Source organism: Haloarcula sp. H-hyl2 (assembly GCF_056934385.1).
In genome coordinates, this window is the sequence record NZ_JBRIIJ010000001.1 from 1,387,000 (window position 1) to 1,605,525 (window position 218,526).

Genomic DNA, 218,526 nt, shown 5'->3' on the forward strand with positions numbered 1-218,526 from the left:
CCAGCAGGTCCACGGCAGTTTCGAGGCGTTCGTCGACGCGGTCGTCGACGTCGCCGCCGGCCTGCAGATCCTGCAGGAGGTCGACCTGGCGGCGGAGTTCCTCGGCCAGTTCCGTCTCCAGGTACTTCTCCGGGACCGTGTAGTAGGTGTGGATGCGATCACGGTCGCCCTCGCGTTCGACCATGATCGAGTGGGCGGCCGTCGCGAACGCGAACGAGACAGTGCGTGGCATCGCCGAGACGTTGACCCACACCTCGCTGCCCGAATCCAGCTCGGCGTTGATGAGTTCGAACGCCTGCTCGAAGGCGTCGTCGTAGTCGTAGACGTCACCGATGACGAACCGCTCGGTCTCGGCCCCCAGCAGGTTCCGGTAATCTTTCTCCAGTTTCTTCGCGAGGTTGCGCGAGTACTCGACGTTGGCCTCGCTCCCGACGGCCCCCTCCAGGAGGATGACGCGGTCCACGTCGAGTTGCTCGCGCACGAGCGGCGCGATGAGCCGGTCGTAGTCGAACCCGACCGGGACGATGTGGGTCTGCATACCTCTACAGCCGTCACGGACGCTTATAAACACCGGCAGAGTCCCCTCGGCGCTCAGCCGTCTCGGACCGCCAGCAGGTAGTAAGCGACCAAGGCGAGCAGGCTCCCGAACAGTGAGAGCGGCGACAGCCCGGCCAGGGCGGTCACCAGCGCCCAGAGAACGGCGTTCGTGTTCTCGCGGCGATCCGCGTCGAAGTAGACGAGGGTCGCCGGCCCGAGCGCGAGGAGGGCAACGAGGAGGACGACGATCAGTTCCGTCGTCCCCGGGAGGCCGGGGAACAGCGGGGCAAACGGGACCATATCACGGGAATCAAACGGCTCACAGAAGTGTGTTTCCGACCGAGTGAGGCGGTCGGGATAGCTCGGTGCCGTAGTGCCGGCCGATCAGAGACAGTCGTCGTGGACGGGGTCGCCATCGGCGTTGGGGCGGCGGCGCTGGCCCGCGACGATGGCCTCACCACAGACCGCACAGGTCAGGGTGCCGGCCGTGGCGGTGGTGCTATCGGCGGCTTCGTCCGCAACGGCTCCGTCGCCCACATCTTCGTCCGCGGTCGCGGTCTCGTCGTCGGCGACGACAGCGACGTCGGCGTCCTCGTCGAGGGACGCGCCGGAGTCGGTATCGAAGTCGGTGTGGTCGGTCTCGTGGAGCGGTTCGACCGCTGGCCCCTTCTCGCCGGTCGCGGAGACGCCCAGCGCGACGGCGCCGACGCCAGCAAGCAGGCCGCGCAGTCGCTTCCCGCCACGGAGTGAACGGAGGGCGAGGATTCCCAGCCCTACCGCGAGCAGTACGCGAACGAGTCGGCTCCGGTCGCCACCGGTCTCGGTGTCCATACCGGAACGCGGGGCCGCGGGCTCTTTAGTGTCACCCATCCGGCATCGAGGCCGATCAGTCGGCTTCGACACCCTCGACGCGATAGGCCGCGCGGTTCTCGGTCGCAGCAGGAGCGGTGACGAGCGAGACACCGGCCGTGAGGAGCAGGCCCAGCAAGATACCCACGATACCGGGCGTCCAGCCCAGATAGGCGCTCGGGAGTGTGACAGTCAGTCCCACCAGGCCGGCGAGCGTCTCGACGACCGGGAAGACGTGCAGGATGTAGAACGCCTGGCTGCCGAGGATACCGGCGTACATCCCGTAGCGTGTCGTCCCGCGCCAGTACAGTGCCAGCGCGACCGGTACGGTCAGCTGTGCGAACCCGCTGAAGGCGGTATCGCCGATCTGGACGAGCGTCCCCGGCGTGTAGAGGCTGGCGACGAACGAGAGGGTCGCGAAGACGACCACGCCCACGCGTGCGACCAGCGTCTCTCTGCGGTCGCGCTCGACATCCGAACGCGACGCTCCCGACCCGAGTAACCGACCCAGTGGGCGATAGATGTCTCGCGTGAGGTACGAGGACCCCGACAGGAGCATCGAATCACTGGAGGACATCATCGCCGCCATCGCACCCGCGATGACGAGCGCTGCGAACCAGGTCGGCGTGTACTCGGCCAGCAGCGCCGGGACGACGTTGCTACCCTCCGGGACGGTGACACCGAGCCCGGCCGCCCAGGCACCGAGCATGAACGCCGGGACGAACAGCAAGAGCACGAGCACGGGCCACAGCGCGAAGGTCCGCTTGAGGACGGTCTTGGAGCCGGCGGCGAAGAACCGCTGATTGATCTGGGGGAACATCGTCACGCCGAAGGCGATACTCACCGCCGTCGAGATGATGTACTGTTGCGTGTAGAGACCACCACCCAGCGCCAGGAACTCGGGGTTGGAGTCGCCAAGCAGCGCCGTCGCCTGGCCCGCACCGCCCACCGCCGAGAGGATCCAGGCGACGGCGACCCAGACGAGCGAGAGCATGAACAGTCCCTGGAGCGTGTCGGTCCAGGCGACGCCGCGCATCCCCGAGACGGCGACGTAGAGGATCATGAACAGCGTGATGCCGCCGGCGCCGACCCAGAACGGGACCGCACCGTTCGTCAGCCCGACGATGGCCTGCCCGGCGCCCTTCTGCTGGAGCATCACGTACGGGAACAGCCAGACGAGGCTGACGCCGGCGACGACCATCCGCAGCGCCGTCGAGCCGAACCGGTCGCCCAGCATCTCCCCGAGCGTGACGTAGCCGTGTCGTTTGCCGACCAGCCACTGCTTGTACCCCAGGACGTACCAGAGGACGGCGAAGATGATCCCGTCCATCAGCCCCATCACCAGGATCCATTCTGGACCGGCAGCGAACGCGAGGTTCGGGCCGCCGAAGAAGGTAAAGGCCGACAGCAGCGTCGCGAACGTCGTAAAGAGGAGGACGACGGTCCCGAGCGTCCGGCTGGCGAGGTAGTAGTCCTCGGCGTTGCGGTCGGTCAGTCGGTAGGCGACGACGCCGACCGCCAGCGCCAGCACCATGTACGCACCGACGATGCCCAACTGGAGCGTGGTCTCAGCCATCTGCGGGCACCTCCTCGATTCCGAGCCCCCACGACGTCCGTGCGAAGACGGCGAAGACGACGCTCGCGAGCACCATCCAGCCGATATGCCACCAGAGCCAGACTGGGAGGCCGGCGGCGACCTGCGAACTCCGCCAGAGGAACCAGGGGACCGAAAGCGCCATCAGGAGGAGTGCGACGACTGTCCAGCCGGCTATCCGCGCGTATCTCATGTTGGAACGAGCTAGTCAGTTCCCATACAAATCAATTTCGTTCTATCGGTACGGTATATCGAAGAGTATTTTTCTTCATACTCCGGACTACACCTTCTCGTACGTATCGCCGGTCGTATCAGTACACGCGGGTGCCCGGCTCGACGTCTCGCTCTGTCGTCAGGTGGACGACGCCGTCCTCGCTGTCGACGCCGGTCACGAGACACTGGCTCTCGAAGCCGGCGATGGTGACGGTCCCGAGGTTCACCACGGCGACGACCTGTGCACCGAGGAGGTCCTCGTGGTCGTAGACGTCAGTGAGTCCGGCGGCGGACTGTAACTGCTCGTCGCCGAAGTCCACGGTGAGTCTGTAGACGTCCTTGCGTGCCTCGGGGAAGTCCGCGACGTCGACGACCTCGCCGACGCGCATCTCTACGTCTTCCAGGAACCGTGCAGGGTCGATCTGCTCCTCGGCGAATCCCATGGCCCCGTTTTGTGGGTCCGGTTATATCACGCTCGCGGTCCCAGCAACGGACATGCGTACTGCGATCCAGCTATGGACCCTTCGGGACGACGAGCGGCCGCGGGCCGAGTTGTTCGACCACATCGCCGCGGCGGAGTACGACGGCGTGGAGTTGGCGGGGCTGTCCGAGCCGGTCGAAACCGCACAGTTGCTCGAAGAACGGGGGCTGCTCGCCGCCGGCGTCCACGTCGACGCCGACGAGCTACGGGCGGACCCGTCGGGCGTCACGAGCGATCTGGAGACGCTCGGGGCCCCGTACGTCGTTGTGCCGTACCTCGACGACGACCACTTCGCCGACGCCGCCGCGGTCGCGGAGACGGGCCGGACGCTCGACGACCTCGCTCTGGAGATGGAGCGGCCGCTCTGCTATCACAACCACAGTCACGAGTTCGTCCCCGTCGGGACCGAGACTGCCTTCGACCGCCTCGTCGAGGCGACGACCGTCGACTTCGAACTGGATGTCGGGTGGGCACTGGCCGCCGGGCGAGATCCGGTGGCGCTCCTGTCCGATCTCGAGGGCCGGGTCCCGCTGGTCCACATAAAGGACGTCACCGGACAGGGCGAGCCGACCGAACTCGGCGAGGGTGTCCTCGACGTCCAGGCGGTCGTCGATGCCGCCCGCGCGGCCGGGACCGAGTGGCTCGTTTTCGAGCACGACGACCCGGAAGCGCCCCTGGAGTCGATGGCGTCGGCCGCCGACGTACTCGCGTCCGTCGAGGGCACATAGATCCTGCCTGTGGCGGCGCCGTGTGACAGCTTATTTGGGTCCGCCGCGTCTACGGAACGATAGTGACAGCGGTCCGGCCGCCCGCTGGGTCGGCCCGGCCAGTTTCGGAGCCAAACGATGCAAGACACGGCAAAATATCTGATACACGCGGACATCACGGCTGCCGGCGTCGTCGAGCGAAGCGACGTCGTCGGCGCCGTGTTCGGACAGACCGAGGGGCTACTCGGCGAGGACCTGGACCTCCGGGACCTGCAGGACTCGAAGAAGGTCGGCCGGATCGACGTCGAGATCACCGCCGAGGGCGGCCAGTCGAACGGCGAGATAACCGTCGCGAGCGGCCTCGACAAGGTCGAGACGGCCATCCTCGCGGCCGCCCTGGAGACCATCGAACAGATCGGACCCTGCGGAGCCGAGATAACGGTCACCGATATCGAGGACATCCGGAGCGCCAAGCGACGGGAGGTCGTCGACCGGGCGACGGAGTTGCTGGCCGACTTCGAGGCCGACTCCATCACCTCCGAGGACATCGTCGAGACGGTCCGCCAGCGTGTCCGGGTCGAGGACGTCACCGAGTACGAGGGGCTCCCTGCGGGGCCGCGCGTGGCCGACTCGGACGCTATCGTCGTCGTCGAGGGCCGCTCCGACGTCGTCCAGTTGCTCAAGTACGGCGTCAAGAACGCCATCGCCGTCGAGGGGACCGACATCCCGGAGGCTGTCGCGGAGTTGACGAAGAGCCGGACCGTGACCGCGTTCCTCGACGGGGACCGTGGCGGCGACCTCATCCTGAAGGAACTCGCACAGGTCGGTGACGTCGACTACGTCGCCGTCGCACCGCGTGGCAAGTCCGTCGAGGACCTCTCCCGTGGCGAGGCGATGGCCGCACTGCGTGACAAACTCCCGTACGACGCGGTCGCGGAGGCCGAGTCCGTGGACGCGCTCGTCGAAGGCAGCGAGACGACCCGCGCCGACGGGGCCGCCGAGGTCGAACACCCACAGACGGCCGACGACCAACGTGGGGACGAGGGCAGTGTCGTCTCGGTCACCGAGGCAGCGGAGTCGGCTGCGTCCGAAGCCGACACCCCAGAGTATCCAAGCGAGTCCGACGAACAACACGACCAGGTGACTACCCTTTCGGACCACATCGACGCCGTCGTCGGGACCGACAGCGGCCAGGTCCGCCTCCTCGACGCGGACCTGACCGTCCTCGACGAGGGAGCCGCTGCGGACGTCGTCTCGCTGCTCGCCGAGAGCGAGACGGTCCCGGAGACCGTCGTCCTGGACGGGGCGTGTAGCCAGAAGCTTCTCGACGTGGCAGCCCAGCGCGGTGTCGACGTCGTCGTGGCGACGGCCCACGGCGAGTACGTCAAACAGCCCACCAGCGTCCACGTTCGCATCGAGGGCGAGGACTAGAGCGACCGGGTGAGCAACACGGCGTCCCCGTCGTCGTAGTGATCTGGGAGGCGGTCCTCGACCGCGAACCCCAGATTCTCGTAGAATCGCCTGACCCGCTGGTCGTCGGCACGAGCGGTCAGGCGTACCGTCTCGAACCCCACGTCGCGGAGGCGGTCGAGGAGCGTCGTGAGCAACAGCGTCCCGATGCCCTCGCCCTGCCGGGCCGGCTCGACGGCCAGTTCGGCCAGGTACGCCACCGGCTCGTCGGGAACGACCAGTGCGTAGCCGACTGGCTCGCCGTCGTCGTAGACGAGCAGTTCCGGCGGGCCGTCGACGGCGACCGACAGCAACTCCGGCCAGGGATGGTCCAGTGCCGCCGCCTGGATGGCTCGCAGACGGGAGCGGTCGTTCGGGCGTGCCTCCCGGACGCCGGTCATACCAGGCCGCCGCCGAGTGCCAGTGCGACCCCGGTGATGGCCGCCGCCAGCGTGGCCAGCATGTTGACGCCCTGATTGCCGACGATGGTTCCCTCCACCGTCGCACCGAGCAGGCTGTCGACGACCATGCCGACGAGGCCAGCGACGACGACCACGACGGCGCCCACGGAGCCGACAGACGCGAGCAGCACCGAGGCGATGCCGGCGATGATCCCCGCGCCGACGAGGCCGGCGACGACTCCCTGCCAGGTGATCCCGCCGTCAGTCCCCGGTTCGACGCGGCGGAACGTCGTGATGAGCCGTGGGTTGTCGTAGAGACCGCCGAACTCGCTGGAGAAGGTGTCGGTCATCGCTGCGGCCACGGCGCCGGCGAACGCGTACAGGAAGAGGTCGGGATTGACCGCGATATGCGACGGACTCGCGGCGGTCGCCAGAACGGCGACGAGCGCGACGATGGAGTTGGCCAGCACGTTGCCGCTCCCGCGAGCGCCCTCGTTCTCCTCGGCGATACCACGCGCCAGTTTCTCGTCGTAACGGTACTTCGAGGAGAGGCCACCGAGACCGAAGAACGTCACGAGCATGGCGAACCAGCCGTAGCCCCCGAGAACGATAGTGAGCAGTGCGAGCAGGATACCCGTCAGCATCCCCGGCAGCGAGGCCGTATCGAGGGCGTAGGAGACGTAGCCCAGCACTGCCGTCACGGCCAGCGCGATACCGATCCGCTGGGTCGCCACGGCGGGATCGAGCACGAACAGCAGCCAGAGCAACAGCCCCACCGAGAGCAGGACGAGCGGGTCGTCACGCTCGAACAGGACCGAGCGCAACAGCGCGGCGACCAGGGGGCCGGTCGCGGCCAGGAACACGATGACCGGGAGGGCGATGAGGACGCCCTCCAGTCTCGCGCCGGCGACGTGGCCGGCCAGTCCGGCGGCGAACCCGACGACGACGAACGCTGCCGTCGCGACGAACTGGTCGCTGTTGACCGTGGCGACGGCCCGCTGCCCGAGGTTGCCGTAGGCGACGACGAAGACGGTCCCCACGAACACCGAGGTCGGCATGGAGAACTGGACCGCGAGCAGCGCCAGGCCCGCGACAGCCAGCGAGAACGCCGCGAGGCCGTGGAGTTTGCCGTCCTCGTAGTCGCCCGGCCGGGCGAACAGGTCGAACAGCCAGGAGTCGCTATCGACGACCGTCAGCGCCAGTGCGGCGACGAGGACGAACGGACCGGTGGCGGCAACCGTCGCCAGCGCCGGTGACCGGAGGTCGGTCGCCAGCGGGACCACGAGTGCGAGCGTCCCGACGAGCGCGAACCCCGCCGCCCGCCGTACGGTCGATGTCACGTCTCCTCGCTACCCCGGAGAGGCACTTACCGTTTCCGAACTCCGCGAGGGCGACCGTCCAGCGTCGAGTCGTGAACTTTAGGCGCCACCTCCTCCTAGCCGTCGGCGTGGGTCTGTACGACCGCTATCTCGCGACACGACTGCGCCTGAGCGACGCTGACCTCCCCGAACGGGTCGCGCTGGTCATCACCGAGCGGGACCTGCTCAGCGACGGCGCGTACGCCACCCTGGAGCGGTTCCTCGACTGGGCCGTCCGCTACGGCGCCGAGACGACCGTCGTCTACGTCAGCGTCCTCGACGAAGAGGTCGTCCCGACGCTCCGCCGCGAACTCTCCGATATCCGGGCGCCGAGTGCGGTCGCGGTCCGCGGCCCGGACGACGAGCGGACGGCCGACGCGCCCATCCAGATCTCGATCGGACTCGGGGGCCAATCCGAGTTCGCGACGGCGGTGGCGAAACTCGCAGAAGGCGTCGCGGACGGGGACCTGGCTCCCGGCGACATCGACGAAGCCGCCGTCGAGGAACACCTGGTCTTCCCGACCGACCCGGACCTGGTCATCAAGACCGGCGCGGAACGACTCTCGGATTTCATGATCTGGCAGTCGGTCTACTCCGAACTGTACTTCACCGACGTGAACTGGCAGAACTTCCGCCAGCGGGACTACCTGCGCGCGCTCCGGGACTATCAGGAACGGCAGCGCCGGTTCGGCCGGTGAGCGGAGTTCTGGCCGCGTCACCGCCCCGTGCCTCGACGTTCCGTCGCTCAAACGGCCGTTTGAGCGCCCCGAAGACACATTCCCGTGGCCACGCGAGTCCGGCGTATGGAACGAACGCCGACCCGCCGTCAGCTCCTCCGCGCCGGAGTGGTCGCCGCCGGTGTGGTCGGCGGCTGTAGCGGTGTGACGGACGGGCCGTCGGACGTGACTGGGGACTCGACGGCGACAGAGACGACCTCGACACCGACGGCGACGCCGACCGAGACGGGAACGTACGCCTCGACGCCGACCGGACCGGAGGAGTACCCGGACCGGCCGACCGAGGCGACAGCGGACGCCGCCCTGACGTTCGCGAAGGAGTTCGAACGGACCCGGGCGTACAACATCCTGCACGAACAGGACGTCGAAGAGATATCCGTCCAGGGGGCTGCCAAATCCGACCGGCCGGCCTACGGCGGGTACTACGTTCTCGCGACGGCGTCGGGCTACGCCAACTACGCCGACGACCTTCATGCCGACTGGGGACAACTCCCTGCGCTGTACTTCGTCAGCCCCGACCTCGTCGTACGGGCCGGTGACTACCGAGACAAGTACTTCGACTGCTCGGAAGTGTTCGCCAGCGAGACCAGCGGCGAGAACTTCGCGACCCCCTGTGACGGCCAGTGGGCCAGCTATCGAGTCCACAACCTCCACACCGAACTGCACGAACTCTCGGTCTCGGTCGTCTACGACCCCGAAGGAGCGTCGACGCCCGTCCTCGAACGCGAGTACAACGTCGAGTCCACGGGCGGTATCCAGCAGGAGAGCGTGACCTACCGCCGCGGAACGTATCGCGTGACGACCGAGACACCCGAGGGGCTGTCCGCCAGTCGCGACTGGCACCTCGACGGGCCACCCGACCAGGACCGCCCGCTGACCGTGCTCGTGACGCCGGCGGGGGGCCTCGAAATCCGTCGGGTTCCCTTCGGGTCGGTCCGCTAGTCCGCGAGTTCGTACTCCTCGTCGGCCTGCTCGCGTTCGCCGTTGGGGAGCGCGCCCCGGAACCGCTGGAGGACCTGTCTGGCCTGCGGTACCTCGCGGCTCCCGAGCGAGCGGACCAGCGCCAGCGCTCGCTGTGCGCGTGTCGTCCGCCAGGACGCCTGCCGGTTCTGGTAGGTCCGGATCGCCCGGAGGAAGTCGATCTTGCGGAACTCCGGCCAGTAGGGCGTACAGAAGAACGTCGCGGCCTCGTTGCCGTTGGCGTGCCACGGGAGGAAGTTCGAGGTCCGCTCGTCGCCGCCGGTCCGGACGATGAGGTCGACGTCCCGCGTGGGCCCCTCGTAGAGGAACCGTTCGACGGTGTCGACGTCGACGGCTTCCGGGTCCAGGTCGCCGACCTCGACGGCGCGAGCCACGTCCCGCGCGGCGCCGAGCAGTTCCGCCCGCCCACCGTAGGCCAGCGCGATGTTGAGGTTGAGGCGGTCGTACTGTGCGGTCCGGGACTCGGCGTAGTCGATGGCGTCACGGACGCGTTCGGGGAGCATGTCGAGTTCCCCGATGGCACGGATACAGACCTCGGACTCGTGGACGCGGTCGGCGTCCGCGAACGTCCGGAGCTTCTCCTCGACGAGGTCGAAGATGAACTTCCGTTGCTCCGCGGGCCGGTCGAAGTTCTCCGTCGAGAACGTATACAGCGTCACCTCGCGGACGTCGAGTTCGTCACACCAATCGAGCAACGCCTCGGTCGTCTGGGCACCCTCCCGGTGACCCTCGGTCGTCTCCGCACCCTGCTTCCGTGCGTACCGACGGTTCCCGTCCATGATGACCGCGACGTGTTCGGGTGCGCCCGAGAGCTCCCGCTGCAACACCTGTTCGTAGGCACTATAGCCGACGTCGCGCACCCGATCCAGCATTACTCGTAGGATATCAATCAGCCGATAAGGACTTTGTGGAAACGAACTGTTCTTGCTCACAGCTCCAGCGTGGGGAGATTGCAGACGCCGATGCCCCGGTCGTAGTGACAGGACGAGTCGACGCTGGCCGAACCGAGCTGTCATCTGCTTGGGCACACATTTTATATACCCCTGGGGTTCTGTGTACTAGTGCAATGGCGACCGGTACGGTTGACTTCTTCAACGACACTGGCGGTTACGGATTCATCGAAACTGACGACGCTGACGAAGACGTGTTCTTCCACATGGAGGACGTCGGCGGTCCCGACCTCGAAGAGGGTCAGGAAGTCGAGTTCGATATCGAGCAGGCAGATAAGGGCCCCCGGGCAACCAATCTGAAGCGCCTGTAAGACGGGTTTCTGTACCCGCGTCCACTGGTACTGATACCCGGCGGTATCGGACCGTCGGCTGCATCATGCGGTACGGCATTTTTCGAGCGACGACGAATGCGAAGTGCATTAGAGTGGTCGGTCCGCACGTCCAGCCATGGCTGACGCTGACGCGCTCGACGAGGATCTCTACCGGCGGACCAAGCAGTTACTCGAACCCGGTGAGATCGAACTCAACGGGACCATCGTCCACACCGCGTTCGACGGGAGCGACGAGATCGAGATGATGCAGGCGACCATCGAGGTCGGCGAGCGGATCGCGGCCGCTGCAGGGATCGCCCCCGAGGACACCTTCGTCTACTCGGGCAGCGACGACCCGGAGTTCGCGTCGAACCAGCACCAGGGCCTGACACTGGACGGCGAGGAGTTCGTCTGGGAGTGCCAGCAACTGCTGCGCGAGGGGTCGTTCGATCTCGTGTTCTACTACGAAGCCAGCGCCGACCACGAAGGACTCCTGGCCGACCTCGAAGACCGGGGCTACGAGGTCACCGGCGTCGAAGGATAACTACTGCGGCAGACGTTCCTGGCAGTTGTGACAGTACGTGTACTCGGTGCCGTTCGCCGAGCCACAGATGTGACAGGTGACCGCCTCGACGGCCGCCTGCTCGAAGTAGGCGTTCAACTGCCCGGCGTCGGGGCCCTGCTTGCCCGCGAACTGATCGATAAGCGTGTCCTTGGCCGCGTAGTCCAGCACGCGGAACATGAGGACGAACGACCCGGGGACACCGACCAGTACGCAGAGGAAGACGAACAGGCGGAACCCCAGTTCGAGCGTCGATATCTCCACAGATAGTGTTAGGTTCCGAACCAGTAAAGCCCTCTGGCGAGCGCGGCGTCCGGGTGGCTTATGTCCACTGAAACCCGAGGGCCGTCCATGACAGCCGATCTCGGGTCGATCGACCGGGCGATCCTGAACGCCTTCCAGGGCGGATTCCCCGTGGTCGAACGCCCCTTCGGGCCGGCCGCCGACGCACTGGCCGAACACGACGTCGACGTCACCCCCGACGACCTCCTCGAACGCGTCCAGCGGCTGGACGAGGAGGGTGTCCTCTCCCGGTTCGGCGCCCTCATCAACGCCGAGGAGATCGGCGGGACGGCCACACTGGTCGCGACACACGCCCCCGAGGATCGCTTCGACGAACACGCGGACCTCGTCAACGCGCACCCGGAGGTCGCACACAACTACGAGCGCGAGCACCCACATCTGAACATGTGGTTCGTGGTGTCGGTCGCCGACGAGGAGCGGGTCGACGAAGTGCTGGCCGAGATCGAGGCCGAGACCGGCGAGGCGACCTACAACCTCCCCAAACAGCAGGAGTTCCACGTCGGCGCGAAGTTCCCGGTCGAGGGGCCACAGACCCAGTCCGTCGACTGTTCGGATGCAGGGCCGGACGTGTACCCGACCGACCACCGGTCGCTGACTCCCGCGGAACTCGACCTCGTCCTGGCGATCCAGGGCGGCCTGCCGATCACCGAGACACCCTACGCGGACGTCGCCGATGAGATCGGCACCGACACCGAGTGGGTCGTCGAGACCATCAAGCGGTTCGATCAGGAGGGGAAGGTCCGCCGGGTCGGCGCGGTCCCGAACCACTACGCGCTGGGGTACAGCGAGAACGGGATGACGGTCTGGAACGTCCCCGACGACGTCGTCGACGAGGTCGGGCCGGCCATCGCCGAGTTCGACTTCGTGACCCACTGCTACGAGCGCCCGCGCCACGAGGGCGTCTGGCCGTACAACTTCTTCGCGATGACCCACGGCCGCAGCGAGGACGAGAGCGAGCGGCGCATCCAGCAGGTCCACGACCGGATGGCCCAGTACTGGGACGTCGGCGAGGACGACTGGGATACCCTGTTCTCGACACAGATCCTCAAGAAGACGGGGATCAGATTGGACGAACGTGCCGAGGCGAACGTCGAGACCACCACAGAGCCGTGATCCCGCTGTTGCACGACTTCACGGACGAGACCGTCCTCGTCTTCGGGGGCGGTCCGGTCGGTGCGCGCAAGGCGCGTCGGTTCGCCGCCGAGGCGACCGTCGTCGTCGTGAGCCCCGCCTTCGCCGACCGGAACTTCGGCGGCGCCCAGCGGGTGCGGGCAGCCCCCGATGCCGACGCAGTGGAGGAGTGGATCGAGCAGACCAAGCCAGCGCTGGTCGTCGCAGCGACGGACGACAGGGACCTCAACGACGCCGTCGCGGCCGCTACGATCGACGCCGGCGCACTGCTCAACCGGGCCGACGACCACGGCGAGCGCGACGCGGGCAGCGTCGTCGTCCCCGCGACGGTCCGTGACGATCCGGTCACACTCGCGATCGCCACGGGGGGTCGCGCGCCCGCGTTGTCGAAGTACCTCCGGGAGGAGTTCGAGTCCCGATACGGGAGCGCCGGCGAGATGGCGACGTTCGTCGGGGAGATGCGCGAGGAACTGCAGGCCCGTGGGGTCGAGCCGGACCGCCGACGTGACATCGTCCGGAACGTTGTCAGGAGTCGAGAGCTTTGGAAGGCTTTAGATAGGGGCGAACCCAATCCCCACCAAGTACTAGCAGACGTGATCGAGGATCTACCGGGTGAGATGGCGTGAGAGACCAGCAGGGAGTCATCGTCGGCGTGAGCGTGTCACACGAGCACGCGAGCGTGGACCAACTGGAGACCGCTGCCACGGAGAGCCAGCGCTATGCCGTCGAGACACTGCTCGCCGAACCCGGCGTCGAGGAGGCACTCGCCCTCCAGACGTGCAACCGGACGGAAGGATACGTGGTCGCCCCCTCCCACGAGGTCGGCCTGGCCGCACTCGAACTGTTCACGCGCGGTATCGACGACGAGGCGGCCGTCGAGATGGACCACGAGGAGAGTCTGCGACACCTCCTCCGGGTCGCTGCCGGCCTCGAATCGATCGTCCTGGGCGAGGACCAGATCCTCGGCCAGCTCCGGACGGCCTACGAGCAGGCCCGCGGCGTCGGCGGCATCGGGTCCGTCCTGGAGGACGGCGTCACCAAGGCCATCCACGTCGGCGAGCGCGCGCGCTCGGAGACACGGATCAACGAGGGTGTCGTCTCACTGGCTTCGGCCGCGGTGCGACTGGTCGGCCGGGACCGCGACCTCGAGGGCGAGACGGCGCTGGTGGTCGGCGCCGGCGAGATGGGCCAACTGGCCGCCTCGGCCCTGGCAGAGCGCGTCGACCGCGTCATCGTGGCCAATCGGACTGTCCCCCACGCCGAGCACGTCGCCGACGCCATCGACACGGCGGCGAGCGCCGTCGCGCTCGACGCACTGGAGGCGGCCCTCGAAGAGGCGAGCGTCGTCGTCTCCGCGACCGGGAGCAACGGGAAGGTCTTCGACACAGACGCCTTCGAGGGGGCGGGCGACACCGCCGTCGTCGATATCGCCCAGCCACGGGACGTCCCCACCGCGGCCGCCGACCTGCCGTCGGTGACCGTCTACGACCTCGACGCGCTGGAGTCGGTCACCGACGAGACACGCAAACAGCGCCAGGCCGCCGCAGATACGGTCGAGCGCCTCGTCGACGAGGAGTTCGACCACCTGCTGACCCAGTACAAGCGCAAGCGCGCCGACGAGGTCATCTCGACGATGTACGAGAGCGCAGAGCAGGTCAAGGCCGCCGAACTCAACACGGCGCTGTCGGCGGCGGAGTTCGACGAGGACCAGCAGGAAGTCCTCGAAGCGATGGCCGACGCCATCGTCTCGCAGTTGCTCGCCGCACCGACCCGGAGCCTCCGAGACGCCGCCGAGGAGGACGATTGGTCGACGATCCACACGGCACTGGAACTGTTCGACCCCGACTTCGGCGGCCAGGACCAGTCCTCGCCCCCGGAGTTCGTCGAGGAGATGAGCCCGGAGGACATCCCCGAGGGGATGCGCGACGAGATCCCCAGCGCTGTCCTCGACGAACTCGCCGACGACTGAGATGGTGAGCGTCACCCCGCTGATCGTCGGCGTGGGCTTCGTCGTCGTCGCCGTCGGCGGCTTACTTGAGGTAACCGGCTACGACGAGGACAAGCGCCGCGAGAACCGGCGGCTGGCACAGGTGTTCACCTACGGCTGTCTCCTGATGTTCGTCCTCGGCGCCTTCGCCGTCTGGACCGGCATCAGCAGCGGGACGCTGCCCACGTGGGCGGTCGTGCTGCTAGCCCTCGTCACGGTCGGCGTCCTCGGGGCCCAGTGGAAGCTCAGGCAGGCCATCGAGGCCACCGGCTGAGACGGAGTGCTGTCGCTGTGTCCGGATGATCGGCCGACCGACACAACTGTTATCCAGATGGCAGGCCAGATGTCAGGTATGGCAGACCTGCTTTCCGACGACGAGATCGCCGAGCAACTCCCAGAGGGCTGGGACCGGGACGGTGACGAGATCGTCCGCGGCTACGAGTTCGACGGCTATCTGGACGCCTCCGGGTTCCTGAGCGCTGCCGCTGGCCTGGCCGAGGACGCCTGGCACCACCCGGAGATGACCATCTCGTGGGGCGAAGTCGAGGTTCGGCTGACGACCCACGACGCCGGCGGCATCACGAGCAACGACATCGACCTCGCCGAGCGGTTGAACGGCATCTACGACTGACCTGTGTCGTCCACCGACCCGCGTGAAGCACCTGCTCGCTACGTGTTCCGGGTGACGTTCAGGCTCGATACTGGCCCTGGCGTCGCGGCCGATCCAGAACGCTTCGAGACGACGGTCTATCGGGCGGCCGACCCGCCGGGCGAAGCGGGCTGGCTGTTCTTCCGGGACAACTGCTGGCGCGGCGACCTGGCCGACGAGGCCCACTTTCGCAGGCTCGTCGAACCGGAACTGGGCGTCCCCGTCGAGTCGGTCGCGTTCAGCGAACTCCAGACCAGCGAGGCGTATCTCGACGACCTGAAAGCGGCTATCGCCGACGATCTGGGGCTGTTCAACGCCGAGAAGGTCTCCGAGGTGCTGTCGAAGTACCTCGGCAGCTCGATCCGTGTCGAATGACATGTATGCACATGGGGTGGCGTTTGTGCGCGTTAGGAAACGTCTACGGGCGATATCGTGTTTCTAACATCGGTAGAAGGGCCCGAAAACCTTTACCAGTCCCTCCCCAACTAGACGTTCCCCATGCCCACCCACAACGATTTCTGGCTGTTCGACCTCGACGGGACGCTCGTAGACATCGAGCCGTCGTATCCGACAGCCCTGATGGGGGAGATCGGCGACCGGCTCGGCGTCGGCTTCTCCGAGGAAGAGGCCAGAGTCCTGTGGTACGGGATCGGCGGCGCCCGCGACGAGTTCCTCGCCCAGCGCGAGATCGACCCCGAGCGGTTCTGGGACGTCTTCCACGAGGTCGAGGACCCCGCGAAACGGGCCGAGGCGACGTACCTCTACGACGACGCCGAGCGGTTCCTCGCCGAGATAGACGCCCCCATCGGACTCGTCACCCACTGTCAGGAGTACCTCACCGGCCCGGTGCTGGAGAACCTGAACATCGCGAACTGGTTCGATACGGTGGTCTGCTGTGACGACGACATCGGCTGGAAACCCGACCCGACGCCCGTCGAGCGCGCGATGCGCGAGCTCGGCCTGCTCGACGGCACGGGCCGGCCGATGACCGACGGCGGGACCGAACCCGCTGGTGCCCTCGTGGGTGACGATCCTGACGACATCGGCGCGGCACGCAACGCCGGGCTCGAGGCCATCCACGTCAGACGCCGGCCGCCGGAGGTCGACGGCCGCTGTGTCTGGGGCGACCGGCAGGTCTCCTCGCTGCTCGACCTGCGGTGATCAGAGCAAGTAGTCCCAGTTCTCGACGGCGACGTCCTCGCCAACCGCGGGTGTCTCTGTGTCCGCCGGCACCGTGATCCAGCCGTCGGCTCGCGTGACGGTTCCCAGGTCGGTCCCGGTGAGCGGTGTCGCCGCCCCGTCGTCGACGGTGACCGGAACGTACGTCCGTCGGTCCCGGGGGGCGTCGATATCCCGGTCCAGCGTCACAGTCCGCGTCGGGTGGTCGGGCAGCGGCGCACCGGCGAAGCTCTTGAGCAACGGTCGGAGTAGTTGCACCGCCGCGACGTGGCTGTCGACCGACGCCTCTGGCAGCAAGAGCACCGGCCGATCCTCGACGACGGCGAGGCCGGTCCGACTGCCCGGTTCGATGGCGACCCGATCCGTGATGAGCGAACCCAGATCCGCGACGACCCCGCGCAGGACGTCGCCCGGTTCGGTGCCCGTGACGACGAGGAGGTCCCGGGTGAGGTCCCGCTGGACGGCCATCCGCAGTGCCGGCCGGTCGTCGGCGACCGGATCGCGGTAGGTAACCTTCCCGCCCCAGCGGTCGACGTACTGTGAGAGGGTGAACCCGGCAGTCTCGACCCGCTCGTCCGGCCCGGCGTCGCGCTGGACGAGTTCGTCGCCGGTCGGGACGATCCCGACCTGTGGCCGCTGGCGGACGAGTAGTTCGTTGACACCGGCCGCCTTCAGCAGGCCCACGTCGACCGGCCGGATCTGGTGACCGCGCTCGAACACCGTCGATTCGGCGTCGAGTCCGGCTTCGGGGACCGCCTCGTTGGCCGTCGCGTCCGTCGCGAGCACGCGGCCGACCGCGACGGACAGCGGGATGCGGTCGGTCCGGTCGACGGGCACAGCGTAGCCACCGATCTGTCGGCGTGCGGTTGCGAGCGCGAGTGTGTCGTCGTCCGGGACGGCTGGGTCGGTCATACCCGGGGAACGGGCTCCCGGACGAAAAGGTCTCGTGGATGCGGTCACCGAGCGCGAACCAGTGCGTGAACGTTTATCCCTCCGCGGTGCGCCATCCGTCGTATGGTCCTCTTGCAGTTGTTCCTCCTCGTGTTCGCTGCGATCGGTGGCTATCTGCTCTACACCGGTGGGCGGGAACTGTACACCACCGTCCACATCCTCCGGAACGACCCCGTCGATATCCGGACGCTGGACGGCTACACGGGCCCGGTCGAGATAGAGGGCACCGCCGTCGTCGACGACGACAGTGGGACCGTCACGTCGCCGTTTACCGGCAGCGAGTGTCTCGCCTATACCTACGAGGTCGAGGAACTGCGCTCCTCGGGGAAGAACTCCAACTGGAAGACCCTCGACGAGGGGATGGGTGGCGTGAACTTCCTCGTCGACGACGGCACCGATCGGGTGCTGGTCGATCCCAGCGGTGCCGACGTGCGGCTGGAGTCCCACACAGTCACGGTACCCCCAGGGACGGAGCTCCCGGATCGGCTCGCGGCGTACGTCGCGGCCACCGAGGGTGTCGACGCACAGGACCGCACGCTCGATCTCGTCGTGACGGAACTGGCGGTGGGCAACAAACAGCGGTTCACCGAGCGCAGGCTGGACGCCGGCGAGCACGTCTACGTCTACGGCCAGGCCCGTCGAGGACCGGCCGCAGAGTGGGGAAGCAACCGAGTCGACGCCGTCATCGGGTCAGGACCGGGGACGCCGGTGTTCGTCATCTCGGACACCGACGAACGCGGGACCGCCTGGCGCATCGCACGCGGCGGCCTCCTCCAGGCAGTGATCGGGCTCGCCTTCCTCGGATTCGGTGTGGTGTTTGCCGTCGGCACACTGCTCTGAGGGTCCCGAGACCGTCGGGTTTAACGCGGGTCGACCCATACGGTCGTGTATGTCAGCGCTGCGTGAGGCGTTACGTGACCTCCCTGATGCCGTGTTCGCGGACGTACTCGAATCCGACGAGGCCTACCTGCTCGTGCTCGACCTGCCGGGCGTCACCAGCGAGACGCTGGACGTCCGTGTCGAGGGCGGCCGGCTCGTCATCGAGGGCCAGCGCAGCAAGGACGTCCCCCGCGAGTTCCGCTTCGTCGAGGAGGACCGCTCGGTGTTCCTCGACGCCGAACTCCCGCTGCCACCGGACGCGACCGGCCAGGGCGCCGACGGGACCGTCCGCAAGGGCGTCCTCGAACTCCGGCTCCCCAAGGCCACAGCGGCACCGAGCACGACGATTCCCATCGACGAGGACTAACTCCGGGGTGGCCTGTTGGTGAATCTCCGCGCGTACTGGCGGTTCTTCGTCGTCGCACGTCACTTCCTCCCCCTGTTGCTCGCGTACGCGAGGGACCGACACCGGTTTCTCGTCGTCGGTAGCTCCAGACGGGTCACCAGCGAACAGCGCCGCGAGCGTGCACAGGCGCTGCTGGACTCGCTGCTCACGCTGGGTCCGACGTTCATCAAACTGGGACAGTTACTCTCGACGCGGCCGGACATCCTCCCACCGGAGTACATCGAGGAGTTCTCGAAGCTCCAGGACCGGGTCCCACCGGCCGACTGGGAGGCCGCGAGAGGCGTTCTGGAAGCCGAACTCGGCCCGGTCGACGAGGCCTTCGCCGAGTTCGACGCCGAGGCCATCAGCGGCGCCTCGCTCGGCCAGGTCTACAAGGCACAGATCGACGGCGAGCGCGTGGCCGTCAAGGTCAGACGACCCGGTATCGAGGATCTCGTCGAGGCCGACCTGCGCGTCATCAAGTGGTCGCTCCCCGTCCTGATGTACTTCGTCGGCGAGGCTCGCTCGTTCTCGCTGGAGACGCTCGCCGACGAGTTCTCCAAGACCATCCGCGAGGAGATGGACTACGAGCGCGAGGCGCGCATGCTCACCGAGATCCGCGCGAACTTCGCCGACAACCGTCGCATCCGCATCCCCGAGGTCCGCGAGAGTCACTCCACCGAGCGCGTGCTCACGATGGAGTACATCCCGGGGACGAAGATCAACGACATCGAGGACCTCGACGAACAGGGGTTCGATCGGACGGAACTGGCGGAGACGCTCCAGCGGGCGTACCTCCAGATGATCATCGACGACGGTATCTTCCACGCTGACCCACACCCGGGGAACCTCGCGGTTCAGGAGGACGGCAAACTCGTCTTCTACGACTTCGGAATGTCGGGTCACGTCGACTCGTTCGTTCAGGACAAGATCGTCGACTTCTACGCCGCGGTCGCCGACCAGGACATCGACGCCATCCTCGACGCGCTCATCGAGATGGGGACGCTCTCACCCGAGGCCGACCGGCAGGTGATGGGCGACGTGATGGAACTCGCCATCGCGGACGCGCGGGGCGAGGACATCGAGCAGTACCGCGTCCAGCAGATCATCCAACAGGTCGAGGACACCATCTACGAGTTCCCGCTGCGTCTTCCGTCGAACCTGGCGCTCGTGCTCCGTGTGGCGACCGTCGTCGAGGGCGTCTGTGTCACGCTGGACCCCGACTTCGACTTCATCTCGGTCGCGACCGACTACCTCCGCGAGGAGGGGTATCTCGCCAGGGGCGTCCGGAACTACATCGAGGACCGCCAGCAGGAAGTCCAGGACGCGACCCGGTCGGCGGTCCGCATCCCGCCGAAACTGGAATCCGTACTGGATCGCGTCGAGCGCGAGGATCTACAGGTCCGGGCCGACATCGAGGACTCGGACCGGCTGCTCGCGGCGATGACGAAACGGCTCATCCTCGGAATGTTGCTCGCGAGCACGCTGTTCTCGACGGCACTGCTGTACGCCGAGGCGTCACTGACCGGTGCGGGCGTCGCTGGGGGCGGTGCCGTCCTGTTGACCGGGGCGCTCTGGTGGTCGTTCCGGTCGAAGAAGGGGCTCCGCGCGAAACCACAGTTCACCAGGCAGAGCATGCGCGAGCAGGACACAGGCGGGCCAAGCGCCAGTGACGGCGCCACCGCCTTCGAGTACCCGACCGAGACCGAGGAGCCCGAGCCCGAGCGCTGACTACTCGTCGTCGGCGACACTCGGATGCATCGTCGGTTCGCCTGGCATCGGTTCCTCGAAGTACCGTCGCATGATCTCCAGCGATTCCTGTTCGCGCTGTCTCCGTTCGTCCTCGTCGATCTCTTCACAGCCCGGCGGGACCTCGCGACCGCGCTCGGTGAAGTAGCCCTCGGGCGCCGTCCAGTCGTGGTAGAAGTCCACGTCGGAATCCTCGACGAGTGTCAGCCCCACCTGGGCGCCGTGGCCCGCTGCGACGATGGCCTGGTGGTGCTGTTCGGCCAGGCGGCCCGCCGCGTAGAGTCCGTCGACGGCCGTCCGACCGCAGTCGTCGACGCCGACGAACTCCTTGGAGCCGCGGTCGATGGTCTCGACGTCCAGTCCCGAGAGGTACGACGGGTCCGACCAGGAGGCCGCGATCAGGTAGGCCGCGTCGTAGGTCTCGTCGTCCTCGGCGACCGTGACGACGAATCGGTCGTCGTCGCGTTCGACGTCGGTCACCTCGCCGTCGATGAACCAGACGCCGGCACGGCGGGCCTGTGCCCGCATCAGTTCCAGCAGGAGACGGGGGTTGATCCCCGCCGGGAAGCCGGGGTAGTTCTCCAGATGCGCGTTCCGGTTGAGTATGGACTCACCCGTCGAGACGATCCGTGTCGAGAGCCCTGCCCGTGCCGTGAAGATGGCAGCCGAGAGGCCTGCGACACCGCCGCCGACGATGATGGCGTCTTCGCGTTCCGATGGCATACGCCGGGGTAGCTCGTCGGCTGGCAGAAAGCTGCCGGTTTCCAGTGACAGCACGTGGCGGCTCCGTGTCTGCCGATCACATCGTCGCCAGTATCATTCTGTTACGGTGACCCGAAGCCTCATAACCGTTCATCTACTATACGGGGCGTAATGACCGACACCGTCGACGATGTCGACATGCCGTACGACGAGAACGCCTCACAGCAGAAGAAGATCGAGGCATTGCAGGAACGGCTCGAAGTGCTCGAATCGCAGAACGAGGAGATGCGGGACAAGTTGCTCGACGCCAACGCCGAGAACAACAAGTACCAGCAGAAACTCGAGCGGCTCACCCACGAGAACAAGAAGCTCAAGCAGTCGCCGCTGTTCGTCGCCACCGTTCAGGAACTGACCGACGACGGGGTCATTATCAAACAGCACGGCAACAACCAGGAGGCCCTGACCGAGGTCACCGACGAGATGCGCGAGGACCTCTCGCCCGACGACCGCGTCGCCGTCAACAACTCCCTCTCTATCGTCAAACAGCTCAACGACGAGACCGACGTCCGGGCACGTGTCATGCAGGTCGACCAGTCACCCTCGGTCACCTACCAGGACATCGGCGGCATCGAGGAGCAGATGGACGAGGTCCGCGAGACCGTCGAGATGCCCCTGAAGTCCCCCGAGATGTTCGCGGACGTCGGCATCGACCCGCCGAGCGGCGTCCTCCTGCACGGCCCGCCCGGTACCGGGAAGACGATGCTGGCCAAGGCAGTCGCCAACGAGACCGACGCCACCTTCATCAAGATGGCCGGCTCGGAACTGGTCCACAAGTTCATCGGCGAGGGCTCGAAACTCGTCCGTGACCTGTTCGATCTGGCTCGCCAGGAGGAACCCGCCGTCGTCTTCATCGACGAGATCGACGCCATCGCCGCCAAACGAACGGAGTCGAAGACCTCCGGCGACGCCGAGGTCCAGCGGACGATGATGCAACTGCTCTCGGAGATGGACGGGTTCGACGACCGCGGCGAGATCCGCATCATCGCCGCGACCAACCGATTCGACATGCTCGACCGCGCTATCTTGCGCCCGGGTCGCTTCGACCGCCTCATCGAGGTCCCCAAACCCGACGTCGAGGGCCGCCGCCAGATCTTCCAGATCCACACGCGCGACATGAACCTCGCCGACGGTGTCGAGTTCGACGAACTCGCCGAGGAGATCGACGAGGCATCCGGCGCGGACGTCAAGGCCATCTGTACCGAGGCCGGGATGTTCGCCATCCGCGATGGCCGGACCGAGGTCCAGATGTCGGACTTCTACGACGCCTGGGAGAAGATCCAGCAGGACGAGACCGAGGACGAGGACGTCTCGCGGACCTTCGCCTGATCGGCACGCGTTTTCGACCCGTTCCAGAACACGGAAACCCGTTCGCTCCTACCCTCGTGTATGGCAGTCACGGACCAACTCCGGACCAATGCCCGGTCCCGGCCAGCGGTCATCACCGCTGTCGTCTCGATAGTCGGCTACGCGCTCGTGTTCGGTGCCTTCGGCGGCCTGTTACCCCTGCCGGACATCTCCAACGACGCGGTCATCCTCCTGAGCGACGCCATCGCGGTGGTAAACGCGGCCGCCCTCACTTCGATCCTCGCCGGCGTCTACTTCATCAAGAGCGGCCAGGTCCAGCGCCACCGCGCGGCGATGCTGACGGCCTTTACACTCATCCTCGCGTTCCTGGTGATGTACCTCGTCAAGGTCGGCGGCGGCTTCGAGAAGGAGATCATCGCGGAGGGGGCCGTCTGGACGGCCTACATCGTCATGCTCGCGATCCACATCCTCCTGTCGGCTATCTCGGTCCCGGTGGTGGTCCACGCGGTCGTGCTGGGGCTCTCGCACACACCTGCGGAACTGCGTGAGACCTCGCACGCACGCGTGGGCCGGATCGCCGCGGCGGCATGGAGCCTGAGCCTCTTTCTCGGACTGGTCACGTACGTCATGCTGAACCACATCTACGGCTGGGTCCCTCGTGGCGGCGAGGCGGCACTCCTCGTCCTGCTCGTCGGGCCGTCACTGAGACGATAGCTCCACGAGCGACCGACGGCACTGTCGGTACTCGACGTCACAGCAGCCGAAAACAGCGACGACAGGGACGAATACCGCGACGGGTCAGTCCCCGGCGGTGAGCGCCGCGATGATCTGCATCACGTCTGCCGGCGAGAGCGGCCCGTGGCCGGACAGTGGTTCGTTCGTGTTGTACTTCACGATGGCGTCCAGCGCCTCGTTGGGCGTGACACGTCCGTCGTCGCTCCGGTAGATATCACCGGGCGACCGGCCCGGTGGCGACCGGATGGTGACAGCTTTCGACTGGTTCCCGACCGAAACCGTCCGTGTCCCGGCGGTCTCGAAGTTCCATTCGAAGATAGCCTGTTTCGTGTGGCCTGCTTCGACACGAACCTGTCTGGTCCTGACGACCTCGCCGTCGATCCGCAGTTTGGCCGTGTAGGTACCAGTCGCATCTCCCCTGTTGACGACGACGGCCCTGACGATACCGCCGTTACCGGGCGTGACCTGCTTCGGAATACCCAGCTCGACCACCCGGAACAACGGCTGTTCCGGCGTCGCCGTTGGCGTCGGCGTTGCGGTTGGCGTTGGCGTCGGCGTTGCGGTTGGCGTTGGTGTCGGCGTTGCGGTTGGCGTTGGTGTCGGCGTTGCGGTTGGCGTTGGCGTCGGCGTTGCGGTTGGCGTTGGCGTCGGCGTTGCGGTTGGCGTTGGTGTCGGTGTTGGTGTCGGTGTTGGCGTCGGTGTCGCCGTTGGTGTCGGTGTTGGCGTTGGCGTTGGTGACGCGGTTGGCGTCGGCGTTGCGGTTGGCGTCGGTGTCGCCGTTGGTGTCGGTGTCGGCGTTGGCGTTGGTGACGCGGTTGGCGTCGGCGTTGCGGTTGGCGTCGGTGTCGCCGTTGGTGTCGGTGTCGCCGTTGGCGTGGGAGTCGCCGACCCCGAACCGACCGTGATCGTCGTCGATTTGCTTCCGACGGTGATGGTGCGCTCACCGGCCGAGTTCATCGTCCGCTGGAAGGAGACGGTCTTCGAACTACCGGCGGCTATCGAGACCGTCGTGGTGTCGACGACGGTGCCGTCGACGCGGAGCTGAGCCTTGTAACTGCGCTGTGCGTCGTCGTTGTTCTGGATCGTCGCGTCGATGGTGACCGTATCGCCCGTGTCGGCGGCGTTCGGTGCCGAGAGACCGGTTACTTCGAAGACCGGGGCCTCGTCGAACTGTGCGACGGCCCCATCGTCGGCGCCGACCAGTAGCGAGTCGCCGTAGACCGTCGGCGCGGTCAGCATCGGCGACCCCGAGAGTGTCGTGTCGTACTTCGTCTGGCCGGTGTCGGCATCGAGCAGCGCAAGGACGCCGGTGTCGGTCCCGACGAAGACGGTGCCGTTACCACTGGTCACCGCGGGGCCGAACAGCCCGGCGGTCGGGACCGCAGCGTTCCAGCCGACGGCGCCACTGGCGACGTCGTGTGACGCGACGGTCCCGTCGGTGGTCGCGACGACCGCCGAGCCGTCGTGGACGGCGACGCTGGCGAAGCTCCCGTCGTAGCTCGTGTTCTGCCAGGTCTGCGTGCCATCGGGAGCGTAGGCGGCGACCGTGCCGTTCGTCGATGTCACGACGATGCTGTCCGACGCGCTGTCGACGGCAGGCGAGGACAGCGCGCCGGAGCTCGTGACCGAGGTCTCGAACGCAACGCTGAGGTCCGTCCCGAGTGCGTGGAGCGTCCCGCTACGGTCGCCGACGTAGATCCGACCGTCGTGGAACGCGGGGGTCGTGTCGCCCGCGGGGGCCCCCATGTCGTAGGACGCGACGACACCGGAGCCGTCAGCCGCGAGTTTGTAGAGGTAGCCGTCTGCGCTCGCAGTGTAGAGCGCGCCCGAATCGTCGACGGCAACGGAGCCGTAGAAGGCGCCCATCGGCGAGCCGTTCCTGTCGGCCGAGACCGACCAGACGATGCTACCGGTACCCGCGTCCAGCGCGTAGACGGTCCCGTTGCCGGACGCCACGTACAGCCGCCCGTCGACGTGTGCGGGCGTCCCGTAGACGGTGTCGTCGACGGTGGTCTGCCAGCTCACGACTCCACTCTCGGCGTCGAGTGCTTCGATCGTATCGTTGTCCGCGACGTAGGCAGTCCCGTCGACGACCGCTGGGCCGGATGCGACGTCAGTCCCGCCTGTGGCTTTCCATCCGCCCGACAGCGCGTCGTAGGCCGGCGCGGACGTGGCGTTACCGGTGTTCTGCTGGCCGGACTGGTACCCGAGCCAGTCGACTGGCGCGTTACCGACCGAGGTGTTGCCAGCCATCCCCAGCCCGACGGGCGAGACGATGCCGGCCGGGACAGCGAGGACGAGGAGGGCCGTCAGCCCGAGGGAGAACAGCTTCCGGTTCGGTGTGGCGCTCATTGGTCCTGCACCTCCCGAGCGATCGTCCGCAGATCGTCGTAGTCCGGCACCACCCCGCCGGTCCCCTCGACTGCGCTCTGGGTCTCGTAGGCTCGTTTGACCGCCTCGAAGTGGGCGGTCGTCACTTTCCCGTCACCGGCCAGGGCTTGTCTGAGCGAGTTGGCACGGTCGCCGACCGACAGCAGCGGGATCTGATACTCGGCGAAGGAGTTGCCCGCGGTGCTCGACAGGGTCGCAGGGTCGAGTATCGAGGACTGGTCCTGCCCGCTGTCGGTCAAGATGTCGATCACGTTCGTGTGATAGTAGTTCGATCCCGAGGTGTTCGGGCGGTAGAAGTCGGTGATCGCGCTGTCGTTGTTCGTCGCAGCGTACTGCTTCTCCTCGATTTTCATGATACCGGCGGTGTTGCTCTGCCACGGGTACACTGCGACGGTCAGGTCGAGATCGCGGATGTCGGCCGGCAACACGTCCTTCGTGGCGCTGTAGAGGATCGTGTCGCCTCTCGTCAGTACCGACCGTCCGACGTCGGTCGTCGCCAGGTTGTTGAATCCGGTGTCTTGCACGGCCTTGAACGAGGCCTGGATGTCGAAGATGCGGTGCCAGCCGGCGTCTTCGATGATCTCCTTGTTGCCGTAGGGATGACAGCCGAGCCCACCTTTCGTCGTGGTCCCGCCCTGTGACGGGTCGCGGAGATACATCCGGATGTGTGGGCGGGTGAACCCAGCGCTCTTGTTCTCGGGGTTGTCGAGTTCCGCCGCGAAGCGAGCGGCGAAGTAGTACCGACTGTCGTCCTCGTAGACGTCGAGGCGTTCGAGATCGAGGCTGTCCTGGTCGGCGTGTTTCCCCGCGTCTGGGTAACTCACTGGCCCCCAGCCGTTGTCGTCCCCGCTCTCGTCCTCGAAGGTCGCCACCCGCGTTGCGCCGCCGGTCTCGGAGTCGTGCATCGGCGTGAACGGGAGCGTCGCCGTCTCGTCGGCGGTGTATCCCAGTGTCGCGGACTTGTCGATGCCGGTCGGCGTGATCATGTCCATGAGCCGCGGGGCGTTGTCCGCCTTCGTGGGATCGAGGCCCCCGAACTGGTCGGACCCGGCGGTCTCGGCGATCGACCGCATCGCCCCGAAGTCCTCGGAGTGGACGCCGGCGACGAACTCCATGTCCCAGAGATCCGTCCCGCCGAGCGCGCTCTTGGGGACCCGAAGCGAAACCGTATTGGCGCTCTTATCCGAGGAAACCGTCGGCGAGATCGCGTTCCCGTTCGCGTCGGTCAGTGCTTGCCCGTTGTTGTCGATCGCGTTCTGCCCGAAGCCGTAGGCGTCGACCCGGTAGTGCCACTCGGATTCGAACGTCGCGTTCAGTCCGGGATCACCGAGGTTCCCGGCTTCCGTGATGCTCCCCGTCGACTTGTCTGGATCGCGAAGCCAGACGAAGAACCACTGCGGGGAGAAGTCGTTCGGTCCGTTTGCCTCGGCGCCGTACGGGTCGTTCAGCGAGCCGACCTCGAACTCGAAGATCGCGTTGGTCGGCGTCTCCCTGACCGTGAACTGCTGGATGTCCATCGAGCCGTCGGCGTAGTTGGTCGCGTTGACGTACGAGCCCGGACCCAGTGCGTCCGACGCGTCGTCGGGGTCGCTGAACGTCGCGACCGTCGTGGGGTTGGTGATCGACACCGTCTTCGAAGCCAGCGTCGAACCGTCGAGCGACCGGAGTTCGACGTCGTAGCGTCCGGTGTTCGAGAACGAGAGACCGAGCGGCACCGTCTGTGAGCCGCTGTTAGGCGCGAGCCTGATGTTCTCTGTGGACTGGACCGTCCCGTCGACGACGACCTCGACGGTCTCGCCACTGATGAAGTTCGTTCCGTTGGACCCGCTGGCACGGGCGACCGATTCGCTCAGGACCGCGGAATCGTCGATCTCGAAGGTGAGGTTCTGTGCCGGCTGCTGGTAGGACTGGAGGTTCGAGGCCTCCGAGGCCGTCGCCGGGACGAGTCGGAGCGCCGTCCCGCCACCCCGAGCCGCCGACAGCGTCACCGTGTCACCGGCGCTGACCGTCGACGTAGTCCGTCTGATCGCGGTCGGGTTCGTGTCGACGTCCGTCCCGATGTCGTCCGTGTACATCTCCATCTTCCAGCCCGAGGCCTTCGTCGAGAGGAAATCGAGCGTGATCTCGAACGACCGACCGTTCCCGTCGTTCATCGCGCCGACGTACCACTCGTCGCCGTTCCGCCGAGCAGTGACGATGTAGTCCCCGATCTGGCTGTCGAGGACGGTCGACTCGTCCCAGCCGCCGGCCGGCACGTCCTCGATGTACTTGAAGTCCGGATCGTAGTCGAAGTTCTCGTTCTCGATCTGCCCGTCGGTCAGGTCGGTGTAGGCCGCCGGGAACGGTGCGCCGGCGCCCTGGGCGGTCACGCCGACCGTGTTGACGTTGAACCCACCGACGTCGCCGGTGAACCCGCTGGAGTCGTCGTAGTCGAGTTCGATAGCGACGGTGTTGTCGCCGCTCTGGAGCGAGATCTGTGTCGTGTGTACCGCCCACTGGTCCCAGCCACCGGTGAACGAGGGCGTGATCGTCTGCGTCGAGCCGTTGACCGAGACTGTCGCCTGTCCCTCGCCGTTGTCGATGACCCGCTGTGCGTTGACGTTCCCGTCGCTGGCGTATCGCAGGTGCAGGTCGTACGTGCCGGCACTGGAGACGTTCTCGACCGTGAACTCGACGCGGGCACCGGAGGGTTCCCTGTTGGGATCGATCGGGACGTAGCTGGTCCCGAAGGCGTTCCGGTAGTCGTCGCTCGTGATCATGTCCGTGAGCGTCCCGGTCGGGGCCTGGACGTACTCACCGACACTCAGCGAGTCGTCGATGTAAGCCTCGACTCGATCGGCGGCCATCTGGATCCCCGCGTTGTACGTCGGGTACATCGCGAGCTGTTTGGCCCGGGTCGTGTTCACCTGGTCGCCTTCGCTGTCGTTGAACGTGATGTCGAAGATGCCGGGCTGGTAGCTCGTCGGTCCCGCGAGCATCCGGGTGAACGGAAGCGTGACGTGGTGGTCTTCTCCGACTGACGAACCCAGCGCACCGAAACCGTCGTACTCCTGTGCTTTCACGACCTCGCGGGCTGCGACGTTGGGATACGAGCGTCGTTCGCCCGTCGGCTTGATCCCCTCGTGGATCTCCAGCATCTGCCGGTGCTGTGCGGCGAACTGGATGACTGTCCGGTGGTGGTCGACTGCGACCTGACAGTGGTGGTTGTGTGTCGCCGTGTTCGGTGTGTTGTCGTCGTTGTACAGTCCGGCGTTGTTGACGTAGCCGTTCTTGATCGAGCGGATGCCCTGGTTCTCGTACTCCGAGAAGATCCCCTTGTTCTCGATCTCGTCCTCGTAGTTGAACAGGTTCCCCGAGGTCTCGTTGTGGATGGTCATCTCGACCGGTGTCGAGAGATTCGACCCGTAGTTGGTGACCGCTCGGACGTCGAAATCCGGGTACGAGTCGTCGACACCCATTTCGAGGGAGTTTCCGCTGGCGGAGCCGCCATACGAGTCCCAGCCTTTGTTCCAGCCTTCAGCGAGGACGCTGTCGATGCCGTGCTCGCTGGCGAACCGCATGTACCGTTTCATGCGCTCGGTGCGAGCGCCGTGGATGTACTCCTCGACGCTGTCGACGTTTCTGATATTACCGAGGTCGTTTCTGATCGCGGTGTCGTCGGAGTACTTTCGCCATTTCGCCTTCCCGGCGATCATCGTCCACCAGATGCCGATGTACATCTTCGGCGTCATCCAGCTCGTGTCGACGCCGCCGTTGCCGTCACCCGGGAAGTGCTGCTCTTCCAGCGGCTCGTTCAACAGCGGGATCAGCGACGATTCGACCAGGTCACCAGGGGTCGAACCGATCTGGACCGTCCGCCACGGTGTCACGTGGGGCGCTTCGACAGAGACCTTCGACCCATCCGGAAGCGGGGCGAGCTCCGCCGAGAAGTCGGTCGAGCCGTCCGAGTCAGCCGCCAGCGACATCGTCGCGTAGTCGTCGAGGTCGGCCTCGTGGACGCTGAGGTACGAGCCGTCGCCGGTCTCGACCGTCAACGGCGTGTGGACGCCGTTTCTGACGGTGTTGTTTTGACTCGGTAGCTGCTGGCGGGTGCCGTCGGGCACTTCGCTGAGCTTCGACTCCGTGTACTCGTCTTCGAAGCGCCCGGGCTCGTTGCTCGGCTGTGCGAACCGGTTCTTGATCCACCAGCTCGTGTAGTCGCCGGCGAAGTTGAACTCCGTGTTCTCCGAGGAGACGACGATGCGGTTGCTATTGCCCACGAAGTCGTCGTCGAAGGTGACACGGAATCCCAGCCCGTCGTTGAACACCTTGAGTTCGAGGTTCATCGAGCGACCCGGCGAAGCCGTCTCTTCGAGTCCCACTCGCAGGAGATTGTAGTCCTCCGAAACGCTGTTGTACTGGCCCCACACCGGGGTCCAGGTTTCGGTGTCCGAGACCCGCTCGGTCCCCGTGACCGTGACCGAGGGTCCGTTCGACCCTCCCGAGGAGCGGGCAAACGATGTCTGGTTCTGGAAGTCGAACCCGAGCTTAGAGGCCGTGATGTACGTCGTGCTGTCGTAGTCGATACTGTACGTCGGGACGCCAGTCGAGACGTCGACTGTCACCGTGATCGAGCCGTCCGGCGACGAGATCGTCTGCGTGTCGCTGTCATCCCCACCTGTGACCTGGGCGGTCACGTCTTCGGGCACATCCCGGGAGTACGCCGCCGCTGCCAGAAGCGACGAGATACTGCCCAGGAACCCACGTCGGGTGAGCCCGTTAGAAGTTTGTTCTAATTGTTCCCCAACCATTTCACCCTAGCAGGCTGTTGACATGGATATAAGTCCAACGATTATTGACGATCGTAGTAAACTGTTGAAAACGAGAGGATCGACGCGCAGTGTGGACACCGAACAAGCGGAGAAAGGGGGCGTTCAGTCCGTCTGGGGCAGCAGCCTGGCACTCACGACGAACGCCAGGCCGGCACAGAGAGCGAGGATGGCCAGCGGGACCATCGCATCGCCAGCCCCCGTCGTCGCTGCACGGACACCCCGGGAGAAGTACGTCAGCGGCGACAGCCACGTCGGGAGCCAGGCCGGCAACATCGTCGGCGGGACGAACGTCTCCGAGAGGAACAGGAGTGGCAGCGCGATGCCGTTACTCGCGGAGATGACACCGTCCTGTGAACTGGCCAGGCTCCCGATGACAGCCCCGAGTCCGCAGAACAGTCCGACCCCCAGTACGACGAACGGCAGCAGGAGTGGTGATGGGCGGATAGCCGCACCCGTCACACCGACCATCAGGAACAACAGCAAGAGACCGGCCAACCCGATGATGACGACGTTGACCGCCGTCTGGGCCAGTAGCCATTCGGGCCGTGACAGCGGTGTCGTCGCCAGTTTCTCGAAGCGGTTGCCGTCGCGATGACGCGCGACCTCGCTGCCGACCCGCGAGAGCGGCGTGAACAGCACGACCACGGCCAGGTAGCCCGGCACGTAGTAGCTCGGCGGTTCGGTGAACAGGCCGCCACCGCCCGGCCGAGTCTGGACCAGAACGCCGAAGATGACGACGATGATGACCGGGAAGAAGAACGTGAAGAAGACGGCCGTCCGACGACGCAGGAACGCCAGCGTCGCGGCCCGGATCTCCGACTGGAGACGGCCCATCCGGCTCATGCGGTATCACCCGCCGTCGCCGACGCCGCCGTCTGGCGGGGGTCGCCCCGTTCCCCGACCGCCGTTCCAGTCAGCGTCAGGTAGACGTCTTCGAGATCCGGTTGGGCCCAGGTGAGACTGTCGTAGGCCACGCCCGCAGCGTCGAGTTCGTCGACGACCCGGCCGATAGATTCGGGCCGGACCCCGTAGATGACGAGGCTGCCGTCGATCAGACGCATCTGTGCCGGATAGTCGATGGCCGACACGGCAGCGTCGTCGATCTGTCCGTCGACGATCAACTGGTTGTCGCCGCCGTACTCGGCGATCAGTTGATCCGGGGAGCCGACGGTTACTAGCCGGCCCTCGTTCAGTAGCCCGACCCGGTCCGCGAGGCGCTGGGCCTCCTCCATGTAGTGGGTCGTCACGACGATGGTCACGCCGCGGTCGGTCAGCCCCTCCAGCAGGCTCCACATCTCCCGCCTGCCAGCGGGGTCGATACCGGTCGTCGGCTCGTCGAGGATCAGGAGGTCGGGGTCGTTGACCAGCGTCAGCCCCACGCAGGTGCGCCGTTGCTGCCCCCCCGAGAGATTCTCGTAGGCGGTGTCGGCGCTGTCGGTCAACCCCACGTCGTCCAGCACCGCGTCGACGTCCCTGGTCTCGTCGTAGAGCCCAGCGTAGTACGCGACCAGTTCGCGTGCCGTCAGGCGTTCGTGTGGCGTGAACGACTGGGGGAGCAGCCCGAGCCGGTCCCGATCGACCGCTCTCGGTGGCTGTCCGAACAGTTCGACACGGCCCGTCGCGTCGGTCGTCCCGGTGAGTGCCCGCACCAGCGTCGTCTTGCCGGCTCCGTTCGGACCGACCAGCGCCAGCACCTCACCCGCCCGGACCGACAGCGAGACGCCGTCGACCGCGACGGTCTCGCCGTACTGCCGTCGGACGTCCTCGGCGACCACTACCTCGTCCATGCACGTCGGTCCGGTCGCCGCGCCGAAAGCCGTTCCGCTCTCGCTCAGAGTTCGGCACGGACCTCGCGGACGAGGTCGTCGACGTCATAGTCGCCGTCCTCGTCCTTGTCGTAGACCGTCTCCTCGTCGACGGTGACACGGAAGATACCGTGGTCGCCCATCACCAAGCTGATCGCATCGAGGTCGCTCTCCAGGCCGTTGAGGATGGCCTCCTGGACGTTCAGCGCACGGTCGCGGAACCCACATGGCACGCAGTACTCGATCTCGACATCACTCATACGCGGTCGCAGTAGTGCCGGCGGTAAATGCCTGTGGCTCCGGTCGTCGCTGTATCTCAACCGCTGCGATACGCGCGCAGCCAGCCGACGATAGTGACGTCGAACCGGTGGACGGCGTACAGCAGTCCGACGGAGGTGAGGAACACGACCGTCGAGACGCCGTAGGACTGCAACATCGCGGCCTGGTAGAGCGTCGCCCCGATGCCGGCGACACCCCCGAGGACGGAGGCGACGATCGGCAACACACAACTCACACAGGAGAACAGCCCGAGGATGCCGCCGGCGAGGCCTCCGCTGGCGTCGACGACGGTGACGTAGACCAGATACGACAGCGCGAGGTAGCCAGCGACCTTCCAGGGCGTCACTACGACGGCGAGTGGCGCGCCGCTGTAGACCAGTGTCGGCGAGAATCCCGGTGGCGCGACCAGGACGGTCCGCAGTCCCGTCCCCTGCCCACCGAGTCCGAAGACGCCGCCGACGTAGCCCAGAAGCAGCGCGTATCCGAGTGCGACCAGGGCCGCGCCAGCACGGCGACGCGACGAGGCCGGCGCCGGACGGACTTGCAGGAAGACTAGGGCGGCGACGTTGAGCCAGACGAACGGGAACCCCAGCAGTACCGGGTCCGTCGCCGCCCCGTCGACGACCGCGAGGTACAGGAAGACCAGCAACAACTCGGCGTTCAACACGAGCGCCCACAGGGCGAGCGTCCGTGGTTCGGGGACCAGTCTGCCGGAGTCGGAGGTCAGGGTACTCATATCGCCAGGGTGTCGACGACGATGGCCAGGAGCACGGCCCCGAGGTACGCGTTCGAGGCGTGGAAGGCCCGGAACGCGGCCTGCTCGGTCTGTTCGCGGTGAAGGCTGACGACCGTCCACAGGAAGACCGCGCCGAGGACGACCGACGTGAGCGCGTACAGCGGCCCCAGCGTCGTCATCGACCCCAGGACGCCCGCGGCGACGAGCGTCGCACCGAGATAGTAGACGATGTGTTTCCGCGTCTCGGTCTCACCCCGGACAACCGGCATCATCGGGAAGCCGCCCTGCTCGTAATCGTCCCGGTAGGCCAGCGCGAGGTTGTAGAAGTGCGCCGGCGTCCACAGGAAGATGACCCCGGCGAGCACGAGGCCGGGAAGGCCGATCGTCCCTTCGACGGCCGCCCAGCCGATGAGCGCCGGGAGCGCACCGGCGGCCCCACCGAGCACGGTGTTCTGGACCGTGTTGGGCTTGAGCACGAGCGTGTAGATGACGCTGTAGAACAGGATAGCAGTCAGTCCCAGCGCCGCGACGAGCGCGTTGACCTGCCAGAACAGCGCCAGCGCCGCCGCGGCAAGCCCGAGGCCGAACGCGAGCGCGTTCCGGACCGGGATCTGGTGGGTCGCGACCGGCCGGTCAGAGGTGCGGTCCATCCGCTTGTCGATGTCGCGTTCGAGGACGTGGTTGAACGTCCCCGAGGCCCCGATCGAGAGCACGCCGCCGCCGAGGGTCAGCACCACCGTTTCGACGGTGAGCGACCGGCCAGCGCCAAGGGCCATCCCGGCGGCGGCCACGAGACACAGGAGCCACATGAGCCGCGGTTTCATCAGTCGGAAGTACGCGAACGCGGTCCCGACGAGTCGCTCGCGGGTCGTCAGGTCCCGCGGCGTCGTGTCCTCTTCTCCGACGGGTTCGGGCGCCAGTTCGGGATCGGTGACGGTCGTCTCGTCCTCGCTGCCCGTCTCGGCCTCCAGATGCCAGGCAAGGGCCAGCACGAGCGCGCCGAACAGGGCCATCCCAGCGCCCAGATGGGCACCCGGAAGCTGGCCGGTCGCACCCGACATCGCGACGAACGCACCGAGCGCGACCTGGACCGGATACAGTGCCAGGCCAGCGAGGACCATCACCTTCACACGCGTCCGTGCGGCGGTCCGGAGACCGACGACAGCCGTTCCGAGCACGAGTAGGCCGACGAGCGCCGCTGCGAGTCGGTGCGCCCACGCGACCAGCAGTCCAGGGTCGGTCAGCGACAGGTTCCCCTGACACAGCGGCCAGGTCGAGCAGGCCGCCGCCGCGTCGGTGACCGCGGCCGTCCCCCCGGCGATGACCAGCAGGTAGACACCGACAGCACTGGCCGCGAGCAGCCCGGAGAAAGTACGGCTCTCTGCCATTGGTCGACCTAATGTGGGGGAGCACTTAGACCATGCGCTTTCCCCGAACGAGCGGTCGCTGGAGCGAGTCAGCAGTTATTTACATGGACAATCCTAAGCCGCGGATATGACTCGGAAACGTGCTGGTCTGGCCGCCCTGTTCGGGGTCGCGCTGCTCGCGCTGATCGCCGAGCCGGCCGCCGCCCAGACCGCGGACTCGACGACGGAGAGCCTGATCTGGGGACTGAACCAGAACCTCCTGTACGTCGCCCTTCCCATCACCGTTCTGGTAGAGGGGATCCTGATCTACACGGTCTGGCGGTTCCGCAACAAGGAGGAACCGCTCCCGACGATGGAGAACCGCCGGCTGGAGATCACCTGGACCGTCGCGACGGCCATCATCCTGCTGTTCGTCGGCGTGGCCTCCTACCAGGTCATGGCGAACCCGTACGTGACCGCCGAGGCTGCCGGCCCCGCCGACGTGGCCGAAGGGAACGTCGAACACATCGAGGTACAAGCGTACCGCTACGGCTGGACGTTCTACTACAACGGGTCGAGCTTCCAGAACGACGCCGCAGTGACCTCTTCGACGACGCTTCGGATGCCCGCCAACCAGGACGTGCGGTTGCGGATAACCTCGCGTGACTGGCTGCACGCGTTCCACGCGCCAGGGCTCGGCCTCAAGTCCGACGCCTTCCCCGGCCAGTACAACCGCCTTCGGACGCACGTGAACAACCCCGGGACCTACCAGCTCTACTGTGCCGAATACTGTGGCTCGGGTCACTCCAAGATGCTCGGCGAGATCGTCGTGATGCCCCAGGACGAGTACGACCAGTGGCTCTCCGAGCAGCAGAACAGTTCCAGCGGGAACTGAATCGGCACAACCGTTACGCTTCTCTCGATCGTTGGTCGCCCATGGAGTACTTCGAGGAGATCGACGTGGGCCAGACCGAATCGTTCGGGGCCTACGAGGTGACCAGAGACGAGATCACGACGTTCGCCACCCAGTACGACCCACAGCCGTTCCACACGGACGAGGGGGCTGCAGCAGCGTCCATGTTCGGCGGGCTCGTCGCCAGCGGCTGGCACACAGCGGCGATGACGATGCGACTGCTCGTCGACAACTACCTCAGGGACTCCGGTGCACTGGGCGCCATCGGTGTCGACGAGTTGCGGTGGCCGGCGCCGGTCAGACCGGGCGACACGCTCTCGGTGTCGACCGAGGTTCTGGAGAAGAGCGACTTCGACGACAGTCGTGGCCGTATCGCGATCCAGGTGAAGACGACGACCGATGCGGACGTGACTGTCCTCAGTATGGTCGGACAGATCCTCTGGCAGCGTGCCGAGGACGGCTGACCCCGCAGGCCGCGCGTCTAGCTGCAGACGTTGACCGTCGCGTAGACGTTCCCCGTCGCGGTGAGCCGCACACCGATGCCGACACGCTTCGCGTTCTGGAGCATGAGTCGGTCACTGTAGATGCCCGAGTCGAACCAGTCGTCGACGAGCGCCTGCGCGACCTGGCTGTCGTTGCCGTGGAACCGGCGCTGACCGTCCTCGGAGTAGGGCTGGCCGGCCACTGTCTTGCCGATGGCCTCGAACCGGTTGTTGTCGGCGGAGATGATGTAGCCGCCACCGGCCGACCGCATCTCGCACTGTTCGTAGAGGTTGATAGACTGGTACCGTTCGGCGCTGGACTCGCCGTCCAGCGTGTGGACCACGCGGCCTTCGCGGGCCATGGCCTCGCTATGTCCCTCGGCCATGCGGTGCAGCCGTTCCGACGTCGCCCCGGACGCAGTAAGCGGATCGAGACCCTCCGCTTCGCGCTGTGCGTTGATCTCTTCGAGGATGTGCCGGGAGATATTCTGCTCGTTGAACAGTCGTGCAGGCACGTCGGTGTACTGCGCGGTCGGTGTCGGCGTCGGTGCGGGTGTCGCGGTCTGTGTCTGGGTTGCAGTGGGAATCGGTGTGCGTTCGGCGGTCGGTGTCGGTGTCTCCTCACCCGGCGAGACGATGCCTGACCCGGAGGCACCGCCAATTTGCATCCCGATGAGGACACCGATACCGACAGCAGCCATGAGCACGATGACTCCCACCCCGAAGGCAGCCTTGTTTACCATTCTTTTGGGACTGTTTGACACCATCCTTTGTAAGTATGTATACTTTATTTCCCCGTTATGGAGTGCAATCCAACCCGTCGAAACCGGTTGGAAAGGGACATAAGGCCCCGGTTGTCACACCCCATATGGTCGAAAACGTCATCTGGCCGGCAGCGTTCGACGCCGAACGCTCCCGCAGCGAGGGGCGACGCGTGTCACTGGACCTCGCGGTCGAGGAACCGACTGTCGACGAGATCGCGAAGGCGGTCCAGCAGGTCGGATACGACGCCGTCATCGAACGGGACAAGACCTATCCGCGCGAGTACGAACCGCGAGGCTGCGTGATCGTCAAGAACGCCGACGACGCGACGAAGAGCGACCTGCTGGGTGCCGTCGCGGCTTATCTCCAGGTCATCCGGGAATGAGACGCGTCGGCGAGGTAGTCCGTGTAGCACAGGGCCTTGCGATCCTCCGATCGCCCGACGAGAGCTACGCGTCGGTCGGGACCGAGGTCGTCGACGAGCAACTGAGCGACGTAGGGAGAGTCGTCGACGTGTTCGGTCCGGTCGAGCGCCCCTACGTGGCCGTCTCGCCTGGCGACGAGGTCCACCTCGCGGGGCTGCTGGGAACCGCGTTATACAGTCGCTAACCGGGGTCCGAAACGCTCAAAGCGGGCGCCGTCGGAACCACGGGCATGGATAACCGCTGGCGTGTCGCCGCTGGCTGTGGACTCATCGCCCTCATCTTCCTGTTCGTCCAGCTCGGGTCGCTGGTACTCGTCGAACCGTTCAAATCAGCCGGTTACCAGGCGGTCGAGGACCCCTCGGATCCGACCAACAGCGTCCTGTACATCGGTGGGATACTGATCGCGACGGTGGTGATGCTGCTGGCGTTCCGCTACGATGCCGACCAGTTCATCCGCGGACTCATCGTCCTGTCGGGGGCGTGGCTCTCGCTGTACGTCTTCCGGGAACTGGTCCCGCCGGTACTGACCGTCAGTGGTATCAACGTCCTCGCGGTCGCGTGTGCAGCGGTGCTCGGGCTGGGACTGCTCGTCTATCCCGAGTGGTACGTCATCGACGCCGCTGGAGCAGTCATGGGCGCCGCTGCCGCAGGGCTGTTCGGCATCAGTTTCGGTATCTTCCCCGCGCTCGTCCTGCTTACGGTACTCGCGATCTACGACGCGATCAGCGTCTACGGCACCGAACACATGCTGACGCTGGCCTCGGGGGTCATGGATCTCAAGGTCCCCGTCGTGCTCGTCATCCCGCTGACGCTGTCGTACTCGTTCCTGGACGCGACGACACCCGACCCGACGGCGGACGAGGCGGAGGACGAGAGCACGGCCAGGGACGATGGAGTCGAAACCGAGCAGCCAACAGCCGACGACGAAGCAACCGACGAGGACGCGATCGACGAGGGAGCACTCGACCGGGACGCGCTGTTCATCGGGCTGGGTGACGCCGTCATCCCGACGGTGCTCGTCGCGAGCGCCGCCTTCTTCGCACCCGAGGGCGTCCGGACGGTCCTCGGTGTTCCCCTCCCGGCGATGACGGCCATGGTCGGGACGTTCGTCGGACTGGCGATACTCCTCTGGATGGTCCTGAAGGGACGTGCCCATGCCGGCCTGCCACTCCTGAACGGCGGTACCATCGCGGGCTACGTGGTGGGTGCGGCCGCCGTCGGCATCAGCCTCATCGACGCACTCGGTCTCGGACCGTATCTGTAGGTCAGCGGCCGGTCAACGCCTGGCTCGCGGGCGCGAACTCGATCTCCTCGCCCAGCCCCGCCTCGCTGGCCCGGTCGTAGACGAGCTTTCCCGCCGCGACGGTCTCGATGGCCGTCCCGCCGGAGTCGAAGACGGTGATGTCCTCGGGCGAAGACCGTCCGGTCGCCGCACCTGTGACGACCTCGCCCAGTTCGGCGTGGACGTGGTCGTCGTCGACGACACCGGCAGCACGGGCCTGGATGAACGCCCCGGCATCCTGGTCGACGCGTGCGCGCAGGTCCGGGACGTAGATCGAACGCTCGATGGTCGACTCGTCGAGTTCCCGTTTCTCAGGGTGGTACGAGCCCATCGCTGTGACGTGCGTGCCTGGCTCCAGAAGGTCGCCGTCGAACACCGGTTCCGAGGCGTCTGTCGCAGTGATGACCACGTCGGCTCCCTCGACAGCGGCCGCCGAACTCGCGACGGCAGCGACAGTGGCGTCCAGCCGTTCGTTCATCTCCGCGGCGAACTCCTCACGGTGTTCCGACGTCGGCGAGTAGACCTCGACACGGTCGAAGTCCCGGACGGTCGCCGTGGCGGCGACCTGGCCGCGGGCCTGCGCGCCACTGCCGATGACCGCGAGGTCGGAGATGTCCCGTCGCGCCAGTGCATCGACGCCGACCGCGCCGGCCGCGCCGGTTTTGAAGGGGTTCAGGGCCGCGCCGTCGATCACAGCCAGCGGGTCGCCGCTGTCGGCGTCGAACAGCGGGAGCGTGAAGTGGGCATCACGCTCGCTGAACCCGGCAGCGTAGGTATATCCACCCATCGCCCCGGTATCGGGGAGGATCGCCAGATAGCCGGTCAACATCCCACCGGGGTCCTCGTTGAACAGTGTCGTCCGTGGCTCGGCAGGGGCACCGTCGCCACGCTGGCGATACCCCTCCCGGACCGCGTCGACGAACTCCGCCGGCGTCGCCAGGTCACGGGTCTCATCGCTCGTCAGAAAGAGCGCACTCGACTGGGAACTCATGGCGCGACGTTCGCCCGTGCACATCTTAATGGCAGGGGCTCACGGGAACGGAAAGAGGGAAAGGACGGGTGTAGCTGTCAGTCGGCGGACTGGACTGGGTCGGCAGGTGCGCGGTCACTCGGCGTCGGGTCGACCGGTGCGCGAACGAACATCGCGTGTCCGATCAGCGCGACCGCGACCACCGACGCCATCGGAATAGCCGTCGTCAGTGCGAGTCCCGCCACGGTGAGGCCACCAGTAATTCCGGCCATCGCAAGCGGGATCAGCCCGAGGATAATGTCGTAGTAACCCGTCATGATTGTAAATGATAGTATGAGGGGTAGGCATATAACTGTTTCCCATAGGCACTGGATACTATTTCGTGTACCCATTGAATATTTACTCTAGCCCCCATACAAATTATCTCCATAAGTTACGAGATGGTTTAGTGTAGATATCCGACACAGAAGGGGCGAAAAGGCTATTCTCTGGCACCTCAGAGAGCTAGCGATCGGCGAGAGTGGCTCGAACCTTCCGTCAGCAGAGAAACCATATCCTACGGGCAGCTACCGACGGTTTTCAGCTTCTGAGAACGGCACAACTGTTTAGTGACAGGGGAATTCTACTGTTTTCTATGATGATAACTGGGGGAAGAGGCTTATTATGGAGGGTCTATAACTGTAAATCGGAGGGGCCGGAGTCACGTCCCCCCGCAGACCAATGAGTACGAACGCCACGGACGATACGAGTGAGGCTACTTCGGACGAGGAGAGCCGCCGGTACGCGGAGCTACACATCGGCGACGAGGAGTTCGTCGTCTACGACCGCGAGAACCACCAGGCGTGGATCCAGTCGACATTGTCGCTCGACGTAGCCGAACTCCGATAGCCCGTCGCTGCCGCTCGGGCACAGCGGTCTCGGGCCACCGTGGCCATTCGGGTTGGTGTCACCTACCTTTCGTTCTTCGACTATCGACCGAGCAGTAGCGTCGCCGTACCGCGCCAGCTACAGAGCAGGACGCCACCCACACCGATCGAGACCAGTGCGAACGTCACCGCTGCATCGCCGTGGAAGACTGCCGTCGCGCGGAGTGCCTGTGCGATGGCGACAGCCAGTACCCACGCCAGGAACGTGCGGCCGAGCGCGCCGGTGAGCGAACTGATCGAGTCGCGGGCGTAGAGCCCACCGAGACCCGCGACTAGCACCCACCCGACGAGGAACGGGGCGAATGTTCCCGCAGCGCGACCCGGATTGAGGAACGGATTGATGCCGTGTGTGAACTCCCCCGCAGTGACGAACAGCGCGATGGCCAGGACGTCCCCGACGGCCAGCAGCGCCGTGGTGGACGAGACCTCGATGCGACGTTCACCGACCGTCGAGACGCTCATGTCCCGGCCTTCGTGAGCCACCTACTTTGCTCTCTCGTTGTGCCCACAGGATACAAGCCACGTGGCCCCCAGACCAGACCATGGACCTGGAACTGCTCGGGTGGCCCGAGGACGATGCCACCCTGCGTCTGGACCACGAGCAGTTCGCCTACGCGGGGAAGTTCGTGATGAGTACGACGGGGAAGGCTGTCTGTCGGGACGACGATATCGTCGCCGCGGCCGCGTTCGACCCCGACCGGACGGACGCGGACACACTCTGTATCCGCTACGTCACCGTCCGCAGGGACCGCCGCGGCGAACGGCTCGGGCCGCGACTGCTCTCGTTCGTCCGGGAGCGGGCCACAGAGCGGGGCTTCGAGCGCGTCACCATCGGCGTCAACAACCCCTTCTCCTACCAGGCAGCCTACCGCGCGGGGTTCTGTTTCGCAGGCACCGAACAGGGCCTGGGCGAACTCGAACTGGTCTGGCCCGGCGACCGAAGCCGCGAGCAGTACCAGGCCGGCCTGGACCTGTTCCGGGAGCGCGACCTCTCGGCCGACGAGGAGTCGTTCCTCGCGGCGAAAGCCGACATCGATCCACCGTCGGTCGTCGACCTCTCGGGGTAACGGGTCGGCACGGCCACGTGGCGGGAGATTCAAACCGGTGTCCCCCCAACGACCGCCAATGGGAAACGCTGATCTCCGGTCGCTGGCGGTCATCGAGGACGTCTCGTTCGACGACCTCGGCGGCAGTGTCGTCGCCGTCGACGCGCACAACTGGCTCTACCGCTATCTGACGACGACGGTCAAGTTCACGAGCGAACACAAGTACACGACCGCCGACGGGACCGAAGTCGCGAACCTCATCGGCGTCGTCCAGGGACTCCCGAAGTTCTTCGAACACGACCTGACGCCGGTGTTCGTCTTCGACGGCGCCGTGACCGACCTCAAGGACGACGAGGTCGAGAAACGTCGCCAGCAACGGGAACGTTACGAGGACGAACTCGAAGCGGCCCGCGAGTCCGGTGACGCCACGCGGGTCGCGAAACTCGAATCACGCACCCAGCGGCTCACCGAGACCATCGTCCAGACGACCAGGGAACTCCTGGCGCTGCTCGATGTCCCAATCGTCGACGCACCCGCCGAGGGCGAGGGACAGGCGGCCTACATGGCCCGACAGGGCGACGTCGACTACGCCGGCACCGAGGACTACGACGCCCTGTTGTTCGGCGCGCCGCTGACGCTCCGGCAACTCACCTCGAAGGGCGACCCCGAACTGATGGATTTCGAGGCCACGCTGGCGAAACACGACCTCACCTGGGAGCAACTGGTCGACGCCGCCATCCTGATGGGGACGGACTTCAACGAGGGCATCTCCGGCATCGGTCCGAAGACGGCGGTCAAAGAACTCAGAGAGCACGGCGATCTCTTTGCCGTCCTCGAGGCCCGCGGGGAACACATCGACCACGCGGACCGGATCAGGAACCTGTTTCTCGACCCCGCGGTGACCGACGACTACACGCTCGACACCGAGATCACCCCCGACGTCGCGGCCGCCCGAGAGTACGTCACCGACGAGTGGGGGGTCGATCCCGACGAGGTCGGGCGTGGCTTCGAACGGATCGAGGAGTCCGTCGTCCAGACGGGACTGGATCGCTGGAGCTAATCGGTCAACTGGTCTCTGAGCTGTTGCATCTGGGCCTGGAGCTGTGAGATCTGCTCGTCGACCTGCCCTTCGGTCTGTTCCTGGAGCGCTTCGAGTTGCGCCTCGGTCTCGTCGAGGAACGCGAGGGTCTGCTCCTCGAAGTCCTCGTGGGCGGCAAGCAGCGTCTCGACCTGGCCCTCCACGGAGTCGAGGTACGCCTCGGAAGCCTCCTCCGCGCCCTCGACGCTGCTCGCTGCGGTGTCGACAGCCTGGTGGCCTGCCTCGGCCGCGGTGTCGAACTGCTCGTCGATGGCGTCGTGGACCTGATCGAGGCCCACGGAGGCACCCGGAACCAGTTGTTCGATGGAGTCAAGCGTGTTGTGCAGCGTCTCCCTGGCAGTCTCCGCACTGCGCTCGTTGAACTCGACGCCGGTCTCCATCCCCTGGAGCGCAGCCCGATTGAGCTGTTGCTGGAAGGCGATCCCGTGTGAGAGCGCGCGCTGACTGCCCTCGATGGTCTGTCGCTGGAGTTCGAACGCCGCCGCGAACGGGTTTGTATCGTCGTCCGACATATCTGGAACTGTCCCCGCCAACCCTTATCAAACCACGTACGGGGCTGTCTCGTCGGAATCGAGAGGACAGTGACAGCCGCTGGCGACGAACACGAGTCCCGATAGCCGCTTCAGACGGCCGATTCGATCTTCTCGACAGAGCTGAGCTCGCGGTTCTTGATCGCCTCACCGGTCGCCGCATCGAAGATGTGGATCGCCTCCTCGGGGAACCGCACGGTGACGTGCTCGCCCCAGTCGACGTTCTGCATCCCGTCGATGGACGCAGTGAAGGTGTCGGTCTCGCCCTCCTCGAAGGTCAGGTGGACCGTGTTCTCGTTGCCCCGTGGCTCCACCACGTCGACGACGGCGTCGTAGTCGTGGTCGTCCATCTTCGTGTCGACGATCTGGATGTCCTCGGGACGGATCCCGAGCGTCAGCGACGTCTCCTCGGTCAGCGCGTCGACCGTCTGTTCGCTCAGTTCGTACTCGAATCGGTCCGCAACCAGTGTCGACCCCTGTCGCTCCACGTCGAAGAAGTTCATCGACGGTTCGCCGATGAAGCCCGCGACGAAGAGGTTGTTCGGTTCGTGGTAACACTCCAGCGGCGTCGCACACTGCTGGAGACGGCCGTCGTTGAGGATGGCGATCCGATCGGACATCGTCATCGCTTCCGTCTGGTCGTGCGTGACGTAGACGGTCGTGACGTCCAGATCCTCCTGAAGGTGCTGGAGTTCCGTCCGCATCTCGGCACGGAGTTTCGCGTCCAGGTTCGCCAGTGGCTCGTCCATGAGGAACACGTCGGGGTCCCGGACGATCGCCCGGCCCAGGGCGACACGCTGCTGTTGGCCACCGGAGAGTTCACCGGGTTTCCGGTCGATGAGGTCGTGGATACCGAGGATGTCGGTCGCTTCTGTGACGCGCTCCTCGATCTCGTCGCCCGAGAGGTCAGTCGACTGTTCCAGCCCGAACGCCATGTTCTCCCGCACGGTCATGTGCGGGTACAGTGCGTAGGACTGGAACACCATCGCGACGCCGCGTCGCGCCGGCGGGAGGTCGTTGATGACCCTGTCCTGGAGACGGATCTCGCCGTGCGTGATGTCCTCGAGACCGGCGATCATCCGCAACGTGGTCGATTTGCCGCAGCCGGACGGGCCGACCACGCAGATGAACTCGCCGTCGTCGATGTCGATCGAGACGTCGTCTACCGCGACGATCTCGCCTTCGTCGTCGTCGTGGAAGATCTTCGTTACGCCGTCGAGTGTGAGATGTGACATACGTTGGACCTCCTTAGGATGCGACACCCTTCGCGAACTGGTCTCCGAAGAAGATGTACACGATCAGGGTCGGGAGCGCAGCGATGATCGCACCGGCCATCGTGAGCGTGAAGTCCTGCTGGACACCGCCGGTCAGCCGGACGAGTCGCTGGGTCGCCACCTGCGTGTTCGGGTCGTTCAACAGCACCAGCGCGAACAGTAGGTCGTTGTAGACCTGCGTGAACTGGTAGATGAGCGTCACCGCGAACATCGGGTACGACAGCGGCAGGATGATGTTCTTGTAGATGCTGAACGCACTGGCACCGTCGAGTCGCGCGGCCTCGACCATCTCGTCGGAGATGGCCTGGTAGTAGCCACGGAACAGCAGCGTACAGATCGGGATTCCATAGGCGACGTGGGTGATAGTCAGCTGGATCAGCTGTAGACCACCGTTACCGACGGGATACTCCCATTCTGTCAGGACGATCCCGACGATGCTCTCCGCGAAGTCCGGAACGATCTGGTACCAGAAGGTACTGATCGGGACCAGCACGGCCTGGTACGGGATGAAGATGCCCGCGATGATGAGCACGACGACACCGACCTGGCCTTTCCAGTCGATAGTGGTCAGGCCGTACGCCGCGAGCGACCCGAACAGCGCCGAGAGGATCGTCGCCGGGATCGCCATCAGCATCGAGTTCCAGATCCCCGGCGCGATGGTGTCGATGGCGGTCATCGTCGAGTCCAGCGAGAACTGGCTCGGTGCCGGCGGCAGGTACGGTTGCGTGTTGACGAACGCGTCGGTCTTGAACATCGTCATCAGCGCCGCCTCGACAGGAACGAGGTAAAAGACGACGCCGAACAGAAGCACCGCATACAGCGCGGCGCGGCGACTCACGAACTCTCCGAGCGAACCGAGGGGGCTGGCATCCTGTGTGCTCATAGTTCACCTCGCTGGTACTCGCTGTAGAGGTACGGTGCGATCACCAGCAGTGCGAGGACGAACAGGACGATGGCGATCGCGGACCCGTAGGCCCATTCGTTGCCGCCCGTGAACGCCTCGCGGTACATCATCGTGGCCAGGATGTCGATGTTCGCTCCCGGCTGGTCACCGCGCAGTGCGAAGATGAAGTCGAACGCCTTCAGTGCGAACACCATCAGGACGACCGACGCCGAGACAGCCGGCGCGCGGAGTTGCGGGATGATGACCCGCATGTACATCCTGACCGTCGAGGCTCCGTCGACGCGGGCCGCCTCGTAGTGTTCGTCGGGAATCGCCCGGAGGCCGGCGAGGAAGACGACCATCGCGTAGCCGCTGAACTGCCACAGCAGCGCGAAGATGACCGCGCCGAGTGCGGTCGTACTCCAGGAGAGCCACTGGATCGTCGTCGCCTGGACCGCCGCCGGTTTCAGCAACGTGATGATCAACCCTTCGAGGTTGAGCACCCTGAGGAAGTTGTTGAGCACCCCGTTGGAGGCGTTGTACATCCACGCCCACAGCGTCGCCGTGACGACGAACGAGAGGCTCATCGGCAACAGATAGATCGTCCGGAACGTGTTCTCGAACCGGATCTGCTGGTCGATGAGGATCGCGATGAGTAGTCCCATCGCGAGACAGAACAGCGTGAACACCACGAGCAAGACGAGGGTGTTCTGAGTGGCCTGCCAGAACGTCGGGTCCTCCAGCATCCGGCTGTACATGCTGAAATCGAGCTGGGAGTAGTCCGCGTCACCCAGCCCCTGCCAGTCGGTCAGGGAGATGATGAGGTTCCAGAAGATCGCACCGTACACGAACAGCCCCGCCAGAAAGAGCGGGGGGAGCCAGAAGGGGGAGGATTCGATGAGCTCCCACTCTACCGGGAGCTTGTTCCGGAGCGTGTCCTGTCCCCGTTGTGTAGCGGTCGTGCCACCGTCGGTTACCACCTGTTCACCGTCCGATTCGCCGCGTCTCACCGCCGACCGGAGCCGTCTTCCGGCACTTGTGAGTCTGTTGAGTATCTCGCGCATGGTTTGTTGTGTCAGTCGTGGGTGATCGCACGCCCCGATCGGTCCGAACTAGCAGCCAATGTGCCGGGAGCCGTCGCGGTGAGTCCCGACAGCGTACGTGAGTGGGGTGTCACCCCTGGTGTGGCCGTCACGTCCCCATCGCCATCGTCGGCCACACACTCACGCCCGACCGCGTCGGACGAGTCGCCAGCGGTCGTCGTCGAGTCGCCGGCGGATTCTGAATGTGCTGCCCGTCCGTTGCCAACTACGGGCAGCCGTGTTCCGTTGCCAGTGCCGTCTATCGATCGGGGTGCGATCGTGAGTTCTGCCAAGTCCGTCGGTCCCGTCACGAGCCTCGCCCGGTTGCCACCTGTCAGCCCCTGCGGAACGGCCGTCGAGGCGGAGAACAGGTACAACGAGGAGGCGTCGATCATGGTCGTCACCGTGGAGTCGAACTCATCCTAAGTGGATAGACGTGTCACTTAATAGTTCCGAATATTTATGCACGTCGTTCGCGGCGTAGAACCGCTGTCGACGGCGTATTCGGCAGTTTGTGGATATAAATAGTTAGCAAAATACGTTGCGGTACGTCAACGAATATCATGGAAAGGATACCGAGAGTAAGCCATCGAACAGACAAATTTCGCCGAAATATCCTTGGTAGGAAAACTGGGGCGAGATTCCAGGCTCCGCTGGCCGGAGCTACCACAGCAAACCAGAGTTTCGTATGGAGCAGTTGAAAATACCGCCGAAGATATGGAATAGCAGGCCGGGTACCGGAGCCTTTTACGACCGGGGGCGCCGACCGCCTAGACGTATGAGCGACGATTACAGGACCGAACGGGACAGTCTCGGTGAGATGGAGGTTCCAGCGGACGCGTACTGGGGCGCACAGACACAGCGCGCAGTCGAGAACTTCCCGATCAGCCAGACGACGTTCGGCCGACGGTTCGTCCGGGCGCTCGGCGTGGTGAAGAAGGCCGCCGCACAGGCCAACCGTGACCTGGAACTGATTCCCGAGGACAAGGCGGACTGCATCGTCGAGGCCGCCGACGAGGTCATCGCGGGCGAGCACGACGACCAGTTCCCGGTCGACGTCTTCCAGACCGGTTCCGGGACCTCCTCGAACATGAACGCCAACGAGGTCATCTCGAACCGGGCCACGGAGCTTTACGGCGGCGAGATCGGAACACGAGAGATCCACCCCAACGACCACGTCAACTTCGGCCAGTCTAGCAACGACGTCATCCCCACCGCGATGCACGTCGCCGCGCTGGAGGCCGTCGAGAAGGACGTCGTGCCGGGCCTGAAGACGCTGCGTGACGAACTCGAAGCAAAGGAGGATGAGTTCGCCAGCGTGGTAAAGACCGGCCGGACCCACCTCCAGGACGCGACGCCGATCACGCTCGGCCAGGAGTTCTCGGGCTACCGCACCCAGATCGAGAAGGGAATCTCGCGCGTCCAGGACACACGTAGCCGGCTCTCGGAACTCGCGCTGGGCGGGACCGCGGTCGGGACCGGGCTCAACACCCATCCCGAGTTCCCCGAACTGGCCGCCGAGTACATCAGCGAAGAGACCGGCCTGCAGTTCCACGAGGCCGACAACCACTTCGAGGCCCAGGCCGCCCACGACGCGATGTCCGAGGCCCACGGCGCCCTCCGGACGGTCGCGGGCTCGCTGAACAAGATCGCCAACGACCTCCGCCTGCTCGCGTCCGGGCCGCGTAACGGCCTCGGAGAGATCGACCAGCCCGAGAACCAGCCCGGCTCCTCGATCATGCCAGGCAAGATCAACCCCGTCGTCGCCGAAGCCGTCAACCAGGTCCACAAGCAGGTCGTCGGCAACGACGCCGCGGTCTCGGCCGGCGCCGCCGAGGGCCAGATCGACCTCAACCTCTACAAACCCATCCTCGCCTCGAACTTCCTGCAGTCCGCTCGACTGATCGCCAACGGGAGCGAGGTGTTCGCCGAGAAGTTCGTCGCGAAACTGGAAGCCGACGCCGATCACTGCGCAGAGCGCGTCGAACAGTCGATGGCGCTCGCGACCGCGCTCAACCCCGCTATCGGCTACGACAAGGCAAGCAAGGTCGCCAAGAAGGCGCTCGCGGAGGACAAGACCATCCGCGAGGTCGTCCTCGAAGAGGGATACCTCGACGAAGACGAAGTCGACGAGGTGCTGGATCCGGAGCAGATGACGAAACGGGGGATTCTCGGCGACGACTAGCCAGGGAGCGCGACGGTACTTTTCAGCGGACGGCAGGCAGTCACGGCGCGACGGCCGACCGGTTCACTGCCTGCGTCTTCGCTTCGTCGAGCCAGTCCGGCGCGACGACGATGGTCGAGCCGACGTCCTCGTACCAGAACCCGTAGCGGACGGTCTCCGTCTGTGAACCGATCTCGGTCCGGTAGCTGACGTCCAGTCGACGCACGAGGCCGTTGGGCGCGACGATCATGCTGAACCGGTACTGCTCGGCCTGGCTGAGCCCCGGCGGGGTCCCGCCGACGCCGACGACCCGATAGTACAGCGCCCCGTTCCAGCGGACCCGCTCGGTCCAGCTCCGGTTGGCGTTGACGTACTGCTCGATGTAGAAAGCTGCCTCACCGGCGAACTCGTCACGCAGGAATTGAATCTCGCCCCGGTAGTACGACACCGTCTCGCCCTCGCGGCGCTCGAACCACTGCTCGCCGTCGCCGTAGCTCGATTGCTCGTACTGCTGGACCGTGTCGTTCGGGAGAGTCCGTCGCCGCTGGAGGTCGTGACGGTAGTGGCGGCCGGTGTCGACGGCCGTCGTCTCGGTACGGTTGAGCCTGAGCCTGCCGGCGTCACGGACCGTGGTCACGGAGTACCGCTCGTGGAAGGTGTAGGAGTGGTTCGACAGCGCTCGCTGGTGACCGTTGGCGAGGAATCCGACGCCGTCGAGGCCCGACTCGCTGATGCCCGCGGGCGCGCTGGGGGTCTGTGCGGACTCCGTTATCGTGGGGACGGGCGCCGGCGTGGTCGTCGGCGGCGGGTCCGTGAACCCGGAGATACCGCTACAGCCAGCCAGCGCGACGAGTGTCAGCACCGCCAGGAGGCGCCATCGCACACCTCCGATGACGGCGGGAATCGACAAAAGCCCACGGCCGAAGGGTGCGTTTTTTGGCCCCCGGTCACGGACTGCCCTCCAATGACCGAGGACTACGACTACGAGGACCTTGGCCTCGTGGCCGGGCTGGAGATCCACCAGCAACTCGACACGGCCACGAAGCTGTTCTGTAACTGTCCCACGCGCATCCGCGAGCCCGAGGAGTCCGACCGGCGTTTCACCCGGTACCTCCACCCGACCAAGAGCGAACTGGGGGAGATCGACGAGGCGGCCCTCGAAGAGAGCATGGTCGACCGCGAGTTCGAGTATCTGGCCTACGACAGCACCTGTCTCGTCGAGGAGGACGACGAACCGCCCCACCGCGTCGACCGCGAGGCCATGGAGACGACCCTGGAGATCGCACAGCTTCTGGATATGAACGTCGTCGACCAGGTCCACGTCATGCGAAAGATCGTCGTCGACGGGTCGAACACGACGGGGTTCCAGCGCTCGATGCTGGTCGCCAACGACGGGACCATCGAGACCAGCGAGGGTGAGGTCGGCGTCGAGGATATGCTACTGGAAGAGGAATCCTGCCAGCGGGTCGAAGAGACCGAGGACGGAGTGCGGTTCTCGCTGGACCGGCTGGGCATCCCGCTGGTCGAGATCGGGACCAAACCGGACATCCGCTCGCCCGAGCAGGCCCGCGAGGCCGCCGAGCGAATCGGGATGTTGCTGCGCTCGACAGGCCACGTCAAGCGCGGGCTCGGGACCATCCGCCAGGACGTCAACGTCTCCATCGCCGAGGGCGCCCGCATCGAGCTGAAGGGGGTCCAGAGCCTCGACGACATCGACGACATCGTCCGCAACGAGGTCCGCCGGCAGGTCGAACTGCTCGATATCGCCGACGAACTCGCCGAGCGTGACGCCTCGGTCGGCGAGCCACAGGACGTCACTGACGTCTTCGCCGACACCGACTCCGGCGTCATCCGGGGTGCACTCGACGACGGCGGCGAGGTGAAGGCTGTCCTGCTCGCCGGATTCGACGGCCTGGTCGGCCGGGAGATCCAGCCCGACCGACGGCTCGGGACGGAACTCTCTGACCACGCCAAACGCCACGGTGCCGGCGGCATCTTCCATACCGACGAACTGCCGGCCTACGGCGTCACCGAAGACGAGGTCGCAGCACTGCGCGAGGCCGTGGGTGCAGGCGCCCAGGACGCCGTCGCAATCGTGGCCGACGACCCCGAGACGACCGATCTGGCCATCGACGCGGTCGTCGAACGCGCCGAGACTGCCCTGGAGGGCGTCCCCGAGGAGACGCGGGACGCCAACGACGACGCCACGTCGCGGTATCTCCGGCCACTGCCCGGCGCGGCGCGGATGTACCCCGAGACGGACGTCCCGCCGGTCGAGCCCGACGTGACGGAGGTCGAGACGCCGGAACTGCTCACCGAGAAGGTCGAGCGCTACGAGAGCGACCTCGGGCTGGACGCCGGTCTGGCCGAGCAGGTCGCCTACGGCCAGCGCTGGCCACTGTTCGAGGCCGTCGTCGACGAGGGTGTCGACGCCACGCTCGCCGCGGGCGTTCTGGAGTCGACGCTGACGGAGCTGCGCCGTGACGACGTCCCGGTCGAGAACCTCACCGACGACCACCTCCGGGAGACGCTCCTGCTCGTCGACGGCGGCGACGTCCCCCGAGAGGGCGTCGAGAACCTGCTGACCGCGCTCGCCGAGGACCCATCGCTGACCGCCGAGGCGGCCGTCGAGCAGGAGGATCTGGGCGGTGTCAGCGAGGACGAGGTCCGCGAAGCCGTCGCCGAGGTCGTCGAGCGCAACGCCGACCAGGTCGAGGCCGAGGGGATGGGCGCGTTCTCGGCCCTGATGGGCGAGTGCATGGGTGCACTGCGCGGAAAGGCAGACGGCGACACCGTCAGCGACGTACTCCGCCAGGAGATCCAGCAGCGCGCCTGAACACCCCGTGCATCTGTCACCACCGTCGGTGGGTTTCTATACGCGGTCCCCGTAGGACGGTCAATGTACTCTGTCGCGGATCTACTGCCTGTCGACGGGCTCCAGCCGGGAACGACGCTGCTGCTCGTCGGGCCACCGATGACAGGCAAGCGGTCCCTGGCGACGCGGTTGCTCACAGCCGGCCTCGCCGACGGTGAAGCCGTCGCCCTCGTCTCCGCCGACGAGAGTTCGCGGCAGCTCCGGACGTCACTGGCCGAGGAGTTCGGACGGGACATCGACGACTATCCGCTCGGCATCGTCGACTGTGCCGGCGAGACACACGAGGAAGAGCCACGACACCCACTGGACAGTCGGATCGGGTCACCGGCCGATCTGACCGGAATCGGGATGGAGCTGATGTCGCTCCTGGAAGAGCTGTACACCGACCACTCGCAGCGGATCCGGGTCGGTCTGGCCTCACTGACCACGATGTCGATGTATGCCGATCCGGAGCAGGTCGTCCGGTTCCTCCACGTTCTCTCGAATCGCATCACGGAGATAGACGGAATCGGCATCGTCGTCGCACACTCGGAGACAGTCGACGACGAACAGTTGAACCGGTTCCGGTCGTTCGTCGACGGTGCCGTGGAGATCAGGGAAGGGAGCGGTGCCCCGACGGAACTCCGCGTCGTCGGTCTCGGTACCGGGTCGACGGATTGGGTCCCGGTCGAACAGCCATCGAGTAGCGACCGACACTCCGAGGAGCGGACGCCGGCGAACAGGCCGTCGGTCGATATCGCACCCTCGCTGCGGGCAATCGCCGATGACCTCCGCGACGGCGGCCCGACGCTCACCCTGTTGAATGCAGACGACAGCGACTCCGAGACGCTCTCGGTCATCGACAGGTACTTCGACCGACACAACGTCGACATCAGGATGGCGACGACGGACGTCGACACACCGCGGTCGGTGGCGCTCCTCCACCGTGGTGACGACCTGCTTGCAAGCGAGACGGTGACGGCGCTGCGCAACGCCATCGAGATCGAGGTCGGTGACGGGGTGTTCGCCACCCGTCGGACCAACGACCTGCTCTCGAACCTCGAGGGGTCGGTGTTCGGGACGGGGACCACCGACAAGGACCTGCTCGTCGACGTGAGCCACAACATCGAGATGCTGGCTGCGCGGACCGGTCGGGGAAAACTCCACGCGGGGTTCCAGGCGTTCTCCCGGCTGGCCGACGACCCCCAGAGCCTGCGGATCTACCGCCGACTCGTCGACTCGGACATCGACGTGCACGTCTACGGCGCGCCGGACGCGGATATCCCGATCGACGGACTTACGCTACATGCCGGGGAGACTGCCGAGTTGACCGACTCGTGGTTCGTCGTCTTCGACGGCGGCGGTGACCCGACACAGAAGGCGGCGCTCCTCTCGTTCGAGCAGGCGGAGCCGAACACCTACCGGGGATTCTGGACCTACGATAGCGACATCGTCGACAGGATCGACGCCTATCTGACTGCGACGTACGTCGACGGGACCGGGACAGAACAGCTCTCGGCGGAGTAAACTGCGGTCACTCGCGGTCGGCGTCGATCCGCTGCCGTGCGCGGCGGAACAGCCCGCGCATCGTCCGCGCCTCTCGCCCGGTCGGCCTGGCACGGCCGAGCACCCGCCGGAACATCCGCCGGGCCTTCGGTTGTTTCTCCTCGGCGTGACCGATTGCGCTCAGGAAAGTCGCGAACTCGCCGTGGAGCCCCTCGACGGTCTGTGCGTCGGCCGTCTCGTGGAGCGAATCGGGATGCTGATCTTCCTCGACGGTCAGGTCGCGGAGTTCGTAGAGGACGATCGTGGCGGCCTGTCCCAGATTCAGGACAGGGTAGTCGACACTGGCGGGGATCGAACAGATCTCGTCACAGCGGGCGAGTTCGTCGTTGTGAAGCCCGACCCGCTCGCGGCCGAAGACGATACAGGTGTCCTGCTCGACGTCTACGAGCGACGCGGCGAGGTCGCTCGGGGTTATCCCGGGGTACCGGACGTGGTTGCTCGCGTCCTCGTTGGGGATGGCGGTACAGGCCACCGTGTGGTAGTTCTCGACGAGGTGGTCGAACGAGACGGTCTCGGCGTTGGGGAGGATGTCCTCGCGGGCCTGCCCCGCGAAGCCGTAGGCCTCGCCCTCCGGGTCCAGATCCGGTGGGTCGACGAGCAACAGCTCCGAGAGCCCGAAGTTCTTCATCGAGCGGGCGATGGTGCCGACGTTGCCCGGCGTCTCCGCGTCGACGACGGCCACCGAGATCATACGTCGAGGTCGCCGAGGTCGACGTCCAGCGCGTCGAGGTCCTCGTCGTCGAGATCGTTCAGTTCTTCTTCCAGTCCGGGGACAGCCTCCGATCGATCCGGCGCTTCCGGGACCGCTGTCGGGTCCTCGTCGACGTGTTCGAGCCCCTCGTAGTCGTCCGGTGCGCGCCCGCCCGCGGCGAACCACTCGTGGAACTCGGTCCGTAGCTTCGTGTCGCCGGCGTACTGGTCACCGTCGAGTTCACGGAACCAGTAGATGAAGTCCGTCTCGTGGGCCGAACAGAGGACGACCTCGCCGTTCGGTTCGCCGTAGATGACTTCGGCGACGTTACACGCCTCCGTGGCTGCGCCCTCGACGATCCGGCACGCGTCACAGGGGTCGACGACCCGCTGTGCCAGGATCAGTAACCGGGTTCGCGTCTCGGGTTCCAGCGTCTTCAGCGGCCGGACGCGCCCGTCCTCGTTCAGCACGTCGGCGTCGAACCGCCAGCCCCGCAGCCCGATGTTGACCTTGCTCATGTACCGCGGTAGACGACTCCGAGACTAAAAGAGCGCGATGTCCGGGCTGTCGACCGGTGGGAAATCGGACCGGCGGCGCGCTCGCGTCAGACGGTACGATGTCTCTGGGCGTTTCTGGCACCGAATACGGCCAGAATCCTGCAGATACCCCTCCCGTCGTCAGACACTCGTCTGCTCATTCGGCAACAAAGGGGTGAGTAAGAGAAAACTTATACCGAAGGCGTCAGAACGGATGGGTGAAAGCCGAAAGGGCACCCGGGTAGGGGTACACGGACGTGCCATTTCGGCTAAATCCGCTTTATCTCGACGCTACTCGGACAGCGACAGCTATGCATTTCGACACCTGGGAGCCGGTCTACACGGCTCTCCTGGACGATTTCGGCTACGACCGGGCAGGGGACGAACAGGCTCGCGACCGATTGCGAGAACTGGTCGGCGACGCTGGTACGTACGACCCCGCCGAGTTGGGCCTCGCCGACTCGACTGTCGCCATCGTCGGCGCCGGTCCCTCGCTGGAGAGCGAGGCCGACCGTGCAGCGACCGCTGACGTGGTTCTGGCGGCCTCGACGGCGGCGGATCGACTGCTCGACGTCGGTGTCACCGTCGACGGCCAGGTGACGGACCTCGACAAGAACGCCGCGACGACCCGAGAGTTGAGCGAGGCTGGGACGCCCGTGGTGGTCCACGCCCACGGCGACAACATCCCAGCCGTCGAGGAGCACGTGCCGACCTATAATCTCGAAGCGATGGTCCCGACGACACAGGCCGCGCCGACGCCACCCGTCGCGAACTTCGGCGGGTTCACCGACGGTGACCGGGCCGCCTTCCTCGCGGACCACTTCGGTGCGGCCGACCTCGTGTTCGTCGGCTGGGACTTCGATGACCCCGACGTCGATCCCGAGAAACGACAGAAACTGCGCTGGGCAGAGCGACTCCTCCACTGGCTCGAACGGCGCCGCGACGAACGGTTCGCGGTGCTGGACGGTCGGCGTGACGGTATCGAACCGATAACGCAGTGAGCAATCGCGCGGAGTCGGAAGCGTTCAGTAGCAGTCGCTCGTCGAATTCCGCCTCAGCGAGTGGCCGGTCTGCCCGGCCTCCAGCACCGCCGCCGGAGCGAGGTCGGTGTCGTCCCACGCGGGGAGACGGGTATCCGGACCGGGCGGCTGGATACCGGAGACGTAGGCGTCGACCTGCTCGCGTTCCGATTCGGGGTCGTAGGTCAGGCCGTTGAACGCCGCGTCAGCGGCGTACTGCGAGACCAGGCGGGTCGCTGCGTCGCGGTACGCGTCGGGAAGGGTCTCGTACTCCGGTTCGGCGCCGCCCTCTTCGACGGCACGGAACAGCGCCTGCCCGACCTGCTCGGCCATCCCGGAGAGGCCGCTCCGTCCGCTGACGGGCTTGTGGTCGTGCCGGTGGACGCCCAGGTCGGCCTGTGCCGACCGCTCGGGGCCGACGACATCGAACATCTCGCCGAGCATCCCGATCTCCAGCCCCCAGGCGCGCTGGGCGCTGAGCTGTCTGGCCACGTCGGCGGTGAAGGCGAACTCGCCCGCGAGTGGATAGCGGAACGCCGAGAGGTAGCGCAGGATCCCGGCGTCGTTCCGGTCTTCGAGTGCCCGGAGCAGCGGCGCGACGAACAGTCGGACGAGCCGACCGTACAGTTGTCCGTCCTCGACGCGGGCGTAGTACCCCTTGACGAAGTCGTGGTCCATCGGCAGCGGAGCGAGCAGTCGGCTGACGACCGCCGGTGAGTAACTGCGCGCGTCGGCGTCGTGGACGGCGACGTACTCCGCACGACTGGCAGCGACACCGAGGCCGAGCCAGACGTCACGACCCTTGCCGCGTTGCCCGCCGATATCGTGGCGGTCGAGCAGCGTCTCCAGCGACGGTGCGTCACACCACAGCGTCGTCACGGCGAGGTCGTAGCCGTCGACCCACTCCCGGAACCCCTCGGCGACGTCCGCTGGCGTCCGGAGCGGAACGATCACCTCGCGCGGCCCGACAGTCTCCAGCGGCCCGAAGATGAAGTCCGGCGTCACGTCGGCCAGCTCCTCGCCGGCGATGGGGACGACGACAGCACTGTCCCCCACCGGGGCGTCCGGGACCGGGTCGGTCAGGTCGTGCAGCGTCGTGACCCGCTCCTGGAGGTAGTCCATCGTTTATCCCTCGATGGCCCTGACCAGGGCGTTCAGTTCTGGCGTGTCACCGACGGCGTCGGCGACCGCCGAGAGCGCGTCGAGCGAGCCGCCGAGCAGGACCCCCGAATCGCCGGGCCGGACGACCGCCCTCGTCTCTGCGGCGGCCGCTTCCAGTCGTTCGACGCCAGTCTGGGTGAGTCCGGACACCTCGAAGACGCGACCGACGAACGGGTCGCCGTCCGTCGAGGTCGCCCCGATCCGGTCGAGATGCCGTGTGACGTCGCCCGCGGTTCGGACGTCGAGTTCGTTCACGGCCACGTCACCCGAGACCGTCCGGCCTCGCTCGGTGAACGCGTCACCGATCCGGGCGGCGTCCAGCGTCTCCGCGACATCGTGGGTACGGACGACGTGGGCCCCGCGTTCGATAGCCATCGAGGTGGCCGCCAGACTCACCGGGAGGGCCTCATCCGTCGAGCGGTCCGCGAGGTCCCGAAGGAAGTTCTTCCGGTTGATCGAGACCAGGATCGGCTGGCCGAACCCACGGAACTCACGGAGTCGTCGGAACGTCGCCCGGTCGTCGTCCAGCGTCTTTCGCTCGCTCCAGCCACCGAAGGCCGGGTCGACGATGGTCTTGTCCGTCATGCCGTTCTGTGTGAGCGCCTCGTACACTCTGTCGACGTAGTCGGCCTGTTCGGCCCACTCGGGAGAGCGCGCGGCTTCCCAATCCACGTCGTCGACGGCCCCGGGTCGTTCCAGGTCCGGTGGGCTGGCCATCTTCCCGACGGCGACGTCGTACTCCCGACAGACCGTCGGCATCTCCGGATCGGCGAACCCACAGATATCGTTGACCATGTCGAACCCCGCGTCCAGGGCCGCTTCGGCGACCTCGGCGTACCTGGTCTCGATAGAGAAGACGGCGTCGCCGCTCACCGACTGGATGGTCTCGACGGCCGTATCGAGGCGGTCCAGTTCCTGTTCGGCCGAGAGGACATCGAGTCGCTTGTTGGCCGACTCCAGGCCGACGTCGACGATGTCGGCGCCCTCGTCGACCAGATCCTCGTCGACGTAGGCGGCCGCCTCCCCGGGATCGTCGTAGACGGAGGGCTCGTATGGGGATTCCTTGCTGACGTTCAGCACGCCCATGATGCGCGTCGGGTGATCGTCGCCGATCGACAGCCCGGCCGCGTCTACCGTTCGCATAGTCGACCGGTAGGACTGCGCAGGGTAAGCGTTGGCGGTTGCGGCGGGTGCCGTCGCTACCGCTCGGCGGTCGCGACCGGTCGCGGATCCTCGTTGACGTACTCGACGACGGTGAACTCGGAGAACGTCTCGTGGTCGGTGACCGTCCAGTCGGTGCCGAGATACGGGAAGACGGCCCGCCCGTTCTCGTACTCGGGCAGTTCCGAGACGAACGCTCGGTCGGCGTAGGGAAGGAACATCGAATAGATGGACTGGCCGCCGATGACGTAGCCGGTCTCGGCGCGGTCGGCGACCGCCGCGATAGCGTCCGGGACAGACGAGACGAACGTCGTCCCCTCTGCCTCGTACTCCCCGGGCGTGCTCGTGACGACGACGGGGTGGGTCCCCTCGATATCTGTCATCCCGTCCCAGGTCCGTCGGCCGACGACGACCGGACTCCCGGCGACGCGATCCTTGTACTGCTGTTCGTCTTCGTCGTAGTGCCACGGGATGGTGTCACCGTCACCGATGACACCGGTCCGGGCCACGCCTGCGACCAGCACGAGAGCAACCATACCGGGACTGGGGTCTCGCTGGACAAGTCACTGTCCCCAAAGTCAACGTGCGATCGATCGCTTCGAACTCGCCGTGAGGGCGTTACTGGCAGTTTTATTTATCCCTCCCGCATAGCGGTTTGTAGTGTCGACGCCGGAATCGGATATCGCAGCGGTCCTCGACGAGTCGGGACCGGACCACGATGGCTTCACCTTCGAGACCCCGGGCGGTGGCCACCAGAGCGACGTCTATCTGGTGACGATGGCCCACGGGGGCGAGGAGTACGAGGTCGTCGTGAAGTTCAAACCCAACAGCAACGTCCCATTCGAGGTCGAACCCCGCCTCCACGAGTACGTCGCCAACCGGACCGACGTCCCCGTACCACGGATCCTCGTCTTCAAACAGGAACCCGAGGCCGACATCCCGCCGTACTTCGTCACCGAGCGCGTCCACGGCCAGAATCTCGCGGAGGAGTTCGGCGAGCTCTCGGAGTCGGAACGACAGCGAGTGATGGCCCAGGCCGGACGTGTCCTGGGCGATATGCACTCCGAAGTCGGTTTCGAGGCCTTCGGTCGACTGGACCTCCACAACGACCGGATCATCGTCCGGGACTGGATGGGAAGTTGGCGGGACTACTTCGAACAACTCACGCGCGCACACCTCTCGCGACTAGACGGGACTCCGTTCGAAGACATCACGACCCGCGCCAGGGACCGCATCGAACCGGCACTGGATATCGTCCCGGAAGACGGGATTCCACGCCTCGTCCACGACGACTTCCGACCGGCGAACCTGCTGTTCGAACCCGACGTCGAGGAGCCGATCACGGCGGTGCTGGACTGGCAGGACGTACTGGCAGCGTTGCCGGAGTACAACCTCGCACAGACCGAGTTCCTGTTCATCGACTCCTCGTTCGAGGACCCTGCCATCTGTGACCGGCTGCGCGACGAATTCCACACCGGCTACCGGGAGTTCCAGCCGATGGACTTCGACGACGGGTACGCCGAACGACGGCCACTCTATCAACTCTCGACGTTACTGTGGCGGATGGCAGGGTTCAACGCGGTCTTCGCCGACGAGTCTGGGCTGGCGACTGCGCGTGCCGAGGCCAAGTACCGCGAGCAGTTCGAGCGGCTCATCGACGAACTACCGAGCTGAGGGCGTTCAGTTCGCGACCGAACACGTCAGGCTTATGGGAGCTGTCGCCGGAGCACCGTCTATGACAGTGGTCCCTGTCGACGTCCGCGAATCGAACCTCCAATGTATTCCGGTGGGTGGGGAACTGGTATGCGACGACTGACCGTCCTCCTCGTCGGGCTCGTGCTCCTGATCGGAGCCATCCCAGCCGCTGTGACTGCAAACGGCGTCAACGCATCCGTCACGGAAGTGACGCTCTCGCCGGAGACGCCAGCCCCCGGCGAGACGGTCACGATCACGCCGACCATCAGGAACCTCGAGAGCAGTAACGGCTCACTGGAAATCCGTGCAGTCGCTCTCAGGGGGACTGGCTTCGGTGTCGACGAACTCAAGCGCATCGAGAACGTCGGGACGATCTCGCCTGGATCGCAACTCGATGTCCCGTTGACCTACACGTTCGAGAACGAGGGAAAGCGGGACATCCGCGTGTTCATCTTCGGGAAGAACACGGCCACCGGTGAAGCCGTGCAGCTCCGGTATCCGGTCACCGTCACGGTCCGTGAACAGCATCCCCAACTCGACATCAAGGCGAACGAATCCGTCGCGGGTGTTGCGGCCACCGGACAGGTGACGATCGCGAACGGACTCGATACCCCCATCTCGAACGTCGAACTGATCGTCGACGGGCGGACCGTCGAGATGATCGAAGACCGGACTGTGTTCGCCTCGCTGGACAGCAACGAGGTCGTCACGGCACCGTTCCGGTTCCGCCCGGAACGTGCGGGCAAGCAACCCCTGACGGCGACGCTACACTACACGGTCAACGGCGATACCGAGCGCACGGCCGAGCGGACCAAGACGATCCGGCCGGAGGAACTCCGTGAGGGAGTCTCGCTCGACGCCTCCGCAGTCGGAAGCGGCGAGGACCGAGCGCTCTCGGTCGACGTCATCAACCAGGGGAACACGCCCGTCGAGAGCGTCGTGGTCACAGCCAGTTCGGACAACGCGACGTTCCGGCGTGCCATCGTCACCGAGATCCCGTCGGGCACGTCTGAGTCCGTCCGGTTGAACGCCAGCCTCGCGGAACCGTCCGCCGACGTCGACGTGACGGCCGAATACGAAGTCGGAACGCGTGACCGGACGACAACCACTTCGACCGAACTCCGTTCGGCGCCCGGTGCGATCACGCTGACTGGACTTGACGTCGTCAGACAGGGCGGCCGCCTCCAGATATCCGGCAGTGCGAGCAACGTCGGCCTGACCGAGGCAAACAGCGTCCTCGTCTCCGTCGCCGACACCGAGAACGTCTCACCGGCGTTCCCGAACAAGGAGTACTTCGTCGGGACGGTCCCCTCCAGTGACTTCGTCTCCTTCGACGTCTACGCACAGACCTCGGGGAACGTCTCCTCGGTCCCACTGACCGTCTCCTATCTGGTCGACGGCGACCGGGAACGACAGACCTTCCAGGTCGGCGTCACCGCTGCCGAACCGGCGATGCCGGTCCGACCCAACCAGGGGTCGAACAACAGCGGCGGATTCGGTGGGCTCCTGCCGGTCGTCGGCGTCGGGGCGGTCGCAGCCCTCGTCATCGTCGTCGTCCTCGTCAGGTGGTACCGACGCGGTGACGAGGAGATATGACCGTCATCGACGCACAGAACCTCGTCAAGCGGTACCGGACTGGCGGCCAGGTACTGGAGGCACTCGGCGGGATCGACTTCACCCTCGAAGCCGGCGAGTTCGTCTCGATCATGGGCCCCAGCGGGAGCGGGAAGACCACCCTGCTGAACATCCTGGGTCTCCTCTCGACGCCGACGGAGGGGACCGTCGTCCTGGACGGGAAGGACGTGACGAACCTGGGTGATCGCAAGCGGACCGCGCTCCGTAAACGCACCATCGGGTTCGTCTTCCAGCACTTCTACCTGCTCCCGACGCTCAACGCTGTCGAGAACGTCGAGGTCCCGCAGCTATTCGACCGCGACCCCACTACACGACAGCGAGCCCGCGACCTGCTCGAGCGAGTCGGTCTCGGCGACAGACTCGACCACCGCCCCGACGAACTCTCCGGGGGGCAAAAACAGCGTGTCGCCATCGCCCGGTCGTTGATCAACGATCCGCCGATCGTGCTCGCCGACGAACCGACCGGGAACCTCGACCGAAAGACCGGCCGACAGATCCTCGACGAGTTCCAGCGGATCGCCGACGAGGAGAACGTCGCCATCGTAGCCGTCACACACGACGAACTGGTCAACCAGTACGTCGACCGCACGGTCCACCTGGTCGACGGCACCATCGGCCGGGAGGAACTCGATGCTTGACCCGATATACCGGCGGTTCCCCGCCGCCCTGATGGCACGCCGTAACCTCACGCGCACCAAGATGCGATCGCTGCTGGCCGCGTTGGGAATCGTCATCGGCGTCATCGCCATCGCCTCACTGGGGATGTTCGGTGTCTCGCTCCGGTACTCGATCACCCAGAACCTCGGCGACATCGGTAACCAGGTGACTGTCTCGCCGAACTACGACAACGGCGTCGATCACCTCAACGAACGGGACATCAGGGACATCCAGCGCGTCGCCGGTCCGCAGACGACCGTCACACCGGTCAGAAACGAGATCGTCAGGGTGCAGTTCACGAGAGACCGCTCGTCACAGGAGTTTATATACGGCATCGACAACCCAGCGGACATATACACCGCCAGTGACGGGCGGGTACCGGACCCCTTCCGATCTGGTGCCCTCGTGGGCAGTTCCATCGCCGAGGAGTACGACATCGATAGCGGGAGTACGATCACGATCAACGGAACGTCGGTCCGTGTCCGGGCAGTACTGGAGGACGGCGAGGCGTTCTCACAGCTCAATCCATCGAACCGGGTCATCGTTCCTACGAACCAGATCGACGAACGGGGCTACTCGCAGGTGTATCTCACGGCGCCGTCGGGTGCCGAGGCGAACGCGACGGCGATGCGCCTCCGGGCAGCGCTCAACGACCGCGAAGAACGCGTCACAGTGAACGAACTGGGCTCGCTGGTCGACCAGATCAGGCAGACGTTCCAGATCATCAATACGATCCTCGTCGGCATCGCCTCCATCTCCTTGCTCGTGGCCGGCATCTCCATCCTGAACGTGATGTTGATGTCGACGGTCGAACGCCGCGAGGAGATCGGCGTCCTGCGGGCGGTCGGCTACCAGAAACGGGACGTGCTGAAAGTCATGCTGATGGAAGCCACACTGCTTGGCGTAGTCGGTGGCCTGATCGGTGTGGTGCTGAGTATCGGGGCCGGCCTGGCGATCAACCACTACACCGTCGGTGACGCGACGGCGGTGTTCCGACTGGCCAACGCCTGGTACGTCGGCTCGGCGTTCGCCTTCGGCGTCGTCACGAGCATCCTCAGCGGCCTCTATCCGGCCTGGAAAGCGGCCAGCGAGGAACCGGTCGAAGCGCTTCGGGGTTAGGGCGTCACGTCGACGCCCGGTTCGAGCCACGGCTGGGTCCGCCCGACCGTGACCGAGTCGAACTGTGCGAGCCAGTCGGCGTCGCCACGCTCGAAGGCCTCCAGCGCGTCACCGACCGTGTACGTGCGGTCCTCGTCCGTACACGGGAACACGCCCTTGAGTCGACTCCCGTCGTACATCGCCAGCGAGACGACCGGGAAGACGACGACCTCGTCGACACGGTCCAGTCCCACGTAACTCCGGCTCCGGCGCTCGAAGGCCGGTTCAAGCGAGTGGCCGTTCCGTTCGGCCCAGTCACGGAACTCCTCGTAGGTCGCCAGCGCGCCGGACCGCTTGTCTTCGGCCATCGTCCGAATCCGCTGCCACTCGCCGGCGAGCATCGACTCGCTGAAGACCCCGTTCGCTTCGAGTCGCTTGACCCGATTGAGCACCTGCTGTTGCGCGTCGAACGTGCCGTAGGTGTCTCCCCGAAGATACAGTTCCGCCCGGAGGTGTGTGTCGCCTGTCATAGCTCTCTCACTACCAGATTCAACTGACGACAACTAAACTCTTTCCCAGAATTATGTGGGCGTACTTACAATATTTCACACACATGGGAATTTTCGTTTTTCAGGCCCCAGTAACCCATTTTTCAGCCATATTGGGATTCTAGTATTTTTCCAAATATCTATAATCTGGTACGTAAACCGAATCGATTCTGCTGGCAGTTGAGGGGCTTTCGAGCCGTCTAACGACGTAACTCTGTTCGTCGATTGTCGAATAGTAGTTCGTCTAGAAAGGAGTGGTCGTGTCGGGATCGTCCCGTTTCCGATGGTCCGAATCCATATCGCTCTCTGACCGTGGGTGCGATGTGCCTCGTCGGTCAGATCGTCGTACTCGGCTCGCCAGAACGGGTCGAAAAATCGCTCGCTCCGAACCGCGCTAGTCGTCCGCTGTCCGAACGATTAACAGCTCGCAGATGAAACTACCCCCCGATTCAACGTCTCGCGGGTCGCGCTACTCCCCGCTCGACATCGAGGCCGCTGCGCGACCTCGCTAATCGTCCGCACTCGCTTCCGCACCACTCGCGACCACGTCGATCTCTCCGGCGTCGAGCTCCTGCTCGATCTCGCGGGCCGCCTGCACCATGTTCTCCATCTTGCCGTAGGCGACCTCGCGGGGCAGGAGCTTCACACCGCAGTCCGGCGAGACGGTGAGACGCTCGGGCGGGACGACCTGCAGCCCCTTCTTGATGTTGTCTTTGATCTCCTCGACGGACTCGACCTCGGCGACGTGGGCGTCGACGACGCCCATCGCGAAGTCCTTCGTGAACTCGTGCTCGGTGAAGACGTCCAGCTGGTCGTAGTCGCCGTTCGCGAGTTCGAGGTCGTACTCGTGGACCGGGTAGTCGAGGATCTCGGGGTAGATGCGGGAGTAGTCACCGTAACAGACGTGGAGACCGAGACGGACCTCCTCGGGGATGTCGTCGACGATGCGTTCGAGACACTCGCCGACGATGGCGTGGTCGTCCGGAGTGGTCGCCAGGGCGGGCTCGTCGATCTGGATGTAGCGCGCGCCGGCCTCGACCAGCGCCTCGATCTCCTCGTTGACCAGGTCGGCGAGTTCGTAGGCCAGTTGCTCTTCGCTGTCGTAGACCTCGTTGAACGACCAGTTCGCGAGAGTGTAGGGTCCGGTGATCGGGACCTTGACCGGGCGCTCGGCGACCTCGTCGGTGAACTCGAACTCCTCGACGAGCCACTGCTCACCGTACTCGACCTCGTCGGCGACGCTGGGCTTGTCGAAGTAGTTGTGGCCCCACACCTTCACGCGGCCGTTGAACTCGTAGCCGTCGATGCGGTGGGCGAAGTACTCGACCATCTCGTTGCGGCGCATCTCGCCGTCGCAGACGACGTCGAGACCACAGCGCTCGTGCTCGTGTGTGATGAGTCGCGAGGCGTCGTCCTTGGATTCTTCCCACTCGTCCTCGCCGAAGTCGGCGTCCTCGTCCTCGAAGAGTTCGCGGGCACGGTCGTGCCACTTGGGCTTGGGGTAGGAGCCGACGACTGTCGTCAGCAGGAAGTGGTCGTTCGGGTGATCCACCGGTCGGAACTGCTCTCGTGGGCCAGTCATGCTTCGACCTCCTCCAGATCCGCGGCGTTCGCAAGCGCTTCCAGTTTGTCCGCGAACTTGTTGACCGGGAGATAGAACAGCTCGGTGTTCGCGGTAGCGTAGACGGTGTCGTACGTGGTGTTGGTCTGCTGTTCGAACCAGTCGATACGGTCGCGGATGGTCTCGGGCGCTTCGACCAGGGTGTTCTGCCCGTCGACGACGCCGAGTGCCACGTCGTCTTTCGTCCCGTACTCCTGGACGTTGTAGACGTTCTTGTCGTGGTCGGCGATCAGGTCGAAGCCGATGGCGTCGACGTCGGCGTCCATCAGGTGTGCGTAGACCTTCTCCTCGAGCGCACCCCAGTAGGTGTGGGTGACGACGTCCGCGTCGGCGGCACTCGCGACGGCGTCGATGGCCGCACTGGCGCGTTCGTCGGCGCCGTCACCCGGCGCGTTCTCGACCAGGGACGGTTCCAGCAGGAACAACGTCTCGACCTCGGGGAACGAACGGACCTCCTCCGCGAGGAAGTCGGCGACCGCCGAGAGGAACTCGGCCTCGTCGCCGTAGTACTCGTCGGTAGCCAGGTCAGCCAGCGAGTACGGGCCGGGCAGCACCGCCTGGAGGCCCTCGTCGACGAGGTCAGCGGCCGCGCCGAGGTCGGCCGCGACGTCGCCGCCGTCGGCACCGAGATCGCCCTGCACGACCGGCTCCCGGTAGAAGTTGTTGTTGTCGTAGTACCGGACGATACCGCGAGTCTCGACCTCGTCGTGGACGGCCAGCGGGTGAGCCAGCATGTCGTCCCAGCGGCCCTGCCCCTCGACGACACGGTCGAGTCCGGCAGCCGTCTGCGTCTCGATCAGTTCCTCCCGGACGCGGTCGTACGCGTCTTCGATGGCCTCGCTCTCGTCACCGGAGATGAGATCGGTCTTCTGATGCCCCTTCAGATCGGACAGTTCGTCCTTCGCCCAGTCCGGTAACGGGAACAGACCGGGTGTCGTGGCAACTACCTGTGTCATTACACCGGCGTACGAAATGACGGGCTTTAATATTTCCTATTCAGAAAAATGCCCTATAGTTATATCCATCGTCTCGCTGGCCAGCTCAGCGTTGCTGACAGTCGCCAGGCGACGATAGCGGCGACGAGGACGAGTTCGCCCACGAACGCGAACGATCCGGGGTCGGTCTCCAGTACCCGAATCGCCCAGGTCGTCCAGTTGAACGGCGTGTGGGCCGGGAACATCGCGAGCAGGCTGCCCCCCGTCCGGTCGTAGAGCCACGTCATCACGAGCGTCACCAGGGCGATGGGCAGTGCTGTCACTCATCAGACACCTCTTCGACGGAGACTAGCTTGAAACTGATCGTGGACAATCGTCGGTGGTGCGTCCTCAGGCCTGTCGAAGACCGAGGACGACCAGCCGTTCGTAGGGATGCTTCTCGCTGGCGATTTCGGTCGCCGTCAGCCCCTGGTCGGTCGCGTAGTCGCATACGTCGTCGATACCAGTGAGGCTGCTGACCAGCAACAGCGCACGACCGTCTGGTCCGAGGACCCGTCCGACACCGTCGAGGAACGGGTCGACGAGACGCCGCCCGTCTTCACCGCCCGAGAGCGCGTGTTCCATCCAGTCGTCCCACTCCTGATCGGCCGGTGTCGGCAGATAGGGCGGATTGAACACGACCAGGTCGAAGCTCCCGTCCTGGAACGGGTCGACAAGGTCACCACGAACAACCGGTACACCGTGCTCGCGGGCCTGGCGACAGGCCAGCGGACTCACGTCGACACCGACGACGTCCGCACCGGCCTCCGCGAGCGTGGCAGCGACGTATCCGGATCCGGTGCCGACATCCAGTACTCGCACCCCCTCGTGCGCGCGCTCGCGAGCCGTCCGGGCCAGCAGATCCGAGTCCTCCGCCGGCTGATAAACCGTCTCGACCTCGCGCTGTGCGGCCAGTGACGGGCGACCGTCCTCTCCCATCTCAGTCCTCCGGTTCGCCGACCTCGGCGGCCAGCGTCGCCAGCCGTGCGAAGTCGGCCGGGGCGAGGTTGCCCGCTCTTGCGCTCACGAGGTCCTCGTCGGCGGCCTCGACGACGGCGTCGGCGTCGCCCAGTCCCGAGATGTGGACCGTGTTCCGGACGGCGTTGCGCATCGTCTTCCGGCGCTGGGTGAACACCGCCCGGAGGAAGTCCATGAAGAAGTCGTCGTCCGGGACGGAGTAGTCAGGTTCGCGGGGCGCCGTCCGCACGAGTGCGCTGGTCACACGGGGCTGGGGGTCGAACGCCTCCTTCGGGACGGTCTCGATCACCTCGACGTCGGCGTAGTGTCCCGCCGTCACCGAGAGCCGTCCGTAGTCGTCGGTCCCTGGATCGGCCGCCATCCGTTCGGCGAACTCCTGCTGGAACATCAGCACCATCGGTCGCTTCCGTGGCAGCAGGCGGAACGCGATCTCGGAGGACGCGCCGTACGGGAGGTTCGAGATGCTCGCGGTGAACTCTGGGAGGGCGACCTCCAGGGCGTCACCCTCGACGACGGCGAGTCGGCCGGCGTCGATCTCGTCGGCGAACTCCGTCCGGAGGTGTGCGGCGAACTCCGGGTCGCGTTCGATGGCGGTCACCGTCTCGGCCACGGTAAGCAGTCGGTCGGTGAGCGCCCCTGGCCCGGCCCCGACCTCCAGCACGTGCGAACAGTCTATCCCCGCGTCTGTCGCGTACGCCGGAATCCGGTCGAGGACGCGATCGTCGACCAGGAAGTGCTGGTCCTTGCGAGTGTCGGCCCGTTTGCCGGCCCGGCGGACGAGCGCGTCCGGGTCGCGTCTACCGGTCGCTGAGTCGGTCATTACTCCCCGTAGACGGGCGGCGATTGAAAAAGTCGCCTACTCGTCCCGCTCCGCTTCGAGGAGTCGTGTTACTCACCCTCGCCTCGCTCGACGGGTCGCGCCGTTCACGGGTCACTACGTTTCCCGTTCACGTTCGAGGCACCTCACACTCCCCGTCTCGCTTCGAGAGGTCGCTTCACTCTCCCTCGCCTTGCTCGGACCGTCGCACGAACGTCCGGTACTTCAGGTCGTCCTCGCGCAGTTCTTCGAGGATGCGTTCGACCAGTACCTCCTGTGGGTTGTGGAGGCCGCTGACCCGCTCCTGGAGATCATCGAAGCTCTCGAAGGGACGGCGTTTCCGCTCGTCGAGGATGGAGTTGCGGAGCTTCTTCCCGATACCCGGAAGGAGATTCAGCTGATGGAGCCGGAGCGTGATCGGCTGGGCGTCGTTGTAGAAGTCGACGAACCGCTGTTCGTTGTCCTCGACGACCTCTTCGACCACGTACTCCAGTTCCGAACGGGCACCGCTTGGGAGGTCTTCGAAGTCGACCTCGGTGATCCGCCCGAACGCCGTCAGGTCGACGCGGTCACCGATAGAGATGTCCGAATCGCCGTCCAGAACGAGCTCGTAGATGTAGAACTCCTCGATACCGAGGACGTACGCGAGCGGATCTTTCTGATGCTGTGGGCGGTCGTCCGCTGCGCGCCCGTGTGGAAGGACGTCGATGACGACCCCGGTCATGGTGGCGCCGTCGCCGCTCTCCGAATCACTCATAGACTTCGGTACGACCAGAGTACACTTAATGGCGAGGGATACAGACCCTCCGGAATCCCCAGATACCGATACCGTCGTCCGGTTCGGCCGTCTCGATGGACCGGGTGCGGCTGGCTCGCCGACCGCTTTGGCCTGCTGTCGTTGTCACGCGGGATTCCTGCGATCGACTGGGGGGACGCGGTGCTCGACGGTTAGAGAACGTGAGAAGGTGAGATGCGACCGCTCAACTCAGGCGTACTGGCGGACGATACCGAGAATCTCGTCCAGTTCGTCGCCCGAGAGCGAGTAGCGTTCGTGGGCGAACACCGAGCGGAGTTCGTCCCGGTCGAGCGGGCGCAGGTTCGCGATCTTGTACGCGGTGGCCTCGTCGACCTTCTCCAGTTCCCGGAGTTGCTCGACGAACTCGCGGGACTCCTCGGGGTCGAGGAGTGCGAAGCGGTTGACGTGCTCGATGGCCCGCTTGAGTTCGTAGCGCATCTCGCGGTCCTCGTCGGCGGCCCGCTCCATCTCCAGCCCCTCGAGGATCTCTTTCGTCTCCGCGATGGTGAGATACTCCTCGCTGAGCGTCTCTTTGAAGATGGTCATACGGTTATTCCTGGCGACGCAGGTGGGCGGGCTTGGCGATGATCGTCTTCTCCTTGCCGCCGTCGACGATCTCGACCTTGTAGGCGGTGCCCTGGCTGCCCAGAACTGTCCCGGTCTGGCCGCCGAATCGGGGGTTGAACCGGCCGTCGGGGACCGAGGGGTCGATCTTGAGGTGGACCTTCTCGCCGGCCTCGAACTGCTCGACCGAGCGCTGGGGCGGCGACGTACCGCGGTCGCGGGGCTTGTTCTTCAGCTTGTTACGTGTACCTTCGAGAGGGCCGTTGGAACTAGGCATTCTTGCTCTCCGCTTGTCCGGTCGCCCTAATAAAACGTGCGTTCCGCGGCCGTCAGTGCGACGGGCTCATAGTGATTATCGTAGATTATGTCCGGATAGCGCCGACCCGGGGTCGGCGCGTTCCGGTACATCACTCCAAGAATCACGATCAGTGTTGCGACTACTCGACGTGAGACGAACGAGGAGAGCCCCGTTACAGGCGGCCGACGCTGTCGACGTCGACGGACTCGACGTCGTCGACGGCAGCGAACGCCTCTTCGACGGCGTCGGTGCCACCGGACTCGTCGGGGATGATGACGGTCGGGAACAGCGCGACGAGGCCGAAGGCCACGTCGTCACGCTCGAAGCCCTTGATCTTCGCGCCCTCGGGCAGTGCGCCTTCGAGACGCTCCTGGAGGTCGTCGAGGTCGACTTCCGGGCTCTGGGGCATGACCTTGATCTTGGCAGCGACTTTCCCCATCGTTATGGCCCCGTGAAGCCGCAGTCAGGACACTTGTACAGGTTGCTCTGCTTCCGGCAGGTGGCACACCGGTAGATCTGGTGGCCACAGTCCGGGCACTTGAACGCAGCGGCGTTCGTGCCGGCGATGTTGATGCCACACGAGACGCACTTCTGCGTCCGCTTCTGTTGGCTCTCGCTCATACCACCCCGTATCCGACCGCGGCTTTTAACGATTGCCAAACGCCACCGACAGCGGGACTGGATGACATACCCCGACACGTCGGTCAGCTACCGGGGAGGATGTCACCGAGCGCGGCACCGATAGCCATCGGCACGAAGGCGACGGTACAGATCGACAGCGACTCCAGGAAGACCTCGAGGTCGGTCGACCACTCGACCATCCCCCAGGACGTCAACAGGGCGACCGAGACGACGAACGCCGTCCCGGTTACTCCGACGAGCCTGCGTGGGATGAGGCCGAAGTACGCCTTCGCGATGCGCACGTCCTGGATGTCGGCGACGTAGAGGATACCGACGACCATGATTACGGCCGAGACGACAGTGGCGAGAAGATACAGTGGGTGCTGTGCGATGTGCCGGCCGGCGTCGGCAGTCCCGCCTTCGACCGCCATCGGGATCCCGAACAGCAGCGACCCCAGCAGTGCCTCCGCGAGGTCGCTCCGGTCGAACCCCCAGACGACGCGCCCGAACACGGCGGAGTCGCTGTCCTGAACCTCCGTCGCGGCCCGCATCGCCTCGCGGACCTGCTCGCGCTCTTCGGGGCTGTCGACGAGCGCTTCCAGTTCCTCTAGCTCGTCGAACAGCGCTCCGATCTCGTCTTCTTCCTCGACGACGGGTGGCTCGTCACTCATAGCCGTGTACTGGCGCCGCGTAGTGCCGACAGGGTATTGTCCCTTCTGGCTGACGTCGAGTGTGATGATGGAAAATTCAACGGCCTATTCTCTCGCATTTAGTCGTTCTACATGGTTTCACACGCTATCGGTGGCGATTTTGCTACCAGCAAAACATTTATATAGGTCAGAACGTTCTCCTTAAAAGAACACATGGAACGGCCGACGCGCCAGCGGGACACGGACCAGGTGGAGCGCGAGCAGGAGTCCGAGGACACGGGCCAGCAGACGTGTCCGGAATGTGAGTCGGAGTCCATCTCCAGCGACGGGGGCGGTGAACTCGTCTGTGAGGACTGTGGCCTCGTCATCGAGGACGAGAACATCGACCGCGGCCCCGAGTGGCGGGCGTTCAACCACTCGGAACGCCAGTCGAAGTCCCGCGTGGGGGCTCCGACGACCCAGACGATGCACGACAAGGGGCTGACCACCCAGATCGACTGGAAGGACAAGGACGCCTACGGGCGGTCACTCTCCTCGGAGAAACGAAGCCAGATGCACCGGCTGCGAAAGTGGCAGGAACGCATCCGGACCAAAGACGCCGGGGAGCGCAACCTCCAGTTCGCGCTCTCCGAGATCGACCGCATGGCCTCCGCACTGGGTGTCCCGCGCTCGGTGCGCGAGGTCGCATCGGTCATCTATCGACGGGCACTGGACGAGGACCTCATCCGCGGACGCTCCATCGAGGGCGTCGCGACGGCTTGTCTCTACGCCGCCTGTCGACAGGAGGGCATCCCACGGAGTCTAGAGGAGGTCTCGGACGTCTCCCGCGTCGAACAGAAGGAGATCGGCCGGACCTACCGCTACGTCGCACAGGAACTGGAACTGAAGATGGAGCCGGTCGATCCCAAACAGTACGTCCCACGGTTCGCCTCGGAACTGGAACTCTCCGAGGAGGTCCAGTCCAAGGCCAACGAGATCATCGACAAGACCGCAGAGCAGGGCCTGCTCTCGGGCAAGTCACCGACCGGCTACGCCGCGGCCGCCATCTACGCCGCCTCGCTGCTCTGTAACGAGAAGAAGACACAGCGCGAGGTCGCCGACGTGGCACAGGTGACAGAGGTCACTATCCGGAACCGGTACCAAGAACAGATCGAAGCGATGGGCATCCACTGACGGCGCGAGTCGGCCGAAGGGGGGAACCGGGTGGATTTTCCGCGTGTGTGAAACGAGTACTTAGTCGTCCGCGCTGACAGCAACGGTATCGTCCGCGCTCACCGACACGAGCGTCGTCAGCCCGTACAGTGCGATCAGTCCGAACCCGACCTTCGTGACCACGTCCAGATACGCAACGACGAGCGACGTCGTCTCGACGTCCATGATGCCGATGCCAGCCTGGCTGAGGAGCCAGACGACGGGGTAGACCAACCAGAGGACGACGACGAAGTTCCGGAGCGTCCGGTAGAGACCGGCCTGCAGTCCGGAGAGTGATTCCGTGGCGGCCGCCCCGATAGTGCCATAGAGGAGATAGACGACGCCCGCGAAGGCCGCCCCACCCAGCGCGAACAGTCCGTAGTTGAGCGGCGCCGGCGTCACAGCACCCGCGAACCCGAGGACGATTGTCAGCGCCTGAAGCCCGACGAGTTTCGCGGTGTCCACCCGGGCCGCGTTCGCCAACAGCGCCAGATAGAGGACGTTGATCGGCGTGGTCAACAGCCAGTCGACGTACCGCACCACGAAGACGGTGTGGCCGTCGACCTGGATGGCGCCGACCCCGAGATACAGCAGCGCGTAGGCCACGATAGCGATTCCAGGGATCGCCACCAGCAGCAGGTACCGTCGCTTCTCGTTCTGGGGGACGAGCGTGTACCCGTACGCGAGTACGGCCGTCCCGAGCAGTTCCCCGAGCAGTCCCAGCGTGAACCAGAGTTGTATCGTCTCCATTGTCAGTCGTCGGTTGCAGCGGTCGCCTGCCCAGATCCGTCACCGGGTGCAGTGTCGACCTCGAAGCGTTCGAGTAGCGATTCCAGTTCCTCGGCACGGTGCTGGAGTTCTCCGGCGGAATCGGAGACCTGCGCGATCGAGGCCGCCTGGTCCTCGGCCGCACCGGCGACGGTGTCGGCTTCGGTCGCGGTCTGCTGGCTGATGGTGGTCAGGTCGTCGATCGTGCCCATGACCTCCTGGGCGGTCCGGGCCTGCTCCTCGGTCGCACGGTCGATCTCCTGGATACCGGTGTCGACCTCCTCGGTGTACTGGACGATGGTCTCCAGTGCGTCGACGGTCTCCTCGACCGTCTCGACCCCTTCGGTGATGCGTTCGCTCGTCGACTCCATCGTCTCGACGGTGTCGCCCGCCTGGGACTGGATGCGCTCGATGCGCGCTTCGATATCGCCGGCGGCCTCCTTGGTCTCCTCGGCCAGCGACTTGATCTCGTCGGCGACGACGGCGAACCCGTCACCCTGGCCGTCGGCGTGTGCGGCCTCGATTGACGCGTTCAGCGCCAGCATGTTCGTCTGCTCGACGATGGAGGTGATGACGCTCACGATCTCGCCGATCTCGTCGAGGTCCTCGTCCAGGGCGTTGATCTCCGCGACCGTCGCTTCGGTCTCGTCCTCGATAGCGTTCATCTCAGTGATGGCCTCCTGTGCGGCCTCGCGGCCGTCCTCGCCGACCTCGGCCGCAGATTGCGAGGTGTCGGCGACCTGCTGGGCGGACGAAGCGACCTGCTGGGCGGTCGCAGAGAGGTTCTCCATCTCGCTGGCAGCGGATTCGAGACCTTCGTTCTGTTCGGTCGTCCCCTCGAAGATCTCCTGGATCGACTTCGAGACCTGCTGGCTGGCCCGGTCGACACGTTCGGCGTTCTGCTCGACGCGCTCGCTGGACTGCATCACGTTGCCCGTGAACGAGCGCACGTCCGCGATGAGGTCCTCCAACGCGTCGAGCGTGGTGTTGATCTCCTCGCCGACCTCGGCCATCGCATCGCTCATGCTCTCGGTGTCGACGCGTGCGGTCAGGTCGCCGTCCGCGGCCGCTTCGAGCGCGCGGCTGTATTCCTGGGCTTTGAGTTCCAGATGTCCCGACAGGGCTTCCATCTCGTTGCGCTCCTGTTCGACCTCCGAACGCGCCTCCTCGGCGGACTGTTTGGCCTCCTCGGCCTCTCGGCGGGCTGTTTCAGCCGCCGATATCTGCTCGTCGAGGTTCGTCCGCATGTTGTCGAACGCCGAGTAGAGCGTCCCGAACTCGTCGGTCCGGGTCGTCTCCAGATCCACGTCGAGGTCGCCGTCGGCCATCGTCTCGGCCTTCGTCGAGAGGCGCCGCAGCGAGACGATGGTGTTACTGCCGATGGTGACGCCGACGAGCCCCAGGTTCACGATAGCGAGGAGGATCAGGCCGACGAGGTCGGAGTTGATCTGGCTACTGAGGGCGTACGCCTGTTCGGGGTTCGAGTGGACCATCACGACCCAGTCGTGGCCATCCAGTCGCGTCAGTCCCATCAGCATCGACTCGGTCTCGACGAAATCGCTCTGTCCTCCCGCCAGCGATCCGAGTCGGTCGCCGTCCATCGTCGCAATGGGTGCGGTCGTCCCGATCATCGAGACGTTCGGATGTGAGATGAACTGTCCGTCGGTACTGACGACCGTGGTGTACGACCCCGCTCGCTGGTTCGATATCTCGTCGGCCTTGGCCTCCAGGTCGGTCATGTAGACGAGTGCTTTGCCGTCCGACCCAGGGACTGGAGAGACCACAGCGATGATCGGGTGGTCGACGATCGAGACGGAGAACGGTTCCGTGACGTGTGTGTCGTCGGGCCCGGAGAACGCCGGCGGGTTCGTCGCGAACGCAGCACCCTGTGCAGCGGCGTCGACACCGACGAACTGCTGGTTCGAACTGGCGACGATCTCACTGGTCTCGGTGTCGACGTAGTGGACGGCGACCACGTCCGGCGGGACAGCCTCGTCCTGGACCATCCCTTCGAGTCTGTTCTGTATCTCGGACTCCGTGCCATCGGTGAAGATGGGGAGTCGCGACGTCGTCCGGACGTCACGCCGAGTCGTGGTCAGCCAGGCGTCTAACTGTCCCGCTTGCGTATCCGACAGTGCCGTCATGTCGGCGGCGACATCGTCCTCCAGCGTAGCGGAGGCCTGCACGCTGATGACGGCACCGAACGCGACGACGACGACGATAGCAAACGCGAGAGCGACACCGAGTCGCGTGGCGTAACTATCCCCCACAACACTCGGAAGCAGCGTCTCCCTCTCCTGTGTCATCTCTCTTGGCTAGGAAAAATTCGCTCTAAAGCGTTGGTCTCCTATTCTCACCACTGATAAACGAACAGGAGGCCGCTACCGCAGAGATGGGTTATATTGTGGGTCCGTCGGTCGCGGACTGTCGTGTGGTACCCGACAGCATAATAGCGATCGAGCGTCCTATCTTGAGAGAAGCGAGAGCAAGTATGACCACCGACTCGCCGAGGGGAGGGGGCCCCCGCAGACTCATCGCCGACGTCATCACCGGGGCTGTGACCGGCCGAGAGCACGTCGCGTCCCTGCTGGGACTCCTCGACGTGGGTGACGAGCAGGTCAGTCTGGGTGCGGCGACGGCGCTCTGTGTCGTCGCCGAGGAACACCCGGAGTCGGTGACGATACTCGTCCGTCGACTCGCCGACAGGGCGGGCGACGATTCGCTGGCGACCGAACTGGCCCTCTCGTATCTGGCCGCCCGGTATCCCACAGTGGTCTCGGACGTGCTGGACAGTATCGACGGCGAAGCGAGCGAGCGGCTCCGGCGTCGGAACTCGGAGGGACACGGGAACGTCCTGCTTGATCGCTCGCCGCTCTCGAACCGGGACGTCGGCCGGACCTCGCTTCCTGGCGAGGGGGCCGATCCAGGGCCCCAGCAGGTGTACACAGCCGATGACTCCAACGAGGAGGGCGACCCCGATGGTCGCGCCGGCAGCGGCGACGAGTCGAACGAGGAGACGGACGACGAGGACGGGAGCCGACTCGGGAACAGACCGCTGGTACCCGACGCCGACTGGCTCCCGATCGTGGAGTACGAGAGTTCCTTCGAGCGACTCTCGATTCTCGCTCCACGTGACAGCCACCGATACGGCGACAGTTACCGGACGCTCGGCACGCGCGACGAGGAGGAGTACGCACTGGCGATCCGGCTGCTGAACCGGCCCCAGGAGAACACTGGCGAGTTCGTGGCCGACATCGAGTCCCGCTTCGAGGAGTGGGAGAGCGTCAGCGACCTGGACAACGTCTGTACGCTGTACGACTGGCACACAGAGCCGGGGCTGTGGGCCGCGACAGAGTACACCGCGGAGACGCTGGCCGATCAGGAGCAGTTCGATCCGATGGACGCTGTCTGGCACGCCACGCAACTGGCGGGCGCCGTCACGACGCTCCACGAGCGTGGTGTCGTCCACGGCGGGATCGACCCCCAGAACGTCGCCTACTACGGGAACCTCCTCACCGAAGAAGAGCGCCAGCCACCGCTGCTCGACAACGTCGGGTTGATGCACGTCTACCGCTACTACTTCACCCCGGCGACGTATCTCGACCCGCGGTACGCCGCGCCGGAGTACTACGACCGCCGGTTTGGCCGGATCGACCACGCGACGGACATCTACCAGCTCGGGGCTGTCTGTTTCCGCCTGTTCACCGGGCGGTCGCCGTACGCTGGCTCGTTCGAGACGGTGAGAGAGCGGGTGGTCGATGGCGAGGCCCCGGTGCCCAGCGATGTCGCCGACGTACCAGACGCCGTCGACGACGTGGTCGGCAAGGCGATGGCCAGACAGAAGCTTGCCCGGTACGAAACAACCAGCCAGCTGACACAAGAGCTACGTGCCCTGGGTGACCCAGACACGGATAGTGGTGACTAGCCGGTGCAGGTAGGCGGGATCAGGGTCGAACTACAGTTCGTCGCGGACAACCCGAACCTCACGTTCATCTTCTTCATCGCACTGACGCTGCTGGCGGTGCTCGGTGCCCGGTTCAGCTTCTACGCGTACCTGAACCGCCAGGCGAGCGACCTGGTCACCGACCACCGACTGTGGGACTACCTCGTGGCTGTCGGCGCGCTGGCGGTCGCGTTCGCCGTCCTGGGGATCCTCGAAATCGTCTCGACACTCCAGTTGCCGATCAAGAGCGGCCTGCTGCTGGCTGACGTCCTCGTGCTCGCGACGACGATGCGCCTGCTCTATCGCAGCATCGTTCCACCCACCGAATCGGGGCTCGAAGAGTACGAGGAGCCACTGACACAGGCAGCGGTCCTGGCTGTCGTCGTCGTCACCCTCGGCCTCGCCGTGACGGGACGACATGCTGCCGTCGTGGGAATGATGGGGTTCAGCGCGATCACCTTCGCCACAGCAGGGGTCTCGTTCGGCCACCGCGGGGCCGCAGAGACGCGCGTCCAGGGCACTGTCATCGATACGCTCTTGCGACACCTCCTCCCGGTGTTGCTGTTCGCTGCGCTCGTCCCGGTGGTCGACCTGGCGACGCTGGCCGGCCTCGACCGCGCCATCGTCCTGCACGTCCAGGTCGTGTTCGTCATCATGACCGCGACGACGCTGATGACTGCCACGATCAAACTCCGGCAGAACCTCGCGACGCTGTGAGCGAGCACAAGCGATTTGAGGACACCGCCGGACGGTCCGACAATGCGTGCTGTCCAATTCAACGAGTACGGTGGTCCCGACGTGCTGTCGGTCGTCGACGTCGAGCGACCGACGCCCGACGACGACGAGGTGCTCGTCGCCGTGGAAGCGGCGGCGATCAATCCCGTCGATACCTACTTCAGAGAGGGAGCGTACGAACCCGGGGCGGTGCCCTGGACGCCGGGTAGCGACTGCGCGGGGACGGTCGTCGAGGCCGGCAGCGAGACCGACTGTGAGGAGGGTGACCGGGTCTTCGCGACTGGCCTGGGCAACTGGCACCAGGGGACCTGTGCCGAGTACGCCGTCGTCCCGGCGTCGATGGTGGCGCGGCTCCCCGATTCGGTCTCGTTCGAGGCGGGCGCAGCGATGGCACTCGTCGGCGTGACCGCCTGGCAGTCGCTGCTCGCGGCCTGTTCGCTCGACCCTGGCGAGCGAGTCCTCGTCCACGGCGGGAACGGTGGCGTCGGCCACCTCGCGGTCCAGCTAGCCGATGCGACCGGCGCTCGCGTCACGACGACGGCCAGGCCCGCCTTCCACGACGACCTCTCGACGCTGGGTGCGGACGACGTCCTCGACTACCGCCGGGACGACCTGGAGTCGGCCGTCGTCTCGGCCGGTCGGCCGGACGTCGTGCTCGACCACCGCCTGGACGACTACCTCGCGTTCGACACGCGAGTCGCCGCCCAGGGTGCTCGCATCGCCGCCATCGGGAACTCCGACCCGGCGGCGACGTTCGAGGACGTGCCCGGCTGCCGGGCCAAGGCCCTCTCGGTCCACCACGTCTCGATGTTCAACACGCCCGATTTCGGGGCCGTGCTCTCCCGGTTGGCGACCCTGGCCGACGACGGGGACATCACCCCCGTTGTCGCACGCGAGTACGATCTGGCAGGCGTCCCCGAGGCTCACCGGGCCGTGCTGGCGGACAGCTTCCTCGGGAAACTGGTCGTCACCCCCTGATTTATCCACTCGCCGCCCGTCACTGGGTGTATGTCAGTCGACTTCGATTTCGACGGCGACGTAGCGCTCGTGACCGGTGTCGGCGGCGCGCTGGGTAGTGCGGTAGCGACGGCGTTCCTCGAAGCCGGTGCCACGGTGTGTGGTGCCGACGTCGTCGAACCCGACAGCGAGGATTTCCTGCTGTCGGAGACAGGTCGAATCGACTTCTATCAGGGTGACTTCACCGACGAGGACGACGTCGAACGTGTCGTCGCGGATATCGTCGACGAACACGGACGACTCGATTATCTCCTGAACATCGCCGGCACCTGGCGCGGTGGCGACCCGCTCCACGAGACCGACGCCGACACCTTCGACTTCCTGTTCGGTGTCAACCTCAAGACGATGTTCCTGGCGTCGAAACACGCAATCCCGCATCTTCAGGAGACGGAGGGCGCCATCGTCTCCGTGTCGGCCCGCTCGTCACTGGAGGGTGGGACCGGCGACGGGCTCTACCGCGCGACCAAGGCCGGTGTCCGGCTGCTGACTGAGACCATCGCCGAGGAGAACCTCGGGACCGTCCGGGCGAACTCGGTGATGCCAAGCGTCATCGACACGCCGATGAACCGCGAGATGATGCCCGATTCGGACTTCGATTCCTGGGTCGACCCCGCCGAGATCGCCGCTGTGATGCTGTTCCTCTGTTCCGACGCCGCGACAGTCACCAGCGGCGCCGCCGTGCCCGTGTACGGCGAGGCGTAGTCGGAGACAGAAATCTCGGGGCCCCGGCGACACCCCGAGGAGCCGTCCACACACGGAGGTAAATCAGTCCAGGTGCACCATGACTAATGCACTCGATCGATCATCGGTTCCGGTATGTGTGGACAGTTCACACGAGAGACGGGTCACTCAAATAACTTTGTAAGCCGGCTATGTACTGATCCGGATAGCACGCCCGTACAGCCGGGACTCTCGGTCCGAAACCAGAGCGGTTATGCCTGCCAACAGGGTAGCGCCGCCGAGCATGACACAACGAGAGACGTGGACGAGCCGTGTCGGATTTCTCGTCGCAGCCATCGGGAGCGCAGTCGGCCTCGGAAACCTCTGGCAGTTCCCGTTCAAGACCGGCGTCAACGGCGGTGCGGCGTTCGTCGTGTTCTACCTGCTCGCCGTCCTGCTGATCGGGTTCCCGGCGCTGCTGGCGGAGTTCGTCGTGGGACGGCGGACGAACGTCAACGCCGTCGACGCGTTCGGCGAACTCGGCCACCGTGGCTGGCGTGTGGTCGGCGGCATCGGCATCGTCACCGGCTTCTGGATCCTGTCGTACTACAACGTCGTCGGCGGGTGGGTGCTCCGGTACATCCTGGGGAGCGCTACCGGCGCCTACTTCGAGAATCCGGGCCAGTACTTCGGGGCCGTCTCCGCCGGGCCGGAGGCCGTCCTCGCGCAGGCGCTGTTCCTCGGACTGGTCGTCGGCATCGTGGCGCTGGGGATCGAGGACGGGATCGAGAAGGCGACGAAGGTGATGGTCCCGAGTATCGTGGTGTTGATGCTGGCGATGGCTGCCTGGGTAGCGACGCTCCCCGGCGCCGGCGCGGGGTACGCGTTCTTCCTGTCGCCGGACCTCGGAACGTTGCTCGGCAACGCGGGGAGCATCATCCCCTTTGCCGTCGGGCAGGCGTTCTTCACGCTCTCGCTCGGGATGGCGATCATGATCACCTACTCGTCGTACGTCGGTGACGACGACAACCTGCTCCTCGACGGCGGTGTCGTCGTCGTGACGAACACGCTCGTGGGTATCCTCGCCGGACTCGTCGTGTTCCCCATCCTGCTGACCATCGACTACCAGATCACGGGGACGACTGGTGGCCCCGGGGCGCTGTTCGTCGCGACGGCTTCGGGGTTCAGTTCCGTGCCTTTCGGTCGCCTGTTCGGCGTCGTCTTCTTCGGCGTCGTCCTGATCGCGGCGCTGTCCTCGGCGATCAGTCTGCTGGAGGTGAGCGTCTCCTGGGCAAACGACAACTTCGGCATCTCCCGGCCCGTCCTGGCGTCGGGCCTGGGCGTCGGGCTGTTCGTCCTGGGGCTCCCGTCCGCGTGGGACACCGTCTGGCTGACCTGGTTCGACAACTTCGCCTACCAGCTATTCCTCCCGCTGTCGGCCCTGCTCGTCGTCGTCTTCGTCGGCTGGGTCCTCGGCGACGAGGCGGTCGCGGAACTCCGCCAGGGGACCAGCGGCCTCGGTGTCGTCGGCCCGGTGTGGCTGTGGGCGCTCAGACTCGTCGTGGTCGCCGGCATCCTCGTGACGCTGGGGCTCGGAGTCGAGACGATGTTCCTGGGGGACGACCCCGCCGTCTTCCAGCCGTTCTGACACCTACCGTCTCGGAATCCTTTTCGCCGTCCGTACTGACCGCCGGACAATGGCGAGAACCACGTGGCGCACGCGACTCGGGTTCGTCCTGGCTGCCGTCGGGAGTGCCGTCGGCCTCGGGAACATCTGGCGGTTCCCCTGGCTGACCGCACAGAACGGCGGCGGCGCGTTCCTGCTGCTGTACCTGCTCGTCGTCGTTCTGGTCGGTGTCCCCGGGCTGGTCGGCGAGATGGTCATCGGCCGCCGGAGCGGGCGGAACCCGGTCGGCGCGGTCGGTTCGCTGGGCGGTGACCGGTGGCGACCGCTGGGCGGCGTCGCGCTGGTCGCCTCGGTCGTCGTGCTCTCGTTCTACTCCGTCGTCGGGGGGTGGATCCTCCGGTACACGCTGGCGAGCGCGACCGGCGCGTACTTCGACGCGCCCCAGCAGTACTTCGCCGCCATCGACTACGGTATCGGTGCAGCGGGCTTTCACGCGCTCTTCCTGCTGGCGACGGCAGCGATCGTCTACCTCGGCGTCGACCGGGGGATCGAACTCGCGACGACCGTCATGGTCCCCGGCATCGTCCTCATGCTCGGTGCGCTGGCTGCCTGGGCTGCCACCCTCGACGGCGCGGGCGCTGGCTACGAGTTCTACCTCTCGCTGGACGTCGGTTACCTCCGGGCGAACTTCCTGACGGTACTGGGTGCCGCGGCGGGACAGGCGCTATTCACGCTCTCTGTCGGGGCCGGTGCGATGCTGACGTACGCCTCCTACATCGACGAGGACCGTTCGCTGGCCGCCGACGGGACGATCATCGCCGCCCTCAACACCGGTATCGGCCTGCTCGCCGGCCTCGTCATCTTCCCGCTGCTGTTCTCGCTGGACGTGTCGCCTGGCGCGGGTGGCCCCGGCGCGCTGTTCATCAGTCTGGCCGGTGCGTTCGCCGACCTCCCGTACAGTCGCGTCGTCGCCGTGGTCTTCTTCGGTGTCGTCCTGCTCGCGGCGCTGTCCTCGGCGATCAGTATCTACGAGGTGCTCGTGTCGTATCTCGTCGACGAGCGCGACCTGTCCCGACCGACGGCGACGGCCGCGATCGGTGCCCTCTTCCTGGTGAGCGGGACCGGCGCAGCGCTCTCCCCGTCGCTGTTCACGCTGCTCGCGGACACGATCGCCAACCTCGCGCTCACCGTGGGCCTGCTGGGGTTCCTCCTGTTCGACGGGTGGGTACTGGGCCGGCTCGCGCTGGCGGAGTACGAACTGGGCGCCGGCCGAATCGCGAGAGCCGCCGGCCGCCCCTGGTTCGCCGCCGTCGCAGTCGTGTTGCCGCTCTTTCTCGCGTTCACGCTCGTGACGGGGGTCGGGAGCGTCGTCGGGACGAGCGTGACAGCGCTGCAGGCAGGCGCCCTGGCCATCGGAATCGTGGCGGTAGCCGTCACCCTGTTCTCGCGGGCCGCACGGTCCTGACTCAGTCCGCCCTGAAGCCACGGACCTCGCCGTCGACGACGTAGTGGTTCACGTCGGCCTCGTAGCCCGGGCGAAGCCGCCGCAGGTCGACAGACTCGCTGCCCAGGATCGCGAACCCGGCGAAGATGGTGAGGAAGCCGGCAGCAGCGGTCGAGGAGACGGTCTCACCGAGCAGTGCCCACCCGCCCAGCGTCGAGACGGCCGGGACGAGGTAGAACACCAGGTTGGCGCGGATCGCGCCGGCCTCGTCCAGCAGGCCGAAGTAGGCGATGTAGGCGACCGCACCGGCGAAGAGACCGACGTAGGCAAGCGCCAGGAGTCCCGGGACGGTCCAGGCGACCGCACCGACGGACTCGCCCGCCGCGATGCTCAGCCCGTGGGTCAGCCCTGCGGCCAGCGGCAGCCCCCAGGCGACACGGACGGTACTGGAGAGGCCGCTGTCGGCCCAGCGGATGAGGACGCTGCCCAGTGCGGCGGTGACCGCGCCGGCGAACAGGACCACTTTCCCGAGGCCACCGGCAGCGAACATCGCCGGATCCGGGTCGACGACCAGTGCGACGCCCAGCAGGCCGACGACCATCCCGACGGCACCGCGGCGAGAGAGCCGTTCGGTCGACAGCAGGAACGCAGCGAACACCGGCGTCAGGATGGGATTCAGACTGAACAGGATGGCGGCGACGGCGCTGGTCGCGGACTGCTGGCCGACGAACAGGAGCGCGTTGGTCAGTCCGATCGCCAGCAGTCCGGTGGCGCCGATCCCGAGCAGGTCGCCGCGGGTGCGGGGAATCAACTCGGCCCGGGAGCGCGTCGCGACGACGTAGGCGGCCAGTGCCACTGCCGCAACGTCGAACCTGAGCGCCACGAACAGCAGCGGTGGAAAGAACTCCAGGCCGGCCTTCACGGCGACGAACGTCCCGCCAAACAGGACGCTCACGGCCGCCGCGAGACCGAGGACGCGACGTGACATCATTCCGACATCACCACCGTCGACACGGTGGACTGCTCCAGAGAGATCACAACGAGGGACTGGCTCATCACGGGTAGACACAGGAGCCAGTAGGGCATAAGGTCGTTTAGAAACTCTTACACGACGGGAAAGGGCTGCTGTCCGTCGGGCGATCGGCACGGCGTGAAACTCTTGCACGGCACGAAAGCCATATCCGCTGGGGGCGGGAACTGGCTGGCATGGAATCCGCGCTGGCGGAGATCGAGTTCCTGGCACTCTCGCCCAACCGGGTGACGGTGCTGTCCGCACTCGCGTCGGGCCACCACACCCGGAGCGAACTCGCCGACCGAACCGGCGCCTCCCAGGCCACGCTCGGCCGCATCCTGGCCGACTTCGAGGAGCGTTCGTGGGTGCGACGGGAGCGCGGTGGCTACGTGGCGACGGCCACTGGTCGCCTCGTCGCCGACGGCTTCGACGACCTGCTGGCGATCGTCGAGGCCGAACAGTCGTTACGGGACCTCGTTGCCCACCTGCCCAGCGAGGCCATCGACTTCGACCTCCGTGAACTGGCCGACGCGACGATCACGACGCCGACACAGACCCGCCCGAACGCACCCCTGCAGCGCCTGCTGGACCTGCTGTCGGGGGCCGATACCGTCTACGCGTTCTCGCATGCGTTCAACGACCAGAGCCTCGGCGCCGTCCAGGAGCAGGTCGTCGAGCACGACCAGGCGTTCCGTGGCGTCTTCTCGCGAGCGGCCATCGAGGCGCTCGCCGACGACCCCGGACTGCGTGACCGACTGGTCACGCTGCTGGACGCCGACAGTGCCGCGATCCGCATCCGCGACGACCGGATCCCGCTGGCGGCGATGGTGACCGACGACGTCGTCTTCCTGCTGTTGCGCGACGAATCGGGCATCCTCCGGGCCGGCATCGACACGGACGCTGCCGCGGTCCGCGAGTGGGCCGACGAGACGTTCGATCACTACTGGGAGACGGCGACGCCGCTGGAACCGAGTGACCTGCAGGACTGAGAGCGTTATCGGACCCGCCAGACCTCGTCGCCGGGAAGGAACCGACCGAGTTCGGCCTCCTGTCGGTAGTCAGTCGCCAGCAGCGCAGTGAGCGCAGCGACCAGGGCGTCCTCGTCAGCGTCGGTCCAGTCGTGTGGGTCCTTGATCGGGTAGACGAGCCAGCCGCTGCCACGGACCTCCGTCGCGTGCAGCTTATCCATATCGACGGTGTCGGCCGGTTCTGCGGTCATGTTCGCGAAGACGTGCCTGGTCGCCCGCTCCCCGACCGGGAGCAGGACGTGGGAGGTGATCGCCCGGACCTCGGTGTCGAACATCGGTTCGTGGTCGGCGTAGTCGTCCGCCGTCGGGTCGCGGTCACCACAGAGGAACAGATAGGAGAGGTACGTCTTGTCGACGGTCGGCGGCGTCCCTGTCTCTTTCAGGAGTCCGCCGGCCAGCAGCGCCCGCTGGAGTCGCTCGGCGGCAGGCGTCCCGGTGAACGGGATCCCCGACTCGGTGCCGCCGTGGACCCGAGGATTGTCCCCGATGACGTGGAAATCGGCGTTGGCGTCGCCGTAGCCCGGGACGAACGGCTCACACGGCGCGTCGAAACCGAACGGGTTGTGCTGCGTTGCCGTGATGTTTTTCACACGGGATGGAAGGTCGTACCCCCTCAAAACTCCGGCGGTTCGGACGCTCACGGTCGTTCAGGTGAGATCCCTCGCTCGACTCGCGCGGGTAACGCTTTTCTCGTCGGCCCACGACAGCGCGGATATGTTCGGGTCCAGGAGCCGTGATGTCGCATGAGCCACGACGACCGCGTCGAGGACCTCCGCGAGCGCAAGGAGGCGGCCGAGAAGGGCGGTGGCGAGGAGCGTATCGAGTCCCAGCACGAGAAGGGGAAACTCACTGCCCGCGAGCGCATCGACTACTTCCTGGACGACGACACGTTCGTCGAGATCGACGCTCTGCGCGAACACCGCTCGACGAACTTCGACATGGACGAGCAACACGTCCCCGGCGACGGCGTCGTCGTCGGCTACGGGAAGGTCGACGGGCGGCGCGTCTACGTCTTCGCCCACGACTTCACCGTCTTCGGCGGGTCGCTGGGCGAGGCGTTCGCCCAGAAGGTCTGTAAGGTGATGGACCAGGCCATCGAGAACGGCGCGCCGATCGTCGGGCTGAACGACTCGGCCGGCGCACGCATCCAGGAGGGGATCGACTCGCTGGCGGGCTACGCCGACATCTTCCATCGGAATCAGCAGGCCAGCGGCGTCGTCCCGCAGATCTCGGCGATCATGGGCCCGTGTGCCGGCGGCGCCGTCTACTCGCCGGCGATCACCGACTTCGTCTACATGGTCGAAGACACCAGCCACATGTTCATCACCGGCCCGGACGTCATCGAGACGGTCACCGGCGAGGAGGTCGGCTTCGACGAACTCGGCGGAGCCAAGACCCACGCCAGCGAGTCCGGCGTCGCACACTTCACGGCCGCCGACGAGAAGGCCGCGATGGACGACATTCGCTATCTGCTCTCCTTTCTCCCCCAGAACAACGTCGCCGACCCGCCGAGCGTCGAGCCCTGGGACGACCCCGAGCGCCGGGACGAGTCGCTGGTCGAGACGGTCCCCGACGCCCCACAGAAGCCATACGACATGATCGAGGTGATCGAGGGCGTCGTCGACCAGGATTCGTTCTTCGAGGTGGCCGAGGCGTTCGCACGCAACATCGTCACCGGGTTCGCCCGTCTGGACGGCCACAGTGTCGGTGTCGTCGGCAACCAGCCACGGGTCAACGCCGGCACGCTGGACATCGACGCCTCGCGGAAGGGCGCTCGCTTCGTCCGCTTCTGTGACGCGTTCAACATCCCGATCCTCACGTTCGTCGACGTCCCCGGCTTCATGCCGGGCAAGGATCAGGAGCGCAACGCCATCATCAACCACGGCGCGAAACTGCTGTACGCCTACTCGGAGGCGACGGTGCCGCTGCTGACGGTCATCACGCGCAAGGCCTACGGTGGCGCCTACGACGTCATGGCCTCGAAACACGTCGGCGCCGACGTCAACTACGCCTGGCCGACGGCCGAGATCGCCGTGATGGGTCCCCAGGGTGCGGTCAACGTCCTCTACGACGACGAACTCGAATCGGCCGCGGACGTCGAGGCCCGACGGCAGGAACTCATCGACGAGTACCGCGACGCGTTCGCGACACCCTACATCGCCGCCAAGCGGGGGTTCGTCGACGACGTGCTCGAACCGCAGGACACCCGCCCGCGGCTCATCGCCGACCTGGACCTGCTGCGGGGCAAGCACGACGACCAGCCCGACCGGAAACACGGCAACATCCCACTGTAACAATGGCAACAGAGACCGATCCAGAGACGGACGCATCGACCGAGACCGACGAGGTAGCCGAACCGACCGTGGACCCAGCGGTAGTCGAATCCATCGCCAGTCAGGTCCCGGACGCCTCGACCGAGGAGGCGGCCGCCATCGCGGTCGCCATCGGGGCGCATCTCGCCGACCGGGACCGTGCCGCTGCCGCCGCCGCTGCCGCCGCAGCAGCCGGCACCGAGGACACCTGGGACGGGAAGGAGTGGAGCTTCTCCGAGCGCGTCCGGGCGACCCAGCAACAGCACGTCCGCGTGCCGGGTGAGACGCCGACGGATCCCTGGACCGCGGCTGGCAGAACCGACCGGATGTAAGCTGGCAGCGCTGACATCCCCGAGCCGCGAACACGACAACGGCCGCTGAACATACCGTCGTGATCTTTGTTTCCGCGGAATAGTGGTTGTATTAATGGCAGGTGCTGAGGGGGACGACTCGGGTGAGCGTGACCGGGCCGACACGTCCTGGGGAATGGCGCCGATGTTCAGCAGGCGAGCGGTGCTCGGTGCGGGGCTCGCGGTCGGGGTACTCGGAACGGTACTCGACGTCCCGTCGCTGCTCCGGGACGACAGCGACGACGAACCGTCACCCAGCCCGACCGACACCTAGATGCCGCTCCTGTGGCCCCTTCGACGCTCGTCAGGCATCGTCGGATCCGCCGAAGAGTACCCCGACGGGGTCGTACGCGCCGTCCAGAAGGAGTGCCGTCAGCCAGCCCGTGAGGCGTGCGAGCACGTTGAGAACGTTCAGCGTCGCCAGCGAGACGACGAGACCGGCCGCGGCGACCACGAGCGCCTCCGGGAGCGTTCGGACCCGCCAGTAGCCGACGCTGAACACCGTCTTGACACCGACCAGCAGGTTGTTCCACACGACGTACAACGCCGGGTGGAACTCGATGGGGCGGTCCGTCGGGATACCGACGTACACCGCTGGATCGCCGTAGTACAGCGGCATGAACAGCATACTGAGTCCCGTCGACAGTGCCGCGGTGAGCAACGTCACCGCGAGCAGGCCGACACCGAACTTCACGAGCAGATACGCCAGCGGTGTCCACGTCCGGGGGTCGGTGAACAGCGACAGCGCGCGTTCTCGGGCTGTCGTTCCCGAGAGGGCCGTCCGGGCGTCGATGTCTCGACCGAGCAGAATGTTCGTGAGACGGCGCTCGATTCCGGCGAGGGCCAGACAGAGGACCGCGGTCGCCGCCAGGACCGCCACTCCCACGAGTACGACCGACAGCGCGAGGCCGAACGCGACGCCGAAACTGACGACGAAGACGTACGCGATGCCGGCGGGAAACGCCAGTAGCAGGTACAGCAGGTTCCGGTAGGTCTGTGGTCGGAACGGCGTACCGACGAATCGTCGGGCACCGCGGGAGAGCGTGGCCGTGTCGAAGAGGGGACCCATTCTGTCATCCCGTGGTCCCCGGATGGATATAAAATTCCACGGTGTGGCCGTTCCCGCTACAGCGCGTGAACGGTTACGTCGCCGGTCGTGGACTCGATCCGGAGGGTCGGCCCGCCGTCACCCAGCGTGCCACGGACCGACTCGCCGGCGGGTTCGCTCTCCGTCTGCCTGTTCGACAGCGAGAGGCCGGACAGTTCTACATCGCCGTTCGAAGATGTCGCCACGATTCGCGCGTCCAGCGCCGGTGTCACCTGTGCGACCACGTCACCGGTGTCGGTGCTGATGACCGTCTCGCCGTCGATTGCTGGGACGTCCACCGAGACGTCTCCGGTGTCGGTCGTCGCGCCGCCGAGGACGTCCGGCGATCTGACCTCGACGTCACCGGTCCCGGACTCGGCGTCGACGGTGCCGCCAGCGCCTTCCATCCGGACGTCGCCGGTGTCGGTCTGTGCCGTCAGATCCCCTACGATGTCCGTCGCCTGGATGTCGCCGACGTCGGTCGTCACCACATCGACGGCCAGTGACGAGGGAAGGTCGGCGTCGATGTCCATCGAGGGACGACTCGAGAAGAGGCCCGTACTCCCACTCCAGCGAGCGGCGAGTTGCAACGCGTCGCTCTCGCGGGTCGTCTCCAGCGACAGGTCCGTGACGTCGGTGCCGACAGAACTGGCCTGCTTGACGGTGTGGACACGGACGCTCTCGCGGTCGCTCCCACGCAGCGTCACGTCCCCGGTGCTGTTCCGGACGGAGAGGGTAGTCGCCTCACCTACCGGGATCGTCGTCGTCGATTCGGTCCGCTTGCCGACGAACGGGGTCGACCCGGTGCACCCGGCGACGGTGGTCAAGGCGGCGACGGTAGTGCCGGCGAGGAACCGCCGGCGCGTTACGTCTCTGGTCACACGTGTTCGTTGTCGGTAACACCCCTTGAACATCAGTTTCCGGTTGCAGGCCCACCAGACGGCCGGAGGTTTTTTGTACCAGTCTTTGGCGACCGTCACGTCAGGCGGACCGGTGGCGGACTCCGCATAGTTTTATGGGCCGACTCTCAGTATGAGGGGGTATGTTCGACAAGGTGCTCGTCGCCAACCGCGGGGAAATCGCGGTACGCGTCATGCGTGCGTGCGAGGAGTTGGGCATCGGTACGGTGGCGGTGTACTCCGAAGCCGACAAACACTCCGGTCACGTTCGCTACGCCGACGAGGCGTACAACGTCGGGCCGGCGCGTGCGGCCGACTCGTATCTCGACCAGGAGGCCATCATCGACGCCGCGAAGCAGTCCGGCGCCGACGCCATCCACCCCGGCTACGGGTTCCTCGCCGAGAACGCGTCGTTCGCCCGGAAGGTCGAGGAGACCGACGGCGTGAAGTGGATCGGCCCGACCGGAGACGCGATGGAGAGCCTGGGCGAGAAGACGAAGGCCCGCAAGATCATGCAGTCGGCGGACGTCCCTATCGTTCCGGGGACGACCGATCCCGTCGAGGACCCCGAGGAGGTCGTCGAGTTCGGGGAGGAACACGGCTTCCCGGTCGCGATCAAGGCCGAAGGAGGCGGTGGCGGGCGCGGGATGAAGATCGTCCACGACCCAGAGGAAGCAGAAGAACAGCTCGAATCCGCGAAACGCGAGGGCGAGGCCTACTTCTCGAACGACTCTGTCTATCTGGAGCGGTTCCTGGAGAACCCACGCCACATCGAGATCCAGATCCTCGCGGACCACCACGACAACGTCAGGCACCTCGGCGAGCGTGACTGCTCGCTCCAGCGGCGCCACCAGAAAGTCATCGAGGAGGGACCCTCCGCGGCGCTCTCGGACGAACTCCGCGAGAAGATCGGTGAGTCGGCCCGCCGGGGCGTCCGCGAGGCCGACTACTACAACGCCGGGACCGTCGAGTTCCTCGTCGAGGAGGACCCGGACCGCGAGGCCGACGAAGTATTGGGCCCGGAGACGAACTTCTACTTCCTCGAGGTCAACACCCGTATCCAGGTCGAGCACTGCGTCACCGAGGAGATCACGGGCATCGACATCGTCAAGTGGCAGATCAGGGTCGCCCAGGACGAGACGATCCCCTTCGCCCAGGACGACGTGGAGATCGACGGCCACGCGATGGAGTTCCGGATCAACGCCGAGAACGCCGCTGAGGACTTCGCACCGGCCAACAGTGGCTCGCTGGAGACCTACGACCCACCGGGCGGCATCGGCGTCCGGATGGACGACGCGCTCCGGCAGGGCGACGATCTGGTGACCGACTACGACTCGATGATCGCGAAACTCATCGTCCACGGCTCCGACCGCGACGAGGTCATCGAGCGCGGTCGCCGCGCCCTCGGGGAGTTCGACGTCGAAGGGTTCCCGACGGTCATCCCGTTCCACCGCCTGATGCTCACCGACGAGGAGTTCGTCGCCTCGACACACACGACGAAGTACCTGGACAACCACCTCGACCGCTCGCGCATCGAGGAGGCCCAGGAGAAGTGGGGCGCCGACACCGGGGACGACGACGGTGACGAGGACGAGGAGGTCGTCGAACGGGAGTTCACCCTGGAGGTCAACGGCAAGCGCTTCGACGTCGAACTCGAAGAGCGGGGTGCACAGCCGATCCAGGTCGGCGACATCGACCTGGAGGACGGCGGCGGCGCCCGACCGGACCGCCCTGGCGGCGGCGACGGCTCGGGTGGTGGCGGTGACGGCGGGTCCAGCGCCGAGGGCCAGGAGGTCACCGCAGAGATGCAAGGGACCATCCTCTCGGTCGAGGTCGACGAAGGCGACGAGGTCGAGTCCGGTGACGTCCTCTGTGTGCTCGAAGCGATGAAGATGGAGAACGACATCGTCGCCGAACGCGCCGGCACGATCAACGAGATCGCCATCGGCGAGGGCGACTCCGTCGACATGGGCGATCTGCTGTTCGTCATCGGATAACGTCCCGGACGCGGTCCGGCCACTTTTTGTCTGCTGCAATCCTAGCCGGTGGTATGCAGGAGACGCGCCATCGGGTCCTCGACGCGCTCGCCGCGGGTCCGGTCTCGGGACCGGATCTGGCCGACGAACTCGGTATCTCACGCTCTGCCGTCTGGAAACACGTCGAGGCGCTCCGCGAGGAGGGGTTCGACGTCGAGAGTACTGACGGCGGCTACGAACTCACGGGTGTCCCGGAGTTCGGCGGCTCGGCCGTCGAGTACGGGCTGGACGCACCCTTCGACATCGAGTACCAGGACAGTATCCCCAGTACGAACGCCAGAGCACGCGAACGAGCGGCCGAGGGAGACGAAGACGTCGTCGTGCTCGCCGACGAACAGACCGGAGGACGGGGCCGACTCGACCGCGCCTGGGCCTCGCCAAGCGGCGGCATCTGGCTCTCGGTGCTCTTCCGGCCCGACGTCCCGATGGCACACGCGCCGATCTTCACGCTCGCGGCGGCGGTCGCCGTCACCCGTGCGGCCCGCGAAGCCGGCGTCGACGCGGGCATCAAGTGGCCCAACGACGTGCTGGTCGACGGTCGGAAACTGGTGGGGATCCTGACCGAGATGGAAGGCGAGGCCGACCGCGTCTCCTGGGTCGTCGTCGGCATCGGTATCAACGCCAACGTCGAGCCGTCGGCCCTCCCATCGGATGCAGACCCGACGACGCTCCAGGCGGCCCGTGGCGAACCGGTCGACCGGCGGATGTTCGCCCAGCGCGTCCTCGAGGAGTTCCACGACCTGCGCAGCGACGTCGACAGCGTCCTCCCGGCCTGGCGCGAGTACGCGACGACGCTCGGCCAGCAGGTCCGCGTGGAGACACCCGGCGAGACGATAGAGGGAGAAGCCGTCGACGTCCAGTTCCCGGGGTCACTCGTCGTCGACACGGACACCGGCGAGGTCACCGTCACCGCCGGCGACTGCGATCATCTCCGTCCGGTCTGAACCTACTCCGCTGCGACACCGTGGTGCTCCGCAGACGGCTCCTCCTCCGGCGTCACGCCGACGGGCACCGTGACGACGGGGATCTGTGAGGCCCGAATTACCTCCTCGGCGACCGACCCCAGGAGCAGTCGGTCGATGCCGCCCCGTCCGTGTGTCCCCATCACGACCACATCACAGTCGTGTGTCGCCGCGTACTCGACGATCTCCGCGCTCGGCCGTCCCTCCGAGACCGAGCCTTCGACGGGGACACTGCCGACGAGACGATCGACCGTCTGGAGCGCCAGGTCACCTTCTTCCTGTAGCATGTCGGTGACGCCCTCCCAGGTCATGTCGGCCGGCAGCGTCGCGAACCGTGCGGTATCGACCACGTAGAGCGCATGTATCTCGGAGCCGTGTGTCTCTGCCAGTGACGCCGCGTGACTGACGACGTCCTCCATCCCCGCCGTCCCATCGGTCGGGAGCAGGATCCTGTCGTACATATAGAATGATTGGTTCTTCGACACCTTAGGAGTATGGTACTCGGTATCGAATAACACACTCACTCAAGTTCGCGTTCGAGGTCGGCGATCTCACTGTCGATGTCGGTGTCGTCCTGTTCGCGCATCTCCTGTTCGAGGCGTCGCTCGAACTCCCGTTCGGAGATCTCGCCGCGCTTGTACCGCTCGGTGAGTCGCTCGACGGGGTCGGCTGGCAGCGCGTCCGTCTCGATGTCGGCCGTCCTGTCCGCAGCTGTCGCGTCGTCGCTTCCGAGGAGCGACGAGAGCAGCCAGTAGGCCACGTACGCGACGGCGCCGAACAGCAGGCCGGTCACGAGTAGGCCGAGCAACGCCGCGATGATGTTCTGTACCACCGCCAGGATGGCCCCGGCAACCACCAGCGCTGCGAGGAATGCGACGCTTCCGAGGACGAGTTTCCCGACCGTTCCGAGGGCTCGATCTGTGGAGGGCATCTCTCGGGAATACGGCTGCCGACCGGATAAAGACACCTACGCGTCCGGGAGTACGACGCGATCGACGTCCGCCACGCCCGCACGCCTGACCACCGCACGGACGGGGTTCTTCGCTCCGGCGAGGTTGTCCGTGTCACCGTCGAGGACCTGCACCCTGGCTGGCCGCCCGGTCTCGATCACCCCACAGTCGAGGCCGGCGATCTCCGCGCCGTTGACCGTCGCCATCTGCAACACGTCGCGGGCCGACTGGTCGGAGAGTTTCTCCGTCAGCGCCATCTCGCGGAACATCGACGGGCTGTTGAGCATCACGTTGTCGGTCCCCAGTGCGACTGTGGTCCGTGCTGCCAGCGCGTCGACGGGGGGCTGGCCGACGCCCGTGTCGAGGTTCGAGCGCGGGCAGACGACGACTGGGATCTCGCTGTCTGCCACCCGGTCGAGGTGGAGGTCGGCCGCGTGGACCATGTGGACGAGGAAGTCCGGGTCGAGGTCGAGCGCGGGGTTGATATCCGAGGCGTCGACCTCACCGGCGTGGATACCGAACAGTTTCCCTGCGTCGGCCGTCGCCCGGCGCTCGGCGGCGAACTCGCCGTCGTTGGCGCCGCTGGCACCGAACCCGTCGGCCCGCTCCATCGCGTCGGCAGTCTCCCGACCGAGGACGATGCCATCCAGCGACGCGTCAGTCAACGCTGCCTCGATCGCACGGACTCCCTCGACTCCACCTTCGCGGAACTCGATGAAAGTCCCAGTGCCGGCCCGTTCCATGAACGAGATCGTCCGTCGCATCCCACTGACGAGATCGTCAGTAGTCGCCGCCCGGAGCAGGCGGTGTTTCAACCCGTCCGGCGGGGCGACCAGTTCTTCGAGCGTCAGCCCCTCGCCGGCCTCCTTCGCGATGGAATCGCCGATGTGGGTGTGGGCGTTGACGAACGCCGGACAGACGATGTCGTCGCTCTCGACGGTCGCCTCCTCGATGGCGGTTATCTCCCCGTCCTCGACGACGACTCGGCCCTCCACGGGGTCGAACGTCCGCCCGCGGAGGATCGTCCCTTCGAGAATCACAGGTATCGGTCCGTCCGTCGGTCAGTTAAACTCATCGAGGGTGGCGTGGATACCGGTCCGGACGTCCCGGACGCGGGCACCGTCGAGATCGAGCCCAAGTTCCCGGATCGCGACCTCACCGATCCGCTCGCTCGTCTCCGCAGGCGCGTAGACACCCAGTCGCCACTGGTCGCGCTGGGCCGCTCGCAACGCACTGACCAGTGTCGACTGTTCGCCCAGTTGCCGGACCTCGCCGTTGACGAGCACCCGACTCGTCGACTCGGTCATCGACGGTTCGGAGGGGATATCCAGCAGTACCGAGTCGGTGTCGACGTCCGCGGCGGCCGCGATCTTGTCTTCCAGCGCTCGAATGTCCCGGTGATCGGCGTCCAGGAGATCGTCCGGGACCGCGGAGTACTCGGCCCAGACCGCTCGTTTGTACAGGTTCCGATGGCTCATCCGCTGGGCGTATCCCTCGGTCTCCTCGCACTGGCGGAGTCGTACGAGCAGGTCGTTGTCGTCCCACCGACGGAGGTCGTGGGCGGTCCAGTTCGTCGCTGTCAGGAGTCGTTCGGTCCCCCGTCGCAGCATCGTCTTGGCGATGCGAGCGACGTGATGCTGATAGACGGTCGGGTTCATCAACCCACGGGCGAGCAGGAGGGATTCGGCAGCCTGGACGTTTCCCTCGTCGAGGACGAGTTCGCCGTCGACCAGACGGAGTTCCCGCAGGAGGCGCTCGTGGTCGATGGTCCCGTAGGGAACGCCGGTGTGGTGTGCGTCCCGCACGAGGTAATCCATCCGATCGACGTCGAGTTCGCCCGAGACGAGTTGTCCGAGGTCGCCGTCGCCCGCGACCAGGTCGGCGACCCGATCCGGGTTGAGTCCGTGCTCGCTCAGGACGCGAGCGACGGGGCCCGTGTCGATGAGTTCGTGGACGTCGTCGTGGTACTTGCCCGTCCGACGGTGGACGACGTCCTCGACGTTGTGACTGTACGGGGAGTGACCGATGTCGTGCAGGAGGGCCGCCGCTCGGACCCGCTCGGCTTGTCGCCCGCCGATACCGAGATGGCCGACCGCCTGGTCTGCGAGGTGATACACCCCCAGCGAGTGCTCGAACCGCGTGTGGTTCGCGGAGGGGTACACCATCGTCACCGTCCCGAGTTGCGAGATGTGACGGAGGCGCTGGACGGGCGGCGTCTCCAGCAACGCTTCGGCAACGCCCTCGACCGCGATGTGGTCGTGGACGCTGTCCTTGATCGTTGTCATCGTCCTCGTCTTTGCCGGCTCCAGTGAAAATGATTCGGCTACGCCACCCTGCGTACCGAGGCCAACAGGTCGAGTAGCTCCGACTCCGTGGCGTTACCGGCGTTGACCGCGTCTCTCGGTGCCCGCCCCATCGACTCGACGGTCTCGATGGCACGGTTCGGCCCGTAGTCGCGGGTGTAGACGAGCCAGGCTGCCAGCACCTGTCCGGTCCGGCCGATCCCCGCCAGACAGTGGACCACTACCCGCTGTTCGTTCTCCCGAGCGTCCGTGAGGAACGGGATGATCTCACCGTGCAGCGCCTCCTCGGGAACGAGATGGTGGTCGGGAACCGGTGTGTGACAGACGTTCGCGTCGCCGAACGAGGTGCGGTACCGATCGAGGTTCGAGCCGCTCGCATCCAGTTGCCGGCCAGGGAGCAGACAGCAAATCCGCTCGATGTTTCGTTCGTGGAGGGCGTCGATCCAGTCGTCGAGTGAGTCCGTATGCGAAGCCGCGGAGTGCCATCCAGGCGCGCACGCTCCGAAGACGTACCTCTCGTCGGGCGCCGCCGGCGCGAAACGGTGTGCGTTCATCGGTAATGCTGCCAGTTGGCACAGACATATGAGTCTACTAACTTGAAGCTGCCCGCCCGGTTTTCAGGGATGATTCTGTGTCCGGACGGTCACAGGGCCACGTTTATACACGCCCTCCCCCCTACGTCGGCGTATGGTGACGTTTCTCGCCGGCGGGACAGGGACACCCAAACTCCTGGCCGGCGCCGACGACATCTTCCCACCCGCCGAGACGACTGTCGTCGCCAACACCGGCGACGACGTCGAACTCGGTGGCCACCTCGTCTGCCCGGACCTCGATACCGTGTTGTTCCTCGGCGGCGACGTCCTGGACCGGGAGACCTGGTGGGGGATCGACGACGATTCGACCGAGACACACGACGAACTACATCGCCTCGCGGACGCCGCTGACCTGGCGACCGGGCCGAGATTCCTCCCGGACGAGAGACAGACGGCAGGCCGGAACATCGCCAGGTGGCGGCGGTTCTCCGGCGTCGCCGAGTTCATGCTCATCGGCGACCGCGACCGTGCGGTCCACGTCACGCGGACCTCGTTACTGGACGAGGGACGATCGCTGACAGAGGTTACCCGGACGCTGGCGTCGGCGTTCGACCTCCAACGGACACTCTTGCCGATGAGCAACGACCCCGTGGCGACCATCATCCACACCCCGTCCGGGCCGATGCACTTCCAGGAGTGGTGGGTCGGCCGGAACGGCGACCCCACGGTCTCCGACGTGGAGTTCCGCGGCGCCGCCGACGCTATCGCGACAGATGCAGTACTGACAGCACTCGACGATCCCGTCGTGATCGGACCGTCCAACCCCGTGACCTCCATCGGGCCGATGCTCGCCGTCGACGGCATCGAAGCCGCACTCCGGGAGACGACCGTCGTCGCCGTCTCGCCGTTCGTCGGCGACGAGGTGTTCTCCGGCCCGGCAGCGGACCTGATGGCCGGCACCGGCGCCGACCCGAGCACCGCCGGGGTCGCCGAATCGTACCCGTTCGCCGACGCGTTCGTCCTCGACACCGAGGACGCGACCGAACTGGACCGACCCGTCGTCAGGACCGACACGACGCTCGCTGGACCGGCCGACGCGGACCGAGTCGCCCACGCCGTCGACAGTGCACTGGAGGAGTGTCACTGATGTTCCAGCCACGGGTAGCGCTGGCGAGTCTGAGTGGAGAATCTGACGCCGACTGGGCACGGGCCGTCGCCGAACACGTCGGCTGTGCCTTCCTGGGTGGTATCGCGCTGGACGACGCGACCCGCGCGGCTGCCCAGGAGCTGGTCGAACGGGACCGGACGGAGTTCCTCCCGACCGATCCCATCGCGTTCGTCGACGAGCAGCTCCGAGCGCTCGAAGACGTCCCGCTCCGACCAGGCTTCAACGTCCGTAGTGCGACCACAGAACCGATCCAGCGTGTGGCCCAGGTCTGTCGGGACCACGACGCGATCCTCGAGGTGAACGCCCACTGCCGACAGGCGGAGATGTGTACCGCCGGCAGCGGCGAGTCGCTCCTCCAGGAGCCGGGCCGACTGGCGGAACAGGTCGCGGTTGCCAGCGAGGCCGGCGCGACCGTCTCGGTGAAGGTCAGAGCCGAGGTCGACGGCGTCGACCTCCCGTCTGTCGCCGCGCGGATCGAGGACGCAGGGGCGGACATCGTCCACGTCGACGCGATGGACTCGGAACGGGTCGTCGAGCGGGTCGTAACTGCGACGGACCTGTTCGTCGTCGCGAACAACGGCGTTCGGGACCGCGAGAGCGTCCGGGAGTACCGCCAGTACGGTGCCGACGCCGTCAGTGTGGGCCGTGCCAGTGACGAGCCAGCGACCCTCCGACGTGTCCGTGCGGCTGTCGGGTCGGCCATGATGGAGGAGCGCCGATGACCGGGCGGTCTATTGCTCAGGACGCCGAACTGGCACTCCTGCTCGAAGTGACCGGGACGCCGAAACCAGGCAACGTCGACCGGGTTCACGACCACGACGACCTCCGGTTCGAGCACTTCATGGCCGGTGCAGTCGGGGCGCGTCCGGGCCTGGAGCGCGCGGCCGACGGCGAGCGGGTGGGTCGGGCGTTCGAGCGTGCCGTCGCCGGGATGGCCCAGCAATCGGCCGGCAACACGCAGTTCGGCGCGCTACTGGTTCTCACACCCCTGGTCGCAGCGGCCAGAGAGGACGCGCTGACGCCCGCAGGAGCCGACGACGTCGTCCAGGCGACGACGGTCGCGGATGCCGCCGACTTCTACCGTGCCTTCGAGCACGTCGACGTCGCTGTCGACGACCCGCCGGAAGGAATGGAGCCACTGGACGTCAGGCGCGGGGCCGACGCCATTCCGGAGCTGGAAGCACAGGGGCTCACCCTGTACGACGTGATGGACCGGAGCGCCGCAGTCGACGGCGTCGCCGCCGAATGGGTCGGGCAGTTCCGTCGCGTCTTCGCTGCCGGTGAGCAGATCGTCGACGACGACGGCCCCGTTCCGGACCGCGCTGCCAGCGTCTTCCTGGCGCTGCTGGCCGACCAACCAGACACGTTCGTCGCCAAGCAGCGGGACTGGGAGACGGCCGAGATGGTCCAGCAGCGGGCACGGGCGGTGCTGGACGGCGAGGAAGACGCCGTGGCGCTCGCCGACGAACTGGTCGACCGGGGGATCAACCCCGGCACGACGGCCGATCTGGTCGCCGGCGCGCTGTTCGTCGCACTCCGGCGGGGGGTCGAAGTATGACTGGCGCCGACGGCTGGCCGGTCGAGTTGGACGGGGTCACGGAGTCAGTCGTGACGACGCTCGGTCCGAACGATCTGTGGAACCTGGCCGCACTGGGTGTCCACGCCCCCGACGGCGACGAACCCGCGACGGCCACGACCTGGGGCCGGACCCGGACCTGGCGGAACTTCCGGGAGCGTGGCAGCGGTTACGTCCAGTTCACGCAGGACCCCGTCGACTTCGTCGAGGCAGCGCTGTCGATCCGCGAGGAGAGCGACCCGGTCATCGAGAGCGCCGACGCGTGGGTGTGTGTGACAGTCGAGCGTCTCGATTCCGGAACCGAGGGCGACACGCAGTGGGTCGAGTGGGCGTTGCAACCGGTCGAATCGGCCGTCGAGCGGCGTGTGGTGCCGACGACGAATCGTGGGCACGCGGCCGTCGTCGAGGCGACGGTCGCAGCCTCGCGGCTGGACGTGGCGGCCTACGACCGGGAGACGATGCTGGACCGGCTGGCGTACTTCGAGTCCGTCGTCGGGACGGCCGGAAGCGAACGCGAACGAGCGGCGTTCGAGCGGGTCCGAGAACTGGTCGACGCCGAGTGGTAGCGAGCAGGTGCCACGGGAGTGGGGGCCGACGTGCTGTGACACACAACCGCTGGACACGCCGGGTCGACGATCAGAACACAGCGGGTGTGGTCCCGTCTCGGGTGATAAAGCTTCGCGCGTGTAGCGTGATTCGAACCCTTTTTGAGTCCCACCTGGCAATCAACGCGCATGGCAATCAAACCCGCCTACGTCAAGAAGACAGGGCGACTCCTGATGGAGCGATACCCCAACGCCTTCGGGGCCGACTTCGAGCACAACAAGGACGTCGTCGAGGAACTGACCAACATCGAGTCCAAGGGCGTCCGCAACCGTATCGCGGGCTACGTGACGCGCAAGCAGAACACCGCCGTCGAAGCGTAACGTTCTCTCTCACTGTCTGCTGTCGCGCTATCGGCCAGCCGCGCGTACTGCCCAACCATGCGTCACGATCTGAGTGGCCGGCCTGCTTGAGAGTCGTGGCACGTGTCTTTCCCGAGGTTTGATGTGCCAACACGGGAGACCTATCCCTGAATCAGGAGTCGGGATACGCGCTGACGTGCAGCGTGGGTCGGTGGTTCCGGACTCCAACAGGGAGACCAGAGAAGATGGTACTCGAAACTGCACTGGCGGCACTTCCACTAGTACTCATCGCGGTGTTGCTCGTCGGCCTGCTCTGGCCCGCTGCGCGGGTGATGCCAGTTGCATGGGCTGTCGCCGCACTGATCGCGTTCGTCGTCTGGGAGATGCCTGCCACATTCGTCGCCGCTGCCAGTATCAAGGGCGTCATGGCGGCAGTCGAGATCCTCTGGATCGTGTTCGGAGCCCTCGTCTTGCTCTATACGCTCACTCGCTCCGGCGCGGTCGATCGGATCAACCGGGGGTTCGCCTCGATCAGCGACGACCGGCGTGTCCAGGTCGTCCTCCTGGGCTTCTATCTGTCGGCGTTCATCGAGGGTGTCGCCGGCTTCGGGACCCCCGCAGCCGTCGTCGCACCACTGCTGCTGGCACTCGGTTTTCCCGCGCTGGCAGCGGTCCTGGCCGCACTCATCGGCCACGCGGTCGCCACCGTGTTCGGCGCGGTCGGGACACCTGTCGTCGTCGGGTACCGGACACCACTGGCCGCTGTCGAGGGAGAGATCGCCGAGGGCACCGGGATGACCGTCGCCCAGTACGCGACGGAGGCATCTGTCTATGCCGCCCTGTTCAACGGCATCCTCGGAGTCTTCATGCCGTTGCTGGCCGTCACGGTGGTAGTCTACTTCTTCGGCGAGGAACGGTCGCTGGCGCCGGTCCGACCAGTCGTGCCGCTCGCACTTGTCTCGGGAGTTCTCTTTGCCGTTCCCTACGTGGCCATCGCCGCGCTCGTCGGACCCGAGTTGCCCTCGCTGCTCGCCTCGATGGTCGGGGGCAGTCTGGTCGCGGGGTTGCTCCGTGCCGGGTATCTCCAGCCGGAGACGACCTGGACCTTCCCCGACCGGGAGACGTGGCCCGACCACTGGGTCGGCGAGATCGAACCGGGCGACGATACGGCACAGCCCAGGGCGACTGATAGCGGCGCCGACTCGATGGGGATTCTGCGTGCGTGGACACCGTATCTCGTCCTCGTGGTCCTCCTGATCGCGACGCGCGTGATCGGTCCAGTCGCGGCCTTCCTGCAGGATGGCCCGCTGCTGGCGATCACGTGGGACATCTTCGGGACCGGATTCGAGGGGACGGTCCGCTGGGCGTACGTACCCGGAACCTGGCTGATCGTCAGCGCCCTGGTCGCGATCCCGCTGTTCGGGATGGACCGCGAGCAGGTAGTGGGCGCGTGGCGGGACGCCCTCGGAAAGATAGCGCTCCCCGCCATCGCGTTGCCGTTCGTGATCGCGATGGTGGAGATCATGCTCGGGACTAACGCGCACGGAACCGCACCGGCCGACGAGAGCATGATCGTCCTTCTCGCCGACAGCACCGCCGCAGCAGTCGGCCCTGCCTACCCGATGGTCGCGCCGGTTGTCGGGACCATCGGCTCGTTCGTCGCAGGGTCGATCACAGTGAGCAACATCACCTTCACCGCCTTCCAGTTCGAGGTCGCACAGACACTCGGGATGCCGACGCTCGTTCTCGTCGCGGCCCAGTCGATCGGCGCGGCGATCGGGAACCTGATCGCGATCCACAACGTCATCGCGGCGCTTGCGACTGTCGGTCTGGTCGGTGCAACCGGCCGTGTGATCCGGCTGAACCTGGTTCCGCTGGCCTACTATCTCGTCGGAGGAGGCGTGGTGACGACGCTCGCCGTCTACGTCTTCTTCCCGTCGGTGTTCTGAGCGCCGGACGCTGCGACGACGGGATTACCGTTCGGGTTCGGTCAGCTGGGCGTCCATCTGGCGCTTCCGATGGATGATACCCTGCATGTCCGCCGTGCGGGCCGTGAGCTGGCGGAACGCGTCGCCGGTCTCGCTCTCTTCGTCCAGCACCAGTGGCTGGCCGCTGTCGCCGCCCTCCCGGACGCTCGGGTCGAGCGGAACCTCGCCCAGGAACGGCATGTCGGTCTCCTCGGCGAACTCGCGGCCGCCGCCGCTGCCGAAGATGTCGTGGTCGCCGCCACAGTCCGGACAGACGAACGTCGACATGTTCTCGACGATTCCGAGGACGGGCGTCTCGTGGCGACCGAACATCCGGAGCCCCTTGCGGGCGTCGTCCAGCGCGACCTCCTGGGGCGTCGTGACGATGACCGCGCCGGAGACGGGGACCTGCTGGAGCATCGTCAGCTGTGTGTCGCCGGTCCCCGGCGGTAGATCGACCACCATGTAATCGAGGCTCCCCCAGACGACGTCCTCCCAGAGCTGTGTGAGGACGTTGTCGACCATCGGGCCACGGAAGATGACCGGGTCGTCCTTGCCGACCAGGAAGTCCATGCTCATCAACTTCATCCCGTACTTCTCGACGGGGATGATCTGCTCGTCCTCGGTTGCGCGTGGCGATTCGTCGGCGTCGAGCATGCGCGGGACGTTCGGCCCGTAGACGTCGGCGTCGAACAGGCCGACGCGTGCGCCCAACCGCGAGAGCCCGGCTGCGAGGTTCACGGCGACGGTCGACTTCCCGACGCCACCCTTCCCCGAGGCCACGGCGATGACGTTCTTGACGTTCGGGAGCGGGTCCTCTGCCTCGGGAACCCCGCGGTCGACGCTGGCCGAGAGGTCGACCGCGTAGTCCAGATCCGAGAGCGCCTCGCGGACCTCGTTCGCCATCGCTGTTTCCGCCGGCGAGTAGGGGGCCCCCAGCGCGAGGTCGATCCGTATCTCCCCCTCGTCCACCTCGATGCTGTTGACGAGACCGAGCGAGACGATGTCGTCCCCCAGATCGGCGTCCTCGACCGACCTGAGCCGGTCACGCACGTCAGATTCGTCCATAGGTTCGGTAGGCTCCGGAGGTCCGATAAGGATTGTGTCCCCCGACGAGCACTCCCAGATTCTTGCACGGGACGGCTGATTTATACGGATGGGTCTGCAAGCCATTGGCGTGCTGGAGGACGACCACGGCCGCGAGGTCTCACAGGTCAGGGTGTCCCTGACCGACCGGTGTAACTTCGACTGCGTCTACTGCCACAACGAGGGGCTGGGCGACACGCGCGGGCCGATGGAGCCACAGGACGACGAGATGGCGACCGACGACGTGGTCCGCTTTCTGGAGGTCGCCCGCGAGTTCGACGTCGACGCGGTGAAGTTCACCGGCGGCGAACCGATGCTCCGCCAGGACCTCGCGGAGATCATCCGGCGGACGCCCGATGGGATGGAAGTCTCGCTGACCACCAACGGAACCTTCCTCCCTGGGCGCGCCGACGAACTGGTCGATGCCGGGCTCGAACGGGTCAACGTCTCCCAGGACGCCATCGACCCCGAAGCCTTCGCCGAAGTCACCAAGAGCGGAGCCTACGACACGGTCATCGAGGGCGTGGAGGCCGCACTCGACGCGGGGCTGGATCCGGTGAAACTGAACATGGTCGTCTTCGAACCGACGGCGGGGTACGTCCCCGAGATGGTCGACCACGTCGCGAGTGAGGCGGGCCTTCGCCTCCAGTTGATCGAGTACATGCCGGAGCTGGTCGGCCGGCCGGAGTGGGCCATCGACATCCAGCGCGTCCACGACTGGCTCGCCGACCAGGCCGACCGGATCGAGGTCCGCGAGATGCACGACCGCAAGCGGTACTGGGTGAGCGACGACGACGGGAACGAGGGGATGGTCGAGATCGTCGACCCCGTCGAGAACCCGACCTTCTGCGAGCACTGCCACCGCGTGCGTGTCACACACGATGGGAAACTCAAGGGGTGTCTCAACCGGACCGACGACCTCCGGTCGATGGGTGAGATGACTCGCGACGAGATCCGCGAGACGTTCCGCGAGACCGTCGCCAACCGCGTCCCCTACTACGGCGAGTACATGGTCCGCGAGGACGGCGAATGGATTGTCAACGAAGAGTACGTGAACCGCGGACCCGCTGTCGAACCGGCACCGACAGACGACGACTGAGTCGTTCGCCGTGTCACGGTCGCCTGAAGGTATACGAGACAGCCCCGGATTCGACGTGGAGGGCGCCGCTCTCGTGGTCGAAGACGAGCCGGTCCGCCGTCCCGTCGAACCCGTGGAGGGGCATACCTGTACTCACCCGCCCGGACGGGTCGACAGCCACGGAAGTGGCGTGGCTGAACACGGCCCGGAGCGTCCCGTCGGCTGTCTCGCTGACCGTCTCCTCACCGGCGAACCGTTCCAGATGGTCTCGGAGTGCGTCTCTGTCGGCCGGGTCGACGGCCGTGCCACCGTCGGCGGTGCGTCGCTGTGTCATGCCCGACGTTCGCTCCCCAGACGTGAGACCTTTGCGACGGTTCCGGCCCGGACGTATGTCGTACTCTCACGGGGGCGCGCCACTCCGTTGCGTTTAAATACAACCCCGGAATAGTCTGGGATACACTCGTGTAGGGGGACCGACCCCCGAGTCCGCGTGCTGCGGGCGCGAGTCTCAGATACGCGTGTCGTGGTAGCCAAGCCTGGCCCAAGGCGCAGGGTTGCTAACTCTGTGGCGTACAGCCTCCGGGGTTCGAATCCCCGCCACGACGCTCACCCACACCGACTACCCACATATGAGTGCAGAAGACCCCAACGCGGACGAGGCGGATGAGGAAGAAGAGGACATCCGCTATTTCGTCCGTATCGGACAGACAGACCTCGACGGCACCAAGTCCGTCGAACGAGCACTGACAGAACTGAACGGCATCGGGACGCGCGCTGCTCGACTCATCGCCCAGAAGGCCGAGGTCGACCGGCGTGCGGTCTTCGGCAAACTCGACGAGGACGTCATCGACGACGTCGTCGAACACGTCGAGAGTTTCGCCGACGACGTCCCGGACTGGATGGCCAATCACCAGAAGGACTACTTCACCGGTGAGACCACCCACGAGACCGGGAACGACCTCAATCTCACCCGCCGTCAGGACATCAACCGCATGAAGATGATCGACTCCTACCGTGGCATCCGCCACCAGCGAGGCCAGAAGGTCCGTGGGCAGCGAACGAAGTCTACGGGGCGTACCGAGGGCACCATCGGTGTCAACGTCGAGGCCATCAAAGAGGAGCAGGCGGAAGGCGGCGAGGAGGGTGACGAATAATGGCACTCGGTTCGAACACGAAGTTCTACGAGACGCCGAATCACCCGTTCCAGGGCGAGCGGATCGCCGACGAGGCGAACCTCATCAGCCGCTACGGCCTGAAGAACAAGGAGGAGCTCTGGCGCGCACAGTCCGAGCTCCGTGGCTACCGCCGTGAGGCCCGGAAGCTCCTGGGCAGCGCCGGCGAACACGACACCGAGGCCGAAGAGTTCCTGGCCCGCCTCAAGCGCTACGGGACCCTCGGCGAGCAGGACACGCTCGACGACGTCCTGTCGCTGGACGTCACCGACGTCCTCGAACGGCGGCTCCAGACCGTCGTCTACCGCAAGGGCTACGCGAACACGCCCGAGCAGGCCCGCCAGTTCATCGTCCACGGCCACATCACGCTCGACGGCCAGCGCGTCACGCGCCCGTCGATGAAGGTCGAGGCCGACGTCGAGAACACGCTGGGCTTCGACGAGAACAGTTCGCTTGCGGACGACCTGCACCCTGAGCGTGCGGAGGCACAAGAATGAGCGAAGAGAAAGACGGCATCACGGGCATCGCCCACGTGCACGCATCGTTCAACAACACCATCATCACCATCACCGACCAGACCGGCGCGGAGACGCTCGCGAAGAGCTCCGGCGGGACGGTCGTCAAGCAGAACCGCGACGAGGCGTCGCCGTACGCTGCGATGCAGATGGCAGAGGTCGTCGCCGAGAAGGCCCTCGACCGCGGTGTCGAGGAGGTCCACGTCCGCGTACGCGGCCCCGGTGGGAACCAGCAGACCTCCCCCGGTCCGGGTGCGCAGGCGACGATCCGCGCACTGGCTCGTGCCGGCCTGGAGATCGGCCGAATCGAGGACGTCACGCCGACGCCCCACGACGGCACGCGCGCCCCCAAGAACTCCGGATTCTAACCAATGACACAGGATTACGAGGTTGAGTTCGTCGACCGCGGTGAACGGGAGTCGCGTTTCCTCGTCCGTGGTATCACGCCGGCGTTCGCCAACGGCATCCGCCGGGCGATGATCGCCGACGTCCCCACGTTCAGTATCGACACCGTCCGGGTGATCGAGAACACGAGCGTGATGTTCAACGAGCAGATCGGGCTCCGACTGGGTCTGGTCCCGCTGACCACGGACCTCGACGACTTCGAACCTGGCGAGGAAATCACGCTGTCACTCGCCGTCGATGGACCCGGGACCGCCTACTCGGGCGACCTCGTGTCCAGCGACCCACTGGTCGAACCAGCCGACGACAACATCCCGATTATCGACCTCAAGGACGGCCAGCGCCTCGAAGTCGAGGCCGACGCCGTCCTCGATACCGGGAAGGAACACGCCAAACATCAGGGCGGCGTGGCCGTCGGCTACCGACACCTCCAGCGAGTCGAGGTCGTCGGTGACAAGGGCGAGTTCGAGGACGACGAACCGAACATCCTGCGTGGCGTCATCGAGGAACAGGCGGCCGAACACGCCGCCGGCGACGCCACCAACGGAGAGCTCGTCGCGACCGAGACGTTCGACAACGATCTGTCCAAGCGGTACCCCGGCAAGGAAGTCGAGGTGACCGACGTCGAGAACGCGTTCGTGTTCCACGTCGAGACAGACGGGTCGCTGACTGCGGACGACCTGGTCGTCCGCGGCGTCGAGACCATCCGTGATCGCGCGACAGAGCTGAAAGAAGCGGTACAACTGTAACGAAGACAATGCCCCGAGACACACCCACGGTGCCGATGACCGCAGGCCCCCGAAGCGCGAGGACCGAAAGGGGTTTTACGGGGCACGCAAAACGCATTGATGCGAGCAGGGATAGCCAAGTCAGGCCAACGGCGCAGCGTTCAGGGCGCTGTCCCGTAGGGGTCCGCAGGTTCAAATCCTGCTCCCTGCACTTTTCCTACAACGGAGGAATCATATGAGCAAGACGAACCCGAGACTCAGTAGTCTCATCGCCGACCTGAAGTCCGCCGCCCGTTCGGGCGGCGCTGTCTGGGGCGACGTCGCCGAGCGCTTACAGAAGCCACGGCGCACACACGCGGAAGTCAACCTGGGCCGCATCGAGCGGTACGCCCAGGAAGACGAGACCGTCGTGGTGCCCGGCAAGGTGCTCGGTTCCGGTGTCCTGCAGAAGGACGTCACCGTCGCCGCCGTCGACTTCTCCGGAACGGCCGAGAAGAAGATCGACCAGGTTGGAGAGGCTGTATCACTCGAACAGGCAATTGAAAACAATCCCGACGGCTCCCAGATCCGGGTGATCCGATGAGCGTCGCAGAGTTCGATGCAGACGTCGTCGTCGACGCCCGCGACTGTATCATGGGCCGTGTGGCCTCCCAGGTCGCCGAGACGGCACTGGCTGGCGAGACCGTCGCAGTGGTCAACGCCGAACAGGCCGTCATTACGGGCCGGGAGAACCAGATCGTCGAGAAGTACAAGAAACGTGTCGACATCGGGAACGACAACGGGTACTTCTACCCCAAGCGACCAGACGGCATCCTCAAGCGCGCGATCCGCGGGATGCTCCCCCACAAGAAGCAGCGTGGCCAGGATGCCTTCGAGAACGTCCGCGTCTACGTCGGCAATCCGCACGACGAGGACGGCGACATCCTCGAGGGAACGTCGCTTGACCGACTGTCGAACATCAAGTTCGTCACGCTGGCGACAGTCAGCGAGCAACTCGGAGCGAACAAGACATGGTAACGAACACGTCCGGAAAGAAGAAGACAGCCGTCGCCCGCGCGACCATCCGCGAGGGCGAGGGACGCGTGCGTATCGACTCCCAGCCGGTCGAACTGGTCGAGCCGGAGCTGGCTCAGCTGAAGATGCTGGAGCCGTTCCGCATCGCGGAGGAGGAACTCCGCGACGACGTCGACGTCGAGGTCACCGTCGAAGGTGGCGGTGTCATGGGGCAGGCAGACGCCGCCCGCACTGCCATCGCTCGCGGTCTCGTCGACTTCACCAACGACGCCGAACTCCGCGACGCGTACATGGAGTTCGACCGCTCGCTGCTGGTCAACGACGTCCGCCAGTCCGAACCGAAGAAGTGGGGCGGTCCCGGCGCTCGGGCTCGCTACCAGAAGTCCTACCGCTGAGGTGATCAAGTATGATGGTACCGGTCCGGTGTTTCACCTGCGGTAACGTCGTCGGCGAGCACTGGGAGGAGTTCAAGGCACGCACCCGCGAAGCCGAGGAGCCCGAGGACCCCGAGATGGTCCTCGACGAGCTCGGCGTCGAGCGGCACTGCTGTCGCCGGATGCTCGTCTCGCACAAGGATCTCGTCGACATCGTCGCACCCTACCAATGAACGCACAGGAAAGCCGATACGAGAAGGCCCGCAAACTCGGCGCACGAGCGCTGCAGCTGGCCCACGGCGCACCCGTGCTCATCGAGACGGAGCAGACCCAGCCCATCCTCATCGCGGCCGAGGAGTACGACGCCGGGGTGCTCCCCTTCACAGTCAGACGAGGTGACCACAAATGACGCTCATCACAGACGTACGACTCCGCCGCGTCCTCGACTCGCGTGGGAACGCGACCGTCGAGGCCGACGTCCTCACGGAGAGTGGGGGCTTCGGCCGCGGCAAGGCACCGAGCGGTGCAAGCACCGGCGAGTACGAGGCCATCGAACTCCCGGCACAGGAGGCCATCGCGAACGCTCGCGAAGAGGCACTTCCCCGGCTCATCGGCGAGGTCCACGCCGGTAACCAGCGCGACGTCGACGCCGCGCTGCACGCTGCCGACGGCACGGACGACTTCTCGGGAATCGGTGCTAACTCGGCGGTCGCCATCTCGATGGCGGCGGCCAAGGCCGGTGCCGACGTGCTGGGCGCACCGCTGTTCCAGCACCTCGGTGGCACCTTCCGTGGCAACGAGTACCCGACGCCGCTTGGCAACATCATCGGCGGCGGCGAACACGCCGCGGATGCCACCAACATCCAGGAGTTCCTCGCGGCCCCCGTCGGCGCACCGAGCATCGAGGAGGCCGTCTTCGCCAACGCCGCGGTCCACCAGGAAGTCCACGACATCCTGGCCGACCGCGACCTGCCCGCGGGCAAGGGCGACGAGGGTGCGTGGGCGCCCTCCGTCTCGGACGACGAGGCCTTCGAGATCATGGACGAGGCCGTCGAAACCGTCGCGGACGACTTCGGCTTCGCCATCACCTTCGGCCTCGACGTCGCCGGTGCCGAACTGTACGACGACGAGGAGGACGGCTACGTCTACGACGACGGCGTCAAGTCGACCGAGGAGCAGATAGAGTACATCGCAGAGAAGGTCGAAGAGTACGACCTCGTCTACGTCGAGGACCCCCTCGACGAGAACGACTACGAGGCCTTCGCGGACCTGACCGACCAGGTCGGCGACCAGACGCTGATCTGCGGGGACGACCTGTTCGTCACCAACGTCGAGCGCCTGCAGGCAGGCATCAACGCCGGTGCCGCCAACAGTATCCTCATCAAGCCCAACCAGATCGGGACCCTGACCGACGCCGTCGACGCCATCGAACTGGCGACCGAGAACGGCTACGAGTCGGTCGTCTCCCACCGGAGCGGCGAGACCGAGGACACCACCATCGCACACCTCGCTGTCGCGACCGCGGCACCGTTCATCAAGACGGGCGCGGTCGGCGGCGAGCGAACAGCCAAGCTGAACGAACTGATCCGTATCGAGGACAACGCAGTATGAGCGGCAACGAGAAAGAAGGTCTCGACGCGTCAGAGTCCGACTTCGACCCGTCCGACGACGAGGAAGTCGACGCCGATGCAGAGGCCCAGACGGAAGCCGAACAGCCCGCCGACGCCGCCGACGAGGCGGCCGAGGACGAAGCAACAGCCGAGGAAGAGCCACAGCTCGACGAGGACGTCATGCCCGACGAGCAGGCCGAGGCGGACCTGCTGATCCCCGTCGACGACTACCTCGGCGCCGGTGTCCACATCGGGACCCAGCAGAAGACCAAGGACATGGACCGGTTCATCCACCGCGTCCGGACCGACGGGCTCTACGTGCTGGACGTCTCGATGACCGACCAGCGTATCCGCACCGCAGCGGACTTCCTGGCCAACTACGAGCCCGAGCAGATCCTCGTGGCTTCCTCGCGCCAGTACGGCCGCTTCCCGGCCGAGAAGTTCGCCGAGGCCGTCGGGGCACGCGCCCGGACGGGCCGGTTCATCCCCGGTACGCTGACCAACCCGGACTACGACGGCTACATCGAACCCGACGTCGTGGTCGTCACCGACCCCATCGGCGACGCCCAGGCCGTCAAGGAGGCCATCACGGTCGGAATCCCGGTCATCGCGATGTGTGACTCCAACAACACCACGTCCAACGTGGACCTGGTCGTCCCGACGAACAACAAGGGTCGCAAGGCCCTGTCGGTCGTCTACTGGCTGCTGGCCAACGAGACGCTCGACCGCCGCGGTGCCGAACCCGCCTACGGGCTCGACGACTTCGAGTCCGGTATCTGAGGGCCGTCTTCGCGCTGTTTCTGTTTCTTCGACCTCCCGTAGCGGGAGGGCTCGCGCTCGGGGAGCTCTCGGCCGGCGTAAGAATTACCAGTCACCCAAAAAAAGAGCGATCCATGGCAGTCCAAGAAGAGACGTCGCGACAGACGAGCGACAACGGAACCCTCCTCAACGCAGTGATCGGTGCGATCGCGACGGCCGTCCTGAGTGGATTCGTCCCCTTCGCCCCCCTGTTCGGCGGCGGCATCGCCGGCTATCTCGAAGGTGGGACACGCAACGACGGGCTCAAGGTCGGGGCCATCTCAGGGGGCATCGCGCTCGTGTTTGCGATGCTCCTGTTCGGCGTGTTCTTCCTGTTCGGGTTCGGCCTCGTTGCGCTGGACGCACCGGCCGCGTTACCCGCCGTCGGTATCCTGTTCCTCCTGTTTGCCCTCGTCATCGGGCTCATCTACATCGTCGGTCTCAGCGCGGCCGGCGGGTGGATCGGGAACTACGTCAAGTACGAGACCGACCTCGGGAGCTGAGGACGAGTCAGTGGCCGCATCGACAGGACAGCGCGGAAACTACATCATGACGCGGCGACAAGCAGCCAGATGAGATGCGCGAGACGCTGACCGACGCGGGGATGGGGGCGCTCGTGACACTCGTCCTCTCGTTTATCCCGTTCTCGTCAGTCGCAGGTGGTGCCGTCGCGGCACACCGCCACGGCGGTGGGTACGGGCGTGGACTCTGGCTCGGGACGCTAGCCGGTATCGGGGCGATGGTGCCGCTGCTGGCACTGTTCGTGCCGGCGCTGTACATCGCTGGCCTGCTCGGGTTCGGTATCCCACCGTCGTCGCCGGCCTACGACGTCTTCCTCGCGCTGGTGTTCGTGTTCTTCCTCGCGTACACAGTCGGGAGCAGCGCCCTCGGCGGGCTCTGTGGCGTCTGGGCGCGATCCAACACCGACTGGAATCTCGACCCGGGCCGGTGGCTGTAATCCCGTTTGGCACACGATTCAAACGTGTCCAGCCCTAACTCCGTCCGATGTCAGGCACGCCGCCAGGCCCGAAGGGGGAACCGCTGTTCGGGAGCAGTCGCACGTACGCCCGGAACCCGTTCCGGTTCATCTCGGCCCTGGAACGGGCCTACGGCGATGTCACCCGGTTCGACATGGGGCCGATGGATACGTTCATGATCTGCGATCCGACGGCCATCGAGCGGATCCTCGTCTCCGAGGCCGACCACTTCCGCAAGCCGGACTTCCAGGGAGACGCGTTGGGGGATTTGCTCGGTGACGGGCTCCTCCTGAGCGAGGGTGAGACCTGGGAACAGCAGCGCCAGCTCGCGAACCCGGCCTTCTCGATGAGTCGCCTCTCCGGGATGGCGGACCGCATCACCGGCCACGCCGAGGATCGCATCGCCGGTTGGGCGGACGGCGACGTCGTCAACGCCGAACAGGTGATGACACGCACCACCCTGGACGTCATCCTCGATCTGATGATGGGCGTCGAACTGCCCGAGGAGACCGTCCGGACCATCGAGGAGCAACTGATGCCGCTGGGTGAGCGATTCGAACCGGACCCGATCCGGTTCGCCGCGCCCCGGTGGATGCCGATGCCCGACGACGCGAAGTTCGACCGCGCGGTCGAGACGCTCGATGGGGTGCTAGACGACATCATCGAGACACGGGAGGGGACCATCGGCGACGACGAGGACGGGCCGATGGACTTCCTGTCGGTGCTGTTGCGAGCGCGCGACCAGGGCGAGCAGTCCCCCGAGCTACTCCGCGACGAGATGATGACGATGCTGCTGGCGGGCCACGACACGACGGCGCTGACACTGACCTACACCTGGTTCCTGCTGTCGGAACACCCCGAGGCCGAGCGGCGCGTCCACGAGGAACTGGACGAGGTCGTCGGCGACGACCGGCCGGGGATGGAACACGTCCGGGACCTGGACTACCTGGAGTGGGTCATCCAGGAGGCGATGCGGCTCTATCCGCCGGTCTACACCATCTTCCGGGAGCCGACGGTCGACGTCGAACTGTCGGGCTACTCGGTGCCGGCCGGGACGACGCTGATGCTCCCGCAGTGGGGAGTCCACCGCTCGGGACGGTTCTACGAGGATCCCGAGACCTTCGACCCCGAGCGATGGCGGCCCGAGCGCGCCCGCGAGCGGCCCCGCTTCGCCTACTTCCCGTTCGGCGGCGGCCCGCGCCACTGTATCGGCAAACACCTGGCGATGCTCGAAGCACAGCTCATCACCGCGACGACCGCGAAAGAGTACCGGCTGGAGTTCCTCGGACAGACGCCCCTGGAGCTGATGCCCTCGCTGACCGCGCATCCGCGCCAGGAGATGTCGATGCGGGTCATAGAGCGGGACCGCTCCGAAAACGCCTAACCCCCTCGGTGACCACGAGCGGGTATGGTCACGTCGAGCGCTCCCGGGAAGGTCTACCTCTTCGGGGAGCACGCAGTCGTCTACGGCGAGCCGGCGGTCCCGTGTGCCATCGAGCGACGGGCACGCGTGACGGCGAACGAGCGCGACGAGGGGTTGCGGGTCCACGTCGACGATCTCACACTCGACGGCTACACCGTCGAGTACACCGGGGAAGACGGGGGCCACCCGGACCTGGACGCCGACGAGTCCCTCGTCAAGGCGGGCGTCGGCTACATCAACGAGGCGGTGGCACAGGCCCGCGAGGTCGCCGATAGACCCGACGCCGGCTTCGAGATCGTCGTCGAGAGCGACATCCCGCTGGGGGCCGGCCTCGGCTCGTCGGCGGCAGTCGTCGTCGCGGCCATCGACGCCGCCTCGCGAGAACTCGGCGTCGAACTCACCCCCGAGGAAATCGCCGACCGGGCCTACCAGGTCGAGTACGAGGTCCAGGACGGGCAGGCCTCCCGTGCGGACACGTTCTGCTCGGCGATGGGCGGAGCCGTCCGCGTTGAGGGTGACGACTGTCGACGGATCGACGGCGTCGGCACGCTTCCGTTCGTCATCGGCTACGACGGCGGTGCGGGTGACACCGGGGAACTCGTCGCCGGCGTGCGAGCGCTCCGCGAGGAGTACGACTTCGCCGCCGACACCGTCGGCGCCATCGGCGACATCGTCCGGCAGGGCGAGTCGGTGCTGGGCACCGACGACTACGAAGGCCTGGGGGAACTGATGGACTTCAATCACGGCCTCCTGGCCGCCCTGGGCGTCTCCTCGCGGTCGCTGGACGCGATGGTCTGGGCGGCCCGCGAGGGCGGCGCGACCGGCGCGAAACTGACCGGAGCGGGCGGCGGCGGCTGTATCGTCGCCCTGGACGAGACCGACGGCGCGCTCACCGCACTCCGGTACACACCGGGCTGTGAGGACGCCTTCCGGGCCGAACTGGACACCGACGGGGTCCGCCAGGAATGACGACGGTCCTGAAACTCGGCGGGAGCGTCGTCACCGTCAAGGACGAACCGGAGACCGTCGACGAGGACGCGCTAGCGGCGGCGGCCGAGGCAGTGGCTGCCGGCAATGACGACCTCGTCGTGGTCCACGGCGGGGGGAGCTTCGGCCACCACCACGCGGCCGAACACGGCGTGAGCACGATCGACGGCACCCACGATGTCGCAGCGGTCCAGGCCATCCACGGCGCGATGAGACGACTCAACGACAGCGTCGTCGAGGCGCTGACCGAACATGGTGTTCCCGCGGTCCCCGTCCACCCGCTGTCGGCTGGCTCGCGTGAGACGGACGGAGCGCTCTCGCTCCCGACCGAACAGGTGCGGACGGCCCTCGACGAAGGGTTCGTCCCGGTCCTGCACGGCGACCTCGTCTTCCACGCCGGGAAGGGCGCGACCGTCCTCTCCGGCGACGAACTGGTCGTCGAACTGGCGACGGCAGTGCGTGCCGACCGCGTGGGCGTCTGCTCGACAGTGCCGGGCGTCCTCGACACCGAAGGTACCGTGATCGAGCGGATCGACGCCATCGACGAGGTGGCCGCAGCGCTCGGTGCCAGCGACGCGACCGACGTCTCCGGCGGGATGGCCGGGAAGGTCCGGCAACTGCTCGCGTTGTCGGCACCTGCACAGATCTTCGGGCCCGATGCGCTTCCGGAGTTCGTCGCCGGTGGGACCCCCGGGACGACGGTCGGCGGCGCGGAACCGTCGTAACCTATTTGCCACGCGTTGTCGATTGTCGAACCATGTCTGCTGTTGGGTTACCCGACGTCTACCGGTACGGAACAAAGTTCCTCGGCTATCTCCTCGTCGTAGCCCTGATCGGCGGCGGCCTCGTCGCCATCGGAAACACGATATTCGCCCTGCGAGCGGTCGACGGTGCACAGAACGCTGGCGCCCGTGCGATCCTCGGAATCGTCGTCTCGGTGGTCGGCATCTTACTGACCATCTCGGGGACGTTCGGCCTCCTCCACAAACTCGTCGCGGACGCAGCCATGGTCGGCGTCGTCGCAGCCAGGCCCGAATCCACGGACGAAGAACCGGCCCAGGGGCGGGATCAACCCGAGTCACGGGAGCGCGTCCAGCGCACCGAGAGCGCGAGTGGTACCGCAGCCAGCGCCGCCGCAGCCAGTCGTGAAGAGCCACACACCGAGACGGTCGACGAGCAAGCGAGTCCCACCCAGACCGCCGACCACGGTGGGGAGACGGCGACAGCAGCGTCGAGCGACCCCGAGCCGACGGAGTCGACCACGGTGGCGACGGAACCGACAGAGCAGAGCGACCCACTGGAGTCGGCGACGACGGCACCGGAACCGACAGGGTCGGACGAACCACGTGATTCGAGCACGACGAGACGTGAACAGACCGGATCCGTCTCCGAGTCGTCGTCCCGGTCGACGGAGGACACCACCTCCCAGCAGTCCTCGCCACCGACAGGGCCGCCAGACTCGTCGGGGTCGTCAACGACCGCAGCGTCGAGTGACGACCGCTCGTCCGGAACAGCGAGTAGCGCGACCGAGGCCGATACAGACGACACTGCACCGCCACAGGAGTGGTCGCCTCCGGAGCCGACGGATATCGACGAGGAAGACGATGACGACGGGATGGACCCGTTCGAATCGCCGTCGGTCGACGAGACGAACAGGGCCGACCAGGGGGCGGACTCGAATGTATCGTCCCAGGAGCCAGTGGACACCGGCACCGACACCTTCGAACCGGAACCGATCGAGGACCCCGACTCGTTCGACACCGGCGAGACCGACCCGTTCGTCTCCGAACCGGGCGACGCCGGCGACGAGTCGCTGGTCGACCCCACGGCCGACCCCGAAGAGCCGTCGGATCAGTCCGATGAGTCCGACGTCGGCGGGTTCGACGTCGACAGCGACGACGGCGACCCGCTCTCGGACGCCCTGGACGACGAGCAGTCGAAGTGAACCCACACCGTTTTAAGACGGCGCGTTGTAGAGCCGAATAACCGAGCGCACGGCCGCCCGCAGGGCGCGGATCGGCGGCCGGCAGACGACGGGTGCAAGTCGTCCGGACGAGAGTCCCCCTTCCGGCACACTGGCTACGGGTTTCCCGGCTGGCCGCCGTGCCGACACGGAATCGAGACGCTGTTTCACAGCCGTTACCGTCGTCGCCACTGCCGACCGCGTGCTCGCGGACGGCTTCCACTCGGAGCTACAACCATGGAAGTCGAAATCGCAACAATCGGCGGATACGAGGAGGTCGGCCGTCAGATGACGGCAGTCCGTGCAGGTGACGACGTCGTCATCTTCGACATGGGCCTGAACCTCTCGAAGGTACTGATTCACGACAACGTCGAGACCGAGCGGATGCACTCGCTCGACCTCATCGACATGGGTGCGATCCCGGACGACCGCGTCATGTCCGATCTGGAGGGCGACGTCAAGGCGATCGTGCCGACACACGGTCACCTCGACCACATCGGCGCCATCTCGAAGCTCGCCCACCGCTACGACGCCCCCATCGTCGCGACGCCCTTTACCATCGAACTGGTCAAACAACAGATCAAGGGCGAGGAGAAGTTCGGCGTCCAGAACGACCTCATCAAGATGGAGGCCGGCGAGACGATGGACATCGGCGACCGCAACGAACTGGAGTTCGTCAACGTCACCCACTCCATCATCGACGCCATCAACCCCGTCCTCCACACCCCCGAGGGGGCCGTCGTCTACGGGCTGGACAAGCGCATGGACCACACGCCTGTCATCGGCGACCCCATCGACATGGAGCGGTTCCGCGAGATCGGTCGCGAAGGCGAGGGCGTCCTCGCGTACATCGAGGACTGTACGAACGCCGGCAAGAAGGGACGGACCCCCTCCGAGTCGGTGGCCCGACGCCACCTCAAGGACGTCATGTACAGCATCGAGGACTACGACGGCGGGATCGTCGCCACCACGTTCTCCAGCCACATCGCCCGCGTGAAGTCGCTGGTCGAGTTCGCCGACGACATCGGTCGGCAGCCAGTCCTGCTGGGCCGGTCGATGGAGAAGTACTCGGGCACCGCCGAGCGACTCGACTTCGTCGACTTCCCCGAGGACCTGGGGATGTACGGCCACCGCAAATCCGTCGACCGGACGTTCAAGCGGATCATGAACGAGGGCAAGGAGAACTTCCTGCCGATCGTCACCGGCCACCAGGGCGAACCGCGCGCGATGCTCACCCGGATGGGCCGCGGCGAGACGCCCTACGAACTGGACAACGGCGACAAGGTCATCTTCTCGGCGCGGGTCATCCCCGAGCCGACCAACGAGGGCCAGCGCTACCAGTCCGAGAAGCTCCTGGGCATGCAGGGCGCCCGTATCTACGACGACATCCACGTCTCGGGCCACCTCAACCGCGAGGGCCACTACGAGATGCTCGACGCGCTCCAGCCCCGGAACGTCATCCCTGCCCACCAGAACCTCAAGGGCTTCGCGCCGTACGTCGACCTCTGTGAGGACAACGGCTACAAGGTCGGTCGCGACCTGCACGTGACGCGCAACGGGAACATGATCCAGCTCACCGAGTAACAGCATGTCCGAACGCCATCAGCAGGTCGAGGACGCAATCGTCGCCCGCCGTGAGCGGGTCAACAGCGCGCTCTCGGAGGACCTGCCGGTCACGAAGCCGGCCCACCTCTACGAGGCGTCGCGGTACCTGCTGGACGCTGGTGGCAAGCGGCTTCGGCCTACTGTCCTGTTGCTCGTCGCGGAGGCACTGCTGGACGTCGAGCCGTTGTCGACCGACTACCGGGCGTTTCCGACGCTGGACGACAGCGAGGCCGACGTGCTCGCCGCCGCTCAGGCCATCGAGGTCATCCAGACGTTCACGCTCATCCACGACGACATCATGGACGACGACCCCCTCCGACGTGGGGTCCCCGCGGTCCACGAGGAGTACGACCTCTCGACGGCCATCCTGGCCGGCGACACGCTGTACTCGAAGGCCTTCGAGTTGCTGCTATCGACCGGCGCGGCGGCCGAGCGGTCCGTCACGGCGACCAAGCGTCTGGCGACGACCTGTACGCGCATCTGTGAGGGCCAGTCGCTCGACATCGAGTTCGAGCAGCGCGAGGCTGTCACGCCCGAGGAGTACCTGGAGATGGTCGAACTCAAGACCGCCGTCCTCTACGGTGCGGCGGCGGCCATCCCGGCGACGCTACTCGGCGCCGACGAGGAGACCGTCGACGCGCTGTACAACTACGGCCTGGACGTCGGTCGGGCCTTCCAGATCCAGGACGACCTGCTCGATCTGACGACGCCCTCGGAGAAACTGGGCAAACAGCGTGGCTCGGATCTCGTCGAGGAGAAACAGACGCTCGTGACGCTCCACGCCCGCCAGCAAGGTGTCGACGTCGAGTCGCTGGTCGACACCGAGGACGTCGACGCCGTCTCGGAAGCCGAGATCGACGCAGCCGTCGACCGTCTCCACGAGGTCGGCTCTATCGAGTACGCTCGCGAGACGGCGAACGATCTCATCGCCAGCGGGAAGGAGAACCTCGGTGTCCTGCCGGACAACGAGGCCCGCTATCTGCTCGAAGGGATCGCGAACTACCTCGTCGAGCGCGAGTACTGACGCGGGCGCTTTTTCCGGTCGTGCGGGACACCAGTTATACCGTATCGAGCCCTAGCGCCGCTGTGACCCAGTTCGTCCTCTACGGTGGCAAGGGTGGCGTCGGCAAGACGACCGTCGCGTCGGCGACGGGACTGGCACTGGCACGTGACGGAGCCGAGACGCTGATCGTCTCGACCGACCCGGCTCACTCGCTGGCCGACGCCGTCGGAACCGACCTGGGCAGCGACCCCGTCGAGATCCGTGACCGGTGCTGGGGCGTCGAGGTCGACCCACAGACCGGTATCGACCGCTACCGCAAACTGTTCGAGGCCCTCGCGGCGGAGTTCGGCGAGGCCGGGATCGACCTCGACGAGGACGAGGTCGCCGCACTGTTCACCAGCGGTGTGATGCCCGGCAGCGACGAGCTCGCGGCACTCGAAGGGCTCGCAACCTACGTAGGAAACGATCGCTGGGACCGCGTCGTCTTCGACACGGCACCCACGGGACACACGCTCCGCCTGCTCGACCTCCCGTCGGTGATGGACCGCGGGATGGCGACGGCGCTGGACCTCCGCGATCAGATCCGGCGGAAAGTCAGCACCGCCCGGACGATGATGTTCGGCCCGATGGCGAGCCGGCGGCGCGACGACGGCCCGGACGACTTCACGGAGATGCGCGACCGGATGGAGCGGGTCGGGACCGTCCTCCGGGACCCCGAGCGGACGGCGTTCCGGGCGGTCACCATCCCGGAGACGATGGCCGTCCGCGAGACCGAACGGCTGGTCGAGCAGTTGCGCTCCTTCGAGGTCCCAGTTACGACGCTCGTCGTGAACAAGATGATCGAGGAGCCCGGCGATTGCGATCGCTGTCGTGGGAAACAGGCCGTCCAGGAGGAAGCAATCGCAACGTTGCGGGGAGCACTGCCGGACCTGGACGTCTGGACGATACCCGACGAACCGGGAGAGGTTACAGGACTGGACGCACTCCAACGGGTTAGTACACACCTAGGTACCAATCTATAGCGCCGGTCAGTCGCGTCGGCGACCCAGTGCTCGTCGGACCATCGTCCCGAGCCAGACCATGGTGACACTACAGAGATAGTAGGTCACAAGCAGCCCCACGTAGTAGAGCCCGGAGTTGGACACATCCAGGATTCCCTCGACAGCGTAGACGACGTTCTCCAGCCCCCAGGGGTTGTCGTAGACGAGTATCGACAGGAGGTACGCGGGGACGTACAGGAGTATCGCAACCGGGAAGACGTACGGCTCGACAGCCGGGGCTACGTCGCCGAGAGCGCCCGCCAGCACCGGCAGGTAGGTCGCCGTGACCAGGTAGGCGAACAGTGCGAGCGTGGTCGGCCGACGGAACACGCTCCGAACCTCGGTATCAGTGGAGGGCCGAAGGGGACCGGAGAGAGAGTGCATGCACGTCCTCGTAGGCGCTGGGGGTAGTTTACGTCAGTCGCTGGCACCTGTGTCACCCCCTGTCGGTAATGTCAGGACGAGACGGCATCGAGCCCCGAAACACGTTCGCTCCGGTCGCGGTGGCGCTCGAAACAGCCACTCGCCCACTCGTAGAACGCGGGGTCGCTCCCGTCGGCCAGTGCGTGGAGTTGTCCCTGGTCGTCGTATGCCAAGAGGAACACCCGGTCGTCGGTCAGTGTCAGCCCGAACGAGAGCGGATCGGGGTGGCGGTACAGCGAGAAGCCTGGAACACCGACGACGGTGGCGAACGCTGCCGGATTCTGCTCGCGGGCACGCTGGATAGTCGGACCGTCTAAAACGAGTTCGTGTGTGACGCCGTCGACGACCTGCCCCGCGTGGGCGTCGTGGAATAGCCGACTCAGGACCGGCGAGAGCATCCTGATCGAGTCGGTCGAGGCGGCCCCGATGGACTCGACGTAGTGGCTCACGGGCGCCTGTGGCTGGTCGGGGTCGCTCCCGACGAGCGTCGCATCGGCGAGGAGTTCCGGGCGTGGGGCCTGGTCGGCCGGGAGGTGGGCGAACAGCGGTTCCCACGCCTCGATGGTCGCCAATGCGTCGAGATACGAGCGGTGCCGTCGTGTGACCAGCCTGCCGGCAGTCGTCAGGTCGTAGGTACCGTCGTGTTTCCGTGCCCAGCCGCGCTCGGCGAACGCCGCGAGGTTCCGCTGGACGCTCCGGCGTGACTGTCCGAGGTCGTCGGCGAGGTCACTCGGCGACCCCGGTTCGTCGGCGAGCCGTTCGAGGAGTGCGAGTCGATCCGGAGAGTCGGCGAGGAAGCGGGCAGCGTCGGCAGCCATGTCTCGACCACCGACCGCCCGGAGGATAACGGTGGCGCCGCGCCAACCCGACGGCGTTTTGACCGGGGCGGTGCCAGAGTCGTGCATGGACGAGGAGCTTCGTGCCCGCATCGAGGAGGCCGCCGAGGTCGGCGCCCTGCTCAACGCGGTCAAACACGACAGCGAGGCACAGGTCGGGGCCATCATGGGGCCGCTCATGGGCGACCACCCCGAGTTCCGCGAGCACGGCGACCAGATTCCGGGCATCGTCGCCCCGGTCGTCGACCGCGTCAACGGCATGGACGCCGACCAGCGGCGTGAGCGACTGGGCGAACTCGCGCCGGAGAAACTCGAAGAGCTGGAGAGCGAGGACGAGGGCGAGGACCACCCGCTGCCGGACCTGCCGAACGTCGACGAGGACGAGGGTGTCCGGATGCGCGTCGCCCCCAACCCGAACGGGCCGTGGCACATCGGACACGCACGGATGGCTGCCGTCGTGGGCACCTACAAGGAGCGGTACGACGGCGCGTTCGTCTGCCGGTTCGACGACACCGACCCGGAGACCAAACGGCCGGACCTGGACGCCTACGACCAGATTCTGGACGCCATCGACTATCTGGGCTTCGAACCGGACTCGGTGGTGAAAGCCAGCGACCGCGTCGAGACCTACTACGAGCACGCCCGGAACCTCATCGACGCCGGCGGCGCCTACACCTGCTCGTGTCCGCAGGGCGAGTTCTCCGATCTGAAGAACAGCGGCGAGGCCTGTCCCCACCGCGAGAAGGATACCGAGACGGTCCACGAGGAGTTCGACGCGATGGTCGACGGCGAGTACGGGAGCGGCGAGATGGTGCTGCGGGTCCGGACCGACATCACACACAAGAACCCCGCGCTGCGTGACTTCGTCGCGTTCCGCATCATCGACACGCCACACCCACGCGAGGAGGCCGCCGACTACCGCTGCTGGCCGATGCTGGACTTCCAGAGCGGGATCGACGACCACCTGCTCGACATCACCCACATCATCCGCGGGATCGACCTGCAGGACTCCGCGAAGCGCCAGCAGTTCGTCTACGACTACTTCGGCTGGGAGTACCCCGAGGTCGTCCACTGGGGTCACGTGCAGGTCGACGAGTACGACGTCTCGCTGTCGACCTCGACAATCTCGGAACTGATCGCTGCGGGCGAACTCGACGGCTGGGACGACCCGCGGGCACCGACGGTCGCCAGCCTCGAACGGCGCGGCATCCGCGGCCAGGCGCTGGTCGACGCGATGGTCGAACTCGGGACCTCCACGTCGAACGTCGATCTGGCGATGTCCGCGGTCTACGCCAACAACCGCGAACTGATCGACGACGAGACGGACCGGGCGTTCTTCGTCCGCGAGGACGACGCCCACGGCGGCCTCGTCGAGCGCCAGATCGTCGGCGGTCCGGACGCCGGCGAACCGCCACTGCACCCGGACCACGAGGACCGCGGCCGCCGGGGGATCCCGGTCACGAGCGGCGTGGTGATCGAGGGCGACGACCTGCCGCCCCACGGCGAGCGGGTCTGGCTGAAGGGATACGGCTGTGTGCGCCACACCAGAGACGCGTTCGAGTACGCCGGCGACGACATCAGCGCCGTCCGCGAGGAGGGTGTCGACGTCGTCCACTGGGCGCCCGCCGACGGTCCCGCGTTCCGCCTCCGGACGATGGACGGCGACGTGACGGGGATCGGCGAGCCGGGGCTGCTGGAGTACGAACCGGACGACCTGGTCCAGTTCGAGCGGATCGGCTTCGCCCGACTGGACGCCATCGACGCGGACGGCGAGTCGGTCGCGTACTTCACCCACTCCTGATACGGATTAGGTAAGCGAGGGACCGGCACGTCTCCGGGGTCGGCGCAATTCGGAAATATTCTACAATACTCAGTATGAGTCACTCGGCACGCTGTGGGACCGAAACGTTGGTGAACTCGAACCGGGCGCCACCGGTTTCGCTCTCCGTGACGCTGACGGTCCAGCCGTGGGCGTCGGCGATTCGCTTGACGATCGACAACCCGAACCCGGTCCCGTCCGCGTCGGTCGAGTAGCCCGAGACGAAGACGGCCTCGCGTTCCGACTCGGGAATCCCGGCCCCGTCGTCGGCGACGAAGAAGCCGCCGTCGAGGCCGCCGACGGTGACCGTGACCGGGTGGTCGCCGTCGCGACCGTGGTCGAAGCTGTCACCGGATTCCATCCGGTTGCTCGTGGAACCATGTTCCACGGCGTCATCGGACGTTGTCCGATTGCCCGTCGAACCGTGTTCGACCGCGTTCCGGAAGAGGTTCTCCAGCAGCGTCGAGAGCCGCTGTGGATCGCTTTCGACGGACCTCGGTGGGTCGGCCAGCGAGAGTGTCCCCTCCTCGGTCGAGACCGCCTGCCAGGCGTTCTCGACGACCGCCACGAAGTCGATCCGTTCGGGCTCCTCGATGTCACGTCCCTCCTTCGCCAGCGTGAGTGTACTCTCGATGAGCGTCTCCATCCGTTCGAGCGCGTCCGTCGCACCGTCGAGACGGTCTCGCGCGTCCGGTGGTACCGCGTCGTCGAGCAGTTCCAGGTTCCCCGAGGCGACCTGCAGTGGGTTCCGCAGGTCGTGGCTGACGATGTCGGCGAACTCGTCGAGGCGCTCGTTCTGCCGTTTGAGTTTGCGCTCGCGCTCCTTCCGGTCGGTGATGTCGGCGATGATCGAGACGCTGCCGGCCACGTCACCGCTGGCGTCGTGGATCGGTGCGATAGAGACGCTCACCTCGACGCGAGAGCCGTCCTTCCGTTCGAGAGCGTTCTCCAGGCCAGTGAGTCGCTCGCCGGCGAGCACCCGTTCGTGTTGGGCAGCGATCTGCTCGTACTGGTCCTCGGGGATGATCGGGAGCTCCTGGCCGACGACTGCCTGGGCCGACCAGCCGAACAGTTCCTCGGCGGCGGGGTTCCAGACCTCGACGACGCCGTCGAGGTCCGACGCGACGATAGCGAGCGGGGACGCCTCGACGAGGGTCTCCAAGCGCTCGCTGGTCTCGGCGAGTTCCGACTCGATCGCCTTGCGTTTCGAGACGTCCCTGACGACGCCGACCGCACCCGAATCCGAGCCGTCGAAGGAGATCGGGGCGACGTCCGTCTCACAGGGACGCAGTTCTCCCGACCGCGTCTGGATGGTCAGTTCGACGGTCACCCGGCCACCCGCGCCAGTAGGTACCAACTCACCGTCCGCCAGCAGCACCCCGAACTGCTCGCCGACCAGTTCGTCGCCGGTCGCCCCGACGAACTCCGCGAAGGGATCGTTGTACAGTACCAACCCGCCGGTCTCGTCGAGGACGTAGACCGGTTCGTTCACCGAGTCGAAGATCGTCTTGTACTGCGCGAACTGCTGTTCACGCTGCTTGCGCTCGGTTACGTCCCGCAACAGTACCAGTCGGCCAACGAGGCGGTCGAATCGGTCGGTGAACTGCGACACCTCGACTTCGAGGTACCGCTGTTCGTCGCCGACGGTCACCTCCCGCTCCTGCCAGCCGTCCGTGACCGTCTCGTCGGTAGCGATATCGGCCAGGCCATCGACGACCTCGTCCAGAGGGCTGCCGAGCGAAGCGTCGATACGGAGGCCGAGAATATCGCGGGCCGCCGGATTAACGTCGCTAATGTGACCGTCGCTGTCGATAACGACGACGCCATCGCCCATCTCCTCGACGATAGCCTTGCGCGCCGTCGGCACGGGATCGAGTGTCTTGAAGTTGTACAGCCCGACGGTCAGCGCCATCCCGGAGACTGCCCAGGCGAAGATGCTGGCGTCCTCGGCGAGGTTCAAGAAGAGCGACTGTGCGATCATCGCAGCCCAGGGAGCGAGTGCGGAGACCAGGATGGCGGCCGCCTGGATCCGGTAGAGGTGGCGCGATCGGAGGTACAACCGGACGAGGACGGTGGTGCCGGCCAGGGCCACGACCACGAGAAACAGCGTGTGGATGAAGAAGCCGGTCGTCAGGTCCGTGCCCGCGGCCTGGAGGAGCGATCCCTGGCGGCCGTCGTTCGAGAACGTGTAGACCGTCGTTCGATCGACTGCGAGCAGCACCGAGAGGAGCAGTGGCTCGATAGCCAGCACGCCGGCGACCTTCCGCGAGGCGAACCGTTCGGACCCCGCGTACTGGAGCGCCGCATAGAGCCACGAGACGGCAACGACGGTCTGTGCGGGGAGCCAGAGCCGTATCAAGAGCATCTGCGTGGCCAGCGCCGTCGCTGCGATGTCCTGCGCGTACGCGACTGCCCCGACGGCGAGCGCGACGTGGAACACGACCATCGGTGTCCCGCCGGGTGCGTCCCGCTTGGCCCACGCGAGCGCGGCGAAGCCGAGCGACACGGCCGCCGCGACGTACAACAGCGCAACGAACCCCCCTTGCATCCACCAGTGGGTTTCGTGTACGCCGTAATTAGTGGTTCCCCTCGGTCTCAGATCTGATTTCAGCCAGCGCGGACTCGGTGTCGACGCTCGTGAGTGCGGTCGAATCGAGTCCGACCGTGGCTGCGTCGACGAGCGACGGGGAGAGTGCATCCAGCAGCGCGTGGAGACTGCGCTCGCCGGCGTCGTAGACGTCCCGTGCGACGGTCGTGGTTCGGTCGACACGGTAGACGGCACAGGTCGGTTCCAGTCCCCCGTGCGTGCGCGGGACAACGGTCCCCTCCTGCTCGCGGGCAATGGCACAGAGCCGGCGCAGGTGTTCGGCGGTCATCAGCGGCATGTCACAGGCGAGGACGACAGCATAGGTCGTCTCGACGGCGTCGAGCGCGCGAACGAGTCCCGCCAGCGGTCCCTCGTCGGGACGGTCGTCGACCGCGAACACGACAGACTCGTCGAGTCCCGCCACCTGCAATGCGGCAGCGTACGCCTCGCGCTGCTCGGCACGGCAGTTAACCACGACGCGGCCGGCCGTCGCCGCAAGCGTGCGGACGACGTGGACGAGCAACGGATCGCCGGACAGGGTCGCCAGCGCCTTGTCGCGGTCGCCGAACCGCCGGGACCGGCCGCCCGCGAGGACGATTCCCGTCACGTCCGTGTCCCGCTCGCTCACGGTTTCACGGTCCTGAGGACCCAGTCGTCGGGGGTCGCGCGGCGCACCTCGAACGGGTCGAAGGCCTCACGTGACGCCTCGGCCAGTTGTCCGAGGAAGGGGCCGACCGGCGTCGGGTCGCGGTCGCTGACGACGACGAACGCCTCGCCGGCGGCACGGTCGGTGAACGCCTCGCGGACCCTGTCCTTGCGCTCCTGGGGCGCGAGCCCGCGGATGTCGACGGCGTCCTCGGGGACATCGACCTCCCTGGCGGTCTCGATGGCCGCCGAGACGGCGTCGGCGAGATCGGCCATCGGGGCCGGGACGTCACCGGGCGCCGGCGTCCCCTGCAGGTCGTGGGTGAAGGGGAGTTCCGAAAGCACCGGCGCGTCCAGTTCGTCCAGTCCCGTCGGGCCCGCGACCTCGTCGAACAGCGCGTTGGCCTCGCCACAGCAGTCACAGACGTACTCGGCCATGTTGACGACCGTCCCCAGGACGGGCACGTCGTTGTCCCGGAACAGTTCGACGGTCCGGCTGGTGTCGCTGACGCTGGCGTGGAACGGCGTCGTGACGACGACCACGCCGTCGACGGGGACTTCCTGGAGCGTCGTCAACACCACGTCGCCGGTCCCCGGCGGGAGGTCGATCACGAGGATGTCGTCGTTGCGCCAGGCGGTGTTCGTAAAGAGGTCCTCCAGGGCGTCGTGGGCCATCGCGCCACGCCAGGCCAGCGGCGCGCCGTCCTCCATCAGGCCGACGCTCATCACGTCCAGCCCCTCGGTCCGGACCGGGAGCGGGTCGCCCTCCTCGCTGGAGTGGACCGGCCCCGAGATATCGAACAGTCCCGGGACGTTCGGGCCGTGGATGTCGGCGTCGAACAGCGCGACGTCGTTCTCGGCGGCCAGCGCACAGGCCAGGTACGTCGCCGTCGTGGACTTGCCGACGCCACCTTTCGCGCTGGCGACGGCAATAACGTGGTCGAAGGCCTCGACGGCCGAGCGGCTCTCGCTGGATGGGGTGGTGCTCTCGACGTGGACGCGCTCGACGCCCTCGACGTCGTCGACTGCACGGAGCATCGCCTCCACCACCTCGTTGCCGGTCTCGCCGTCGACAGCGGTGAGATCCGTCTCGATGGTCACCTCGCGGTCGTCGACGGTGATGTCCTGGACGAAGCCGGCCTCGAAGACCGAGAGGTCGGCCTGTGGGTCACGCACTGCGCGGAGCTGTGCTTCGACGCGGTCTGTCAGGCTCTGTGGGGCGTTCTCGCTCATAGGTCGGGCATCCTGTTGAGTCGATCCTCACCGGGCAGCAGGCGAGCGTCGTTCTCCAGAGCACCGCCGAACTGCCGGCGGAACTGTCCGGGCTCGGCCTCCAGGGAGCGCTCTGCGGTCTGGCGGACGACGGCGGCCGGGTCGTCGGTCAGTTCGCGGAGTCGCTTGCGGGCGCGGTCCTCGTCGACGCCGGCGAGCATGTGTGCGGCCCACTCCCGGAGGCGTTCGCTGTCGGCGTGGCTCAACTCCAGCAGTTCCTCGGCCATCGCCTGTCCGCGGAGCTTGAACAGCGAGATGGCCGCGTTCCGCCGGACCGCGTGGTGATCGTCCTCGGCAAGCACGGCCGCGATGTCGTCTTCGTGGGCCTCGCGGTCGATGTTGTCCAGCGCGACGACGGCCTCGGCCCGGACCCACGGGTCGGGGTCGGAGAGCAGTTCGACCGCGACCGCCGCGGTCCGCTCGTCGGCGTGTACGGTCAGCGCCTCGACGGCGAACTGCCGGACGTCGCTGTCGTCGTCGGTCGTCGCCGCCCTGGCGAGTGCGGTCACGACCGTATCGTCGGTCGGCTCGTCCTTCAACGCCAGGGCTGCCCGGCGGCGGTCGACGTGGTCACCCTCGAAGAGATCCTCAAGCAGGCTCGCCAGTTCCTCGTCCGCGACCGGTTCGGTGTCGGCGGCCGCGAGTTCCTCGGGGTTTGCGTCGCCGATGGTGACGTCGTCGCGGCTCACCTCGATGTCCTCCAGCGCCTCGATGTCGGTGTGCATCCCCGGACTGCGCTCGGGGTCGAGTTGTGGGTCCGGCTCGGCCTCGAGTTGCTTCTCGTACTCGCTTCGGTCGTCGGTCATCGCTGTCCCTCCAGGGCGACGAGCGTCGCGATACCGAGTGCGAACGGGACGGCACGCGGGAGCGTCGCCGGGACGCCCGACAGCGCCAGCAGCGCGACGCCGGAGAGCAGCGCCCAGTTGCGTGTCCGGCCGGCCGCACTGGCCGTCGAGACGGTCCCTGCCGCCGCGAGCGCGACGACCGGGAGCGACGCGCCGACGACGCCGCCGCCGACGAGCGTCACCGCGCCGGTGACGAAGGGGACCGAGAGGCCGACGAGGACGACCGCGCCGAACGCGAGGCCGCCACCGACGAGCGCACGGGTGTCGGTCGCGGCGAAGACCGGGACCAGGCCAAGCCCGGCCAGCGCCAGGGTCGAGGCCAGCGAACGAAGGCCGACGAGACCACCGACACCGCTGCCGAGACCGAGGGCCAGCGCACCCACGAGGATGCCCGCGACGGCGAGTTCGCCGTCCGCGAGGCGGTCGCGTTCGGTGGCGACGACGGCGGCCGTGCCGGCCACCACCGCCACGGCCGCGGGCGTGGTGACTGCGCCGGCAAGGAGCGAGAGCAGGCCGAACACGCCGACGAACAGCAGTCCGAACCCGGTCGAGGGTCGCCGGGAGAGCAGGCCGACCACGACGGCACCCAGCGCGGCTGTCGCCGTGGCAGTCGACGCGAGCGTGGCGGTCCCGACCATCGCCGGCCCACCGGGCGTGTTGACCGCGAGCGCCGCGACGAAGCGGGCGGCGACGGCGAGCGCAGCCAGGGCGACGACGGCGACCGGGAGCGAGCGGCGCTGGCTCTGCCGAAGTGCCGGCAGATGCGCCAGAACGGTCTCGCGAGTGCTCATCGGGGCCCCTCCAGTCGGTCCGCGAGGTCGTTGCGGTCCGCACGGACGAACGCCTCCAACAGGTCCCCCAGCGGACCGTAGACGTCGGTACCGGGCTCCTCGGAGAGCCTGTCGGCGATACCGGCGGCCGCGTGGCCGAGATGGCGGTCGTGGAAGTCCAGGCGGGCTAGCGCCGCGTCCTCACCGACGGCGGCCTCACGGCGCGCGAGGTAGCCGGCGAACTCCAGTTCGTACCGGAGCGCGTCGTGGTTGTCCCGACGGTCCTGGTCGATCTCCAGGCCGTAGTGCCGGTAGGCCCGCGCCAGATCGAGGTTGACGTCGTTCCAGGACTGGTCCGGGCGGTAGTTGGACTCGTACAGCGGCACCGGCGGCCCCGAGGTGTCCAGCGAGCCGTCGGTCCGGTCGGTGTACTCGCCGTAGCCCAGTTCGAAGAGGTCGTTGTACCGCGCGGCCAGGGTCTCGTAGTCGTCGTCGGTCGTCAGGTCCGGGATAGCGACCGACAGGGTCGTCTGCTCGATGCAGGCCCGCAGGTCACGCGCGAGCGAACCGTCGGCGACGGCCGCGTAGAACGCCTCGTCGGGATACCGGAACGCCGCCGCGAGCGTCCGGTAGACGGTACCGCGGGCGGCGGCGTCCCTATCGAGAGCGTCCGGGGCGTCGGCGGGCGTCGTCGCCATCACTCCATCCCCCCTCTGGCGCGGTGGACGCCGAAGGCGGTCACGCCGACGACCGCGACGATTGCGAGTCCGGCGACGGTCCACAGCAACGTCTCGTAGGGTGGGCCACCGGATTCCGCGCCGAACGGGAAGTAGTGCCACTCGGAGACCGCCTTCTGTCCGGCCCGCTCGCTGTTCGAACCGTTCCAGACCGCGAAGGCCACGTCGAGGTCCCCCTCGTCGGTGATGGTCGTCCGGTTGGTCCCGCTGGCGTCGACAGACCGGACGTAGACCACCGACCAGGTGCCGTTGTCGTAGCTGGCGGTGGCCTCGACGGCGGGCTGGTCGAACGCCGTCGTCGAGCCCACGCCGCCGGCCAGCAGTTCCTGGGTGCCGGCGTCGGCGCTCCAGTACCAGACGTTGACCATGTTACCGGGGCCGCCCATCGCGATGGGCGGACGGGAACTGGTGTTTGCCGGGAACTGGACGGCGACCTGATCGGCGAAGGCCTCGGGACTGGCCGCGCTCCGGTCCCGCGTGGCATCGTGCCACTGGAGGCGCAGGTAGAGGTTCCCGTCCCCGCGAGCGGCCTGGACGTGAATCCGCTCGACCGTCGTGTCGTCGGCGTTGGGGACGCTACTGGGTGCGCTGGTCAGTGGCACCTCCGCGGCCGGGACCGACCCCCAGCCGTCGGCTGCCGGCGTCGAGAGGTTCCCGGTCGCCGGCGAGACCGGTATCTCGTGGGCCGGGCGGGCGGTGGCCAGCGGTGCCGCGACAGTGGCGGCCACCACGACCAGGCCCAGCAGCAGTGCCGTGCCGATGTGGGTGTTCTCAGTCGTCATCGAAGACCTCCAACCGGTACTGTTTGGCGGGGTTCTTGTGCTGGAGCAGTTCCATCAGTTCGCTGTCGGCGCCCTGGCGTGCCCGCTGGCGTTCGCGTTCGATGGTGTCCAGCGCGTCGTCGACGCGGTCGCCGAACAGCTCACGGAGGTACTGGCGCGGGATGCGGTCCACGTCGACCGTCTCGCCGTCCTCGGTGTGCTGGCCGGGCGCGTACGGCGGGATGTAGTAGACGTTGGGCTGGGTCCGGAACTCCGGGTGCAGCGGGAGCGCGACCTCGTACTCCTCGACGAGCTTGTAGATGGGGCCGTCCTCGTCGTCGAGGAAGCCGACCAGCCGGAGCTGTGGGGGACACTCCTCGGCACAGGCGGGCGCGTACGTCTCGCCGTCCGGCCCCTCCCCCTCTAGGCGGGGGTAACAGAAGATGCACTTCTCGGACTTCTTCGAGACAGTGTTGTAGTACACCTTCTTGTACGGACAGCCCTCGACACAGTACCGGTAGCCCCGACAGCGGTCCTGGTCAACCAGGACGATGCCGTCCTCGCTGCGCTTGTAGATGGCCGAGCGCGGGCAGGCCTCCACACAGGAGGGGTGGGTGCAGTGGTTACAGATCCGCGGGAGGTAGAAGTAGTAGCTGTTGGGGTACTCGCCGGCGCCCTGGTCCTCGTCCCAGTTGGGACCCCACTCGGCGCCCTCCCGCGGGCGCAGCGGTTCGTCGCTGCCCTCGTACATGATCTCGCTGTGGTTGAACTCCCAGGCGCGGCCGTACTCCTCGCGGGAGGGAATGTCGCCCGTCTCGCGTTCCTTGTGCTCGTCGGACTTCCAGCCGCCGCCGGAGTCCTCCCAGCCCTTCGGGTACCCCTCGCCGGGCTTGGTCTCGACGTTGTTCCAGTACATGTAGTCGGTGCCCCCGCCCTCCGTCCAGAGGGACTTGCAGGCGATGGTGCAGGTCTGGCAGCCGATGCACTTGTTCAGGTCCATCACCATCGCGACCTGGTGGTCGACGCCGTCGGCGACGTTGACGTGGGTGTCCTCGTGCTGGCTACTCATCGGACTCACCTCCCGCGGGCCGCACTTCTACGTTCACGTCGCTGTTGACCCCGGTCGGTCCCCAGTAGTTCGGGAAGAAGTACAGGTGGTCACCGGTGTCCTCGGGGTACTGGACCAGCTGGGTCGGCTTCATGTACATCGGGACGAGCGTGTTGAAGTTGTCCCGATCGGGGTACTGGAACTTCTCCCAGGCGAAGTACTGCCGAGCGGTCCCCGGTTCGCCCGAGGGGTAGATCTTCGCCTGGACCTCGACACTGCCCATGTCGTTGAACACCTCGACGGTGTCCCCGTCCTCGATACCCCGTTCGGCCGCGTCGTCGGGGTTGAGGTAGACGACCGGTTCGCCCCGCTGGAGGCGGAGCATCTTCTCGCTGTCCCGCCAGGTCGAGTGGATCGACCACCGGCCGTGGGGCGTGTTGTAGGTCAGCGGGTAGTCACCGCCGGTGTCCTGTGGCCCGCGCTTGTGCGTGGGCAGTTCCTCCCCGAGTTCGAGGAACCAGTCGTGGTCGATGTAGTACTGCTGGCGCCCGGTGAACGTCGGCCAGGGCTGTTTGTCGTGGACGAAGTCCTGCCAGGGGACGTAGGCCTCCTCGTCTTTGATGTCCGAGGTCCAGTGGTCGCCCGCAGCCAAGAGTCGCTGTGGTTGCTCTTCGGTGTCGGCGAAGGTGATCTGCTCGTCGCTGTCGCTGGGGTTGGACTCCTCGGAGTGTTCGAGGATGAACTCGGCGGCGGCGCGGTCCTCCTCCAGCGCGCCCGCCTCGCCGGTCTCCCAGTCGCGGACGAAGTCGTCGTAGATGGTCGTCAGGTCGATCGTGCGGTCGAACGTGCGGTCCTCGATCGGCTCGACGCCCCGTTCCTGGGCCCGTTCCTGGATCTTCTCCGCGAGCAGGCGGAAGATCTCCCAGTCGGTCTTTGCCTCGCCCAGCGGTTCGACCGCCGGCGTGAACGGGTGGACGTAGGTGTGCATGTCCGTCTCCGAGAGGTCGTACTTCTCGTAGTGGCTCGCCGCCGGGAGCACGATGTCGGAGTACATCGCCGTCGAGTCCATCCGGAAGTTGATGTCGACCACGAGGTCGAGTTTCGGCCAGAGCTGTTCCTCGACGGCGACGTTGCCCTTGGCCTGGTTGAAGTAGTTGCCCCGCCAGACGAACATCGTCGAGGGGTCGGGCCGGAAGCCGTCCTCGCGTTCCGTCGGGTAGAGGGGCATCCACCCCTTGTCGATGGACTCGCGGATCTTCTCGGCGGTGTCGGGGTCGGTGTTGTCGAGGATGCCGCCGTGGAAGTAGGTCCACAGCGTCGTCGGTACCCCGCGGACCTTCCCGGTCGGGAACGAGAGGACCTTCCAGCCGTGGAACGTCCAGATCTTCTCCTGGCCGACGTAGTGGTCCAGTCCCGTGCCGGGGTCGCCGAGGTTCCCGGTGAGGGTGACGAGCAACTGGATCGCGCGGTTGCCCAGATCGTTGTGGTACCAGTCGTTGACGCCCTTCCCGTGGATGATCTTGGCGGCGTCGGCCTCGGCGAACTCGCGGGCGACCCGCTGGTAGGTGTTCTCGCCGACGCCGGTCTCCTCGTGGACGAACTCGGGGGTGTACTGGGCGAGTTCGTCCCGGAGGTTCTCCCAGACCGACCGAACCGATACCTCGCCGTCGTCGGTCTCGACCGTCCGCTCGACGCCGAGCTGGGGGTCGAAGTCCAGTTCGATGCTGGACTCGGGGTCGTTCTGGCCGTCACGTTCGCCGAGTGAGCCGGGCGCGCGCCGCAGGTTCCCGTCGGCGTCGACCATCACGAACACCTTCTCGGGGTCGTCGGCGTCCGCCGCCAGCCCGACCTCGCTGGCCCGGAGGAACTTCCCGGTGTCCGCCCGGACGAGCAGGGGCATGTCCGTCTGTTCTTTGAGGTGGGCCTCGTCGTAGCGGCCCTCGTCGACGATGGTCTGGGCCATCCCCAGCGCAAGGGCGGTGTCGCTGCCGCCCTCCGGGGAGAGCCACTCGTCGGTATGGATCGCCGTCTGGGAGTAGTCGGTGAAGATACCGACCCGTTTGGTACCTTCGTAGGCTGCATCGAGGAAGTACTTCGCGTCGGGGATGCGCGTGACGTTGATGTTCGAGCCCCAGGCGATGATGTAGTCGGCGTTGTGCCAGTCGGCGCTCTCGGCGTTGTCCGTCTGGGTCCCCCAGGTGATGGGCTGGCCCGGCGGGAGGTCCGAGTACCAGTCGTAGAACGAATGGGAGACCCCGCCGAGGAGGTTGATCAGCCGGGAGCCGCTGGCGAACGAGACCGGGCTCATCGCCGGGATCGGCGTGAACCCGGAGATGGCGTCGTACCGGCCGGCCTGGACCTCGTCGATGACGTGGTCGGCGATCTCGGTCAGCGCCTCGTCCCAGGATATCCGTTCCCACTGGCCCTCGCCGCGCTCGCCGGTCCGTCGAAGGGGATGGAGCACGCGCTGGTCGGCGTTGACGTAGTCGGTGTAGCAGGCCCCTTTCTGGCAGCCCCGCGGGTTCGGGTCCGGGAGGCTCTCGTCGAACCGAGGGTAGTCACCGGCCTGTTCCTCGCGCCAGACCTGGCCGTCTTTGACGAAGACGTTCCAGGAGCACGACCCCGTGCAGTTGACGCTGTGGGTCGAGCGGGCGATGGAGTCCCAGTCCCACTCCTCGCGGTAGAGATCCTCCCAGTCCCGATAGGGGTAGTTACCGATGGGGTCGTCGACTGCCTCCAGGCCCTGCATGCCGTCGTCGGCGAAGGAGAGGCCGGTCGCGCCCAGCAGGGAGGCCGCGCCCAGCCCCCGCACGAAGTCGCGTCTACTCAGGGAACTGTCCGTCCAGCGGCCGTCGTCGGGAGTCTGTCTATTCATGGGTCAGGAACACCGTCGCGGTTGCACAGGCGGTACCGACGAGCGCGAGGGCGAAGCCGGTCGGCGTGCTGCCACCGGCCTCCAGGCCGGCAGCGACGAGTCCGAGACCGACAAGTTTGCTCGCCGTGTCCAGCAGGCGATACTGGCGTCTTGAGATGGTGATCTCAGTCATCGTCACCACCTCTGCCGCCGTCGGCGGCGACTTCGCCCTCCTCGGACCGGGTCGGCCCGTCGTCGCCGCGTAACAGGAGATAGGTGATCGCTCCCAGCACCGGCGGGACGCCCAGCAGCGCCGCGGTCAGGATCGGGTTGACCACGTCGGTGTTCGTCCCCAGCACCTGGTCGGCGAGGATGTTGTTCATCCCCGCGATGGAGGCGATCATGACGAACGCGACGGCGGCGACGCCGACGCCGGTCTGCCAGGGCCGCTCCAGCGGGTCGGCGGTGAAGTGGGTGGGCTCTGGCGTCCGGTCGACGAACGGCCAGAGTGCGACGGCGAGGAAGACCAGGCCGGGCAGCAGGACGCCGCCGACGAACTCGCCGTTGATGTGGGCCGGCCCGATGGAGAAGCTGATCTGGGGTAACAGCTTCAGGAAGCCGTAGACCCACATCAGGAACCAGTCGGGCATGATGAGCGCTGGCGTGCTCGCCGGGTCGTTGGGGCCGTACTCGGCGACGTTGTGGACCGGGAGCAGGCCCGCGAGCGCCGAGAGCGTCGCGGCCGTCAGGAAGAAGACGACCGCCGAGACCGCCGTCTGGTTCGGAACGGCGGGGAGGCCGATGATGACGCTGTCGTCGTCCCGATCGACCGTCTGGTCGCCGACGGTGACGTCCTCGTCCCGGGGTGCCTCGGTGTGTTTCTGGCGTATCAGGATCGCCATGTGGATCGCCAGCCCGCCGGCGATCGCCATCGGAATGACCAGCACGTGCAGGAAGTACAGCCGTGGGATGGTCGCGCTGGAAGGGAACTCCCCGCCGAAGACGACCTGGCCGAGGAAGTCACCCAGCAACGGCACGGAGATGGTCAGGTTGTAGCCGATGCTGGTCGCGGTCGCGGCGAACTCGTCGAACGGGAGCGCGTAGCCGGTGTAGGCCGCGCCCATCGACAGCGCGGCCAGCCCGGTGCCGACGATCCAGTTGGGCTCCCGTGGATTCCGATAGGCCCCGGTGAAGAACACCCTGAGCATATGCAACCCGATCGAGGCGACGAACAGGTGAGCCGCCCAGTGGTGGAGCCGGCGGATGAACATCCCGAAGGGGACGTCGTAGGTGATGTGCAACACCGAGACGAACGCCTCGGGCATCTCCTCGCCCTGGAACTTCTGGACGCTGCCGTCGTACTCGACCTTCGAGGTCGAGGGCTCGAAGAAGAAGCCCAGGAAGATACCCGACAGCACCAACAGGAGGAAACAGAACAGCGCGACCTCTCCGAGCAGGAACGAATCCTCGGCCGGGAACGCCTTGCCGAGGAACTGCTGGCCGCGCTCGACGTCGAGTCTGGTGTCGAACCAGTCGTAGAGCTGGTCGGCACGGGACATCACTCACCCCCCGGGCCGACTGGGCCCTCGAAGTCGCCGGTCGCGATCAGGGTGCCGTCGCTGGACAGCGTAATCGGGAGCTGTGGGAGCGCTCGGCCCGGCGGCCCGCCCTCGACGCTGGCACCCGAGAGTGGGTCGAACTTCCCGTAGTGACACGGGCAGACCAGCAGGTCGCCGTCGCGGTTGCCGACCATACAGCCGGCGTGGGTACACACCTTCGAGAACGCGGCGTAGCCGCTGACGGTGAACCCCTCCTTGACGTTGCTGTAGGCGTCTTCGGCGTAGCGAACGAGCAGCGTGGGAGCGTCCTCGATGCCGGGCCGTGGTTCCGGGAACACCGTTAGATGCTCGCCCTCGGAGAGTCGGTTCTCGGTGATGCGCTCGCCCTCGCTGTCGACGAGGGCGACGCCGTCGGAGTAGACCGGCCCCTCGTAGCTGCGCTCGAACACCTGGGTGGTGCTGGCGAGCGGCGCCGTCAGACTCGCGACGGCCGTGAGACCGCCCACGGTCGCGAGGAACTTCGCGAAGTCGCGACGGCGCAGTTCCGCCCGTGCGTCGCTGTAGAGGCTTGGCTGGACGCCAGGGGTATCGGGACAGCCACAGTCCTCGCTCTCGTCGTCTGGTTTCGGATAGTCCATCAGTCGTGCCTCCTGTATTCCGCGACCTCGACGTGTGGCATGAACCAGGCGTAGTACGCGACCGTCGAGAGTGCCAGCGAGACGAACATCCCCGTCGCGTACAGGCCGAAGTACTGGGTCCGGGCCAGCGTGAGGTACTCGCCGGTGAACAGCGCCGCGAACACGATCGAGAGGACCGTCAGCCCGCCCATCGCGACCAGCCCCTCGATGGCGTCCGAAGCGTCGTGGTACTCGACGACCCAGCGGTTGTCGGTCTCGAGCCACGGTAGCGACGCCGTGAGCTGCCCGCCGTCGGCTACCGGCTCGTTCTCGGGTGGTCTGACGGCCCGGTTCATGAACTGGTGGGCGCCGGCGAGGACACCGACGAGGCCAAAGAGCGCGACCCAGACGATGACGCCGACCTGGCTCGGCGAGAGTTTGTTCGGCGTGTCGACCGGCCCCTCCAGGGGCCGGAGGTCACTGACGCTCTCGTCGATGGCGATCTCCTCGGAGGGTGGTTCACCGTGTAGCGCGACGTACCACATCGGGAGCAACACCGTGGTCACCAGCAAGACGATGAGTATCGTGTTCCGTCTCATTGTGGGTCGAGGTGTCGAAATATTCGGTATCTGACTGTTCGTTCCGAACCCTCGTACCCGGGTGTTGCAAGACGATCAGCGTCAACGTCGGACCAAACATCTCGGGTGTTTTTTAAACGAATTCGGGATCCGAACATGTTCGTCCTGAACTATTTTAGGACATCCAGTCGAAGTTTCGACATATGTCCACGCGCGTCCTCGCCGAGGTCGAGGTGGTCCAGCCCCGGTCCTGTCAGGTCCAGCCACACGCGAGCGAACGCTGGCAGGTCGCCGCCGTCTCCCGGAGCGCGCTCGGGACCGATGACGGCGGCGTCGTCGAGGAGTTCACGCTGGTTGGCGAGGACGACGCTCCACCGCCCTCGGTCGACGAGCAACCGAGGGTCGAGGAGGTGTTCGACTACGAGCGAGGCAGAATCTATCGGATTCGACGGCAAGCCTGCCAGGGGTGTGTCTGTGAGCGCATCGAAGCCGCCGGCTGTGTCGTCCAGGAACTCTCCGCCGACGAGCAGTCGCTGACGGTGACGTTCCTCGTCGAGGACGTCGCGGCACTGCGGGAGGTCATCGCGGACCTCCAGGGGACCGGCGACCACGTCAACCTCCGCCGACTGGTCGAGACCGACGACTCCCTCGACGAGAGCAGACCCGTCGTGCTGGACCGCGAGAAACTGACTTCACGTCAGCGGGAGGTACTGGAGCGCGCTCACGAGATGGGGTACTTCGAGCATCCCCGGTCGGCCAACGCCGGCGAGGTCGCCGAGGCCCTCGGTATCACGACGGCGACGTTCACCGAACACCTCGCGGCGGCACAGCGGAAGGTGTTCGAAGATCTGGTCGGCGAGCGCTGACCGCCGACAGTTATCCGTCTCTCGCCCGCAGGACCCGGTATGAGTCACCAGCACGACGACACCAGCGACGGAACGGGTCACGACGAGGCCCACGACCACGACGACCACCACGCCCACGACCACGACGCGGTCACGATCGGGATCTTGACCGTCTCCTCGTCCCGTACGCTCGAGGACGATCCTGGCGGCGACGCCGTCGAGTCGGCCTGTACCGACGCCGGTCACGAGGTCACCCAGCGGCGACTCGTCGACGACGACGCCGACGCTATCGCGGACGCGGTCGCGGGACTGCTCGACGACGGCGTCGACGTCGTCGTCACCACCGGCGGGACCGGACTCACGCCGGACGACGTGACCGTCGAGACCGTCTCCGACCTGTTCGACCGACCGATCCCGGGCTTCGGCGAACTGTTCCGGTGGCGCTCCTACGAGGAGGTGGGCCCGATGGCGATGGCCTCGCGAGCGACCGCTGGCGTCGTCGAGGATCGACTGGTCTTCTGTCTCCCCGGCAGCGAGAACGCGGCCCGGACGGGCGCGGCGGAACTGATCGCACCGGCGGTCGGGCATCTGCTCGGCCTCGTCCGGAGATAGAGCCAGACCCGCACGGTTTTGCGTCCGGTCGCGCTAGCGGCCCCTATGACAGACGAATTCACACACGTCGACGAGGGCGGCGACGCACAGATGGTCGACGTCGGCGAGAAGGCCGACAGCAAGCGCCGGGCGGTGGCGTCCGGTTCGATCCGACTCACCGACCCGACACTCGCCGCCATCGAGGCCGACGACGTCGCGAAGGGCGACGTACTGACGACCGCCCGCATCGGCGCGATTCAGGCCGTCAAACACACCTGGGAGACCATCCCGATGTGTCACCAGATCCCGATCACGAACGTCGAGACGACCTTCGAGGTCGGCGCGGAGGCGGTCGAACTCACCGTCGCCGTCGAGACGGTCGGCAAGACCGGGTGTGAGATGGAGGCCTTGGAGGGCGTGACGACGGGGCTGAACGTCGTCTGGGACATGGTGAAAGCCAGCGAGAAAGACGCCGACGGCCAGTATCCAGAGACCGCGATCGAGGACGTCAGCGTGGTCGAGAAATCGGTCGAGCGACCGTAGTTGCGGACTCGTACAGATCACTCGGCGACCGTCGTGAGGAAGCGTTCTTCGGCATCTCGGCCGGGGTCGAACATGCTCCCGTCGCGGTCGCTGGCGAGTGCGTCCTCGACGGTTCGCTCCATCGCGACGTCGGGCGGTGTCGACCGCCAGCCCAGCGCACCGATCTTGCACGTCGAGAGCACGTGGGGGTAGTCGGATCCGAGATGGTGGTAGAGGACGAAATCGTCCGGGTCGAGTCCCACGTGTTCGAGTTCGCGTCCGCTGGCGTGGGCGACCTCGACCGACGTCTCCAGCGTCTCCGCGATCAGATCGACGACGTCCTCCATGGTCAAGACCAGTCGATCACCGACGTTGTAGGCCTCGCCGGGCGTACCCGACTCGGCGACGACCCGGAGCGCGCTGGCGACGTCCTCGACGTACGCACGGTGCCAGATTGCGGTGCCATCGCCGGGGACCACGACCCTGTCGTAGTTCGCTACACGGTCGATCCAGTACTCGTGGTGGTGCTGGATCGCCGGCGTCTCGGCCCACGATACGTCCGTCGAACCCGCGTCGGTCCCACCGTGGAGCGACTTCGGGCCGTAGACCATCGTCGGCCGGACGCTCGTCGCCGGGACGCCCTCCGCGGCGGCCGCGGTGACGACCCGGTCGCACTGGGCCTTACGCGGCCCGTAACTGGCCATCGTGTCGTCGCTGCCGTGCTCGGCCGTGTACGCGTGCAGCGGCGTGACCGATTCGCGCTTGGGGATGTCGTCGCGGTCGTAGACGCCGCCCGAGGAGACGTAGACGTACGCGTCGACGTCGGCGAACGTCTCGACGGCTGCCCGGGCCGCGTCGGGGTGGAACAGCGCACAGTCGACCACGATATCGGGGTCGACCCGTCCTGTGGCGGCGTCGAGCGCCGCGGTGTCCGTTCGGTCGACCGTGACCTGAGTGACCTCTGACCAGGAATCCGCCGTAACGTCTCGATCCCCGCGGCTGAACACGGTCACGTCGTAGTCGTTGTCGAGCAGTTCCGCGACGGTGTGGCGGCCGACGAACCCGGTGCCACCGACGACGAGTGCGGAAGGCATACGTGAAATTCTCCCAACAGGAACATAACTGCTCGGTGCCGGGCGGTGCTGCCGGACGACACGCGACAGTCGCTGTGTCGCCGTTCGGAAACACATACCTGTGCCCGCCCGGTAGGAATCCACATGCAGGTTCTGGGAATCGTCGGCCACTCCGATTCGGGGAAGACGACGCTCGTCGAGCGATTGACCGAGCGTCTCGCGGCGAGTGGACGGGTCGCCACGGTGAAACACTGCTCGCACCCGCCGGACGTCGACACCGAGGGGAAGGACACCGCGCGCCACCGGGCCGCCGGCGCGAGCGAGACGGTCGCGCTGACCGACGACGGAGCGTGGTTCGCGACGGGCGAGCAGCGGACGCTGACAGAGACGCTGGACGCACTCGCCCCGGCGTACGACTACGCGCTCGTCGAGGGGTACAGCGACGCCACGATTCCGAAGGTCGTCCTCGGCGACCGCGAGGCGGCCGACCCGGTCGTCCACCGGGCCGAGCGCGGTGGCGACGCCGACCTGGACGCTGTCGTGGCTGCACTCGAAGACCGAGATCCCTACGTCACCCTGGAAACCCTGGTCAGAGAAGTCAAACAGTCACCCGACGAGGACCGTGCGGGCGCCATCGCGACGTTCACCGGCCGTGTGCGTGCGCGGGACGGCCCAGAGGACCCACCGACGGAGTACCTGGAGTTCGAGCGCTACGACGAGGTGGCCGCCGAGCGGATGGCCGAACTGCGCGAGTCGCTGGAGGCCCGTGATGGCGTCCACGCCGTCCGTCTCCACCACAGGACCGGCGTCGTCGAGGCGGGCGAGGACATCGTCTTCGTGGTCGTGCTCGCCGGCCACCGCGGCGAGGCCTTCAGCGCCGTCGAGGACGGCATCAACCGGCTCAAGGAAGAGGTCCCGCTGTTCAAGAAGGAGGTCACCGTCGAGGAGGAGTTCTGGGCCCACGAGCGGTGACATCGGATTGCGGATTGAGGTTATCGCCACGGCATCGCTCGCAGTGCGTGGACGACGAGCAGCGTCGCCAGGGCCACCGACAGCAGGACGACAGCGACCGGCAGCGCCGCGTCTAGCCCGCTGGAGATGAACGAGACCCAGATCTGGACCGGCAGCGTTCGGGGGTAGTACGCCAGCATCATCGTCGCGCCGAACTCGCCCATCGCACGGGCGAACGTCAGCACGAGGCCGGCGATCAGGCCCGGTTTCGCCAGCGGGAGCGTCACCGTCCACAGCGTCTCGTCCCAGTCCCGGCCCAGCGACCGCGAGGCTTCTTCCAAGTGCCGGTCGACACCGTCGAAAGCCGCCTTCCCGGTCACGACGAAGAACGGCGAGGCGACGAACGTCTGGGCCAGGACCACGCCGGCGAGCGAGCGAGTCAACGCCAGGCCGGTCAGGCCGCCGAGGCCGGCGGGGCCGACGACGGTCAACAGCAACATCCCGCTGACGACCGGCGGGAGGACGAGCGGGAGGACGACGACACCCAGCGCCGCCGTCGCGAGCACGTGGTCACTCCGGGAGAGCCAGTACGCCAGGGGCAATCCGAAGGCGAGGGCGAGCGTCGTGCTGAGAGCGGCGGCGACCAGCGATGTGGTCGCGGCCCCGACGACGTAGTCGGCGGTGAGACTCGTCGCCAGCGCCGTCGGTGAGTAGGTGACAACGAGGACAGCCACGGGGACGAGGAAGTAGAGCAACAGTACGGCCCCCAGTACCGGAACGAGGTGGCGGAGGCCGACCCCGCCCGACGACCACCTACGGGATTGATTCCGGACCATCGCCCTCGAATCGTGGATACGCTTCGCCGACAGCGAACCCGTGAGGTGCCAGCCAGTCGCCGGCCGCCAGCGTCTCGAAGACGGCGCGGGCGTCCTGGCTGTCGGTCCGCCGGGTCGCACCGTATTCGATGGGCGCGCCCCGCGTCACGGTCCCGTCGGGGAGTCGATACTGTGCCGCTGCGTAGTGGTCTGTTAGGGCCGGGTCACCGAGGTTCACCGCGGCGGGCAGCTCCCGGTACGGGTAGTCGCGCTCGACGGCCATGCTTCGGTAGACGAAAGCGGCGTCGATGCTCCCGGTCTCGAACTGGGCCAGCAGTTGTGTCTCGGGATAGGTCTGCTCCGGCGCCAACACCGCCTCGCGCAGCCCCGGTTCGTCGTAGTGGTCGGCTGCCAGGTCCAGACAGAACAGCGTCCGGTAGCCCAGCGGGTCGAGCGTCGGGTCGGTCCGGCCCAGCGACGCCGCGTCGTCGACGAGCGGGGCGTACCATCGGTCGGCGTCGCGCACGCGTCGACCACCCGCGGTCGCGGGCGTGTACGCGAGCACCAGTTCGTTGCTCGCGACGACTGCGTACCACGGTGTCGAGAGCAGTTGCTCGAACAGTACCGGGTCCGCCAGCGCGAGGATCACCGGATCACGCTGGCCCTGAACGACGAGGCGCGCGGCCTGGACGGACCCGTGGGCCTCGACGGCAAGCGTGGGTCCGGTACGCTCCTGGAGCGTCCCGGCCGTCGCCTGCTGGAGGCTCCCGGCGACGAGTGTCCGTACCCGCGACTGGCCGACGACGTTACAGCCCGCCGTCCCGGCGACGCCGCTGGCGACCCCGGCCAGCACTGCCCGTCGGGAGATCTCCGTCATCGCGGTCGGCTACGCCTTCGGCGTACATCCGTGTTCGGATGCACCCTCAGACTGGTGGGGGTTGAAGCGACACAGTGGTTTTATTATCTAGTGATATTACTTAGTGATACATGACGCAACTCGACGCAGCCAGACGTGGGACGGTCACCGACGCGATGGAACGGGTCGCCGAACGCGAGCGGGTCGACCCCGAATTCGTCCGTCAGCAGGTAGCCGATGGACAGGCCGTGATTCCGACGAACGTCGCTCACGAGAGTCTGGACCCGATGATCATCGGGCGAGAGTTCGCCACGAAAGTCAATGCCAACATCGGCAACAGCGACGAAACCGGCGGCCCGGCGACGGAACTGGAGAAGCTACACACGGCGGTCCACCACGGTGCCGACACCGTGATGGACCTCTCGACTGGAAGCGACCTCGACGAGATACGGACCGCGAACGTCGCGCACTCGCCGGTGCCGATCGGGACGGTCCCGATCTACGGCGCCGTCACGCAGGTGGACGACCCGACGGACCTGACGACGGATCGCCTGCTCTCGGTCATCCGCAGGCAGGCCGAACAGGGCGTCGACTACATGACTATCCACGCGGGCATCCGCCTGGAACACCTCCCGCTGACCGACGGCCGGACGACGGGCATCGTCTCGCGCGGCGGGTCGATCCTCGCGAAGTGGATGGAGGCCCACGGTATGGAGAACCCGCTGTACACCGCGTTCGACGAGATCTGTGAGATACTGCAGGAGTACGACGTGACTATCAGCCTCGGCGACGGCCTGCGTCCTGGGTCACTCGCGGACGCCGGCGACCCGGCACAGTTCGCGGAACTGGAGACGCTCGGCGAGTTGACGCGGCGGGCCTGGGACCACGGTGTTCAGGTCATGGTCGAGGGGCCGGGCCACGTCCCGATGGACGAGATCGCCGACCAGGTCGAGCGCCAGCAGTCGGTCTGTGACGGCGCCCCGTTCTACGTGCTCGGGCCGCTCGTGACCGACATCGCGCCCGGCTACGACCACATCACGAGCGCCATCGGTGCGACCGAAGCGGCCCGCGCCGGTGCGGCGATGCTCTGTTATGTCACTCCCAAGGAACACCTCGGTTTGCCCGACGCCGAGGACGTCCGCGACGGCCTCGCTGCGTATCGGATCGCTGCCCACGCCGCCGACGTGGCCAACGGCCGACCGGATGCCCGCGACTGGGACGACGCCCTCTCGGAGGCCAGGTACGCCTTCGACTGGGCCGAGCAGTTCGATCTGGCGCTGGACCCCGAACGGGCACGGGCCTACCACGACCAGACGCTCCCGGGAGACAACTACAAGAGCGCCCGCTTCTGCTCGATGTGTGGCGTCGACTTCTGCTCGATGCGGATCGACCAGGACGCCCGGGCAGAGGGAGAGATGGACGACATCGAAGCCACGGGTCAGGACCGGACCGACCCCACCGACTCGGCTGCCGCGGCGGTGAACCGGCCGCCCGTCGGGACACACGAGCGTGCCACGCTCCCCGAGGAGAGTCCCCTGAAAACCGACGGCCGGGCCGACGCGGACGACTGAGACGGGTCGTGGTCCGAACGGAGACACACCATTCGTCCGATAGTTCTTTATCAACCCAGGTCGTATCGTGAAACGATGTCGAAGAAAGGACTCGCACTCGTCGCCCTCGTCGGGGTCATCGCCCTCGCGTACGTCTACAGTCGCTGAGGGCCATCGGGGAACCGCCTTCCAAACCACTTTTCCGAATCCTTACCGGCACCGGTCCCGTAGCCGCTGGCATGTACGGCGTCGTCACGCGCAACGAGGAGGAGACGGAGTGGTCGGAGTTCGACCGAGCGTTCTACGAGGTCAAGGACGTCACGGGCCGCGCCGCCGAGCCCATCGAGGGCGCGGTCAACATGGTGTCGTGTTTCGGTGACAACGCCGTCGAGGGCGAGGCGGAACTGCTCGCGTTCGACGACGAGGGGACCGCGGCCACCAGGAACGAACCGTATTTCGACTGGACCTACGTCTGTCCGACCCACGACCGCTACCGGGAGGGACTGCTCGACATCGTCGCCGACGCCGCCGACCTGAACGGCGACGTGCGTCTCGACGACGTCGGCTTCCCGCGCGAGGAGTACTGCCACTGCGACCGCTGTGAGCAGCGCTTCGCCGAGAGCGACTTCGAGGAATGGTCGGCCTGGCGAACCAACGTCATCACGGAGTTCGTCGCCGCGGCCCGTGAGCGCGTCCCCGGCGACCTCTATCTCACCCTCTACCCCGATCCATATCCGGGCCACCTCGAAGCCCGCAGCGGGATCGACGTCGACGCCGTCGCCCCCTACGTCGACGAGTTCGTCGTCCCGATCTACGACATGGCCTACTCGACGACCTACTGGCTGGAGATACTCGCGAAGGGGTTCCGGGACGAACTCGACACTCCGTTCAGCATCGAACTGTACGCCGTCGACGTCGACATCGACGACCTGAGCAAGGCCGCCGAGGTGGCCGCCGAGTATGCCGAAACCGTCCTGTTCGGCTACGACGCCAGCAACGCCAGGGCGACGGTACGGCGACTGGACGCCGACGCCCGCGAGGGCCGGTCGTTCGGTCCCGAGTAGCTCACCAGCAGTCCACGGTCCGAGCGCCGCGCCGTGCGCCACCCCGGAAGACGAGATACGTCGTCTCGAACGGCTTGTGCCCACTGGGTAGCGGCGTCTGTGTCGGTGTCGCTGGGTCACCGCCGTCACCGCTGATGCTGTAGTTCAACTGTCCCGAAACCATGACGGTGAACTGCTCGCCGCTCCGCTCGACGCTCGTCTCGGCGACGTAGACGTCCAGGGCGTTGAGACGGCCGAGCGTCTCGGGATGTGTAGCGAGTTGGGTGTTGTACTGGTACGCGCGTTCGAACGCCCTGACGTACGACTGGACGGCCGAGTCTGTCAGTTCCGCGGGCGGATCCGGGTACGACTGAGGGTCAGCGTGGGCGGCGTCCGGCGCCGGGAGGTCGGCGGCCTCACAGGTCGGCGTCGAGCGGTCGGTCGTCGGCTGGCCCGTCACGTCGGTCGCTGTCGGGGTGGCATCCGGCGTCTTCGAGGCGGACCCACCGTTCAGACAACCCGCGAGAGCGCCGACGGCGGTGACGCTACTGGCGAGGAGACCGCGGCGGGTTAGCGGGGGCATGATCGAGAGGTGACAGTCATCCGTCAAGTGTCTTCTGCCGTCGCGGCCGGTCAGGAGAAGCGCCGGTCGCGCCACCGCTGGATCTCGGCCCGGTCGCGCGTATCCGGCGGGAGGTCGGCGAACCACTGCGCGTCGCTGATCTCCTCGTCGGGGTCGTTGACGCTCGGTGCGGTCGTCTCGGCGCGGGCCTCGAACACCGGGAGGACGCCCCAGGCCATGTTCCCGTCGTAGTAGAACTCCACGCGGCCGAGCAGTCCCAGCCCCTCGATCCGGGCCTCGATACCGCCCTCCTCGTGGAGTTCCCGGAGTGCGGCCTCACGGAACGATTCGGAGCCGTCGAGTTCGCCGCCCGGCAACACCCACTTGTCGACGCCCTCGTGGCGGACCAGGAGGAGTTCACCCGAGGGTCGATACGTGAGCGTGTGGGCGCCGTAGGGAGCCCCGTGGTCTCTCGCCGATTCGGCGACGGTCCGGAACCGCGGCCGCGAGACCCGCCGATGGCGGTCGAACTCCACGACCGGGTCGTACTCCTCGGTCAACTGGTGGTAGACCTGTTCGGCCTCCTGGCTGGCGACGTCGGCGAGGTACCAGAGGTTGTCGACTGACATCAGTGGCGAGACCAGGATGGGCGGTGGGTTGGCGGACCGCACGACTGTCCGGGAGAGGGCGAAGAGTAGGTCATGCCCTGCTGTACGGTTGAGGTCCCTATAAGTCTTCGACACCGACGGCAGCGAATCAGTCCCTTTTTGAGCGGTCACCGAGTACCGCCGCGCATGGCATTCGAAGAAGACGATCACGTCATCCTTCACGACGAGCACAGCGACTACGACGGCCAGGAAGGCCAGATCACGCAGGTCGTCGAGACGATGTTCGGCGACGCCAACTACACTGTCTCCTTCGAGGACGGCCAGGAGCAGGGCGTCCCCGAGGACAACCTCGAAGCGGCGGACGAGTAAGGCGGGATGTCGTCGGTTCCGTTCCACTACGTCGACCTCCGGACGTTCTGTTACGCCACCGAAGACGAACAGCGCGTCGAGCAGGCGCTCAGGACGTTCCTCCCCGAGGAGTATCCGATCGAGCGTGCCGAGAGCGAGGGCCACTACGGCGACCGGATCGTCGTCCTCTCGGCACGCGTCGAGAACGCCGACGAGGTGCGCCACGTGCTCTCGCAGGTCGCGACGCTCTCGGACATCGAGACGGTGAACGCGGAACTCGACGACAGGGTCGACGACAACTGTTCGTTCTTCCTCACTTTCGACAAGCAGGCCGCCTTCGGCGGCGACGTCGTCCGCGGCGACGGCATCACGCTCCGCGCAAAGGTCGAGGCCTACCCGGCAAAGCGGGAGTACGCCGTCGAGAACGCCCGCGAACTGCTAGAGGAGTTGTGATGTACGAGGCGGTCCACGCCCGACCCGACGGCCGGAGTACCGTCGCTCGACAGGCGCTCACCGCCAGCGAGTACGGCTACGACGGCATCGTCGTCCGGAACCACGGCGACAGCCAGGCGTCCTACGACCCAGCCCGCATCGGCGAGACATACGATATCGACGTCGCCACCGGCATCGAGGTGCGTGCCGACGACCCCTCACGTGCGAGTGGCTTCATCGGGAACTACCGTCCGGAGCGGACCATCGTCGCGGTCCACGGTGGGACGACCAGACTGAACCGGTTCGCGGTCGAGCAATCAGCCGTCGACGTCCTCGCGCATCCGATGCGCGGCGACGGCGATTTCAACCACGTGCTCGCGAACGAAGCCGCCAAGAACGGCGTCCGAGTCGAGTTCTCGCTTGGCCCCGTCGTCCAGGCGTCCGGTGGCCGGCGTGTCCGTGCCATCCAGGGCCTCCGGAAACTGTACGAACTGATCGACGATGCCGGAGCACCCTACGTCGTCTCCGTCGACGCGTCGAACCACCTCGAACTGCGACGGCCGCGTGAACTGGTGGCCATCGGGGAGCAGATCGGCTTCGAGCCAGCGGCTCTCCGGGACGGGCTTCGCGAGTGGCGCCGCCTCGTCGAACGCAACCGGGAACGCCAGGCCGACTCGTTCGTCGAGCCGGGTGTTTCGGTCGAGGAGGACGACCAGTGATCTCACCGATGCCAGATCCGAGTCCTGGCTACCGATCCTAAATTCCGAGCGAGAGGGAAAGCATTTTATCGAAGGAACGGCTATTTTGTGGCATGGTGAACGAGGTGAAGCGACCGTTCGGGGTAACGGTCGCGGGGGGATTCATGGCCCTGGAAGGGGGCCGGCACCTGGTGCACGGGACCCTGATCTATCACGGGCTCGTGGCTGGAAACACCAGCCCGATACTGCTGACGCTCGTATTTGCGGGCCTCAGCATCGCTCTGGGTGGAACTCTCGCGATCGCGACGTATGGGATCTTCATGAACGGGAACTGGGGCCGCGGCCTCGGTGGGGGTGGACTCGTGTTGATCGCCCTGCTCTCGTTCGGCTGGGTCCTGTTGACGAACGATCTGCTGTTCGCGATCGAGGGGGTCCTCGATCTGGTCTTCGCCGGGTACCTGTTCTCGGGCCGGTCGACCATCGAGAAGGCGCGGCCGGACATCGACGACAAAGACAACTCCCAGACCGTCGGGCTCCCCTGACGCGGACTCCGTCGTGTTCTTGTGGGTGCTGCCCACACTAGAGGACATGCAACGCCCAATCACTCGTCCGGGAGGCGACTGCATGTGAAGCACCTGCCGAAACATCTGCGACCGCGGTGGCGCTACCTCGCCGTCGGTATCGAGAGCTGGCCCGACGCCGACATCGACCGGCGCTCGTTCCAGCAGTCGGTGTGGTACGCCGCACAGAACCTCCTGGGGGACGTCGGGAGTGCCAAAGCGGACATGAAGGTCGTCCAGTTCGATTTCGTGGACGGCGTGGGCCACGCGATCGTTCGCGTCCGTCGCGGGCAGGTCGAGCCAGCGCGGTCGGCACTGGCCTGCCTGAGCGAGATCGACGGGAGCCAGGTCGGTGTCGCCGTCCGGGGGACCAGCGGGACGATGCGTGCCTGTGAAGAAAAGTATATACGCCGGCCGCCGGAATCCCCTGCCCAGAGACAGGTCGTGTTCGAGGACGTGACACGGGACGCTGTCGTGCGGGATCGTCGCGTCGACGTCCGGACGAACGACGCGTTCACGGGGGCGACCGAACTCGATCTCCAATAACTATGCAGGGACAAAACCAACAGCAGGCATACGACCGCGGAATCACCATCTTCTCTCCAGACGGCCGCCTCTACCAGGTCGAGTACGCCCGCGAAGCCGTCAAGCGTGGCACCGCAAGCATCGGTGTCCGGACGGCCGGCGGCGTCGTCCTGGCCGTCGACAAGCGGATCCGCTCGCCGCTGATGGAGCGGTCCTCCGTCGAGAAGATCCACAAGGCAGACGACCACATCGGTATCGCCTCGGCCGGCCACGTCGCCGACGCCCGACAGCTGATCGATTTCGCTCGTCGACAGGCACAGGTCAACCAGCTGCGCTACGGCGAACCGGTCGGTGTCGAGACGCTCACCAAGGAGATCACCGACTACATCCAGCAGTACACGCAGGTCGGTGGCGCCCGCCCGTTCGGTGTCGCGCTCATCATCGGAGGGATCGTCGACGGCGAACCCCGCCTCTACGAGACCGACCCGTCGGGGACACCCTACGAGTGGAAAGCACTCGCCGTCGGCGCTGACCGTGGCGACATCCGCGACTACCTCGAAGAACACTACGACGAGGGGATGGACCTGGACGCCGGCGTCGACCTCGCACTGGCGGCGCTCGCGTCGGTCACCGACGACGGGCTGTCTCCGGAGGGAATCGGCGTTGCGACCATCGACGCCGAAACCGAGACGTTCCACGAACTCACCGAAGACGAGAAAGCAGCCCACATCGACGATGCCGAACTGGCCGACGCCGACGCCGACGCCGACGACGAGAGTGCCGAGTAACAGATCATTCGACCGATACCGGCGCTAGAATTAAGCCACAGGGTCACAAACCCCGTGGTATGGACTGTCCACGGTGTGGGGAACCGCTCGAATCCTACCGACTCGACGACTCGGAGACAGTAGTGTGTGGTAACTGTACCTACCTCGGTATCCCGGTCGACCACAAGCGCGAGGGACGAGTACGCGAGTCGTGGGACGAGGCCATCGACCGGTTCCAGAAGCAACAACAGACGGTCAAGAAGGTCACGGAGATAGCGGAAACCGACGTCTTCTCCGAAGCGAGTGACGACGACGGGAGTGACGACGACCCGTCGGTGGACGACGCCGAGATGCACGCGGAGTCGGAGGACAGCCCAACTGAGAGCGAGGACGCCGAAACCGCCGATGAGGCGGACGATCCGGCCGGAACCGAGGAAGAAGAACACGAGGCCAGCGATCACGACGACGAACCGGTCGCCGACGGCCACGACGACCACGAGAACGACGGGCCGGCCGCCGAAGGCGGGCGAGAACCAGCCTCGGCCGACGCCGGCGACTGATACGGATCGCTGTCGCTGTGTAGCGGTGATCGTCCGGTCGTCGATACAGGTACGGGACGACAGTGATGCGAATGAGAGGAACGCGAACGCGTGGGGTGTCCCGTTTTCGGTGGTACAACTGTCGAGCCTGGCACACGCGAAGAAGAACCGCGCCCAGAAGGGCGGGCCTCGAACTGCCGCAGACAGATCAGTCGTCAGACTGGGCTTCGACTTCTTCCTCGGGAGTCTCGTTGGAGTCGCGCCGCTCTTCCTCGTCGGAGCGAGCGGCCACGAGCGCGCCACGCGAGACGCTGTACATCGGTTCGTCGGCGTGGCGGACCTCGCTGATCGAGAACGGGATATCGGCGTCCTCGAGGTGCTGACGGAACAGCTTCGTGAAGCCGTTGGGCGAGGAGGTCCCGCCGGTCACGACGACCGGGACGTCGAGTCCTTCCTCGATGTCCTCCTCGTCGACCTCCTGACTGATCTTCTCGATGACGTAGTCCAGCAGATTCTCGTAGTAGATCGAGAGGGCGCCTTCGACGCCGCCGACGTCGGTCTCGAAGTCCAGTTCGAAGTCGTCCTCCTTGATGGAGGTGACCTTGTCGACCTGCGTCCCGGTCGCCTGTGCGGCCTGCTCGTCGACCCAGTCCCCACCGCGGGCGACGGAGAACTTCATGACCGGGACCGCGTAGTAGGAGAGACAGACGTTGGTCATCCCGGCACCGAAGCTGATGCCAAGCCCAGTGAAATCGTTGTCGGCGAGATCGGAGTAGATGACCGACATCCCCTCGTTGATGGGCTCTGCGTCGTAGCCCATGTCGTCGAGGAACGACTCGATGGTCTTCTGGTGATAGAGCGTGCTCAGGTCCGAGTCCATCGGATCGGCCGGCGACGAGAAGAACAGCTTCTCGTTGGGATATTCGGGGGAGCCGACGACCTGTTCGATGATGAGCTTCATCATCGGGATGGCGGATTTCTCGTCGGAGGAGAGGATCCCCTGAGACATCGGGCGGCGTGTCTCCTGGTTGAAGATGTTCGCGAAGTTCAGCGCGTCGTCACCGAGGACGTAGACGTCGTCGTCCTTGCGGATGTGGAGTACGTCCGACCGGGAGAGCATCTGCTCTGCCATGTCGCTGTACTCGATCTCGACGAACGAGTTGCGCTGTTGGACGAAGACAGTCTCGTTGCCTTCCTGCTGTGCTGAGATGATATTCATCGTACCGACGTCGAGGCCTTTTGCCATAAGTAGCTCACAAATACCTGGGTCACATCGTGTAATAAAAGTACGTATCTGCCAAGATTATGATTTATAATAGATGGGACTTTGATATGTCTCGATGAAACCCCCGCGGGCAAACTCGAACAGTGGCCGCGGTGAGAAATAGTAGACAGACCGATACGTGACTGAAGTTGACGTGTATCAGGACCGACCCAACAGGCGAGCGGCTCTTCCGAGTACGCCCTCCAGAACCGTTTCGTCGTCGCCGTCACTGGCCGCTTCCTGTTTCTTGCGCTCGCGGAGTTTCTTGAGCTGGTCTGTCTGTTCGTCGACCGTCGAGGTCGAGCGGTCCGTGGCCTTCTCGCCGCCCTTGACGGTCTTCAGTCCCGCGACCTGGTCGTCGACGCTGCTCCTGTGGACACGGTCCACGTCGACGTCCATCCCGGAGACGTCCATCTCCATCTCGCCTTCGCTGGCCGTGAGCTTCAGATCGCTCCCCTCGTGGCGTTCGACGCCACCCCAGGTCAGGTCGACGTTCTCCATCGCGGACTCGATGTCCTGTTCGATCTCCTCGTCGGAGTAGGGCTCCGTCTCCTCTTCCTCGGGCGCCTGGAAATCACCGGGACGGGGCTTCGCACGGTCGATGTGGTACGCGACCAGTGCACCGCCCGTGGCTGCTAGCAGCGCAGCGAGCCCGAGACCGTAGACGAACAACACGTGGATACTGTACTGCGGTCCGGAGCCGGTCGCCCAGTTGTACGGGTACGCCCAGAGGAACAGCCCGAGTCCGACGAGACTCACTGCCGAGCCGGCGACGGCACCGTAGATCGCGCGTTTCCCGACCGGCAGGAGGACGACAACGCTCGATAGCGTTGCTGGCAGCGCCAGCATCCCGACCGCGATGGCAGCCTCACGGAAGATAAAGTTCGACGACGGTCCGCCGGCGCCGGTCACCTGGCCAGCGGCACCGATGACGAACGCCGCGATACCCAGGCCGATGCCGCCGAAGAAGAGGGCGAACCCGAGATACACGTCGATCTCGCGGTCCGGTTCGCCAATGTACGTTCGATACCACTCGAAGAGTCGTCCGTCATCGGTCTCGTCTGTCATAGTAGGTCGGTTATTTCAGCCACGGTCGTCGCTAAACGATTCCAAGTGCTCTGTAATCAGTCTTTCCCGAACTCGCATAATCATACGTACGAGATCCGTGTGACACGTCCTGGCGTCGTCCGGAACCGCCAGACGCGGCTGTCCTCGCGGGCCGGATCGACCCTGTCGACCTGCCGAAGGCCCTGTTTGATACAGGACCACCAGCTCTGTTCGCTGGCGTAGCCGGCCGGGTACTCCTCGTACAGTTCGCCGACGAAATCGCTGCGGGTCGCCTCCTCGACGTCCTTGAGGAAGGCGAGTGCGGCCCCGACAGCACGGCGACGGCGCGACTGGAGGTCGTCGTCCCACCCGGGCACGTCGAGTTCGTCGAGGTCCGTGATGTCCTCGCCGAGTCGCCTGTCGTCGTCGAGCAGGTCACGCGAACTGTAGTCGATACCGCTACCGACGCCGTCGCCGAGTTGTTCGCGCGTCTGTGCGACCGCTCGTTGGACGAACTCGTCGAAGCGCTGGCCCTCGACCGACGACAGCGCGTCCGCAGCGGCCTCCAGTTCCCTGTCCTCGATTCGGGCGACGCTGTCTTCCTCGCCAGCGATGGTCAGGCCGCCGTCGCCCGCAGCGGCGCTGGCGACAGCCGCGACGTCAGCGTCCGCATCCGCATCGACGTCGTCCCGCCGTGCCGCGTACGCGTCGAGTCGGCGGCCCCGCTGGCTGTCGTCTTCGAGCGCGAACCTGTTGGCGACGAGCCAGGCGAGGTATCCCTCGATGTCGTCGAAATCCAGTAGTTCGACCTCGACAGCGAGCGATCTGGCGGTCTCGTCGTCGACGGTGAGTTCCAGCGACCGCATTCGTCCCTCCCTTTGCCCGACTCTCCCATAAATGTAGCCTCGAAGGCATCCGAGCCGACCTCGGCGACTCGAAAGAGTCCTGCCGGGGCCGAGGTTCGCCACCAAACGGAGTCAGAACTCCTCTTCGCCGCCGAACTCCTCCTCGCCACCCCACTCTTCTTCCCCGTCCCACTCCTCGTCTTCGCCCCATTCTTCTTCCCCTTCCCCACCGGCGAGGGCACCGGCGATCGTGCCGAGGATGCCAGCCTCTTCCTCTTCGGCTTCTGCTTCCTCGAACTCCTCTTCCTCGCCGATATCGACATCAATGTCCCGATCGTGGTGGTGGCTGCTGTGGCCGGTCAGTTGTTCGAGTTCGCCCGGATCGAGCCAGACGCCGCCGCAGTCCGGGCAGTAATCGACGGTGACGCCGTGTTCGCTTCGCTGATCCAGCGTGGTGCCACACGACAGACAGTGGAGCGTGTCTCCTGTTGTCATATATCATTTGTATTCCGGTTTATTTAAAATAGTTACCCTGCGGGGTCGCAGTAAGGTCTTTACATGGTCCCCCGCTACCGCCGAGTATGATATCGCTCGAAGAGGCGGTGACGGCGCGCCTCGAATCCCACGGCCAGCGATTCGAGGTCCTCGTCGATCCTGACGCAGCGCTCGCCATCAAACGCGGCGAGTTCGACGGTGAGCTCGAAGACGTCATCGCGGCAGAGGACGTCTTCGAGGACGCCTCCCGTGGGGACAGACCCCCGGAGAGCAGCCTGAAAGAGGTGTTCGAGACGACCGACCCCCTGGAGATCATCCCCGAGGTCATCAAACGCGGAGAGATCCAGATCACCGCCCAGCAGCGCCGTGAGATGCAGGAGCAGAAGCACAAGCAACTCGTCCAGCGGATCACCCGCAACGCGGTCAACCCGCAGATGGACGACGCGCCCCATCCACCCGAACGGATCGAATCGGCCCTGGAGGAGACGGACTTCCGTGTCGACCCGATGGAACCGGTCGAGAACCAGGTCGACGACGCGCTCGACGCGCTCCGGCCGGTCATCCCCATCCGGTTCGACGAGGTGACAGTCGCGGTGCAAGTGCCGGCCGACTACGCCGGCAGCGCACAGGCACAGATCCGCCAGTTCGGGGACCTCGAACGCGAGGAGTGGCAGTCGGACGGCTCGTGGGTGGGTGTCCTCACGTTCCCCGCTGGACTCCAGAACGACTTCTACGACCTGGTCAACGAACACACCAGCGGCCAGGCCGAGACGCGCATCATCAAGGACGAGGACGACCTCAACACCCGGTAGCGCCGTTAGCCCTTCTTGAAGCCGACGAAGAAGCCGGTCGCGAAGCCAGCGCTGACCGGGAGTGCCGAGAGCAAGGAGACGATCCAGGACGGTGGGTTCCCGGCGGCCGCGCCGCTCGCCGAACTCGTCGCGTTCTGTGCGGCACCGCCGATGGCCGCCCAGTTGACTTCGAGGATCCCACGGGTTTCGAGGAACTTGAACAGGGCCAGTTCGAGGCCGACGATGATCGCGATGAGCTTCGCGACCTTCTTTGCAGCGAAGCCGATGATACCGCCGATGAGCGCGCCGCCCCCGGCTTCCAGCCCCATCTGCTGGAGGTTGAACTCGACCATAGCCGACAGGTGACGGCCACACGTTAAGACCTTTGTGTCCTCTGGAATCCGACAACTGAAATGAATTTAAATACTCGCGGGCCATAGTTCGATGTAAGTGACCGCGAGACAGTCAACCGAACACGCTGTGGTCGCAAAGCGGGTCGACAGCGGCGCCGCGGAGACGACGGAGATCCGGGAGCTGGCCAGAGCGGCCGGCTACGACGTGGTCGGCGAGATTACACAGACACGGACGGAAGACCCCGCCTACCATATGGGGGAAGGGAAGATCGTCCGGCTGAGCAACGTCGTCGCCAGAGAGGACGCACGGGTCGTCATCTTCGACAACCAGCTCGGCCCGTATCAGACCTACAACATCGGCAACAAGCTGCCGAAGGGCGTGCGTGTCATCGACCGGTTCCGCCTCATCATCGAGATCTTCGGGCAGCGCGCACAGACCAGAAAGGCACAGCTCCAGGTCGAACTGGCGGAGTTGCGCTACGAACTCCCGCGAGCAGAGGCCAAGGCCAGCCTGGCGAAACGCGACGAGCGCCCCGGGTTCATGGGGCTCGGTGAGTACGACGAGAGCCGCGAAGAGGACATCAAGAAACAGATCGCTCGGATCAACGACGAACTCGAATCCATCGAGGAGACCGAGCAACACCGGCGCGAACAGCGCCGGGAATCGGGCTTCGATCTGGTCGCGCTCGCGGGGTACACGAACGCCGGGAAGTCGACGCTGTTGCGACGACTCGCGGCCGATCTGGACATCGACGAGAACGAGGACCGCCACCCCGACCTGGACACCACCGCCGAGAGCGAGGACCGGTTGTTCACGACGCTCGGGACGACGACCAGACGCGCGGAGGTGGGCAAACGAGAGGTGCTTGTCACCGACACGGTCGGGTTCATCCAGAACCTCCCCCACTGGCTCGTCGAGTCGTTCAAGTCCACGCTCGATTCGGTCTACCGCGCAGACCTCGTCCTCCTTGTCGTCGACGTCTCCGAGTCCGTCGAGGAGATCAGGGAGAAACTGGTGACGAGCCACGACACGCTCTACGAGCGCAACGAGGCCCCCATCGTCACCGTCCTGAACAAGACGGACAAAGTCGACGCCGAGGAGGTCGAACGGAAGCGGGCGGCCCTCTCGGCACTGGCACCGAATCCAGTCGCGGTCAGCGCCCAGGAAGGGACGGACATCGACGCGCTGGCCGACCGCATCGACGCGGAGCTCCCCAGCTACGAGGAAGAACGGCTCGTGCTCCCGATGACCGACGACACGATGAGTCTGGTCTCGTGGATCCACGACCACGCCCACGTGGAGTCGGTCGACTACGGCGACGAGGTGGTCATCGAGTTCGAGGCCCGGCCCGCGATCGTCGAGCAGTCACGGGCCAGAGCCGGCGACCTCGTCGGCGCGTCGGCCTAGTCCCACAGCACCGACGGGATCGCGTCGAGCAGATCCGTCGCGACGAGCCCGTGCCCGCGTTCTTCGACCACGATATCGCCAGCGGCGCCGTTCGCGTACGCCCCCAGCGCTGCGGCGTCGAGCGGGTCCTGCACGCACGCCAGTGCCCCGGTGAGCCCCGCGAGCACGTCGCCGGTCCCGCCGACGGTCATCCCAGCGTTGCCCGTCCGGCCGACGCGTGAGCGCTCGCCGTCGGAGACGATATCGTAGCGTCCCTTCACGAGCAACGTGACGCCGAGGTCGGCGGCGAACGACTCGACGAGCGAGCGGCGTTCGCGCCAGTCGTCGCTGGTCGCGCCGCCCATCTGCTGGAGTTCGCCCTGGTGGGGCGTACAGACGAGGTCGGCGTCGGTCTCGACCTCGGGGACGACCTGAAGCGCGTCGGCGTCGACGACGGCGGTCCCGTCGAACCCTTCGAGGAGGTCGGCGACCGCTTCGAGCGTGGCGTCCGCGTCGCCGAGTCCGGGCCCCAGCACGAGCGTGTCGTGGGCGCGCGCACGCTCGGCGAGGCGCTCGACGTGTGGCGGCGCGAGGTGGTCGCCGTCGTACGGGAGGACGATGAGGTTCTCGCTGTACCCCTGTATCTCGCGGGCCACCGGCGCCGGGCAGGCCACGCGCACGAGGTCGGCGCCGCCCCGGAGCGCGGACTGTGCTGCCAGTGCCGGCGCCCCAGTGTAGGGGCCGCCGCCGACGACGAGGACCTCGCCGTTGTCGCCCTTGTGGCTGGCCGGGTCCCGTGCCAGTCGCAGGAGGTCACCGCGCTCGACGAACAGTTCGGCCGCGTCGGGGATACCGATGTCAGCGACCGTCACCGTCGCGTCCAGATCCGAAAGCCCCGGTTTCGTGTCGTGGAAGGTCACCACGTGGTCGGCGTCGACGGCGGTCTCGGCGAGGGTCCCGGTCTCGGCGTCCAGCCCCGACGGGACGTCAACGGAGAGGACGGTCGCCTCGCTGTCGTTCATCGCTCGTGCGGCCGTCGCGGCCGGTTCGCGCAGGTCGCCGGCGATGCCCGTCCCGAGCATCGCGTCGACCACGAGGTCGGGGTCCGACAGCGAGAACGCAGCGGAGTCGCGGACCTGTTCGGTCGGGTACTCGGCCTGCTGGAGGGCGTCCCAGTTCTCCCGGGCGATGTCGGTCGTGATCGTCTCGGGACGTCCGAGGAGACAGATCCGGAGGTCGAAGTCGTCGAGAAAGCGGGCGGCGACGAACGCGTCCCCGCCGTTGTTCCCGCGGCCGGCGACGATAGTGACGCTGTCGCCGGGGGTGGTGTGCTCGCGGACCGCTCGCGCGAGTGCGTGGCCCGAGGACTCCATCAACTGCTTGCGCGGGACACCCAGGGCTGCCGCGTTGGCGTCGACGACGGCCATCTCGGAACCGGTGAGCATACCCGGCGGTTGGCCGGCCAGTGTCGTAACTGTGGGGGCCTTACCACCGGACCTCGAAGCCGGAGAGTCCCTCGGAATCCTCGTAGCTGACCTCGACATCGGTGACGTCGGCCCGGTTGCTCCCCTCGTGGCAGAAGTCGAGCATCGCCTCGACGTCGCCCTCGCTGCCCTCGAAGACGGCCTCGACGCGGCCGTCGTCGAGGTTCTTGACCCAGCCGTCGACGCCCTGTTCCCGTGCCGTGTCCCGCGTGGTCGCCCGGTAGTAGACCCCCTGGACGCGACCGGAGACGAACACGTGTGCGCGAGTTCGCGACATGGACGAGTGTACTGACGCCCGGCAGTTAGCTTTGCAGGGAACGTCGTCGATCAGTCCCGGATCGCGCCGGCACCGGAGTCGGCGCGTACCGGGACATCGCTACGACAACCCCAATCAGTGGTCCCGGCCGCCCGACCGGAGATAGTGAAAGAGGTACGTCTGCGTGTAGCCGGCGTACTCGCCGCCGAGGGCCTCGCGAATCGCTCGCGAGGTCTCGGCGTAGTTGCCCCGGTCACAGTCGGGATAGTACTCTTCGATAGTCGTCCGGATCCAGGTATCCAGTGGGACCGCCTCCAGATACCCCAGCGAGAACAGCAACACGCAGTCGGCGACCTTCTCGCCGACGCCGACGAACTGCGTCGTGAACTCGCGAGCAGTCTCGTACTCACTTCCACGAGCGCCGGCGGGGTCGACCTCCCCGGTGGCGACCATCTCGGCCGTCCGCTGGACGTACGGGGCTCGGTAGCCAAGGCTCAGCTCCCTGAGGTCGCTCTCGGTCGCGTCTGCCAGCGCCTCGGGCGTCGGGAAGGCGTGGTACGTCCGGCCGTCGACGGTGACTGGCTCGCCGAACTCGCGTCGGAGCGCCTGTTGCATGCCGTGGATGCGCCCGACCCGCATCTGGGCCGAGCAGATGAACGATATCAGCGTCGGGAACACCGGATCACGGACGATCCGCATCCCCCAGTAGGCGTCGTAGGCGTCCGCGACGACCGCGTCGTCGGTCGCCGTCTCACGGATAGCGGGGAGGTCGTCGTCGAGTCGCAACAACCGACGAAGGTGTGGCTCGGCGTCGACGGTCGATTCCCACTCCAGTCGACCGTCGGTCTGTCGAGCCCGGATGACGACGGGCTCACCGTCGACGCGGAGCGTGGTCCAGTACCACGCGTCACCGCCGCTTGCGGCCTCCCGTTCGTACATCCGCCCGTCTTCACGGTCCCAGAGGTACGACTGACCGCTCTCGACGGTCGCCTGGAGGTCCAGTCCGCCCGACAGCGACGCCACGTCGATGTGTCCCTGTTCCATCAGCCGATGCCAGGGGTCGAGCGGTCTTCGAGGTTTCGAGTCGGGGTCGGCCCCGGCGTGTCATCGGGCTAACCTTCATTATATCGGCTAGCGAATACCATGCCATGGACTGCAGAGTCGTCGTCGAGGCCGCGGTCCCCGTCTACGACGTGGAGACCAGTGACGAGGCCGTCCGGATCGCCATCTCGAAGACGGGCGAGATGCTGAACCCGGATCTCAACTACGTGGAGATAAACATGGGCGAGCGGTCGTGTCCACACTGTGGCGAGGAGCTGGAACCCGCCTTCATCGCGGCCGACGAGAGTCTCGTCGCGCTCGAACTGGAGATGACCGTCTTCAACGTCGAGCGCGACGAACACGCGGCACGAATCGCCCGAAAGGAGATCGGCCAGCGCCTCGAAAACATCCCGCTGGAGGTACTGGAGATAGAGGAGATCCCCGAAGACGACGAGGACGACGACACGACGGCCGACGACGACGAGGAGGAGACGGACGAGGAGGACGTCCTGCCGGAGTTCGAAGAACTCATCGACGAGTAGACACGCTAGAGGGGACGACATCGCGCAGGTGAGAGTGCGAACTGATCCTCAGTCCGCGGCAGCAGAAACAGGCTCTTTCTCGTCGGCAGTCATCTCCGAGGTGATTCCCTTCGCGATAGCGAAGACGGCGGCCTTGTGGTCCGTCTTCGACTTGTGGATAGAAGTAGGTTTGACGCCCAGTGTCGCGTATTCGTCGTGTTCGACCTCGTCTCCCGTCTCGCCTTCGTAGTGGTTCTGTACCTGTGCAAGCAGGCCGTGGAGATGAATGAGCTCCTGCTTCTTCATGGTCACCGCATGCTTACAACTGGAAGGATATAGTATTACTTTGACGGGGGTTAGCATACGTCTCGGTGTGCAGTGCTGAGAAATTTGTGCCACGGGGTTGCTGTCCGACGCGACAGATCGATGTTCGTCGCCGCGAACAAATGTCTATCCGTCGGAACGTCTCATCAATCGTTCGGTATCGGTCGCCACCGGCAGGTGGTGCCGAGAAGGGAGCTACGGGGCATCTACCGTCGGCTGAAAGATTTTTACCGAGCGAGTCGGGACATCCCTGCATGGAGTACGACGACATGCTCGACCGTGCCTTCGACGAGACGCCCGACATCGAGGGGACATCCGAGCGGTTCGAAGTCCCGGATCCGGAGGTCCGACAGGAGGGGAACGTGACCGTCTTCGAGAACTTCCAGCAGGTGTGCCGTCGCCTGGATCGTGACCCCGAGCACGTGATCCAGTTTCTACAGAACCACGTCGGGACGAGCGGGCACATCGACGAGAGCGGCCGGGCCCGACTGACGGGCGAGTTCGGCACCGACCGGATACAGAACGCGATCGGCGAGTACGTCGACCAGTACGTCCTCTGTCCCGAATGTGGGCTGCCGGACACACGGCTCGAACGTGAACAGGGGGCAGTGATCCGTCGGTGCGAAGCGTGTGGGGCACGCTCCCCGGCCGAGAACTGATCGTTACTGGAGTCGTTTCAGCGTTCCGAGGTCGCGGTCTGTCCGGGTGAACTCTGCGAGCCGTCGGCTCGCGTGACAGTTCGGACAGTGGAATACGGTGTCGTGGCGCGGCAGATCGCTCGGCGTCGACTCCCAGTCTTTCTTGCATTCCGGGCAGAGAAGTCGGACATACGCTTCCTCCATGTGTGTTAGTCACACACAGTTGCGGGGGTCAAAAAGGTTGCTGTGGACCACCCAGCGAACCGGGGTTCGGACAGGGTCCCGTAGCCGTCTCAGGCCGAGAGATCCTCGGCTTCGAGCAGTTCTTTGTACCGGTTGCGGATGGTGACTTCGGAGATGTTGGCGACGTCGCTGACCTGGCTCTGCGTGACCTTCTCGTTGGTCAGCAGCGCGGCGGCGTACACCGCTGCGGCGGCGAGCCCGACCGGGGACTTCCCGGAGAGGAGGCCGCCCTTCCGGGCGTTCTCGATGAGTGTGCGGGCACGCCGCTCGGTCTCGTCGCTGAGGTCCAGATCCGAGACGAACCGTGGAAGGTAGTGCTCGGGGTCTGCGGGCTGGACCTCCAGGTTCAGTTCCCGGACGATGTAGCGGTAGGTCCGCGTCAGTTCCATCTTGTCGACACGCGAGACCGTCGCCATCTCGTCCAGCGAGCGCGGGCTCCCAGCCATCCGGGCCGACGCGTACAGGGCCGACGTCGCGACCCCCTCGATGGACCGTCCAGGGAGGAGGTCCTCGCTGAGGGCGCGGCGGTAGATGACACTCGCGGTCTCACGGACGTTCTGGGGGAGCCCCAGCGCCGAGGCCATGCGGTCGATCTCGCCCAGCGCCTGCTTGAGGTTCCGCTCCTTGGAATCGCGGGTGCGGAACCGCTCGTTCCAGGTGCGCAGGCGCTGCATCTTCTGGCGCTGCTGGGCCGACAGCGACCGTCCGTAGGCGTCCTTGTTCTGCCAGCCGATGTTGGTCGACAGGCCCTTGTCGTGCATCATGTTCGTCGTCGGCGCACCGACGCGGGACTTCTGGTCTTTCTCCGAGGAGTCGAACGCTCGCCACTCGGGGCCGCGATCGATCTCGTCCTCTTCGACGACCAATCCACAGTCGCGGCAGACGGTCTCGCCGTGTTCACTGTCGGTGACGAGGTCACCGCCACACTCCGGACAGAGGTCCTCCTGTTCGACCTCCTGCTCGTCCGTCTGTACCTCTTCGAGGTCCCGTTCCCTGGTTCGGTCTCGGGAGTTGGTGTTTACTGTTGTCTCTGTCATGGTGGGTGGTCCCGTCCTGCCGGATGCAGAACGTTGAAGAACCCTTCGGCGGGTTCCCGTTACATATAGTTAGTTCGTAAAGTATTTAAATGTTTCTCTGATGTGTGGTACGCACCCAATACTATTGCTTCGTCACGCGTCGCCACATATCGGCCGACTTACCGGCGTAACAGCGGGTTTCGGCCGCTATTACGTCCTGTTGGTCATCGTTACTATGTTTCTCACTACCATGCTACGCTGTACGTTCTGCGGCAGACCGTCGCTACCTCGGACAATTCCTGTTTCGGCCGGGACCAGTATTGCGTCTGATCTGCCATACTGATATCGGCGTCGGACCACCCCTGGGACACCTTCGACCCCAGTGAACCACGCGGGAATCCCCACTGTCACGCTCGCCGGTACGTGAAGTATGATCGCCGCCGCCAGAGGAACGCGGGGACATGCGAACTGGAACCTGGCGGACAGTCGCGGGACGAAACGGGCGTCAGCACCATCTTCCTATCACTGCGTGAACAGGTGTCCCTCGGTCGGGACCTCGAAGAGACCGATACGCGCCCCGGCGTCGAGCCACGCGTGCCCGTACGAGAATGCTGCCAGCGCGTTGACCGGGTCGTCGTTCGCCCGGAAGTGCCGTCCGTCCTCCAGATAGGAGCGGGCCATCTCCTCACACTCCAGGGCGCCGTCGTGCATTGCTGTCCCCTCGGGAGGTGCTATCTCGGCGGCGTCGAGTGCCTCTGCGAGCAATCCCTCGTAGCGGTCGGTCTTCTCCTCCAGATCTGCGGCCATACCGTCGATTCTCGGGCCAGCGTCGTGGGCGTTGCGGGATGTCCCTCTCCAGTGGACCGCCGCCACAGCGCCGTTTGCTACCTGCTACCGCGGTAGGGCTGTGCGAGCGAGACACGACAGCGCAAATATAATACGACGCCCAGCAGTATACAGCGTAATGACAGACACGCCGGAACACCGCCGACTCGTCATCGCCGGATCGGGTATCGCTGGGTTGACCGCTGCCATCTACGCGGCGCGTTCGAACAACGAACCGCTCGTCCTGGAGGGGGACGAACCGGGCGGACAGCTCACGCTGACGAGCGAGGTCGAGAACTACCCTGGGTTCCCCGAAGGGCTCTCCGGGCCGGATCTCATCAACCGGATGAAAGAACAGGCCGAGCGCTTCGGGACCGAGATCGACCACGGCATCGTCACCGAGATCGACGACAGCGAGCGCCCGTTCCGCGTCGAACTGCGTGACGGAACCGTCTACACCTGCGACGCCTTCATCGCCGCCTCCGGCGCCAGTGCCCGGACGCTCGGAGTCCCCGGCGAGGACGAACTGATGGGCTACGGCGTCTCGACGTGTGCCACCTGTGACGGCGCGTTCTTCCGCGACGAGGACATGCTCGTCGTCGGCGGTGGCGACGCCGCCTTCGAGGAGGCCCACTTCCTGACGAAGTTCGCCGACACCGTCTACCTGGCCCACCGCCGCGAGGAGTTCCGTGCCGAGGACTACTGGATCGACAAGGTCCAGCAGAAGGTCGACGAGGGCGACATCGAGATCATGCGCAACACCGAGTTGCTGGAGATCCACGGCTCCGCCGAGGCGGGTGTCGACCACGTGACCCTCGCGCGCAACGAGACCGGCTACCCCTCGGAGAACCTCGACGACCCCGAGACCGAGACGTTCGACTTCGACGTCGGCGCGGTGTTCATGGCCATCGGCCACACGCCCAACACCGACTACCTCGAAGACACGGCCGTCGAACTCGACGACACCGGCTACATCGTCGCGAAGGGCGGGAAGGGCGGCGGCCAGACGGCGACGGACGTGCCGGGGCTGTTCGGCGCCGGCGACGTCGTCGACTACCACTACCAGCAGGCCGTCACGGCCGCAGGGATGGGCTCGAAGGCGGCGCTCGACGCCGACGACTACCTCGAAGACGAGGTCGACGTGACGGCCGAGGCACCAGCCGAAGCCGACGACTGATACTGTCGGCTGTGCAGACGCCGGTAGCGGGACTGCCGGGCGCGCACACGCCGCCACGTCTGTCTTTATCTTCCGAGCGAGCGTCTCTCCAGCCATGCGAACCATCGAGACCACCATCGACATCGACGCCACGCCCGAGACAGTCTGGGAGACGCTGCTGGATTTCGAGTCCTACCCCGAGTGGAACAGCTTCGTCACGGAGATCCGCGGCACGGCTCGGGAAGGTGAACGGCTACGGATCCGTATCCAGCCCCCTGAGAGCCGTGGCATGTCGTTCTCGCCGAGAGTGACGGCCGCCGTCCCCGGCGAACGTCTCGAATGGCTCGGCAGCCTGGGCGTCCGTGGCCTCTTCGACGGCCGCCACGAGTTCCGCCTCGAACCGCTGAACGGGGACCGCACGCGGTTCGTCCACCGGGAGTCGTTCGCCGGCCTCCTCGTGGGGCTGTTCCTCGACGAAGCCGACACACGGAACGGGTTCGAACGTATGAACGAACAGCTCAAAGCTCGCGTCGAGGGCACGCGTGCCGGGCCCGACGGTACCAGCCCGACCGGGCAGCCGACGGCCTGACCGAGCAGCCCGCGACCTGACCGGCCGGGTACCGGCAGGACACGGACCCGATAGACCCTTCCGTCCGGTCTGCCAACGGGGAGCCATGGCATCCGACACTGTCACGTTGACTATCGAGACCGACGACGCGACCGACGAGCTGACCGTCCCGAGCGGGCTGCTGGACATCCTCCGCGAACAGCCCGACGAGACGGACCCACAGGTCGTCGGCGACATCGCGATGTTCGGTCTCGCCCAGCGTATCCACGGTGCCGTCCACCACAGCCAGGGCGAGCCCGACGCGGAGATCGCCGACCTGGAGGAACTGACGCTGGATCTCTTCGAGGAGCGCTTCGGCGCGAGCTTCGGCGAGCTGACCGGCCACGACCACTGAGTCACTGCGACTGCACTACTGCTCTTCTTCCAGCGCGTCGGCGATGCGTTCCAGTTGCAGGCCGACGTAGCACAGTGCTTGCGTCTGCATGATCGCGGGATCGTCCGACCACTCGTTGGTGATGTAGGCCGCTCGCTTGCCAGCCTCGTCGAGCTGTGGAATCTCACGCGACATGACAGAGCGTATGGGCTCTCGGCGTGCAATTCTTTCGCCGATCAGGCGGTCCAGCGGAGCAAAACACCGTCGTCGACCTCATCGACCGACGAGAGCGAGAGTTCCGGGAACCCCTCGACGAAGCCGTCGCCGTCGGCCAGCGTCGGGGCGTCACGACCGCCGATGATCGTCGGCCCGACGAACACCGAGAGTTCGTCGACAAGCCCCTCCGTGAACAGTCCGAAGATGAGTTCGCCGCCACCCTCGACCATCAGTTGGTCGACGCCCTCGCCTTCGAGTTTGGCGAGCGCCGTCGTCAGGTCGACACGGTCTTGCCCGGTCGCGATGACGTAGGCACCGGCGTCCTCCATCTCCTCGATGAAATCGGTGGGTGCGGCCTCGCTGACCAGGAGATACGTCTCCGCCTGATCGTCGAGGATGCGGGCGTCCGGCGGCGTGCGGATCCGTGAGTCGGCGACGACACGCGCCGGATTGGCCGGCTTGCCGTCGCTGGTCCGTGTCGCCTGGCGGTCGGGGTCGTCGACGGTCAGTGAGGGATTGTCGGCCAGCACCGTCCCGACGCCGACCATGACTGCATCGCTGTCGGCCCGGAGCTGGTCGACCCGGTCGAAGTCCTCGGGGCCCGAGATCTCGATCTGTTCGCGACGCCGTGTCGAGAGCTTCCCGTCGGCACTCATCGCGGCGTTGACGACGACGTGCATACCTACCGGAAACGCCTACGACCGAAAACGGGTTTCGATTACGGTCGCTCCGGCTGAGAGGCCAGTTTCGTGACGTCCAGGGTCTTCTGTGCCCCGTCGCTGGTCCGGAGTTTGCAGGTGGTCCCGTCCAGAATCATCTCGTCGATGTCGAAGACGACCTCGGTCGTCCAAGCCTTGAACCGCGCCATCCCGGCCTCGTCGATCTCGATGAACGTCCGTGGGGTCTCCTGGGTCCCCATACTCCAGCTCTTCTCGCCCAGCGAGAGCTCCTGGCCGCCGGACTCCTCCCAGTGGAACACACACGCGTGCTGAGAGCGGGGCTCGTCGCCCCGCTTGTGGTCGACGCGTTCCCACTCCTCGTAGTCGACACCGAAGTGTGCCGCCCACAACCGCAGGTACTCGAAGTCGAACTGCTTCGTGCCGTCGTTGTCCCGACCGCTCCGCCAGATGACGTGCGAATCCGACGGTTTCGAGCCGAAGACGCTTCCCACGTCAACTCACCCGTGTTGTCGGCCCAGTATCAGATCCGGAAGCCGAGCACCGTGCTGTCGCTGACCCAGCGACCCGGCCGGTGACCCGTTTTCGGCCGAGTGATGTGCGACCGTGACCCATGATCTACCGTCGTCAGTATCATAGATAAAAATTCGGGCTTCCTATCATTCGAACCACCGATTTCGGGGGCGAGCGACGCCGCCACAAACCCTTTTCACTGCCCCCGCCGAACCCCCGGCCGATGTCTCTCGAAGACCATGCCGAGGAACTCGCCTCCGACCTCGGCGTCGACAAAGAGGAGGTCACTCGCGACCTGCAGAACCTGGTGAACTACTCCGTCCCGATGGACGAGGCCAAACAGAGCCTCAGACGGAAGTACGGCGACGGCGACAGTGGCGGCGGCGGTGGCCCGTCGAGCAAGGCCATCGGCGAGGTCACGACCGGCGACTCCAACGTCACCGTCACTGCCGTCGTCCTCACGTCGGGCCGGCGGTCGATCCAGTACAACGGCGAACAGCACGTCATCCGCGAGGGCGAACTCGCGGACGAGACCGGCCGGATATCCTACACGGCCTGGGACGGCTTCGACGGCGACCTCGAACCCGGCCAGACCGTCCAACTGGGCAACGCCGGCGTCCGGGAGTGGGACGGCAGGCCGGAACTGAACCTCGGCGACAGCACGAACGCCACCGTCGTCGACGAGCGACTCGACGTCGACGCCGAGGTCGGTGGCGAGGCCAGCCTGGCCGACCTCGAACCCGGTGACCGCGGGGTTACCGTCGAGGTCCAGGTCCTGGAGTGTGAGCAGAAGATCATCGACGGCCGCGACGGCGAGACGACGATCCTCAGCGGCGTCCTGGGCGACGAGAGCGGCCGGCTCCCGTTCACCGACTGGGAGCCCCACGACGCCATCGAGGCAGGCGCATCGGTCCGCATCGAGGAGACGTTCGTCCGGGAGTTCCGCGGTGCACCCTCGGTGAACGTCTCGGAGTTCTCGACCGTGACGCCGCTGTCGACGCCCATCGAAGTGACCGAGGACGCCCCGAGACTTCCCATCCGGGAGGCCGTCGAGAGCGGCGGACTGTTCGACATCGAACTGACCGGCAACGTCATCGAGATCCGCGACGGCTCCGGGCTCATCGAGCGCTGTCCTGAGTGTGGCCGGGTCATCCAGAACGGCCAGTGTCGCTCCCACGGTGCCGTCGAGGGCGAGGACGACCTGCGGACGAAGGCCATCCTCGACGACGGCACCGGGACAGTGACCGTCATCCTGGGCGACGACCTCACTGCCCAGATCTACGGCGGCGACCTCGACGACGCCCGCGAACACGCCCGTGACGCCATGGACAAGGCAGTCGTCGCCGACCGCATCGCCGAACGTGTCGTCGGCCGCGAGTACGTCGTCCGTGGTTCGCTGTCGGTCGACGAGTACGGTGCCAACCTCAACGCCGACCGGTTCGACGAGGCGGACGACGACCCGACCGAGCGTGCCAGTGCGCTGCTCGGGGAGGTGGGCTCATGAGCGAGTCGGAGAGTTCCGACAGCGGTCCGGGGGCCCGCGAGGTCGCCCACCGTCTGTTCGCCGCCGAGTTCGACGACGCGGACTTCTCGTACTCCGAGTCCGACGAGGAGCGGGCACCGAACTACGTCGTCACGCCGACCGGCGCGCGCGTCAACCGCCTGTTCGTCGTCGGCGTGCTGACCGAGATCGAGCAGGTCAACGAGGAGGTCCTGCGGGCACGGGTGGTCGACCCGACCGGCGCGTTCGTCGTCTACGCCGGCCAGTACCAGCCCGACGAACTGGCCTTCCTGGAGGCGGCGACGCCGCCGCTGTTCGTCGCCGTCACCGGCAAGGCCCGGACCTTCGAACCGGAGGACGGCGACCGCGTGTTCACCTCTGTCCGACCGGAGAGCATCAGCGAGGTCGACGCCGACACGCGCGACCGCTGGGTCGTCCAGGCGACCGAGCAGACACTCGACCGTATCGGCCGGATGGCCAGCGCGAAACAGACCGGCCTCACGGGGGACGACCTCCGGCAGGCGCTGCTCGACCAGGGCGTCGCCGAGGCCGACGCCGCCGGCGTCACGCTCGCGCTGGACCACTACCGGACGACCGGGGACTACCTGCAGGCGCTGCGCGACCTCTCGCTCGACGCCGCCCGCGTGGTCGCGGGCCAGCGTGACGAGGCCGGGAGCCTGTCGCGCTCGCCCGAGGACGGCACCGACGACCCGATCCCCGTCCTCGCCGAGACAGAGATCGACGTGCCATCGCCGTCGGCGACCGACGGGACCGAGACCGAACCGAGCGACACACCCGCGAAATCGACGAGTCCCGACGCCGACGCGGAGACGACACCGACCGGCAGCGAGTCGGCAGCGTCGGAATCGGAACCGGCGACGGGTGCGACGGAATCGGCCGGGCCGACCTCGACGGACGACGAACCGACGACAGACGACACCGAGACAGGGGCCACGGCAGGCGCCGAAGCCGGCGGTGGCGGCGCGGAGACCACCGAGACGGAACCCGCGAGCGAGGCCACCACAGAGCAATCCGCGTCGACGACGGAGACGACCGCGGATTCGTCGGCGGCCGAGACGTCCGACTCCGAACCAGCCACGGAGACGCCCTCGGGCGCGGAGTCCATCGGCGAGACCACGACCGTCGAGACGGAGTCCGGTGACGACGACATCGGCGATTTCGAACCGGAGTTCGACCTCGACGAGAACGAGCGCGAGGAGATCAAAGACGAGTTCGGCACCGACTTCCAGAGCGGGTCGGAGGTCGAGGAACCGGGCGAGGCAGACATCGATACGCCCGACCCCGACGAACTCGCCGAGGCGGAGGCCGCCGAGCAGGGATCACCCGCGGCCGCCGCCGACGCCGAGTCGGCACCCGAATCGACAGGTGCACCAGCCGGCACCGAGTCGGTCGAGCCGGACGCGGACGCCGCGACGAGCGACGCCCAGACCGAGACGCCGGCGACGGTGACCGACACGGGCGCCGACGAGACCGCCGGCGAGGCTGCTGGGGAACCGGCCGAGACGAGTGACGACGAGCCCGTAGCCGACGAACCCGCCGAGGACGTCGACCTCGAAGACGCCGTCATGGAGGTCATGGCGGACCTCAACGACGGTGGCGGCGCCGACCGCGAGGCGGTGCTGGCGACGGTCGTCGACCGCTACGGCGCCGACCCGGACGCCGTCGAGGACGCGATCCAGGAGGCGCTGATGGGCGGTCGCTGCTACGAACCCGAGGACGGGAAGCTGACGCCCATCTGACAGCGAGCCGCGCTGCTTTTTGCCACCCGTACCCTACGCCGCGTCGATGCCCGTCGAACCGGTCCCCGGAGCGCCGGCGGCGACCGCCGATACGGACGGCCAGCGACTGCTCGTCGTCACCGACTACCACGCCGGCATCGAGGCCGGCCTGCGCTACGAGGGCGTCGAACTCCAGTCGGCGGCCGAGGAGCGCCGCGAGCGACTGCTCGCACTCCTGAGCCGGACCGGCGCCGACCGACTCGTCGTCGTCGGCGACCTCGGGCACGCCATCGGGGACCCCTTCGAGGACGAGCGAGCAGAACTGGCGGCGCTGTTCGACGCACTCGACGTCCCCGTGACGCTCGTGAAGGGGAACCACGACGGCGATCTGGAACCGGTGCTCGACGACTTCGACGCCGACGTGACGGTGACGCCGGCCCACGGGACCCGCATCGGATCGGTCGGCTTCGTCCACGGCCACACCTGGCCCGCTCCGGACGTCCTGACTGCCGACGTCGTCTGTGTCGGCCACGAGCACCCCGTCGTCCGCCTGGAAGACACCGTCGGCGGCGCCAGGAAAGAGCGAGCGTGGCTCCGTGGGTCGCTGGACCCCGCGCCCTTCGCCGAGCAGTTCGGCGACGCCGTCGAGACGAGCGCCGACCTCGTAGTCTGTCCGGCGTTCAACGACCGATCGGGTGGGACCTGGGTCAACGTCGAGGGCCAGTCGTTCCTCTCACCGTTCCTTCCCGACGGCGTCCGTGACGCCGAGGCGTTCCTGCTCGACGGGACCCGTCTCGGATCGTACCAGCGCGTCTAGAGCACCGAGAGGACCGTCCCGACGGCGAACGTGACCACACCGACCGCGAGCACCGCGGCCATCCCGAGCCGTGTGTCCTCGGCGAACACCACGGGCCGCACTGCGGTCGCGAGTGCCCCGAGGAAGGTCACGGTCCCACCCGCTGCCGTCAGGCCGACCGCCAGCGTCGACCACTCGCCGGCCCGGTAGCCCACCACGGCGTTGGCGACCGCCAGGAAGCCGAAACAGGCGAACAACACCGCGTAGACGCGTCTGCGCTTCATCTCAGACGTGGGGTTTCGGCATGAGGTCCTCGAAGGGCTGGTCGGCGAGCCACTCACAGAGCCGACAGAGGTGGTCCAGCGCGGCCTCGAACAGGTCCTCCCCGACCGCCGCCGAGGCGTCGGTCTGGTCGCCCAGCACCCCGTTCTCGGTGTTGTCGATGGCGTCGTAGAACGTCCGGGCGCCGTGGACACGGCCCGAGGACTCGTCGAACTCGGTGAGGCCGCCGTCCCTGGCGTCCTCGATACGGTCCTCGTGGACCAGGTCGCCGGCGAGATACTGGATCAGCGACGTCTCCTTGGGCCCACCGTGTGGGCCGGGTGTCTCGAACACTTCCCGAATCTTCTCGGTGATCGACTCGTCCCACATCCACTCGATGGCGTACAGCTCCTCGGCGTCCCGCAGACGACGCCCGACCTCCCGGAGATGCTCGACGTTGCCGCCGTGGGCGTTGACGTAGATCACGCGGTCGATACCGTGCTCGGTGAGACTACGGGTCAGGCTCTCGACGTAGTCACGGAACGCAGGCGCGTCGACCGACATCGTCCCGTGGAACTGCCGGTGGTGCGGGCTGACGCCGATGTTGATCGTCGGCGTGCAGAGGTAGCCACTCTCCTCGGCGGCCGCTCTGGCGAACGATTCGGCGATGATGTGGTCGGTCCCCTCGGGGAGGTGGGGGCCGTGTTGCTCGGTCGAGCCCAGCGGAACCAGCGCCAGCGACTCCGATTCGAAGTACGACGCGAGGTCCGGCCAGGCCTCGTCGGCGAGGTACATACGGGCAGGTAGGCGAGCAGGAACTTGAACGTTGAGACTGCCACGACGCGACGCGCTTAACCTCGCGCAGCCGTAACGACTGACGATGAGCGAGACGGGTGTCGCCGCGTTCTCGGCACTGGGCGAGCAGGTCCGGGTCGCCCTCTCTGAACGCGGGTTCTCGACGCCGACGGAACCCCAGCGGAAGGCCATCCCGCCGCTGGCTGACGGTCGTGACGCGCTCGTGGTCGCGCCGACCGGGACCGGCAAGACCGAGACAGCCATGCTCCCGGTACTCGACGCGCTGGTCGCGTCCGACGACCGGTTCGGCATCGGCGCGCTGTACATCACGCCGTTGCGGGCACTGAATCGCGACATGCGCGAGCGCCTGGAGTGGTGGGGCGAGACGCTGGGACTGGACGTCGACGTTCGGCACGGCGACACCACCGACTACCAGCGCCAGAAGCAGGCCGACGACCCGCCGGACGTACTGGTGACGACTCCCGAGACGCTGCAGGCGATGCTCACGGGGTCGAAACTCCGGACGGCGCTGTCGGACGTCGACCACGTCGTCGTCGACGAGGTCCACGAACTCGCCGCCGCCAAGCGGGGCGCACAGCTGACTGTCGGCCTCGAACGACTCCGGGAGCTGTCGGGCTCGTTCCAGCGCATCGGCCTCTCGGCGACGGTCGGCGACCCACAGGAGGTCGGGCGGTTCCTGACTGCCGGGCGGGGCTGTCACGTCGTCGAGGTCGACATCGGGAGCCGGCTGTCCATCGACGTCGTCCACCCCGAGGTGACCGACCGCGACGAACGGCTCTCCAGCGAACTGGTCACCGACGCCGAGACCGCGAGCCACGTCCGGTTCATCGACGACCTGATCGAGGATCACGAGTCGGTGCTGGTGTTCGTCAACACCCGTCAGACCGCCGAAGCGCTGGGCTCGCGGTTCAAGGAACTCGGGACGAACCTCGGCGTCCACCACGGCTCCCTCTCGAAGGAGGCCCGCATCGACGTCGAGGACGCGTTCAAACGGGGCGATCTGGACGCACTGCTGTGTACCTCCTCGATGGAACTCGGTATCGACGTCGGTCACGTCGATCACGTGGTCCAGTACGGCAGCCCACGGCAGGTCTCGCGGCTGGTCCAGCGGGTCGGCCGTGCGGGCCACCGCCGGGACCAGGTCTCGGCCGGGACGGTCGTGACGACCCACGCCGACGACACGCTGGAAGCACTGGCCATCGCCCGCCAGGCCCGCAACGGCGACGTCGAACCGGCCGAGATCCACGACGGCAGCCTCGACACCGTCGCCAACCAGATCGCCGGCCTCGTGATGGACACCGGCGAGATCCGGGCGATGGAGGCCTACCGGATCCTCACCAGGGCCTATCCGTTCCGGGACGTCCCCGAGGAGCAGTTCAAGGCGGTCGTCCGGGAACTGGCCGAGAACAACGTCGTCTGGCTGGACGAACAGCGGGATACACTGGAGAAGCGCCGCGGGACCTGGCAGTACTTCTACCAGAACCTCTCGATGATCCCGGACGAGGCCACCTACGACGTCGAGGATGTCGCCTCCGGTCAGCAGGTCGGGACCCTGGACGAGCGGTTCGTCGTCAACTTCGCGATGCCGGGGGAGGTGTTCGTCCAGCGTGGCGAGATGTGGCGCATCACCAACATCGACGAGGAGGAGGAGGTCGTGACGGTCTCCCCCATCGAGGACCCCGCGGGCGAGGTCCCGTCCTGGACCGGTTCCGAGATTCCGGTCCCGCGAGCCGTCGCCCAGGAGGTCGGCGAACTCCGGCGCGTCGCCGGCACACAACTCCAGGACGGGGCGTCGGTCGACGCCGTGGCAGCCCACGTCGCCACTCGCTACGACGCCGATGCAGACACCGTGGCAAGCGGGCTCTCGCAACTGGCGGCTCACGAAGCGCCGATCCCCGACGACGACACCGTCCTCGTGGAGTTCCAGGGCCGGGAGGTCGTCGTCAACGCCTGCTACGGCCACAAGATCAACGAGACGCTGGGGCGGGTGCTGTCCGCGCTGCTCGGCCAGCGGGCCGGCTCCTCGGTCGCGATGGAGGTCGACCCGTACCGGATCGAACTGGAGGTGCCCCGCCAGATCACCGCCGGCGACGTCGTCGAGGTCATCGAGGAGACCGACCCCGACCACCTGACAGCGCTGATCGAATTGAGCCTGAAGAACGCCGACGCGCTGAAGTTCAAACTCGCCCAGGTCGCCACCAAGTTCGGCTCGCTCAAGCGGTGGCGAGGTCGGGGGTCGACGGACTTCGGCCGTGACCGGCTGCTTGCGGCACTGGAGGACACGCCGATGTACGAGGAGGCGCTGCGCGAGGTCCGTCACGAGGACCTGGCGCTGGACGAGACGGCCGACCTGCTGGCGGCGCTGCAGTCGGACGAGGTGGTCCTGGAGACGGTCGGTGAGCGCACACCGATCGGGATCGGCGGGCGGTCGGCCGGCCGCGAACTGCTCTCGCCCGAAAATGCCGACGCCAGCGTCATCCAGACGGTCAAAGAGCGCATCCAGGAGGACCGGGTCATCCTGGCGTGTCTCCACTGCAAAGAGTGGGACCGCCGCCAGCAGGTCAAGCGGGTGCGAGACCAGCCCGAGTGTCCCCAGTGTGGCTCGACCCGCATCGCGGCGCTGAACCCCTGGGCCGACGAGGTGCTTGCGGCAGTGCGGGCCGACCGGAAGGACGACGAGCAGGAGAAAGCGACCGAACGAGCCTATCGGTCGGCGTCGCTCGTCCAGAGCCACGGCAAGCAGGCGGTGGTCGCGCTGGCCGCCCGCGGTGTCGGCCCGCACAACGCCGCCCGGATCATCAACCGACTGCGAGAGGACGAAGACGAGTTCTACCGCGACATCCTCCGCCAGGAGCGCGAGTACGCCCGCACGCAGTCGTTCTGGGACTAGATCGGCTCGGGACTAACTCAGCTCCCGGATCGCCGCCGCCAGGTCGGGCTCGATGGTCGACGGGTCGTTCCGCGTGACCGCGAAGGAGGTGTGGCGCTCGTCGACGTCCATCGCCTCGGAGAGCAGTCCACCGCGGCGGTCGACCTCCAGGTGGACGGTGAGCGAATCCGCACCGAAGACGGGGACGACCTCGACCTCGTCGACCGCTCCCGAGAACTCGCCGCGCTGTGGGCGGAACTCGAACTCCTGGACGAAACTGGGCCGACGTCGAGAACACGCTGCCCGGCGTGGCCTGACAGGACGCATCCCGGAGCGAGAAGCCGAGCTGCTCCAGCGCGTCGAAGACGGCCTGGAGCCGCGGCGTCGGTTCGACCTGGATACGGTCTTCGTCGTCCGGGTCCAGCGCCATCGAGATGTCCAGCCCGGTCTCGATCTCGACCGACGTCGACCCGACGGTGACCGGCGTCCGTCGTGGAACGTCGATACCGGTCTCGAAGCGACGCTCCTGGCCGGCCTCGATGGTGAACGGGTCGGTCAACCGCCACTTGTCGACGATGGCGTCACGGTAGCCGTCCTCGGTCCGGTACTCGGTCTCGATGGCGAAGTAGACCGCGTCGACGTCCTGGGTCGCCGACCCGCCCTCGACGTGGACCTCGGCGTCGACCGTCTCGCCGGCGCGGACGGTAGTCGAAGGGAGGACTGTATCGACACGCGCGGACCCAATTCCGATGCGGGAGAGCACGTCTTTCATGCCGGTCGATGGTGGTAGCCTCCTGTGGGATAAACCTCGTGCCCGTCCGTGTGACCACCCCACAGAGTCAAACCCCTCCGCGAGAATCTTGTGAACGAACCGACCAATGTCGCGAACCGACGCCACGCCAGCAGCGGAGGAGCTGAGATGAGCACACCCGAGGACCCCCGCTGCCCGGAGTGTGGCGAGCCCATCGGTATGACCGCCACCTACTGTATGCACTGTTCGGCGGACCTGAGCGACGAGCGCGAGGCCGCCGACCGGAACGACGATGGGGTCTGGGACCAGGTCCAGGCCGCCTCGGCGACCGAAACCGAGTCGCCCACTTCGATGAACGCTACCGGGGGAACGGCCGACGACAGCGACCAGATCCTGGACCCGGACGGACTCGTCGACAACACCCTCACCGTCGTCGTCGGTATCCTGGGCGGCATCGTCGTGGGGCTCGTCGGCACGCTCGTCCTGGGAATCGCGACCCAGAGCGGCTGGGCGCTGCTGTTCGGGCTGGTCGCCTGGCTTGGATCGACCGCACATCTGGTCCGCCGACGGACCGTCCAGGGGGCAGTCTCGCGGAGTGCCTACGCCGTCGCTATCGTCCTGTTGCTGGTCCCAGTGGTGGTACTGAGCCCCCTCGTGAGTGTCGACGGCGGACTCGCGGAACGCGGGAGCCTCTTCGTCGTCCTGTTGCTCATGGCCGGCGTCCCGGCCGTCGTCGCCACGGCAATCGGCTGGATCGCATCCCGGTTCGTTCCGGGCGGCACGAGCACCAGCGAAGGGTAGCGGTTACTCGGGCCCGGAGTGGTCCGGCCCGGTCTCGTCGTCAGTCTCGACGCCGGCTCGTTCGTGCAGCCGACCGGGCTCACCGCGGAGCTGTCGAGCTGCCCTGTTCGACGCGCGGCGAGCGAGCAGAAGCGCGACACCCGCGGGGAGCGCGAGCACCCCGAGCAACAGCGCGGTCCCACCCGAAACCGTCGGTTCGCCCGCCGAAACGGCGTCGTATCCGACGGCGAGGACGACAGCCCCGATGCCCGCAACGACGAGATAGAGGCCGCGTGAGAGCACCTCGCTCGGGTTCCGGAACCGGGCGAGATACAGGCCGGGGAGCAGCCACCCCGAGAGCAGGAGCGTCACGACGAGTCCGAGCGAACGGGTCCCCGTCGCGATGATACCGGCGTAGGTGACCAGTGGCGCGATAGCGATACCGAGCGCGAGCCCGGTCAGGAGGACCGCCCAGCGCGGTGCGCCGCTCGGTTCGGCATCGAGCGCGTCCGCCAGGTGGTCCCGGAGCGCCTCGGCCTCCGCCTCCGAGAGGAACCGCTCACCACAGTGAGGACATTCCATGGCGGTTGGCTCCAGTGACTCCCCACAGGCCGGACACGCCGGCTCCTCGGCCGTGCGCCAGGAATCCATACCTCCGCTTGCGTCTCCGGGGGCTTGAGTCGTCCGGCTGCTACGCGCGTGGTCCCAATCGAGCGCGAGCAAGAACAACGACTATACCGCCACCGGTCGAGCCAACGCCCATGCGACTGGAGGAGTACTGGGGTATCGGCCCGAAGACGTCCGAGCTACTCACCGAGGAACTGGGCGTCGAGCGGGCCATCGAGGCCATCGAGTCGGCGGACACACGTACTCTCACTGCCGCGGGCCTCTCGCGCGGCCGTGCGACGCGGATCCTCCGGCGGGCGAGCGGCGCCGAATCGATGGACCTGCTCGCTACCCGGGACACCCGCGACGTCTACAAGGAACTGCTCGACCTGGCCGAGGAGTACGCCGTCACGCCCGACGCGGCTGACCGGATTCGGGTACTGACGCCATTACCTACGAGAGAAGGTATCGAGAAACGGCTCGAAGAGGTCATAGAAGCACGTGATACCTGGGCAGGACTCTCCCCAGAGGACCAGCGCGCTATCGTCGATGCCTTCGAGGGATACGCAGACGGGAGCGAACGAGCGGCCGTGGAGACGGCACTGGAACTCCAGTCGGTCGGCGTCTCCCAGGGTGTCTTCGAACCCGTCGCCGCCCTCGACGGGGATCTCCTCGCGGACGCTCGGGCTGCACTTGCAGGCCTGGAGGGCGAGGGCGACCGCGTCGGGCGGGGCGCCGACGACGAACTCGACCGCTTACGGGACCAACTCGGACAGATAGAGGACCTCGCTGCTGGGTCGGCCGAAGTCGTCGAGGCCGTCCAGGGGAATGCCCGACGCCCCGACGAGTTCCAGGACGCGCTGGCGCGTCACGTCACCGACGAGACCGGGATCGAGCGGTCCCGGATCCGCGAGGCGATGCCCCAGGGCGCGACTGACGCGCGCGACTTCGTCGAGACGGCACTCAGAGGACTCCGGAACACGCTCCGTGCCGACGTCGAGGAGCGCGAGCAGGCCGTCGCCGACCGACTCGCCGACGACCTCGACGCCGCACGGGAGACGGTCGACGCCGCCGTCGCCGCCGTCGACGGCATCGCGCTGTCGGTCTCGCTGGCTCGCTTCGCCATCGCGTTCGACCTCGTCCGGCCGACACTCGTCGAGGACTGCGAGACCATCGCCGTCCGGAACGCCCGGAACCTTATGCTCGCCGACGTGGAGGACCCGCAGCCGATCACCTACGCTATCGGCGACCACGACCTGGAGGTCCACAGCGCGACCGATCCGCCCAGTGGCGACCGCGTCGCAATCCTGACCGGCGCCAACTCCGGTGGGAAGACGACACTGCTGGAGACGCTCTGTCAGGTCCAGTTGCTCGCACAGATGGGGCTGCCGGTCCCGGCCGAGGCCACAGAGGTGGGGCTCGTCGACACCATCGTCTTCCACCGCCGACACGCTTCGTTCAACGCCGGTGTCCTGGAGTCGACACTGCGGTCAGTCGTCCCGCCGTTGACCGAGAGCGACCGGACGCTGATGCTCGTCGACGAGTTCGAGGCCATCACCGAACCGGGGTCGGCCGCCGACCTCCTCCACGGGCTCGTGACCCTGACGGTCGGCCGAGGGGCGCTGGGCGTGTTCGTCACCCACCTCGCAGCGGACCTGGAACCGTTGCCGCCGACGGCTCGGACCGACGGCATCTTTGCCGAGGGACTGAACCCGGACCTGGAACTGCAGGTCGACTACCAGCCTCGCTTCGGTACCGTCGGCAAGTCCACACCGGAGTTCATCGTCTCGCGGCTGGTCGCCAACGCCGGCGATCCGGTCGAACGCTCCGGCTTCGAGACGCTGGCCCAGGCCATCGGCGAGGAGGCGGTCCAGCGGACCCTCTCGGACGCCCGCTGGAACGAACAGGCCGGCGACAGCTGAGCTGTCGGGCGAGCGTTGACGTACCTGGAACTCGTAGTCTCGGCCGATGATACGACGACTCCTCCCAGCCGGCTACGCGTACATGGTCGTACAGGGCCTGCTCGCGGTGTTTCTCCCACGACAGGCGATCAAGCTGAACGCGAAGTTGCTGCTCAGTGGCTACGAGAACCCAGGAGACCTGGAACCCAAGGACTGGTACGTGCGATCGACGCGTATCGCCGGCGTCGGGATGCTCGTCACCGGCCTGACCGGTCTCCTGGCCGGCGACCTCGTCGCGGAACCTGACGAGGAACGTCCGGACTCACTCGACGAAGACGACACCGGCGGCCCCGGTATCGAGCTCGACGAATCCGACGAGTCGGCCTGAAAACAGGGTCCGACGAGACCCTAGTGCCAGCCATCTCGTCGAAGAATCGATAGGGGACGCTGTGCGTGACTCGAACAGTAGGGCCGTCGGGGCGGCGCCTCCGAGACACTGCGTTGCTACCGTCGCCGACGTCGGCGTCGGTCGTTCTTCGAACTGTGCTCCTGTCGACGCTGCCGGTCGAGTGCGGCAGCGAGATGCATTCGATGCATGAGACCTCCGGGCGGGAGTCGAACCCGCGGGACCGGACGGGGCCGGTCTCCGCCGGGACAGCGGAGGCGAGCGGACGGTGCGCCGATCACGTCCCGTCGACGACGACGGCGTTCACTTCGGTGATACCGAAGCCGTCTTCCAGGCGGTCCACACAGGCGTCGGCGGGGTCCTCGGCCTCGGGGACGGCGACGGTCAGCGTCACGTCGGCGTCGACCCGGATGTCGGTCCAGGTCGGCCGGACGCGTGTGACACGCTCGATGGAGACATCGACCACGTCGTCGACGCCGTCGATGACGCCGGCGACGCCGGCCTCGAGGTCGTCGGACCCGCCGCGTGGGACGCGCAGTGAGACGTCAGCCGATGCGTCGACCGGGATAGTCGCAGAGAGCGACATACGCCGACGGCCGGAGTCGAACCGGCCCGCGTGGGGCTCGCCAACCGAGCACGTCGGGGGCCTGCCGAAGCAGGAGGTCTATAGTAGCCATTGAAAGTCAATGCACACCCGATCGCACTGCCGTCGTGCGATCGGTGTGTAAATCGTTTCAATTGTTACTATAGCGGCGGGGGCGTACTTCGTCGGGATTCCCGTCGGAAACCCGCTGGACGGCGATGCCACTGACGGATGGGGGGACTGGCCACTCGTCGACACTGCGAGCACCGGGATACACGTCCCCGATGACGACAGTGTCAGTGGCGGCTGGAACCAGCGACGTGACACCGACCGCGACCCAGGTGATCGGACCGCTGATCGCTACGGGTCGAGTGTCGGTGTCGAACGAACCGATCCGACATCGCAGTAGGGGCCGGTCGTAACTCGGCCGCCGTCCCACGGTGACGGTGTGCGCCTATGCGGCGGCAGGTGGAATGCTCACCTGACGGGTGTCCGCCAGTCCATTCCGACCGCCGCCAAGAAGCGCGGCCCCGAGCATGGGAGCGAACCCACGCTCGGTGGCCACACCCCCGCTGGCACGCCAGCGGAGGGGGGCAGTTGGCACCGGAATCGGAGTGGACTGGATCATTGGTACACCACGTCGGTGAGTGCGACGTATTTCCACCATGATGGGGTGATATATTAAATCTGTTTCACGATAGGCAACGAATGACATGGCAGGGACAGACACGTTCGGTCCCGTTCCTGCGCGCTGAGAACGCGCTTCCTGCTTTAGGGGAATCTCCCGGCTATCGACGTGTGTGGACCGACCGCGAACCGCTCGCTGTTGTGCTCCGCCTCCAACCGGACAGATACCATGCATTCGATGACCCGACGACAGTTCGCCCACACGACGGCCGGGATGGCCGCATTGGGCGCTACGGCGACGGTATCGGCACAGGAATCCCCCGACTACGGTGGCTGGTTCAGCGACGTCTCGAACTTCGACGGCACGGTCGACAAGCGCGGCCAGGACAGTGTCGAGATCGCCGTCGGTGCCGAAGGGAACAACGGGGCGTTCGCCTTCGGCCCGGCCGCGGTGATGGTCTCCCCCGGTACCGAGGTCGTCTGGAAATGGACCGGGAACGGTGGCGGCCACAACGTCAAGTCCGCCGACGGCGGCCCGCTGGATTCGGGCTCGCTGGTCTCCGAAGCCGGGACGACCTACAGCCACACCTTCGAGAGTGACGGGATCTACAAGTACGTCTGTACACCGCACGAGGGCCTGGGGATGAAAGGAGCGGTCGTCGTCCGGCCCGGCACGGCAAGCGGCGGGAGTCAGGGTAGCGAGAGTACTGCGACAACTGCCGACGGCGAATCGAGCGGGGAGTCGACAGCCGCCGAGACCACCGAGAGCCACGGTGGCGGGGGTCCCTCGCCCACCGGCCCGCTCGGCGCCTTCGCCACGGTCATCGTCATGGCGTTCCTCTCGCCGCTGGCCTTCGCCGCGCTGCTACGACGGAAGACCAGTGGATGATCGGCAGTGTGGGCCGACGGTGGCCGCGGCCTACCGTTCCAGGGCCGTCCCACAGCCGGGGCAGTAACAGATATCTGCACTGTTTCTGACGCTCCGACCACAGCTCCGACAGTCGATCGTCTCGGGGTCAGCGGGGGGCTGCTCCTCGTCCGCGACCGTCTCGAAGATCGGGAGGACGTCGGGGTCCGGCGTCCTCTCGGTGGCAGCCTTGACGTCGTCCGTCCCGGCGTCACCATCCTCGGCCGCCACCTCGAAGACCGGCAGTACCTTCGACTCCTGGCGGTCGGCAGCGCCATCGGCGTGGTTCGTATGGAGTGTTTCAGGCGCCTCGAACCGTGGAAGTACGTGCCCCCGCGAGGCGGCCCCCTCGGTGTCCTCGCCGGCAGGACTGTCCTCCCGCGATTCGAAGCGTGGGAGAACCACACTGGTCACGGCCTCCGTCTCGGCCGTAACCATGTCGTCAACCCCATCAGTGTACTCTGCAGCAGGTTCGAACCTGGGGAGCACCGGAGCCGTCGTTGGCGCACGGGCGTCGCTCGCGCCAGCCCCGGTCTCGGCACTCCCGTCGTCGCTGTTCTCTGGGGCAGCCTCGAAGGTCGGAACCACTGAGCGGTTCGTCGTCGCCGGGTCGGTAGCTGTCGACTCGTCCCCCGAACCCGACCCGTTCGTGTCCGGTGTCGCCGACTCGGTCGCCGTAGCGTCGGTCGGCGCGTCGTCGACCACGACCGTCTGCTCCTCGACCGGGTCCGCCTCCGCCGACTTCGTCGGCGTGTCCACCCCGTCGTCCTGATCTGCGTCCTGCCCACCGGCCCCGGTCGGGCGTTCGCTACTGCCGGTGTCGTGTTCGGCCGCGGCGTCGTCGTCCACGAACGGGTCGTCCGGCGAGCCGTCACCGCCGGCCGACGGCACGGGTTCGTTCGGGGAGAAGACCCTGGTTCCGGTGTGGTCGCCGTCCTCGGTCGCCGTCTCGCTCGACTCGGCCTCGGTGGCCGGCGTGGACGGACCGCTGTTCGTCTCCGCACTCGCCGTGGACGGAGCACTGTCGGACTCGCCGGTCGGCGTCGGATCGGGTTCTGCGACGACAGTGTCCTGCATCTCGCCGGGTTCGCTGTCGGGCTGTTCGGTCTCCGCTGGCGAGACGACGCGCGTATCGGAGCTCGCCGCAGAGGGCTGGGCCGACTCCGGGACGCGCTGTCCCGGACGGCGTTTCGGTGCGGTCGGTAGGCCCCGTCGCTTCGCGATCGAGGCAACGGTGGTCTGTGCCAGGAGATAGCACGTCGACAGCACGATAGGGACGAACAGCGTCCCCCGGAGCAGGAGCCCCTGGTCGACCCCGAGCAGGGTCGTCCAGGTCTGGACGGCGTCGGCGACGCCAGCCAGTTCTACCCTGCTGGCGAGGCGCGGATCGCGGGCCGCTACCGAGGGCAGCCTGACCAGTAATCCGACGACGAGCGAGACCGCCGAGACACCGATCATCGCGAGCAGCGTCCGGGGAAGTGAGAGCGTGTACACACGGTATCCGAACGCCGCGGTCCGGACGAGAAAGTGGACCGTGACGACCAGCAGGGCGAAGACGACCGGGAGCGTCCAGCCGGTCACCACCAACGCGACCAGACAGGCCACGAGTGCAACGCTCGGGACGACCAGCAACACGCCCGGCTCGGCCATCCGATAGGAGTTCGCGAGGTTGTCGTGGCGGTTGAACAGCTGCCGCTGGACAGCGGCGATAGCGACGAGGGACGGGAGAACCACCCACCCGAGCAGGGCGAGCAGTTCCAGCCCGCGGATCGGCGTCCCCGCGACGGTCGTCGCTACGGCGCCTTTCAGTGCCGGCGTCCCGATATCCAGGACGAGTCCCGTCAGGACGACCCACGTACCGTAGACGAGCGGGCCACCGAGGCCGAGGGCCAGCAGTCGCCACTCCGAGACGAGCAAAGCAACGGACTCACGCAACTCCCCACCAGCGGACATCGTTTTTGTTTACTGCAACTGGATGCTTAACCTGTGGGGTTCTCCGGATGCCGGATAGTGCCGGTCACCACGTCCGAAAACCCGAGTTCGTCACCGGGTCCGACCGGTTCGCGGTCCCCCTTCTCCAGCAGTCGGTCGTTGAGGCGTGTCGGGTTCTCACCAAGGTCGACCAGATAGAAGCCATCGGCCTCTCTGACGAACCGGACGTGCTCGCGGTGGACCCGGACCGCGTCGTCGTCCGATCGGCCGGCGTCCAGCAGCGCGGCTCTGATGTCTCGGCCGACTCGGTCCCCGTCGCTGACCGCGATCTGGTGGTCACAGACCGCCAGGACGAGCGATGCCGGGACCGACGCGGTGTCGTCGTCAAGTGGCGTCCCACACTCCATGCAGAAGTTCGCGTCCGCGGCGTTCGCCGCGCCACAGTCGGGACACGCCGTCGAGTCCCCACCGTCGGCTGGGGGCTGCTCGCTCTCGGTCGCCGAGTCGGACGCCGTACCGTCTTCCCCACCCCCTGTCGAATCAGTGTCGTCCCCGTTCTTTGCTGCGGCTTCTTCCAGCAGGTCCCGGTACTCCCCGTCGTCACCCGATCCGGCTCCGTCCTCGGAATCCGACGCATCGCTGTCGACCGGGACACCCTCGTACTGGTACTCCCCACAGTCCGGGTTCGTACACCACCCGCCGGCGGCCGACGGGTCGAACGGCACCTCACAGATCGGACACTCTACTGTCTCGTCCGTGCCTGCTTCTGACATGGTCTGTTGTCACAGGAGTTCTCCATACAGGAGGAAAACAGTTACCCACGAACCCGTCAGGCTCGCCCGACGAAGTCGTCACTCGTCGGGCATGAGGAGCGTGTCGTGATCGAGGAGTTCGGTGCTCGGATCGATATCCCTGACCGGAAACGTCTCCTCGGGTGGCGTCTCCGGCAGCGAGGCGTCACCGAACAGGAGCACCGAGAGGTTGTCCTTCCCACCGCGCTCGTTGGCCAGCGAGAGGAACTCCCGGCCAGCCTCCGGGAGCGACGACGCGTCGAGCAACACGTCACAGAGTTCCCCGTCGGTGACCGCCCGTTCGCGGATCCGGTCGGCCGCCGCCTCGGACTTGCCTGAGTCGACGTACTGGCGATACAGCGACGGCGCGTCGGTCTGTGCGTCGACGAGCCCGTCGCTCGTCACCAGCACGGTGTCCTCTGCGTAGAGGTCGACGGTCCGCGTATCCACCTCGACGGTCGCGGTGTCGGGGTCGGACGCCGCCTGCCCACCGAGCGCGCGGGTGATCTCGTTGCCCCTGGGGTGGACCTGTGATTCGAGTTCGTCTATCTCGCCGGCGTCCACCCAGCGCTGGACCAGTGCGTGGTCTTTCGTCAGTCGAGCGATCTCCTCGGTGGCCTCGTTGACGACGTACGTCCGACTGTCACCGACCCAGCCCAGATGGAGTCGGCCCTCGACGCAGATTCCGGCGACTGCAGTCGTATACGATCGTGTCCCAGCCGCCCCGACGTACCGGAGAATGTCCCTGTGGGCCCCGACGATCGCCGCCTCGATCTCGGACTGGAGGGTCACTGCCGTCTCGGTCTCCGGGACGACCTCGTCACCGACATCCACACCGAAGGATTCGGGCCTGCTCCGTGCCGCACGGATCGCGACCGGAGCGAGCCGTTCGGCGATGCCGGTGGTCGCGAGGTACGAGGCGACGTCGCCCGCGTCGTGGCCACCCGCGCCGTCGGCCAGTACGAACACCCCGACCGACCGCGTTGGCGATTCGCTCACTCCATCGGCTCGTGGGTCGGCCTCGGCTCGATACCCCTGTCTGTGGCCGTCCTCGAAGACGGTCATCGAGAGGCTGTCCTCGTTGATGCCCTCACCCCGCTTGGTGTCACCGGTGTCGTAGTGTGTACTGTATCGCATTGTTACTCCGTGTGGAACTCGAACGTGACCCCGTAGGTCGGGTGGACCAGCGAGACGAGGTCACCCTCCTCGATGGTGACCGACTCGGGGGGGACCGTCCCGTCGCAGTCGGTCGGGTCCTCGCCGACCTCTCGGAGTCGTTCCCGTCCCGATTCACACAGCACTCGCTGCCAGCCCGCGCCCCGCTGGACGTAGGTCCCGTTGAGACTCCGGTCGTGTAGGGACCACTCGCCGTCGTCGCGGTCGAACTGGACCTGGACCGAGGAGATGTACTCGCCCTGGGGGTCCTCGATGGTGATCGAGGCCGGCGGGCCGGTGGCGCCGGCGCGCCCGATCGTGTCGCCGGGTTCGACGGTGTAGCGCTTGTCCCGCTGGCGATAGACGATCGAGGCCGTGGCGGGCGGTGTCGGGTCCTTGGCCGCCAGGACGTTCTTGAGGACCGTCGCGTTGCTGTAACGGTCCCGGTGATCCGCCTGGGTCGCCCGTTCGACGATGTCCGCGAGGTAGTCCTCGCAGTCGGCGCCGAACTGCTGTGGGTTGACCCCGTCTTTCTCCGGGACGGACCCTTTCAGCAGGAAGAGGAGCGTCTTCCCGATGGAGTAGACGTCCGACCACGGCCCCTGTCGGACCTCGGTCCTGGTCGCGTCGGCGACCTCGCGAGGCTTGTACGGCCCGAGGATCGTCGTTCCGTTGGCGCCCGACGCGGGATCACTCGTCGGGTCGAACCCCGTCGCGGTGTTGAAGTCGATGAGCGTCGGCGTGATGTCGGGCGTCAACAGGACGTTCTCCGGTTTGAGGTCGCGGTAGACGATCTCGTTCTCGTGGAGGAACCCCATCGCGTCACAGAGGTCGATCCCGATCTGTCGGACCTGTTCGCTCTCCTCGATCGGTCCGTGCTCGTCGATGACCTCGTTGAGGTCGAGACCGTCCTCGACGAGTTCCGCGACCAGAAAGGTGACCTCGCGGTCCTCCACACAGTCGTAGAGGTCCATCACGTTCTCGTGGCCGCCGGCCTGGCTGACCCGCTGGAGCGACTCGACCTCCTTCTGGAAGTACTCGTCGATGAGGTCCGGGTCGTTCTTCGAGTCGGTGTAGTTGGGGTGTTTCAACACGACGGACTCGTTCGAGTCACCGTCGACCGCTCGGTGGACGCGCGCGAACCCACCCTGACCGAGAAACTCGGTCAGTCTGTAGCGGTCAGCGACGACGTCGCCGGTCTCTGGTTTCCAGGGCATGGGTCACTCGGACCGTCCGTGTGCCGCCGGCCGTTCGATCACTCCTGAACACCCTCATCGGAGACCACTTTCGTGGCCTCGTTCTGTTCGGCGCGGCCGCCCTCCATGACGATCTCCGTCTGGCGTTTTGCAGCCTCGACGGCGTCGGTCTCCGCGCCGTGGATCTGGGTCATCTTCTCGATCTCTGTCTGTGCCGTGGCGACGTTGCCACGCCCCAGTTCCGTCTTGATGATCGTCTGGCGGTGGTTGATATCGACCGATTCGTCGTGCTCTGCCAGCAACTCCTCGTCCTCGGTGTACTCGACGCTGATCTCGCCGCTCGCGGTCTCGCCGCGGGCGTGGAGTGTCACGTCCGCGAGGATGTACTCGCCCGTCGTCGTCCGCTCGGGGACGTGCATCTTCAGGACGACGCGCTGTGTCTCCCTGTCGAGCAGATCCGGGAGCCGAACGGTCGTCTGGTTGTTCTCCCACGCCAGATCGACCTCCTGGGCCTGGGGCAGGGCCCGGTACACCTCACTGACTTCGACGCCGCCCTCGACGACCAGGTCGAGTTCGGCGTCCGGTGCGACCACGGAGCCAGCCGCCTCGACCGCCTCGCCGAAGAACGTCTCGATATCGCCGGGGTTCTCCAGGTGCGTCCACTCGCCGCGGGCGGTGGTCCCGAGCGTCCGGATCGTCTCCTCGCGGTACTCGGTGCCGATGCCGGCCGATTCGATGCGGATCCCCTGGCTGTCGATCTCGCGAGCCAACGCCTCGAAGTCGTCGGCGCCCCTGTGGTTGTCCTTGCCGTCCGAGAGCAGCAAGATCCGGCGCGCGACGTTCTCGCCCTCGGGCAGTCCCTCAAGCGTGTCCGTTGCTTCGAGCAGCCCGCTGTACATGTCCGTCCCACCGCCAGCACCGATATCGCCGACCAGGTCGACCGCCTCCTGTCGGTCGATATCTCCCCAGCGGGTCGCCTCCAGAACTGTCTCGACCTCGTTGTCGAACGCGACGATGGAGACGTAATCGCGCGGGACGAGCAACCCGAACACCCACTCGGCACCGTCCCGCGCCTGCTCGATCATGTCCCCTGCCATCGACCCGCTCGCGTCCACACAGAGCGCGATCTGGCGGGTCGGGAGCGTCTCTTGCTCCCCTGGCTCGACTTCGATCTCTGCCGTCACCGTCGTCCCCCCTTTCGGAACGTACGGCCGATTCACGTCCGTCAGGACGTTCGCAGTCATACACCTATCTGCTTCGACACACCAGATATAGCTTTTCCCCCACCATCCGGTGTGGTACTTCGATAATCCTTAATAGGATGAGTGTGCTGAATTAATATATGACAGTCGTCAGTGTCTCGATGCCGGAGTCACTACTGGAACGGATCGACGAATTCGCCGACGAACACGGCTACACCGGCCGGAGCGAGATCATCAGGGAGGCCAGCCGGAACCTGCTAGGTGAGTTCGAGGACAAACGCCTCGAAGGCCGCAAGCTCATGGGTATCGTCACGGTGCTGTTCGACTACGAGACGACGAACGTCGAGGAGAAGATGATGCACCTGCGCCACGAACACGAGGGGCTCGTGGCCTCGAACTTCCACAGTCACGTCGGCGAACACCGCTGTATGGAACTGTTCGTCCTGGAGGGCGACCTCGAAGAGATATCTACCTTCGTCGGGAAGATCCGCGCGACCAAGGACACGCTGAACATCGACTACTCCGTGGTCCCCGTCGACGAGTTCGGGACGCTGGCCGACGTCGAGTGACGGTTCAGACGGCCGCTGGATCGACTTTCGTCCCGACCCACAGCAACGTCCCGATCAGCGCCAGCGCCGCCAGCGGCAGGAGCCACTGGAACACCGTCAGGACGCCCGCACTCGCCTGGACGCCGACGACCAGCAGTATCGTCGGCCCACAGCAGGCAACGCCCGAGACGAGCCCCGGCAGCCCAGCGGCCGCTCCCGCTCCAGGGCCGAGTCGACACGCTGTCGGCCCGCGCCAGGCGACGACCGACACCGCGAGGTTCAGGCCGACGAGGAGCGCCAGCCCGCTTCCGAGCAGGACGTTCAGCGGTGAGACCAGGAGTTCGACCGGGCCGACGACCACGAGCGCGACCGGCTCCCACTGGAAGGGGCCAACCGGCTTGACCGCGCGTGCCAGCGGGTCCGCGACGACCGAGAGCTCGTAGCCCCAGGATCCGAATCCGAGGTTCCGCAGGCCGGCGGTGTAGACCAGCAGATACGTGACCGACGCGACCACGAAGACCACGCGCCCATCACGGCGCGAGAGCGCGCCGCGGGTCGCGACGATGGTCTGTCGGCCCAGGCTGGCGATCCGATCGCCGACGGCCCGCTCGCCGCTGTCGGTATCAGTCGACATAGCCAGTCTCCGGATAGAACCCCACCCAGGCGAACCACATCGCGTCGAACGCGAGCGAGCGGGAAAGCGGGAGCGCGTCGGCCGCGGCGGTCTCGCCGTCGACACGGTAACCGTCGGCCGCCGCTTCGACCGACAGACTGTCGGGATTCACGTAGACGTAGCCCGTCGAGAGCGACTCGTCGGCCACCGCGACGTACTGCTGGCCGGCGATCGATCCGGATGCGACACCGACGTCCAGCAACGACTCCTTGTCGAACGCGAGTGCCCCGTCGGCTGTCCGGGTTCCGACGACGACGGCCTTCGTGTGCGCGCGGTCGTCACGCGAGAGCGGTTCGAACAGCGTCCGGTCGCTGGCGTAGTAGCCACGCGGCGGGTTGTACCGGCCGTAGGGGTCGTCGCCGTAGCGGCGTGTGTACCCGGTCTCCCGACTCAGAACCTCGGTCTCTGGGTGGACGCTCCGCCACTCCCCCCAGGTCGTCCAGACGACCCGGAACTCCTGGAGGGTCTCGCCGACCAGCGGGCCGTCGACCGCCGTCGCGAGGATCTGTGGCCACCTGCTATCGGTGCCGCGGTCGTACATCACGAGGTTCGAGTTGACGAGGTTCCCCGAGACGCCGAACTCGGTCGGCCCGCGCTCGAATCCCTGTACGGTCCCCGTCAGCGGACAGTACGTGACCGCGACCGGATCGCCGTCGATCGTGTCGTTGACGATCTCGTGATGGACGAGGATCTGCTGGGGGTACGCGCGGACGTCGTCCCCGCGGACCAGGCCGAACACCGGGTCGCCGTCGTCGAGCGGTACCTCGCCAGCCTCGACGAACTTCGGGTCGTCGATAGCCGGAATCCCGTCTTTCGGGACACCGCCGCTGACGACCTGTCCGTCGATGTGTTCCCTGTCGTACCCCAGGTACAACGCTCGGTCGGCGGTCGGCGGCCGGGGAGCGTCCGTTCCGCTCCCGTCGCTCGTCTCGGTGTCCGTCGCCGAGTCGTCCGGCGACCCGCCGCCGCTGTCGGGTCCACCCAGACACCCCGCGAGGCCCACCGCGCCGGCGACACCGACGCCGCGGAGGAACGTTCGTCGTGTCCGGTTCATGCGACTAGATGGCGCTGGCACCCACAAAACCTCGCGGTAAGGAGCTGGTAACCGGGTCGTCGCTACGATAGCAGATCCGTGACCAGGTCACCGACCGCGTCGAGTTCGTCCTGGTTGATGCCGTGGCCCATCCCCTCGTAGATCCGTTCGTCGACCGTCCCACCCAGCAGTTCGAAGGTCTCGGCGGTCACATGGACCCGTTCGATCGGGATGTGCGGATCGACGTCGCTACAGCCGATGAACACCGGCGTCCCTGCTATGTCCCCCTCGTAGGATGCGGGGTCGACCGTCTCGCCGATGAGTCCGCCACTCAACGCCACGAGAGCGCCGTACCGGTGTGGGTTCCGCGCGACGTACTCGCTGGCCAGACACGCGCCCTGTGAGAACCCGCCGATCAGGACCGATCCGCGGTCGATGCCGGCCTCGATTGCGCGATCGACGGCGTCGTCGACGGCCTGGAGCCCCGAACTGCGCCCCGGTTCGTTCTGCTCGACGGGCGCGAGGAAGGAGTTCGGGTACCAGGTATTGCCTGCCGCCTGGGGCGCCAGGAGCGCGAGTCCCTCCTCGTGGACCTCCTGTCCCAACTGCAGGATACTCCTGGCCGTCGCCCCGCGCCCGTGGACGAGGACAGCCACGGCCCGCGCGTCCTCGAGCGGTGTCCCGCCGGTCACGAGTTGCTGGTCCTGGTGTGGTCCGGTCATCGGGTCCCCCCACAGCCGCCCGTTTGTACAGTCGTCCGAGAGCGTGTCTGCATACCCGCCCTAGTCGCGCGACGTACTTGAGCAGCCCCCTCACTCGGACCGAAGGTGAAGTGTCACGCCCGCGGGGTCAATCGTCTCGAACCCGTCCTGGGTCGCCCCGACGTCGTACCCGGCGTCCGTCAGACGGCGACGGACCGCAGATACCGTCGCCTCGTCCGGGACGACAAGTTCGAACCACGCCAGCCCACGCCCGTCGCCAGAGCCCGACCGCCGGTGCCAGACGTTCGCTCCGACGTGATGGTGATAGGACCCGGCGGCGAGGAACACCGCCCCGGGGTAGGTCGCACGCACGCCCATCCCGAGCGTGTCGGCGTAGAACGAGCGGGTCCTGTCGAGATCGGCGACCTCTAGATGGACGTGCCCGATATCGGTTCCGACCGGGACCGACGTCGCGCCGTCGCTCGCGCGCTCGACGCCGGCGCGATCCAGCCGTTCGGTGACCATCTTGACGGTCCCGTCGTCGTGTTCCTCCCATTGCTCGCGTGGTCGGTCGCGGTATATCTCCACGCCGTTCCCCTCCGGATCGGTGAGGTACAGCGCCTCGCTCACGTGATGGTCCGACGCCCCGTCGAGTCGGGCCGTCCGCTCGATCCGCTCCAGGGCGGCACCGAGTGCGCTCCGCGACGGCACGCGGATCGCGAGGTGGTACAGCCCCGTCTCGTCGCTCGCTCGCTCGGGTGCGTCGGCGTCTTCGTGGAGTTCGAGCAGTCCGGTCTCGCCGTCTCCCAGGACAATCCGGCCCGCGGTACGTTCGTGGATCGCCAACCCGACCGCCTCCTCGTAGAAAGTTGCGACGCGCTGGCAGTCCGTGACGGTGAGCGCGACACGGCCAATTGCCGTCTCGGACGGGAGGTGTGGCGACTCGCTGGTCATACGTCCCCCTTGCAGCCGAATGTCAGTTATTCTATCGCCTGGCCGAACCGTTATTCCGCTGCAGTCCGACCCACAACCAATGGCCTCGTCCACTGACGTCGACGCGCTCGTCTCGGAACTCACCAGACGCGAGAAGCTCTCGCTCGTGCGCGGCACCGTCGACCCCGAGGGCACCGCGACCGGCTATCTGCCCGGCGTCGACCGGCTCGATATCCCCCCGTTCCGCCTCGTCGACGGCCCACTCGGCGTGCGCGCGGAAGGAGAGCGCGCGACGGCGTTCCCCGCCTCTATCGCCACCGCAGCCTCGTTCGACCCCGACCTCGCGCGCGAGCAGGGCCGCGCGATGGGGCGCGAAGCGACGGCACTCGGTCAGGACGTCCTGCTCGCGCCCGGCATGAACATCATCCGGGTCCCCCACTGCGGGCGAAACTTCGAGTACCTCTCTGAGGACCCCGTCCTTGCGGGCCGGCTCGGTGCGGGCCTCGTCTCCGGTATCGAATCCACCGGCGTCCTGGCGACGGTCAAGCACTTCGTCGCCAACAACCAGGAGACCGCGCGTACGAGCGTCAGCGCCGCGGTCGACGAACGAGCGCTCCGGGAGCTGTACCTGCCTCCCTTCCGCGACGCCGTCGAGGCAGGCGTCGGATCGGTGATGACCGCCTACAACAGGGTCAACGGGACCTACATGAGCGACCACGCCGAGCTGGTCGGCGACGTCCTCAAAGACGAGTGGGGGTTCGACGGCTACGTTGTCTCCGACTGGTACGGCCTGGCGACTACCGTCGGCGCAGCGACCGCCGGCCTCGACCTGGAGATGCCCGGCGTCGCGCTCGACACCGAGACCGGGAACGACGACGGGTCGCTCGACGAGTTCGAGTGGCCCGACGGCATCCCCGACGCCACCCACGCCGGCCTGTTCGGCGAGCCCCTGGCCGACGCGATCGACGAGGGGACCGTTCCCGAAGCGCGCCTCGACGACATGGTCCGACGTGTCCTCCGTGGGATGGCCCGAACAGGGCTGCTTGGCGACGCCGACCGTCGCGAGGACGGCGCGCTCGATACGCCCGCCCACCGCGAACTCGCGACCCGTGTCGCGACTCGCGGGACCGTGCTGCTCGACAACGACGGCATCCTCCCGCTGGACGACGAGACGGACGTCGCCGTCATCGGTCCGCACGTCCACGAACCTAAACTCGGTGGCGGCGGCTCCTCCGAGACCACACCTTTCGAGGCGACCACGCCGGCCGCGGGGCTCTCGGCACGCGCAGCAGACACCGTCACCGTCGCGCGCGGTATCCCCGAGATCGAGAGCGTCTCGCTGTTCGACCTCCTCCCGTTCGTCGAGAGCGGTCACGACGAGAGCGAGTGGGCCGACGAGGAGCGCCCCGAGGCCTCGCTCGACGACGCCGTCGACGCCGCCGCGGCCGCCGACGTCGCCGTCGTCTTCGTCCGCGACGCGACGACCGAGGGCAAGGACCGCGACTCGCTCACACTCCCCGGCCGACAGGACGAACTGATCGAAGCCGTCACCGCGGCCAACGATCGAACTGTCGTCGTCGTCCGGTCGAGCGGTCCCGTCGAGATGCCCTGGCGCGACGACGTCGCCGCGGTGCTCGAAGCCTGGTACCCCGGCCAGGCCGACGGGGACGCTGCCGCGGCCGTTCTCTACGGCGACGCCGACCCCGGAGGCCGGCTCCCCGTCACGTTCGCCCCCGAAGCGGACTACCCGGCGACCGACGAGCGGCAGTTCCCGGGCGTCGACGGTACGGCCCACTACGACGAGGGCGTCTTCGTCGGCTACCGTCATTTCGACCGTACCGACACCGACCCGACCTATCCGTTCGGCCACGGCCACTCCTACGCCGAGTTCGCCTACCGCGAGGTGACCACCACCGACGACGGGATCGAAGTCACCGTCGAGAACGTCGCCGACCGGACCGGCCGTGAGGTGGTCCAGGCGTACGTGCGACCCGACACATCGACCGTGGAGCGACCCCCAAGAGAACTCGCCGGCTTCGAATCCGTCTCGCTCGACGCCGGCGAAACGCGGACCGTCTCGCTATCCCTCGACGAACTGGCGCTGTCGTACTACGACACCGACACCGGCTGGACGACCGACGACCCACACACCGTCGAAGTTGGTCGGTCCGCGCGGGACGTCCGGATAACTGTCGACTACGACGGCTGATTGGGAGCGTTGCCACTCCACGCCCGTTGCTTCTGTGCGTTACTCGTTCGACCGAGTCGGCCAGCGTTGCCACTCCCCGGTAAATACGTTTAGCCCACCACAGAGTTGTCTCTCCGTGATGGGCTGAAAGTGTCCGAGAGCGCTATGGCTGGCGCTCTCGGACGAATGAATGAAAGTATGAATGGTGGCGGCGAACCGCGTTTCCCAGAGGCTCGCGCACTCCAGTACTCCCCGGAACGCTGGTGAGCTTATCTTCCGTGTTCGGGATGGGTACGGGAGGCAACCTCACCGCTATGGCCGCCTAATGCCGACTCGTGGAGTCGAACCACGACAGTACCAGTGTCGGTCGGTCTTCAACTATGTGTTCGTGCGATCCAGATTGCGCCTGGACTCGTTCAGTCTACCGAACGGTCGGTGACCTTCGAGTCACAGTGCGTATGATTGTGGCTTCGAGTGATTAGTGCTCGCGGGCTCAACGTCTCGTTACCTCGACGCGTACACCCCGAGTCTATCTACCTCGTCTTCTACGAGGACTCTCGACGGTGTCTCTTTTCCAGGTGGGTTTCGAGCTTAGATGCGTTCAGCTCTTACCCCGTGTGGCGTGGCTGCCCGGCAGTGCTCTCTCGAACAACCGGTACACCAGTGGCCACCAATCGTAGTTCCTCTCGTACTATACGATCGTTCCCGTCAGACACCATGACACACCCAGTAGATAGCAGCCGACCTGTCTCACGACGGTCTAAACCCAGCTCACGACCTCCTTTAATAGGCGAACAACCTCACCCTTGCCCGCTTCTGCACGGGCAGGATGGAGGGAACCGACATCGAGGTAGCAAGCCACTCGGTCGATATGTGCTCTTGCGAGTGACGACTCTGTTATCCCTAGGGTAGCTTTTCTGTCATCAATTGCCCGCATCAAGCAGGCTAATTGGTTCGCTAGACCACGCTTTCGCGTCAGCGTTCCTCGTTGGGAAGAACACTGTCAAATCATCTTTTGCTCTTGCACTCTTCGCCGGGTCTCTGTCCCGGCTGAGATGATCTTAGGGCGCGCTCGATATCTTTTCGAGCGCGTACCGCCCCAGTCAAACTGCCCGGCTACCGGTGTCCTCCTCCCGGAGTGAGGGTCGCAGTCACCGACGGGTAGTATTTCACTGATGGCTCGGTGGCTTGCTAGCGCAAGTACCTGTGTAATGCCTCCTACCTATGCTGCACATCGGCGACCACGTCCCAGCGACAGCCTGCAGTAAAGCTCCATAGGGTCTTCGCTTCCCCCTGGGTGTCTCCAGACTCCGCACTGGAATGTACAGTTCACCGGGCCCAACGTTGGGACAGTGAAGCTCTGGTTAATCCATTCATGCAAGCCGCTACTGATGCGGCAAGGTACTACGCTACCTTAAGAGGGTCATAGTTACCCCCGCCGTTGACGGGTCCTTCGTCCTCTTGTACGAGGTGTTCAGATACCCGCACTGGGCAGGATTCAGTGACCGTACGAGTCCTTGCGGATTTGCGGTCACCTATGTTGTTACTAGACAGTCCGAGCTTCCGAGTCACTGCGACCTGCTCGTTTCCCGAGCAGGTATCCCTTATTGCGAACGTACGGGACTAACTTGCCGAATTCCCTAACGTCGGTTGATCCCGACAGGCCTTGGCTTTCGCCGCCATGGACACCTGTGTCGGTTCTCGGTACGGACACCACACTCCCTTTTCACGGGCCCCAGGTTGAACCACGTTTCCCTATCCCGCCGTTCGTCCGCTTCGTGCCATTACGGCTTCCACGGAGTTTGACGGTTCGACCGGGCGAGGGCCCGGCGTGGTCGACCCCAGGGCGTCGGTTTCACTGTGTGGTGGCACGGGAATATTAACCCGTTTCCCATGTTGTCATAGTCGAATTACGGTATGACTTAGGACCGGCTAACCCTCAGCTGATCAGCAGTGCTGAGGAACCCTTATCCATTAGGCCGTCGGGGTTCACACCCGACTATCGCTGCTACTATGGCCAGGATTTTCGTCACTCATCGGTCCACAGGAGTTCTCACCCCTGCTTCCATCCAATGAGAGCGCCAACCTACTCGATTGCCCTTTCACGGGCACGGACAGGTCTCGGTGGTGGATTTGAGTCCCGATCATTTTGGGCGCCTCAAACCTCGGCCGGTAAGCTGTTACGCTTTTCTTAGAGGGTAGCTGCTTCTAAGCTCACCTCCCGGCTGTCTAGGGCTCGAGACCACCTTCAGAGGATTACACTTAATCCACACTTGGGGACCTTAACCTATCTCTGGGTTGTTCCCCTCCTGGTACACAGGCTTACCCCGCGCACCGGAATCCTCACGTCGACGGCGTCGGTGGGTTTGGAGTTTGACAGGCGCGTCCACTCCTCTCGGAGTGGAGCACGCCAATCGGTCGCTCTACCCCACCGACTACCTCGGTGAAGGTCATGCTTCGACATGTTTCGGTTGGAACCAGCTGTTGCCGGACTCGATGGGCCTTTCACCCCTACACATAGATCACGAGAGGGTATTGTAGGACACCAACTCTAACAGGCTTCCACGTGCCTTTCGGCACGCTTCACCTTGTCCATGCGTAGATCGTCCGGATTCGGGTCGTGTCCGTGTGGCTCCCCGCCCTTGAAGACGGCGGCCCTCGTGTAAACTGCGGCCATGTCGGTTTCCCTGTGCCTCCCCGGATGCTCCGGTTAGACTCGCCATACAGACACACTCCCTGGCTCGTTTTTCAAAACGTACGATGGAACACCGGCTTCCTGTCCGTCTTACTGTACCCTCGCGGGTGGGTCATTCTGGACAGGACCTTTCGTGCCCCATCGCTCGATCGCCAACTGGGTTCAAGCTCTATTTCACCTCCCTTCGGAGGATACTTTGCAGCGTTCGTTCACACTACTTGTCCGCTATCGGTCTCGAGGAGTGTTTAGCCTTCGCAGTCGATGCCTGCGAGATTCGCGAGGGATTTCCAACCCCCGCTACTCTGGAACCGACGCACATCGTACTGACCTCACGTACGGGGTTGTCACCCTGTATCACGCCCTGTTCCAAGGGACTTCTGTGAGATGGTCGGATGATGAGTGTCGGCCCACACACCACATTGCCCGTGAGGGCTTCGGTTTGGGCTATATCGCGTTCACTCGCGGTTACTGACGACATCACATTGCGTTTTCTGTTCCTCCCGATACTGAGATGTTTCAGTTCTCGGGGTTCCTCATTGCGCGTGGCAATTGCGAGGAGATTCTCATTCGGAGATCCTGAGTTCTTCGCCTCCGTGCGGCTCCCTCAGGCTTATCGCAGCTTGGCACGTCCTTCTTCAGCTCTCGAGCCGAGCTATCCATCAGCTGGCATAGTAGCCAACGTCGTTGTGACTCGTTAGATAGAACTGAACGAGTCCAGTGGACGCCTGGATCGCACGTACACACGGTTTCATACTCGCCCCCAAGGTGGAGATGGTAGGCGAATCGACCCTTCCCAATCGCGGTTTCACCCGGATTGGTGCATCAGTCGTCGTACCACATTCGAACGCTGTGTCCCACTTAAGGGGCACGGTTCGAACCCGGTACGTCGTACGGACCTGTCGGGAGTTGCACCCGACGCCCCGTGAGGGGCATCCGCCTCGGATAGGTCTCGTGAGCCCAGCGGGCCCATACAGTCGGCGCTTGCCGACAATCGGTGGCAAAGCCACCAATGAAAGGTGGGCTGGGGCAGAGCCCCAGTCCCGTTCTGTAGGAGGTGATCCAGCCGCAGATTCCTCTACGGCTACCTTGTTACGACTTAAGCCCCCTTGCGGAGCCCAGATTCAACCAGCGCATGCTGGCTTCATCCGGACCCCACTCGGGTGCTTTGACGGGCGGTGTGTGCAAGGAGCAGGGACGTATTCACCGCGCGCTTATGACACGCGATTACTACCGAATCCAGCTTCATGCGGGCGAGTTTCAGCCCGCAATCCGAACTACGACCAGGTTTGGAGATTAGCTCCGCCTCTCGGCGTGGCATCCCACTGTCCTGACCATTGTAGCCCGCGTGTTGCCCGGTCCATTCGGGGCATACTGACCTACCGTTGCCCGTTCCTTCCTCCGCTTTAGCAGCGGCAGTCTCCGTAGTGTACCCGACTACCTCAGGGGTATCGCTGGCAACTACGGATGCGGGTCTCGCTCGTTGCCTGACTTAACAGGACGCCTCACGGTACGAGCTGACGGCGGCCATGCACCTCCTCTCAGTAGCGTCGGGTAAAGTCGTCAACCTGACCGTCATTACTACTGTCGGGACCGGTGAGATGTCCGGCGTTGAGTCCAATTAAACCGCAGGCTCCTCCGGTTGTGGTGCTCCCCCGCCAATTCCTTTAAGTTTCATCCTTGCGGACGTACTTCCCAGGCGGCTTGCTTATCGTCTTCACTACGGCACATCACGTGCTCATGGCGCGTGACATACCTAGCAAGCATCGTTTACAGCTAGGACTACCCGGGTATCTAATCCGGTTCGAGACCCTAGCTTTCGTCCCTCACCGTCGGGTCCGGTCTCTTGACGTGCTTTCGCCATTGGTGGTCCGTCCAGGATTACAGGATTTCACTCCTACCCCAGACGTACCCGTCAAGTCTCTCGGCCCCAAGCCGTGTAGTTTCCGCTGGACGCCGACGTGTTGAGCACGTCGATTTCCCAACGGACTTACACAGCAGGCTACGGACGCTTTAGGCCCAATAATATCGGCCATCACTCGGACTGCCGGTATTACCGCGGCGGCTGGCACCGGTCTTGCCCAGTCCTTGTTCCTGAATCTCCCTACGATTCAGAAAAGCGAGGGCTATATGCCCTCGCACTCGGAGTCCCCTTATCGCACTGTCGTGCAGTGTAAAGGTTTCGCGCCTGCTGCGCCCCGTAGGGCCCGGTATCTTGTCTCAGATACCGTCTCCAGGCTCTTGCTGTCACAACCTGTACCGATTATGGGCATGGTGGGCCGTTACCCCACCATCTACCTAATCGGCCGCAGCCACATCCTACAGCGCCGGAACGTTTCCAGCTCTCGGCAACTCCAGCGAGAGAGCTGTATCCACTATTAGCCTCAGTTTCCCGAGGTTATGGTGGTCTGTAGGGTAGTTTGGCCACGTGTTACTGAGCTATATGCCGCGGGTCTAAACCCGCGCGACTAGCATGGCTAAATCGGACTCCGATAGCAATGGCCTCCGGCAGGATCAACCGGAATGTGCTGGTATACACCAGCGGCGGGCGTTGCGAGATGCAACGTATGAGTGTGGTATCACTCCGTCGGAAGCGTAACACACTGGAATACTCCAGTGTTGACTGTATGGGTCCGTGGGCTCACATCAGATCCCATCTTGACGGCGGACCGCAGGGGTGGGATCCTCATACTTTCGAGAGCGGTCGCGTTCGCCGAAGCGAACGCGGCATGCTCTCTGCGAGCGGTCCGAGAGTGACCACGGACCGTGTCGCCCCGGGAGCGCCCCGGTGCGACCTTCGCATTCCATCCGATGGGAGGGGTACATATAAATGACTCGTCTCGGAGCCGCCCTGAGTCAGCCCCACACGCCACATGCGTGACGTGACGCCGTCACATACCGAATCGCAAGACAGCGGCGTTGTGTCGATCAGAAAGATAATTATTCGAACAACTGTTGTCAGCCGAGCGACCGGATGGATCTGCCGGTCGAGCCTATTGAGACATCAGAGTGGTCCGGACCGCACCGTGCGCAGGGCGCGACAGCGGGTGTTCCGGCGGGCGCGCGAGGAATAGCAACGAACTACGCCGGACGAGCAACCGTCCGTTCGACGGCGCCAGGGCTCACGGTGAAGCGTCGACGGCAGAAAGAGGGTCGGTTACGCGGTGAGGGAGTCGATGTGCCCTTCCGCACGGAGCTGGTCGGCGTCCTGGCTCTCGTAGCGCCATTCGATGTTGGCCTTCTCGTCCTGCCAGTCCCACGGTTCGGCGAGCACGATGTCGCCCTCGTTGATCCAGGTCCGGAACTTCATGCGGCCGGGGATCCGGCCCATCCGGCTCTCGCCGTCCTCACACTGGATACGGACGTGGTTGCCACCGTTGTGTTCTGTTACGATCGCGAACATCTCGTCGGTCGAGGGCATCCGGAGGTTCCGTCGCCCAGAAGGATCGCTCATACCAGTAGTAGGTCCCCCGAACGTATAAGTAGACTGAGAGTCCCGATAACGCGTCACACGGCGGTGACAAGTCGATGACGAGTACTGTCGCTCACGGGTCGAGTGAATGAACGGGCCGCAGAAGCCTTCAGTCGGCGGCGAGGGTGCGGATTTCGTCGCTCTCGGCAGCCATGTCGTCGATGAGACCGTCGGCCAGCGCGAAGACGGCGTCTTTGTGGTCGGTCTTCGACTTGTGGATCGATGTCGGCTTGACCCCCAGTGTCGCGTACTCGTCGTGCTGGACCTCCGTCTCACTCTCTTTTTCGTAGTGGACTTGTACCTGGGCGAGAAGGCTGTGCAGGTGGATGAGCTCCTGTTTACGCATGGATGCGAAGAGATAAAAGACGAGGGTTTATAGTAGTGTCTCGCCATGTGTTACCACACCAATCCCTGTTTGTGTGTCTGTTCGTCACACGAGCGACAGTGATAGGAGCGTGGTGACGGTATGCGTCTCTGTGGTCTCACCGAGCGACAGCGCCCCGCGACTGTGGACCCTGTGGAAGGCCGCACGGCCGAGTCAACTCGCACTGATCGTCCTGGTGTACGCCCTGGGCGCGGGGATGGCAGTAGCTCACCGTGCACCCAGGCAAGACACGTTCGTGGACGTCCTGGTCAGTCAGTCGGTGACTGTCGGTGTCCTCGCACTGCTCGCGGTCGCGACGAGTGTCCACTACGCGAACGAGTACGTCGACGTCGAGACCGACCGTCGGACGACCAGAACACCGTTCTCCGGAGGGAGTGGCGCCCTAGAACAGACCGGTGTGGGGCGCCGACTCCTCGCGCGTGCGGCGACTGTCGCGTTGCTCGTCGGTACACTGGTCGCTATCGGGGGCGCAGCGGCGGGAACGCTCTCTGAACCGGCCGTCGGGTTGCTCGCAGTTATCGCCCTCGCGGGACTGGCCTATTCGCTCCCGCCGACGGCCCTCGTTCGGCGCGGCGTAGGCGAGGTCGTCAACGCACTCCTCGGCGGATTGGTGCTCCCGCTATACGGCGTCGCAGTGGTCGGCACCCCGCGGCCGGCCGACGCAGTGGCGCTGCTCCCGTTCGTCTGTCTGGTGGGCTGTAATCTCCTGGCGACCCACTGGCCCGACAGGGAGGCGGACGCGTCGGTCGGGAAACGAACGCTGGCGGTCAGATGGCCCGCGAGCAGACTCCGGGGGACGTACTGGACGCTCGCGGTCATCGCGGCTGGGGTGACGGTGCTGCTGGTCGGGACGACGATCCCGCGGCCGGTCGGCGCGGCACAGGCAGCCACCGTGCCGCTGTTGCTCTGGGGCGGGATCGTCCTCACGAGACAGCGGTCGCCGTTCCCCGCGGTCGCCGCGATGGTGACCTACACGGTCGTGACGACTGGCGCGTGGTGGTGGGTGGCGACCGCGATGGCGTGACCCTTACTCCTCGACGGCGTCGTGCGGGCCGAGCGGGCCGTGTTCGGGACAGGCGCCGACGATCGGGGTCGCGTTGAGACAGCAGTGACGGCTCTCGGTGGCGACGAGGCCGGTCGTCAGCGGCGTCCCACAGAGACGGCAGACGAGGTTGACGTCGGCCATGCGGCTGGATAGGGGCCGAATGCCCGTAACGACGGCGGTCCGGAGAGGGGTTTTTCCCCACAGGGCGACAGACGGGAGGTATGCACGACGAGAACCGCCGGACAGCGGGGTTCAAACAGAAGGCGCGGGTCGAACAGGCCCGTGCGGACCTTCTCGGATCGGTTCGGCCACTGACACGGACCGAGCGCGTGCCAGTCAGACGGGCCGACGAGCGCGTGCTGGCGAGCGCGGTCGCGGCGGACCGACCGATCCCACACTACCGACGGGCAGCGATGGACGGCTACGCGGTGCGGGCCGCGGACACCCACGGTGCGAGCCAGCGCTCCCCGGTCAGACTCTCGGTCGGGGAGATGGTCGGCCCGCGGCAAGCGGTCCGCGTCCACACTGGCAGCGAACTCCCGGCGGACGCCGACGCCGTCGTCAAGGTCGAGGAGACCGAGGAGCAGGACGGCGCCGTCGACGTGTTCGACGCGGTTGCGAGCGGAGCCAACGTCGCTCCGATCGGCGAAGACGTCACGGCCGGCCAGCATCTCTACGACGCGGGGACACAGCTACGGCCGTCGGACCTGGGGCTGCTGAAAGGGACCGGGTACGATTCGGTGCCCGTGTACGAGCGGCCGCGGGTCAGCGTCGTCCCGACGGGCGAGGAACTGGTCCAGGACGACCCCGAACCGGGAGAGATCGTCGAGACGAACGGGCAGACCGTCGCCCAGTACGTCGAGCGGTGGGGCGGCGTCGCGACCGACAGGGAGATCGTCACAGACGACACCGCGGCCCTGCGGACGGCCATCGAGCGCGATACCGACCACGATGTCGTCGTCACCACCGGTGGGTCCTCGGTCGGCGAGCGGGACCTGCTGCCGGAGGTCGTCGACGAACTGGGTGAGGTGCTCGTCCACGGCGTCGCGCTGAAACCCGGCCATCCGGTCGCACTCGGGATCGTCGACGGGACGCCCGTGCTGAACCTCCCTGGCTATCCCGTCGCCTGTATCGTCACGGCGGTCCAGTTCCTGCGGCCGCTCCTCAAGCACGTCGGCCACCTCCCACAGCGCTCGCCGCCCACGACGACGGCACGGCTGACCCGGAAGGTGACGAGCGAACCGGGCACCCGGAGCTACGTCCGTGTCGAGCTCGACGAAGGCGAGGACGGACCGACGACGACGCCGACGCGGAGCGGCGGCGCGGGCGTCCTCTCCAGCGTCGCGCTCGCGGACGGGTGGGTCGTCGTCCCCGAGGAGACGGAGGGGTACGACGCAGGTGCGACCGTCGCGGTCGAACACTGGGAGTGGTCACAGTGAGTGACCGACGCGAGTTCCGCGACCTTGCCTCGCCCGAGCGCGCACGCGAGGAGGTCGAGAATCTGGCCGTCGAGCCGGCTCCCGAGACGGTCCCGCTGGCCGAAGCGCGCGGGCGCGTCCTGTCCGAGCGCGTGGACGCGACGCTGGACGTGCCGGGGTTCGACCGGGCGAGCATGGACGGCTACGCCGTCCGCGCCAGCGATACCGTGGGTGCCAGCGAGGCCGACCCGGTCGAACTCTCGCTCGCCGGGACGGTCCACGCGGGCGAGGAGCCAGCCGTCACCGTCGACGAGGGGACGGCAGCGGAGATATCGACGGGTGCTGTCATGCCACCGGGCGCGGACGCCGTCGTCGTCGTCGAGCGCACCTCCGAGACGGACGACGGGGTGGCGCTCCGGACGGCGGTCACACCGGGCGAGAACGTGATGGTCGCGGGCGCGGACATCGCGGCCGGCGCGCGGGCGCTCGGACCGGGCACGGAACTGTCCGCGCGCGAGATCGGCCTGCTCTCGGCGCTGGGCGTCGACAGCGTCCCGGTCCGTGGACGCCCGCGTGTCGGCATCGTCTCGACCGGGGACGAACTCGTCCGACCTGGCGGCGACCTCGACAGCGCGGCCGGCGAGATCTACGACGTCAACAGCTACACCATCGCGGCCGGCGTCGAGGAGGCGGGCGGGGACCCCGTCCTCTATCCCCACGCGGGCGACGATTTCGACGAGATGGAGCGCCTGCTCCACGAGGCTGCAGACGACTGCGACCTCGTGCTCTCCTCGGGATCGACCAGCGCGAGCGCGGTCGACGTCGTCTACCGCGTCATCGAGGAGCGTGGCGAACTCCGTCTCCACGGCGTCGCCGTCAAGCCGGGCAAACCGATGCTCGTCGGGAGCATCGGCGATGCTGCATACGTCGGCCTCCCCGGCTATCCGGTGTCGGCACTGACCATCTTCCGGACGTTCGTCGCCCCACGCATTCGGTCGGCGGCGGGACTCCCGGAGCCACGGACGGCGACGGTAACCGGCGAGATGGCAGTCCGAGAGCGCAGTCCGCAAGGTCGCCATCGCCTGCTCCCAGTTGGACTGGTCGAGGACGGGGCCGGCGAGACGATAGTCTACCCGGTCGACAAGGGGAGCGGAGCGACGACGAGCCTCGTCGAGGCCGACGGAACGGTGGCCGTCGACGCGAACACGGACTACCTCGCTGCGGGCGAGCGCGTCGAAGTAACGCTGTTCTCGCCGTCGGTCCGGCCGCCGACACTGTTGGGGGTCGGCGAGGACGATCCGACCCTCTCGGCCCTGCTGGACCGCCTGGACCGGCCACGGTACCTCCCGGTCGGCACACAGGAGGGGCAGCGTCGACTCGCGAACGGCATCCCCGACGTCGCCGTCGTATCCGGGTCCGACGCCGTGCCGGACGACGCGACGGTGCTCGGCAGCTGGGACCGGGAGTGGGGACTCGTCGTCGGCCCGGCTGCGGCCGTTGCAGGGCTCGACGACCTGTTCGACACGGGAGTACGGTTCGTCAACAGGGATCGGGGCTCGGGCCTGCGTGCGAGTCTCGACGAGGCGCTCGACGCGCTGGCCGACGAACGCGACGAGGACCCGGCGACCCTTCGAGCGGCGATCGACGGCTACGAACTGACGACGAGAGCCCACGAGAGCCCCGCCCGACGAGTCGGCGCGGGCGACGCCGACGCGGGCCTCGGGCTGGCGTCGACGGCGGCGAAACTCGATCTACCATTTGTCTCACTCGGGATCGAGACGGTGACGGTCCTGGCGAACCCAGACCGGACGGACAAACGGAGCGTCGAACGGCTGGTGGCGGCCCTCGACGAATCGACACAGTAGCGGCGACGGGTCTCGTGGCGACCCGTGGCGGCTGCTGACATACGTGTGCGCAAACATACACGTGTCTCGGCGCCCAACGTGAGCGTATGTCACCAGCCACCGGCGGCCTCCACCACGTGACCGCCATCGCCGGCGACCCGCAGGCAAACGCCGACTTCTACGTCGGCCTGCTGGGTCTCCGGTTCGTCAAACGAACCGTCAACCACGACGACACGGGCACCTACCACTTCTACTTCGGCGACGGCGAGGGGACGCCAGGGACGAACATCACGTTCTTCCCCTGGACCGATCAGGGGCGCCAGGGGCAGTTCGGCGCCGGTCAGACGAGCGCCGTCGCGTACCGGATTCCGGAATCCGCCCGCGACTACTGGGTCGACCGACTGGACGGCCACGGCGTCGCCGTCGAACAGACCACGCGGTTCGGCGAGTCCGTCCTCCAGTTCGAGGACCCCGACGGGATCAGCCTCGAACTCGTCGCCGCCGACGGCGAGAGTCCGGCAGTCCCCTGGCCCGACAGCCCAGTTCCGGCCGACCACCAACTGCGCGGCTTCCACAGCGTGACGCTGGCCGTCGAGTCCGTCGGGCCGACGGCCGAGATACTCACCTCGGTCCTGGGCTACGAGCACGAGACGGCCGAGGACGGCCGCCACCGGTACCGGAGCGGTCCAGGGGGGTTCGCCTCGGTCGTCGACGTCGTCGAGACCGACGCCGACCGCGGTCGCATGGGCGTCGGGACGGTCCACCACGTCGCCTTCCGTGCCGCGGACGTCGACGCCCTGGAGTCCTACCGCGAGACCTACCAGGAGATGGGGCTCCGGACCAGCGAGGTCGTCGACCGATCGTACTTCCACGCGGTCTACGCCCGCGAACCGGGCGGTGTGCTGTTCGAGATCTCGACGATGGAACCGGGCTTTACCGCAGACGAAGCCATCGACGACCTGGGGTCGTCACTCGTGCTCCCGCCGTGGCTCGAAGCCGACCGCGCGACGATCGAGCGCCAGTTACCGCCCTTCGACGGGCCCACCGACCCGCCGGAGGAGCAGTGACCGACGCCGATCGGCTCTCGGTGCCGTTCCGGTTCGATTACGAGCCCGCGGTCCTGCGGTACGGCCCGGAAGCGACGGCGGACCTGGGAACAGAGCTCGCAGCTCACGGATGTGAGCGAGCACTCGTCGTCTGTGGCTCGACCGTCGGGCAGACACCGGCGGTCATGGACCCCGTCAGAGCCGGTCTGGGGGAACGACTGGCCGGCGTCTTCGCCGAGACGACGCCGGCGAAACGGCTCGGGACCGCCGTGGACGCGCTGGCGGCGTTCCGAGCGAACGACGCGGATGCCATCGTCGCCGTCGGCGGCGGGAGCAGTCTGGACGTCGCGGCGGTGACGGCGCTGCTCGTGGCGACCGACAGGGATCCCGAAGCGGTTGGCGCCGAACTCGTCGAGACGGGGACGATCAGCGTCCCCGAGGACCGATTCCCACCGCTCGTGGCCGTCCCGACGACGCTCGCCGGCGCCGACCTTTCGCAGGTCGCGGGTGTCACCGCCGACCCGGCGACCTGCCCGGTCGATCTGGCCGTAAGCGGCGGCATCGCCGGGCGGAACCTGATGCCCACGGCAGTCTGTTACGACCCCGATCTGGTCGCGACGACGCCTCGGTCCGTCCTCGCAGGGTCGGCGATGAACGGCTTCGACAAGGGCATCGAGACGCTGTACGCCAACACGGCGACGCCGGTGACCGACGCCACGGCGACGCGTGGACTGTCGCTCCTCCAGGAGGGACTGCTCGCGTTCGGCGACGGCGACGACGACCCGTGGGTCTTCCAGGCGCTGACCCAGGGCGTCATGCTCGTCCAGTACGGCATCTCCCGGCCCGGCGTGACCACGCTCTCACTGATCCACGCCTTCGGCCACGGCCTCACGCGGACCTATCCCGTCCAGCAGGGCGCGGCCCACGCGATCGTCGCCCCGCACGTCCTCCGGTATCTCTTCGAACGCGTCGACGGGCGGCGACAACTCCTCGCGGACGCACTCGGTGTCGCCGACCACGACGAGCCCACCGAGGGGATCGTCGGTGCCGTCGAGTCGGTCGCACGCGCGCTGTCGCTCCCGGCCCGCCTGCGAGAGGTCGACGGTCCCGACCGCAGCGAGTTCCCTGCCGTCGCCGAGGCCGTCCTCGACGACCCGTTCGTGGCCAACGCACCGTCGGGCCTGAAACCAACGCAGGCGGATATCGAAGCTATCCTCGACGCTGCGTGGTAGGCACTCGATCCCTGCAGTAGCTATAGGTGTGTTGACACCCACCATATCGTATGGAGGAGTTCGACCTCATCGTCGTCGGCTCCGGGGCCGGCCTGAGCGTCGCCTCGGCGGCCGTCGACCGTGGCCAGGACGTCGCCGTCGTCGAGGACGGCCCGCTCGGCGGGACCTGTCTCAACCGTGGCTGCATCCCTTCGAAGATGCTCATCCACCGCGCGGACGTGATGGAGACCATCAGGACGGCCGACCGGTTCGGGATCGACGCCAGCGTTGGGGACGTCGATTTCGCCGGGAGCGTCCACGAGGTGAACGAGGCCGTCAGCGAGGACGCCAGCGGCATCGAACGCGGTCTCGAACAGTCCGATCACCACACGCTGTATCACACGGAAGGCCGGTTCGTCGACGACCGGACACTCGCCGTCGACGACGAGGAGATAACCGCGGAGACGGTCGTCATCGCCGCCGGCTGTCGCCCGGAGATCCCACCTATCGACGGCATCGGCGCGGTGGACTATCTGACGAGTACCGACGCCCTCCGTCTGGAGCGCCGGCCCGAGAGCCTCATCGTCGTCGGTGGTGGCTACATCGCCGCGGAGCTGGGCCACTACTTCGGCGCTTTCGGGACCGACGTGACGGTCGTCGGCCGCCGCGAACGGCTGTTACCCGACGAAGACGAACAGGTCCAGGCGGTGTTCACGGCGGTCTTCGGCCGGCGCCACGAGGTGTTGACTGGCCACGAGGTGACGGCCGTCGCGGAGCGCGGGGACCGAGTGGCGGTGACCGCGGTCGGCCCGGACGGCAGCGAGACCGAGCGGGTCGCGGACGAACTACTGGTCGCCGCCGGCATCACACCCAACACCGACCGCCTCGCGGTCGAGAACACCGGCGTCGAGACGGACAGGGAGGGCTACGTCGTCGCCGACGACACGCTGGCGACGACCGCCGAGGGCGTCTGGGCGCTGGGGGACGTCCTCGGTCGGTACCAGTTCCGCCACGCCGCGAACCACGAGGCCCGCACGGTCGCCCGGAACCTGTTGCTCGACGCGCCCGACGAGGCGGTCGACTACACGGCGATGCCCCACGCGGTCTTCGCCTCGCCCCAGGTGGCCGGCGCCGGCGAAACCGAACAGGCGTTGCGGGACGCCGACCGGGACTACGCCGTCCGGACGTACGACTACGCCGACACCGCGATGGGCGACGCGCTCAAGGAGACCGACGGCTTCGTGAAGGTGCTGGTCGACCCCGATGATCGGACGATACTGGGCTGTCACGTCCTGGGCCCCGAGGCGCCGACGCTGCTCCACGAGGTCCTGCCGGTGATGCGCGCGGGCGGGACCGTCGCCGACATCACCGACACCGTCCACGTCCACCCCGCCCTCTCGGAGGTCGTCCACCGCGCGTTCGCCGGCCAGTTCCGCCGACCTGGTGCCGGCCACACCCACCACCACGACCACGGCGACTGAACAGTTGAAACGCCGTGGGCCGGTGTCGCTGAGTCAGTCCAGTTTCCCGTTCAGGACCTTCGCGGCGACGAGCACGGGGTCCCAGACCGGGCTGAACGGTGGCGCGTACGCCAGGTCCAGCCGTTCGAGTTCGGCGACCGTCGTGTCGCGCTCGATGGCCGTCGCCAGGGTGTCGATCCGGATTGCTGCGCGGTCACGACCCGCGATGGCACCCCCGAGCAGGCGCCCGCTCTCGCGGTCGGCGGTCAGCGTCACCGTCGTCTCGTCGCCACCGGGATAGTACCCCGACCGGGACCCGGCAGTGATGGTCTCGGAGACCGGGTCGAAACCCGCGTTCCGAGCCTCGCTCTCGTCGAGGATGCCGACCCGGCCACACTCCATATCGAAGGCCTTGACGACGGCCGTTCCCGCGATGTCGCCGACCGGGCTGGGGTCGCCTGCGACTGTCTGCCCGATAGCCCGGCCGGCGCGGTTGGCGGTCAGCCCCAGGGGGACCCACGCCGGTTCGCCGGTCACGGCGTGGCGCATCTCCGCGCAGTCGCCGGCGGCGTAGACCCCGTCGCAGTTCGTCCGGCCGTAGTCGTCGGTGGCGACCGCGCCGGAGTCCCCGAATTCGACCGCAGTGCCCGCCAGCAGTCCGGTGTTGGGCCGGATCCCGATACCCACGAGAACGAGGTCGACAGCCAAGCGGCCGGCCTCGTGGACGACCGCCTCGACGCGCTCCTCGCCGGCCAGCTTCTCGACAGCGCAGTCCAGATGGAGCGTGACTCCCTCCTCGCGCATGTGGTCGGCCGCTCGCTCGGCCGCCGGCTCGCCGAAGGGCGGGAGCACGTGGCCGGAGCGCTGGAAGACGTGTGTCTCCAGGCCGTGGGCACGGAACGCTTCGGCCATCTCGACGCCGACGTAGCCCCCGCCGACGACGGCGACCGTCTCCGGCGGTTCCCAGGCGGTGTACTTCGCGACCGTCTCGCGGTCGACAGCGTCCACGTCCGTATCAACCGGTTCCGTCCCCGGTTCGGCGAGTACGGCCCGGATCGCGGTCGCCGAGTCGATGCCGTGGAGCGTGAAGACGCCGTCCAGCGAGTGGCCCTCGATGGGGTCGCTGACCGCGTGCGCACCCGTGGCGACGAGCAGGTCGCTGTAGGGCTGGACAGACCGCTCACCCTCGTACTCGACGGTGACCGTCCGCTCGGTCGTATCGACGGCGACGACCTCGTGGTCGCGCCGGAGGTCGATCCCTCGGTCGCGTACGTCCGTGGGCGACAGCGAGAGGAGATCAGTGACGTGTTCGACCTCGCCCTTGACGTAGTACGGCGTCCCGCAGTGCGCGTAGGATATCCACTTGCCCTTCTCGAAGACGACGACGTCAGCGTCCGGACGCTCGCGGGCGAACTTGCTGGCGGCACTCAGGCCGGCGGCGTCACCGCCGACGACGACGAACGGGTCCGACATACGCCGACCGTCGACCGCCTGGCACCTAACTGTTGAGTTACCTACGGGTAAGTAGCCGACGCGCTCACGCACGCGCAAGAGCGACTCCGTAGCACCATCGGACCCACGAGAACAGTTGGTTACAAATTGTTACCCACTTACTAGAAGTAACTATTTGTCACTGGCCGACGAACGGGCGCCTATGAGCGACGCACCGGAGCAACTCGAGGTGTGGTGTGCCGGCGAGGAGTGGTGTCCGATCACGACGACGGCGACGCTCATCGGGAAGAAGTGGCACCCGGTCATCATCCACCGGTTGCTGGAGGCCGGTCCCTCGGGGTTCAACGAACTGAAGACGAACGTCGACGGCATCTCCTCGAAGGTGCTCTCGGACAGTCTCGACGACCTCCAGGAGAAACAACTGGTCGACCGCGAGGTGGTCAACGAGCAGCCCTTCCGCGTGCAGTACTCACTGACCAACCGCGGCGAGTCCCTGAAACCGGTCATCGTATCGATGGCCCGGTGGGGCGAGGAACACCTGCGTCCACCCGAGGACGCAGACGGCGGTCTCCGGTAGCTCTCGATAGCAGCCCGCACTCGGGGAAACGTTTATTACCCCAGCGAGAGAATTTTTACACGAGAAATAGTAGCGGATTTAAATCGTCAGTTTCTTCTAACAGTTTCCTGTAGAGTCGTCCCTGGCGCTCGTGCCGCCGGGTTCCGCCGCTATCACGACCGTACGACCGACCCCCTTCGACCCCAGTACTGTCCCGACGACCACCGCCGAGAGAGATCTCTCCCATGACAGCATACACCACCGACGATGGTACCGACGTGCCCGATATCCACGCGATCACCGACCCGTCGACGCTGCGAGACGAGGTCCCGTTCCACGAAGACACCGATGTCGTTCCCGAGAAGACGTTCGAGGCGATCCGTGACGCCGACGACATGGCACCGGTCGGCGTCACCAACGACGACGGCGAGACACTCGTGATGCAGGTTACAGACAGCTGTTCCTGGAAGATCCCGTCGAGCAGCGTCGCACCCGAGGAACCGTTCGCCGACGCGGCACGCGAGTGGGTCCGGACCAACACTGGGCTGGAGATCGACATCGAGCGTATCGCGGGCGTCTGGTGTCTCGACGCCCGACTGGAAGACAGCGACCGGACCACCTCGCGACACTTCGTCGTCTTCGAGGCCGCGCCCGTGACCGACGACCCGTCACCGACGGTACCGATCGACGAAGACGACGACCGGGCCGCCGGAGCGGGCTGGTTCACGGAACTCCCCGGGGACGGCTCGCGGGTCCCCGGAACCGACCTGTTCCTCGACTGAGCAGGGAGGGCGATCACAGTGGCGTGAGGTGTAGTTAATGTGGTGGCGTGTGTCATCCAGCACGAGTGACTCCAGATGGCTGACTCCACTTTCGACCTCAGTGCCCCCGAGTTGACACACGACGACCTCCTCGTTCTGGACGACCCCCACTTTGCGCCGGAGACCGTCGCCATCGTGACCGGTGCAGCCTCCGGTATCGGCCGGGCGACCGCCGTCGCGCTGGCGGCCAACGGCCTCACCGTCGTCGGCGCCGACATCGACGCGGAGGGACTCGACGAGACAGCGGCCATCGCCGCGGACTGTGGCGTCGACGGCACCGTCCACGGCGTCGAGACCGACCTGACCGACGACGGCGACGTCGAGACCCTCGTCGAGGCCGCCGCCCAGGAGGGCGCGGTGCGCTACGCCGCCAACATCGCCGGGATGCAACACATCGCCGGCATCGACGAGTTCCCGATGGCGAAGTACGACCTCCTGCTAGACATCATGCTGCGCGCGCCGTTCAAACTCGCCCAGGAGGTGATGCCACACATCCGTGCCACCGACGACGGCGTCGGTGCCATCGGCAACATGTCCTCGGTCCACGGCCACTACGCCACCAAGGACAAAGCGGCCTACATCACCGCCAAGCACGGCCTCACCGGTCTGACCCGTTCGATCGCCGCCGAGGGCGAGGGGACGCTGCGCGGGTTCTCGGTCAGCGTCGGCTACGTCCTCACGCCGCTGATGGTCGACCAGATCGAGGACACCGCCAGCGAACGGGGGATCTCCGAGCAGGCGGTCGTCGAGGACGTGATGCTCGGCCAGGCCCGGACGAAGGAGATGATGGCCCCCGCGGAGGTCGCCAACCTCTTCGTGTTCGGGTTCAGCAACCACGCCAAGCACCTCAACGGCGGGGACCTGCTGTTCGACGGCGGGTACACCCACACGTATGAATGACGGGAGCGAGGGCGCGTCGGCCGACGACGATTCCACCCGCGTCGCCATCGCCTGCCAGGGCGGCGGGAGCCACACCGCGTTCACCGCCGGCGTCCTCTGTACACTACTGGACAACTGGAACGACGACTACGATCTGGTCGGCATCAGCGGCACCTCCGGCGGCGCGTTCAACGCCCTGGCGGTGTGGTACGGCCTGCTCACCGAGGGTCCGGAGACCGCCGCCGATCTGGTGACGTCCATCTGGGACGACCTGGCGGCCTCGACGCCCGCCGATCGAACCACGAACGCCTGGCTAACCGGCATCAACCGCCTGGAGAGTGCCGGCTACCCGCTCCCACACGTCACCCCCTACCAGATTCCCGGTCCCGAGGTCGGGAAAGAGCGCATCCGGACGATCCTGGAGCGGTACATCGACTTCGAAGCCGTCCCGGACCTCTGTACGGCCGCGGCACCGGAACTCGTCGTCGGGACGGTCAACGTCAACGAGGGGTACTTCGAGACGTTCACCAACGAGGACGTCACCGTCGAGGCGGTGCTGGCCTCCGCAGCGGTCCCGAACCTCTTCGAGGCCGTCGAGATCCACGGCCACCTCCACTGGGACGGTCTGTTCTCCCAGAACCCGCCGATCAACGACCTGCTGCACGTCCCGCCGGCTCACAAGCCCGAGGAGCTGTGGATAATCCAGATCAACCCCCAACAGTTCACGGGTGAGCCAAAGACCGCCGACGCCATCGCCGATCGACGTAATCAACTGGCGGGCAACCTCTCACTGAACCAGGAACTGCGGTTCATCGAGCGCGTCAACGACTGGGTCGAGGACGGGACCCTCCCCGCCGACGAGTTCACGCACACGGAGATCAGACGCATCGAACTGGGCAAGCAACTGGGCTGTGCGACGAAGGTCGACCGCAGTCCCGGATTCATCCAGGAACTGCGGGACCTCGGTCGGGAGCGTGCGCGGGCGTTCCTGGCCGAACGCGGCTGAGCGGGGCGGCCGGCTGGCCGATGGTGAACCGAGCGCCACACCTGTTTTATCCTCGCCTGCCCTACGATGAGACATGCCAGTCACAGACGAGTCCGGACTCCGTGAGATCCTCGAACTGAACCGCGTCGCCGTCGTCGGCTGTTCGACCTCACCCGGGAAGGACGCCCACGAGATACCCAAGTACCTCATCGACCAGGGATACGACGTCGTCCCGATCAATCCCTTCGCCGACGAGATCTTCGGCCGGAAGGCCTACGATTCGCTTGCCGACGTACCCGGCGAGATCGACATCGTCGACGTGTTCCGTCCCAGCGAGGAGGTCAGCGGGATCGTCGACGAGGTACTGGAACGGGACGACGTGCAGGTCGTCTGGCTCCAGTTGGGCATCCACGACGACGACGCCGTGGCGCGTGCGGAGGGGGCCGGCCTCCGCGTCGTCCAGGACCGCTGTATGAAACCGACCCACCAGCAACTGATGGCCTAGCTACTCGCACACTCCTCGCCGCCACGGCGCTCCTTTTCGGCCAGTGTCGTCTTGAACTTCGCGAGTTCGACACCGAGTATCTTCATGTCGTACCCCCCGTTGACGACGAGCTGGATGTACGCGCTCTTGCAGACCGGGCCCCACGTGAGCTCCGTGTTGACCGCCATCCCGACCTCGATGTAGGGGATGAGGATCTGCTCGAAGATGCTGATCGAGACCCGCGGGAACGCGACGCCGAAGCCGGCGCTGACCGGCTGGCCGAACAGGGCCCCGGAGTCGGCACTCTCCGGATTGATGTTCAGGGTCCCGATCTTGGCCTTGGGCGTCACGTCGGTGCCGTTGTAGGCAAATCCAGTGTCGCCGCCGAAGGTGAACCGCGAGCGAGCGGTCGCAGAGGCCTCGGAGACGACGTTGATGTTGGCCTTCAGCCGGATCGACGTCTCGACGGTGATCGGGACCGGTCCGGCCATGAAGATGTGCTTGAACGCGAAGCCACCCGGGAGTGGGATCTCGGTCGGTCCCTCGACACCGGTCCCCGTGGCGGCGATGTCGATGACTATCTCACCCTCCAGTCCGTTGGCGTCGATGTCCGCCTGCTGGAGGTCCCCGCCGGCGTAGTTGACCTGGCCGCCGGCCTTGACGGCCTTGGCCTCGCCGACGCCGGTAAACCGCATCGTCGCAGGGGCACCCGACGGCGCCGTCATCTCTGCTTTCAGCCGGACCGAATCGCCCATCGGCGTCAGTCCGAAGACGTAGTCGGTGTTCCCCTGTGTGAACTTCAGTTCCAGGACCTCCTGGTCGCCCTGGAGCGAGAGTTCGGGCCGCCCGAGCGCGTTCCCGTCCGCGTCGAGCGCCACGACATCGACCAGCGCGGCATTGCTCACCGCCGAGGCGAGCGCTCCCTCGCCGGTCTCCTCGGCCGGTTCGAACCGCTCGTTGGTCTGTCGGGTCTCGAACCCGAGGTCGGCGTCCCAGGCGACCTCACCGTCCTGGATCGCCTCGTTCAGCGCGGCGAACTCGGTCTCGACGACCACGCGCTCACCGTCGCGGCTGACGTCGGTGACCCGCCGGAGCGAGAGCCCTGAGATCATGAGGACACGCCCCGGTTCCGGGTCGATGCCCGTCTGTGCCAGCAGGTCGGCGTCGAATGTGTACTGCTGTGCGTCGAGGTCGAAGTCGGTCAGCGCCCCGAGTGCGCCGCCTTCCAACAGATCGGTCTCCTCGGTCAATTCGACGTCGAAGGTCGTGTCGACGGTTCCCGCGTTCAACAGGAACGGTGCCGTCTCCTCGGCCACGAACTGCCCGCCGCTGTCGTCGACCGTTCCACCCGGTGGGGACGGAAAGCTGCCACTACCGCCGTCACCGCCGGTCCCACTGCCGCCGTCGGCACCGCTGCCGCCGGTTCCTCCGCCACCGCCGCCACCGCCACAGCCCGCCAGTCCCGCCGCGCCCGCGACCGCGAGCGCCCGCAGGAACCGTCGTCGATGTTCGTCGGGGAGTGCGGGTGTCTCACGGTCGGAAGAGTTCATACACAGACGACGACCGGTGATAGCATAATATTTTGTATACTTACCACGAGTTCAGCAGTTGAATCTCCCGTAGAGAGTGGTATCGACCGACGAACCGAAGGTGTCCGTCAATTCAGTATCTGTACACTACGCTTCGGAAGGGTATGCAGACCGGTGCGACCTGCAGCCACAGGCCCACCGCGCCACCGTAACTGAACCGAGACGGCACTGTCACTGGGGTCCAGTCCCGGACAGTCGACGACGGACACCAGCAACCGTTTTCCCCGACGGTGACCTTCGGGTCGGCATGGACGAATCCGAGGTCAAAGCACTGATCGAAGACGGGATCCCCGACGCGACCGCGACGGTGACGACACCGCGGGACCCCGACGACGACAAACACTACGCCGTCGAGGTCGTCTCGCCGGCGTTCGAGGGGAAGTCCCTCGTCGACCAGCATCAGCTCGTCCACGACGCGCTCGGGGAGCACCTGACCAGGGACATCCACGCCATCGAACTGACGACGGAGACGCCACCGGAGAACTGACGGCGATACCCATTTCAGCCCCCCTCTGTTAGAGCCACCCATGTCGTTCGAACCCGAGGAACTCTCCACCGAGGAGGTCCAGACGACCGTCGACGAGACCATCGCCGACAACGAGGTCGCGCTGTTCATGAAAGGCACCGCGCTGATGCCCCAGTGTGGCTACTCCCGGAAGGCGCTGGGGCTCATCCAGCAACACCGCGACGACGTCGCGACGGTGAACGTCCTGCAGGCCACCGAATCGTTCCGCGAGGCGCTCTCGGAGTATAGCGGTCGCGAGACCATCCCGCAGACGTTCGTCGACGGCGAGTTCGTCGGCGGGAGCGACATCCTCGAACAGCTCGACGAGAACGGAGACCTGGCAGAGACGCTGAACGCCTGAAAATATCGCTGGCTGGCGGTCGAGTCGCGCGCTTACTCCTCGTCTTTCATCTCGCCGAGCTTGTCGACGAGGTCGGAGGTCGAGGCCTCCGTCTCGAAGGAGACGTCGCCGTCGTGGTCGTTCTCGTGGACAGCGACGCCCTCGCTGTCGTCCGCGTCGACGTCCTGGTCTTTCTGTTCGGATTCGTCGTAGCTACCAAAGCCCATGTATACTGACTGTGGAGAACCACACTAAAAACGACCGATAGGGTCGCTCAGCGGCCTGTGGTACCGAATCACAGCACCGTGAGCCCGTCTCTCGATCGTCGGCGATCTGATCCGTGTCCCCGGGCTGTAATTATCGGTCCGGGAAGCAAAGGTTCTTATTCGTGGTCCGTTTTTCGGTAAACAACGGATACCCGAGAGCCGTGGTTCTTGCGACGGCGATCGACTGCTGCAACCGTAGATTTCCCGACATATGAGTTCCGCAGACGAGACACTAGAGAAGATCAAGGCACAGGTCGAGGAGGAGACGCCGAACGATATCGCTATCGAAGCGGTGACGTTCGAGGGGCCGGAACTGGTCATCTACACGCCAGACGCCCAGACCGTCGCGAACCGCGACGGGATCGTCCGCAACCTCGCACAGACGCTCCGCAAGCGCATCAACGTCCGCCCGACACAGGACGCGCTGGTCCCGCCAAAGCAGGCCCGCGAGCGCATCACCGAACTGATCCCCGAGGACGCCGGCGTCCAGAACCTCGACTTCGACTCCGAGACCGGCGAGGTCTTCATCGAAGCCGAGAAGCCGGGCCGGGTCATCGGGCGCCACGGCGAGACGCTGGACCAGATCTCGGCGAGCGTCGGGTGGACACCCGAGGTCGTCCGGACCCCGCCGATGGAGTCCTCGACGGTCTCGAACGTTCGGAACTTCCTCAAGCAGGAGCGCGACGAGCGCCGCGACATCCTCGAACGGGTGGGCCGGAAGATCAACCGCCCGACGACGTCGGACGACGACTGGGTCCGACTGACCACGCTGGGGTGCTGTCGGGAGGTCGGCCGTGCGTCGTTCATCCTCTCGACACCCGAATCGCGGATCCTCATCGACTGTGGCGACAAACCCGGTGCCGAGGGCGAGGTGCCGTACCTCCAGGTCCCCGAGGCGCTCGCCTCAGGCCCCAACTCCATCGATGCCGTCGTCCTGACTCACGCGCACCTCGACCACTCGGCACTCCTCCCGATCCTGTTCAAGTACGGCTACGACGGTCCGATTTACACCACCGCACCCACGCGGGACCTGATGGGACTGCTCCAGCTGGACTACCTCGACGTGGCCGCCAAGGAGGGGCGAACCCCGCCCTACGAGAGCCAGCAGGTCCGTGACGCGCTGAAACACACCATCCCGCTGGAGTTCGGCAACGTCACCGACATCGCGCCGGACATCAAACTCACCATGCACAACGCCGGGCACATCCTGGGGTCGGCGGTGTGTCACTTCCACATCGGCGAGGGCCGGTACAACGTCGCGTTCTCCGGGGACATCCACTACAAGGACACTCGCCTACTCGACGGCGCGGTCAACGATTTCCCACGTGTCGAGACGCTCGTGCTCGAATCGACCTACGGCGGGAAGAACGACTACCAGACCGATCAGGAGGACTCCGAGCGGGTCCTCAAGCGGGTCATCAACGAGGCCCACCAGAAGGACGGCAAGATCCTCATCCCGGCCTTCGCCGTCGGGCGCTCCCAGGAACTGATGCTCGTCCTGGAGGAGGCGATGCGCGAGGGCGAGATCCCGACGATGCCGGTCTACCTCGACGGGATGATTCGCGAGGCGACGGCCATCCACACGGCATACCCCGAGTACCTTCGTGGGGATCTCCGCCAGCGGATCCTCTACGACGACGAGAACCCCTTCCTGGCCGAGCAGTTCCAGCAGGTCGACGGCGGCGAGGAGATGCGCCAGGACATCGCCGACGACGAACCGTGTATCGTGCTGACGACCTCCGGGATGGTCACTGGTGGCCCCGTGATGTCCTGGCTCCGCCTGCTCGGCGGGGACGAGGACAACACGATGGTCTTCGTCGGCTACCAGGCCGAGGGGACCCTGGGTCGACAGATCCAGCGCGGCCAGGACGAGATCACGATGTCCGACCGCAGCGGGCCCCGCGCCGAGCGGGTGAGCCTGGAGATGGACGTCGAGACGGTCGACGGCTTCTCCGGCCACGCCGACCGGCAGGGCCTGGAGACGTTCGTCGAGACGATGCACCCCCGACCGGAGAAGGTGCTCTGTGTCCACGGCGACGAGACCTCGACCAATCAACTCTCGTCGGCGCTGTACCAGAAGTTCAACATGCGGACGTTCAACCCCAAGAACCTCGAGACCTTCCGGTTCATCTGAGGCTGGCCTCGGCAGACTGGTGTCGAAATCGAGGTGTATTCTGGAATCGATACTGCTGCCCGTCACTGTGCCTCTGGAGGCCACGCGACCTCACTTCGCACTAGCTGTGGCGTCTTCCGAAGAGGATCGCTCCGTCGTGGTGTCTCTGTACGTGTTCAGTCCGAACACCGAGTTCAGCGGGCACTTCTGCGTCGCCGCGGTGACGATGAAGACGGCACCGACAAGCAGCAATACCACCCCGAGTGCGAGTCCGACTGTCCCCGCCGCGAGCGTCACGAACCCGGCGAGTGCTGCGCCGCCCAGGACGACGAGTATCGGTCCCAGGACGAAGCGTGCGATCCGATCGTATCCGCCGACGTTCTTTTGCATGGTTTGGTCACTTCCTTACAATACTGTTTTCGCACGGAAAGTATATAAACGTAGTCCAGGGTTCGATGGTCGCGTACATCGCACCTGGTATCGCGCGAGTCGCGGACTGGTCACTCCCCGTCCTTGTCGCTGTCGTCGCGCAGTTTCAGTTCCGCGATCAGTCGTGCCCGGACCACCTGCTCGACGATGCCGATCAACAGTTCGTCGTCGCTCGTGTAGTCGGCGAAGATGCCCAGGGGAATCTCCCCGCCGGCCATCTCACGGTGACCACCGGCGCTCCCCACGTCCTCGAACGCGTTGTCCAGAACGTTGCCGATGTTGATGCGGGCGTCCGTCGACCGGCCACTCAACTGGATCGTCTCGTCGATGATACCGAAGACGATGGCCGTCTGGACGCCCTCCAGCGTCGCGAGGTAATCGGCGGCCTGTGGGAGCGCGTCACGCTCGCTGGTCCGTCCGACGTGGGTGATGAGGACCGACCCTGTGACCGATCGGTTCTCGATGGCGTCGGCGATAGCGTCGACCGTCGCCCCGCTGATCGATGGCGTGGACAGTTTCCCGAGCAGATCGGAGTTCGCGTGCGCGTGGAGGAACCCACCGGCCTCGTACTCGGCACTGGTCACGCCCCGCAGGAACCCCAGCGTCTCCCGCCGGATCGCGAAGAGGAGCGCGGTCGCGAGGGTCGTATCGACGTCCATGCCGCTGTCCCGAACGTACTCAGCGAGTATCGTCGCCGTCGCCCCTACCTCCTCGCGGTGGTCGACGTAGCGAGCCGTGACGTCCTCGACCTGGTGATGGTCGATGACGATATCGACCGGTGTCCCCTCGGGAACCCTGTTGTTCGCACCGGGCACGGAGTGGTCGACGAACGCCAGTAGCGACCCCTCCGGCCGGTCGACGATCAGGTTCGCATCGAAGGGCTTCAGTTCGACGTCGAGCAGATTGACGAACGCCCGGTTCTGCTGGTGAGTGATCTCGCCGCTGTAGAGGATCCGTCGCTCGTCGATGCCGGCCGCCGCCGCGATCCGCCCGAGCGCCAGCGCACTGGCCAGACAGTCCGGGTCCGGGTTGTTGTGACAGACGATGTTCAGTTCTTCCCCCGCCCCCAGCAGCGACTGCAGTTCGTTGACGTCGGCCATGCCGATTCTGTGGGTGCCAACGGGAAATACTGTCGGCTGCAGCCCCGACACAATATTAAAATTCTATTCGAAATTCGCAGCTTTTTATTATCGTAATCAACGTTATTAATAACGGACGTGAAACATATTTCGCGACGAAACATACTGCGGGTAGCAGGCACGGCTGCTGTGTCAGGTGTCACCGGCTGTCTCGGAAGGGAGAAGGACTCGCTCGACTCGGTAACCGTCGCGTACGTCCCCATCTTTCCGAATATGCAACACTACGTGATGGAGCAGGAGGGGTACTACCGCGAGGTCCCAGCGGAGATCAGGATCGAGCGATTCAGCTCTG

At 66.2% G+C, this 218,526-nt stretch carries 235 protein-coding genes, 2 tRNA genes, 3 rRNA genes and 1 pseudogene (2 of these 241 cut by a window edge); 122 read left to right on the forward strand and 119 right to left on the reverse strand.

The genetic code is table 11. The annotated features are described in order from the left end of the window. The 6 genes from Hhyl2_RS07090 to Hhyl2_RS07115 all read right to left on the reverse strand — a co-directional run. Positions 1-538, reverse strand: the 5' portion of a protein-coding gene (locus tag Hhyl2_RS07090) for an HFX_2341 family transcriptional regulator (RefSeq protein WP_483550037.1). The gene continues 368 nt to the left of window position 1, outside the view; only the first 538 of its 906 coding nucleotides appear in the window; it begins with the start codon at positions 536-538; its stop codon lies off the left edge, out of view. Between the two features lie 53 nt (positions 539-591). Continuing rightward, positions 592-837, reverse strand: a complete 246-nt coding sequence (locus Hhyl2_RS07095; protein WP_483550038.1) for a hypothetical protein — start codon at positions 835-837, stop codon at positions 592-594. Between the two features lie 84 nt (positions 838-921). Next, positions 922-1,368, reverse strand: coding sequence for a YgaP family membrane protein (locus tag Hhyl2_RS07100; protein ID WP_483550039.1), 447 nt, complete (start codon positions 1,366-1,368; stop codon positions 922-924). Between the two features lie 55 nt (positions 1,369-1,423). Continuing rightward, a complete protein-coding gene (locus Hhyl2_RS07105; RefSeq protein WP_483550040.1) occupies positions 1,424-2,962 on the reverse strand; it encodes a sodium:solute symporter family protein in 1,539 nt (512 codons plus the stop codon). Beyond that, complete coding sequence (locus Hhyl2_RS07110; RefSeq protein WP_483550041.1) at positions 2,955-3,173, reverse strand: DUF3311 domain-containing protein; 219 nt, start codon at positions 3,171-3,173, stop codon at positions 2,955-2,957. Before Hhyl2_RS07110 ends, Hhyl2_RS07105 begins: the two co-directional genes overlap by 8 nt. A gap of 118 nt (positions 3,174-3,291) precedes the next feature. Beyond that, positions 3,292-3,636 carry a tRNA-binding protein gene (locus Hhyl2_RS07115; RefSeq protein ID WP_483550042.1) on the reverse strand — a complete coding sequence of 115 codons (345 nt, stop codon included), beginning with the start codon at positions 3,634-3,636 and terminating at the stop codon, positions 3,292-3,294. A 52-nt stretch (positions 3,637-3,688) separates the two neighbouring features. Between Hhyl2_RS07115 and Hhyl2_RS07120 the strand changes: the two genes are divergently transcribed. Next, entirely contained in the window at positions 3,689-4,402 is a 714-nt protein-coding gene (locus Hhyl2_RS07120) for a sugar phosphate isomerase/epimerase family protein (RefSeq protein WP_483550043.1), read from the forward strand. Between the two features lie 117 nt (positions 4,403-4,519). Beyond that, complete coding sequence (gene dnaG, locus Hhyl2_RS07125; RefSeq protein WP_483550044.1) at positions 4,520-5,812, forward strand: DNA primase DnaG; 1,293 nt, start codon at positions 4,520-4,522, stop codon at positions 5,810-5,812. Here the strand turns inward: dnaG and Hhyl2_RS07130 are convergent. Both Hhyl2_RS07130 and Hhyl2_RS07135 read right to left on the reverse strand, forming a co-directional pair. After that, positions 5,809-6,231, reverse strand: coding sequence for a GNAT family N-acetyltransferase (locus Hhyl2_RS07130; RefSeq protein WP_483550045.1), 423 nt, complete (start codon positions 6,229-6,231; stop codon positions 5,809-5,811). The genes dnaG and Hhyl2_RS07130 overlap by 4 nt on opposite strands. After that, positions 6,228-7,571 carry a DUF92 domain-containing protein gene (locus Hhyl2_RS07135; RefSeq protein ID WP_483550046.1) on the reverse strand — a complete coding sequence of 448 codons (1,344 nt, stop codon included), beginning with the start codon at positions 7,569-7,571 and terminating at the stop codon, positions 6,228-6,230. Before Hhyl2_RS07135 ends, Hhyl2_RS07130 begins: the two co-directional genes overlap by 4 nt. A 107-nt stretch (positions 7,572-7,678) precedes the next feature. Here Hhyl2_RS07135 and Hhyl2_RS07140 point away from each other — a divergent pair, with 107 nt between their 5' ends. Both Hhyl2_RS07140 and Hhyl2_RS07145 read left to right on the forward strand, forming a co-directional pair. Then, positions 7,679-8,287: an undecaprenyl diphosphate synthase family protein gene (locus Hhyl2_RS07140; protein ID WP_483550047.1), complete on the forward strand. Its 609-nt coding sequence runs from the start codon at positions 7,679-7,681 to the stop codon at positions 8,285-8,287. 105 nt (positions 8,288-8,392) lie between these two features. Continuing rightward, positions 8,393-9,268: an Ig-like domain-containing protein gene (locus Hhyl2_RS07145; protein ID WP_483550048.1), complete on the forward strand. Its 876-nt coding sequence runs from the start codon at positions 8,393-8,395 to the stop codon at positions 9,266-9,268. Here the strand turns inward: Hhyl2_RS07145 and uppS are convergent. Further along, positions 9,265-10,179 carry a polyprenyl diphosphate synthase gene (gene uppS, locus Hhyl2_RS07150; RefSeq protein WP_483550049.1) on the reverse strand — a complete coding sequence of 305 codons (915 nt, stop codon included), beginning with the start codon at positions 10,177-10,179 and terminating at the stop codon, positions 9,265-9,267. The genes Hhyl2_RS07145 and uppS overlap by 4 nt on opposite strands. A 194-nt stretch (positions 10,180-10,373) precedes the next feature. Here uppS and Hhyl2_RS07155 point away from each other — a divergent pair, with 194 nt between their 5' ends. Continuing rightward, positions 10,374-10,568, forward strand: a complete 195-nt coding sequence (locus tag Hhyl2_RS07155) for a cold-shock protein (RefSeq protein ID WP_162319255.1) — start codon at positions 10,374-10,376, stop codon at positions 10,566-10,568. Between the two features lie 136 nt (positions 10,569-10,704). After that, a complete protein-coding gene (locus Hhyl2_RS07160; protein ID WP_483550050.1) occupies positions 10,705-11,112 on the forward strand; it encodes a DUF5778 family protein in 408 nt (135 codons plus the stop codon). On the opposite strand, the gene Hhyl2_RS07165 is transcribed toward Hhyl2_RS07160, so the two are convergent. Continuing rightward, positions 11,113-11,394 (reverse strand): DUF7577 domain-containing protein, encoded by a 282-nt coding sequence (locus Hhyl2_RS07165; protein WP_483550051.1) that lies wholly within the window; start codon positions 11,392-11,394, stop codon positions 11,113-11,115. Between the two features lie 87 nt (positions 11,395-11,481). Between Hhyl2_RS07165 and ahbB the strand changes: the two genes are divergently transcribed. The 7 genes from ahbB to Hhyl2_RS07200 all read left to right on the forward strand — a co-directional run bounded on the left by ahbB (position 11,482) and on the right by Hhyl2_RS07200 (position 16,361). After that, the gene (ahbB, locus tag Hhyl2_RS07170; protein ID WP_483550052.1) at positions 11,482-12,546 is read left to right on the forward strand and encodes a siroheme decarboxylase subunit beta; all 1,065 of its coding nucleotides are present in this window, start codon (positions 11,482-11,484) and stop codon (positions 12,544-12,546) included. Then, entirely contained in the window at positions 12,543-13,190 is a 648-nt protein-coding gene (locus Hhyl2_RS07175) for a precorrin-2 dehydrogenase/sirohydrochlorin ferrochelatase family protein (protein WP_483550053.1), read from the forward strand. Before ahbB ends, Hhyl2_RS07175 begins: the two co-directional genes overlap by 4 nt. Then, positions 13,187-14,533 (forward strand): glutamyl-tRNA reductase, encoded by a 1,347-nt coding sequence (hemA, locus tag Hhyl2_RS07180; protein WP_483550054.1) that lies wholly within the window; start codon positions 13,187-13,189, stop codon positions 14,531-14,533. Before Hhyl2_RS07175 ends, hemA begins: the two co-directional genes overlap by 4 nt. Before the next feature lies 1 nt (position 14,534). Then, positions 14,535-14,825, forward strand: a complete 291-nt coding sequence (locus Hhyl2_RS07185) for a hypothetical protein (RefSeq protein ID WP_483550055.1) — start codon at positions 14,535-14,537, stop codon at positions 14,823-14,825. Between the two features lie 78 nt (positions 14,826-14,903). After that, complete coding sequence (locus Hhyl2_RS07190; protein ID WP_483550056.1) at positions 14,904-15,182, forward strand: 4a-hydroxytetrahydrobiopterin dehydratase; 279 nt, start codon at positions 14,904-14,906, stop codon at positions 15,180-15,182. A 3-nt stretch (positions 15,183-15,185) separates the two neighbouring features. Further along, a complete protein-coding gene (lwrS, locus tag Hhyl2_RS07195; protein WP_483550057.1) occupies positions 15,186-15,575 on the forward strand; it encodes an LWR-salt protein in 390 nt (129 codons plus the stop codon). 123 nt (positions 15,576-15,698) lie between these two features. Next, positions 15,699-16,361 carry an HAD family hydrolase gene (locus tag Hhyl2_RS07200; RefSeq protein ID WP_483550058.1) on the forward strand — a complete coding sequence of 221 codons (663 nt, stop codon included), beginning with the start codon at positions 15,699-15,701 and terminating at the stop codon, positions 16,359-16,361. Here the strand turns inward: Hhyl2_RS07200 and Hhyl2_RS07205 are convergent, their stop codons facing one another. Continuing rightward, positions 16,362-17,291, reverse strand: coding sequence for a molybdopterin-binding protein (locus Hhyl2_RS07205; RefSeq protein WP_483550059.1), 930 nt, complete (start codon positions 17,289-17,291; stop codon positions 16,362-16,364). A gap of 102 nt (positions 17,292-17,393) precedes the next feature. Here Hhyl2_RS07205 and Hhyl2_RS07210 point away from each other — a divergent pair, with 102 nt between their 5' ends. From Hhyl2_RS07210 to Hhyl2_RS07220, 3 genes are read left to right on the forward strand one after another with little or no spacing between them, the layout of a single operon-like run. Next, positions 17,394-18,170 (forward strand): GIDE domain-containing protein, encoded by a 777-nt coding sequence (locus Hhyl2_RS07210; RefSeq protein WP_483550060.1) that lies wholly within the window; start codon positions 17,394-17,396, stop codon positions 18,168-18,170. 49 nt (positions 18,171-18,219) lie between these two features. Continuing rightward, complete coding sequence (locus Hhyl2_RS07215; RefSeq protein WP_483550061.1) at positions 18,220-18,576, forward strand: Hsp20/alpha crystallin family protein; 357 nt, start codon at positions 18,220-18,222, stop codon at positions 18,574-18,576. Between the two features lie 18 nt (positions 18,577-18,594). Continuing rightward, positions 18,595-20,325 carry an ABC1 kinase family protein gene (locus Hhyl2_RS07220; RefSeq protein WP_483550062.1) on the forward strand — a complete coding sequence of 577 codons (1,731 nt, stop codon included), beginning with the start codon at positions 18,595-18,597 and terminating at the stop codon, positions 20,323-20,325. Here the strand turns inward: Hhyl2_RS07220 and Hhyl2_RS07225 are convergent, their stop codons facing one another. Beyond that, the gene (locus Hhyl2_RS07225; protein ID WP_483550064.1) at positions 20,326-21,066 is read right to left on the reverse strand and encodes an NAD(P)/FAD-dependent oxidoreductase; all 741 of its coding nucleotides are present in this window, start codon (positions 21,064-21,066) and stop codon (positions 20,326-20,328) included. 150 nt (positions 21,067-21,216) lie between these two features. On the opposite strand from Hhyl2_RS07225, the gene pan1 reads away from it, so the two are divergent. Continuing rightward, entirely contained in the window at positions 21,217-22,431 is a 1,215-nt protein-coding gene (gene pan1 / locus Hhyl2_RS07230) for a proteasome-activating nucleotidase Pan1 (protein ID WP_483550065.1), read from the forward strand. A gap of 60 nt (positions 22,432-22,491) precedes the next feature. Continuing rightward, positions 22,492-23,124 carry a DUF420 domain-containing protein gene (locus tag Hhyl2_RS07235; RefSeq protein ID WP_483550066.1) on the forward strand — a complete coding sequence of 211 codons (633 nt, stop codon included), beginning with the start codon at positions 22,492-22,494 and terminating at the stop codon, positions 23,122-23,124. 84 nt (positions 23,125-23,208) lie between these two features. On the opposite strand, the gene Hhyl2_RS07240 is transcribed toward Hhyl2_RS07235, so the two are convergent. The 7 genes from Hhyl2_RS07240 to cyoE form a co-directional block, all read right to left on the reverse strand. Continuing rightward, positions 23,209-25,497 (reverse strand): outer membrane protein assembly factor BamB family protein, encoded by a 2,289-nt coding sequence (locus tag Hhyl2_RS07240; protein ID WP_483550067.1) that lies wholly within the window; start codon positions 25,495-25,497, stop codon positions 23,209-23,211. After that, positions 25,494-30,326 (reverse strand): glycoside hydrolase family 97 N-terminal domain-containing protein, encoded by a 4,833-nt coding sequence (locus Hhyl2_RS07245; protein WP_483550068.1) that lies wholly within the window; start codon positions 30,324-30,326, stop codon positions 25,494-25,496. The genes Hhyl2_RS07240 and Hhyl2_RS07245 overlap by 4 nt, the downstream gene beginning before the upstream one ends. A 123-nt stretch (positions 30,327-30,449) precedes the next feature. After that, complete coding sequence (locus Hhyl2_RS07250) at positions 30,450-31,190, reverse strand: ABC transporter permease (protein ID WP_483550069.1); 741 nt, start codon at positions 31,188-31,190, stop codon at positions 30,450-30,452. After that, on the reverse strand, positions 31,187-32,134 hold the full coding sequence (locus tag Hhyl2_RS07255; RefSeq protein ID WP_483550070.1) for an ABC transporter ATP-binding protein: 948 nt from the start codon (positions 32,132-32,134) through the stop codon (positions 31,187-31,189). The genes Hhyl2_RS07250 and Hhyl2_RS07255 overlap by 4 nt, the downstream gene beginning before the upstream one ends. Before the next feature lie 44 nt (positions 32,135-32,178). Then, positions 32,179-32,412, reverse strand: a complete 234-nt coding sequence (locus tag Hhyl2_RS07260; RefSeq protein WP_483550071.1) for an Rdx family protein — start codon at positions 32,410-32,412, stop codon at positions 32,179-32,181. A gap of 56 nt (positions 32,413-32,468) precedes the next feature. After that, entirely contained in the window at positions 32,469-33,167 is a 699-nt protein-coding gene (locus Hhyl2_RS07265) for a DUF7546 family protein (protein WP_483550072.1), read from the reverse strand. Further along, positions 33,164-34,555, reverse strand: coding sequence for a heme o synthase (gene cyoE / locus Hhyl2_RS07270; RefSeq protein ID WP_483550073.1), 1,392 nt, complete (start codon positions 34,553-34,555; stop codon positions 33,164-33,166). Before cyoE ends, Hhyl2_RS07265 begins: the two co-directional genes overlap by 4 nt. Before the next feature lie 106 nt (positions 34,556-34,661). Between cyoE and coxB the strand changes: the two genes are divergently transcribed. After that, on the forward strand, positions 34,662-35,408 hold the full coding sequence (gene coxB, locus Hhyl2_RS07275) for a cytochrome c oxidase subunit II (protein WP_483550074.1): 747 nt from the start codon (positions 34,662-34,664) through the stop codon (positions 35,406-35,408). A gap of 41 nt (positions 35,409-35,449) precedes the next feature. After that, positions 35,450-35,890: a MaoC family dehydratase gene (locus Hhyl2_RS07280; protein WP_483550075.1), complete on the forward strand. Its 441-nt coding sequence runs from the start codon at positions 35,450-35,452 to the stop codon at positions 35,888-35,890. 17 nt (positions 35,891-35,907) lie between these two features. Here the strand turns inward: Hhyl2_RS07280 and Hhyl2_RS07285 are convergent, their stop codons facing one another. After that, complete coding sequence (locus Hhyl2_RS07285) at positions 35,908-36,609, reverse strand: CAP domain-containing protein (RefSeq protein WP_483550076.1); 702 nt, start codon at positions 36,607-36,609, stop codon at positions 35,908-35,910. A gap of 167 nt (positions 36,610-36,776) precedes the next feature. Between Hhyl2_RS07285 and srp19 the strand changes: the two genes are divergently transcribed. Genes srp19 through Hhyl2_RS07300 form a run of 3 tightly spaced genes read left to right on the forward strand, consistent with a single transcriptional unit; the run spans position 36,777 to position 38,359 of the window. Further along, positions 36,777-37,055 (forward strand): signal recognition particle subunit SRP19, encoded by a 279-nt coding sequence (gene srp19, locus Hhyl2_RS07290; protein WP_483550077.1) that lies wholly within the window; start codon positions 36,777-36,779, stop codon positions 37,053-37,055. Next, a complete protein-coding gene (locus Hhyl2_RS07295; protein ID WP_483550078.1) occupies positions 37,052-37,279 on the forward strand; it encodes an H/ACA ribonucleoprotein complex subunit GAR1 in 228 nt (75 codons plus the stop codon). Before srp19 ends, Hhyl2_RS07295 begins: the two co-directional genes overlap by 4 nt. A gap of 45 nt (positions 37,280-37,324) precedes the next feature. Further along, positions 37,325-38,359, forward strand: a complete 1,035-nt coding sequence (locus tag Hhyl2_RS07300) for a presenilin family intramembrane aspartyl protease PSH (protein ID WP_483550079.1) — start codon at positions 37,325-37,327, stop codon at positions 38,357-38,359. 1 nt (position 38,360) lies between these two features. Here the strand turns inward: Hhyl2_RS07300 and Hhyl2_RS07305 are convergent, their stop codons facing one another. Together Hhyl2_RS07305 and Hhyl2_RS07310 are read right to left on the reverse strand one after the other, a co-directional pair. After that, on the reverse strand, positions 38,361-39,368 hold the full coding sequence (locus Hhyl2_RS07305) for an ornithine cyclodeaminase family protein (protein ID WP_483550080.1): 1,008 nt from the start codon (positions 39,366-39,368) through the stop codon (positions 38,361-38,363). A gap of 77 nt (positions 39,369-39,445) precedes the next feature. Further along, the gene (locus Hhyl2_RS07310; protein WP_483550081.1) at positions 39,446-39,664 is read right to left on the reverse strand and encodes a DUF8015 family protein; all 219 of its coding nucleotides are present in this window, start codon (positions 39,662-39,664) and stop codon (positions 39,446-39,448) included. A 403-nt stretch (positions 39,665-40,067) separates the two neighbouring features. Here Hhyl2_RS07310 and Hhyl2_RS07315 point away from each other — a divergent pair, with 403 nt between their 5' ends. Beyond that, positions 40,068-40,235: a DUF7331 family protein gene (locus Hhyl2_RS07315; protein WP_483550082.1), complete on the forward strand. Its 168-nt coding sequence runs from the start codon at positions 40,068-40,070 to the stop codon at positions 40,233-40,235. Between the two features lie 80 nt (positions 40,236-40,315). Here the strand turns inward: Hhyl2_RS07315 and Hhyl2_RS07320 are convergent, their stop codons facing one another. Beyond that, positions 40,316-40,735, reverse strand: coding sequence for a DUF3054 domain-containing protein (locus tag Hhyl2_RS07320; protein WP_483550083.1), 420 nt, complete (start codon positions 40,733-40,735; stop codon positions 40,316-40,318). Positions 40,736-40,815: 80 nt separating this feature from the next. On the opposite strand from Hhyl2_RS07320, the gene Hhyl2_RS07325 reads away from it, so the two are divergent. Next, the gene (locus tag Hhyl2_RS07325; RefSeq protein WP_483550084.1) at positions 40,816-41,340 is read left to right on the forward strand and encodes a GNAT family N-acetyltransferase; all 525 of its coding nucleotides are present in this window, start codon (positions 40,816-40,818) and stop codon (positions 41,338-41,340) included. Positions 41,341-41,398: 58 nt separating this feature from the next. Next, positions 41,399-42,379 (forward strand): flap endonuclease-1, encoded by a 981-nt coding sequence (gene fen, locus Hhyl2_RS07330; protein WP_483550085.1) that lies wholly within the window; start codon positions 41,399-41,401, stop codon positions 42,377-42,379. Here the strand turns inward: fen and Hhyl2_RS07335 are convergent. From Hhyl2_RS07335 to Hhyl2_RS07355, 5 genes are all read right to left on the reverse strand, one after another. After that, a complete protein-coding gene (locus Hhyl2_RS07335) occupies positions 42,376-42,930 on the reverse strand; it encodes a hypothetical protein (protein WP_483550086.1) in 555 nt (184 codons plus the stop codon). The genes fen and Hhyl2_RS07335 overlap by 4 nt on opposite strands. Positions 42,931-43,040: 110 nt before the next feature. After that, the gene (locus Hhyl2_RS07340) at positions 43,041-44,183 is read right to left on the reverse strand and encodes an ABC transporter ATP-binding protein (RefSeq protein WP_483550087.1); all 1,143 of its coding nucleotides are present in this window, start codon (positions 44,181-44,183) and stop codon (positions 43,041-43,043) included. 13 nt (positions 44,184-44,196) lie between these two features. Next, a complete protein-coding gene (locus tag Hhyl2_RS07345) occupies positions 44,197-45,105 on the reverse strand; it encodes a carbohydrate ABC transporter permease (protein WP_483550088.1) in 909 nt (302 codons plus the stop codon). After that, complete coding sequence (locus tag Hhyl2_RS07350; protein ID WP_483550089.1) at positions 45,102-46,169, reverse strand: carbohydrate ABC transporter permease; 1,068 nt, start codon at positions 46,167-46,169, stop codon at positions 45,102-45,104. The genes Hhyl2_RS07345 and Hhyl2_RS07350 overlap by 4 nt, the downstream gene beginning before the upstream one ends. An 11-nt stretch (positions 46,170-46,180) precedes the next feature. Beyond that, positions 46,181-46,591: a hypothetical protein gene (locus tag Hhyl2_RS07355; RefSeq protein WP_483550090.1), complete on the reverse strand. Its 411-nt coding sequence runs from the start codon at positions 46,589-46,591 to the stop codon at positions 46,181-46,183. A 374-nt stretch (positions 46,592-46,965) separates the two neighbouring features. Between Hhyl2_RS07355 and Hhyl2_RS07360 the strand changes: the two genes are divergently transcribed. Beyond that, the gene (locus tag Hhyl2_RS07360) at positions 46,966-48,372 is read left to right on the forward strand and encodes a class II fumarate hydratase (protein WP_483550091.1); all 1,407 of its coding nucleotides are present in this window, start codon (positions 46,966-46,968) and stop codon (positions 48,370-48,372) included. Between the two features lie 40 nt (positions 48,373-48,412). On the opposite strand, the gene Hhyl2_RS07365 is transcribed toward Hhyl2_RS07360, so the two are convergent. Continuing rightward, the gene (locus Hhyl2_RS07365; RefSeq protein ID WP_483550092.1) at positions 48,413-49,234 is read right to left on the reverse strand and encodes a DUF7537 family lipoprotein; all 822 of its coding nucleotides are present in this window, start codon (positions 49,232-49,234) and stop codon (positions 48,413-48,415) included. An 81-nt stretch (positions 49,235-49,315) separates the two neighbouring features. Here Hhyl2_RS07365 and gatE point away from each other — a divergent pair, with 81 nt between their 5' ends. Then, entirely contained in the window at positions 49,316-51,187 is a 1,872-nt protein-coding gene (gene gatE / locus Hhyl2_RS07370) for a Glu-tRNA(Gln) amidotransferase subunit GatE (protein ID WP_483550093.1), read from the forward strand. Positions 51,188-51,250: 63 nt separating this feature from the next. Next, complete coding sequence (locus Hhyl2_RS07375) at positions 51,251-52,732, forward strand: DUF7504 family protein (protein ID WP_483550094.1); 1,482 nt, start codon at positions 51,251-51,253, stop codon at positions 52,730-52,732. A 7-nt stretch (positions 52,733-52,739) separates the two neighbouring features. Here the strand turns inward: Hhyl2_RS07375 and Hhyl2_RS07380 are convergent, their stop codons facing one another. Together Hhyl2_RS07380 and Hhyl2_RS07385 are read right to left on the reverse strand one after the other, a co-directional pair. Next, positions 52,740-53,462 carry an RNA methyltransferase gene (locus tag Hhyl2_RS07380; protein WP_483550095.1) on the reverse strand — a complete coding sequence of 241 codons (723 nt, stop codon included), beginning with the start codon at positions 53,460-53,462 and terminating at the stop codon, positions 52,740-52,742. Further along, the gene (locus Hhyl2_RS07385; RefSeq protein ID WP_483550096.1) at positions 53,459-53,980 is read right to left on the reverse strand and encodes a DUF8114 family protein; all 522 of its coding nucleotides are present in this window, start codon (positions 53,978-53,980) and stop codon (positions 53,459-53,461) included. Before Hhyl2_RS07385 ends, Hhyl2_RS07380 begins: the two co-directional genes overlap by 4 nt. Before the next feature lie 329 nt (positions 53,981-54,309). Here Hhyl2_RS07385 and Hhyl2_RS07390 point away from each other — a divergent pair, with 329 nt between their 5' ends. After that, positions 54,310-54,999, forward strand: a complete 690-nt coding sequence (locus Hhyl2_RS07390; RefSeq protein WP_483550097.1) for a 6-hydroxymethylpterin diphosphokinase MptE-like protein — start codon at positions 54,310-54,312, stop codon at positions 54,997-54,999. A gap of 24 nt (positions 55,000-55,023) precedes the next feature. Here the strand turns inward: Hhyl2_RS07390 and Hhyl2_RS07395 are convergent, their stop codons facing one another. The 3 genes from Hhyl2_RS07395 to Hhyl2_RS07405 are packed head-to-tail and all read right to left on the reverse strand — an operon-like array spanning position 55,024 to position 57,875. After that, complete coding sequence (locus Hhyl2_RS07395; RefSeq protein ID WP_483550098.1) at positions 55,024-56,139, reverse strand: glycosyl transferase family 2; 1,116 nt, start codon at positions 56,137-56,139, stop codon at positions 55,024-55,026. 3 nt (positions 56,140-56,142) lie between these two features. Further along, positions 56,143-57,321: a dihydropteroate synthase gene (gene folP / locus Hhyl2_RS07400; RefSeq protein ID WP_483550099.1), complete on the reverse strand. Its 1,179-nt coding sequence runs from the start codon at positions 57,319-57,321 to the stop codon at positions 56,143-56,145. Between the two features lie 56 nt (positions 57,322-57,377). Then, positions 57,378-57,875: a dihydrofolate reductase gene (locus Hhyl2_RS07405; protein WP_483550100.1), complete on the reverse strand. Its 498-nt coding sequence runs from the start codon at positions 57,873-57,875 to the stop codon at positions 57,378-57,380. A gap of 124 nt (positions 57,876-57,999) precedes the next feature. Here Hhyl2_RS07405 and Hhyl2_RS07410 point away from each other — a divergent pair, with 124 nt between their 5' ends. The 4 genes from Hhyl2_RS07410 to Hhyl2_RS07425 all read left to right on the forward strand — a co-directional run bounded on the left by Hhyl2_RS07410 (position 58,000) and on the right by Hhyl2_RS07425 (position 62,445). Continuing rightward, positions 58,000-59,013, forward strand: coding sequence for a phosphotransferase family protein (locus tag Hhyl2_RS07410; RefSeq protein WP_483550101.1), 1,014 nt, complete (start codon positions 58,000-58,002; stop codon positions 59,011-59,013). A 129-nt stretch (positions 59,014-59,142) separates the two neighbouring features. Further along, positions 59,143-60,630, forward strand: a complete 1,488-nt coding sequence (locus Hhyl2_RS07415) for a COG1361 family protein (RefSeq protein WP_483550102.1) — start codon at positions 59,143-59,145, stop codon at positions 60,628-60,630. Further along, a complete protein-coding gene (locus tag Hhyl2_RS07420) occupies positions 60,627-61,307 on the forward strand; it encodes an ABC transporter ATP-binding protein (RefSeq protein ID WP_483550103.1) in 681 nt (226 codons plus the stop codon). Before Hhyl2_RS07415 ends, Hhyl2_RS07420 begins: the two co-directional genes overlap by 4 nt. Then, positions 61,300-62,445: an ABC transporter permease gene (locus Hhyl2_RS07425; protein ID WP_483550104.1), complete on the forward strand. Its 1,146-nt coding sequence runs from the start codon at positions 61,300-61,302 to the stop codon at positions 62,443-62,445. Before Hhyl2_RS07420 ends, Hhyl2_RS07425 begins: the two co-directional genes overlap by 8 nt. Here the strand turns inward: Hhyl2_RS07425 and Hhyl2_RS07430 are convergent. From Hhyl2_RS07430 to Hhyl2_RS07485, 12 genes are all read right to left on the reverse strand, one after another. Next, entirely contained in the window at positions 62,442-62,954 is a 513-nt protein-coding gene (locus Hhyl2_RS07430; RefSeq protein ID WP_483550105.1) for an HTH domain-containing protein, read from the reverse strand. The two genes, Hhyl2_RS07425 and Hhyl2_RS07430, sit on opposite strands and share 4 nt — an antisense overlap. Positions 62,955-63,480: 526 nt before the next feature. Continuing rightward, on the reverse strand, positions 63,481-64,554 hold the full coding sequence (locus Hhyl2_RS07435; RefSeq protein ID WP_483550106.1) for a methionine synthase: 1,074 nt from the start codon (positions 64,552-64,554) through the stop codon (positions 63,481-63,483). Further along, complete coding sequence (locus tag Hhyl2_RS07440; RefSeq protein WP_483550107.1) at positions 64,551-65,549, reverse strand: 5-methyltetrahydropteroyltriglutamate--homocysteine methyltransferase; 999 nt, start codon at positions 65,547-65,549, stop codon at positions 64,551-64,553. Before Hhyl2_RS07440 ends, Hhyl2_RS07435 begins: the two co-directional genes overlap by 4 nt. A 59-nt stretch (positions 65,550-65,608) precedes the next feature. Next, a complete protein-coding gene (locus Hhyl2_RS07445; RefSeq protein WP_483550108.1) occupies positions 65,609-65,851 on the reverse strand; it encodes a hypothetical protein in 243 nt (80 codons plus the stop codon). A gap of 67 nt (positions 65,852-65,918) precedes the next feature. Further along, positions 65,919-66,506, reverse strand: coding sequence for a HemK2/MTQ2 family protein methyltransferase (locus Hhyl2_RS07450; RefSeq protein WP_483550109.1), 588 nt, complete (start codon positions 66,504-66,506; stop codon positions 65,919-65,921). 1 nt (position 66,507) lies between these two features. After that, positions 66,508-67,365: a 16S ribosomal RNA methyltransferase A gene (locus tag Hhyl2_RS07455; protein WP_483550110.1), complete on the reverse strand. Its 858-nt coding sequence runs from the start codon at positions 67,363-67,365 to the stop codon at positions 66,508-66,510. 175 nt (positions 67,366-67,540) lie between these two features. Next, positions 67,541-68,119, reverse strand: a complete 579-nt coding sequence (locus Hhyl2_RS07460; RefSeq protein WP_483550111.1) for a DUF655 domain-containing protein — start codon at positions 68,117-68,119, stop codon at positions 67,541-67,543. Between the two features lie 228 nt (positions 68,120-68,347). After that, positions 68,348-68,704, reverse strand: coding sequence for an RNA polymerase Rpb4 family protein (locus Hhyl2_RS07465; RefSeq protein WP_483550112.1), 357 nt, complete (start codon positions 68,702-68,704; stop codon positions 68,348-68,350). Positions 68,705-68,708: 4 nt separating this feature from the next. Continuing rightward, positions 68,709-68,999: a 50S ribosomal protein L21e gene (locus Hhyl2_RS07470; protein WP_483550113.1), complete on the reverse strand. Its 291-nt coding sequence runs from the start codon at positions 68,997-68,999 to the stop codon at positions 68,709-68,711. A gap of 193 nt (positions 69,000-69,192) precedes the next feature. Continuing rightward, the gene (locus Hhyl2_RS07475; RefSeq protein ID WP_483550114.1) at positions 69,193-69,459 is read right to left on the reverse strand and encodes an elongation factor 1-beta; all 267 of its coding nucleotides are present in this window, start codon (positions 69,457-69,459) and stop codon (positions 69,193-69,195) included. A 2-nt stretch (positions 69,460-69,461) separates the two neighbouring features. Continuing rightward, on the reverse strand, positions 69,462-69,641 hold the full coding sequence (locus Hhyl2_RS07480; RefSeq protein WP_276221895.1) for an HVO_2753 family zinc finger protein: 180 nt from the start codon (positions 69,639-69,641) through the stop codon (positions 69,462-69,464). Positions 69,642-69,724: 83 nt separating this feature from the next. Beyond that, positions 69,725-70,312: a DUF2391 domain-containing protein gene (locus Hhyl2_RS07485; protein ID WP_483550115.1), complete on the reverse strand. Its 588-nt coding sequence runs from the start codon at positions 70,310-70,312 to the stop codon at positions 69,725-69,727. 192 nt (positions 70,313-70,504) lie between these two features. Here Hhyl2_RS07485 and Hhyl2_RS07490 point away from each other — a divergent pair, with 192 nt between their 5' ends. Then, complete coding sequence (locus Hhyl2_RS07490) at positions 70,505-71,464, forward strand: transcription initiation factor IIB (protein WP_284008675.1); 960 nt, start codon at positions 70,505-70,507, stop codon at positions 71,462-71,464. Between the two features lie 60 nt (positions 71,465-71,524). On the opposite strand, the gene Hhyl2_RS07495 is transcribed toward Hhyl2_RS07490, so the two are convergent. Together Hhyl2_RS07495 and Hhyl2_RS07500 are read right to left on the reverse strand one after the other, a co-directional pair. Further along, positions 71,525-72,232: a bacteriorhodopsin gene (locus tag Hhyl2_RS07495; protein WP_483550116.1), complete on the reverse strand. Its 708-nt coding sequence runs from the start codon at positions 72,230-72,232 to the stop codon at positions 71,525-71,527. Positions 72,233-72,234: 2 nt separating this feature from the next. After that, positions 72,235-74,556, reverse strand: coding sequence for a methyl-accepting chemotaxis protein (locus tag Hhyl2_RS07500; protein WP_483550117.1), 2,322 nt, complete (start codon positions 74,554-74,556; stop codon positions 72,235-72,237). Positions 74,557-74,741: 185 nt separating this feature from the next. Between Hhyl2_RS07500 and Hhyl2_RS07505 the strand changes: the two genes are divergently transcribed. The 6 genes from Hhyl2_RS07505 to Hhyl2_RS07530 all read left to right on the forward strand — a co-directional run bounded on the left by Hhyl2_RS07505 (position 74,742) and on the right by Hhyl2_RS07530 (position 81,697). After that, entirely contained in the window at positions 74,742-76,175 is a 1,434-nt protein-coding gene (locus Hhyl2_RS07505) for a protein kinase domain-containing protein (RefSeq protein ID WP_483550118.1), read from the forward strand. A 3-nt stretch (positions 76,176-76,178) separates the two neighbouring features. Continuing rightward, positions 76,179-76,910, forward strand: a complete 732-nt coding sequence (locus Hhyl2_RS07510) for a hypothetical protein (protein WP_483550119.1) — start codon at positions 76,179-76,181, stop codon at positions 76,908-76,910. Between the two features lie 42 nt (positions 76,911-76,952). Then, a complete protein-coding gene (locus Hhyl2_RS07515; protein WP_483550120.1) occupies positions 76,953-77,906 on the forward strand; it encodes an NADPH:quinone reductase in 954 nt (317 codons plus the stop codon). Positions 77,907-77,936: 30 nt separating this feature from the next. Further along, entirely contained in the window at positions 77,937-78,647 is a 711-nt protein-coding gene (locus Hhyl2_RS07520) for an SDR family oxidoreductase (RefSeq protein WP_483550121.1), read from the forward strand. Positions 78,648-78,909: 262 nt separating this feature from the next. Beyond that, positions 78,910-80,253: a sodium-dependent transporter gene (locus tag Hhyl2_RS07525; protein WP_483550122.1), complete on the forward strand. Its 1,344-nt coding sequence runs from the start codon at positions 78,910-78,912 to the stop codon at positions 80,251-80,253. Positions 80,254-80,302: 49 nt separating this feature from the next. Beyond that, positions 80,303-81,697, forward strand: coding sequence for a sodium-dependent transporter (locus Hhyl2_RS07530; protein ID WP_483550123.1), 1,395 nt, complete (start codon positions 80,303-80,305; stop codon positions 81,695-81,697). Position 81,698: 1 nt separating this feature from the next. On the opposite strand, the gene Hhyl2_RS07535 is transcribed toward Hhyl2_RS07530, so the two are convergent. Beyond that, a complete protein-coding gene (locus tag Hhyl2_RS07535) occupies positions 81,699-82,667 on the reverse strand; it encodes a DMT family transporter (RefSeq protein ID WP_483550124.1) in 969 nt (322 codons plus the stop codon). Between the two features lie 215 nt (positions 82,668-82,882). On the opposite strand from Hhyl2_RS07535, the gene Hhyl2_RS07540 reads away from it, so the two are divergent. Beyond that, positions 82,883-83,677, forward strand: coding sequence for a helix-turn-helix transcriptional regulator (locus tag Hhyl2_RS07540; RefSeq protein WP_483550125.1), 795 nt, complete (start codon positions 82,883-82,885; stop codon positions 83,675-83,677). Positions 83,678-83,682: 5 nt separating this feature from the next. On the opposite strand, the gene Hhyl2_RS07545 is transcribed toward Hhyl2_RS07540, so the two are convergent. Beyond that, entirely contained in the window at positions 83,683-84,306 is a 624-nt protein-coding gene (locus tag Hhyl2_RS07545; protein ID WP_483550126.1) for a uracil-DNA glycosylase family protein, read from the reverse strand. Between the two features lie 153 nt (positions 84,307-84,459). On the opposite strand from Hhyl2_RS07545, the gene Hhyl2_RS07550 reads away from it, so the two are divergent. From Hhyl2_RS07550 to Hhyl2_RS07560, 3 genes are all read left to right on the forward strand, one after another. Then, entirely contained in the window at positions 84,460-86,010 is a 1,551-nt protein-coding gene (locus Hhyl2_RS07550) for an acyl-CoA carboxylase subunit beta (protein WP_483550127.1), read from the forward strand. 2 nt (positions 86,011-86,012) lie between these two features. Continuing rightward, positions 86,013-86,360 carry a DUF8022 family protein gene (locus Hhyl2_RS07555; protein ID WP_483550128.1) on the forward strand — a complete coding sequence of 116 codons (348 nt, stop codon included), beginning with the start codon at positions 86,013-86,015 and terminating at the stop codon, positions 86,358-86,360. A 94-nt stretch (positions 86,361-86,454) separates the two neighbouring features. Further along, on the forward strand, positions 86,455-86,652 hold the full coding sequence (locus tag Hhyl2_RS07560) for a hypothetical protein (RefSeq protein WP_483550129.1): 198 nt from the start codon (positions 86,455-86,457) through the stop codon (positions 86,650-86,652). Positions 86,653-86,682: 30 nt separating this feature from the next. Here the strand turns inward: Hhyl2_RS07560 and Hhyl2_RS07565 are convergent, their stop codons facing one another. Together Hhyl2_RS07565 and Hhyl2_RS07570 are read right to left on the reverse strand one after the other, a co-directional pair. Then, a complete protein-coding gene (locus tag Hhyl2_RS07565) occupies positions 86,683-87,447 on the reverse strand; it encodes a sensor domain-containing protein (RefSeq protein ID WP_483550130.1) in 765 nt (254 codons plus the stop codon). 56 nt (positions 87,448-87,503) lie between these two features. Further along, positions 87,504-88,346: a DUF4097 family beta strand repeat-containing protein gene (locus tag Hhyl2_RS07570; protein WP_483550131.1), complete on the reverse strand. Its 843-nt coding sequence runs from the start codon at positions 88,344-88,346 to the stop codon at positions 87,504-87,506. Between the two features lie 161 nt (positions 88,347-88,507). Between Hhyl2_RS07570 and Hhyl2_RS07575 the strand changes: the two genes are divergently transcribed. Continuing rightward, a complete protein-coding gene (locus Hhyl2_RS07575) occupies positions 88,508-90,361 on the forward strand; it encodes an acetyl/propionyl/methylcrotonyl-CoA carboxylase subunit alpha (protein WP_483550132.1) in 1,854 nt (617 codons plus the stop codon). Positions 90,362-90,414: 53 nt separating this feature from the next. Then, the gene (locus Hhyl2_RS07580; RefSeq protein ID WP_483550133.1) at positions 90,415-91,344 is read left to right on the forward strand and encodes a biotin--[acetyl-CoA-carboxylase] ligase; all 930 of its coding nucleotides are present in this window, start codon (positions 90,415-90,417) and stop codon (positions 91,342-91,344) included. A 2-nt stretch (positions 91,345-91,346) separates the two neighbouring features. On the opposite strand, the gene Hhyl2_RS07585 is transcribed toward Hhyl2_RS07580, so the two are convergent. Genes Hhyl2_RS07585 through Hhyl2_RS07605 form a run of 5 tightly spaced genes read right to left on the reverse strand, consistent with a single transcriptional unit; the run spans position 91,347 to position 95,169 of the window. Beyond that, a complete protein-coding gene (locus Hhyl2_RS07585) occupies positions 91,347-91,823 on the reverse strand; it encodes a universal stress protein (RefSeq protein WP_483550134.1) in 477 nt (158 codons plus the stop codon). Positions 91,824-91,882: 59 nt separating this feature from the next. Beyond that, positions 91,883-92,293 (reverse strand): SHOCT domain-containing protein, encoded by a 411-nt coding sequence (locus Hhyl2_RS07590; protein ID WP_483550135.1) that lies wholly within the window; start codon positions 92,291-92,293, stop codon positions 91,883-91,885. Between the two features lie 36 nt (positions 92,294-92,329). After that, positions 92,330-93,352, reverse strand: a complete 1,023-nt coding sequence (locus Hhyl2_RS07595) for an amidohydrolase family protein (RefSeq protein ID WP_483550136.1) — start codon at positions 93,350-93,352, stop codon at positions 92,330-92,332. A 21-nt stretch (positions 93,353-93,373) separates the two neighbouring features. After that, positions 93,374-94,597 (reverse strand): HD domain-containing protein, encoded by a 1,224-nt coding sequence (locus Hhyl2_RS07600; protein WP_483550137.1) that lies wholly within the window; start codon positions 94,595-94,597, stop codon positions 93,374-93,376. Between the two features lie 38 nt (positions 94,598-94,635). Next, a complete protein-coding gene (locus Hhyl2_RS07605; protein WP_483550138.1) occupies positions 94,636-95,169 on the reverse strand; it encodes a protein-tyrosine phosphatase family protein in 534 nt (177 codons plus the stop codon). 133 nt (positions 95,170-95,302) lie between these two features. Here Hhyl2_RS07605 and cofD point away from each other — a divergent pair, with 133 nt between their 5' ends. The 6 genes from cofD to Hhyl2_RS07635 all read left to right on the forward strand — a co-directional run bounded on the left by cofD (position 95,303) and on the right by Hhyl2_RS07635 (position 100,746). After that, positions 95,303-96,295, forward strand: coding sequence for a 2-phospho-L-lactate transferase (gene cofD, locus Hhyl2_RS07610; protein WP_483550139.1), 993 nt, complete (start codon positions 95,303-95,305; stop codon positions 96,293-96,295). Continuing rightward, positions 96,295-97,038 carry a beta/alpha barrel domain-containing protein gene (locus tag Hhyl2_RS07615; protein WP_483550140.1) on the forward strand — a complete coding sequence of 248 codons (744 nt, stop codon included), beginning with the start codon at positions 96,295-96,297 and terminating at the stop codon, positions 97,036-97,038. Before cofD ends, Hhyl2_RS07615 begins: the two co-directional genes overlap by 1 nt. Continuing rightward, positions 97,035-97,874: a triphosphoribosyl-dephospho-CoA synthase gene (locus Hhyl2_RS07620; RefSeq protein WP_483550141.1), complete on the forward strand. Its 840-nt coding sequence runs from the start codon at positions 97,035-97,037 to the stop codon at positions 97,872-97,874. Before Hhyl2_RS07615 ends, Hhyl2_RS07620 begins: the two co-directional genes overlap by 4 nt. Continuing rightward, positions 97,871-98,458: a DUF447 domain-containing protein gene (locus tag Hhyl2_RS07625; RefSeq protein ID WP_483550142.1), complete on the forward strand. Its 588-nt coding sequence runs from the start codon at positions 97,871-97,873 to the stop codon at positions 98,456-98,458. The genes Hhyl2_RS07620 and Hhyl2_RS07625 overlap by 4 nt, the downstream gene beginning before the upstream one ends. A 168-nt stretch (positions 98,459-98,626) precedes the next feature. Then, entirely contained in the window at positions 98,627-98,818 is a 192-nt protein-coding gene (locus Hhyl2_RS07630; RefSeq protein WP_276221944.1) for a 30S ribosomal protein S17e, read from the forward strand. 224 nt (positions 98,819-99,042) lie between these two features. Continuing rightward, positions 99,043-100,746 carry an L-lactate permease gene (locus Hhyl2_RS07635; protein WP_483550143.1) on the forward strand — a complete coding sequence of 568 codons (1,704 nt, stop codon included), beginning with the start codon at positions 99,043-99,045 and terminating at the stop codon, positions 100,744-100,746. 24 nt (positions 100,747-100,770) lie between these two features. On the opposite strand, the gene Hhyl2_RS07640 is transcribed toward Hhyl2_RS07635, so the two are convergent. After that, on the reverse strand, positions 100,771-101,832 hold the full coding sequence (locus Hhyl2_RS07640) for an Mrp/NBP35 family ATP-binding protein (RefSeq protein ID WP_483550144.1): 1,062 nt from the start codon (positions 101,830-101,832) through the stop codon (positions 100,771-100,773). Positions 101,833-101,941: 109 nt separating this feature from the next. Here Hhyl2_RS07640 and moaA point away from each other — a divergent pair, with 109 nt between their 5' ends. Next, entirely contained in the window at positions 101,942-102,949 is a 1,008-nt protein-coding gene (gene moaA / locus Hhyl2_RS07645) for a GTP 3',8-cyclase MoaA (RefSeq protein ID WP_483550562.1), read from the forward strand. Positions 102,950-102,962: 13 nt separating this feature from the next. Here the strand turns inward: moaA and Hhyl2_RS07650 are convergent, their stop codons facing one another. Continuing rightward, positions 102,963-103,262 (reverse strand): hypothetical protein, encoded by a 300-nt coding sequence (locus Hhyl2_RS07650; protein ID WP_483550145.1) that lies wholly within the window; start codon positions 103,260-103,262, stop codon positions 102,963-102,965. 186 nt (positions 103,263-103,448) lie between these two features. On the opposite strand from Hhyl2_RS07650, the gene Hhyl2_RS07655 reads away from it, so the two are divergent. The 22 genes from Hhyl2_RS07655 (at position 103,449) to Hhyl2_RS07760 (ending at position 118,521) form a co-directional block, all read left to right on the forward strand. Beyond that, positions 103,449-103,533, forward strand: a tRNA-Ser gene (locus tag Hhyl2_RS07655). Between the two features lie 24 nt (positions 103,534-103,557). Next, on the forward strand, positions 103,558-104,082 hold the full coding sequence (locus Hhyl2_RS07660) for a 30S ribosomal protein S13 (protein WP_483550146.1): 525 nt from the start codon (positions 103,558-103,560) through the stop codon (positions 104,080-104,082). Further along, positions 104,082-104,597, forward strand: coding sequence for a 30S ribosomal protein S4 (locus tag Hhyl2_RS07665; RefSeq protein WP_483550147.1), 516 nt, complete (start codon positions 104,082-104,084; stop codon positions 104,595-104,597). Before Hhyl2_RS07660 ends, Hhyl2_RS07665 begins: the two co-directional genes overlap by 1 nt. After that, entirely contained in the window at positions 104,594-104,983 is a 390-nt protein-coding gene (locus Hhyl2_RS07670; protein WP_284008621.1) for a 30S ribosomal protein S11, read from the forward strand. Before Hhyl2_RS07665 ends, Hhyl2_RS07670 begins: the two co-directional genes overlap by 4 nt. Positions 104,984-104,986: 3 nt before the next feature. Continuing rightward, positions 104,987-105,766, forward strand: coding sequence for a DNA-directed RNA polymerase subunit D (locus tag Hhyl2_RS07675; RefSeq protein ID WP_483550148.1), 780 nt, complete (start codon positions 104,987-104,989; stop codon positions 105,764-105,766). A gap of 105 nt (positions 105,767-105,871) precedes the next feature. Further along, positions 105,872-105,956: transfer RNA gene (locus Hhyl2_RS07680), tRNA-Leu, on the forward strand. 24 nt (positions 105,957-105,980) lie between these two features. Then, positions 105,981-106,328, forward strand: coding sequence for a 50S ribosomal protein L18e (locus Hhyl2_RS07685; protein ID WP_483550149.1), 348 nt, complete (start codon positions 105,981-105,983; stop codon positions 106,326-106,328). Beyond that, entirely contained in the window at positions 106,325-106,762 is a 438-nt protein-coding gene (locus Hhyl2_RS07690) for a 50S ribosomal protein L13 (RefSeq protein ID WP_483550150.1), read from the forward strand. Before Hhyl2_RS07685 ends, Hhyl2_RS07690 begins: the two co-directional genes overlap by 4 nt. Then, positions 106,756-107,154, forward strand: coding sequence for a 30S ribosomal protein S9 (locus Hhyl2_RS07695; RefSeq protein ID WP_483550151.1), 399 nt, complete (start codon positions 106,756-106,758; stop codon positions 107,152-107,154). Before Hhyl2_RS07690 ends, Hhyl2_RS07695 begins: the two co-directional genes overlap by 7 nt. 11 nt (positions 107,155-107,165) lie before the next feature. Continuing rightward, complete coding sequence (locus Hhyl2_RS07700) at positions 107,166-107,366, forward strand: DNA-directed RNA polymerase subunit N (RefSeq protein WP_166970841.1); 201 nt, start codon at positions 107,166-107,168, stop codon at positions 107,364-107,366. Further along, positions 107,363-107,542, forward strand: a complete 180-nt coding sequence (locus Hhyl2_RS07705) for a DNA-directed RNA polymerase subunit K (protein ID WP_276221962.1) — start codon at positions 107,363-107,365, stop codon at positions 107,540-107,542. The genes Hhyl2_RS07700 and Hhyl2_RS07705 overlap by 4 nt, the downstream gene beginning before the upstream one ends. Further along, complete coding sequence (gene eno / locus Hhyl2_RS07710) at positions 107,539-108,744, forward strand: phosphopyruvate hydratase (RefSeq protein ID WP_483550152.1); 1,206 nt, start codon at positions 107,539-107,541, stop codon at positions 108,742-108,744. Before Hhyl2_RS07705 ends, eno begins: the two co-directional genes overlap by 4 nt. Then, positions 108,741-109,523 (forward strand): 30S ribosomal protein S2, encoded by a 783-nt coding sequence (rpsB, locus tag Hhyl2_RS07715; protein WP_483550153.1) that lies wholly within the window; start codon positions 108,741-108,743, stop codon positions 109,521-109,523. Before eno ends, rpsB begins: the two co-directional genes overlap by 4 nt. A gap of 113 nt (positions 109,524-109,636) precedes the next feature. After that, entirely contained in the window at positions 109,637-110,044 is a 408-nt protein-coding gene (locus Hhyl2_RS07720) for a DUF5518 domain-containing protein (protein ID WP_483550154.1), read from the forward strand. Positions 110,045-110,118: 74 nt separating this feature from the next. Next, positions 110,119-110,499: a DUF5518 domain-containing protein gene (locus Hhyl2_RS07725; protein WP_483550155.1), complete on the forward strand. Its 381-nt coding sequence runs from the start codon at positions 110,119-110,121 to the stop codon at positions 110,497-110,499. Positions 110,500-110,546: 47 nt separating this feature from the next. Further along, positions 110,547-111,902 carry a cytochrome P450 gene (locus Hhyl2_RS07730; RefSeq protein ID WP_483550156.1) on the forward strand — a complete coding sequence of 452 codons (1,356 nt, stop codon included), beginning with the start codon at positions 110,547-110,549 and terminating at the stop codon, positions 111,900-111,902. Between the two features lie 24 nt (positions 111,903-111,926). Beyond that, the gene (gene mvk / locus Hhyl2_RS07735; RefSeq protein ID WP_483550157.1) at positions 111,927-112,910 is read left to right on the forward strand and encodes a mevalonate kinase; all 984 of its coding nucleotides are present in this window, start codon (positions 111,927-111,929) and stop codon (positions 112,908-112,910) included. Continuing rightward, positions 112,907-113,653, forward strand: a complete 747-nt coding sequence (locus Hhyl2_RS07740) for an isopentenyl phosphate kinase (RefSeq protein WP_483550158.1) — start codon at positions 112,907-112,909, stop codon at positions 113,651-113,653. Before mvk ends, Hhyl2_RS07740 begins: the two co-directional genes overlap by 4 nt. A gap of 32 nt (positions 113,654-113,685) precedes the next feature. Beyond that, positions 113,686-114,873, forward strand: coding sequence for a hypothetical protein (locus Hhyl2_RS07745; protein WP_483550159.1), 1,188 nt, complete (start codon positions 113,686-113,688; stop codon positions 114,871-114,873). Between the two features lie 255 nt (positions 114,874-115,128). Beyond that, entirely contained in the window at positions 115,129-116,475 is a 1,347-nt protein-coding gene (locus Hhyl2_RS07750; protein WP_483550160.1) for an RNase J family beta-CASP ribonuclease, read from the forward strand. Between the two features lie 4 nt (positions 116,476-116,479). After that, on the forward strand, positions 116,480-117,520 hold the full coding sequence (idsA3, locus tag Hhyl2_RS07755) for a geranylfarnesyl diphosphate synthase (protein WP_483550161.1): 1,041 nt from the start codon (positions 116,480-116,482) through the stop codon (positions 117,518-117,520). Positions 117,521-117,582: 62 nt separating this feature from the next. After that, a complete protein-coding gene (locus Hhyl2_RS07760; protein ID WP_483550162.1) occupies positions 117,583-118,521 on the forward strand; it encodes an ArsA family ATPase in 939 nt (312 codons plus the stop codon). Positions 118,522-118,527: 6 nt separating this feature from the next. Here Hhyl2_RS07760 and Hhyl2_RS07765 read toward each other — a convergent pair whose 3' ends face one another. After that, a complete protein-coding gene (locus Hhyl2_RS07765) occupies positions 118,528-118,923 on the reverse strand; it encodes a hypothetical protein (protein ID WP_483550163.1) in 396 nt (131 codons plus the stop codon). A 71-nt stretch (positions 118,924-118,994) separates the two neighbouring features. Next, positions 118,995-119,780 (reverse strand): helix-turn-helix transcriptional regulator, encoded by a 786-nt coding sequence (locus Hhyl2_RS07770; RefSeq protein WP_483550164.1) that lies wholly within the window; start codon positions 119,778-119,780, stop codon positions 118,995-118,997. Positions 119,781-119,865: 85 nt separating this feature from the next. Between Hhyl2_RS07770 and Hhyl2_RS07775 the strand changes: the two genes are divergently transcribed. Next, positions 119,866-121,599: a glutamate--tRNA ligase gene (locus Hhyl2_RS07775; protein ID WP_483550165.1), complete on the forward strand. Its 1,734-nt coding sequence runs from the start codon at positions 119,866-119,868 to the stop codon at positions 121,597-121,599. Positions 121,600-121,678: 79 nt separating this feature from the next. Here the strand turns inward: Hhyl2_RS07775 and Hhyl2_RS07780 are convergent, their stop codons facing one another. The 13 genes from Hhyl2_RS07780 to Hhyl2_RS07840 are packed head-to-tail and all read right to left on the reverse strand — an operon-like array spanning position 121,679 to position 135,911. Further along, positions 121,679-124,165 (reverse strand): PAS domain S-box protein, encoded by a 2,487-nt coding sequence (locus Hhyl2_RS07780; protein WP_483550166.1) that lies wholly within the window; start codon positions 124,163-124,165, stop codon positions 121,679-121,681. Positions 124,166-124,193: 28 nt separating this feature from the next. Beyond that, complete coding sequence (gene mobA / locus Hhyl2_RS07785) at positions 124,194-124,832, reverse strand: molybdenum cofactor guanylyltransferase (protein ID WP_483550167.1); 639 nt, start codon at positions 124,830-124,832, stop codon at positions 124,194-124,196. Further along, complete coding sequence (locus Hhyl2_RS07790) at positions 124,829-126,082, reverse strand: P-loop NTPase (protein WP_483550168.1); 1,254 nt, start codon at positions 126,080-126,082, stop codon at positions 124,829-124,831. The genes mobA and Hhyl2_RS07790 overlap by 4 nt, the downstream gene beginning before the upstream one ends. Further along, on the reverse strand, positions 126,079-126,927 hold the full coding sequence (locus Hhyl2_RS07795) for a HEAT repeat domain-containing protein (RefSeq protein ID WP_483550169.1): 849 nt from the start codon (positions 126,925-126,927) through the stop codon (positions 126,079-126,081). Before Hhyl2_RS07795 ends, Hhyl2_RS07790 begins: the two co-directional genes overlap by 4 nt. Then, positions 126,924-127,757: a DUF8068 family protein gene (locus tag Hhyl2_RS07800; RefSeq protein ID WP_483550170.1), complete on the reverse strand. Its 834-nt coding sequence runs from the start codon at positions 127,755-127,757 to the stop codon at positions 126,924-126,926. Before Hhyl2_RS07800 ends, Hhyl2_RS07795 begins: the two co-directional genes overlap by 4 nt. Then, positions 127,754-128,434, reverse strand: a complete 681-nt coding sequence (locus tag Hhyl2_RS07805; RefSeq protein ID WP_483550171.1) for a molecular chaperone TorD family protein — start codon at positions 128,432-128,434, stop codon at positions 127,754-127,756. The genes Hhyl2_RS07800 and Hhyl2_RS07805 overlap by 4 nt, the downstream gene beginning before the upstream one ends. Beyond that, complete coding sequence (locus Hhyl2_RS07810) at positions 128,434-129,255, reverse strand: ethylbenzene dehydrogenase-related protein (protein ID WP_483550172.1); 822 nt, start codon at positions 129,253-129,255, stop codon at positions 128,434-128,436. The genes Hhyl2_RS07805 and Hhyl2_RS07810 overlap by 1 nt, the downstream gene beginning before the upstream one ends. Then, positions 129,245-130,303: a nitrate reductase subunit beta gene (gene narH, locus Hhyl2_RS07815; RefSeq protein WP_483550173.1), complete on the reverse strand. Its 1,059-nt coding sequence runs from the start codon at positions 130,301-130,303 to the stop codon at positions 129,245-129,247. Before narH ends, Hhyl2_RS07810 begins: the two co-directional genes overlap by 11 nt. Further along, entirely contained in the window at positions 130,296-133,157 is a 2,862-nt protein-coding gene (gene narG / locus Hhyl2_RS07820; protein WP_483550174.1) for a nitrate reductase subunit alpha, read from the reverse strand. The genes narH and narG overlap by 8 nt, the downstream gene beginning before the upstream one ends. Continuing rightward, the gene (locus Hhyl2_RS07825) at positions 133,150-133,329 is read right to left on the reverse strand and encodes a DUF8120 family protein (RefSeq protein ID WP_483550175.1); all 180 of its coding nucleotides are present in this window, start codon (positions 133,327-133,329) and stop codon (positions 133,150-133,152) included. The genes narG and Hhyl2_RS07825 overlap by 8 nt, the downstream gene beginning before the upstream one ends. Then, positions 133,322-134,695 carry a cytochrome b gene (locus Hhyl2_RS07830; RefSeq protein WP_483550176.1) on the reverse strand — a complete coding sequence of 458 codons (1,374 nt, stop codon included), beginning with the start codon at positions 134,693-134,695 and terminating at the stop codon, positions 133,322-133,324. The genes Hhyl2_RS07825 and Hhyl2_RS07830 overlap by 8 nt, the downstream gene beginning before the upstream one ends. Beyond that, positions 134,695-135,336, reverse strand: coding sequence for a QcrA and Rieske domain-containing protein (locus Hhyl2_RS07835; RefSeq protein WP_483550563.1), 642 nt, complete (start codon positions 135,334-135,336; stop codon positions 134,695-134,697). Before Hhyl2_RS07835 ends, Hhyl2_RS07830 begins: the two co-directional genes overlap by 1 nt. Then, positions 135,333-135,911, reverse strand: a complete 579-nt coding sequence (locus Hhyl2_RS07840; protein WP_483550178.1) for a hypothetical protein — start codon at positions 135,909-135,911, stop codon at positions 135,333-135,335. Before Hhyl2_RS07840 ends, Hhyl2_RS07835 begins: the two co-directional genes overlap by 4 nt. A gap of 182 nt (positions 135,912-136,093) precedes the next feature. Between Hhyl2_RS07840 and Hhyl2_RS07845 the strand changes: the two genes are divergently transcribed. The 3 genes from Hhyl2_RS07845 to moaC are packed head-to-tail and all read left to right on the forward strand — an operon-like array spanning position 136,094 to position 137,869. Then, positions 136,094-136,756 (forward strand): helix-turn-helix domain-containing protein, encoded by a 663-nt coding sequence (locus Hhyl2_RS07845; RefSeq protein ID WP_483550179.1) that lies wholly within the window; start codon positions 136,094-136,096, stop codon positions 136,754-136,756. A 39-nt stretch (positions 136,757-136,795) separates the two neighbouring features. Continuing rightward, positions 136,796-137,347, forward strand: a complete 552-nt coding sequence (locus tag Hhyl2_RS07850; protein ID WP_483550181.1) for a MogA/MoaB family molybdenum cofactor biosynthesis protein — start codon at positions 136,796-136,798, stop codon at positions 137,345-137,347. A gap of 45 nt (positions 137,348-137,392) precedes the next feature. Next, positions 137,393-137,869 carry a cyclic pyranopterin monophosphate synthase MoaC gene (gene moaC / locus Hhyl2_RS07855; protein ID WP_483550182.1) on the forward strand — a complete coding sequence of 159 codons (477 nt, stop codon included), beginning with the start codon at positions 137,393-137,395 and terminating at the stop codon, positions 137,867-137,869. A gap of 17 nt (positions 137,870-137,886) precedes the next feature. Here the strand turns inward: moaC and Hhyl2_RS07860 are convergent, their stop codons facing one another. Next, positions 137,887-138,942 (reverse strand): NAD-dependent epimerase/dehydratase family protein, encoded by a 1,056-nt coding sequence (locus tag Hhyl2_RS07860; protein WP_483550184.1) that lies wholly within the window; start codon positions 138,940-138,942, stop codon positions 137,887-137,889. 123 nt (positions 138,943-139,065) lie between these two features. On the opposite strand from Hhyl2_RS07860, the gene Hhyl2_RS07865 reads away from it, so the two are divergent. After that, positions 139,066-139,893, forward strand: a complete 828-nt coding sequence (locus Hhyl2_RS07865) for a molybdopterin synthase (protein WP_483550186.1) — start codon at positions 139,066-139,068, stop codon at positions 139,891-139,893. Positions 139,894-139,913: 20 nt separating this feature from the next. On the opposite strand, the gene Hhyl2_RS07870 is transcribed toward Hhyl2_RS07865, so the two are convergent. Together Hhyl2_RS07870 and Hhyl2_RS07875 are read right to left on the reverse strand one after the other, a co-directional pair. Continuing rightward, entirely contained in the window at positions 139,914-140,708 is a 795-nt protein-coding gene (locus Hhyl2_RS07870) for an ABC transporter permease subunit (protein ID WP_483550187.1), read from the reverse strand. Next, positions 140,686-141,564, reverse strand: coding sequence for an extracellular solute-binding protein (locus tag Hhyl2_RS07875; RefSeq protein ID WP_483550189.1), 879 nt, complete (start codon positions 141,562-141,564; stop codon positions 140,686-140,688). Before Hhyl2_RS07875 ends, Hhyl2_RS07870 begins: the two co-directional genes overlap by 23 nt. 110 nt (positions 141,565-141,674) lie before the next feature. Between Hhyl2_RS07875 and thiC the strand changes: the two genes are divergently transcribed. Together thiC and Hhyl2_RS07885 are read left to right on the forward strand one after the other, a co-directional pair. Then, on the forward strand, positions 141,675-143,114 hold the full coding sequence (gene thiC, locus Hhyl2_RS07880; protein ID WP_483550191.1) for a phosphomethylpyrimidine synthase ThiC: 1,440 nt from the start codon (positions 141,675-141,677) through the stop codon (positions 143,112-143,114). Between the two features lie 218 nt (positions 143,115-143,332). Then, positions 143,333-144,157 (forward strand): hypothetical protein, encoded by an 825-nt coding sequence (locus Hhyl2_RS07885; protein WP_483550192.1) that lies wholly within the window; start codon positions 143,333-143,335, stop codon positions 144,155-144,157. Between the two features lies 1 nt (position 144,158). On the opposite strand, the gene Hhyl2_RS07890 is transcribed toward Hhyl2_RS07885, so the two are convergent. Both Hhyl2_RS07890 and Hhyl2_RS07895 read right to left on the reverse strand, forming a co-directional pair. Further along, positions 144,159-144,719 (reverse strand): hypothetical protein, encoded by a 561-nt coding sequence (locus Hhyl2_RS07890; protein WP_483550193.1) that lies wholly within the window; start codon positions 144,717-144,719, stop codon positions 144,159-144,161. A gap of 50 nt (positions 144,720-144,769) precedes the next feature. Further along, a complete protein-coding gene (locus tag Hhyl2_RS07895) occupies positions 144,770-145,330 on the reverse strand; it encodes an NUDIX hydrolase (protein WP_483550564.1) in 561 nt (186 codons plus the stop codon). Positions 145,331-145,492: 162 nt separating this feature from the next. On the opposite strand from Hhyl2_RS07895, the gene Hhyl2_RS07900 reads away from it, so the two are divergent. The 7 genes from Hhyl2_RS07900 (at position 145,493) to Hhyl2_RS07930 (ending at position 149,196) form a co-directional block, all read left to right on the forward strand. Then, positions 145,493-145,675, forward strand: coding sequence for a DUF1918 domain-containing protein (locus Hhyl2_RS07900; RefSeq protein WP_483550195.1), 183 nt, complete (start codon positions 145,493-145,495; stop codon positions 145,673-145,675). A gap of 6 nt (positions 145,676-145,681) precedes the next feature. Beyond that, the gene (locus Hhyl2_RS07905; protein ID WP_483550196.1) at positions 145,682-146,107 is read left to right on the forward strand and encodes an RNA-binding protein; all 426 of its coding nucleotides are present in this window, start codon (positions 145,682-145,684) and stop codon (positions 146,105-146,107) included. Next, positions 146,107-146,805 carry an RNase P subunit p30 family protein gene (locus tag Hhyl2_RS07910; RefSeq protein ID WP_483550197.1) on the forward strand — a complete coding sequence of 233 codons (699 nt, stop codon included), beginning with the start codon at positions 146,107-146,109 and terminating at the stop codon, positions 146,803-146,805. Before Hhyl2_RS07905 ends, Hhyl2_RS07910 begins: the two co-directional genes overlap by 1 nt. Positions 146,806-146,897: 92 nt before the next feature. After that, on the forward strand, positions 146,898-147,326 hold the full coding sequence (locus Hhyl2_RS07915) for a hypothetical protein (RefSeq protein ID WP_483550198.1): 429 nt from the start codon (positions 146,898-146,900) through the stop codon (positions 147,324-147,326). 84 nt (positions 147,327-147,410) lie between these two features. Next, on the forward strand, positions 147,411-147,890 hold the full coding sequence (locus Hhyl2_RS07920; RefSeq protein ID WP_483550199.1) for an Rpp14/Pop5 family protein: 480 nt from the start codon (positions 147,411-147,413) through the stop codon (positions 147,888-147,890). A 2-nt stretch (positions 147,891-147,892) separates the two neighbouring features. After that, positions 147,893-148,657, forward strand: coding sequence for an archaeal proteasome endopeptidase complex subunit alpha (psmA, locus tag Hhyl2_RS07925; RefSeq protein WP_483550200.1), 765 nt, complete (start codon positions 147,893-147,895; stop codon positions 148,655-148,657). 59 nt (positions 148,658-148,716) lie between these two features. Further along, positions 148,717-149,196, forward strand: a complete 480-nt coding sequence (locus Hhyl2_RS07930; protein WP_483550201.1) for a TFIIB-type zinc ribbon-containing protein — start codon at positions 148,717-148,719, stop codon at positions 149,194-149,196. A 187-nt stretch (positions 149,197-149,383) separates the two neighbouring features. Here the strand turns inward: Hhyl2_RS07930 and Hhyl2_RS07935 are convergent, their stop codons facing one another. The 4 genes from Hhyl2_RS07935 to Hhyl2_RS07950 form a co-directional block, all read right to left on the reverse strand. Beyond that, positions 149,384-150,421 (reverse strand): disk-shape morphogenesis protein volactin, encoded by a 1,038-nt coding sequence (locus Hhyl2_RS07935; protein ID WP_483550202.1) that lies wholly within the window; start codon positions 150,419-150,421, stop codon positions 149,384-149,386. Between the two features lie 177 nt (positions 150,422-150,598). After that, positions 150,599-151,507: a cell division protein CdpA domain-containing protein gene (locus tag Hhyl2_RS07940; protein WP_483550203.1), complete on the reverse strand. Its 909-nt coding sequence runs from the start codon at positions 151,505-151,507 to the stop codon at positions 150,599-150,601. Between the two features lie 80 nt (positions 151,508-151,587). Beyond that, positions 151,588-152,352, reverse strand: coding sequence for a hypothetical protein (locus Hhyl2_RS07945; protein WP_483550204.1), 765 nt, complete (start codon positions 152,350-152,352; stop codon positions 151,588-151,590). A 111-nt stretch (positions 152,353-152,463) separates the two neighbouring features. After that, a complete protein-coding gene (locus Hhyl2_RS07950; protein WP_483550205.1) occupies positions 152,464-152,826 on the reverse strand; it encodes a TFIIB-type zinc ribbon-containing protein in 363 nt (120 codons plus the stop codon). A gap of 86 nt (positions 152,827-152,912) precedes the next feature. Between Hhyl2_RS07950 and Hhyl2_RS07955 the strand changes: the two genes are divergently transcribed. After that, a complete protein-coding gene (locus Hhyl2_RS07955) occupies positions 152,913-153,638 on the forward strand; it encodes a ribosome assembly factor SBDS (protein WP_483550206.1) in 726 nt (241 codons plus the stop codon). 5 nt (positions 153,639-153,643) lie between these two features. Here Hhyl2_RS07955 and Hhyl2_RS07960 read toward each other — a convergent pair whose 3' ends face one another. After that, entirely contained in the window at positions 153,644-153,970 is a 327-nt protein-coding gene (locus tag Hhyl2_RS07960; RefSeq protein ID WP_483550207.1) for an FUN14 domain-containing protein, read from the reverse strand. 97 nt (positions 153,971-154,067) lie between these two features. Between Hhyl2_RS07960 and hflX the strand changes: the two genes are divergently transcribed. Continuing rightward, entirely contained in the window at positions 154,068-155,378 is a 1,311-nt protein-coding gene (hflX, locus tag Hhyl2_RS07965) for a GTPase HflX (protein WP_483550208.1), read from the forward strand. On the opposite strand, the gene Hhyl2_RS07970 is transcribed toward hflX, so the two are convergent. From Hhyl2_RS07970 to Hhyl2_RS07980, 3 genes are all read right to left on the reverse strand, one after another. Further along, on the reverse strand, positions 155,375-156,802 hold the full coding sequence (locus tag Hhyl2_RS07970; protein WP_483550209.1) for an NAD(P)H-hydrate dehydratase: 1,428 nt from the start codon (positions 156,800-156,802) through the stop codon (positions 155,375-155,377). The two genes, hflX and Hhyl2_RS07970, sit on opposite strands and share 4 nt — an antisense overlap. A 40-nt stretch (positions 156,803-156,842) precedes the next feature. Further along, positions 156,843-157,118 (reverse strand): acylphosphatase, encoded by a 276-nt coding sequence (locus tag Hhyl2_RS07975; RefSeq protein WP_483550211.1) that lies wholly within the window; start codon positions 157,116-157,118, stop codon positions 156,843-156,845. Positions 157,119-157,232: 114 nt separating this feature from the next. Continuing rightward, entirely contained in the window at positions 157,233-158,141 is a 909-nt protein-coding gene (locus tag Hhyl2_RS07980) for a DNA-3-methyladenine glycosylase family protein (RefSeq protein WP_483550212.1), read from the reverse strand. Between the two features lie 104 nt (positions 158,142-158,245). On the opposite strand from Hhyl2_RS07980, the gene Hhyl2_RS07985 reads away from it, so the two are divergent. Further along, positions 158,246-158,680 carry a DUF555 domain-containing protein gene (locus Hhyl2_RS07985; protein ID WP_483550213.1) on the forward strand — a complete coding sequence of 145 codons (435 nt, stop codon included), beginning with the start codon at positions 158,246-158,248 and terminating at the stop codon, positions 158,678-158,680. Between the two features lie 48 nt (positions 158,681-158,728). On the opposite strand, the gene Hhyl2_RS07990 is transcribed toward Hhyl2_RS07985, so the two are convergent. Then, on the reverse strand, positions 158,729-158,965 hold the full coding sequence (locus tag Hhyl2_RS07990) for a UPF0058 family protein (protein WP_483550214.1): 237 nt from the start codon (positions 158,963-158,965) through the stop codon (positions 158,729-158,731). Between the two features lie 272 nt (positions 158,966-159,237). On the opposite strand from Hhyl2_RS07990, the gene Hhyl2_RS07995 reads away from it, so the two are divergent. Then, positions 159,238-159,642 (forward strand): translation initiation factor IF-2 subunit beta, encoded by a 405-nt coding sequence (locus Hhyl2_RS07995; protein ID WP_483550215.1) that lies wholly within the window; start codon positions 159,238-159,240, stop codon positions 159,640-159,642. Positions 159,643-159,645: 3 nt separating this feature from the next. On the opposite strand, the gene Hhyl2_RS08000 is transcribed toward Hhyl2_RS07995, so the two are convergent. From Hhyl2_RS08000 to Hhyl2_RS08010, 3 genes are all read right to left on the reverse strand, one after another. Next, positions 159,646-159,825 carry a DUF7836 family putative zinc-binding protein gene (locus Hhyl2_RS08000; RefSeq protein ID WP_483550216.1) on the reverse strand — a complete coding sequence of 60 codons (180 nt, stop codon included), beginning with the start codon at positions 159,823-159,825 and terminating at the stop codon, positions 159,646-159,648. A gap of 89 nt (positions 159,826-159,914) precedes the next feature. Beyond that, positions 159,915-160,901 carry a transcription initiation factor IIB gene (locus Hhyl2_RS08005; protein WP_483550217.1) on the reverse strand — a complete coding sequence of 329 codons (987 nt, stop codon included), beginning with the start codon at positions 160,899-160,901 and terminating at the stop codon, positions 159,915-159,917. Positions 160,902-161,402: 501 nt separating this feature from the next. Next, positions 161,403-161,687 (reverse strand): DUF357 domain-containing protein, encoded by a 285-nt coding sequence (locus Hhyl2_RS08010; protein WP_483550218.1) that lies wholly within the window; start codon positions 161,685-161,687, stop codon positions 161,403-161,405. Between the two features lie 157 nt (positions 161,688-161,844). On the opposite strand from Hhyl2_RS08010, the gene Hhyl2_RS08015 reads away from it, so the two are divergent. The 3 genes from Hhyl2_RS08015 (at position 161,845) to Hhyl2_RS08025 (ending at position 163,823) form a co-directional block, all read left to right on the forward strand. Continuing rightward, positions 161,845-162,882, forward strand: coding sequence for an NAD(P)/FAD-dependent oxidoreductase (locus Hhyl2_RS08015; protein ID WP_483550219.1), 1,038 nt, complete (start codon positions 161,845-161,847; stop codon positions 162,880-162,882). A 94-nt stretch (positions 162,883-162,976) separates the two neighbouring features. Next, entirely contained in the window at positions 162,977-163,450 is a 474-nt protein-coding gene (locus tag Hhyl2_RS08020; RefSeq protein ID WP_483550220.1) for an SRPBCC family protein, read from the forward strand. A gap of 85 nt (positions 163,451-163,535) precedes the next feature. Then, positions 163,536-163,823: a DUF7545 family protein gene (locus Hhyl2_RS08025; protein WP_483550221.1), complete on the forward strand. Its 288-nt coding sequence runs from the start codon at positions 163,536-163,538 to the stop codon at positions 163,821-163,823. Between the two features lie 15 nt (positions 163,824-163,838). Here Hhyl2_RS08025 and Hhyl2_RS08030 read toward each other — a convergent pair whose 3' ends face one another. The 3 genes from Hhyl2_RS08030 to Hhyl2_RS08040 are packed head-to-tail and all read right to left on the reverse strand — an operon-like array spanning position 163,839 to position 165,189. Further along, positions 163,839-163,997, reverse strand: coding sequence for a hypothetical protein (locus tag Hhyl2_RS08030; protein ID WP_483550222.1), 159 nt, complete (start codon positions 163,995-163,997; stop codon positions 163,839-163,841). Between the two features lie 41 nt (positions 163,998-164,038). After that, positions 164,039-164,698: a 2,5-diamino-6-(ribosylamino)-4(3H)-pyrimidinone 5'-phosphate reductase gene (locus Hhyl2_RS08035; protein ID WP_483550223.1), complete on the reverse strand. Its 660-nt coding sequence runs from the start codon at positions 164,696-164,698 to the stop codon at positions 164,039-164,041. A 38-nt stretch (positions 164,699-164,736) separates the two neighbouring features. After that, entirely contained in the window at positions 164,737-165,189 is a 453-nt protein-coding gene (locus Hhyl2_RS08040) for a hypothetical protein (RefSeq protein ID WP_483550224.1), read from the reverse strand. Positions 165,190-165,431: 242 nt separating this feature from the next. Between Hhyl2_RS08040 and Hhyl2_RS08045 the strand changes: the two genes are divergently transcribed. From Hhyl2_RS08045 to Hhyl2_RS08055, 3 genes are read left to right on the forward strand one after another with little or no spacing between them, the layout of a single operon-like run. Then, positions 165,432-166,712, forward strand: a complete 1,281-nt coding sequence (locus Hhyl2_RS08045) for a Single-stranded DNA binding protein (protein ID WP_483550225.1) — start codon at positions 165,432-165,434, stop codon at positions 166,710-166,712. After that, the gene (locus Hhyl2_RS08050; RefSeq protein ID WP_483550226.1) at positions 166,709-168,469 is read left to right on the forward strand and encodes a hypothetical protein; all 1,761 of its coding nucleotides are present in this window, start codon (positions 166,709-166,711) and stop codon (positions 168,467-168,469) included. Before Hhyl2_RS08045 ends, Hhyl2_RS08050 begins: the two co-directional genes overlap by 4 nt. A 46-nt stretch (positions 168,470-168,515) precedes the next feature. Beyond that, positions 168,516-169,265, forward strand: coding sequence for a metallophosphoesterase (locus Hhyl2_RS08055; RefSeq protein WP_483550227.1), 750 nt, complete (start codon positions 168,516-168,518; stop codon positions 169,263-169,265). Here the strand turns inward: Hhyl2_RS08055 and Hhyl2_RS08060 are convergent. Then, positions 169,262-169,528 carry a hypothetical protein gene (locus Hhyl2_RS08060; RefSeq protein ID WP_483550228.1) on the reverse strand — a complete coding sequence of 89 codons (267 nt, stop codon included), beginning with the start codon at positions 169,526-169,528 and terminating at the stop codon, positions 169,262-169,264. The two genes, Hhyl2_RS08055 and Hhyl2_RS08060, sit on opposite strands and share 4 nt — an antisense overlap. A 1-nt stretch (position 169,529) precedes the next feature. Continuing rightward, positions 169,530-170,300, reverse strand: coding sequence for a creatininase family protein (locus Hhyl2_RS08065; RefSeq protein WP_483550229.1), 771 nt, complete (start codon positions 170,298-170,300; stop codon positions 169,530-169,532). Positions 170,301-170,385: 85 nt separating this feature from the next. On the opposite strand from Hhyl2_RS08065, the gene Hhyl2_RS08070 reads away from it, so the two are divergent. Beyond that, entirely contained in the window at positions 170,386-173,211 is a 2,826-nt protein-coding gene (locus Hhyl2_RS08070) for a DEAD/DEAH box helicase (protein WP_483550230.1), read from the forward strand. A 12-nt stretch (positions 173,212-173,223) separates the two neighbouring features. Here Hhyl2_RS08070 and Hhyl2_RS08075 read toward each other — a convergent pair. After that, a pseudogene (locus Hhyl2_RS08075) lies at positions 173,224-173,962 on the reverse strand (sporulation protein). 147 nt (positions 173,963-174,109) lie between these two features. Here Hhyl2_RS08075 and Hhyl2_RS08080 point away from each other — a divergent pair. Next, entirely contained in the window at positions 174,110-174,742 is a 633-nt protein-coding gene (locus tag Hhyl2_RS08080) for a zinc ribbon domain-containing protein (RefSeq protein ID WP_483550232.1), read from the forward strand. Between the two features lie 3 nt (positions 174,743-174,745). On the opposite strand, the gene Hhyl2_RS08085 is transcribed toward Hhyl2_RS08080, so the two are convergent. Beyond that, a complete protein-coding gene (locus tag Hhyl2_RS08085; protein ID WP_483550233.1) occupies positions 174,746-175,372 on the reverse strand; it encodes a zinc ribbon domain-containing protein in 627 nt (208 codons plus the stop codon). Between the two features lie 110 nt (positions 175,373-175,482). Here Hhyl2_RS08085 and Hhyl2_RS08090 point away from each other — a divergent pair, with 110 nt between their 5' ends. Together Hhyl2_RS08090 and Hhyl2_RS08095 are read left to right on the forward strand one after the other, a co-directional pair. Beyond that, positions 175,483-177,249 carry a MutS-related protein gene (locus Hhyl2_RS08090; RefSeq protein WP_483550234.1) on the forward strand — a complete coding sequence of 589 codons (1,767 nt, stop codon included), beginning with the start codon at positions 175,483-175,485 and terminating at the stop codon, positions 177,247-177,249. 46 nt (positions 177,250-177,295) lie between these two features. Continuing rightward, positions 177,296-177,616: a DUF6199 family natural product biosynthesis protein gene (locus Hhyl2_RS08095; RefSeq protein WP_483550235.1), complete on the forward strand. Its 321-nt coding sequence runs from the start codon at positions 177,296-177,298 to the stop codon at positions 177,614-177,616. 295 nt (positions 177,617-177,911) lie between these two features. Here Hhyl2_RS08095 and Hhyl2_RS08100 read toward each other — a convergent pair whose 3' ends face one another. After that, the gene (locus Hhyl2_RS08100) at positions 177,912-178,220 is read right to left on the reverse strand and encodes a hypothetical protein (RefSeq protein WP_483550236.1); all 309 of its coding nucleotides are present in this window, start codon (positions 178,218-178,220) and stop codon (positions 177,912-177,914) included. 862 nt (positions 178,221-179,082) lie between these two features. Between Hhyl2_RS08100 and Hhyl2_RS08105 the strand changes: the two genes are divergently transcribed. Continuing rightward, positions 179,083-179,733, forward strand: a complete 651-nt coding sequence (locus tag Hhyl2_RS08105) for a halocyanin domain-containing protein (RefSeq protein ID WP_483550237.1) — start codon at positions 179,083-179,085, stop codon at positions 179,731-179,733. A gap of 30 nt (positions 179,734-179,763) precedes the next feature. Here Hhyl2_RS08105 and Hhyl2_RS08110 read toward each other — a convergent pair whose 3' ends face one another. The 5 genes from Hhyl2_RS08110 to Hhyl2_RS08130 all read right to left on the reverse strand — a co-directional run bounded on the left by Hhyl2_RS08110 (position 179,764) and on the right by Hhyl2_RS08130 (position 186,069). Beyond that, on the reverse strand, positions 179,764-181,704 hold the full coding sequence (locus tag Hhyl2_RS08110) for a hypothetical protein (RefSeq protein WP_483550238.1): 1,941 nt from the start codon (positions 181,702-181,704) through the stop codon (positions 179,764-179,766). A gap of 26 nt (positions 181,705-181,730) precedes the next feature. After that, complete coding sequence (locus tag Hhyl2_RS08115) at positions 181,731-182,456, reverse strand: zinc-ribbon domain-containing protein (RefSeq protein WP_483550239.1); 726 nt, start codon at positions 182,454-182,456, stop codon at positions 181,731-181,733. Between the two features lie 78 nt (positions 182,457-182,534). Continuing rightward, on the reverse strand, positions 182,535-183,611 hold the full coding sequence (locus Hhyl2_RS08120) for a protein phosphatase 2C domain-containing protein (protein ID WP_483550240.1): 1,077 nt from the start codon (positions 183,609-183,611) through the stop codon (positions 182,535-182,537). A 2-nt stretch (positions 183,612-183,613) separates the two neighbouring features. Next, entirely contained in the window at positions 183,614-184,846 is a 1,233-nt protein-coding gene (locus Hhyl2_RS08125) for a serine/threonine protein kinase (RefSeq protein WP_483550241.1), read from the reverse strand. A 38-nt stretch (positions 184,847-184,884) separates the two neighbouring features. Further along, on the reverse strand, positions 184,885-186,069 hold the full coding sequence (locus tag Hhyl2_RS08130; protein ID WP_483550242.1) for a vWA domain-containing protein: 1,185 nt from the start codon (positions 186,067-186,069) through the stop codon (positions 184,885-184,887). A gap of 98 nt (positions 186,070-186,167) precedes the next feature. On the opposite strand from Hhyl2_RS08130, the gene Hhyl2_RS08135 reads away from it, so the two are divergent. After that, positions 186,168-186,596 (forward strand): CopG family ribbon-helix-helix protein, encoded by a 429-nt coding sequence (locus tag Hhyl2_RS08135; protein WP_483550243.1) that lies wholly within the window; start codon positions 186,168-186,170, stop codon positions 186,594-186,596. Positions 186,597-186,600: 4 nt separating this feature from the next. On the opposite strand, the gene Hhyl2_RS08140 is transcribed toward Hhyl2_RS08135, so the two are convergent. From Hhyl2_RS08140 to Hhyl2_RS08155, 4 genes are all read right to left on the reverse strand, one after another. Further along, positions 186,601-187,209 carry a hypothetical protein gene (locus tag Hhyl2_RS08140; protein ID WP_483550244.1) on the reverse strand — a complete coding sequence of 203 codons (609 nt, stop codon included), beginning with the start codon at positions 187,207-187,209 and terminating at the stop codon, positions 186,601-186,603. After that, positions 187,199-188,302, reverse strand: a complete 1,104-nt coding sequence (locus tag Hhyl2_RS08145; RefSeq protein WP_483550245.1) for a DUF3179 domain-containing protein — start codon at positions 188,300-188,302, stop codon at positions 187,199-187,201. The genes Hhyl2_RS08140 and Hhyl2_RS08145 overlap by 11 nt, the downstream gene beginning before the upstream one ends. A 62-nt stretch (positions 188,303-188,364) precedes the next feature. Next, complete coding sequence (locus tag Hhyl2_RS08150; protein ID WP_483550246.1) at positions 188,365-189,003, reverse strand: alpha/beta hydrolase; 639 nt, start codon at positions 189,001-189,003, stop codon at positions 188,365-188,367. Between the two features lie 90 nt (positions 189,004-189,093). Continuing rightward, on the reverse strand, positions 189,094-189,936 hold the full coding sequence (locus tag Hhyl2_RS08155) for a VOC family protein (RefSeq protein ID WP_483550247.1): 843 nt from the start codon (positions 189,934-189,936) through the stop codon (positions 189,094-189,096). Between the two features lie 79 nt (positions 189,937-190,015). Here Hhyl2_RS08155 and Hhyl2_RS08160 point away from each other — a divergent pair, with 79 nt between their 5' ends. After that, the gene (locus Hhyl2_RS08160; protein ID WP_483550248.1) at positions 190,016-192,124 is read left to right on the forward strand and encodes a beta-glucosidase; all 2,109 of its coding nucleotides are present in this window, start codon (positions 190,016-190,018) and stop codon (positions 192,122-192,124) included. Positions 192,125-192,306: 182 nt separating this feature from the next. Here Hhyl2_RS08160 and rrf read toward each other — a convergent pair. The 5 genes from rrf to Hhyl2_RS08185 form a co-directional block, all read right to left on the reverse strand. Further along, positions 192,307-192,429 (reverse strand): 5S ribosomal RNA (gene rrf, locus Hhyl2_RS08165). A 133-nt stretch (positions 192,430-192,562) separates the two neighbouring features. After that, positions 192,563-195,482, reverse strand: a 23S ribosomal RNA gene (locus Hhyl2_RS08170). A 365-nt stretch (positions 195,483-195,847) separates the two neighbouring features. Then, positions 195,848-197,320 (reverse strand): 16S ribosomal RNA (locus tag Hhyl2_RS08175). The 16S, 23S and 5S rRNA genes sit together here, the layout of an rRNA operon. Positions 197,321-197,952: 632 nt before the next feature. Further along, positions 197,953-198,249, reverse strand: a complete 297-nt coding sequence (locus Hhyl2_RS08180; RefSeq protein WP_483550249.1) for a translation initiation factor eIF-1A — start codon at positions 198,247-198,249, stop codon at positions 197,953-197,955. A 127-nt stretch (positions 198,250-198,376) separates the two neighbouring features. After that, complete coding sequence (locus Hhyl2_RS08185; RefSeq protein ID WP_483550250.1) at positions 198,377-198,613, reverse strand: UPF0058 family protein; 237 nt, start codon at positions 198,611-198,613, stop codon at positions 198,377-198,379. 130 nt (positions 198,614-198,743) lie between these two features. Here Hhyl2_RS08185 and Hhyl2_RS08190 point away from each other — a divergent pair, with 130 nt between their 5' ends. Beyond that, the gene (locus tag Hhyl2_RS08190; protein WP_483550251.1) at positions 198,744-199,676 is read left to right on the forward strand and encodes a prenyltransferase; all 933 of its coding nucleotides are present in this window, start codon (positions 198,744-198,746) and stop codon (positions 199,674-199,676) included. 3 nt (positions 199,677-199,679) lie between these two features. On the opposite strand, the gene Hhyl2_RS08195 is transcribed toward Hhyl2_RS08190, so the two are convergent. Further along, positions 199,680-199,838: a hypothetical protein gene (locus tag Hhyl2_RS08195; protein WP_483550252.1), complete on the reverse strand. Its 159-nt coding sequence runs from the start codon at positions 199,836-199,838 to the stop codon at positions 199,680-199,682. 80 nt (positions 199,839-199,918) lie between these two features. Here Hhyl2_RS08195 and Hhyl2_RS08200 point away from each other — a divergent pair, with 80 nt between their 5' ends. The 5 genes from Hhyl2_RS08200 to Hhyl2_RS08220 all read left to right on the forward strand — a co-directional run bounded on the left by Hhyl2_RS08200 (position 199,919) and on the right by Hhyl2_RS08220 (position 206,697). Then, on the forward strand, positions 199,919-201,136 hold the full coding sequence (locus Hhyl2_RS08200) for a molybdopterin molybdotransferase MoeA (RefSeq protein ID WP_483550253.1): 1,218 nt from the start codon (positions 199,919-199,921) through the stop codon (positions 201,134-201,136). Beyond that, positions 201,133-202,980, forward strand: a complete 1,848-nt coding sequence (locus Hhyl2_RS08205) for a molybdopterin biosynthesis protein (protein ID WP_483550254.1) — start codon at positions 201,133-201,135, stop codon at positions 202,978-202,980. Before Hhyl2_RS08200 ends, Hhyl2_RS08205 begins: the two co-directional genes overlap by 4 nt. 86 nt (positions 202,981-203,066) lie before the next feature. Beyond that, on the forward strand, positions 203,067-204,026 hold the full coding sequence (locus tag Hhyl2_RS08210; protein ID WP_483550255.1) for a ring-cleaving dioxygenase: 960 nt from the start codon (positions 203,067-203,069) through the stop codon (positions 204,024-204,026). After that, on the forward strand, positions 204,023-205,237 hold the full coding sequence (locus tag Hhyl2_RS08215; RefSeq protein ID WP_483550256.1) for an iron-containing alcohol dehydrogenase family protein: 1,215 nt from the start codon (positions 204,023-204,025) through the stop codon (positions 205,235-205,237). The genes Hhyl2_RS08210 and Hhyl2_RS08215 overlap by 4 nt, the downstream gene beginning before the upstream one ends. Before the next feature lie 50 nt (positions 205,238-205,287). After that, positions 205,288-206,697: a dihydrolipoyl dehydrogenase gene (locus tag Hhyl2_RS08220; protein WP_483550257.1), complete on the forward strand. Its 1,410-nt coding sequence runs from the start codon at positions 205,288-205,290 to the stop codon at positions 206,695-206,697. Positions 206,698-206,730: 33 nt separating this feature from the next. Here Hhyl2_RS08220 and Hhyl2_RS08225 read toward each other — a convergent pair whose 3' ends face one another. Beyond that, positions 206,731-208,149, reverse strand: a complete 1,419-nt coding sequence (locus tag Hhyl2_RS08225) for an FAD-dependent oxidoreductase (protein WP_483550258.1) — start codon at positions 208,147-208,149, stop codon at positions 206,731-206,733. 181 nt (positions 208,150-208,330) lie between these two features. Here Hhyl2_RS08225 and Hhyl2_RS08230 point away from each other — a divergent pair, with 181 nt between their 5' ends. From Hhyl2_RS08230 to Hhyl2_RS08250, 5 genes are all read left to right on the forward strand, one after another. After that, entirely contained in the window at positions 208,331-208,705 is a 375-nt protein-coding gene (locus tag Hhyl2_RS08230) for a winged helix-turn-helix transcriptional regulator (protein ID WP_483550259.1), read from the forward strand. Positions 208,706-208,929: 224 nt separating this feature from the next. Further along, entirely contained in the window at positions 208,930-209,466 is a 537-nt protein-coding gene (locus Hhyl2_RS08235) for an NUDIX hydrolase (RefSeq protein ID WP_483550260.1), read from the forward strand. 75 nt (positions 209,467-209,541) lie between these two features. Further along, positions 209,542-210,405 carry an SDR family oxidoreductase gene (locus tag Hhyl2_RS08240; protein ID WP_483550261.1) on the forward strand — a complete coding sequence of 288 codons (864 nt, stop codon included), beginning with the start codon at positions 209,542-209,544 and terminating at the stop codon, positions 210,403-210,405. Continuing rightward, positions 210,398-211,390 (forward strand): patatin-like phospholipase family protein, encoded by a 993-nt coding sequence (locus Hhyl2_RS08245; protein WP_483550262.1) that lies wholly within the window; start codon positions 210,398-210,400, stop codon positions 211,388-211,390. The genes Hhyl2_RS08240 and Hhyl2_RS08245 overlap by 8 nt, the downstream gene beginning before the upstream one ends. Positions 211,391-211,463: 73 nt before the next feature. Beyond that, the gene (locus tag Hhyl2_RS08250) at positions 211,464-211,874 is read left to right on the forward strand and encodes a CoA-binding protein (protein WP_483550263.1); all 411 of its coding nucleotides are present in this window, start codon (positions 211,464-211,466) and stop codon (positions 211,872-211,874) included. On the opposite strand, the gene Hhyl2_RS08255 is transcribed toward Hhyl2_RS08250, so the two are convergent. Continuing rightward, positions 211,871-213,403, reverse strand: coding sequence for a hypothetical protein (locus Hhyl2_RS08255; protein WP_483550264.1), 1,533 nt, complete (start codon positions 213,401-213,403; stop codon positions 211,871-211,873). The genes Hhyl2_RS08250 and Hhyl2_RS08255 overlap by 4 nt on opposite strands. Before the next feature lie 286 nt (positions 213,404-213,689). Between Hhyl2_RS08255 and Hhyl2_RS08260 the strand changes: the two genes are divergently transcribed. Both Hhyl2_RS08260 and Hhyl2_RS08265 read left to right on the forward strand, forming a co-directional pair. Continuing rightward, positions 213,690-213,929 (forward strand): BolA/IbaG family iron-sulfur metabolism protein, encoded by a 240-nt coding sequence (locus tag Hhyl2_RS08260; protein ID WP_483550265.1) that lies wholly within the window; start codon positions 213,690-213,692, stop codon positions 213,927-213,929. Between the two features lie 40 nt (positions 213,930-213,969). Beyond that, a complete protein-coding gene (locus Hhyl2_RS08265; protein WP_483550266.1) occupies positions 213,970-214,308 on the forward strand; it encodes a glutaredoxin family protein in 339 nt (112 codons plus the stop codon). Between the two features lie 32 nt (positions 214,309-214,340). Here Hhyl2_RS08265 and Hhyl2_RS08270 read toward each other — a convergent pair whose 3' ends face one another. Next, positions 214,341-214,514, reverse strand: a complete 174-nt coding sequence (locus tag Hhyl2_RS08270; protein ID WP_483550267.1) for a DUF5786 family protein — start codon at positions 214,512-214,514, stop codon at positions 214,341-214,343. Between the two features lie 250 nt (positions 214,515-214,764). Between Hhyl2_RS08270 and Hhyl2_RS08275 the strand changes: the two genes are divergently transcribed. Next, positions 214,765-216,687, forward strand: a complete 1,923-nt coding sequence (locus Hhyl2_RS08275; protein WP_483550268.1) for a beta-CASP ribonuclease aCPSF1 — start codon at positions 214,765-214,767, stop codon at positions 216,685-216,687. Positions 216,688-216,777: 90 nt separating this feature from the next. Here Hhyl2_RS08275 and Hhyl2_RS08280 read toward each other — a convergent pair whose 3' ends face one another. Continuing rightward, positions 216,778-217,056: a YgaP family membrane protein gene (locus Hhyl2_RS08280; RefSeq protein WP_483550269.1), complete on the reverse strand. Its 279-nt coding sequence runs from the start codon at positions 217,054-217,056 to the stop codon at positions 216,778-216,780. Positions 217,057-217,166: 110 nt separating this feature from the next. Continuing rightward, positions 217,167-218,195: a DHH family phosphoesterase gene (locus Hhyl2_RS08285; protein WP_483550270.1), complete on the reverse strand. Its 1,029-nt coding sequence runs from the start codon at positions 218,193-218,195 to the stop codon at positions 217,167-217,169. A gap of 168 nt (positions 218,196-218,363) precedes the next feature. Here Hhyl2_RS08285 and Hhyl2_RS08290 point away from each other — a divergent pair, with 168 nt between their 5' ends. Then, on the forward strand, positions 218,364-218,526 hold the 5' end (the start) of the coding sequence (locus tag Hhyl2_RS08290; protein WP_483550271.1) for an ABC transporter substrate-binding protein. 809 nt of this gene lie beyond the right edge of the window; 163 of the gene's 972 nt are visible here — the first part of the coding sequence; its start codon is at positions 218,364-218,366; its stop codon lies off the right edge, out of view.

Coding starts and splice junctions, on each gene's coding strand:
- Hhyl2_RS07095 (WP_483550038.1), bottom strand. CDS start 837: ATGGTCCCGTTTGCCCCGCTGTTCCCCGGCCTCCCGGGGACGACGGAA.
- Hhyl2_RS07100 (WP_483550039.1), bottom strand. CDS start 1,368: ATGGACACCGAGACCGGTGGCGACCGGAGCCGACTCGTTCGCGTACTG.
- Hhyl2_RS07105 (WP_483550040.1), bottom strand. CDS start 2,962: ATGGCTGAGACCACGCTCCAGTTGGGCATCGTCGGTGCGTACATGGTG.
- Hhyl2_RS07110 (WP_483550041.1), bottom strand. CDS start 3,173: ATGAGATACGCGCGGATAGCCGGCTGGACAGTCGTCGCACTCCTCCTG.
- Hhyl2_RS07115 (WP_483550042.1), bottom strand. CDS start 3,636: ATGGGATTCGCCGAGGAGCAGATCGACCCTGCACGGTTCCTGGAAGAC.
- Hhyl2_RS07120 (WP_483550043.1), top strand. CDS start 3,689: ATGCGTACTGCGATCCAGCTATGGACCCTTCGGGACGACGAGCGGCCG.
- dnaG (WP_483550044.1), top strand. CDS start 4,520: ATGCAAGACACGGCAAAATATCTGATACACGCGGACATCACGGCTGCC.
- Hhyl2_RS07130 (WP_483550045.1), bottom strand. CDS start 6,231: ATGACCGGCGTCCGGGAGGCACGCCCGAACGACCGCTCCCGTCTGCGA.
- Hhyl2_RS07145 (WP_483550048.1), top strand. CDS start 8,393: ATGGAACGAACGCCGACCCGCCGTCAGCTCCTCCGCGCCGGAGTGGTC.
- uppS (WP_483550049.1), bottom strand. CDS start 10,179: ATGCTGGATCGGGTGCGCGACGTCGGCTATAGTGCCTACGAACAGGTG.
- Hhyl2_RS07155 (WP_162319255.1), top strand. CDS start 10,374: ATGGCGACCGGTACGGTTGACTTCTTCAACGACACTGGCGGTTACGGA.
- Hhyl2_RS07160 (WP_483550050.1), top strand. CDS start 10,705: ATGGCTGACGCTGACGCGCTCGACGAGGATCTCTACCGGCGGACCAAG.
- ahbB (WP_483550052.1), top strand. CDS start 11,482: ATGACAGCCGATCTCGGGTCGATCGACCGGGCGATCCTGAACGCCTTC.
- Hhyl2_RS07185 (WP_483550055.1), top strand. CDS start 14,535: ATGGTGAGCGTCACCCCGCTGATCGTCGGCGTGGGCTTCGTCGTCGTC.
- Hhyl2_RS07190 (WP_483550056.1), top strand. CDS start 14,904: ATGGCAGACCTGCTTTCCGACGACGAGATCGCCGAGCAACTCCCAGAG.
- Hhyl2_RS07200 (WP_483550058.1), top strand. CDS start 15,699: ATGCCCACCCACAACGATTTCTGGCTGTTCGACCTCGACGGGACGCTC.
- Hhyl2_RS07205 (WP_483550059.1), bottom strand. CDS start 17,291: ATGACCGACCCAGCCGTCCCGGACGACGACACACTCGCGCTCGCAACC.
- Hhyl2_RS07210 (WP_483550060.1), top strand. CDS start 17,394: ATGGTCCTCTTGCAGTTGTTCCTCCTCGTGTTCGCTGCGATCGGTGGC.
- Hhyl2_RS07215 (WP_483550061.1), top strand. CDS start 18,220: ATGTCAGCGCTGCGTGAGGCGTTACGTGACCTCCCTGATGCCGTGTTC.
- Hhyl2_RS07225 (WP_483550064.1), bottom strand. CDS start 21,066: ATGCCATCGGAACGCGAAGACGCCATCATCGTCGGCGGCGGTGTCGCA.
- pan1 (WP_483550065.1), top strand. CDS start 21,217: ATGACCGACACCGTCGACGATGTCGACATGCCGTACGACGAGAACGCC.
- Hhyl2_RS07235 (WP_483550066.1), top strand. CDS start 22,492: ATGGCAGTCACGGACCAACTCCGGACCAATGCCCGGTCCCGGCCAGCG.
- Hhyl2_RS07240 (WP_483550067.1), bottom strand. CDS start 25,497: ATGAGCGCCACACCGAACCGGAAGCTGTTCTCCCTCGGGCTGACGGCC.
- Hhyl2_RS07245 (WP_483550068.1), bottom strand. CDS start 30,326: ATGGTTGGGGAACAATTAGAACAAACTTCTAACGGGCTCACCCGACGT.
- Hhyl2_RS07250 (WP_483550069.1), bottom strand. CDS start 31,190: ATGAGCCGGATGGGCCGTCTCCAGTCGGAGATCCGGGCCGCGACGCTG.
- Hhyl2_RS07255 (WP_483550070.1), bottom strand. CDS start 32,134: ATGGACGAGGTAGTGGTCGCCGAGGACGTCCGACGGCAGTACGGCGAG.
- Hhyl2_RS07260 (WP_483550071.1), bottom strand. CDS start 32,412: ATGAGTGATGTCGAGATCGAGTACTGCGTGCCATGTGGGTTCCGCGAC.
- Hhyl2_RS07265 (WP_483550072.1), bottom strand. CDS start 33,167: ATGAGTACCCTGACCTCCGACTCCGGCAGACTGGTCCCCGAACCACGG.
- cyoE (WP_483550073.1), bottom strand. CDS start 34,555: ATGGCAGAGAGCCGTACTTTCTCCGGGCTGCTCGCGGCCAGTGCTGTC.
- coxB (WP_483550074.1), top strand. CDS start 34,662: ATGACTCGGAAACGTGCTGGTCTGGCCGCCCTGTTCGGGGTCGCGCTG.
- Hhyl2_RS07280 (WP_483550075.1), top strand. CDS start 35,450: ATGGAGTACTTCGAGGAGATCGACGTGGGCCAGACCGAATCGTTCGGG.
- Hhyl2_RS07285 (WP_483550076.1), bottom strand. CDS start 36,609: ATGGCTGCTGTCGGTATCGGTGTCCTCATCGGGATGCAAATTGGCGGT.
- srp19 (WP_483550077.1), top strand. CDS start 36,777: ATGGTCGAAAACGTCATCTGGCCGGCAGCGTTCGACGCCGAACGCTCC.
- Hhyl2_RS07295 (WP_483550078.1), top strand. CDS start 37,052: ATGAGACGCGTCGGCGAGGTAGTCCGTGTAGCACAGGGCCTTGCGATC.
- Hhyl2_RS07300 (WP_483550079.1), top strand. CDS start 37,325: ATGGATAACCGCTGGCGTGTCGCCGCTGGCTGTGGACTCATCGCCCTC.
- Hhyl2_RS07305 (WP_483550080.1), bottom strand. CDS start 39,368: ATGAGTTCCCAGTCGAGTGCGCTCTTTCTGACGAGCGATGAGACCCGT.
- Hhyl2_RS07310 (WP_483550081.1), bottom strand. CDS start 39,664: ATGACGGGTTACTACGACATTATCCTCGGGCTGATCCCGCTTGCGATG.
- Hhyl2_RS07315 (WP_483550082.1), top strand. CDS start 40,068: ATGAGTACGAACGCCACGGACGATACGAGTGAGGCTACTTCGGACGAG.
- Hhyl2_RS07320 (WP_483550083.1), bottom strand. CDS start 40,735: ATGAGCGTCTCGACGGTCGGTGAACGTCGCATCGAGGTCTCGTCCACC.
- Hhyl2_RS07325 (WP_483550084.1), top strand. CDS start 40,816: ATGGACCTGGAACTGCTCGGGTGGCCCGAGGACGATGCCACCCTGCGT.
- fen (WP_483550085.1), top strand. CDS start 41,399: ATGGGAAACGCTGATCTCCGGTCGCTGGCGGTCATCGAGGACGTCTCG.
- Hhyl2_RS07335 (WP_483550086.1), bottom strand. CDS start 42,930: ATGTCGGACGACGATACAAACCCGTTCGCGGCGGCGTTCGAACTCCAG.
- Hhyl2_RS07340 (WP_483550087.1), bottom strand. CDS start 44,183: ATGTCACATCTCACACTCGACGGCGTAACGAAGATCTTCCACGACGAC.
- Hhyl2_RS07345 (WP_483550088.1), bottom strand. CDS start 45,105: ATGAGCACACAGGATGCCAGCCCCCTCGGTTCGCTCGGAGAGTTCGTG.
- Hhyl2_RS07350 (WP_483550089.1), bottom strand. CDS start 46,169: ATGCGCGAGATACTCAACAGACTCACAAGTGCCGGAAGACGGCTCCGG.
- Hhyl2_RS07360 (WP_483550091.1), top strand. CDS start 46,966: ATGAGCGACGATTACAGGACCGAACGGGACAGTCTCGGTGAGATGGAG.
- gatE (WP_483550093.1), top strand. CDS start 49,316: ATGACCGAGGACTACGACTACGAGGACCTTGGCCTCGTGGCCGGGCTG.
- Hhyl2_RS07375 (WP_483550094.1), top strand. CDS start 51,251: ATGTACTCTGTCGCGGATCTACTGCCTGTCGACGGGCTCCAGCCGGGA.
- Hhyl2_RS07380 (WP_483550095.1), bottom strand. CDS start 53,462: ATGATCTCGGTGGCCGTCGTCGACGCGGAGACGCCGGGCAACGTCGGC.
- Hhyl2_RS07385 (WP_483550096.1), bottom strand. CDS start 53,980: ATGAGCAAGGTCAACATCGGGCTGCGGGGCTGGCGGTTCGACGCCGAC.
- Hhyl2_RS07390 (WP_483550097.1), top strand. CDS start 54,310: ATGCATTTCGACACCTGGGAGCCGGTCTACACGGCTCTCCTGGACGAT.
- Hhyl2_RS07395 (WP_483550098.1), bottom strand. CDS start 56,139: ATGGACTACCTCCAGGAGCGGGTCACGACGCTGCACGACCTGACCGAC.
- folP (WP_483550099.1), bottom strand. CDS start 57,321: ATGCGAACGGTAGACGCGGCCGGGCTGTCGATCGGCGACGATCACCCG.
- Hhyl2_RS07405 (WP_483550100.1), bottom strand. CDS start 57,875: ATGGTTGCTCTCGTGCTGGTCGCAGGCGTGGCCCGGACCGGTGTCATC.
- Hhyl2_RS07415 (WP_483550102.1), top strand. CDS start 59,143: ATGCGACGACTGACCGTCCTCCTCGTCGGGCTCGTGCTCCTGATCGGA.
- Hhyl2_RS07420 (WP_483550103.1), top strand. CDS start 60,627: ATGACCGTCATCGACGCACAGAACCTCGTCAAGCGGTACCGGACTGGC.
- Hhyl2_RS07425 (WP_483550104.1), top strand. CDS start 61,300: ATGCTTGACCCGATATACCGGCGGTTCCCCGCCGCCCTGATGGCACGC.
- Hhyl2_RS07430 (WP_483550105.1), bottom strand. CDS start 62,954: ATGACAGGCGACACACACCTCCGGGCGGAACTGTATCTTCGGGGAGAC.
- Hhyl2_RS07435 (WP_483550106.1), bottom strand. CDS start 64,554: ATGACTGGCCCACGAGAGCAGTTCCGACCGGTGGATCACCCGAACGAC.
- Hhyl2_RS07440 (WP_483550107.1), bottom strand. CDS start 65,549: ATGACACAGGTAGTTGCCACGACACCCGGTCTGTTCCCGTTACCGGAC.
- Hhyl2_RS07450 (WP_483550109.1), bottom strand. CDS start 66,506: ATGGGAGAGGACGGTCGCCCGTCACTGGCCGCACAGCGCGAGGTCGAG.
- Hhyl2_RS07455 (WP_483550110.1), bottom strand. CDS start 67,365: ATGACCGACTCAGCGACCGGTAGACGCGACCCGGACGCGCTCGTCCGC.
- Hhyl2_RS07460 (WP_483550111.1), bottom strand. CDS start 68,119: ATGAGTGATTCGGAGAGCGGCGACGGCGCCACCATGACCGGGGTCGTC.
- Hhyl2_RS07465 (WP_483550112.1), bottom strand. CDS start 68,704: ATGACCATCTTCAAAGAGACGCTCAGCGAGGAGTATCTCACCATCGCG.
- Hhyl2_RS07470 (WP_483550113.1), bottom strand. CDS start 68,999: ATGCCTAGTTCCAACGGCCCTCTCGAAGGTACACGTAACAAGCTGAAG.
- Hhyl2_RS07475 (WP_483550114.1), bottom strand. CDS start 69,459: ATGGGGAAAGTCGCTGCCAAGATCAAGGTCATGCCCCAGAGCCCGGAA.
- Hhyl2_RS07480 (WP_276221895.1), bottom strand. CDS start 69,641: ATGAGCGAGAGCCAACAGAAGCGGACGCAGAAGTGCGTCTCGTGTGGC.
- Hhyl2_RS07485 (WP_483550115.1), bottom strand. CDS start 70,312: ATGAGTGACGAGCCACCCGTCGTCGAGGAAGAAGACGAGATCGGAGCG.
- Hhyl2_RS07490 (WP_284008675.1), top strand. CDS start 70,505: ATGGAACGGCCGACGCGCCAGCGGGACACGGACCAGGTGGAGCGCGAG.
- Hhyl2_RS07495 (WP_483550116.1), bottom strand. CDS start 72,232: ATGGAGACGATACAACTCTGGTTCACGCTGGGACTGCTCGGGGAACTG.
- Hhyl2_RS07500 (WP_483550117.1), bottom strand. CDS start 74,556: ATGACACAGGAGAGGGAGACGCTGCTTCCGAGTGTTGTGGGGGATAGT.
- Hhyl2_RS07505 (WP_483550118.1), top strand. CDS start 74,742: ATGACCACCGACTCGCCGAGGGGAGGGGGCCCCCGCAGACTCATCGCC.
- Hhyl2_RS07515 (WP_483550120.1), top strand. CDS start 76,953: ATGCGTGCTGTCCAATTCAACGAGTACGGTGGTCCCGACGTGCTGTCG.
- Hhyl2_RS07520 (WP_483550121.1), top strand. CDS start 77,937: ATGTCAGTCGACTTCGATTTCGACGGCGACGTAGCGCTCGTGACCGGT.
- Hhyl2_RS07525 (WP_483550122.1), top strand. CDS start 78,910: ATGACACAACGAGAGACGTGGACGAGCCGTGTCGGATTTCTCGTCGCA.
- Hhyl2_RS07530 (WP_483550123.1), top strand. CDS start 80,303: ATGGCGAGAACCACGTGGCGCACGCGACTCGGGTTCGTCCTGGCTGCC.
- Hhyl2_RS07535 (WP_483550124.1), bottom strand. CDS start 82,667: ATGATGTCACGTCGCGTCCTCGGTCTCGCGGCGGCCGTGAGCGTCCTG.
- Hhyl2_RS07540 (WP_483550125.1), top strand. CDS start 82,883: ATGGAATCCGCGCTGGCGGAGATCGAGTTCCTGGCACTCTCGCCCAAC.
- Hhyl2_RS07550 (WP_483550127.1), top strand. CDS start 84,460: ATGAGCCACGACGACCGCGTCGAGGACCTCCGCGAGCGCAAGGAGGCG.
- Hhyl2_RS07555 (WP_483550128.1), top strand. CDS start 86,013: ATGGCAACAGAGACCGATCCAGAGACGGACGCATCGACCGAGACCGAC.
- Hhyl2_RS07560 (WP_483550129.1), top strand. CDS start 86,455: ATGGCAGGTGCTGAGGGGGACGACTCGGGTGAGCGTGACCGGGCCGAC.
- Hhyl2_RS07565 (WP_483550130.1), bottom strand. CDS start 87,447: ATGGGTCCCCTCTTCGACACGGCCACGCTCTCCCGCGGTGCCCGACGA.
- Hhyl2_RS07575 (WP_483550132.1), top strand. CDS start 88,508: ATGTTCGACAAGGTGCTCGTCGCCAACCGCGGGGAAATCGCGGTACGC.
- Hhyl2_RS07580 (WP_483550133.1), top strand. CDS start 90,415: ATGCAGGAGACGCGCCATCGGGTCCTCGACGCGCTCGCCGCGGGTCCG.
- Hhyl2_RS07585 (WP_483550134.1), bottom strand. CDS start 91,823: ATGTACGACAGGATCCTGCTCCCGACCGATGGGACGGCGGGGATGGAG.
- Hhyl2_RS07590 (WP_483550135.1), bottom strand. CDS start 92,293: ATGCCCTCCACAGATCGAGCCCTCGGAACGGTCGGGAAACTCGTCCTC.
- Hhyl2_RS07600 (WP_483550137.1), bottom strand. CDS start 94,597: ATGACAACGATCAAGGACAGCGTCCACGACCACATCGCGGTCGAGGGC.
- Hhyl2_RS07605 (WP_483550138.1), bottom strand. CDS start 95,169: ATGAACGCACACCGTTTCGCGCCGGCGGCGCCCGACGAGAGGTACGTC.
- cofD (WP_483550139.1), top strand. CDS start 95,303: ATGGTGACGTTTCTCGCCGGCGGGACAGGGACACCCAAACTCCTGGCC.
- Hhyl2_RS07615 (WP_483550140.1), top strand. CDS start 96,295: ATGTTCCAGCCACGGGTAGCGCTGGCGAGTCTGAGTGGAGAATCTGAC.
- Hhyl2_RS07620 (WP_483550141.1), top strand. CDS start 97,035: ATGACCGGGCGGTCTATTGCTCAGGACGCCGAACTGGCACTCCTGCTC.
- Hhyl2_RS07625 (WP_483550142.1), top strand. CDS start 97,871: ATGACTGGCGCCGACGGCTGGCCGGTCGAGTTGGACGGGGTCACGGAG.
- Hhyl2_RS07630 (WP_276221944.1), top strand. CDS start 98,627: ATGGCAATCAAACCCGCCTACGTCAAGAAGACAGGGCGACTCCTGATG.
- Hhyl2_RS07635 (WP_483550143.1), top strand. CDS start 99,043: ATGGTACTCGAAACTGCACTGGCGGCACTTCCACTAGTACTCATCGCG.
- Hhyl2_RS07640 (WP_483550144.1), bottom strand. CDS start 101,832: ATGGACGAATCTGACGTGCGTGACCGGCTCAGGTCGGTCGAGGACGCC.
- Hhyl2_RS07650 (WP_483550145.1), bottom strand. CDS start 103,262: ATGACACAGCGACGCACCGCCGACGGTGGCACGGCCGTCGACCCGGCC.
- Hhyl2_RS07660 (WP_483550146.1), top strand. CDS start 103,558: ATGAGTGCAGAAGACCCCAACGCGGACGAGGCGGATGAGGAAGAAGAG.
- Hhyl2_RS07665 (WP_483550147.1), top strand. CDS start 104,082: ATGGCACTCGGTTCGAACACGAAGTTCTACGAGACGCCGAATCACCCG.
- Hhyl2_RS07670 (WP_284008621.1), top strand. CDS start 104,594: ATGAGCGAAGAGAAAGACGGCATCACGGGCATCGCCCACGTGCACGCA.
- Hhyl2_RS07675 (WP_483550148.1), top strand. CDS start 104,987: ATGACACAGGATTACGAGGTTGAGTTCGTCGACCGCGGTGAACGGGAG.
- Hhyl2_RS07685 (WP_483550149.1), top strand. CDS start 105,981: ATGAGCAAGACGAACCCGAGACTCAGTAGTCTCATCGCCGACCTGAAG.
- Hhyl2_RS07690 (WP_483550150.1), top strand. CDS start 106,325: ATGAGCGTCGCAGAGTTCGATGCAGACGTCGTCGTCGACGCCCGCGAC.
- Hhyl2_RS07695 (WP_483550151.1), top strand. CDS start 106,756: ATGGTAACGAACACGTCCGGAAAGAAGAAGACAGCCGTCGCCCGCGCG.
- Hhyl2_RS07700 (WP_166970841.1), top strand. CDS start 107,166: ATGATGGTACCGGTCCGGTGTTTCACCTGCGGTAACGTCGTCGGCGAG.
- Hhyl2_RS07705 (WP_276221962.1), top strand. CDS start 107,363: ATGAACGCACAGGAAAGCCGATACGAGAAGGCCCGCAAACTCGGCGCA.
- eno (WP_483550152.1), top strand. CDS start 107,539: ATGACGCTCATCACAGACGTACGACTCCGCCGCGTCCTCGACTCGCGT.
- rpsB (WP_483550153.1), top strand. CDS start 108,741: ATGAGCGGCAACGAGAAAGAAGGTCTCGACGCGTCAGAGTCCGACTTC.
- Hhyl2_RS07720 (WP_483550154.1), top strand. CDS start 109,637: ATGGCAGTCCAAGAAGAGACGTCGCGACAGACGAGCGACAACGGAACC.
- Hhyl2_RS07725 (WP_483550155.1), top strand. CDS start 110,119: ATGCGCGAGACGCTGACCGACGCGGGGATGGGGGCGCTCGTGACACTC.
- Hhyl2_RS07730 (WP_483550156.1), top strand. CDS start 110,547: ATGTCAGGCACGCCGCCAGGCCCGAAGGGGGAACCGCTGTTCGGGAGC.
- mvk (WP_483550157.1), top strand. CDS start 111,927: ATGGTCACGTCGAGCGCTCCCGGGAAGGTCTACCTCTTCGGGGAGCAC.
- Hhyl2_RS07740 (WP_483550158.1), top strand. CDS start 112,907: ATGACGACGGTCCTGAAACTCGGCGGGAGCGTCGTCACCGTCAAGGAC.
- Hhyl2_RS07745 (WP_483550159.1), top strand. CDS start 113,686: ATGTCTGCTGTTGGGTTACCCGACGTCTACCGGTACGGAACAAAGTTC.
- Hhyl2_RS07750 (WP_483550160.1), top strand. CDS start 115,129: ATGGAAGTCGAAATCGCAACAATCGGCGGATACGAGGAGGTCGGCCGT.
- idsA3 (WP_483550161.1), top strand. CDS start 116,480: ATGTCCGAACGCCATCAGCAGGTCGAGGACGCAATCGTCGCCCGCCGT.
- Hhyl2_RS07765 (WP_483550163.1), bottom strand. CDS start 118,923: ATGCACTCTCTCTCCGGTCCCCTTCGGCCCTCCACTGATACCGAGGTT.
- Hhyl2_RS07770 (WP_483550164.1), bottom strand. CDS start 119,780: ATGGCTGCCGACGCTGCCCGCTTCCTCGCCGACTCTCCGGATCGACTC.
- Hhyl2_RS07775 (WP_483550165.1), top strand. CDS start 119,866: ATGGACGAGGAGCTTCGTGCCCGCATCGAGGAGGCCGCCGAGGTCGGC.
- Hhyl2_RS07780 (WP_483550166.1), bottom strand. CDS start 124,165: ATGCAAGGGGGGTTCGTTGCGCTGTTGTACGTCGCGGCGGCCGTGTCG.
- Hhyl2_RS07790 (WP_483550168.1), bottom strand. CDS start 126,082: ATGAGCGAGAACGCCCCACAGAGCCTGACAGACCGCGTCGAAGCACAG.
- Hhyl2_RS07795 (WP_483550169.1), bottom strand. CDS start 126,927: ATGACCGACGACCGAAGCGAGTACGAGAAGCAACTCGAGGCCGAGCCG.
- Hhyl2_RS07800 (WP_483550170.1), bottom strand. CDS start 127,757: ATGAGCACTCGCGAGACCGTTCTGGCGCATCTGCCGGCACTTCGGCAG.
- Hhyl2_RS07805 (WP_483550171.1), bottom strand. CDS start 128,434: ATGGCGACGACGCCCGCCGACGCCCCGGACGCTCTCGATAGGGACGCC.
- Hhyl2_RS07810 (WP_483550172.1), bottom strand. CDS start 129,255: ATGACGACTGAGAACACCCACATCGGCACGGCACTGCTGCTGGGCCTG.
- narH (WP_483550173.1), bottom strand. CDS start 130,303: ATGAGTAGCCAGCACGAGGACACCCACGTCAACGTCGCCGACGGCGTC.
- narG (WP_483550174.1), bottom strand. CDS start 133,157: ATGAATAGACAGACTCCCGACGACGGCCGCTGGACGGACAGTTCCCTG.
- Hhyl2_RS07825 (WP_483550175.1), bottom strand. CDS start 133,329: ATGACTGAGATCACCATCTCAAGACGCCAGTATCGCCTGCTGGACACG.
- Hhyl2_RS07830 (WP_483550176.1), bottom strand. CDS start 134,695: ATGTCCCGTGCCGACCAGCTCTACGACTGGTTCGACACCAGACTCGAC.
- Hhyl2_RS07840 (WP_483550178.1), bottom strand. CDS start 135,911: ATGAGACGGAACACGATACTCATCGTCTTGCTGGTGACCACGGTGTTG.
- Hhyl2_RS07845 (WP_483550179.1), top strand. CDS start 136,094: ATGTCCACGCGCGTCCTCGCCGAGGTCGAGGTGGTCCAGCCCCGGTCC.
- Hhyl2_RS07850 (WP_483550181.1), top strand. CDS start 136,796: ATGAGTCACCAGCACGACGACACCAGCGACGGAACGGGTCACGACGAG.
- moaC (WP_483550182.1), top strand. CDS start 137,393: ATGACAGACGAATTCACACACGTCGACGAGGGCGGCGACGCACAGATG.
- Hhyl2_RS07860 (WP_483550184.1), bottom strand. CDS start 138,942: ATGCCTTCCGCACTCGTCGTCGGTGGCACCGGGTTCGTCGGCCGCCAC.
- Hhyl2_RS07865 (WP_483550186.1), top strand. CDS start 139,066: ATGCAGGTTCTGGGAATCGTCGGCCACTCCGATTCGGGGAAGACGACG.
- Hhyl2_RS07870 (WP_483550187.1), bottom strand. CDS start 140,708: ATGGTCCGGAATCAATCCCGTAGGTGGTCGTCGGGCGGGGTCGGCCTC.
- Hhyl2_RS07875 (WP_483550189.1), bottom strand. CDS start 141,564: ATGACGGAGATCTCCCGACGGGCAGTGCTGGCCGGGGTCGCCAGCGGC.
- thiC (WP_483550191.1), top strand. CDS start 141,675: ATGACGCAACTCGACGCAGCCAGACGTGGGACGGTCACCGACGCGATG.
- Hhyl2_RS07885 (WP_483550192.1), top strand. CDS start 143,333: ATGTACGGCGTCGTCACGCGCAACGAGGAGGAGACGGAGTGGTCGGAG.
- Hhyl2_RS07890 (WP_483550193.1), bottom strand. CDS start 144,719: ATGCCCCCGCTAACCCGCCGCGGTCTCCTCGCCAGTAGCGTCACCGCC.
- Hhyl2_RS07900 (WP_483550195.1), top strand. CDS start 145,493: ATGGCATTCGAAGAAGACGATCACGTCATCCTTCACGACGAGCACAGC.
- Hhyl2_RS07905 (WP_483550196.1), top strand. CDS start 145,682: ATGTCGTCGGTTCCGTTCCACTACGTCGACCTCCGGACGTTCTGTTAC.
- Hhyl2_RS07910 (WP_483550197.1), top strand. CDS start 146,107: ATGTACGAGGCGGTCCACGCCCGACCCGACGGCCGGAGTACCGTCGCT.
- Hhyl2_RS07915 (WP_483550198.1), top strand. CDS start 146,898: ATGGTGAACGAGGTGAAGCGACCGTTCGGGGTAACGGTCGCGGGGGGA.
- psmA (WP_483550200.1), top strand. CDS start 147,893: ATGCAGGGACAAAACCAACAGCAGGCATACGACCGCGGAATCACCATC.
- Hhyl2_RS07930 (WP_483550201.1), top strand. CDS start 148,717: ATGGACTGTCCACGGTGTGGGGAACCGCTCGAATCCTACCGACTCGAC.
- Hhyl2_RS07935 (WP_483550202.1), bottom strand. CDS start 150,421: ATGGCAAAAGGCCTCGACGTCGGTACGATGAATATCATCTCAGCACAG.
- Hhyl2_RS07940 (WP_483550203.1), bottom strand. CDS start 151,507: ATGACAGACGAGACCGATGACGGACGACTCTTCGAGTGGTATCGAACG.
- Hhyl2_RS07945 (WP_483550204.1), bottom strand. CDS start 152,352: ATGCGGTCGCTGGAACTCACCGTCGACGACGAGACCGCCAGATCGCTC.
- Hhyl2_RS07950 (WP_483550205.1), bottom strand. CDS start 152,826: ATGACAACAGGAGACACGCTCCACTGTCTGTCGTGTGGCACCACGCTG.
- Hhyl2_RS07955 (WP_483550206.1), top strand. CDS start 152,913: ATGATATCGCTCGAAGAGGCGGTGACGGCGCGCCTCGAATCCCACGGC.
- Hhyl2_RS07960 (WP_483550207.1), bottom strand. CDS start 153,970: ATGGTCGAGTTCAACCTCCAGCAGATGGGGCTGGAAGCCGGGGGCGGC.
- Hhyl2_RS07970 (WP_483550209.1), bottom strand. CDS start 156,802: ATGCTCACCGGTTCCGAGATGGCCGTCGTCGACGCCAACGCGGCAGCC.
- Hhyl2_RS07975 (WP_483550211.1), bottom strand. CDS start 157,118: ATGTCGCGAACTCGCGCACACGTGTTCGTCTCCGGTCGCGTCCAGGGG.
- Hhyl2_RS07980 (WP_483550212.1), bottom strand. CDS start 158,141: ATGGAACAGGGACACATCGACGTGGCGTCGCTGTCGGGCGGACTGGAC.
- Hhyl2_RS07985 (WP_483550213.1), top strand. CDS start 158,246: ATGGACTGCAGAGTCGTCGTCGAGGCCGCGGTCCCCGTCTACGACGTG.
- Hhyl2_RS07990 (WP_483550214.1), bottom strand. CDS start 158,965: ATGAAGAAGCAGGAGCTCATTCATCTCCACGGCCTGCTTGCACAGGTA.
- Hhyl2_RS07995 (WP_483550215.1), top strand. CDS start 159,238: ATGGAGTACGACGACATGCTCGACCGTGCCTTCGACGAGACGCCCGAC.
- Hhyl2_RS08000 (WP_483550216.1), bottom strand. CDS start 159,825: ATGGAGGAAGCGTATGTCCGACTTCTCTGCCCGGAATGCAAGAAAGAC.
- Hhyl2_RS08005 (WP_483550217.1), bottom strand. CDS start 160,901: ATGACAGAGACAACAGTAAACACCAACTCCCGAGACCGAACCAGGGAA.
- Hhyl2_RS08010 (WP_483550218.1), bottom strand. CDS start 161,687: ATGGCCGCAGATCTGGAGGAGAAGACCGACCGCTACGAGGGATTGCTC.
- Hhyl2_RS08015 (WP_483550219.1), top strand. CDS start 161,845: ATGACAGACACGCCGGAACACCGCCGACTCGTCATCGCCGGATCGGGT.
- Hhyl2_RS08020 (WP_483550220.1), top strand. CDS start 162,977: ATGCGAACCATCGAGACCACCATCGACATCGACGCCACGCCCGAGACA.
- Hhyl2_RS08025 (WP_483550221.1), top strand. CDS start 163,536: ATGGCATCCGACACTGTCACGTTGACTATCGAGACCGACGACGCGACC.
- Hhyl2_RS08030 (WP_483550222.1), bottom strand. CDS start 163,997: ATGTCGCGTGAGATTCCACAGCTCGACGAGGCTGGCAAGCGAGCGGCC.
- Hhyl2_RS08035 (WP_483550223.1), bottom strand. CDS start 164,698: ATGCACGTCGTCGTCAACGCCGCGATGAGTGCCGACGGGAAGCTCTCG.
- Hhyl2_RS08045 (WP_483550225.1), top strand. CDS start 165,432: ATGTCTCTCGAAGACCATGCCGAGGAACTCGCCTCCGACCTCGGCGTC.
- Hhyl2_RS08050 (WP_483550226.1), top strand. CDS start 166,709: ATGAGCGAGTCGGAGAGTTCCGACAGCGGTCCGGGGGCCCGCGAGGTC.
- Hhyl2_RS08055 (WP_483550227.1), top strand. CDS start 168,516: ATGCCCGTCGAACCGGTCCCCGGAGCGCCGGCGGCGACCGCCGATACG.
- Hhyl2_RS08060 (WP_483550228.1), bottom strand. CDS start 169,528: ATGAAGCGCAGACGCGTCTACGCGGTGTTGTTCGCCTGTTTCGGCTTC.
- Hhyl2_RS08065 (WP_483550229.1), bottom strand. CDS start 170,300: ATGTACCTCGCCGACGAGGCCTGGCCGGACCTCGCGTCGTACTTCGAA.
- Hhyl2_RS08070 (WP_483550230.1), top strand. CDS start 170,386: ATGAGCGAGACGGGTGTCGCCGCGTTCTCGGCACTGGGCGAGCAGGTC.
- Hhyl2_RS08080 (WP_483550232.1), top strand. CDS start 174,110: ATGAGCACACCCGAGGACCCCCGCTGCCCGGAGTGTGGCGAGCCCATC.
- Hhyl2_RS08085 (WP_483550233.1), bottom strand. CDS start 175,372: ATGGATTCCTGGCGCACGGCCGAGGAGCCGGCGTGTCCGGCCTGTGGG.
- Hhyl2_RS08090 (WP_483550234.1), top strand. CDS start 175,483: ATGCGACTGGAGGAGTACTGGGGTATCGGCCCGAAGACGTCCGAGCTA.
- Hhyl2_RS08095 (WP_483550235.1), top strand. CDS start 177,296: ATGATACGACGACTCCTCCCAGCCGGCTACGCGTACATGGTCGTACAG.
- Hhyl2_RS08100 (WP_483550236.1), bottom strand. CDS start 178,220: ATGTCGCTCTCTGCGACTATCCCGGTCGACGCATCGGCTGACGTCTCA.
- Hhyl2_RS08105 (WP_483550237.1), top strand. CDS start 179,083: ATGACCCGACGACAGTTCGCCCACACGACGGCCGGGATGGCCGCATTG.
- Hhyl2_RS08110 (WP_483550238.1), bottom strand. CDS start 181,704: ATGTCCGCTGGTGGGGAGTTGCGTGAGTCCGTTGCTTTGCTCGTCTCG.
- Hhyl2_RS08115 (WP_483550239.1), bottom strand. CDS start 182,456: ATGTCAGAAGCAGGCACGGACGAGACAGTAGAGTGTCCGATCTGTGAG.
- Hhyl2_RS08120 (WP_483550240.1), bottom strand. CDS start 183,611: ATGCGATACAGTACACACTACGACACCGGTGACACCAAGCGGGGTGAG.
- Hhyl2_RS08125 (WP_483550241.1), bottom strand. CDS start 184,846: ATGCCCTGGAAACCAGAGACCGGCGACGTCGTCGCTGACCGCTACAGA.
- Hhyl2_RS08130 (WP_483550242.1), bottom strand. CDS start 186,069: ATGACTGCGAACGTCCTGACGGACGTGAATCGGCCGTACGTTCCGAAA.
- Hhyl2_RS08135 (WP_483550243.1), top strand. CDS start 186,168: ATGACAGTCGTCAGTGTCTCGATGCCGGAGTCACTACTGGAACGGATC.
- Hhyl2_RS08140 (WP_483550244.1), bottom strand. CDS start 187,209: ATGTCGACTGATACCGACAGCGGCGAGCGGGCCGTCGGCGATCGGATC.
- Hhyl2_RS08145 (WP_483550245.1), bottom strand. CDS start 188,302: ATGAACCGGACACGACGAACGTTCCTCCGCGGCGTCGGTGTCGCCGGC.
- Hhyl2_RS08150 (WP_483550246.1), bottom strand. CDS start 189,003: ATGACCGGACCACACCAGGACCAGCAACTCGTGACCGGCGGGACACCG.
- Hhyl2_RS08155 (WP_483550247.1), bottom strand. CDS start 189,936: ATGACCAGCGAGTCGCCACACCTCCCGTCCGAGACGGCAATTGGCCGT.
- Hhyl2_RS08160 (WP_483550248.1), top strand. CDS start 190,016: ATGGCCTCGTCCACTGACGTCGACGCGCTCGTCTCGGAACTCACCAGA.
- Hhyl2_RS08180 (WP_483550249.1), bottom strand. CDS start 198,249: ATGAGCGATCCTTCTGGGCGACGGAACCTCCGGATGCCCTCGACCGAC.
- Hhyl2_RS08185 (WP_483550250.1), bottom strand. CDS start 198,613: ATGCGTAAACAGGAGCTCATCCACCTGCACAGCCTTCTCGCCCAGGTA.
- Hhyl2_RS08195 (WP_483550252.1), bottom strand. CDS start 199,838: ATGGCCGACGTCAACCTCGTCTGCCGTCTCTGTGGGACGCCGCTGACG.
- Hhyl2_RS08200 (WP_483550253.1), top strand. CDS start 199,919: ATGCACGACGAGAACCGCCGGACAGCGGGGTTCAAACAGAAGGCGCGG.
- Hhyl2_RS08210 (WP_483550255.1), top strand. CDS start 203,067: ATGTCACCAGCCACCGGCGGCCTCCACCACGTGACCGCCATCGCCGGC.
- Hhyl2_RS08220 (WP_483550257.1), top strand. CDS start 205,288: ATGGAGGAGTTCGACCTCATCGTCGTCGGCTCCGGGGCCGGCCTGAGC.
- Hhyl2_RS08225 (WP_483550258.1), bottom strand. CDS start 208,149: ATGTCGGACCCGTTCGTCGTCGTCGGCGGTGACGCCGCCGGCCTGAGT.
- Hhyl2_RS08230 (WP_483550259.1), top strand. CDS start 208,331: ATGAGCGACGCACCGGAGCAACTCGAGGTGTGGTGTGCCGGCGAGGAG.
- Hhyl2_RS08235 (WP_483550260.1), top strand. CDS start 208,930: ATGACAGCATACACCACCGACGATGGTACCGACGTGCCCGATATCCAC.
- Hhyl2_RS08240 (WP_483550261.1), top strand. CDS start 209,542: ATGGCTGACTCCACTTTCGACCTCAGTGCCCCCGAGTTGACACACGAC.
- Hhyl2_RS08245 (WP_483550262.1), top strand. CDS start 210,398: ATGAATGACGGGAGCGAGGGCGCGTCGGCCGACGACGATTCCACCCGC.
- Hhyl2_RS08250 (WP_483550263.1), top strand. CDS start 211,464: ATGCCAGTCACAGACGAGTCCGGACTCCGTGAGATCCTCGAACTGAAC.
- Hhyl2_RS08255 (WP_483550264.1), bottom strand. CDS start 213,403: ATGAACTCTTCCGACCGTGAGACACCCGCACTCCCCGACGAACATCGA.
- Hhyl2_RS08260 (WP_483550265.1), top strand. CDS start 213,690: ATGGACGAATCCGAGGTCAAAGCACTGATCGAAGACGGGATCCCCGAC.
- Hhyl2_RS08265 (WP_483550266.1), top strand. CDS start 213,970: ATGTCGTTCGAACCCGAGGAACTCTCCACCGAGGAGGTCCAGACGACC.
- Hhyl2_RS08270 (WP_483550267.1), bottom strand. CDS start 214,514: ATGGGCTTTGGTAGCTACGACGAATCCGAACAGAAAGACCAGGACGTC.
- Hhyl2_RS08275 (WP_483550268.1), top strand. CDS start 214,765: ATGAGTTCCGCAGACGAGACACTAGAGAAGATCAAGGCACAGGTCGAG.
- Hhyl2_RS08280 (WP_483550269.1), bottom strand. CDS start 217,056: ATGCAAAAGAACGTCGGCGGATACGATCGGATCGCACGCTTCGTCCTG.
- Hhyl2_RS08285 (WP_483550270.1), bottom strand. CDS start 218,195: ATGGCCGACGTCAACGAACTGCAGTCGCTGCTGGGGGCGGGGGAAGAA.